The sequence below is a fragment of the Streptomyces sp. NPDC088747 genome (assembly GCF_044751025.1).
In the GTDB taxonomy this organism is placed as follows: domain Bacteria; phylum Actinomycetota; class Actinomycetes; order Streptomycetales; family Streptomycetaceae; genus Streptomyces.
On record NZ_JBIVKZ010000015.1, the window covers coordinates 49,707 to 263,915 of the forward strand.

The 214,209-nt window shown below is 70.6% G+C and carries 170 protein-coding genes, 5 tRNA genes and 4 pseudogenes; 58 read left to right on the forward strand and 121 right to left on the reverse strand.

From position 1 onward, the window contains the following. Positions 1 to 214: 214 nt before the first annotated feature. From ACIP79_RS30205 to ACIP79_RS30230, 6 genes are all read right to left on the reverse strand, one after another. Positions 215 to 757 carry a hypothetical protein gene (locus tag ACIP79_RS30205; protein ID WP_401228207.1) on the reverse strand — a complete coding sequence of 181 codons (543 nt, stop codon included), beginning with the start codon at positions 755 to 757 and terminating at the stop codon, positions 215 to 217. Between the two features lie 94 nt (positions 758 to 851). Further along, entirely contained in the window at positions 852 to 1,739 is an 888-nt protein-coding gene (locus ACIP79_RS30210) for a hypothetical protein (protein ID WP_401228208.1), read from the reverse strand. Positions 1,740 to 1,787: 48 nt separating this feature from the next. Beyond that, a complete protein-coding gene (locus tag ACIP79_RS30215; protein WP_401228210.1) occupies positions 1,788 to 2,954 on the reverse strand; it encodes a hypothetical protein in 1,167 nt (388 codons plus the stop codon). After that, positions 2,954 to 4,000, reverse strand: a complete 1,047-nt coding sequence (locus ACIP79_RS30220; RefSeq protein WP_401228212.1) for a hypothetical protein — start codon at positions 3,998 to 4,000, stop codon at positions 2,954 to 2,956. Before ACIP79_RS30220 ends, ACIP79_RS30215 begins: the two co-directional genes overlap by 1 nt. Further along, positions 3,997 to 4,806: a cupin domain-containing protein gene (locus ACIP79_RS30225; RefSeq protein ID WP_401228214.1), complete on the reverse strand. Its 810-nt coding sequence runs from the start codon at positions 4,804 to 4,806 to the stop codon at positions 3,997 to 3,999. Before ACIP79_RS30225 ends, ACIP79_RS30220 begins: the two co-directional genes overlap by 4 nt. A 145-nt stretch (positions 4,807 to 4,951) precedes the next feature. Then, entirely contained in the window at positions 4,952 to 5,752 is an 801-nt protein-coding gene (locus ACIP79_RS30230; RefSeq protein ID WP_401228215.1) for a hypothetical protein, read from the reverse strand. Between the two features lie 409 nt (positions 5,753 to 6,161). Here ACIP79_RS30230 and ACIP79_RS30235 point away from each other — a divergent pair, with 409 nt between their 5' ends. Beyond that, positions 6,162 to 6,296: a hypothetical protein gene (locus ACIP79_RS30235; protein ID WP_401228217.1), complete on the forward strand. Its 135-nt coding sequence runs from the start codon at positions 6,162 to 6,164 to the stop codon at positions 6,294 to 6,296. Positions 6,297 to 6,556: 260 nt separating this feature from the next. On the opposite strand, the gene ACIP79_RS30240 is transcribed toward ACIP79_RS30235, so the two are convergent. The 6 genes from ACIP79_RS30240 to ACIP79_RS30265 form a co-directional block, all read right to left on the reverse strand. After that, complete coding sequence (locus ACIP79_RS30240; RefSeq protein WP_401228219.1) at positions 6,557 to 7,432, reverse strand: geranyl diphosphate 2-C-methyltransferase; 876 nt, start codon at positions 7,430 to 7,432, stop codon at positions 6,557 to 6,559. 16 nt (positions 7,433 to 7,448) lie between these two features. Continuing rightward, complete coding sequence (locus ACIP79_RS30245; RefSeq protein ID WP_401228221.1) at positions 7,449 to 8,750, reverse strand: family 2 encapsulin nanocompartment cargo protein terpene cyclase; 1,302 nt, start codon at positions 8,748 to 8,750, stop codon at positions 7,449 to 7,451. A 62-nt stretch (positions 8,751 to 8,812) separates the two neighbouring features. Next, entirely contained in the window at positions 8,813 to 10,228 is a 1,416-nt protein-coding gene (locus ACIP79_RS30250) for a family 2B encapsulin nanocompartment shell protein (RefSeq protein ID WP_401228223.1), read from the reverse strand. A 489-nt stretch (positions 10,229 to 10,717) separates the two neighbouring features. Continuing rightward, positions 10,718 to 10,794: transfer RNA gene (locus ACIP79_RS30255), tRNA-Ile, on the reverse strand. Between the two features lie 167 nt (positions 10,795 to 10,961). Beyond that, a tRNA-Asn gene (locus ACIP79_RS30260) sits at positions 10,962 to 11,034 on the reverse strand. Positions 11,035 to 11,039: 5 nt separating this feature from the next. Continuing rightward, a tRNA-Asn gene (locus ACIP79_RS30265) sits at positions 11,040 to 11,112 on the reverse strand. A 147-nt stretch (positions 11,113 to 11,259) separates the two neighbouring features. Between ACIP79_RS30265 and ACIP79_RS30270 the strand changes: the two genes are divergently transcribed. The 4 genes from ACIP79_RS30270 to ACIP79_RS30285 all read left to right on the forward strand — a co-directional run bounded on the left by ACIP79_RS30270 (position 11,260) and on the right by ACIP79_RS30285 (position 16,933). Further along, positions 11,260 to 11,565: a YtxH domain-containing protein gene (locus ACIP79_RS30270; RefSeq protein WP_401228224.1), complete on the forward strand. Its 306-nt coding sequence runs from the start codon at positions 11,260 to 11,262 to the stop codon at positions 11,563 to 11,565. A 64-nt stretch (positions 11,566 to 11,629) separates the two neighbouring features. Further along, entirely contained in the window at positions 11,630 to 13,084 is a 1,455-nt protein-coding gene (locus ACIP79_RS30275; protein WP_401228226.1) for an FGGY family carbohydrate kinase, read from the forward strand. A 187-nt stretch (positions 13,085 to 13,271) separates the two neighbouring features. Next, on the forward strand, positions 13,272 to 15,005 hold the full coding sequence (locus ACIP79_RS30280; RefSeq protein ID WP_401228228.1) for an ABC transporter ATP-binding protein: 1,734 nt from the start codon (positions 13,272 to 13,274) through the stop codon (positions 15,003 to 15,005). Continuing rightward, the gene (locus ACIP79_RS30285; RefSeq protein WP_401228230.1) at positions 15,005 to 16,933 is read left to right on the forward strand and encodes an ABC transporter ATP-binding protein; all 1,929 of its coding nucleotides are present in this window, start codon (positions 15,005 to 15,007) and stop codon (positions 16,931 to 16,933) included. Before ACIP79_RS30280 ends, ACIP79_RS30285 begins: the two co-directional genes overlap by 1 nt. Before the next feature lie 203 nt (positions 16,934 to 17,136). Here ACIP79_RS30285 and ACIP79_RS30290 read toward each other — a convergent pair whose 3' ends face one another. From ACIP79_RS30290 to ACIP79_RS30310, 5 genes are all read right to left on the reverse strand, one after another. Continuing rightward, entirely contained in the window at positions 17,137 to 18,453 is a 1,317-nt protein-coding gene (locus tag ACIP79_RS30290; protein WP_401228232.1) for an RNA polymerase sigma factor, read from the reverse strand. 250 nt (positions 18,454 to 18,703) lie between these two features. Then, complete coding sequence (dnaG, locus tag ACIP79_RS30295; protein ID WP_401228234.1) at positions 18,704 to 20,605, reverse strand: DNA primase; 1,902 nt, start codon at positions 20,603 to 20,605, stop codon at positions 18,704 to 18,706. Between the two features lie 46 nt (positions 20,606 to 20,651). After that, positions 20,652 to 21,917 carry an NAD(P)/FAD-dependent oxidoreductase gene (locus tag ACIP79_RS30300; RefSeq protein WP_401228235.1) on the reverse strand — a complete coding sequence of 422 codons (1,266 nt, stop codon included), beginning with the start codon at positions 21,915 to 21,917 and terminating at the stop codon, positions 20,652 to 20,654. A 93-nt stretch (positions 21,918 to 22,010) separates the two neighbouring features. Further along, on the reverse strand, positions 22,011 to 23,354 hold the full coding sequence (locus tag ACIP79_RS30305; protein ID WP_401228237.1) for a deoxyguanosinetriphosphate triphosphohydrolase: 1,344 nt from the start codon (positions 23,352 to 23,354) through the stop codon (positions 22,011 to 22,013). A 61-nt stretch (positions 23,355 to 23,415) separates the two neighbouring features. Further along, entirely contained in the window at positions 23,416 to 24,336 is a 921-nt protein-coding gene (locus tag ACIP79_RS30310; RefSeq protein ID WP_401228239.1) for a sirohydrochlorin chelatase, read from the reverse strand. 295 nt (positions 24,337 to 24,631) lie between these two features. Here ACIP79_RS30310 and ACIP79_RS30315 point away from each other — a divergent pair, with 295 nt between their 5' ends. From ACIP79_RS30315 to ACIP79_RS30325, 3 genes are all read left to right on the forward strand, one after another. Beyond that, the gene (locus ACIP79_RS30315) at positions 24,632 to 25,360 is read left to right on the forward strand and encodes a vancomycin high temperature exclusion protein (RefSeq protein WP_401228241.1); all 729 of its coding nucleotides are present in this window, start codon (positions 24,632 to 24,634) and stop codon (positions 25,358 to 25,360) included. Positions 25,361 to 25,584: 224 nt separating this feature from the next. Next, positions 25,585 to 27,945 carry a molybdopterin oxidoreductase family protein gene (locus ACIP79_RS30320; RefSeq protein ID WP_401228243.1) on the forward strand — a complete coding sequence of 787 codons (2,361 nt, stop codon included), beginning with the start codon at positions 25,585 to 25,587 and terminating at the stop codon, positions 27,943 to 27,945. Positions 27,946 to 28,104: 159 nt separating this feature from the next. Further along, positions 28,105 to 29,826, forward strand: a complete 1,722-nt coding sequence (locus ACIP79_RS30325; protein WP_401228245.1) for a M4 family metallopeptidase — start codon at positions 28,105 to 28,107, stop codon at positions 29,824 to 29,826. A 93-nt stretch (positions 29,827 to 29,919) separates the two neighbouring features. On the opposite strand, the gene ACIP79_RS30330 is transcribed toward ACIP79_RS30325, so the two are convergent. Both ACIP79_RS30330 and ACIP79_RS30335 read right to left on the reverse strand, forming a co-directional pair. After that, positions 29,920 to 30,837: a hypothetical protein gene (locus ACIP79_RS30330; RefSeq protein WP_401228247.1), complete on the reverse strand. Its 918-nt coding sequence runs from the start codon at positions 30,835 to 30,837 to the stop codon at positions 29,920 to 29,922. 139 nt (positions 30,838 to 30,976) lie between these two features. Beyond that, complete coding sequence (locus tag ACIP79_RS30335; protein WP_401228249.1) at positions 30,977 to 31,648, reverse strand: NADPH-dependent FMN reductase; 672 nt, start codon at positions 31,646 to 31,648, stop codon at positions 30,977 to 30,979. A gap of 484 nt (positions 31,649 to 32,132) precedes the next feature. On the opposite strand from ACIP79_RS30335, the gene ACIP79_RS30340 reads away from it, so the two are divergent. Then, positions 32,133 to 32,651 carry a hypothetical protein gene (locus ACIP79_RS30340; protein WP_401228251.1) on the forward strand — a complete coding sequence of 173 codons (519 nt, stop codon included), beginning with the start codon at positions 32,133 to 32,135 and terminating at the stop codon, positions 32,649 to 32,651. A 130-nt stretch (positions 32,652 to 32,781) separates the two neighbouring features. Next, positions 32,782 to 33,408 (forward strand): class F sortase, encoded by a 627-nt coding sequence (locus tag ACIP79_RS30345; RefSeq protein WP_383680511.1) that lies wholly within the window; start codon positions 32,782 to 32,784, stop codon positions 33,406 to 33,408. Between the two features lie 43 nt (positions 33,409 to 33,451). Here ACIP79_RS30345 and ACIP79_RS30350 read toward each other — a convergent pair whose 3' ends face one another. Further along, positions 33,452 to 34,234 (reverse strand): sulfite exporter TauE/SafE family protein, encoded by a 783-nt coding sequence (locus ACIP79_RS30350; protein ID WP_401228253.1) that lies wholly within the window; start codon positions 34,232 to 34,234, stop codon positions 33,452 to 33,454. A 212-nt stretch (positions 34,235 to 34,446) separates the two neighbouring features. Between ACIP79_RS30350 and ACIP79_RS30355 the strand changes: the two genes are divergently transcribed. The 3 genes from ACIP79_RS30355 to nirD all read left to right on the forward strand — a co-directional run bounded on the left by ACIP79_RS30355 (position 34,447) and on the right by nirD (position 38,869). Next, positions 34,447 to 35,718 (forward strand): NAD(P)/FAD-dependent oxidoreductase, encoded by a 1,272-nt coding sequence (locus ACIP79_RS30355; protein WP_401228255.1) that lies wholly within the window; start codon positions 34,447 to 34,449, stop codon positions 35,716 to 35,718. Positions 35,719 to 35,978: 260 nt separating this feature from the next. Next, a complete protein-coding gene (gene nirB, locus ACIP79_RS30360) occupies positions 35,979 to 38,522 on the forward strand; it encodes a nitrite reductase large subunit NirB (protein WP_401228459.1) in 2,544 nt (847 codons plus the stop codon). After that, positions 38,519 to 38,869 carry a nitrite reductase small subunit NirD gene (gene nirD / locus ACIP79_RS30365; RefSeq protein ID WP_401228257.1) on the forward strand — a complete coding sequence of 117 codons (351 nt, stop codon included), beginning with the start codon at positions 38,519 to 38,521 and terminating at the stop codon, positions 38,867 to 38,869. The genes nirB and nirD overlap by 4 nt, the downstream gene beginning before the upstream one ends. A 164-nt stretch (positions 38,870 to 39,033) precedes the next feature. Here the strand turns inward: nirD and ACIP79_RS30370 are convergent, their stop codons facing one another. Continuing rightward, positions 39,034 to 39,966, reverse strand: a complete 933-nt coding sequence (locus tag ACIP79_RS30370; protein ID WP_401228259.1) for an oxidoreductase — start codon at positions 39,964 to 39,966, stop codon at positions 39,034 to 39,036. A 218-nt stretch (positions 39,967 to 40,184) separates the two neighbouring features. On the opposite strand from ACIP79_RS30370, the gene ACIP79_RS30375 reads away from it, so the two are divergent. From ACIP79_RS30375 to ACIP79_RS30385, 3 genes are all read left to right on the forward strand, one after another. Beyond that, positions 40,185 to 41,345 carry an alkaline phosphatase PhoX gene (locus ACIP79_RS30375; protein WP_401228261.1) on the forward strand — a complete coding sequence of 387 codons (1,161 nt, stop codon included), beginning with the start codon at positions 40,185 to 40,187 and terminating at the stop codon, positions 41,343 to 41,345. Between the two features lie 468 nt (positions 41,346 to 41,813). Beyond that, positions 41,814 to 42,743, forward strand: a complete 930-nt coding sequence (locus ACIP79_RS30380) for a hypothetical protein (protein ID WP_401228263.1) — start codon at positions 41,814 to 41,816, stop codon at positions 42,741 to 42,743. Between the two features lie 16 nt (positions 42,744 to 42,759). Then, entirely contained in the window at positions 42,760 to 43,788 is a 1,029-nt protein-coding gene (locus ACIP79_RS30385) for an NUDIX hydrolase (protein WP_401228265.1), read from the forward strand. Positions 43,789 to 44,273: 485 nt separating this feature from the next. On the opposite strand, the gene ppdK is transcribed toward ACIP79_RS30385, so the two are convergent. Beyond that, entirely contained in the window at positions 44,274 to 47,030 is a 2,757-nt protein-coding gene (ppdK, locus tag ACIP79_RS30390) for a pyruvate, phosphate dikinase (protein WP_401228267.1), read from the reverse strand. Positions 47,031 to 47,515: 485 nt separating this feature from the next. Beyond that, a complete protein-coding gene (locus ACIP79_RS30395) occupies positions 47,516 to 48,739 on the reverse strand; it encodes an ROK family protein (RefSeq protein ID WP_401228269.1) in 1,224 nt (407 codons plus the stop codon). Positions 48,740 to 49,023: 284 nt separating this feature from the next. Here ACIP79_RS30395 and ACIP79_RS30400 point away from each other — a divergent pair, with 284 nt between their 5' ends. Together ACIP79_RS30400 and ACIP79_RS30405 are read left to right on the forward strand one after the other, a co-directional pair. After that, a complete protein-coding gene (locus tag ACIP79_RS30400; RefSeq protein WP_401228461.1) occupies positions 49,024 to 50,544 on the forward strand; it encodes an MGH1-like glycoside hydrolase domain-containing protein in 1,521 nt (506 codons plus the stop codon). Then, complete coding sequence (locus ACIP79_RS30405; RefSeq protein ID WP_401228271.1) at positions 50,541 to 52,478, forward strand: glycogen debranching N-terminal domain-containing protein; 1,938 nt, start codon at positions 50,541 to 50,543, stop codon at positions 52,476 to 52,478. Before ACIP79_RS30400 ends, ACIP79_RS30405 begins: the two co-directional genes overlap by 4 nt. Positions 52,479 to 52,516: 38 nt before the next feature. Here ACIP79_RS30405 and ACIP79_RS30410 read toward each other — a convergent pair whose 3' ends face one another. Beyond that, entirely contained in the window at positions 52,517 to 53,044 is a 528-nt protein-coding gene (locus ACIP79_RS30410) for a hypothetical protein (protein ID WP_401228272.1), read from the reverse strand. Positions 53,045 to 53,110: 66 nt separating this feature from the next. Beyond that, complete coding sequence (gene dusB, locus ACIP79_RS30415; RefSeq protein ID WP_401228274.1) at positions 53,111 to 54,283, reverse strand: tRNA dihydrouridine synthase DusB; 1,173 nt, start codon at positions 54,281 to 54,283, stop codon at positions 53,111 to 53,113. Positions 54,284 to 54,364: 81 nt separating this feature from the next. On the opposite strand from dusB, the gene ACIP79_RS30420 reads away from it, so the two are divergent. After that, complete coding sequence (locus tag ACIP79_RS30420) at positions 54,365 to 55,816, forward strand: MFS transporter (RefSeq protein WP_401228276.1); 1,452 nt, start codon at positions 54,365 to 54,367, stop codon at positions 55,814 to 55,816. A gap of 68 nt (positions 55,817 to 55,884) precedes the next feature. Here ACIP79_RS30420 and ACIP79_RS30425 read toward each other — a convergent pair whose 3' ends face one another. Then, a complete protein-coding gene (locus tag ACIP79_RS30425) occupies positions 55,885 to 56,832 on the reverse strand; it encodes a helix-turn-helix transcriptional regulator (RefSeq protein WP_401228278.1) in 948 nt (315 codons plus the stop codon). Between the two features lie 101 nt (positions 56,833 to 56,933). Here ACIP79_RS30425 and ACIP79_RS30430 point away from each other — a divergent pair, with 101 nt between their 5' ends. From ACIP79_RS30430 to ACIP79_RS30440, 3 genes are all read left to right on the forward strand, one after another. Then, positions 56,934 to 58,367, forward strand: a complete 1,434-nt coding sequence (locus tag ACIP79_RS30430) for an MFS transporter (protein ID WP_401228280.1) — start codon at positions 56,934 to 56,936, stop codon at positions 58,365 to 58,367. Between the two features lie 181 nt (positions 58,368 to 58,548). Continuing rightward, positions 58,549 to 58,755, forward strand: coding sequence for a hypothetical protein (locus ACIP79_RS30435; RefSeq protein ID WP_383680530.1), 207 nt, complete (start codon positions 58,549 to 58,551; stop codon positions 58,753 to 58,755). 117 nt (positions 58,756 to 58,872) lie between these two features. Continuing rightward, positions 58,873 to 59,925 carry a chitinase gene (locus ACIP79_RS30440; protein ID WP_401228282.1) on the forward strand — a complete coding sequence of 351 codons (1,053 nt, stop codon included), beginning with the start codon at positions 58,873 to 58,875 and terminating at the stop codon, positions 59,923 to 59,925. Between the two features lie 17 nt (positions 59,926 to 59,942). On the opposite strand, the gene ACIP79_RS30445 is transcribed toward ACIP79_RS30440, so the two are convergent. Then, positions 59,943 to 60,866, reverse strand: a complete 924-nt coding sequence (locus ACIP79_RS30445) for a DUF4394 domain-containing protein (RefSeq protein ID WP_401228284.1) — start codon at positions 60,864 to 60,866, stop codon at positions 59,943 to 59,945. Positions 60,867 to 61,068: 202 nt separating this feature from the next. Between ACIP79_RS30445 and ACIP79_RS30450 the strand changes: the two genes are divergently transcribed. After that, complete coding sequence (locus ACIP79_RS30450) at positions 61,069 to 62,178, forward strand: endonuclease/exonuclease/phosphatase family protein (protein WP_401228286.1); 1,110 nt, start codon at positions 61,069 to 61,071, stop codon at positions 62,176 to 62,178. Positions 62,179 to 62,380: 202 nt separating this feature from the next. On the opposite strand, the gene ACIP79_RS30455 is transcribed toward ACIP79_RS30450, so the two are convergent. Beyond that, positions 62,381 to 63,763 carry a glycine--tRNA ligase gene (locus tag ACIP79_RS30455; RefSeq protein WP_383680536.1) on the reverse strand — a complete coding sequence of 461 codons (1,383 nt, stop codon included), beginning with the start codon at positions 63,761 to 63,763 and terminating at the stop codon, positions 62,381 to 62,383. 211 nt (positions 63,764 to 63,974) lie between these two features. Between ACIP79_RS30455 and ACIP79_RS30460 the strand changes: the two genes are divergently transcribed. The 5 genes from ACIP79_RS30460 to ACIP79_RS30480 all read left to right on the forward strand — a co-directional run bounded on the left by ACIP79_RS30460 (position 63,975) and on the right by ACIP79_RS30480 (position 70,242). Further along, the gene (locus ACIP79_RS30460) at positions 63,975 to 64,937 is read left to right on the forward strand and encodes a metal ABC transporter substrate-binding protein (RefSeq protein WP_401228288.1); all 963 of its coding nucleotides are present in this window, start codon (positions 63,975 to 63,977) and stop codon (positions 64,935 to 64,937) included. A 66-nt stretch (positions 64,938 to 65,003) separates the two neighbouring features. Next, positions 65,004 to 65,774: a metal ABC transporter ATP-binding protein gene (locus ACIP79_RS30465; RefSeq protein WP_401228290.1), complete on the forward strand. Its 771-nt coding sequence runs from the start codon at positions 65,004 to 65,006 to the stop codon at positions 65,772 to 65,774. 37 nt (positions 65,775 to 65,811) lie between these two features. Beyond that, positions 65,812 to 66,714: a metal ABC transporter permease gene (locus ACIP79_RS30470; RefSeq protein WP_401228292.1), complete on the forward strand. Its 903-nt coding sequence runs from the start codon at positions 65,812 to 65,814 to the stop codon at positions 66,712 to 66,714. Between the two features lie 59 nt (positions 66,715 to 66,773). After that, a complete protein-coding gene (locus ACIP79_RS30475; protein WP_401228294.1) occupies positions 66,774 to 67,190 on the forward strand; it encodes a Fur family transcriptional regulator in 417 nt (138 codons plus the stop codon). 622 nt (positions 67,191 to 67,812) lie between these two features. After that, positions 67,813 to 70,242 carry a M4 family metallopeptidase gene (locus tag ACIP79_RS30480; RefSeq protein WP_401228296.1) on the forward strand — a complete coding sequence of 810 codons (2,430 nt, stop codon included), beginning with the start codon at positions 67,813 to 67,815 and terminating at the stop codon, positions 70,240 to 70,242. A gap of 90 nt (positions 70,243 to 70,332) precedes the next feature. Here ACIP79_RS30480 and ACIP79_RS30485 read toward each other — a convergent pair whose 3' ends face one another. The 3 genes from ACIP79_RS30485 to ACIP79_RS30495 form a co-directional block, all read right to left on the reverse strand. Next, positions 70,333 to 71,184, reverse strand: a complete 852-nt coding sequence (locus ACIP79_RS30485; protein ID WP_401228297.1) for an isoprenyl transferase — start codon at positions 71,182 to 71,184, stop codon at positions 70,333 to 70,335. Positions 71,185 to 71,209: 25 nt separating this feature from the next. Further along, positions 71,210 to 71,956, reverse strand: coding sequence for a DNA repair protein RecO (gene recO, locus ACIP79_RS30490; protein WP_401228299.1), 747 nt, complete (start codon positions 71,954 to 71,956; stop codon positions 71,210 to 71,212). Between the two features lie 70 nt (positions 71,957 to 72,026). Beyond that, on the reverse strand, positions 72,027 to 72,242 hold the full coding sequence (locus ACIP79_RS30495) for a hypothetical protein (RefSeq protein WP_401228463.1): 216 nt from the start codon (positions 72,240 to 72,242) through the stop codon (positions 72,027 to 72,029). Between the two features lie 364 nt (positions 72,243 to 72,606). On the opposite strand from ACIP79_RS30495, the gene ACIP79_RS30500 reads away from it, so the two are divergent. Both ACIP79_RS30500 and ACIP79_RS30505 read left to right on the forward strand, forming a co-directional pair. Next, positions 72,607 to 73,440, forward strand: a complete 834-nt coding sequence (locus ACIP79_RS30500; protein WP_401228301.1) for a Scr1 family TA system antitoxin-like transcriptional regulator — start codon at positions 72,607 to 72,609, stop codon at positions 73,438 to 73,440. Continuing rightward, the gene (locus ACIP79_RS30505) at positions 73,422 to 73,694 is read left to right on the forward strand and encodes a DUF397 domain-containing protein (protein ID WP_401228303.1); all 273 of its coding nucleotides are present in this window, start codon (positions 73,422 to 73,424) and stop codon (positions 73,692 to 73,694) included. The genes ACIP79_RS30500 and ACIP79_RS30505 overlap by 19 nt, the downstream gene beginning before the upstream one ends. 82 nt (positions 73,695 to 73,776) lie before the next feature. Here ACIP79_RS30505 and katG read toward each other — a convergent pair whose 3' ends face one another. Further along, positions 73,777 to 75,996: a catalase/peroxidase HPI gene (gene katG / locus ACIP79_RS30510; RefSeq protein WP_401228305.1), complete on the reverse strand. Its 2,220-nt coding sequence runs from the start codon at positions 75,994 to 75,996 to the stop codon at positions 73,777 to 73,779. Positions 75,997 to 76,386: 390 nt separating this feature from the next. Here katG and ACIP79_RS30515 point away from each other — a divergent pair, with 390 nt between their 5' ends. Further along, positions 76,387 to 76,797: a Fur family transcriptional regulator gene (locus ACIP79_RS30515; protein ID WP_401228307.1), complete on the forward strand. Its 411-nt coding sequence runs from the start codon at positions 76,387 to 76,389 to the stop codon at positions 76,795 to 76,797. 75 nt (positions 76,798 to 76,872) lie between these two features. Here the strand turns inward: ACIP79_RS30515 and ACIP79_RS30520 are convergent, their stop codons facing one another. The 6 genes from ACIP79_RS30520 to ACIP79_RS30545 form a co-directional block, all read right to left on the reverse strand. Next, positions 76,873 to 77,844 (reverse strand): hypothetical protein, encoded by a 972-nt coding sequence (locus ACIP79_RS30520; protein ID WP_401228308.1) that lies wholly within the window; start codon positions 77,842 to 77,844, stop codon positions 76,873 to 76,875. Positions 77,845 to 77,909: 65 nt separating this feature from the next. Further along, on the reverse strand, positions 77,910 to 78,905 hold the full coding sequence (locus ACIP79_RS30525) for an SCO2521 family protein (RefSeq protein WP_401228310.1): 996 nt from the start codon (positions 78,903 to 78,905) through the stop codon (positions 77,910 to 77,912). A gap of 1 nt (position 78,906) precedes the next feature. Further along, a complete protein-coding gene (locus tag ACIP79_RS30530; protein ID WP_401228312.1) occupies positions 78,907 to 79,860 on the reverse strand; it encodes an SCO2522 family protein in 954 nt (317 codons plus the stop codon). A gap of 86 nt (positions 79,861 to 79,946) precedes the next feature. Beyond that, positions 79,947 to 80,864, reverse strand: a complete 918-nt coding sequence (locus ACIP79_RS30535) for an SCO2523 family variant P-loop protein (RefSeq protein WP_401228314.1) — start codon at positions 80,862 to 80,864, stop codon at positions 79,947 to 79,949. Positions 80,865 to 80,867: 3 nt separating this feature from the next. Then, the gene (locus ACIP79_RS30540) at positions 80,868 to 82,727 is read right to left on the reverse strand and encodes an SCO2524 family protein (protein WP_401228316.1); all 1,860 of its coding nucleotides are present in this window, start codon (positions 82,725 to 82,727) and stop codon (positions 80,868 to 80,870) included. A gap of 56 nt (positions 82,728 to 82,783) precedes the next feature. Then, entirely contained in the window at positions 82,784 to 83,593 is an 810-nt protein-coding gene (locus ACIP79_RS30545; RefSeq protein ID WP_401228317.1) for an SCO2525 family SAM-dependent methyltransferase, read from the reverse strand. Positions 83,594 to 83,878: 285 nt separating this feature from the next. On the opposite strand from ACIP79_RS30545, the gene ACIP79_RS30550 reads away from it, so the two are divergent. Beyond that, on the forward strand, positions 83,879 to 84,367 hold the full coding sequence (locus ACIP79_RS30550) for a GNAT family N-acetyltransferase (RefSeq protein ID WP_401228319.1): 489 nt from the start codon (positions 83,879 to 83,881) through the stop codon (positions 84,365 to 84,367). Positions 84,368 to 84,377: 10 nt separating this feature from the next. On the opposite strand, the gene ACIP79_RS30555 is transcribed toward ACIP79_RS30550, so the two are convergent. After that, positions 84,378 to 84,818: a protein phosphatase gene (locus ACIP79_RS30555; RefSeq protein ID WP_401228321.1), complete on the reverse strand. Its 441-nt coding sequence runs from the start codon at positions 84,816 to 84,818 to the stop codon at positions 84,378 to 84,380. 4 nt (positions 84,819 to 84,822) lie between these two features. Further along, entirely contained in the window at positions 84,823 to 85,563 is a 741-nt protein-coding gene (locus ACIP79_RS30560) for a FadR/GntR family transcriptional regulator (protein WP_401228465.1), read from the reverse strand. 272 nt (positions 85,564 to 85,835) lie between these two features. Between ACIP79_RS30560 and ACIP79_RS30565 the strand changes: the two genes are divergently transcribed. From ACIP79_RS30565 to ACIP79_RS30585, 5 genes are read left to right on the forward strand one after another with little or no spacing between them, the layout of a single operon-like run. Beyond that, a complete protein-coding gene (locus ACIP79_RS30565; protein WP_401228322.1) occupies positions 85,836 to 87,452 on the forward strand; it encodes an ABC transporter substrate-binding protein in 1,617 nt (538 codons plus the stop codon). 18 nt (positions 87,453 to 87,470) lie between these two features. After that, positions 87,471 to 88,430 carry an ABC transporter permease gene (locus tag ACIP79_RS30570; RefSeq protein WP_401228324.1) on the forward strand — a complete coding sequence of 320 codons (960 nt, stop codon included), beginning with the start codon at positions 87,471 to 87,473 and terminating at the stop codon, positions 88,428 to 88,430. After that, entirely contained in the window at positions 88,430 to 90,421 is a 1,992-nt protein-coding gene (locus ACIP79_RS30575; RefSeq protein WP_401228326.1) for a dipeptide/oligopeptide/nickel ABC transporter permease/ATP-binding protein, read from the forward strand. Before ACIP79_RS30570 ends, ACIP79_RS30575 begins: the two co-directional genes overlap by 1 nt. A gap of 23 nt (positions 90,422 to 90,444) precedes the next feature. Beyond that, positions 90,445 to 91,530, forward strand: coding sequence for an oligopeptide/dipeptide ABC transporter ATP-binding protein (locus tag ACIP79_RS30580; protein ID WP_401228467.1), 1,086 nt, complete (start codon positions 90,445 to 90,447; stop codon positions 91,528 to 91,530). Between the two features lie 16 nt (positions 91,531 to 91,546). Then, entirely contained in the window at positions 91,547 to 92,482 is a 936-nt protein-coding gene (locus tag ACIP79_RS30585) for a dihydrodipicolinate synthase family protein (protein WP_401228328.1), read from the forward strand. A gap of 230 nt (positions 92,483 to 92,712) precedes the next feature. Here the strand turns inward: ACIP79_RS30585 and ACIP79_RS30590 are convergent, their stop codons facing one another. From ACIP79_RS30590 to leuA, 3 genes are all read right to left on the reverse strand, one after another. Further along, positions 92,713 to 93,921: an exo-alpha-sialidase gene (locus ACIP79_RS30590; RefSeq protein ID WP_401228329.1), complete on the reverse strand. Its 1,209-nt coding sequence runs from the start codon at positions 93,919 to 93,921 to the stop codon at positions 92,713 to 92,715. A 244-nt stretch (positions 93,922 to 94,165) separates the two neighbouring features. Continuing rightward, on the reverse strand, positions 94,166 to 94,861 hold the full coding sequence (locus tag ACIP79_RS30595) for a TerB family tellurite resistance protein (protein ID WP_401228330.1): 696 nt from the start codon (positions 94,859 to 94,861) through the stop codon (positions 94,166 to 94,168). Positions 94,862 to 95,048: 187 nt separating this feature from the next. Continuing rightward, the gene (gene leuA / locus ACIP79_RS30600) at positions 95,049 to 96,779 is read right to left on the reverse strand and encodes a 2-isopropylmalate synthase (protein WP_401228332.1); all 1,731 of its coding nucleotides are present in this window, start codon (positions 96,777 to 96,779) and stop codon (positions 95,049 to 95,051) included. Positions 96,780 to 97,100: 321 nt separating this feature from the next. Here leuA and ACIP79_RS30605 point away from each other — a divergent pair, with 321 nt between their 5' ends. The 3 genes from ACIP79_RS30605 (at position 97,101) to ACIP79_RS30615 (ending at position 99,901) form a co-directional block, all read left to right on the forward strand. Beyond that, positions 97,101 to 98,174, forward strand: coding sequence for a M4 family metallopeptidase (locus ACIP79_RS30605; RefSeq protein ID WP_401228334.1), 1,074 nt, complete (start codon positions 97,101 to 97,103; stop codon positions 98,172 to 98,174). 32 nt (positions 98,175 to 98,206) lie between these two features. Next, positions 98,207 to 98,473, forward strand: a complete 267-nt coding sequence (locus tag ACIP79_RS30610; RefSeq protein WP_401228336.1) for a protealysin inhibitor emfourin — start codon at positions 98,207 to 98,209, stop codon at positions 98,471 to 98,473. A gap of 96 nt (positions 98,474 to 98,569) precedes the next feature. After that, positions 98,570 to 99,901, forward strand: coding sequence for a GH1 family beta-glucosidase (locus ACIP79_RS30615; RefSeq protein ID WP_401228338.1), 1,332 nt, complete (start codon positions 98,570 to 98,572; stop codon positions 99,899 to 99,901). Positions 99,902 to 99,960: 59 nt separating this feature from the next. On the opposite strand, the gene ACIP79_RS30620 is transcribed toward ACIP79_RS30615, so the two are convergent. Continuing rightward, positions 99,961 to 100,815, reverse strand: coding sequence for an NAD-dependent epimerase/dehydratase family protein (locus ACIP79_RS30620; RefSeq protein WP_401228340.1), 855 nt, complete (start codon positions 100,813 to 100,815; stop codon positions 99,961 to 99,963). A 123-nt stretch (positions 100,816 to 100,938) separates the two neighbouring features. Between ACIP79_RS30620 and ACIP79_RS30625 the strand changes: the two genes are divergently transcribed. Further along, positions 100,939 to 101,772, forward strand: coding sequence for a helix-turn-helix transcriptional regulator (locus ACIP79_RS30625; RefSeq protein WP_401228342.1), 834 nt, complete (start codon positions 100,939 to 100,941; stop codon positions 101,770 to 101,772). Positions 101,773 to 101,846: 74 nt separating this feature from the next. On the opposite strand, the pseudogene ACIP79_RS30630 reads toward ACIP79_RS30625, so the two are convergent. Together ACIP79_RS30630 and era are read right to left on the reverse strand one after the other, a co-directional pair. After that, positions 101,847 to 102,003 (reverse strand): annotated as a pseudogene (locus ACIP79_RS30630) (cobyrinic acid a,c-diamide synthase); the annotation flags it as partial. Next, a complete protein-coding gene (gene era / locus ACIP79_RS30635; RefSeq protein WP_401228344.1) occupies positions 101,981 to 102,940 on the reverse strand; it encodes a GTPase Era in 960 nt (319 codons plus the stop codon). The gene era and the pseudogene ACIP79_RS30630, both read right to left, overlap by 23 nt. Positions 102,941 to 103,086: 146 nt before the next feature. Between era and ACIP79_RS30640 the strand changes: the two genes are divergently transcribed. Next, positions 103,087 to 103,425, forward strand: coding sequence for a P-II family nitrogen regulator (locus ACIP79_RS30640; protein ID WP_401228345.1), 339 nt, complete (start codon positions 103,087 to 103,089; stop codon positions 103,423 to 103,425). 90 nt (positions 103,426 to 103,515) lie between these two features. On the opposite strand, the gene ACIP79_RS30645 is transcribed toward ACIP79_RS30640, so the two are convergent. The 7 genes from ACIP79_RS30645 to ACIP79_RS30675 all read right to left on the reverse strand — a co-directional run bounded on the left by ACIP79_RS30645 (position 103,516) and on the right by ACIP79_RS30675 (position 108,947). Then, the gene (locus ACIP79_RS30645; protein WP_383684882.1) at positions 103,516 to 103,992 is read right to left on the reverse strand and encodes a hypothetical protein; all 477 of its coding nucleotides are present in this window, start codon (positions 103,990 to 103,992) and stop codon (positions 103,516 to 103,518) included. A gap of 358 nt (positions 103,993 to 104,350) precedes the next feature. Then, positions 104,351 to 104,719, reverse strand: a complete 369-nt coding sequence (locus ACIP79_RS30650; RefSeq protein WP_401228347.1) for a cytidine deaminase — start codon at positions 104,717 to 104,719, stop codon at positions 104,351 to 104,353. 76 nt (positions 104,720 to 104,795) lie between these two features. Then, positions 104,796 to 105,155 carry an MmcQ/YjbR family DNA-binding protein gene (locus tag ACIP79_RS30655; RefSeq protein ID WP_401228349.1) on the reverse strand — a complete coding sequence of 120 codons (360 nt, stop codon included), beginning with the start codon at positions 105,153 to 105,155 and terminating at the stop codon, positions 104,796 to 104,798. After that, positions 105,152 to 106,459 (reverse strand): hemolysin family protein, encoded by a 1,308-nt coding sequence (locus ACIP79_RS30660; RefSeq protein WP_401228350.1) that lies wholly within the window; start codon positions 106,457 to 106,459, stop codon positions 105,152 to 105,154. Before ACIP79_RS30660 ends, ACIP79_RS30655 begins: the two co-directional genes overlap by 4 nt. Next, positions 106,456 to 106,953, reverse strand: a complete 498-nt coding sequence (ybeY, locus tag ACIP79_RS30665; protein ID WP_383684875.1) for an rRNA maturation RNase YbeY — start codon at positions 106,951 to 106,953, stop codon at positions 106,456 to 106,458. Before ybeY ends, ACIP79_RS30660 begins: the two co-directional genes overlap by 4 nt. Positions 106,954 to 106,966: 13 nt before the next feature. Continuing rightward, a complete protein-coding gene (locus ACIP79_RS30670; protein ID WP_401228352.1) occupies positions 106,967 to 108,025 on the reverse strand; it encodes a PhoH family protein in 1,059 nt (352 codons plus the stop codon). Between the two features lie 130 nt (positions 108,026 to 108,155). Next, a complete protein-coding gene (locus ACIP79_RS30675; RefSeq protein WP_383684872.1) occupies positions 108,156 to 108,947 on the reverse strand; it encodes an IclR family transcriptional regulator in 792 nt (263 codons plus the stop codon). A gap of 132 nt (positions 108,948 to 109,079) precedes the next feature. Here ACIP79_RS30675 and ACIP79_RS30680 point away from each other — a divergent pair, with 132 nt between their 5' ends. The 3 genes from ACIP79_RS30680 to ACIP79_RS30690 all read left to right on the forward strand — a co-directional run bounded on the left by ACIP79_RS30680 (position 109,080) and on the right by ACIP79_RS30690 (position 112,570). Continuing rightward, a complete protein-coding gene (locus ACIP79_RS30680) occupies positions 109,080 to 110,054 on the forward strand; it encodes a 5-dehydro-4-deoxyglucarate dehydratase (RefSeq protein ID WP_401228354.1) in 975 nt (324 codons plus the stop codon). Beyond that, positions 110,051 to 111,346: a glucarate dehydratase family protein gene (locus ACIP79_RS30685; protein WP_401228356.1), complete on the forward strand. Its 1,296-nt coding sequence runs from the start codon at positions 110,051 to 110,053 to the stop codon at positions 111,344 to 111,346. The genes ACIP79_RS30680 and ACIP79_RS30685 overlap by 4 nt, the downstream gene beginning before the upstream one ends. 114 nt (positions 111,347 to 111,460) lie before the next feature. Further along, positions 111,461 to 112,570 (forward strand): carbohydrate kinase family protein, encoded by a 1,110-nt coding sequence (locus tag ACIP79_RS30690; protein ID WP_383684868.1) that lies wholly within the window; start codon positions 111,461 to 111,463, stop codon positions 112,568 to 112,570. A 304-nt stretch (positions 112,571 to 112,874) separates the two neighbouring features. On the opposite strand, the gene ACIP79_RS30695 is transcribed toward ACIP79_RS30690, so the two are convergent. From ACIP79_RS30695 to hrcA, 10 genes are all read right to left on the reverse strand, one after another. Continuing rightward, positions 112,875 to 113,867 (reverse strand): adenosine deaminase, encoded by a 993-nt coding sequence (locus tag ACIP79_RS30695; RefSeq protein ID WP_401228357.1) that lies wholly within the window; start codon positions 113,865 to 113,867, stop codon positions 112,875 to 112,877. A gap of 33 nt (positions 113,868 to 113,900) precedes the next feature. Continuing rightward, positions 113,901 to 114,806 carry a ribonuclease Z gene (locus ACIP79_RS30700; protein WP_401228359.1) on the reverse strand — a complete coding sequence of 302 codons (906 nt, stop codon included), beginning with the start codon at positions 114,804 to 114,806 and terminating at the stop codon, positions 113,901 to 113,903. Between the two features lie 6 nt (positions 114,807 to 114,812). Continuing rightward, positions 114,813 to 115,166, reverse strand: a complete 354-nt coding sequence (locus tag ACIP79_RS30705) for a histidine triad nucleotide-binding protein (RefSeq protein ID WP_383684981.1) — start codon at positions 115,164 to 115,166, stop codon at positions 114,813 to 114,815. Positions 115,167 to 115,395: 229 nt separating this feature from the next. Then, on the reverse strand, positions 115,396 to 118,611 hold the full coding sequence (locus tag ACIP79_RS30710) for a S41 family peptidase (RefSeq protein WP_401228361.1): 3,216 nt from the start codon (positions 118,609 to 118,611) through the stop codon (positions 115,396 to 115,398). A gap of 142 nt (positions 118,612 to 118,753) precedes the next feature. Continuing rightward, complete coding sequence (locus ACIP79_RS30715) at positions 118,754 to 119,305, reverse strand: hypothetical protein (RefSeq protein ID WP_401228363.1); 552 nt, start codon at positions 119,303 to 119,305, stop codon at positions 118,754 to 118,756. A gap of 129 nt (positions 119,306 to 119,434) precedes the next feature. Further along, on the reverse strand, positions 119,435 to 119,827 hold the full coding sequence (locus ACIP79_RS30720) for a VOC family protein (protein ID WP_383684975.1): 393 nt from the start codon (positions 119,825 to 119,827) through the stop codon (positions 119,435 to 119,437). A gap of 25 nt (positions 119,828 to 119,852) precedes the next feature. Continuing rightward, positions 119,853 to 120,593: a 16S rRNA (uracil(1498)-N(3))-methyltransferase gene (locus tag ACIP79_RS30725; RefSeq protein ID WP_401228365.1), complete on the reverse strand. Its 741-nt coding sequence runs from the start codon at positions 120,591 to 120,593 to the stop codon at positions 119,853 to 119,855. Next, entirely contained in the window at positions 120,590 to 121,684 is a 1,095-nt protein-coding gene (locus ACIP79_RS30730) for a nitronate monooxygenase (RefSeq protein ID WP_401228367.1), read from the reverse strand. The genes ACIP79_RS30725 and ACIP79_RS30730 overlap by 4 nt, the downstream gene beginning before the upstream one ends. A gap of 134 nt (positions 121,685 to 121,818) precedes the next feature. Then, positions 121,819 to 122,958, reverse strand: a complete 1,140-nt coding sequence (gene dnaJ, locus ACIP79_RS30735; protein ID WP_401228369.1) for a molecular chaperone DnaJ — start codon at positions 122,956 to 122,958, stop codon at positions 121,819 to 121,821. Then, on the reverse strand, positions 122,959 to 123,975 hold the full coding sequence (hrcA, locus tag ACIP79_RS30740; protein ID WP_383684968.1) for a heat-inducible transcriptional repressor HrcA: 1,017 nt from the start codon (positions 123,973 to 123,975) through the stop codon (positions 122,959 to 122,961). It lies immediately after the preceding gene. A gap of 174 nt (positions 123,976 to 124,149) precedes the next feature. Between hrcA and ACIP79_RS30745 the strand changes: the two are divergent. The 3 genes and pseudogenes from ACIP79_RS30745 to ACIP79_RS30755 form a co-directional block, all read left to right on the forward strand. Beyond that, positions 124,150 to 124,341 (forward strand): annotated as a pseudogene (locus ACIP79_RS30745) (MBL fold metallo-hydrolase); the annotation flags it as partial. Between the two features lie 216 nt (positions 124,342 to 124,557). Then, complete coding sequence (locus tag ACIP79_RS30750; protein WP_401228468.1) at positions 124,558 to 125,250, forward strand: MBL fold metallo-hydrolase; 693 nt, start codon at positions 124,558 to 124,560, stop codon at positions 125,248 to 125,250. Positions 125,251 to 125,295: 45 nt separating this feature from the next. Next, a complete protein-coding gene (locus ACIP79_RS30755; protein WP_401228371.1) occupies positions 125,296 to 126,102 on the forward strand; it encodes a DUF3097 domain-containing protein in 807 nt (268 codons plus the stop codon). Between the two features lie 211 nt (positions 126,103 to 126,313). Here the strand turns inward: ACIP79_RS30755 and hemW are convergent, their stop codons facing one another. Beyond that, entirely contained in the window at positions 126,314 to 127,546 is a 1,233-nt protein-coding gene (gene hemW, locus ACIP79_RS30760) for a radical SAM family heme chaperone HemW (protein ID WP_383686709.1), read from the reverse strand. 56 nt (positions 127,547 to 127,602) lie between these two features. Beyond that, positions 127,603 to 129,654 (reverse strand): SpoIIE family protein phosphatase, encoded by a 2,052-nt coding sequence (locus tag ACIP79_RS30765; protein WP_401228373.1) that lies wholly within the window; start codon positions 129,652 to 129,654, stop codon positions 127,603 to 127,605. Between the two features lie 232 nt (positions 129,655 to 129,886). Here ACIP79_RS30765 and ACIP79_RS30770 point away from each other — a divergent pair, with 232 nt between their 5' ends. Continuing rightward, positions 129,887 to 133,957: a HAMP domain-containing protein gene (locus tag ACIP79_RS30770; protein ID WP_401228470.1), complete on the forward strand. Its 4,071-nt coding sequence runs from the start codon at positions 129,887 to 129,889 to the stop codon at positions 133,955 to 133,957. A gap of 12 nt (positions 133,958 to 133,969) precedes the next feature. After that, entirely contained in the window at positions 133,970 to 134,557 is a 588-nt protein-coding gene (locus tag ACIP79_RS30775) for a two-component system response regulator (protein ID WP_401228375.1), read from the forward strand. A 205-nt stretch (positions 134,558 to 134,762) separates the two neighbouring features. On the opposite strand, the gene ACIP79_RS30780 is transcribed toward ACIP79_RS30775, so the two are convergent. Both ACIP79_RS30780 and lepA read right to left on the reverse strand, forming a co-directional pair. Further along, positions 134,763 to 136,637, reverse strand: a complete 1,875-nt coding sequence (locus ACIP79_RS30780) for an AMP-dependent synthetase/ligase (RefSeq protein ID WP_401228377.1) — start codon at positions 136,635 to 136,637, stop codon at positions 134,763 to 134,765. A 275-nt stretch (positions 136,638 to 136,912) separates the two neighbouring features. Beyond that, positions 136,913 to 138,781 carry a translation elongation factor 4 gene (gene lepA, locus ACIP79_RS30785; protein ID WP_383686699.1) on the reverse strand — a complete coding sequence of 623 codons (1,869 nt, stop codon included), beginning with the start codon at positions 138,779 to 138,781 and terminating at the stop codon, positions 136,913 to 136,915. A gap of 223 nt (positions 138,782 to 139,004) precedes the next feature. Between lepA and rpsT the strand changes: the two genes are divergently transcribed. Continuing rightward, entirely contained in the window at positions 139,005 to 139,271 is a 267-nt protein-coding gene (gene rpsT / locus ACIP79_RS30790) for a 30S ribosomal protein S20 (protein WP_121403109.1), read from the forward strand. Positions 139,272 to 139,727: 456 nt separating this feature from the next. Here the strand turns inward: rpsT and holA are convergent, their stop codons facing one another. The 13 genes and pseudogenes from holA to leuS all read right to left on the reverse strand — a co-directional run bounded on the left by holA (position 139,728) and on the right by leuS (position 157,372). Beyond that, positions 139,728 to 140,714 carry a DNA polymerase III subunit delta gene (gene holA / locus ACIP79_RS30795; protein ID WP_401228379.1) on the reverse strand — a complete coding sequence of 329 codons (987 nt, stop codon included), beginning with the start codon at positions 140,712 to 140,714 and terminating at the stop codon, positions 139,728 to 139,730. A gap of 377 nt (positions 140,715 to 141,091) precedes the next feature. Then, positions 141,092 to 141,337 carry a hypothetical protein gene (locus tag ACIP79_RS30800; RefSeq protein WP_401228381.1) on the reverse strand — a complete coding sequence of 82 codons (246 nt, stop codon included), beginning with the start codon at positions 141,335 to 141,337 and terminating at the stop codon, positions 141,092 to 141,094. Between the two features lie 72 nt (positions 141,338 to 141,409). After that, complete coding sequence (locus tag ACIP79_RS30805; RefSeq protein WP_401228383.1) at positions 141,410 to 142,294, reverse strand: arylamine N-acetyltransferase; 885 nt, start codon at positions 142,292 to 142,294, stop codon at positions 141,410 to 141,412. Positions 142,295 to 142,298: 4 nt separating this feature from the next. Continuing rightward, a pseudogene (locus ACIP79_RS30810) lies at positions 142,299 to 142,892 on the reverse strand (ComEC/Rec2 family competence protein); the annotation flags it as partial. Positions 142,893 to 142,964: 72 nt separating this feature from the next. Then, entirely contained in the window at positions 142,965 to 143,411 is a 447-nt protein-coding gene (locus tag ACIP79_RS30815) for a hypothetical protein (RefSeq protein WP_401228385.1), read from the reverse strand. After that, positions 143,408 to 145,504 carry an integrase gene (locus tag ACIP79_RS30820; RefSeq protein ID WP_401228387.1) on the reverse strand — a complete coding sequence of 699 codons (2,097 nt, stop codon included), beginning with the start codon at positions 145,502 to 145,504 and terminating at the stop codon, positions 143,408 to 143,410. Before ACIP79_RS30820 ends, ACIP79_RS30815 begins: the two co-directional genes overlap by 4 nt. Beyond that, on the reverse strand, positions 145,501 to 147,339 hold the full coding sequence (locus ACIP79_RS30825; RefSeq protein ID WP_401228389.1) for a hypothetical protein: 1,839 nt from the start codon (positions 147,337 to 147,339) through the stop codon (positions 145,501 to 145,503). The genes ACIP79_RS30820 and ACIP79_RS30825 overlap by 4 nt, the downstream gene beginning before the upstream one ends. Positions 147,340 to 147,440: 101 nt before the next feature. Next, entirely contained in the window at positions 147,441 to 148,907 is a 1,467-nt protein-coding gene (locus ACIP79_RS30830) for a hypothetical protein (RefSeq protein ID WP_401228390.1), read from the reverse strand. A gap of 117 nt (positions 148,908 to 149,024) precedes the next feature. After that, positions 149,025 to 151,019: pseudogene (locus tag ACIP79_RS30835) on the reverse strand (ComEC/Rec2 family competence protein); the annotation flags it as partial. A gap of 152 nt (positions 151,020 to 151,171) precedes the next feature. After that, positions 151,172 to 152,455: a helix-hairpin-helix domain-containing protein gene (locus ACIP79_RS30840; protein ID WP_401228392.1), complete on the reverse strand. Its 1,284-nt coding sequence runs from the start codon at positions 152,453 to 152,455 to the stop codon at positions 151,172 to 151,174. Between the two features lie 170 nt (positions 152,456 to 152,625). After that, positions 152,626 to 153,471: a DegV family protein gene (locus ACIP79_RS30845; protein ID WP_383682052.1), complete on the reverse strand. Its 846-nt coding sequence runs from the start codon at positions 153,469 to 153,471 to the stop codon at positions 152,626 to 152,628. 72 nt (positions 153,472 to 153,543) lie between these two features. Then, positions 153,544 to 154,275: a hypothetical protein gene (locus tag ACIP79_RS30850; RefSeq protein ID WP_401228394.1), complete on the reverse strand. Its 732-nt coding sequence runs from the start codon at positions 154,273 to 154,275 to the stop codon at positions 153,544 to 153,546. A gap of 208 nt (positions 154,276 to 154,483) precedes the next feature. Next, positions 154,484 to 157,372, reverse strand: coding sequence for a leucine--tRNA ligase (gene leuS, locus ACIP79_RS30855; RefSeq protein ID WP_401228396.1), 2,889 nt, complete (start codon positions 157,370 to 157,372; stop codon positions 154,484 to 154,486). A gap of 416 nt (positions 157,373 to 157,788) precedes the next feature. Between leuS and ACIP79_RS30860 the strand changes: the two genes are divergently transcribed. Together ACIP79_RS30860 and ACIP79_RS30865 are read left to right on the forward strand one after the other, a co-directional pair. Next, positions 157,789 to 159,093 (forward strand): cytochrome b/b6 domain-containing protein, encoded by a 1,305-nt coding sequence (locus tag ACIP79_RS30860; RefSeq protein ID WP_383682048.1) that lies wholly within the window; start codon positions 157,789 to 157,791, stop codon positions 159,091 to 159,093. Beyond that, on the forward strand, positions 159,090 to 160,709 hold the full coding sequence (locus tag ACIP79_RS30865) for an NADH-ubiquinone oxidoreductase-F iron-sulfur binding region domain-containing protein (RefSeq protein ID WP_401228398.1): 1,620 nt from the start codon (positions 159,090 to 159,092) through the stop codon (positions 160,707 to 160,709). Before ACIP79_RS30860 ends, ACIP79_RS30865 begins: the two co-directional genes overlap by 4 nt. Before the next feature lie 49 nt (positions 160,710 to 160,758). Here the strand turns inward: ACIP79_RS30865 and ACIP79_RS30870 are convergent. Next, a tRNA-Ala gene (locus ACIP79_RS30870) sits at positions 160,759 to 160,831 on the reverse strand. Positions 160,832 to 160,978: 147 nt separating this feature from the next. On the opposite strand from ACIP79_RS30870, the gene ACIP79_RS30875 reads away from it, so the two are divergent. Beyond that, positions 160,979 to 162,160 carry a glycosyltransferase 87 family protein gene (locus tag ACIP79_RS30875; RefSeq protein WP_401228400.1) on the forward strand — a complete coding sequence of 394 codons (1,182 nt, stop codon included), beginning with the start codon at positions 160,979 to 160,981 and terminating at the stop codon, positions 162,158 to 162,160. On the opposite strand, the gene ACIP79_RS30880 is transcribed toward ACIP79_RS30875, so the two are convergent. The 3 genes from ACIP79_RS30880 to ACIP79_RS30890 form a co-directional block, all read right to left on the reverse strand. Beyond that, positions 162,129 to 162,362 (reverse strand): hypothetical protein, encoded by a 234-nt coding sequence (locus ACIP79_RS30880; RefSeq protein ID WP_054231942.1) that lies wholly within the window; start codon positions 162,360 to 162,362, stop codon positions 162,129 to 162,131. The two genes, ACIP79_RS30875 and ACIP79_RS30880, sit on opposite strands and share 32 nt — an antisense overlap. A 3-nt stretch (positions 162,363 to 162,365) precedes the next feature. Further along, positions 162,366 to 162,539: a hypothetical protein gene (locus ACIP79_RS30885; protein ID WP_383682042.1), complete on the reverse strand. Its 174-nt coding sequence runs from the start codon at positions 162,537 to 162,539 to the stop codon at positions 162,366 to 162,368. A 69-nt stretch (positions 162,540 to 162,608) separates the two neighbouring features. Then, on the reverse strand, positions 162,609 to 164,078 hold the full coding sequence (locus ACIP79_RS30890; RefSeq protein ID WP_401228402.1) for an MFS transporter: 1,470 nt from the start codon (positions 164,076 to 164,078) through the stop codon (positions 162,609 to 162,611). A 117-nt stretch (positions 164,079 to 164,195) separates the two neighbouring features. Here ACIP79_RS30890 and ACIP79_RS30895 point away from each other — a divergent pair, with 117 nt between their 5' ends. After that, positions 164,196 to 165,116: a helix-turn-helix transcriptional regulator gene (locus tag ACIP79_RS30895; RefSeq protein WP_401228403.1), complete on the forward strand. Its 921-nt coding sequence runs from the start codon at positions 164,196 to 164,198 to the stop codon at positions 165,114 to 165,116. Positions 165,117 to 165,171: 55 nt separating this feature from the next. Here ACIP79_RS30895 and ACIP79_RS30900 read toward each other — a convergent pair. From ACIP79_RS30900 to ACIP79_RS30930, 7 genes are all read right to left on the reverse strand, one after another. Then, positions 165,172 to 165,244: transfer RNA gene (locus ACIP79_RS30900), tRNA-Ala, on the reverse strand. Positions 165,245 to 165,360: 116 nt separating this feature from the next. Further along, on the reverse strand, positions 165,361 to 166,032 hold the full coding sequence (locus ACIP79_RS30905) for a histidine phosphatase family protein (RefSeq protein ID WP_401228405.1): 672 nt from the start codon (positions 166,030 to 166,032) through the stop codon (positions 165,361 to 165,363). Next, on the reverse strand, positions 166,029 to 166,472 hold the full coding sequence (gene rsfS / locus ACIP79_RS30910) for a ribosome silencing factor (RefSeq protein WP_383682034.1): 444 nt from the start codon (positions 166,470 to 166,472) through the stop codon (positions 166,029 to 166,031). The genes ACIP79_RS30905 and rsfS overlap by 4 nt, the downstream gene beginning before the upstream one ends. Before the next feature lie 294 nt (positions 166,473 to 166,766). Further along, the gene (locus ACIP79_RS30915) at positions 166,767 to 168,590 is read right to left on the reverse strand and encodes a LytR C-terminal domain-containing protein (RefSeq protein ID WP_401228408.1); all 1,824 of its coding nucleotides are present in this window, start codon (positions 168,588 to 168,590) and stop codon (positions 166,767 to 166,769) included. Between the two features lie 19 nt (positions 168,591 to 168,609). Further along, a complete protein-coding gene (nadD, locus tag ACIP79_RS30920) occupies positions 168,610 to 169,173 on the reverse strand; it encodes a nicotinate-nucleotide adenylyltransferase (protein WP_387187079.1) in 564 nt (187 codons plus the stop codon). A gap of 332 nt (positions 169,174 to 169,505) precedes the next feature. Continuing rightward, the gene (locus ACIP79_RS30925) at positions 169,506 to 169,670 is read right to left on the reverse strand and encodes a hypothetical protein (RefSeq protein WP_198655517.1); all 165 of its coding nucleotides are present in this window, start codon (positions 169,668 to 169,670) and stop codon (positions 169,506 to 169,508) included. A gap of 326 nt (positions 169,671 to 169,996) precedes the next feature. Continuing rightward, positions 169,997 to 170,155 carry a hypothetical protein gene (locus ACIP79_RS30930; RefSeq protein WP_401228410.1) on the reverse strand — a complete coding sequence of 53 codons (159 nt, stop codon included), beginning with the start codon at positions 170,153 to 170,155 and terminating at the stop codon, positions 169,997 to 169,999. Positions 170,156 to 170,250: 95 nt separating this feature from the next. On the opposite strand from ACIP79_RS30930, the gene ACIP79_RS30935 reads away from it, so the two are divergent. Next, complete coding sequence (locus tag ACIP79_RS30935; RefSeq protein ID WP_401228412.1) at positions 170,251 to 171,402, forward strand: M48 family metallopeptidase; 1,152 nt, start codon at positions 170,251 to 170,253, stop codon at positions 171,400 to 171,402. 112 nt (positions 171,403 to 171,514) lie between these two features. Here ACIP79_RS30935 and ACIP79_RS30940 read toward each other — a convergent pair whose 3' ends face one another. From ACIP79_RS30940 to rplU, 11 genes are all read right to left on the reverse strand, one after another. Continuing rightward, entirely contained in the window at positions 171,515 to 172,582 is a 1,068-nt protein-coding gene (locus ACIP79_RS30940) for a hypothetical protein (protein ID WP_387187058.1), read from the reverse strand. Between the two features lie 168 nt (positions 172,583 to 172,750). Beyond that, positions 172,751 to 173,395 (reverse strand): hypothetical protein, encoded by a 645-nt coding sequence (locus ACIP79_RS30945; protein WP_401228415.1) that lies wholly within the window; start codon positions 173,393 to 173,395, stop codon positions 172,751 to 172,753. A 59-nt stretch (positions 173,396 to 173,454) separates the two neighbouring features. Further along, positions 173,455 to 174,741 (reverse strand): glutamate-5-semialdehyde dehydrogenase, encoded by a 1,287-nt coding sequence (locus tag ACIP79_RS30950; protein ID WP_383682020.1) that lies wholly within the window; start codon positions 174,739 to 174,741, stop codon positions 173,455 to 173,457. Between the two features lie 73 nt (positions 174,742 to 174,814). Then, complete coding sequence (locus ACIP79_RS30955; protein WP_401228472.1) at positions 174,815 to 175,273, reverse strand: hypothetical protein; 459 nt, start codon at positions 175,271 to 175,273, stop codon at positions 174,815 to 174,817. 278 nt (positions 175,274 to 175,551) lie between these two features. Continuing rightward, positions 175,552 to 176,658 carry a glutamate 5-kinase gene (gene proB, locus ACIP79_RS30960; RefSeq protein WP_383682018.1) on the reverse strand — a complete coding sequence of 369 codons (1,107 nt, stop codon included), beginning with the start codon at positions 176,656 to 176,658 and terminating at the stop codon, positions 175,552 to 175,554. Between the two features lie 322 nt (positions 176,659 to 176,980). Further along, positions 176,981 to 179,161 carry a hypothetical protein gene (locus ACIP79_RS30965; RefSeq protein WP_401228417.1) on the reverse strand — a complete coding sequence of 727 codons (2,181 nt, stop codon included), beginning with the start codon at positions 179,159 to 179,161 and terminating at the stop codon, positions 176,981 to 176,983. 156 nt (positions 179,162 to 179,317) lie between these two features. Then, entirely contained in the window at positions 179,318 to 180,817 is a 1,500-nt protein-coding gene (locus ACIP79_RS30970) for an SDR family NAD(P)-dependent oxidoreductase (protein ID WP_387187055.1), read from the reverse strand. Positions 180,818 to 181,042: 225 nt separating this feature from the next. Next, positions 181,043 to 182,332: a hypothetical protein gene (locus ACIP79_RS30975; protein WP_401228420.1), complete on the reverse strand. Its 1,290-nt coding sequence runs from the start codon at positions 182,330 to 182,332 to the stop codon at positions 181,043 to 181,045. Positions 182,333 to 182,454: 122 nt separating this feature from the next. Beyond that, complete coding sequence (obgE, locus tag ACIP79_RS30980; protein ID WP_401228422.1) at positions 182,455 to 183,891, reverse strand: GTPase ObgE; 1,437 nt, start codon at positions 183,889 to 183,891, stop codon at positions 182,455 to 182,457. 135 nt (positions 183,892 to 184,026) lie between these two features. Further along, positions 184,027 to 184,281, reverse strand: a complete 255-nt coding sequence (gene rpmA / locus ACIP79_RS30985; protein ID WP_028802588.1) for a 50S ribosomal protein L27 — start codon at positions 184,279 to 184,281, stop codon at positions 184,027 to 184,029. 14 nt (positions 184,282 to 184,295) lie between these two features. Continuing rightward, entirely contained in the window at positions 184,296 to 184,616 is a 321-nt protein-coding gene (rplU, locus tag ACIP79_RS30990) for a 50S ribosomal protein L21 (protein ID WP_081221565.1), read from the reverse strand. A gap of 358 nt (positions 184,617 to 184,974) precedes the next feature. Here rplU and ACIP79_RS30995 point away from each other — a divergent pair, with 358 nt between their 5' ends. Together ACIP79_RS30995 and rfbC are read left to right on the forward strand one after the other, a co-directional pair. Next, positions 184,975 to 187,005 carry a glycosyltransferase family 2 protein gene (locus ACIP79_RS30995; protein WP_401228424.1) on the forward strand — a complete coding sequence of 677 codons (2,031 nt, stop codon included), beginning with the start codon at positions 184,975 to 184,977 and terminating at the stop codon, positions 187,003 to 187,005. Between the two features lie 55 nt (positions 187,006 to 187,060). Beyond that, entirely contained in the window at positions 187,061 to 187,654 is a 594-nt protein-coding gene (gene rfbC / locus ACIP79_RS31000) for a dTDP-4-dehydrorhamnose 3,5-epimerase (RefSeq protein WP_387187052.1), read from the forward strand. Between the two features lie 91 nt (positions 187,655 to 187,745). Here rfbC and ACIP79_RS31005 read toward each other — a convergent pair whose 3' ends face one another. The 19 genes from ACIP79_RS31005 to ACIP79_RS31095 all read right to left on the reverse strand — a co-directional run bounded on the left by ACIP79_RS31005 (position 187,746) and on the right by ACIP79_RS31095 (position 214,054). Then, positions 187,746 to 188,540, reverse strand: coding sequence for a class I SAM-dependent methyltransferase (locus ACIP79_RS31005; protein ID WP_387187051.1), 795 nt, complete (start codon positions 188,538 to 188,540; stop codon positions 187,746 to 187,748). A gap of 131 nt (positions 188,541 to 188,671) precedes the next feature. Next, positions 188,672 to 190,051 carry an FG-GAP repeat domain-containing protein gene (locus tag ACIP79_RS31010; protein WP_401228426.1) on the reverse strand — a complete coding sequence of 460 codons (1,380 nt, stop codon included), beginning with the start codon at positions 190,049 to 190,051 and terminating at the stop codon, positions 188,672 to 188,674. A 96-nt stretch (positions 190,052 to 190,147) separates the two neighbouring features. Continuing rightward, positions 190,148 to 191,038 carry a dTDP-4-dehydrorhamnose reductase gene (rfbD, locus tag ACIP79_RS31015; protein WP_401228428.1) on the reverse strand — a complete coding sequence of 297 codons (891 nt, stop codon included), beginning with the start codon at positions 191,036 to 191,038 and terminating at the stop codon, positions 190,148 to 190,150. Continuing rightward, positions 191,035 to 192,027 carry a dTDP-glucose 4,6-dehydratase gene (rfbB, locus tag ACIP79_RS31020; RefSeq protein ID WP_401228429.1) on the reverse strand — a complete coding sequence of 331 codons (993 nt, stop codon included), beginning with the start codon at positions 192,025 to 192,027 and terminating at the stop codon, positions 191,035 to 191,037. The genes rfbD and rfbB overlap by 4 nt, the downstream gene beginning before the upstream one ends. Then, entirely contained in the window at positions 192,024 to 193,091 is a 1,068-nt protein-coding gene (locus tag ACIP79_RS31025; protein WP_401228431.1) for a glucose-1-phosphate thymidylyltransferase, read from the reverse strand. Before ACIP79_RS31025 ends, rfbB begins: the two co-directional genes overlap by 4 nt. 320 nt (positions 193,092 to 193,411) lie before the next feature. Continuing rightward, the gene (locus tag ACIP79_RS31030) at positions 193,412 to 197,473 is read right to left on the reverse strand and encodes an Rne/Rng family ribonuclease (RefSeq protein WP_401228433.1); all 4,062 of its coding nucleotides are present in this window, start codon (positions 197,471 to 197,473) and stop codon (positions 193,412 to 193,414) included. 245 nt (positions 197,474 to 197,718) lie between these two features. Beyond that, positions 197,719 to 198,603, reverse strand: coding sequence for a TIGR03936 family radical SAM-associated protein (locus ACIP79_RS31035; protein ID WP_401228435.1), 885 nt, complete (start codon positions 198,601 to 198,603; stop codon positions 197,719 to 197,721). 48 nt (positions 198,604 to 198,651) lie between these two features. Further along, a complete protein-coding gene (locus ACIP79_RS31040; protein ID WP_401228437.1) occupies positions 198,652 to 199,866 on the reverse strand; it encodes a hypothetical protein in 1,215 nt (404 codons plus the stop codon). A gap of 85 nt (positions 199,867 to 199,951) precedes the next feature. Continuing rightward, the gene (locus tag ACIP79_RS31045) at positions 199,952 to 200,932 is read right to left on the reverse strand and encodes an NADPH:quinone reductase (RefSeq protein WP_401228439.1); all 981 of its coding nucleotides are present in this window, start codon (positions 200,930 to 200,932) and stop codon (positions 199,952 to 199,954) included. A 42-nt stretch (positions 200,933 to 200,974) separates the two neighbouring features. Further along, on the reverse strand, positions 200,975 to 202,939 hold the full coding sequence (locus ACIP79_RS31050; RefSeq protein WP_401228441.1) for a TIGR03960 family B12-binding radical SAM protein: 1,965 nt from the start codon (positions 202,937 to 202,939) through the stop codon (positions 200,975 to 200,977). A 138-nt stretch (positions 202,940 to 203,077) separates the two neighbouring features. After that, positions 203,078 to 204,655 carry a CHAD domain-containing protein gene (locus tag ACIP79_RS31055; protein ID WP_401228443.1) on the reverse strand — a complete coding sequence of 526 codons (1,578 nt, stop codon included), beginning with the start codon at positions 204,653 to 204,655 and terminating at the stop codon, positions 203,078 to 203,080. Between the two features lie 127 nt (positions 204,656 to 204,782). Further along, positions 204,783 to 205,982, reverse strand: a complete 1,200-nt coding sequence (rodA, locus tag ACIP79_RS31060) for a rod shape-determining protein RodA (RefSeq protein WP_383684760.1) — start codon at positions 205,980 to 205,982, stop codon at positions 204,783 to 204,785. A 31-nt stretch (positions 205,983 to 206,013) separates the two neighbouring features. Continuing rightward, on the reverse strand, positions 206,014 to 208,290 hold the full coding sequence (gene mrdA / locus ACIP79_RS31065) for a penicillin-binding protein 2 (protein WP_401228445.1): 2,277 nt from the start codon (positions 208,288 to 208,290) through the stop codon (positions 206,014 to 206,016). 86 nt (positions 208,291 to 208,376) lie between these two features. Further along, positions 208,377 to 209,048 (reverse strand): rod shape-determining protein MreD, encoded by a 672-nt coding sequence (gene mreD / locus ACIP79_RS31070; RefSeq protein WP_383684757.1) that lies wholly within the window; start codon positions 209,046 to 209,048, stop codon positions 208,377 to 208,379. 13 nt (positions 209,049 to 209,061) lie between these two features. After that, on the reverse strand, positions 209,062 to 210,000 hold the full coding sequence (gene mreC, locus ACIP79_RS31075) for a rod shape-determining protein MreC (RefSeq protein WP_401228447.1): 939 nt from the start codon (positions 209,998 to 210,000) through the stop codon (positions 209,062 to 209,064). A gap of 193 nt (positions 210,001 to 210,193) precedes the next feature. Further along, positions 210,194 to 211,213 (reverse strand): rod shape-determining protein, encoded by a 1,020-nt coding sequence (locus ACIP79_RS31080; protein ID WP_383684754.1) that lies wholly within the window; start codon positions 211,211 to 211,213, stop codon positions 210,194 to 210,196. A gap of 395 nt (positions 211,214 to 211,608) precedes the next feature. Then, on the reverse strand, positions 211,609 to 212,022 hold the full coding sequence (gene ndk, locus ACIP79_RS31085) for a nucleoside-diphosphate kinase (RefSeq protein ID WP_401228449.1): 414 nt from the start codon (positions 212,020 to 212,022) through the stop codon (positions 211,609 to 211,611). 104 nt (positions 212,023 to 212,126) lie between these two features. Further along, on the reverse strand, positions 212,127 to 212,519 hold the full coding sequence (locus ACIP79_RS31090; protein ID WP_401228451.1) for a DUF4233 domain-containing protein: 393 nt from the start codon (positions 212,517 to 212,519) through the stop codon (positions 212,127 to 212,129). Positions 212,520 to 212,524: 5 nt separating this feature from the next. Further along, the gene (locus ACIP79_RS31095; protein WP_401228453.1) at positions 212,525 to 214,054 is read right to left on the reverse strand and encodes a bifunctional folylpolyglutamate synthase/dihydrofolate synthase; all 1,530 of its coding nucleotides are present in this window, start codon (positions 214,052 to 214,054) and stop codon (positions 212,525 to 212,527) included. Positions 214,055 to 214,209 lie beyond the last annotated feature (155 nt).

Here is a 214,209-nt window from a genome sequence, read left to right on the forward strand (position 1 = left end):
AGTACGGGAGTACGGGAGTACGGGAGTACGGGAGTACGGGAGTACGGGAGTACGGGAGTACGGGAGTACGGGAGTACGGGAGTACGGGAGTACGGGGTACGCGACAACGGAGCCCGGAGTGCGGAGTCCGGAAGCGGAGCCCGGAGTGCGGGACCCGGAGTGCGGAACCCGGAACCCGGCGCCCGATAGGGGAAGTCGGGAATCCGGCCCCGCGTCAGCCGAAGTCGTCGTCGCTCCACCCACCCCCGTCGTCACTGCCCCATGACCCGTCCCACACGTCGTCCCCACCGTCCCCACCACCCCCGTCGCCCCCGCCGCTGTCTCCCCCGCCCCCGGACGACGAGTTCTGCGCCTGCTGGCGCAACTCCTCTTCCTCCTCGGGCGTCAGGCTCAGCGGAGGCAGCTGCGTGGCGGTGATCGCCAGGCCCGCCAGACCGAGCCCGACGAGGATCGTGCCCAACTGGCCGCCGAAGGACGTCCGGTTGATCATGACGGTCTCGCCGGGGCCCCACAGGGTCCGGCCGTAGCCGATGTCCCGGCCGTAGGTCACCGTGCCGTCGGCGAGCAGACGCTTGATGATCCGGTCCCCGAGCAGTTCGTCGGTGCCGGAGGCGCCCCGGTTGTCGTGCCAGTGCACGACACGGCCGGTGGCCTGGTCCCGGCGGCGCCATTCCTGCCGTCCGTCGTCGTATCCGCGGTGAACGCTGCCGTCGGCGAGCAGTTCGTCGGTGTAGCCGATCTCGCGTGGCCGGATCATCGTCTCTGGTCCTCGGGTCTGCGGCGGTTCAGGCGGGTGGTCGTACGCCGGGCCGAGCCGCGGCGGTGCACGCCGGGCCGGGCGCGGGTGACGCTCATACGGCGGGCCAGGTCATGAAGCCCGCGCCACGCAGGTCGCGCAGCTCGGTCCAGACGGAGTTCCGGGGCGGTCGGGGCCCGCGGGTGAGCCGCAGCACGGTCCGCAGCAGCCGGGCGGGCCGCACGGCGGCGACCTCCGTGAACCGGCCCTCCGCCAGCCAGGCGACCTCATCGGGCCGCAGCCCCGCGGGCAGCGGTCCCAGGGCCGGCCGCGGGTCGGGCCGGCGGCCGGACATCAGGTGCAGCGCCGCCGCCTGCCGCGGCACCAGGCCCAGCGAGGCGACCCGTACGCCGGGAACCGCCCCGGCCTCGGCCCGTACCCGCGCGGGCAGGGTGAGTCCGGCCGGGCTCGCGTCGTGCAGGACGTACACGGTGGCTCCCTGGGCCCGTTCCAGGGCCGCCAGGAGCCTGGGGTCGAGCGGCAGATCGTCCTCGGCGGCCAGCACGGGGCAGGCCACCTCCAGGTGCAGATGGTTGGCGAGCAGCATCCGTGCGATCGCCCGGCCCTGGCAGACCAGCAGCCGGGGCAGGCCGTAGTCGTAGAGATCGGGCTCCCGGGAAGGTGCCGCGCCGACCGGAGGGTTCGCGGCCGGCTCCGGAAGCAGTCCGGGCATTTCCTCCCTGCCCAGGGCGTCGAGCGCGCGCGTGAACCGGGGCAGCCGTAGCGGCGGAGGCGGCGTACGGGGAATCCGCCGCGCCAGCCCCTCCGGCGGCGCGGGACGCAGTACCCGGCACGTCTCGTAGTACAACTGCCGCTCCGTGAAACGGATTTCGCCCGGCGCAGCCGCCCGTTCGGCGCCGAGCGCGATCCCCCGGCCCAGCAGCGGGCCGGGGGCGGGTGCCGTGTCCGGCCGCCGCCGCCCTGTGCCGCCTCGCACTGTCATCGAGTGATCCAGCCCTCTCTCACGTCCACGCACCGACACCCAGCGCCCTCATCCGGTGCTCCCGTCCCGCGCCGCGGACGTGCCGGACGGCTCCGGCCACGAGAAGAAGCCGACCGAGGCCGCGGAGCCGCGTACTCGGGCCAGTTCCAGCGCGCGTTCGACCGCCCGCTCGACGACCCTTTCGAGCAGTACCGGCGGCACCGCGGCGACCGGGCTCCACCAGCCCGCGGCCAGCCACTCGGCCTCCGTCAGGTTCAGACCGGCCTCCTCGCGCAGCCGGGTCACCAGGTTCGGCCCGGCCTCGGCGGGACGCGCGTACAGCCGTACCGTGTGCCGTCCGCGCATCGCCTCGCGGAGGGGCGGCGCGACGTCCACGACCACGCGTTCCGGCCTCGCCGCGCGGAGTTCGGCGGTCAGCAGCACGCTCCCCAGGCCGGTGTCGTGCACCGCCACCACCGGTACGTCGTCCCGCGGAAGCTCCTCGGCGGTGGTGACCAGGGCGACACCGAGCCGGGCCGGCACGCCGTTGGCGTCCAGGAAGGCGGTGACGGCCGGGTCGAGGCTGAGCAGGACGGCCCCGGGCTCCGCCGGGCGCGCGCCCACCACGTACCCCTTCTCGTCCATGATCCCGGCCGGCAGCCCGCCGTACGTCTGCGTCCACGGGCCGGCCATCAGCGCGCGGAAGGCGGCGTACGAGGGCACGACGGCCGCGGTCGGCGGCCACTGGGTGGTGTGCGTGGTGCGCTCGCCGCCGAGGTCGCCGAACGCCTCCGTCGCCCACCGGTACACGCCGGGGCAGACCGCGAACCCGACGAACGCGAGGAACCCGAGGGCGAGGAACCACACCAGCCCTTGGTTCACGGCGACGGCGAGGGCGACCGCTCCGGCGGCCGACGCCGCGGCGACACCGAAGAGAACGGCCAGCACCGGGACGATCACCAGCCACCGCACCCAGGACCGCTCCACCGTCGTACTGCTCCCGGTCGTCGCCGGTGTCACGGGGTTCTCGGTTCTGGCCAGGTACCACAGCTGGGTGAGCGTGACCCGCAGCCGTCCGCCGCCCGTGAGCCGACGGGCCACCCGCTCGATCCGCAGGTCGTTCATGCCGCGCCCGTGCTCCACCGGATCGAGGGCGAACCGCCGGCGGCAGTGCGCGCACACCTTGCCCGTACGGTCCTTGCGCCGGAGTCCGGCCCGGCAGTGGGGGCAGATCATCAGGCCCCCCTGGGCGGCGCCGACGGCATCGGCGGGGCGGGCGGTGCCGGCCAGGTCAGGAAGCCCAGGGAGGCCGCGCGCCGGCGCTGCGGGTCGGCGGCGGTGGCCACCCGTTCGGCGACCCGGTCGACGACGGCCAGCAGCCGGGCGGGCGGCACCCCGACGAGCGGGTACGTCCAGCCCTTGGCGAGCCACTTCAGTTCGGCGGGGGTGAACTCGCCGGAGGCGGCGAGCTCGGCCATGTCCGCCTCGCCCGGCCCGGCGTCCCGGAACGGCACCGCGCTCTCCCTCTCCCGCAGCCGGCGCAGCGGCAGTCCGGCGTCGACCACGGTCCGTCCCGGCAGGGCGACGCGCAGCCTGCGTACGAGGAGCAGGCCCTGCGCGCTCGCGTCGTGCAGGACGATCACCGGGCCGTATCCGGTCAGCCGACGCGGGTCGGTGAGGAGGGTGAGGCCGTGCCGCGCGGGCACACCGGCGGCGTCGAGGCACACGGCGACGGACAGGTCGGGGCAGATCAGCATGGCGGCGCCTGCTGGCGGGGCGGCCTGCCCGTCCGGGAGCCGGTCGTCGTCGACCAGGCCGGGCGGGAGGGAGCCGTAGACGCGCCGCCACTCCGCGAGCGGACCGGAGCGGAAGGCGCTCCGGGTGACCTTCGGCCGGCCCCGGCCGACGCCCAGCTGCATCGCGATCACGATGCCGAGGGCAGTCAGCAGCAACAGCCCGCCCGCCGCGGCGACCAGCGAGAGCTGGGTGATCAGCCCCACGAAGGCGAGCGCGCCCCCGAAGTACGCCGGGAGGCACCCACAGCCGAGCTGGATCCGGCTCTCGCGCAGCGACTTACGCGACAGCGCGTACCACAACTGACCTGGTGTGCAGGGCAGTTGCCCCTCGTTGGTCAAGGTGCCCATGACCCGACGCACCCGCAGGTCGCTGAGCCGCAGGTCGTTGGTCTTGGGGTCGAGCGCGTAGGCGCGCCGGCAGAATCCGCAGACGTTCCCGGGTCGTTCCTTGCGCAGGAGCGACTTCTCGCAGTGCGGACAGATCACCGTGACCCCTCCAGCGCGCCCGCCACCCGCCGCAGCCGCGCCGCGAGCCGTTCCCGTACGGTCGTGGCGCCCACGCCCCGTATTCGCTGGGCGTCCTCGATGGCCCGCAACTCGGCGGCGAGGGCGTGGTAGTCGGTGCCGGTGCCATAGCCGGTGGCGGTGAGGGCGACCGAGCCCGGCGGCGCGTCCGGCTCGTCGGCACCGGAGGCACCGGAGGCACCGGAGGCACCGGAGGCACCGGAGGCACCGGAGGCACCGATCAGAGGGGACACGGACACCCCCGTCGCGCGCCGCTCCGCCTCCCCCGCGGTGATCGCGTAGTCCTCGTGGTCGATGCCGTAGCCGGTGTTGGCGGCCAGGATCGTCAGCGGCACCGAGCCACGGTTGGCGAAGGAGTGCGGCATCATCTCCGGGATCCGGATCATCATGCCCGGCGACAGGGGCACTTCGGTGACCTCACCGCGTACGGCGTCGTACAGACCGCACGCCGCGTGCCCCAGGCTCAGCACGAAGTGCTCGCCGCCGTGGGCGTGCGGGGTGAACGCGCTGCGCGGGCCGACCACGCCCAGTTTGACGGTCGCGTTGGAGGGCCGCTCCGGCGAGGTCTTCGCGTCTCCCACCAGATAGTGGGCGAACTGCCCGTCGTCGATGAAGCGGAGGAACTCCCGCTCGGGGCCGAGCTCCCGCACGCCCTCCCGGTCAGCGAAGACGATCCCGCCGTCCGGTCCGAGGAGATACAGATCCACCCCGCCCGGCAGCCTCCCCGCCAGCAGCCGGAGCGGTGCCCCCTGAGATATGCCAGACATGCCGGACATAGAGACTCCCCCAGTGCTCTCCGCGCGCATCCGCATCGTAAGGCGCAGATCCGGAACAGCAGGAGCGTACAAGCCGAACTCCGGGGAGCCCAGAGGCGAACGGTGCCGCGCACGGCACCGCGCCCCCGGGGACCGCTCAGTCGGCGGCGACGTCGGAACTGCTCACGGCATCGCCGCTGGACGACGGCACCGACGACTCGGGCGCGCTGGGGGTGGGGCTGACCGTGGGATCGGCAGCGTCGCCGGAACTGCTGTCCGGCGTCGGGCTCGCGTCCGGCGAGACGGTGTCGGCCGTCCCCGGCACCGTGCCGTCCGACGCCCCCGGGGTCGGTGTGGGGCTGTCCGCGGGCTCGGCGTCACCGGCGGTGCCGCCGCCCACCGAGGTTCCGCTGCCCGACTCGTTCTTGAGAACGGCGGCCACCGGCTTGCCGGCGAACAGCTCCACCGCGGTCACCGTCACCATCCCCAGAGCGAACACCAGGCCCGTCGCCAGGGCGTACTTCTTCCAGGCGAAGGACTTCCACCGGGAGTCACCCCCCACCGCGGTGACCGGCCCGCTCCCGGAATCCGCGGAGGCCGCGGATTCCGCCGAGCCCTCGGAAGCCGCCGGTGCGCCGAAGGCGGCGCGGGCGTCCGCGCGCTGCTCCGCGCGCTCCTCACCCGGTGTCCGGGCCCCTCCCACGGACGGCACCCGGCTGCGGATCTCCTCGCCGGTCCGCCGGAACGCGTGCTGGAAGACCGCGGCGCCGGTGGTCGCGCTGGTACTGACCACGGCGGCACCGATGATCGTCCCGGTCACCCCCAGCATGGACGCAAGCCCCGCGCCCACCACGGTCGCGAGCGCACTCGCCGCCACCTGCACGGCGGTCAGGTCGAACACCTTGCCTTCTGACTCCTGTTCCTCTTCCTGCCCGGGTTCCTGTTTGGGCTTCTCCATCAACATCCCTAGCTGTCGGTAGCTCTCGGTAGCTGTCGGTGTCGGACGCCGTCCCGTGCCCGCCGGGCGCGCTGCGGCGAGATCGGTCGAACTCGCTTGATTGCAGCGGCACATGAGGCTCCCCCGGCGCCGCGGACGGCACAACGGGACGACTGCCCCGCTGGCGGCGTTTCATCTGCCGCAGCGGACAAGGGAGTTGGCAGACAGCAGAAAGCCGGGCGCGTGACCCGCCCGTTTCGACCGTCCGGTTCAGCGGCGTCCGGGGGGCCTGTCGGACTGAGGCACCGGCCGCAGGGGGGACGTACAGGGCCGCGACGCCGCGCAGTACAGCGCGGTTCTGGCCGTCGGCGTGCACACGTCCGCCGATACCGGTGGGCACCAGGGCCGACTGTCCGGCATGGAGATCGTGATGACCGGGCACAGCCCGTGGATCGTCCTGCTGTCCGACGTCAACCACGGTATGCCGATGAGCGTCGACAGCTACAAGCCGACGAGCGTCGGCAGCTACAACACGAGCAACGACATCGCCGACGTCGCGCGCTGACCCAGCGGAACAGGGGCCCGCGCAAGTCGCGGGCCCCTGTCCCCGTCGCAGAGAGGCTTCCCGGTGTCCCACCGCCTCCACCCGACGCAGTCGGCGCCGACCGTGCTCCTGACGGCCGTGGCGGTCGGCGGATGCTCCGCGTCCGCGAGCCCCCGCGCAAGAAGCGTGGGGGCGGTGGAAGGGGAATCCGCTGTGGGCGCGTTCGGGACACGTTCGCGAGCGTCGGGAGTGGTCGGGACCTAAGGCCCGGTGGCGTCCGTTCAGACGCGGTCGGCCGCGATCAGCACGTACTGGAAGGAACCGTCCCGGTAGGACTCGATGAACGCCTCCTCGATCCCGGTGACCAGCGAGGACGTGGCCCGCAGTTCCCAGTACGGCAGGGTGTCGGGAGTCAGGTCGATCACGGTCTGCGGCACGAGCCGGTTGTCGGCCATGGCCCGCAGGTACTCGCGCCGGGAGTGGATGTTGCACTCGAAGTGGGCGTTGATCTGCGAGACCCACTTCGACGGCTGGCCGTAACGGGGGTTCCAGCAGCCGGTGATGGTCACGTAGCGGCCCCCCACCTTGAGGAAGCGGGAGTGCTCGGCGAACAGGTCGTGCAGGTCGACGTACATGGTCGACTCGTTGTTCCACGAGGCAGCGACGCCGCCGTTCTCGAAGGGGGTGTCGAGCATGTTGCACACGCGCGAGCGGACGTGATCCTGGATACGCAGCTCCCGCGCCCGCGAGTTGCCGAAGTCGGCCTGCGTGGCCGAGAGCGTGACGCCTTCGACCTTGCAGCCGAAGCGCTGGTGGGCCATGACCATGGATCCGCCGCGACCGCACCCGGCGTCGACGAGGGTGTCGTCGGCCGTGACGGGGCCGAGATGGTCCAGGAGGAACTCGGCCTGGGCGGACTCCAGCCGGTGCAGCTCGGCGATCAGCCTCTTCTCGTACTCGCTGTGCTCCGGGTCGCCGAGCGCGGCGTGGTCGACAGCGCCGATGCCGTAGTGATGGTGGTAGAGCCCGTCCACGTCACCGAGGCGCAGGTTCACCGGCCTCGCCTCGCTGTTCCAGTAGCGGGCGATGTCTCCCTGATAGGGGGTCGTCGGGGCCGGGATCTTCGCGGAGAGTGCGGGGGTGAAGTCCGTGGTCACAGATGGCGTCCGTTCTTTACCAGAAGTCGGGCAGGCTGTAGCGGTAGGTGTTGGTGCGGTGCCAGTCGTGGTTGCCGTCGACCCAGGTGGCCACGCCCTTGAGGAAGCGCAGCAGGGCGGGCAGGGGGCAGGCCGCGGCGAGGTCGGCCGTTGCCGCCTCGAAGGCGTGCATGAGGTCGTTGTGGACCTCGACCGCCTTGAGATACGCGTCGCGCTCGGAGAGCCCTTCGCGTTCCGCGATCACCACGGGCAGGTTCAGGTGCCGGCCGGGACTGGCCAGTTCCTTGGTGTAGGAGTACAGGTCATTGACGATGGTGGTCGCGTTCCCGGCCAGCGCGATGACCCGTTGCGTCTCCGGCCGCGCTTGCAGGTCCGCCGGGAGCTCGTAGCCTCCGACGGTGTCCGTGATGGTGGGGCAGGGGCGGAAGTTGTTGAACTGGCGCATCGCCAGGTACTCCCACACCTCCGGGACATGGTCGGTCTCGGTCCAGGCCGCCTCGGCGAGATAACCCATGTGCAGCCGGGCCATGTCGTGCCGGAAGCGGTCGGCCTGGGAGGGCGTGGCCGCGCGGACGAAGTAGTCCATCGCGCTGCGATAGGCGCGCCGCGGCGGATCCGAGCCGAGCGACGTCTCCCACTCCGGGGCGTACTCCGGGGTGGTGTGGAGCGGGTCGAGCGCGGTGTGCGCGAGGAGGAGTCGCCCGCCGAGACCGACGGGTGAGCCGCCGTGGTCCTCGCAGTAGCAGTCGTCGACGGCGTTCTCCGCGACCATCAGCCGGGTGGCGATCATCAGGTGATCCACGGTGGGGGCGTCAGGATGGCAGCCGACCATGTACCGCCCGACGGAGAAGCCGTCGAACTGGCCTTCCCAGTCCTCGGGGTAGAGCTGGACCTCGTCCTCGGCCCAGCGTTTGATCCGACGGCTCACTTCCTCGACGCGCACCGGGTCGGGCTCCGGGACGGGGTGGTGGTACAGGCCGGGAACGGCCTTGCCCTCGGCAGGCGGCGCGGGAGCGGGGAGCGCCGGGTCCGGTGTGCGGGCCAGCGACAGCGAGGCCGTCCCCAGACCGGTCGGCCCGCCCAGGCCCCGGCTCTGGCTCCGGACGGCGGATACGGGGACGGGGGGTGCGGCCGGTGGACGCGGTGCACGGGCCAGGGACAGCGAGGCCGTCCCCAGGCCGGTCGGCCCGCCCAGGCCCCGGCTCCGGACGACGGGTTCGGGAGGTTCGGGAGGTTCGGCGGGCAGGACCGGCGTGGTGGTGGACGGCCCCGGCCGCCATTTGGGCACGGGTGGTCCGAGGGGCCCGGTGTCGGGCATCTGTTACTCCTTGCTGCGCTGGGCCGAGCGGGGGCGTCCGCCTGTTCGACGCGGGCACGCCGTCAGTGCCGCATGCGGGCGATCTGCACGTTCTCCAGCACTCCGAGCGCGTCGGGCAGGAGGACCGCGGCGGAGTAGTACGTGCTGACGAGATAGGAGATGACGGCCTGTTCGTTGATGCCCATGAAACGCGCGGAGAGGCCCGGCTCGACCTCGTCCGGCAGGCCTGTCTGCCGTAGGCCGATGACTCCCTGGTTCTCCTCACCCGTGCGCATCGCGATGATGGAGCTGGTCTGTTCCCTGCTGATCGGGATCTTGTTGCAGGGCAGGATCGGAACCCCGCGCCAGGCCGGGACCGACTGCCCGCCGAGGTCGACGTGGTCCGGGTAGAGGCCACAGGAGTTGAAGCCGTGTCCGATCGCGGCGATCGTCCTCGGGTGGGCGAGGAAGAACTTGGTTCCGCGGCGGCGGCAGAGCAGGTCGTCCATGTCGTCCGGGGTCGGCGGGCCGGAGTGCGTCTGGATGCGCTGCTTGAAGTCGGCGTTGTGCAGCAGCCCGAACTCACGGTTGTTGATGAGCTCGTGCTCCTGCCGCTCACGCAACGCCTCGATGGTGAGACGGAGTTGCTCCTCCGTCTGGTTCATCGGCCCGTTGTAGAGGTCGGCGACCCGGCTGTGGATTCTCAGGACGGTCTGGGCGACGGAGAGTTCGTACTCGCGCGGCTTCAGCTCGTAGTCCACGAAGGTGGCCGGCAGGTCGGCCTCGCCGGTGTGGCCGGCCGACAGGGCGATCTCGGCCTCGCCGTGTTTGTTCTGCGGCCGCCGTGCGGCGGAGCCGAACTCCTCGATGTGGGCCTGGAGTCCGGGCGCGGCCTCCCGTACGGCGGCGAAGTCGGAGCGGGAGAGCGTGAGGAGAGTGCCGGAGGTCTCGGCGGTGGCCGTGCAGGGGTGGCGGGCGTCGGAGTCCAGCAGAGCGTTCTCGCCGAAGTGGTCGCCGTCCGCGAGTACCCCGATGGCGGTCGCTCCGCCGTACTGGCCCTCGCCTGACTGGCGGACGCGGCCGTGGGCGATCAGGTGGATCCGGTCCGCCGGGCTGCCGCGCTCGACGAGGACCTCACCGGCGGCGAAGTCACGCTGCACACAGCGTTCGGCCAGGGCGGTGAGGACGTCCACGTCGTCGAAGCCCCGCAGCAGGGCCAGTTCACCGAGTTCCTGGGGGATCACACGAACCGTGGGACCCTCCTGGACGAACTCGATGCGCCCGTCGCCGACGGTGTGCCTGAGCCGCCGGTTCACCCGGTAGGCGCCGCCCTTGGCCTCGACCCAGGGGAGCATCCGCAGCAACCAGCGGGAGGTGATCTCCTGCATCTGCGGGGCGGACTTGGTGGTCGTGGCGAGGTTACGGGCGGCGACGGTGCCGAGGGCCTGCTGTGGAAATACCGGCGCGGCCTGGACTTCCGGGCTGCTGTCAACGGTCATCGGGGTGAGGTGCTCCTTGCCGGAGACGGTGCGGATCGGGGCGATCCCTCTACCCCCAGGACGGTAGGACCGGCCGCCCGGCATCTCCACGGAAACCCCAGCAGCTTCCGTCGAAGCGGTGAACATCTTCGGCTTCGGTTTATCGGTGGGCGAGCACGGGATTCCCCAGGTGGGCCGGGTTCCGCGGCAGGTGGTTCGCCGGAGCCGGGGTGGCCGAGGCCGCTGTGCGGGGCAGTGCGGTGCGTGCGGGCGGCGGCCCGGCCGGGCCGGGAGCTCGTGCCGAGCAACCCCCGCTCGATGGTGGCGAAGAACCAGGCGTTCTTCGGAACCGGAGAGAGTGAGCAGAGCCCGTCGAGCTTGACGGGAGTCGACGTCCCGAATCTGTCCCGCCGCTCACGAAAGCGTGATCAAGACGTACCGCCCGCGGCCCCCGCCTTGTCTGCCCACCGGCAAAGCCGCTGCTCGGATCGATTCTGCCCGCGTAGCGCGTGGTGGGGCGGGTGGGACTCGAACCCACGGCCGACGGATTATGAGTCCGCTGCTCTAACCGGCTGAGCTACCGCCCCATCTACGGCGCGTCGCGCACATTTGTGCGCGCCGTCTGCCGCAGCATAGCCGCTCATACGATCTCCTGCTTCGGATGGTCGGCTTCGCATGACCATGAGGACTTCGGCGTGCCGCGCCCGGTTCCGGCGGACATGAAAAAGGACCCCTGAGGGGTCCTCTTCCGTTGCTCTCCCGACTGGACTCGAACCAGTAACCTGCCGGTTAACAGCCGGCTGCTCTGCCAATTGAGCTACAGGAGATCGAGCTCCCCCGACTGGACTCGAACCAGTAACCTGCCGGTTAACAGCCGGCTGCTCTGCCAATTGAGCTACAGGGGATCGCTTCGCCGCATCGAACGCGGCTACCTGGGTATTCGCCAGGGGGCGTGCGCTCGCTGCGACACATACATTAGCGCAAGCAGGGGGGTGCTCCGCCAATCGGTTCCGCCCCCACACCGATGCCGACGCAAGGGAAGGGTGGTCGTCATGCGCTACCGGCTCACATTCGTCGCCGGAGTGGCTCTGGGTTACGTGCTGGGCACACGCGCCGGGCGCGAACGTTACGAGCAGTTGAAGAAATCCGCCCGGCGGATCTCGCAGAACCCGGCGGTGCGCAACACCGCTGAGACCGCCGCTCAGCAGGGCCGCGAGTTCGCCGGCAAGGCGTACCACGCGGTGAGCGAGAAGGTGGGGGACAAGGTCCCCGTCTCTGTGGCCGGGCGGGTCCGCTCACTGCGCGAGCGGAACACGAACGGCCGCCGCGAGGACGACTGGGGCACGTCCAACACCTAGCGATCGGGTCCGTACCTGTCCGGTCCGGCGCGGTTCCCTCCCGCAGTACGGCAGAATTTGCGCCATGGGGATAGTCGCCGGGTTGGACAGTTCACCCGATTTCACTCGAATCGTCGTCTGCGACGCGGACACGGGCACCGTGCTCAAACAGGGGTTCGCGCCGCATCCGGTCGATCCCGCCGAGGGCGGCGGTCGTCCTTCCGACGTCGATCCGCAGGCCTGGCTGCTGTCCCTGGGAGAGGCGGCCGGCGGCGGGCTGCTCGAAGGTGTGCAGGCCATCGGCGTGTCGGCGCAGCAGAACGGCCTCGTCCTGCTGGACGCCCAGGGCAACACGGTGCGGCCCGCGCTCGTCGGAAGTGACAAGCGGGCGCAGGTCGCCGCCGCCGATCTGGTCGACGCCCTCGGCGGGCGCGAGGCCTGGGCGCAGGCCGTCGGCTCCGTGCCGCAGGCCGCCCAGCCGGTGACCAAACTCCGCTGGCTGAGCCGGACCGAGCCGGACGCGGCGCGCCGGACGGCCTTCCTGATGCAGGCGCACGACTGGCTCGTGTGGCAGTTGCTCGGACGGCCGGCGCGCAGGACCACCGACCGCGGCGGCGCCTCCGGAACGGGTTACTGGTCGGCGGCGACCGGCGGTTACCGGCCGGACCTCGTCGAGATGGCGCTCGGCCACCAGGTCGGCCTGCCCGAGGTGCTCGGCCCGTCCGACGCGGCGGGGACCACTCCGGAGGGGCTCCTCATCTCCGCCGGTACGGGCGAGACCATGGCGGCCGCGTTCGGGCTCGGTATCGGGCTCGGGGACGCGGTCGTCTCGCTGGGAGCCTCCGGGTCCGTGATGGCCGTACACCCCGAGGCGCTGGTCGACTCCTCCGGCATGATCACCTCGCTGGCCGACGCGACCGGCATGCACCTGCCGGTCGTCAGCACCCTCAACGCCGTACGAGCCCTGCGCGGTGCCGTCGAGCTCCTCGGGCTGCCCGACCTGGAGAGTCTGTCCGACCTGGCGATGAAGTCGACGCCGGGTTCGCACGGGCTGGTGATGCTGCCGTATCTGGAGGGCGAGCGGACGCCGAACCTGCCGCACACGGCGGGGCTGCTGGCCGGGCTGCGGCGGGAGTCGATGCGGCCCGAGCACCTGGCGCGCGCCGCGTTCGAGGGGATGCTGTGCGGGCTCGCGGACGCGCTCGACGTGCTGCGCGGCCGGGGCGTCGACGTACGCCGGATCTTCCTGCTGGGACAGGCCGCCGAGCTGCCCGCCGTACAGGCCGTGGCGCCCGCGCTGTTCGGCGCGCAGGTCGTGGTGCCGCAGCCCGCGGACTACGCCGCCTTCGGCGCGGCCCGGCAGGCGGCCTGGGCGCTCGGCGCCTCGCAGGGCACCCTCGACCCGCGGAACCCGCCCGCCTGGCAGGGCCCGGTCGCGCAGGTGCTGGAGCCCGGCGAGGAACTGGCCGTGGGTCAGGCCGTACGACAGCAGTACGTGTCGGTACGGGAGCAGACGCACCCGGGGGCGTTCCGCGGCTAGGGGACGGGGGCGTTCCGTGGCTAGGGGCCGGGGGCGTACGTCCGAGGGCCGAGGGTGGCTCGGTTCTTGGCCTGCACTTGGGTTAATCGGTTGAGGTAACACGGGTGGAGTGTCGGACGATAGGGAGGGGTGCACCCACCGCACCCATCGCGCCCGCCCGCCAGCCGTCGACTCCGAGAGACCCCGCGTGCTCATACGACTTCTGAAGACTTATCTCCGTCCGTACAAGAAACCCATCGCCCTGCTGGTGCTGCTCCAGTTCCTGCAGACCTGCGCGACGCTCTACCTGCCGACGCTCAACGCGCACATCATCGACAACGGTGTCGTGAAGGGCGACACGGGCTACATCCTGTCCTTCGGCGGGGTGATGATCGCGATCTCGCTGGCGCAGGTCGTCTGCAACATCGGGGCGGTCTACTACGGAGCCCGTACGGCGTCGGCGGTCGGCCGGGACATCCGGGCCGCCATCTTCGACCGCGTCCAGTCCTTCTCGGCGCGCGAGGTCAACCACTTCGGGGCGCCCTCGCTGATCACCCGCACCACCAATGACGTCCAGCAGGTGCAGATGCTGACCCTGATGACGTTCACCCTTCTGGTGTCGGCCCCGATCATGTGTGTGGGCGGAATCGTCCTGGCCCTCGGCCTGGACGTGCCGCTGTCCGGGGTGCTGGTCGCCGTGGTGCCGGTCCTGGGTCTCGCCGTGACGCTGATCATCCGGCGGCTGCGGCCGCTGTTCCGCACCATGCAGGTCCGGCTGGACACCGTGAACCGCGTGCTGCGCGAGCAGATCACCGGCAACCGCGTGATCCGCGCCTTCGTACGGGACGACTACGAGAAGGAGCGCTTCCGGAAGGCGAACACCGATCTGACCGAGGTGTCGCTGGGCACCGGGCGGCTGCTCGCGCTGATGTTCCCGATCGTCATGACCGTCGTGAACCTGTCGTCGATCGCCGTGGTGTGGTTCGGCGCCCACCGCATCGACAGCGGGGGCATGCAGATCGGCGACCTGACGGCGTTCCTCGCCTACCTCATGCAGATCGTGATGTCCGTGATGATGGCCACCTTCATGTTCATGATGGTGCCGCGCGCGGAGGTCTGCGCCGAGCGCATCGAGGAGGTCCTGGACACCGCCAGCAGCGTGGTGCCGCCGACGGCGCCCGTCCTGGAGCTGCGGCGCCACGGCCACCTGGAGATCCGGGGCGGCGGGTTCCGCTACCCGGGCGCCGAGGAGCCGGTGCTCAGGGCTGTGGACCTGGTGGCGCGGCCGGGTGAGACGACCGCCGTGATCGGGTCGACGGGCAGCGGCAAGTCGACGCTGCTGGGGCTGGTGCCCCGGCTGTTCGACGCGACCGACGGCGAGGTGCTCGTGGACGGCGTGGACGTGGCGACCATCGAGCCGAAGCTGCTGGCCCGGACGGTCGGCCTGGTCCCGCAGAAGCCGTACCTCTTCGCGGGCACGGTGGCGACGAACCTGCGCTACGGCAATCCGGACGCCACCGACGAGGAACTGTGGCACGCGCTGGAGGTGGCGCAGGCCAAGGGCTTCGTGGAGCAGCTGGAGAACGGCCTCGACTCCCCCATCGCGCAGGGCGGCACGAACGTGTCGGGCGGCCAGCGCCAACGCCTCGCGATCGCCCGCACCCTCGTGCAGCGGCCGGAGATCTACCTCTTCGACGACTCGTTCTCGGCGCTCGACTACAAGACCGACGCCATGCTGCGCGCGGCGCTCGCGGAGGAGACCTCCGAGGCGACCGTGGTGATCGTCGCCCAGCGGGTGTCGACCATCCGGGACGCCGACCGGATCGTGGTCCTGGACGAGGGCCGGGTCGTCGGCACCGGACGCCACCACGAACTGATGGCGGGCAACGAGACCTACCGGGAGATCGTGCTCTCCCAGCTCACGGAAGCGGAGGCAGCCTGATGGCCGGGCCTATGGGGCGCATGATGGCCGGGGGCGGTCCCGACCAGCGCTCGATGGATTTCCAGGGGTCCGGCAAACGGCTCCTGGCGCAGTTCAAGCCCGAGCGCGCCACGATGTACGTGATGCTCGTCGCCGTGGTCCTGAGCGTGGGCTTCACGGTGGTGGGCCCGAAGATCCTGGGCCGGGCCACCGACCTGGTCTTCGCGGGCATCATCGGGCGGGAGATGCCGGCCGGTCAGTCCAAGGCCGAGGTCCTCGCGGCCATGCGGGAGCGCGGCGACGGCGGCATGGCCGACATGCTCTCCGGGACGGACTTCACACCGGGCGAGGGCATCGACTTCCACGCGGTCGGTGAGGTGCTGCTGCTCGCGCTCGTGGTGTTCTTGCTGGCCGGCGTGCTGATGGCGGTGGCCACCCGGCTGGTCAACCGGTCGGTCAACAAGACGGTCTTCCGGATGCGCGAGGACCTCCAGGCGAAGCTGTCGCGGCTTCCGCTGTCGTACTTCGACAAGCGGCAGCGCGGCGAGGTGCTCAGCCGGGCGACCAATGACCTCGACAACATCGGGCAGACCCTCCAGCAGTCGATGGGCCAGCTCATCAACTCGATGCTGACCATCATCGGTGTGCTGGCGATGATGTTCTGGGTCTCGCCGCTGCTGGCGCTGGTGGCGCTGGTCACCGTGCCGCTGTCCTTCTTCATCGCCACCCGGGTCGGCAAGCGTTCCCAGCCGCACTTCGTGCAGCAGTGGCGGACCACCGGCAAGCTCAACGCGCACGTCGAGGAGATGTACACCGGGCACAACCTGGTGAAGGTGTTCGGGCGCCAGGAGGAGTCGGCGGCGCAGTTCGCCGAGCAGAACGAGAAGCTGTACGAGGCCGGGTTCAAGGCGCAGTTCAACAGCGGGATCATGCAGCCGCTGATGATGTTCGTGTCCAACCTGAACTATGTGCTGGTCGCCGTGGTGGGCGGACTGCGGGTCGCCTCCGGCTCGCTGTCCATCGGTGACGTGCAGGCCTTCATCCAGTACTCGCGGCAGTTCTCGATGCCGCTGACGCAGGTCGCCTCGATGGCCAACCTGGTGCAGTCCGGCGTCGCCTCCGCCGAGCGGATCTTCGAACTGCTCGACGCGGAGGAGCAGGAGGCCGACCCGGTACCGTCGCTGCGCCCCGAGGAACTGCACGGGCGGGTGGCCCTGGAGAACGTGTCCTTCCGCTACGACCCCGAGAAGCCGCTCATCGAGAACCTGTCGCTGAAGGTGGAACCCGGGCACACCGTCGCGATCGTGGGACCCACCGGCGCCGGCAAGACCACCCTGGTCAACCTCCTCATGCGGTTCTACGACGTCACCGGGGGCCGGATCACCCTCGACGGGGTCGACATCACCGCCATGTCCCGCGACGAACTCCGGGACGGCATCGGGATGGTGCTCCAGGACACCTGGCTGTTCGGGGGGACGATCGCGGAGAACATCGCGTACGGCTCCTCGCGCGAGGTGACTCGCGGGGAGATCGAGGAGGCCGCGCGGGCCGCGCACGCCGACCGGTTCGTGCGGACGCTTCCCGACGGGTACGACACCGTCATCGACGACGAGGGTACGGGGGTGAGCGCGGGTGAGAAGCAGCTCATCACCATCGCGCGGGCGTTCCTGTCGGATCCGGTGATCCTGGTGCTCGACGAGGCGACGAGTTCCGTGGACACCCGTACGGAGGTTCTGATCCAGAAGGCCATGGCGAAGCTCGCGCACGGGCGTACGTCGTTCGTGATCGCGCACCGGTTGTCGACGATCCGCGACGCGGACACGATCCTCGTCATGGAGAACGGGTCCATCGTCGAGCAGGGCGCCCACGCGGAGCTCCTCGCCGCCGACGGCGCCTACGCCCGCCTCTACCAGGCCCAGTTCGCGGAGGCGGTCGCCGAGGTGGACTGACCTTTTTTCGCCCCCTCCGCCCCTTCCCGTCCCGTTCCTGGGGGCTGCGCCCCCAGACCCCCCTTTCGCGCTGACGCGCTCGTCCTCAATCGCCGGACGGGCTGAAGAATTTCAGCCCCTCCGGCGTTTGAGGAGCGGGGGTTCGGGGGCGGAGCCCCCGAGAGACGGGAATGGGTAGGGGCGGAGGGGGCGAAGAAAGCCCCTCAGTCCAGATAGCCGCGCAGCTGGTCCGCGAAGGCGTGGTCCCTCAGTTTGTTGAGGGTCTTGGACTCGATCTGGCGGATCCGCTCGCGGGTGACGCCGAAGATCCGGCCTATCTCCTCCAGGGTGCGGGGCCGCCCGTCGGCCAGCCCGTACCGGAGCTGGACGACCTTCCGCTCCCGCTCCCCGAGCGTGGACAGAACCGCCTCCAGATGCTCCCGGAGCAGCAGGAACGCCGCGGACTCCACGGGAGACGCCGCGTCGCCGTCCTCGATGAGGTCACCGAGCGCCACGTCGTCCTCCTCCCCCACGGGCGCGTGCAGGGACACCGGTTCCTGCGCCAGCCGCAGCACCTCACTGACCCGCTCGCTCGACAGGTCGAGCTGGACGGCGACCTCCTCGGGCGTCGGCTCGTAGCCGCGTTCCTGGAGCATGCGCCGCTGCACCCGGACGACCCGGTTGATCAGCTCGACCACGTGCACCGGCACCCGGATGGTCCGGGCCTGGTCGGCGAGAGCGCGGGACATGGCCTGGCGGATCCACCAGGTGGCGTACGTCGAGAACTTGTACCCGCGGGCATAGTCGAACTTCTCGACGGCCCTGATCAGACCGAGGTTTCCCTCCTGGACCAGGTCGAGCATGGTCAGACCCCGGCCCACGTACCGCTTGGCGACGGAGACGACGAGCCGCAGGTTCGCCTCGATGAGGCGGCGCTTGGCCATCCGGCCCATGACGACCAGCTTGTCCAGGTCGAGGGCGAGCTGGCTGTCGAGGTCGGACGCGAGCCGGAGCTTCTCCTCGGCGAAGAGGCCGGCCTCGACACGGCGGGCGAGATCGACCTCCTCGGCCGCGGTGAGCAGCGGGATCCGGCCGATCTCGCGGAGGTACTGGCGGAACAGGTCCGAGGAGGGGCCGCCGGTGTCGGCGGCGCGGCCCCGGCGGGGTTCGACGGGCTCGGGCGCCTCGGACTCGGCCTCCACCTCGGGGCTCTCGACGGCGGCCGTGGGCTGCTCGCCCAGCTCGGGCGGGCTCCCCGGCTCCGTCTCGGGGTGGTGCGCGGCACGGCTCTGCGCGGGTACCGCCGCGAGGACGTCGGTCTCTGCGTCCGTGTCCGTGTCCGTGGTGTTGTCGGTCTGTGCGAGGGTCTGGGTCTGCACGGGGGCGACCTCCAGGAATGTCGCTGCTGAGGCGTGCGGCAGCGGTACGTCGGGGATGGGGTCGACGGCCTTGCCGCTGTCCATCCCGTAGTCGTTTAGCGGAACCGCGGGGATCGGGGACCCGTCGCGTTCGGGTCGGCCGCGCTCCGAGGACTCAGGCACCGCCACCCAGTGTGGAGTACGACACATCGCCGCCACGAGGGGCGTGCGGTGACTTTTTGCGCCCGGTCCGTGACCGCGCGGTTACTTTCATGCACGAGTGCGCGTTTTAGGGGCCTCGAAACAGGTTGAGAGCCCGGCATCGAACGAAATCGGCCCGGTTCACGACCGACCGCGGCTCGGCGCCCGGCCGACCTGCGGCTCCACGCACGGCTCCGGGCACGGCTTCCGGAGTCGACCCGCGCGGACAGGCTCAGAGAGCCTCCGCGCCCCGCTCCCGCAACGCCTGCTCGTACTGCTGAAGCACCCACAACTCGTTCTGCACGGCGGCCAGCTGGGCCGGGTCGCCGTGGGCGCTCTGCCGCGCCAGGCTGCCCTGGACGTCGCGGATGCGGCGGTCCACGGCACGTCTGCGGACCATGACGAGCTGGTCGCCCGCGTAGGTCTCGTCGACGGTCCTGCGCATGATCGCCTCGACGGCCAGCTCGGTGACCATGGCGCGGGCCGCGTCGTCCGGGGCGGCCTCACGGACCCGCACCAGATACTCCTGAGGGTCCTGGACGCCGTACTCCGCGCCGCCCGCCTCCATGATCACCTGGCGTACGGCGGCGTAGGGCGGGGCGGTGAACTCGTCGATCCCGTAGGCGTCGAACGCCGGGGAGACCAGCTCGGGCCGCTGGAGGGCGAGTTTGAGCAGCTCGCGCTCGGTGGCGAAGACGGGGTTGCGGAGGTTCAGGGCGGGGCCGCCGGTGGGTGCCTGGGTGGCGGCGTACGTCTGCTGGGGGCGCTGCCGGTCCGGCGCGGGGCCCTTGCCGCCGCGGTCGCGGGACCAACGGGCGAGCTGGGCCACCCGCTTGACGACGAACTGGGTGTCGAGGATGCCGAGCATGCCGGCGAGCTGCACGGCGACCTCGTGCTGGGCGCCGCTGTTCTTGATGCGCGCGACGATGGGCGCCGCCTCGTCCAGGGCGGCGGCGCGGCCCGCGGGCGTCTCCAGGTCGTAGCGCAGGACGATCTGGCGGAGCGCGAACTCGAAGAGCGGCGTGCGGGGTTCGGTGAGGTCGGCGACGGCCGCGTCGCCCTTGGCGAGGCGCAGCTCGCACGGGTCCATGCCGTCCGGGGCGATCGCGATGTAGGTCTCCGCGGCGAACTTCTGGTCGTCCTCGAAGGCGCGCAGGGCCGCCTTCTGGCCGGCCGCGTCGCCGTCGAAGGTGAAGATCACGCGGGCGGAGCCGTTGTCCATCAGCAGCCGGCGGAGGATCTTGATGTGGTCGGTGCCGAAGGCCGTGCCGCAGGTCGCGATGGCGGTGGTGACGCCGGCCAGGTGGCAGGCCATGACGTCCGTGTAGCCCTCGACGACCACCGCGCGGCTCGCCTTCGCGATGTCCTTCTTGGCGAGGTCGATGCCGTACAGGACCTGGGACTTGCGGTAGATCGCGGTGTCGGGCGTGTTCAGGTACTTCGGGCCGTTGTCCGACTCGTAGAGCTTTCTCGCGCCGAAGCCGACGACCTCGCCGCCGATGTCCCGGATGGGCCACATCAGGCGGCCGCGGAAGCGGTCGATGGGGCCGCGGCGGCCCTCCTGGGAGAGGCCGGAGAGGAGGAGCTCCTTGTCGGTGAAGCCCTTGCCGCGGAGGTAGCGGGTGAGGTGGTCCCAGCCCTGGGGGCTGTAGCCGACGCCGAAGTGGGCGGCGGCGGACTGGTCGAAGCCGCGCTCGGCGAGGAACTTGCGGCCCGTGTCGGCCTCGGAGCTGGTGTCGAGCTGCTCGATGTAGAACTGCGCGGCGATCTTGTGGGCCTCGACCAGGCGGATGCGCTCGCCGCGCTGGTGGGCGGGGTTGTACCCGCCCTCCTCGTAACGAAGGGTGATGCCCGCCTGGCCGGCGAGGCGCTCGACCGACTCGGAGAAGGTGAGGTGGTCGACCTTCATCACGAACGTGATGGTGTCGCCGCCTTCCTGGCAGCCGAAGCAGTGGAAGAGCCCCTTGCTGGGGCTGACCTGGAAGGACGGTGACTTCTCGTCGTGGAAGGGGCAGAGACCTTTCAGGTTTCCGCCGCCCGCGTTGCGCAGCTGGAGGTACTCGGACACCACGGCGTCGATCGGGACCGCGTCCCGAACCGCCTTCACGTCCTCGTCGTTGATCCTTCCGGCCACGGATGGATTCTACGGTGAGGGTGTGACAGTCGAGCGCCGCGTGCGGTCACGGGACCAGACCGTCCAGCGGTACGTGCGGGTCGGCGAGCGCCTCGGTGTCCACCTGGGCCCGGGATCGGATCAGCTGCTGGATGGGCTCCGTGACGTCCCACACATTCACGTTCATCCCGGCCAGCACCCGACCCTCCTTCACCCAGAAGGCGATGAACTCCCGCTTCCCGGCGTCTCCGCGGATCACCACCTGGTCGTAGGTCCCCGGGGGCGCCCAGCCCGAGTACTCGAGCCCGATGTCGTACTGGTCGGAGAAGAAGTAGGGCACCCGGTCGTACGTCAGGTCGCGGCCCAGCATCGCGCGGGCGGCCGCCGGGCCGCCGTTGAGGGCGTTGGCCCAGTGCTCGACGCGCAGCCGGGTGTCGAAGAGCGTGTGGTGGAAGGAGGCGACGTCGCCGGCCGCGTGGATGTCGGGGTCGGAGGTGCGCAGCCGTTCGTCCACGGCGATACCGCCGCCGTGTTCCCGGTCGGCGATATCCAGGCCCGCGGCCTCGGCGAGGGCGATGCGCGGAGCGGCGCCGATCGCGGCGAGGACGTCGTGCGCGGGGTGTTCCTCGCCGTCGTCGGTGCGGGCGGCGAGGACCATGCCGTCGTGGCCGACGATCTCGGTGAGCCGGGCGCCGAAGTGGAAGCGGACGCCGTGCTCGCGGTGCAGCTCGGTGAAGAGCTGACCGAGCTCGGGGCCGAGGACCGAGTGCAGCGGGGTCGGCTCGGGTTCCACGACGGTCACCTCGGCGCCGTACTCACGTGCCGCCGCCGCGACCTCCAGGCCGATCCAGCCGGCGCCCGCGATCACGATGTGGCCGTTGTCGCGGCCCAGAGCGGCCAGGACGCCCTTGAGGCGCTCGGCGTGGGCCAGCCGGCGCAGGTGGTGGACGCCGGCCAGGTCCGTGCCCGGGACGTCCAGGCGGCGGGGTTCGGAGCCGGTGGCGATGAGGAGTTTGTCGTACTGCACGAGGGTGCCGTCGTCGCCGAAGCGGACGGTCCTGGCGGTGCGGTCGATGGCGTCGACGGTCTGGCCGAGGTGCAGCTCGATGTCGTTGCGCGCGTACCAGGCGGGTTCGTGCACGAAGACGCTGTCGCGCTCCTCCTTGCCGAGGAGGTAGCCCTTGGAGAGCGGCGGCCGTTCGTAGGGGTGGTCGCGCTCGTCACAGATCAGTATCACCCGCCCGGTGAACCCCTCCGCTCGGAGCGTCTCGGCCGCCTTCGCTCCGGCCAGCCCTCCTCCGACGATGACGAATGTCTGATCCGCGTCGACCACTTGATGCCTCCTCGTAAGGATGTCGCCATATGCGAGCGTCCCGCACGCAGCGTGATGCGGGAAGAGGGTGTGGCCCGATCAGGCCACGCAGGGTCACCCCCGGCGGGCCTCCTGGGGCCGTCTGGTGAGCCTGAGGTGCAGGGAACGCGCCGAGGCGTCGGTGAGTGAGGCGATGTGGTCGACGATCACGCGCTTGCGCGCCCTGTCGTCCGGGGCCTCGTCGAACAGGGCACGGAACTGCGGGTCGAGGCCGTCCGGGGCGCGGTCGGTGAGCGCCTGGGCCAGCTCGGCGACGACGATCCGCTGGTCGGCGCGGAGCAGCTCCTGCTCGGCGCGCTGCATGACGTACCGGTCGGCGACCGCCTTGAGGACGGCGCACTCGTGCCGGGCGGCGCGCGGGACGACCAGCTCCGCCGCGTACCGCGTGAGCCTGCCGGTGCCGTACGCCGCGCGGGTGGCGCTCTCCGCCGCCAGGCAGAAACGCCCGATGAGCTGGCTGGTGGCGTCCTTCAACCGGGCCTGCGCGACGGCCGATCCGTCGTATCCGTGCGGCCACCAGTCCTGGTCGAGGAGCCGGTCGAGGGCTTCGGAGAGCTCTTCGGTGTCGGTGTCGGCGGGCACGTAACGCCCTATGGCCACCGCGAAGATCTCCTGCCGCTCCGGCTCCGCGTGCAGGCAGTTGGGGTCGATGTGGCCCGCGTGCAGGCCGTCCTCGACGTCGTGCACCGAGTACGCCACGTCGTCCGACCAGTCCATGACCTGGGCCTCGAAGCACGTACGGGTGCCGGGGGCGTCCTTGCGGATCCAGTCGAAGACGGGCCGGTCGTCCTCGTAGACCCCGAACTTCCGCGAGGCGGGGTCGGTGGGGTGACCGGCGCGCGGCCAGGGGTACTTGGTGGCGGCGTCGAGGGCGGCGCGGGTGAGGTTCAGGCCGACGCTGACGAGGTCGCCGGTCTCCTCGGAGCGCACGAAGTGCTTGGGCTCGATGCGGGTGAGCAGGCGCAGCGACTGCGCGTTGCCCTCGAAGCCTCCGCAGTCGGCGGCGAATTCGTTCAGCGCCTGCTCGCCGTTGTGCCCGAAGGGTGGGTGGCCCAGGTCGTGGGAGAGGCAGGACGCCTCGACGAGGTCGGGGTCGCAGCCGAGGGCGGCGCCGAGTTCGCGGCCGACCTGGGCGCACTCCAGGGAGTGGGTCAGGCGGGTGCGGGGGCTGGCGTCCCAGATCTGGCTGCTGGTGCCGGGCGTGACGACCTGGGTCTTGCCGGCGAGGCGGCGCAGTGAGGCGGAGTGCAGTACGCGTGCGCGGTCGCGCTGGAAGGCGGTGCGGCCGGGGCGCTTGTCGGGCTCGATCGCCCAGCGCTCGACGGCTGTCTCGTCGTACCCGTCCTGTCCTTCGGGCGTGGCGTGGCCTTCGTATGCCTTCGGTGCGGTGCCTTCCATGCCCCGACAGTAAACGCCGCCGGTGACAAACGGGGCACCCCGGTCCCGGGGGAGGTCGCTGTCAGGCTGTGGCCAGTACGAGTTCCGCGGCGGGCTCGGGGGTCGCGAGGGCCCGGTCGTAGCGGTGCAGGACGAGGCGGGCCATCGCCGGGTGGTCGCCCAGCGGCTCGGCGGTGATCCAGGGGGCGGCCGCGGCGCACTCGGTGGCGAAGCGGCCGGGGGCGGTGAAGTAGGAGGCGACGGCGATCCGGTGGCGGCCCCGGGCGGTCATCGCGCGCACGGCGGCGGGGACGGTGGGCGCGGCGGCGGAGGCGTACGCCGTGAGCACCGGAACGCCCAGGCGCTCGGCGAGGAGGTGGGCGGTGCGGCGGGTGTCGACGGCGGCGTCGGGGTCGCGGGAGCCCGCGGCGGCGAGGACGACGCCGGCGGCGCGGCGGTCCGCCTCGCTCGGGTGCGCCGGCCAGCCGGCTTCGACGAGCCGGGCGTACAGGGTCTCCACGAGCAGGGGGTGTGGGCCGAGCGGGGCGGCGACGCGCAGCCGGAGCGGCGCGGGGGCGGCCGCCGCGGCCTCGGGGATGTCGCGCCTGACGTGGTAGCCGCGGCTGAGCAGCAGCGGCACGAGGACGGCCTCGCCGGTCCCCTCGTCGTGCAGCGCGGTGAGCGTGTCGGGCAGCAGGGGCTCGTTCAGTTCGATGTGCCCCAGGCGCACGGGCAGGTGGGGGCGCAGCTCGCGGACCCGCTCGATCAGGGTGCGTACGGTGCTCAGCGCGCGTGGGTCGCGGCTGCCGTGCGCCACGAGGACGAGCGCGGGCGGTGCGGGGCGGCGCGCGCCGTTGGGCGCGACGAGGCCGAGCTGACTGCCGAGCCTGCTGGTGATCGCGTTCATGAGTTGCGCCGTACTGTCGAGGTGGGCGCCGTCGAGTGGCCGTGGGCCACCGGGGCGGGGCGGGGACTCGTCGCGTACTGGGTTCGACGCCGTCATGGGCCGATCCTGACGGTACGAGGTTGCCTCGCCGTTGCGCGAGTATGACGGGTGTTTACGGGGGGTTCACCGCGGGGTGCGGGCGTGTGTGAGCGGGCCGGGCCCGCGTCCGTGGGGCGCCGGGCCCGCGTCCGTGGGGCGCCGGGCCCGCGTCCGTGGGGCGCCGGGCCCGCGTCCGTGGGGCGCCGGGCCCGCGTCCGTGGGGCGCCGGGTGAAGCTGGTCACGCCACGGATGCGAACCGGATCACTGTTCGACGCGTCCTCCAGGTGGAGGCCACCTGGGAGGGACCGCCCGATGCGTCACCTGAAGCTGCCGAAGCCGCGCGTACCGCGTCTGTCGCGACTGCCCCGCCCCCGCCTGCCCCGTCTGCCGCGTACGCGTGCCGGGCAGCGGCGGGCCGTCCAGGGGGTCGTGCTGCTGTGTGTGCTCGCGCTGCTCCCGGCGACCTGGATGTACGTCGTGACGGGCGACCGGCTGCGGACGGCGGCGGACGCCCCGCGTACCGAGGTGGCCGTGGTCTTCGGCGCCGGTCTGTGGGACGGCGAGCCCTCCCCCTACCTCGCCAACCGCCTCGACGCGGCGGCCAAGCTGTACCGCGCGGGCCGCGTGAAGGTCGTCCTCGTCACCGGCGACAACAGCCGCGAGGACTATGACGAACCGGACGCGATGCGGACGTACCTGACCGAGCACGGGGTGCCCGACGGCCGCATCGTCAGCGACTACGCGGGCTTCGACACCTGGGACTCCTGCGTGCGCGCCAAGAAGATCTTCGGCGTGGACCGGGCCGTACTGATCAGCCAGGGTTTCCACATCCGCCGCGCCGTCGCCCTGTGCCAGGCGGCGGGCGTCGAGTCGTACGGCGTCGGGGTCTCCGCCAAGCACGACGTGACCTGGTACTACGGGGGCGCCCGGGAGATCCTCGCGGCGGGGAAGGCGGCCCTGGACGCCGCCTTCGAGCCCGATCCGCACTTCCTGGGGCCCAAGGAACCCGGGGTCGCGCGGGCGCTGGGGACGGATGGGTAGGGGCGGGCCGGGGACGGGGACGGGGAGAGGGCCAAGCCGGGACGGGCGGGGGGCGCCTCGGAAGCGGGCGCGGCGGGCTTTCCCGCCCGGCCTCACGGCGCCGCCTCACGGTGGCCCTCACGGCACCGCCTCACGGTGGCCCTCACGGCGCCGGGAGGTGACCGCCCCGGCCGTGTAACGCCCTTCGCCCCGCCCCGTAACACTCCCGACGCACGCTGGCCGGTATGCACCCCACCGTGACGCCCACCCACTGCCCGTACTGCGCCCTTCAGTGCGGGATGAACCTGACGCCCACGCCCGGCGGAGGCGTCGAGGTGACGGAGCGCGCGGACTTCCCGGTGAACCGGGGCGCGCTGTGCGGCAAGGGCCGTACCGCGCCCGCGCTGCTGTCGTCCCGGCTGCGGCTGACCTCGCCGCTGGTCCGGCGGGCGGGCACCCTCGAACCCGCGAGCTGGGACGAGGCGCTGGACCGGATCGCCGAGGGGCTGTCCCGCACGCGGACGGAGCACGGCCCGGACGCGTGCGGGGTGTTCGGCGGGGGCGGGCTCACGAACGAGAAGGCGTACACGCTCGGGAAGTTCGCCCGGGTCGTCCTGCGCACCTCGCAGATCGACTACAACGGCCGCTTCTGCATGTCGTCCGCCGCGGCGGCCGGCATCAAGGCGTTCGGGCTCGACCGGGGGCTGCCCTTCCCCCTGGAGGACATCCCGAGGACCGGCTGTGTGATCCTCGTCGGCTCCAACCTCGCCGAGACGATGCCGCCCGCGCTGCGCTACCTCACCGAGCTGCGGGAGAACGGCGGCACGCTGATCGTCATCGACCCGCGCCGCACCCGCACGGCCGAGCAGGCGGACCTGCACCTGGCCCCGCGCCCCGGCACCGACCTGGCGCTCGCGCTGGGGATGCTCCACCTGATCGTGGCGGAGGGGCGCACGGACGAGGCGTACCTCCAGGAGCGTACGAGCGGCTGGGAGGAGACGCGGGCGGCGGCGATGGCGCACTGGCCCGAGTACGTCGAACGGATCACGGGGGTGTCCGTCCCCGAACTCCGGGAGGCCGTACGGCTGTTCTGCGAGCCGGAGGCCGCCATGGTGCTCACCGCGCGCGGGCCCGAGCAGCAGTCCAAGGGCACGGACACCGTCGGCGCGTGGATCAACCTCTGTCTGGCGACGGGGCGTTCGGGGCGTCCACTGTCCGGGTACGGCTGCCTCACCGGGCAGGGCAACGGCCAGGGCGGACGCGAACACGGCCAGAAGGCCGACCAGTTGCCCGGCTACCGCAAGCTGACCGACCCGGCGGCGCGCCGCCATGTGGCCGAGGTGTGGGGCGTCGACCCCGACTCGCTGCCGGGGCCGGGGCGCAGCGCGTACGAACTCCTCGACGCGATGGGTACGGACATCCGCTCGCTGCTGCTGATGGGTTCGAACCCGGTGGTGTCCGCGCCCCGCGCCACCCACATCGAACAACGCCTGAGGTCACTGGAGTTCCTCGCCGTCGCGGACGTCGTGCTCTCCGAGACGGCGGCCCTCGCGGACGTCGTGCTGCCCGTCACCCAGTGGGCCGAGGAGACGGGCACCACGACCAGCCTGGAGGGCCGCGTCCTGCTGCGCCGCCAGGCCCTCACCCCTCCCGACGGCATACGCAGCGATCTGTACGTCCTGCACGAACTGGCCCTCCGGCTGGGCGTGGAGAAGGGCTTCCCCACGGATCCGGAAGAGGTCTTCGAGGAGTTGCGCCGGGCGAGCGCGGGCGGGGCGGCGGACTACTCGGGGATCACCTACCGCCGGCTGGCGGAGGAGTCGGGGGTGTTCTGGCCGTGCCCGGCGGGTGGTCATGGGGACACCTTGGCGGGCGGTCCGGGGGGCACCTTGGCGGGCGGTCCGGGGGGCACCCTGGCGGGCGTGGCGCCGGACGTTGCGGCGGGCGTTGCGGTGAGCCCGGCGGCCGGTGTGACCGTGAGCGAGCCGATCGGGACGCCCGTGTGCGAGCCGGCAGGCCCGTCCATGGGTGAACCGGCCGGCCCTTCCATGGGTGAACCGGTGTGCCCGGCAGGGGACTTCGCCGGTGGCGGGGCGAGCCGCGCGGAGGTGCACCCCGGCACCCCGCGGCTCTTCCTCGACCGGTTCGCCACCGAGGACGGCCGTGCGCGGTTCGTGCCGGTGTCCCATCGGCCGTCGGCCGAGGAGCCGGACGAGGAGTACCCGGTGCTGCTGACCACCGGACGGGTGGTCGCCCAGTACCAGTCGGGCGCCCAGACCCGGCGGGTCGACGAGCTGAACGCCGCCGCGCCCGGACCGTTCGTGGAGATGCACCCACGGCTGGCCGCACGGCTCGGGGCGGCCGAGGGCGACCCCGTCGCCGTGGTCTCCCGGCGCGGACGCGCCGTCGCACCGGCCCGGATCACCCGCGCCATCCGGCCGGACACGGTCTTCATGCCCTTCCACTGGCCGGGCGAGGGCCGCGCCAACAACCTGACCAACCCGGCCCTGGATCCGACCTCACGGATGCCGGAGTTCAAGACGTGCGCGGTGCGGGTGGAGACGCTCGCGTCCGGTGGCCCGGCGGCAGCGGAATCACCCGCCTGAGCCGGGCCGGCCGCGTCCGTCGGGCGCCTTCGCAGAAACGGTTCCCGCCCGTCACACGCCCGCACAGACCCACACACGTCCTCCCGGAACCCTCTATGGACATGACATGTCGTGGACCTTTGAATCTGAGTCACCATCAGCGCCTTCCTGAGGAGACCGATGACTCGGAGCCGGAGCCGGAGCCGGAGCCGCACACAGATACGGATACGGATACGGAACGCCGATGGCACCCGGCGCACCAACGGTGCCCGGGGAGTGCTCGGTTCACGACTGGCCCTCGCAGGCATCGCCGTGGCCGCCACCGCTCTGCTGGCCGCCGCGTTGACCCCGACCGCGGGCGCCGCCGACCGGCCGACCCGGGCGACGGCGCTGGACAACGCCGCCCAGGTCCTGGTCGAGGAGGCCGCGCGGCTGGGCCTGACCTCCGCCGAGGGCACCGCCGTCCGCGACGTGGTGATCGACGCGGACGGCACCCAGCACGTGCGCTACGACCGGACGTACCGTCAGCTCCCGGTGCTGGGCGGCGACTTCGTCCTGCACCTCGCCCCCGACGGCTCCTACCGCGGCGCGAACCGGGCCACCGCCCGCCCCCTCTCGGTACCCACCACCGAGCCCGCGCTCTCCGCGCCGAGGGCAGCGGGCCTGGCCACCGCCGCGCTGCGCGCCGCGAACCTCGGCGAGGTCCTTCGCAGGGTGACGGCCGAGCCCCGGCTGGTCGTCGACGCCTCGCACGGCGCACCCAGGCTGGCCTGGCGCACCGACGTGGCGGGCCAGGACCCGCTGGGCAACCCGGTCGCCCGCACCGTCCTCACGGACGCCGGTTCCGGCGAGCAGATCGACACGTGGGACAGCATCGAGACGGCGAGCGGCGACGGCAGGTCCCTCTACGCCGGCACGGTCCCGCTGGAGACGACCGGGTCCGGATCGGCGTACCAGCTGAAGGATCCGACGCGCGGCAACACGTACACGGGCGACGCCGCGAACAGGACGGACCTGTGCGTGCTGGGCATCTGTCTGACCCGCGCCCCCGCGACCGTCTTCACGGACACCGACAACCACTGGGCCACGGGGGCGACTTCGGACCGGGCCTCGGCGGCGGTCGACGCCCAGTACGGCACCGACGCCACCTGGGACTACTACGAGGACGTGCACGGCCGCAGCGGTATCGCCGGCGACGGCAAGGGCTCGTACAACCGCGTGCACTACGGGAACAACTACAACAACGCCTTCTGGGACGACAGTTGCTTCTGCATGACGTACGGGGACGGTGACGGGACGACGTTCGGGCCGCTGGTCGCGCTGGACGTGGCCGGGCACGAGATGTCCCACGGGGTCACGTCGAAGACGGCGGCGCTGACGTACTCGGGCGAGCCGGGCGGCCTGAACGAGGCGACCTCCGACATCTTCGGCACGCTCGTGGAGTTCCACGAGGACAACTCCTCGGACCCCGGGGACTGGCTCATCGGCGAGAAGATCGTGAAGCCGGGCTTCGGCAGGTCCGCGCTCCGCTACATGGACCAGCCCTCCAAGGACGGCAACTCGGCCGACTGCTGGAGCAGTTCGGTCGGGAACCTCGACGTGCACTACTCCTCCGGCGTCGCCAACCACTTCGCGTACCTCCTCGCGGAGGGCAGCGGCCCGCGGGTCATCGGCGGCGTCCAGCACGACGGCACCACCTGCGACGGCACCACGCTGACCGGCATCGGCCAGGAGAAACTGGGGGCGATCTGGTACCGGGCGCTCACCGTCCACATGACGTCCTCGACGAACTACGCGGGAGCCCGCACCGCCACTCTCGCCGCCGCCCGGGACCTGTACGGGGCGGGGAGCGCGGAGTACGGCGCGGTGGGGGCGGCCTGGTCGGCGGTGCACGTGGGCTGACTCCGGCCCTCGCACCGCCGCCGCGCAGGACAGCCGGACCCGCCCCGGCGGGACGGCGATCGTGCGGTCGGGACCCGCGGGTGCGGGAGTCGGTCACCCTGCCTTCGCCGGGTCCATTCCGTACAGGGTGGCGGCCGTCACCGCCTGCCGTACGACGCAGGCCTGTTGCTCGTCCGCCGGGGCGGCCCACAGCGGCACCAGGCTGGACGCGGAGGCCGAGGAGTCCATCCGCAGGTAGTGGCAGGCGTCGTTGATCCGCAACGCGAGGACGTACACGTCGGCGCCCACCGCCTCACCGGACACCTCGGCCACGGTGTCCCCGTCCGCCAACAGCCCTCTGTCCCGCAGAAAGTCCGTGGCGCCCCGCGGGGCGTGCGCGTAGCCGTCGGCGGCGACGGCACGGTAGGCCTGGCTGCCGGTGGGGAGCCGCGCGAGCAGCACGCCGAGTTCCGCGGCGAGGCTGCCGGCGCTGTCGTCGGTCCGCGAATCCGGGCAGTCCATGGCGGACCGTTTCACCGTGTAGGCGCCGAGGCCGAACGTGTAGCGGTAGCAGCGGACGGGATAGGCGGCCGGGTCGACGGTCTTCGCGGCGGGTGGTACGAGCCCCAGCATCACCTTCACGGTGTGCACGCCCGCGCCGGGGGACCCGCCGCCCGGCACGGTGTCCGCGCTGAGCAGCGCGCCGCCGTGTTCCAGGACCTGGGCGGCGATCGTGCCCCCGGTGAACGGGCCCCCGTAGGTCTTCCCTCCCGAGTGGAAGCCGGCGGTCAGGTCGGTGCGGAGGTCCTCGGAGAGCTCGGCGGCCTGCGCGTCGACGGCGGACGTGTCCGGAGCGGTGAGCCGCTGCTGGAGCAGCGTGCCGCCCACGCCCGCGGCCCCGGCGACGAGCGCTGTCGTCACGAACAGCAGGGCTCGCACCGCGGCACCGCGACCGCGGCCGCGCTCCCGGTCGCGTGCCCGGTCGGCGCCGGGCCGTGGGTCCCGGTCGGCTTCCGTGACGTGCGTCGTCATGGTTGTTCCCCCTGGCTGTGGACGGGCCGCAGGCCCTCTCGGATCAGCTGTCGCTGCCGCCGAATAGTGCCAGTTGGCCGTTACACGCGTATGGGCGGGCGCCCGTCCGCACCGATCGGGCCGGGCGCCCACCCGCCGCTCACCCCACGTACGGCCGCTTCACCCTCGCCTCCCGCAACGCCCGTGCCCACCAGGCGAGTTGGTCGAGCATCACTTCCGCCGCCGCCTTCGGGCCCGTGGAGTCCCGGGGGTGCCCCTCCGCGTCGAACGCCGCCCCCGCGCCGTGGAACGACACCGTGTCGCGCACCGTCACGGCGTGGAGTTCGGCGAAGACCTGGCGGAGGTGCTCGGCGGCGCGGAGGCCACCGGCGAGCCCGCCGTAGGAGACCAGGGCGACGGGCTTGGCGCGCCACTCGGTGTAGTGCCAGTCGATCAGGTTCTTCAGGCCCGCCGGGAAGGAGTGGTTGTACTCGGGCGTGAGGACGACGAACGCGTCGGCGGCGGCGAGGGCGGGGGTGACCTTGGCCAGTTCGGCGGCGGCCCCGGGGCTCGGGGAGAGCGTCGTCGGGAGAAGGACCGAGGCGACGTCGACGACCTCGGGCAGGAAGTCGTCGCGCTCGCGGATCCGGCCGAGCAGCCAGTCGGCCACGACGGGACCGAAGCGGCCCTCACGGTTGCTGCCCAGGACGACGGCGACCCGTACGGGGGTCTCGGGCTCCGCGAGGAAGGCGGCCTCCGGATCGGTGGCGGGCTCGGGAACAGGAACAGGAACAGGGGCAGGGGCAGGGGCGTCAGCTGTTGGTGTCTTCATGGCAGCCAGCCTCGTACCTCAACCATTATTGAGGTCAAGCACCGGTGACGGACGCCGCGCGGACGGCTCACCGGCGAGGCCGGGACGGCTCACGGACGAGGCGGGGAGGGCTCACGGACGAGCCGGGGAGGGCTCACGGAAGAGACCGGGACGGCTCACGGACGAGGCGTGAGTGGCTTACGGACGCCTCACGGGCCACCGGTGGGCGGCTCCCCCGCAGCGAGCGGTCACCCGTTCACACCCCCACCCCGCCGCCCTTCGGGTTCTTTTCCGAGGCACGCCGCCCCACCCCGGTGACCTGCCGGAATGCCCGCGAACCCACCCGTCCGGGCCACCCGCCCGACACCCGTTCACTTCATTTCTGACGTTCCATCAGGAAGCGGGCCGGGCCATGTGCCACTTACCTCGGAAGGGCAGGGGCACGACCGACGCAGCGGCACTTGGGGGTGTCGCCGGCCGCGCCCCCTCGGAGGAGCAACGAACGATGCGACGCACAGCCCGTCTGGTGACCGGTACCGCGCTCGCCGTCGCCGCCGCGGGCCTCGCCGCCGCGCCCGCGTACGGCGCGGACACCGGTGGCCTGGAGGTGTACCCGTCCACCGTCGTGCCCGGCGGTGACGTCACGGTGAACACGGCCGCCTGCGGCGTGGGCGGCACGGGAGCGGGCGACGCCAGCGCGGTGGGCGCGGGCCAGTTCACGCTGGCGCCCAGCGCGCACGAGGAGGACGTCATCGGGCAGTTCCGGGTGCCGCCGGGCGCGCAGCCGGGGACGTACGAGATCGTCGCGAAGTGCCCCGGCGGCCGGACGGTCACCGGAGACCTGGTGGTGACCCTGACCTCGACGCGCGAACAGGTCCATCCGCGCGGATACGTGAAGACGGGGGTCGGCGGCGCACTGGGCCCCGACCCCGTGCAGACCGCGGCGGGAGTGGCGGCCCTGGCCGTCGCCGCCGCGGGCGGTACCTGGCTCCTGCATCGCCGGGCGAGAGGCGACGGGATCTGACGGACACCCTCCGCTGTCCGTCCGCGGTACCGCAGTGTCCTCTCCCCCTCCGTGGCGCGACGCCCCTCGCGGCCCGGAGGGGGAAGGGGGCCATCCCGACCCCGAGGGGACACCCGAGAGGAGGCCGCACGTGCGCCGCCGGGTCAGCAACATCGCCATAGCCTCGGTCACCGCCGCCGCCCTCTGCTCCGGCGCGTGGCTGCTGCGCAGCGGCGCCGAGACGCACGCGCCGCCGCAGCCGTCCGCCGCCCAGGCGGGCGCGAGGGAACCGGCCGGGCGGGCGCCCGCGGCACGGGCCCTGCCGCACTCCCCGCCGGACCGCATCCGCATCCCGTCGATCCGCGTGAACGCGCCGCTCATGGGCCTCGGCCTCACCCCGCAGGGCAGCCTGGACGTCCCGCCCGCCGCGCGGAAGAACCTCGCCGGCTGGTACGAGGCGGGCACCACCCCCGGTGAGACGGGCACCGCCATCGTCGCCGGACACGTCGACAACGCCGAGGGCCCCGCCGTCTTCTACCACCTGGGCGCCCTGAAGAAGGGCGGCCGCATCGAGGTCGGCCGCCGCGACGGCGGTACAGCCGTCTTCACCGTCGACGCCATCGAGGTGTACGACGCCCGCGACTTCCCCGACGAGAAGGTCTACGGCGCGGCCCACCGGCCCGAACTGCGCGTCATCACCTGCGGTGGCGGCTACTCGAAGTCGACGGGGTACCAGGGCAACGTGGTCGTCTTCGCCCACCTCACCGGCAGTTACTGAGGCGCCGTACACCGCGCCCGGCCCGGACGTACCCGTGGACGCCTCACGCGATCCACTCCTGGTACGCCAGGTTCGCCACCAGTGCGAATACCACCGTCAGCAGGACGACCCGGACGAAGCCGCTCCCCTTCTTGAGTGCCGTGTGCGCGCCGAGCATGCCGCCCGCGAGATTGAAGACCGCCATCAGGGCGGCCAGTTGCCAGAACACGGTGCCCTTCCAGGCGAAGGTCGCGAGGGCACCCGCGTTGGTGCAGCAGTTCACGATCTTGGCGGTGGCGGAGGCGGTCACCAGGTCGAGGTGGAGCAGCGCGGTGAGGGCCAGCACGAGGAACGTGCCCGTGCCGGGGCCGATGAGACCGTCGTAGAAACCGATGCCGAGGCCCGCGAGTCCGATCGCGGCGACCACCCGGCTCGTCGGGACCGGGGCCGTCGAGGGTGCCGTGCCGAAGGCGGGCCTGAAGAGGACGAAGGCGCCGACCCCGAGCAGCACGACCATGACGACGGGCTTCAGCACGTCGGTGCTCATGCCGGCCGCGACGAACGCCCCCGCCGTGGAACCCGCGAGCGCCGCGAGCCCGATCCGTACGGCCACGCGCACGTCCACCGGTGCCTTGCGCGCGTACGTCACCGCCGCGCCCGTCGTCCCGACGATGGCCACCGCCTTGTTCGTGCCGAGCGCGTACGCGGCCGAGGTCCCGCCCGGCAGTCCGAGCAGCATCGCCGGGAGCAGCAGCAGCCCGCCACCGCCCACCACCGCGTCGATCCAGCCCGCCGCGAGTGAGGCTGCGCAGAGGACGACGACCATGGTCAGCGATATGTCGGGCATGATCGCGACCCTATGGACGGGATAGATGTGCCGTCCATGGGTCTCGGGAACCTTGAGGGTCTTCTGAGGTTCCCGAGACCCTCAGGGCGGGGATCCGGTCGGCCCCGGGCCGGAAACCCTCACACCCGGCCTCCGGCTCCGCTGAGCGCAGCGTTCCCGCCGGGAAACAGCCGAGATGCGGTCGGGTAACACCGGCACCGCACGCTGCGGTCATGACCTCGAATACGCGTGTGGTGGTGATCGGCGCCGGGCTCGCGGGCGTACGGCTCGCCCGGCGGCTGGGTGAGCTCGGTGCCGGGGGGCCCGGCACCCCGGGTGTGTCCGGCACCCCGGGTGTGTCCGTCACGCTCGTCGGTGACGAGGAGCACCGCCCGTACAACCGTGTCCTGCTCGCCGAGGTGCTGGCCGGCCGGTACGCGCCCGAGGTGATCGCCCTGCCCTCGCCGGCCGGGCTGACCCGGGCCAGGGTCACCGGCATCGACCGCGCCGCCCGCACCCTGGAGTGCGCCGACGGTTCGGAGATCGCCTACGACACGCTGGTCCTCGCGACCGGTTCGAACCCCGTACTCCCGCCCCTGCGCGGCCTGTTCGCGACCCTCGCGGAACCGGGCCGGCACGAACTCCCCGAAGGCGTGCACGCGTTCCGCACCATGGACGACTGCCTGAGCCTGTCGAAGGCGGTACGGCGGGGCGCCCGCGCGGTGGTGATCGGCGGCGGTCTGCTCGGTGTCTCGGCGGCCCGCGCGCTGGCCGCCCGCGGCGCCCAGGTGGTGCTGGCCCAGCAGGGCGAGCGGCTCATGGAGCGCCAGCTCGATCCCTCGGCCTCCCGGCTGGTCCTGCGGCATCTGACCGACCTGGGTGTCGAGGTGCACACCGAGTGCCGGGTGCGTGACGTGCGCTGCGTCGGCGGCGCGGTCCGCTCGGTCGAGATGGCCGACGGGTACGCGCTCGACACCGACCTCGTCGTCCTGGCCTGCGGGGTGCACCCCCGCGTGGGGCTCGCGCAGACCGCCGGGCTCGCCGTCCACAAGGGCGTCCTCGTCGACGACGAACTGCGTACGTCCGACCCGCACATCCGGGCGATCGGCGACTGCGCGCAGCACGCGGGCACCGTCTACGGACTGGCGACCCCCGCGCTCGAACAGGCCGACGTGCTGGCCGAGTCGATCGCCGGTGACGCGGGCGTCCGCTACACGGGCACACGCGCGGTCACCCGGCTCACGCTGGCCGGACCCGACTTCCTCGACCTCGCCGCCTTCGGCGAACCCGACGCCCGTCCCGGCGACGACGTCGTCCAGCTCACCGACGCGACCCGGGGCACCTACCGCAAGGTCGTCGTCCGAGACGACCGCGTCGTCGGCGGCGTACTCGTCGGCGAACTCGGCACCGTCGGCGCGCTCGCCCGCGCCTGGGAGGGAGCCGAACCCCTCCCCGCGGACGGCGCACCGCTGCTCCACCTGCTCACCAACGACGGAGGCTCCTGATGCACACGGACACGACGAAGGCGGCGAACGCGATGACGGCGGCGCACACGACCGACGGGATCGGGTCCGCGCACACCGTCGCGACCGAGGGAGACGCGTCCAGGTCAACGCTCACCGTCGCGACTGGGCGAGACACGTCCGGGTCGGCGGCGCACACCGCCGCAACCGGGCGAGACACCTCCGGGTCAGCGTCGCTCACCGTCGCGACCCAGGAAGACGCGTCCGAGTCCGCGCACACCATCGTGCTGGTCGGCCACGGCATGGTGGGCCAGCGTTTCCTCGAAGCGCTGGCCGAGCGCGGGCTGACCGCCACGCACCGGGTGGTCGTGCTGTGCGAGGAGCCGCGCCCGGCCTACGACCGGGTCCAGCTCACCTCGTACTTCTCCGGCCGCACCCCGGACGAACTCTCGCTCACCAACCGGGAGTTCATTACCGAGCACGGCATCGAACTGCACCTCGGCGACCCGGCCGAGACGGTCGACCGCCAGGCGCGGACGGTGACGGCCCGCTCCGGTCTCGTGGTCGCGTACGACACCCTCGTGCTGGCCACCGGCTCCTACCCCTTCGTCCCGCCCGTCCCCGGCAAGGACGCCGAGGGCTGCTTCGTGTACCGCACGATCGAGGACCTGCTCGCCATCGAGGAGTACGCGAAGGCGCGCGCCGCCACGGGTGCCGTGGTGGGCGGCGGGCTGCTGGGCCTGGAGGCCGCCGGCGCGCTCAAGGGGCTCGGACTGGCCACGCACATCGTGGAGTTCGCGCCGCGTCTGATGCCGGTGCAGGTCGACGACGGTGGCGGCACGGCGCTGCTGCGGACCATCGAGAACATGGGCCTGTCCGTGCACACGGGAACGGGCACGCAGGAGATCGTCGTCGGCGACGACGGGGCCGTGTCCGGCATGAAGCTGTCCGACGGCTCCCAACTGGCCACGGACCTGGTGGTGTTCTCGGCGGGTGTGCGCCCGCGCGACCAACTCGCCCGCGACACAGGACTCACGGTCGGTGAGCGCGGCGGCATCTCGGTGGACGAGCAGTGCCGCACCTCCGACCCCCGGGTGTTCGCGATCGGCGAGTGCGCGCTGGCGTCGGACGGCCGGGTGTACGGACTGGTCGCGCCGGGTTACGAGATGGCCGAGACGGCCGCCGCCACCATCGCCGCGGACGAGGCGAGTTTCACGGGCGCCGACCTCTCCACCAAGCTCAAGCTCCTCGGCGTCGACGTCGCGTCCTTCGGCGACGCGCACGGCGCCACCGCCGACTGCCTTGACGTCGTCTATTCCGACTCGCGCTCGGGCACGTACAAGAAGCTGGTCATCGGCCCCGGCGGCGAACTGCTGGGCGGCATCCTGGTCGGCGACGCCGACGCGTACGGCACCCTGCGCGCCTTCACCGGTTCGGTCCCGCCGATCGCCCCCGAGCAGTTGGTCCTCCCGGCGGGCGCGGGCGCCCCGGCCGCCCTCGGCCCCTCCGCGCTCCCCGACTCCGCGGTCATCTGCTCCTGCCACAACGTCACCAAGGGCACGATCCGCGGCGCGGTCACCGAGCACTCCTGCACCACCGTGCCCGAGGTCAAGAAGTGCACCAAGGCCGGTACGGGCTGCGGCAGTTGCGTCAAGGTTCTCGGGCAGCTCGTCAACGACGAGCTGGAGGCGAGCGGCGTCGAGGTCGACCACGGGCTGTGCGCCTGCTTCGGACAGACCCGCGAGCAGCTGTACGAGATCGTCCTCGCCCTCCGCGTCACCTCGCACCAGGTCCTCCTCGACCGCTACGGCCGTGAGGGCGCCCGGGGCGGCGACGGCTGCGAGATCTGCAAGCCCGCCGTCGGCTCCATCATCGCCTCGCTCGCCCCGACGATCGGCGCCGACGGCTATGTCCTGGAGGGCGAACAGGCCGCGCTCCAGGACACCAACGACCACTTCCTCGCCAACCTCCAGCGGAACGGCTCCTATTCGATCGTGCCGCGCATCCCCGGCGGCGAGATCACCCCGGAGAAGCTGATCGTGATCGGTGAGGTGGCCCGGGACTTCGGCCTCTACACCAAGATCACCGGCGGTCAGCGGATCGACATGTTCGGCGCCCGGGTCGAGCAACTCCCGCTGATCTGGTCCCGGTTGGTGGACGCCGGCTTCGAGTCGGGGCACGCGTACGGGAAGTCTTTGCGCACGGTGAAGTCCTGTGTGGGACAGACCTGGTGCCGCTACGGCGTCCAGGACTCGGTCCGCATGGCCATCGACCTCGAGCTGCGCTACCGGGGACTGCGGTCCCCGCACAAGCTCAAGTCGGCCGTCTCCGGTTGCGCCCGCGAGTGCGCCGAGGCACAGTCGAAGGACTTCGGCATCATCGCCACCTCGGGCGGCTGGAACCTGTACGTCGGCGGCAACGGCGGTGCGACCCCGCGCCACGCGGACCTCCTCGCGCAAGATCTGTCCGACGCCGAACTCATCCGCCTCATCGACCGGTTCCTGATGTTCTACATCCGCACCGCCGACCGCCTTGAGCGCACCTCCACGTGGCTGGAGCGGATCCCCGGCGGCCTCGACCACGTGCGTGACGTGGTCGTGGACGACTCACTGGGCATCTGCGAGGAGCTGGAGTCGCTGATGACAGCGCATGTGGCGGGCTACCGCGACGAGTGGGCCGAGACCATCAACGACCCCGAAAAACTCTCCCGGTTCGTGTCCTTCGTGAACGCCCCGGACACCCCCGACCCGGTCGTCGGCTTCGTCCCCGAGCGCGACCAGATCAAGCCCGACCTGCCGCTGCTGACCATCGGTACCCGCCCCCTGGAAGGAAGCGCCAAGCGATGACCCTGGCCCCCGAGACGACGACTCTCAAGGTCCAACTCCTGCTGGAGGACGGCTGGTTCACGGTCTGCGACCTGGCCCTGCTGATCCCGGGACGCGGAGTCGCCGCGCTCCTCCCCGACGGCCGTCAGGTGGCGGTGTTCCGCGACCGCGCGGGCCGCACGTACGCCATCGACAACCGCGACCCGTTCACCGGCGCGGCCGTCCTCTCCCGCGGCCTCACCGGCAGCCACCAGGACCGGGTGTTCGTCGCCTCGCCGCTGTTGAAGCAGCGGTTCGACCTGGAGTCGGGGCGCTGCCTGGACGACCCGGAGGTGTCGGTGGCGGTGTACGAGGTGCGTTCGGCCTGAGAGGGGAGCAGCCGTGCACGCGGCCTGAGAGCGGGAGCGGCCGTGCGCGCGTCCGCGGGGTGCCGGTACGGTCTCCGTCTCCGTCGCGGTCTCCGCTCAGCCGATGGCCGTACCGACCCGATGGCCGTACCGACCCGAGCCCGTACCGACCCGATGGCCGGCGCTCAGGCCTTCAGCGCCTCGTACGTCACCCCCGTCAACTCCTCCGAGGCCGCCCAGAGCCGCTCCCCCGCCAGGTCGTCGAGCGTCCAGCCGGCCCGCCGGGACCTCGCGGGCGAGCCGCGCCACATCGCGAACGAGGGCCCGGTGAAGGAGTCGGGTGCCACGCCGGGCGCGGTGGCGGCGTACAGCGCGGGCAGCGCCCCGGCCTCGGCGCTCTGGCCGAGGACCCGCACACCGGCCCCCACGACCCGCTCCGCGGCCTTGCGGCCCGTCATCCTGGGCCCGGCGGCGTGGAGGTTCGTGTCGGCGTACCCGGGGTGGGCGGCGGCCGCGACGACCTCGGAGCCGATGGTGGCGAGGCGGCGGGCGAGCTCGTGCGTGAACAGCAGGTTGGCGGTCTTGGAACGGCCGTAGGCGATCCAACGCCGGTACTGGCGCTCGCTGTTGAGATCGCGGATGTCGATGTTGGCGAGCGCGTGCATGAAGCTGGAGACGGTCACGACGCGGGCGCCGGGGGTGCCGAGCAGGGCGGGCAGGAGCAGCCCGGTGAGTGCGAAGTGCCCGAGGTGGTTGACGCCGAACTGCGTCTCGAACCCGTCCGCCGTCAGGCCGTACGGCAGCGCCATCACACCGGCGTTGTTGATCAGCAGGTCGAGCCGGTCGTACCCGCGCTCGTACGTGGCCGCGAACTCCCGTACGGATTCCAGGTCGCCGAGGTCCAGTCGTACGAACTCGGCCCGCGCGCCCGGCACTTCGGTCCTCAGCCGGTCCGCCGCCTCGCTCCCGCGTGCCTCGCTCCGGCAGGCGAGGACGACCCTGGCGCCCTTGCGGGCCAGCTCGCGTGCCGTGACGTAACCGATGCCGCTGTTGGCTCCGGTGACGACGGCCGTGCGGCCGCTCTGGTCGGGGATGTCGCCGGCGTCCCAGCCCGTCATGGCCGAACTCCCTCGATGTGTGTGCTGCCGCGGACGGTTCAGCGTATGCCGCCGGGCGGACCGGGGCCCTGGGCCGGTCGTGAGAGCCGCTCGTCACCATCCGCCGCCCACCCGTCACGATTTGTCCATGACACGTCAACTCTGTGCGTCTAGGGTCCATCAGCGCGCGACCCCGCCATCGACCGGCGGCGGGGCGGTCACGGCCCTCTGGAGCGAGAGTGGAACGTCGTACCCTTCTGCGTGCAGCCGTCCTCGGCGGTTCGTCCGCCGTCCTGGGCGGAACCCTGTGGCGCGGCGCCGCCTACGCCGCACCCGCCCAGCCCGGCGCGGGGCCCTACGGGGCTCTCGGCGCCGCCAACGCCAACGGCATCCAGCTGCCGGCGGGATTCACCAGCCGGGTGATCGCCCGTTCCGGGCAGACGGTCACCGGCACCTCGTACACCTGGCACAGCGCCCCCGACGGCGGCGCCTGCTACGCCGACGGCACCGGCTGGATCTACGTGTCCAACTCGGAGATCAACCCCTCCGGCGGGGCGAGCGCGGTGAAGTTCTCCTCGACCGGCGCGATCACCGGGGCGTACCGCATCCTCTCGGGCACCCGCACGAACTGCGCGGGCGGCAAGACCCCGTGGAACACCTGGCTGTCCTGTGAGGAGGTGTCCCTCGGCCTCGTCTACGAGACCGACCCGTGGGGGGTGAACGCGGCGGTGCAGCGGCCCGCGATGGGCCGCTTCAAGCACGAGGCCGCCGCCGCCGACCCGGTGCGCCAGGTGATCTACCTGACCGAGGACGAGACCAACGGCCGCTTCTACCGCTTCGTCCCGACCACCTGGGGCAACCTGTCCTCCGGCACCCTCCAGGTCCTCGTCGCGGGATCTGCGACCTCCGGCTCCTTCACCTGGGCGAACGTGCCGGACCCGGACGGCTCACCGACGACCACCCGCACCCAGGTCTCCGGTTCGAAGTCCTTCAACGGCGGCGAGGGCTGCCACTACGCCGACAACACGGTCTGGTTCACCACCAAGGGCGACAACCGCGTCTGGCAGCTGAACCTGGCCAACAGCACCTACGAGCTGGCGTACGACGACTCCCTCGTGACGTCCGGCACCGCTCCGCTGACCGGCGTCGACAACATCACCGGCTCCGCCTCCGGTGACCTCTTCGTCGCGGAGGACGGCGGCAACATGGAGATCTGCGTGATCACCCCCTCCGACGTGATCGCCCCCTTCCTCCGCATCACCGGCCAGTCCGCCTCCGAGATAACCGGCCCCGCCTTCTCCCCCGACGGCAGACGCCTCTACTTCTCCAGCCAGCGCGGCACCAGCGGCAGCTCGTCCGGCGGCATCACGTACGAGGTGACGGGGCCGTTCCGGTCCTGAGCTTCCCGCGGCGATCCGCGGGGGCGGCGGTGGCCCCGTACAGGGCGGATGGCTGGCTTCCTGAGCTGGGAAGTCAGCCATCTGTCCCACCTGGAGGGCGCTCTCGGGGGACATCGTTGAGCGGCGCCTTCATCGGCCCGGCCGTCCGATCCTCTCCCTTGGAGAGGCACTCGTGGTCACCTTGTCGGGCGCGAACACGAGTTGCAGCCAGGCCCACCAGCCGTGGTCCGCGACCTACCTGCCGTTCGTTTCCGACGCGGACCGCGTCGACCTGTCAAACGCCTCGCGGACAAGGCGTCTTGCCCAGCCGACCATCTCGCCTGGCTGCGCGCGCACCGCATCAGCGTCTCGGTGGTGTCACCGGCGTCCACGGTCTCTTGGTGGACCACCCGCTGCTCCTGTTGAATGCACTGGATCCACGCGGGTGGAGCGGACGGGTTGACGGTCTGAACGATCGGGGGATTGCCCATGGACGACGCTGGGAGAAGTGACGGCCCGGCTGGGGTGAACACGAAGCTGTACCTATCCTCGCTCGGTCTGGCCGCCGCGCTGCTGATCGTCATCAGGTTGTTCGCGTTGCCGCACCTGGGCGGGGCGACGGAGGTGAGTCTCAGCGACATGATCATCTCGATCGTCGACTCGCTCACCGGGGCCGCGGTGGCCTCATTGTGCGTCTCCCTGCTCGTGGTGTTCTTCTACGGCCTGAAGCGGCAGGGACCGACGGAGGTTCAGGTCACCGACCCCGGATCGATCTCCGCCGAACTCGACAAAGCGGCAGGCGCCACCAACTCCTGGGACTACCGGGGTCATACAGCTCGGTACTTCAGATCGGCGGTCCTGCCGACCCTTCTCCAGCGCGCCGAGAGACAGGGGCACTATCTCTCGGTGAACGTGCAGGTGCTCGATCCGGACAACGTCGAACTGATGGACTTCTTCGCCGAGTACCGGAGGAACGCGAACCCCGACCGGCGGGACTACTGGACGCGGCAGCGCGCGCAGGCGGAGATCGCCGCGACCATTATCAGGCTCCAGCTCCTGAGTTACCAGTTCTCCCGGCTCAACTGCCGGGTGTACCTGGCGACCTTTGTTTCACCGTTCACGATCGACCTGTCCGACACCTGCGTGATCGTGACCCGCGAGAAGGCCGGCACGGCCGCGTTGAAATACCCGGTCGGCTCTTCCTTCTACGACTCGACCAAAGAGGACATGCGGCTGAGCAACCGCCAGAGCACAGAGCTGCCTCTTCCCCGGTCCGCCACTGAGCTGGATCCTGGTTCCGTCGCGGACGTCAGAGAAGTCCTCTCCCTGCTGGACATACTCCAAGGGGCGGACGACGAGCTCCTGAGCATGACGCTGGACGCGTACCAGAGGCCGGTGAACCCCTATGCCAACGCGTGAGGCGATCGGCTCGTGGATGACCCGTCAAGGGTGGCCGGACCTGCGGACGTTCCTGGACGACTCTCCCTCCTACCTGCACCCCTACGGATTCCTCGTGTTCCGCCTGCCTCTGGACACGTTCCCGGAGTGGGGCATCCGCGTGCATCTGTGGCCGCCCGCCGGAGAACGGAGAACCGACTCCGACCCCTTCATCGTGCACAGCCACGGCTGGGACCTGCTGACACGTTCCATCGTCGGCTGTGTCCGACACGCGATGTACGACGTGGACGACGGCGCGACGGCTGTGCGGTACGACTCGTTCACCGTCGAGAGCTCGCTCGGCGTCGGAGTCAGCTTCCTCACGCCGGAAGGAAGGTCCACGAGCGTCCGCCTGGTCTCGGCATGGGATGCCACACCGCAGGAGAGCCCTCTCGACATTCCTGCCGGGAGGTTCCACACCACGACAAGCCCGCATGAAGCCGTATGGGATTCCTGGTCCGTGACCCTGGTCGCCACCGAGCACGTGGCCGGTAACGACTCAAAGGTGCTCGGCCCTTCGAAAGGCAGCGCCGTGGTCAACGAACGAGCCGCGATTACGGATCCCGGTGTTCCGCTCTCCGCCGTCGACCACTTGTACGAGCAGCGGACCAATGGATCCAATCTGTGGACGTCCTTTGTCTTCCTTATCGAATCGGGAAGGATCCTGCTCGCACGGACTCGCCGCTATCCCGGGTACTGGCATCCCGTCGGGGGCCAGATGGAGTCGTGGGACGACACGCCCTTGGACACCGCCCGCCGCGAGGTACGGGAAGAGCTGGGCATCGACCTGGACGCGAGGGAGATGATCTCGCTCGGTTGCCTCCCCAGGGACGAAGGGCCAGGGAAGATCCACGCATGGGTCTGCGTCGGAGACTTTCCCGCGCGTCCCGACCTACAGGAGGAGGAAATCCACGAGGTCCAGTGGATGACGCTGGAGGAGGCCCTTCGGACGGACTCCCTTGCCGCGTCACGGACCTTCCTCACCAGCATCTCGGACAGGCGGCGCGAGTTCGGTTTGGAGATCTGACTCCGGTCCCCGAGGCGGCGGCTGGCCCACGGGAACCCACTCGCCCCGACGACAGCCACCGCTACCGCACGGTCAGCGATCCGGGGATGGCCCTGGCAACCCTCTCGCATGTGCGGCGAGGGGGGTTGCCAGAGCCCTCGGTGCGGGGACGCAGTACATCTGACGGCCCGGGGCCGCAGGCGGTTACTCAGGCAGCCTCACGCTGGGGCGCCCGCCCTCGATCCATGCGAACGGGGCGTGGACGGAACTCAGCCGCACCCGGAGGGCAGAACGAGGGCACAAGCCTCTCGCGGGTTCAACGGCAACCAACGCACCCAACCACCATTTCCGCTGGTCAGCGAAGTATCTTGACAGTCCCCGCAGACCATGCCCGAAGGGGCGGCACCCCCGCACAGGGTGCCGCCCCTTCTTCGTGCACCGGGGCCGCTGTCGGGTCGGTGAGGGTCGGGGTGACTCGACAGCGGTCCCGGGGGTTTCGGGGGGGGTCAGCGGTGGTCGCTGCCTGCCGCCGAGGAGGCCGCTCGGCCCGCTTCCAGGCGGGCGACGGGGATGCGGAACGGTGAGCAGGAGACGTAGTCGAGTCCGACCTCGTGGAAGAAGTGGACCGACTCCGGGTCGCCGCCGTGTTCGCCGCAGACGCCGAGTTTGAGGTCGGGGCGGGTCGCACGGCCGGCGACGGAGGCGTCCCGGACGAGCTTGCCGACGCCGTCGCGGTCGATCGTCTCGAAGGGGGAGACGCCGAAGATGCCCTTCTCCAGGTAGGCGGTGAAGAAGGAGGCCTCGACGTCGTCGCGGGAGAAGCCCCAGACCGTCTGGGTGAGGTCGTTCGTGCCGAAGGAGAAGAACTCGGCGGCCTCGGCGATCTGACCGGCGGTCAGCGCGGCGCGCGGGAGTTCGATCATCGTGCCGATGGCGAGCTTGAGGTCGGTGCCCGTCGCCGCCTGGACCTCGGCGATGACCTGGTCGGCCTCCTCGCGGACGATCTCCAGCTCCTGCACGGTACCGACGAGCGGGATCATGATCTCGGCCCGCGGGTCGGCCTTGGCGTTCTTGCGCTCGGCGGCGGCCTCGGCGATCGCCCGTACCTGCATGGTGAAGAGGCCGGGGATGACCAGGCCGAGGCGTACGCCGCGCAGGCCCAGCATCGGGTTCTGCTCGTGCAGCCGGTGGACGGCCTGGAGGAGCCGCAGGTCGTTTTCGTTGGCGTCCTTGCGGGACTCCGCGAGGGCCACCCGGACCGACAGCTCGGTGATGTCCGGCAGGAACTCGTGCAGCGGCGGGTCGAGCAGCCGGACGGTCACCGGCAGGCCGTCCATCGCCTCGAACAGCTCGATGAAGTCCTGCTTCTGGAGCGGCAGCAGCTCCTTCAGCGACTCCTCGCGCTCCGCGTCCGTGTCGGCCAGGATCAGCCGTTCCACCAGCTCGCGCCGGTCGCCGAGGAACATGTGCTCGGTGCGGCACAGCCCGATGCCCTGGGCGCCGAAACGCCGGGCGCGGAGGGCGTCTTCGGCGTTGTCCGCGTTGGCCCGCACGCGCAGCCTGCGGACCCGGTCGGCGTACGCCATGATCCGGTGCACGGCGGCCACCAGTTCGTCGGCGTCGTCGGCGCCCGCGTGCATCCGGCCCTCGAAGTACTCGACGACGGGGGACGGTACGACCGGGACCTCACCGACGTACACCTTGCCGGTGGAGCCGTCGATCGAGACGACGTCGCCCTCCTCGACGACGGTGCCGTTGACCGTCAACCGGCGCCGCTTGGTGTCGACTTCGAGGTCCTCGGCGCCGCACACGCACGTCTTGCCCATGCCCCGCGCGACGACGGCCGCGTGGGAGGTCTTGCCGCCCCGGCTGGTCAGGATGCCCTCGGCGGCGATCATGCCGTCCAGGTCGTCCGGGTTGGTCTCGCGGCGGATCAGGATGACCTTCTCACCCGAACGCGACCACTTGATCGCGGTGTACGAGTCGAAGACCGCCTTGCCGACGGCCGCGCCCGGCGACGCGGCGATGCCCCGGCCGATCTGCGTGACCTTGCCGCCCGCCGTGTCGTCGAAGCGGGGGAACATCAGCTGGGCGAGCTGAGCGCCCGTCACCCGCTGGAGCGCCTCGGCCTCGTCGATCAGCCCCTGGTCGACGAGTTGCGTGGCGATCCGGAAGGCCGCGCCCGCCGTCCGCTTGCCGACACGGGTCTGGAGCATCCACAACTGGCCGCGCTCGATGGTGAACTCGATGTCGCAGAGATCCTTGTAGTGATTCTCCAGGGTCCCCATGATCTGCATGAGCTGGTCGTAGGACTTCTTGTCGATCGTCTCCAGCTCGGCGAGCGGGACCGTGTTGCGGATGCCCGCGACGACGTCCTCGCCCTGCGCGTTCTGGAGGTAGTCGCCGTACACGCCCTGGTGGCCCGAGGCGGGGTCGCGGGTGAAGGCGACGCCGGTGCCGGAGTCCGGGCCGAGGTTGCCGAAGACCATCGAACAGACGTTGACCGCCGTGCCGAGGTCGTGCGGGATGCGCTCCTGGCGGCGGTAGAGCTTGGCGCGGTCGGTGTTCCAGGAGTCGAAGACCGCGTGGATGGCGAGGTCCATCTGCTCACGCGGGTCCTGCGGGAAGTCCCGCCCGGCCTCGGTCTTGACGATCTTCTTGAACTTGGTGACCAGCTTCTTCAGGTCGGCCGCTTCGAGGTCCGTGTCGACGGCGACCTTCTTGGCGTCCTTCGCCGCCTCCAGCGCGTCTTCGAAGAGGTCGCCGTCGACGCCGAGGACCGTCTTGCCGAACATCTGGATGAGACGGCGGTACGAGTCCCACGCGAAGCGGTCGTCACCGGCCTGCTTGGCGAGGCCCTGCACCGACCTGTCGGAGAGCCCGATGTTCAGCACCGTGTCCATCATGCCGGGCATGGAGAACTTCGCCCCGGAACGGACGGATACGAGCAGGGGGTTATCGGCCTGCCCGAGCGTCTTGCCCATCCACTGCTCCAGCGCGTCGAGGTGCGCACTCACCTCGTCACGCAGTGCCGCCGGTTCCTCGCCGCTGTCGAGGTAGGTCTTGCAGGCCTCGGTGGAGATGGTGAAGCCGGGAGGGACGGGAAGGCCCAGGTTGGTCATCTCGGCGAGGTTCGCTCCCTTGCCGCCGAGCAGGTCCTTGAGGTCCTTGTTTCCCTCCGTGAAGTCATAAACGAACTTCACGCCCTCGCCCGCGCCCTCGACCGCGCTCTCAGCTACGTGGGGATCTTTGTTTTCCGACACGAGTCTCGACTCCTCGACGTCGCGGTGGCTGCCCTGACGACGGGGAACATACCCAGATCGAAGGCGTCTGGGTACGTCCACTTGCGCGTCATGCGCCTGTAACCACTCGTCCGCCCCCAGATCGAAAGTCAAGGCTTGGCAAGCGATGGGGTGACGATGTTTTCACTTCTTGAACGGGGCAACCCCCGTAGACCAGGCTTATCGCTCACTTGAGCGGCTACCAGCACGCCTGAGTTCAGCTGCTGAACGATCAAAGGGTGGCACTGAGTGCCACCCTTTGGAGAAGTGCAGCCGCTCATGATCCGCTCATCTGAGCCTACCCCTTATCAGGCGTGGCGAGAATCACGCCGGAACGAAGTCCGGATTTCACCATGCGGACCCCGATGTGGACACATCACACGCCACGTCACACGGATGTCACACGAGCCAACGGAACGGGTGCTGTGGGCTCTGCACGCCCCGACAGTGCGCACGCCGGGGTCGGTTCACACACCCAGCGCCGCGAGCCGCTCCTCGGCCCGTTCGGGCGCGTACAGGTACTCCACGACCAGCGCCCCGGCCCCCACCAGGCCGGCCCGCTCGCCGAGCCGCGAGGTCACCACGTCCAGATGAGCGGTGGAGCGGGGCAGCGCCCGCTGGTACAGCAGCTCACGCACACCGGTCAGGAAGGGAGTTCCGGCCAGATCTCCGGCGATCATCAGGACACCCGGGTTGAGCAGCGTCACCACGGTCGCCAGTACGTCCCCGACCTGGCGCCCCGCCTCCCGCGCGAGCGCCATCGCCTCCGGATGTCCGGACGACAGCAACTCCCGCACATCGGACCCCGAAGCGGCCGCCACCCCGGACTCGACGAGCCGCCGCGCCACCGCGCCACCACTGGCCACTGCGGCCAGACAGCCGTACGAGCCGCACCGGCACAGCGCGTCGGCGCCCACCCGGATGTGCCCGATGTCGCCCGCGCCGCCGTCGATCCCCCGGTAGATGGTCCCGCCGACGACCATGCCCGCGCCGATACCGGTGGAGACCTTGACCAGGGCGAACGCCGAACAGTCCGGATAGCCGGTGCGCTGCTCCCCGTACGCCATGAGGTTGGCGTCGTTGTCGACGAGTACGGGGACGTCGGTCCTGGCGCCCGCGTGCATGGCGAACGCGCGGCTCAGGCGTCCCCTTATGTCGTAACCGTCCCAGCCCGGCATGATCGGCGGCTGGACGACCCGGCCGGTGTCGCTGTCGACCGGCCCCGGCACGGCGAGCCCGATTCCGCACACGGCGCCGGCGGGCTTGCCCGCCTTGACCAGCAACTCGGCGAACCAGCGGCCGAGTTCGCCGAGGACCGCCTCCGGGCCCTCGTCGATGACCAGAACTCCCGAGCACTCGGCCAGGATCTCGCCCGTCAGGGTGAGGACGGCCGCCCTGCCGTGCCGGGTGTCGAGGTCGGCGGCCAGGACGATCGCGTGGGCGTCGTCGAACTCGAGGGTGATGGAGGGCCGTCCGCCGAGCGGGGAGTCGACCGGGCCGCCGGCGCCCTCGCGCAGCCAGCCCGCGCGGAAGAGCCGGTCCAGGCGCTGGCCGACGGTGGCCCGGGAGAGGCCCGTGGCCTGTTGCAGCGCGCCGCGCGTTCTCGCCCGTCCGCTGCGCACCAGTTCGAGCAGCTCTCCGGCGCTTGCCTGATTCCCTGCCCGCACGGTCCTGTCCACCTTTCCTGTCATGCCCACCCTCTTGCGTTCCTCAACTCTGCATTACATATTGAGTTTTGCGTGTTAAATAGACGTAACCCTACGGTAGCTACAGCCGAACTGGTCGGCAGGATGTCTTCCGGGAGACCTGAGTGGACAGCACAACCCAGCTCACCGCCCTGCGCACGGGGATCACCACCTCCCTGCGCACCTCAGGCACGCCCGTGCACGCCTCCGGCCCACCCTCGCCGCCCGGCACCGAGGGGGTAACCCGTGCGGAGGAGCTTGTATACGATCCTGCCGCGACGGCGGGGTCGCTGCACCTCAGGGCGGCCCGGGTACTGACCGGCAACTGGACGGGAACGTCCACCGTGCCGTCCCGCGGTCTGTACCCGCACCAGTGGTCCTGGGACTCCGCGTTCATCTCGATCGGGCTGCGCCATCTGTCACCCCTGCGGGCGCAGACGGAGCTGGAGACGCTGCTCGGCGCGCAGTGGGGCGACGGCCGGATCCCGCACATCGTCTTCAACCCCTCCGTGCCGCTGGACGCGTACTTCCCGAGCCCCGACTTCTGGCGCTCCTCCACCGCGGGACGCGCCGCGGGCGCCCCGCGCACCGTACAGACGTCGGGGATCGTGCAGCCACCGGTGCACGCGCTCGCCGCCTGGCTGGTGCACCAGGCCGACCCGGGCCTGTCGCGGGCCCGCGGTTTCCTCACCCGCGTCTATCCTCGCCTCGCGGCCTGGCACCGCTATCTGCTGCACCGCCGGGACCTGGGCGGCGGGGGCCTCGCCTCCGTGGTCCACCCGTGGGAGCAGGGCATGGACAACAGCCCCTGCTGGGACGCCCCGTTGAGCCGGATCACCCCGGCCCCGGCCCGCTCCTTCCGGCGCGCCGACCTCGACCACGGGTCCGCCGAGGACCGGCCGACGGATCTGGACTACGGGCGGTACGTACGACTGGCCGCCGACTACCGGGACGGCGGGTACGCGGACGGGGCGGGCGAGTTCGCGGTCGAGGACCCCGCGTTCAACGCGCTGCTGATCGCCTCCGAGCACGCCCTCGCCCACGTCGCGCAGGAGCTGGGCGCGGCGGGCACCGCCCGGCACGCGCGCGCGGAACGCCTCACGGCGGCACTGGTGGCACGACTGTGGGACCCGGCGGAGGGGATGTTCTTCTGCCGGGACGTGTACGGGGATGCGGGCGGCGACGCCCGCGGGGCCGCGGAGAGCGGCGCTCTCGGTTCGGAGCGGCGCTCTGGGCGGGGTGCGAGCGGTGCTCTCGAAACTGAGCGGCGCTCTCCTCGTGGCGTGCTCATTCCCGAGCGCGGTGTCGCCGGGCTGATCCCGCTGCTGCTTCCCGCGTTGCCCCGCGACATCGCCGCCACGCTCGTGCGCACGGCGAGCGGTCCGCACTTCGGGCTCGGTGACAGCACTCGGCTCGTGCCGAGCTATGACCTGACCGGGGAAGCCTTCGACCCGCACCGCTACTGGCGCGGCCCCGCCTGGTTCAACACCAACTGGCTGCTGGAGCGCGGGCTGCGGCTGCACGGCGAGCAGGCGCGCGCGGACGGACTGCGGGCCGCGCTGCTCGACACGGCCGGGGAGTCCGGGTTCGCGGAGTACGTGGACCCGTACAGCGGCGAGGCCTGCGGAGCGCTCGGCTTCAGCTGGACCGCCGCGCTGACCCTGGACCTGCTGCACGCGCCCGAGGGGACCGACCGTGTCGCGCCCCACTCGGGACACGACACGTTCGCCAGGGCACACAGCGCGGGCACCTACGGGAACGCGCGCGCGGACACGTACGAGACGGGCGCCAAGGGAGGGGACCGGGGATGACGGACAGGCATCATCTGCTCGTGCACGGTGGGACGTTCGCCGCGGTGGGCGACGGCGGGGACATCAGCGGTGTGCGGGGCGGCAGTTCGCCGGACGGGTTGTTCGTGCGCGACGCACGGCACCTGAGCCGCTGGCAGCTGACCGTGGACGGCGCGGTGCCCGAGGCGCTCACGCCGGTCGCGGACGGCGACACGGCGCGCTGCGTCCTGGTACCGCGCGGCGGCCGGAACGAGCCGCCCGCCTGCACGATCTTCCGCGAACAGGCCGTCGCCGAGGGCGCGTTCGTGGAGTCGTTGCGCTTCACCAGCAACCGCCAGGCGCCCACGACCGTGCGCGTCGCGGTCACCGCGGACGCCGACTTCACGGACCAGTTCGAGCTGCGCTCCGACTACCGCACCTACGCCAAGTCGGGCGCCGTCCGTACCCGTCAAGTCCTCGACGACGGCGTGCGGTTCGGCTATCAGCGCGGTGACTGGCGGTCCAGTACGACGGTCACCGCCGAGCCCGCCCCGGACGGCGTGGAGGAGACGGGCACGGGCGCCCGCCGCCTCGTATGGACCCTGGAGCTCGAACCGCACGGCAGCGCGGAGCTGTCGCTGCGGGTCGCGGCGCGTCCGCACGGCGCCGCGCACGATCCCGAGGTACCGCGCTCCCCCGCCGCCGCGAACGAACGACTCATCGCTCTGGAGGGCGAGTTCGCGGAAGGGGTGCCCTTCCCTACTGGCTGGCCCGAGCTGGCCGCCGCCTGTGCGCGGGGGCTGTCCGACCTGGCGTCGCTCCAGGTCCCGGCCCGCGGCCCGGACGGCGAGGAACTGCGCGTCCCGGCCGGTGGAGTGCCGTGGTTCCTGACCCTGCTGGGCCGGGACGCCCTCCTGACCTCACTCTTCACCCTCCCCTACCGCCCCCAGCTCGCCGCGGCCACCCTGCCCGCGCTCGCCGCGACCCAGGCCACCGAGGTGGGCGCGCAGGCGGTGTGCCAGCCCGGCAAGATCGTGCACGAGGTGCGGCACGGGGAGCTGGCGCACTTCGGGCAGGTGCCGTACGGGCGTTACTACGGTTCGGTGGACGCGACGCCGCTGTTTCTGGTGCTGCTCGGCGCGTACACCGAGCAGACCGGCGACCTCTCGCTGGCCCGCCGCCTGGAGCCCAACGCCCGTGCCGCGATCGGATGGATGCTGGACCACGGCGGGCTGACCTCGCGCGGCTATCTCGTCTACCGCTCGGACGGCGGAGGCCTCGCCAACCAGAACTGGAAGGACTCCCCGGGCGCCATGTGCTCGGCCGACGGCAGCCGCCCCTCCGGTCCGGTGATGGCGGCGGGCGCCCAGGGATACGCGTACGACGCGCTGCGCCGCACCGCGCAGTTGTCCCGCACGGTGTGGGACGACGAGGTCTACGCGGCTCTCCTCGAACAGGCCGCGGGTGACCTCCGGGACCGTTTCCAGCGGGACTTCTGGATGACCGAACGAGGCTTCCCCGCCCTGGCGTTGGACGGCGACGGCCGCCATGTCGACGCCCTCGCCTCCGACGCGGGCCACCTGTTGTGGTCGGGGCTGCTCGACAAGGAGTACGGCGAGCTGGTCGGCCGGCGTCTCCTGGAACCCGACTTCTTCTCCGGCTGGGGTGTGCGCACCCTCGCCTCCGGCCAGGCGGCGTACCACCCGCTCTCGTACCACCGCGGCTCGGTCTGGCCGCACGACAACGCCCTGATCACGCTGGGTCTGGCGAGGTACGGCCTGCACGACGAGGCCCGTACCGTCGCGCACGCCCTGGTCGACGCCGCCACGGCCGCGGGCCACCGCCTCCCGGAGGTCCTGGCGGGCTACGGCCGCGACACCCACAGCGAGCCGGTGCCCTACCCGCACGCCTGCGTACGGGAGTCGAGGTCGGCGGCGGCGCCGCTGGCGCTGCTCACGGCGGTGGGGGGCGCGTAGCGGGGACGAAGGAGCGCCCGCGTGCCCGCGCCGCGAGCCTACGAGTCGGCCATGATCGTGCGGGCTTCCTCGATGAACCGCTCCAGTCTGTGCCGGAACACGGCGTGGGTCTCGTCGAAGCCTTCGCGGGCTCCGGGTTCGCCCCGGGAGACCCGCGCCAGTGCGCTGTTGGCCTCCGCCGCCGCGCCCATGACGGCCTCGGCCGCTTCGGCGGCCGGGGCCGGTCCTTCGAGGACGATGACGCGGACGCAGCGCATGAGGGGGTCGAAGGCGCCACGCAGTTCGACGCGGAGTTCCTGAACGCGTGTCAGCCGCTCAGGTGAGTCGGTGAGCTGGAAGTACGCGTCGCCCACCTGCCAGTACAACTGGCCGGTGACGTGCGCCTGTTCCATGAGGTCCAGGTAGGCGGCCCGGCGGATCTCCCGGACCCGGTCCCGGTGCTGGGCCCGCACGGACGCCTCGACCTGGACCTTCGCCGCACGGGCGTTGCCCACGGTGGTCACCCAGCTCGCGAGCACCGCCGTCGCACCGGTGAACACCCCGACCCACACCACGCTGTCCGCCACCCGCACAGTGTCGAGGAGCCGGATTCCTTGTGTCGAGGCCGACACGGGGAATCCGTGTCGAGTGACTCACCCGCCCGACGTGTCCAGCTCCGCGTCCTCGCCGACCCACGCGCAGTCGTAGGGGTCCTTGAGCCAACCCTCGGGCAGAACAACCCTGTTGTTGCCCGACGAACGGCCGCGGGGGCCGTCCGCGCCGGCCGGCCAGGGCTGGTCGAGGTCCAACTCGGCGAGTCCCTCGGAGAGTTCGGCGATCGAGGACGTGATGGCGAGGCGCTTGCGCATGTCGGAGCCGACGGCGAAGCCCTTGAGGTACCAGGCGACGTGCTTGCGGAAGTCGATGACCCCGCGCGCCTCGTCGCCGATCCACTCGCCGAGGAGGGTGGCGTGGCGGACCATGACGGCCGCGACCTCCCGGAGCACCGGGCGGGCGTACCCGTCGAGGCCGTCGTCGCGGACCCCGCGGCCCTCGAACGCGGCCACCAGGTCGCCGAACAGCCAGGGCCGGCCCAGGCACCCACGCCCGACGACCACTCCGTCGCAGCCGGTCTCCCGCACCATGCGCAGCGCGTCGTCGGCGGACCAGATGTCGCCGTTGCCGAGGACGGGGATCTCCGGCACGTGCTCCTTGAGGCGGGCGATGGCGTCCCAGTCCGCCGTGCCGCCGTAGTGCTGGGCGGCGGTCCTGCCGTGCAGGGCGATGGCCGTGACGCCCTCCTGGACGGCGATCCGCCCGGCGTCCAGGTAGGTGATGTGGTCGTCGTCGATGCCCTTGCGCATCTTCATCGTGACGGGCAGGTCACCGGCTCCGCTCACGGCCTCCCGGAGGATGGCGCGCAGCAGGTTCCGCTTGTACGGGAGGGCGGAGCCGCCGCCCTTGCGGGTCACCTTGGGGACGGGGCAGCCGAAGTTCAGGTCGATGTGGTCGGCGAGCCCTTCCTCCGCGATCATGCGGACGGCCTTGCCGACGGTCGCCGGGTCCACCCCGTACAGCTGGATCGAACGCGGCTTCTCGGTCGCGTCGAAGTGGATCAGCTGCATGGTCTTCTCGTTGCGCTCGACCAGTGCTCGCGTGGTGATCATCTCGCTGACGAAGAGCCCCTTGCCGCCGCTGAACTCCCGGCACAGCGTGCGGAAGGGCGCGTTCGTGATCCCGGCCATGGGGGCCAGGACGACGGGCGGCTGGACGGTGTGGGGGCCGATCGTCAGGGGGGACGCGGGCGCGAGGGTGGGCGTGGGCATTCCCCCATTGTCACGTACGCCGGCGAGTGCGGCGACAGTTGTTAGTTAGCCACACTATTGAAGTCGTCGTACCATGGATCAATGCCCGAGCTCAGCCCCCGCCACCGCCTGCTGGTGCTCGCGATCTGTTGCATGAGTCTGCTGATCGTGAGCCTCGACAACACCGTCCTGAACGTCGCACTGCCGTCGATGCAGACCGATCTGCACGCGAGCCTGGCCGGCCTTCAGTGGACGATCGACGCGTACACCCTGGTCCTCGCCTCACTCCTGATGCTCGCCGGCTCGACGGCGGACCGCATCGGCCGCCGCAAGGTCTTCATCGCGGGCCTGGTCCTGTTCACGCTCGGTTCGCTCCTGTGCTCCCTGGCGCCGAACCTCGAATCCCTCGTCGCCTTCCGCATGGTGCAGGCGGTCGGCGGTTCGATGCTGAACCCCGTGGCGATGTCGATCATCACCAACACCTTCACCGACCCCCGCGAGCGTGCCCGCGCGATCGGCGCGTGGGGCAGCGTGATCGGTATCTCCATGGCCGCGGGACCGCTGATCGGCGGTCTGCTCGTGGACTCCGTGAGCTGGCGCGCGATCTTCTGGATCAACCTTCCGGTGGGCCTGGCCGCGCTGCTGCTCACCCTGCGCTACGTCCCCGAGTCCCGCGCCCCCAAGGCCCGCCGCCCCGACCCGGTCGCCCAGCTCCTCGTCATCGCGCTCCTCGGCTCCCTCACCTACGCGATCATCGAGGCGCCCACCTCGGGCACCGTCGAGGTCGCCGCCTTCGCCGCGGTGGCCGTCGTCTCGCTCATCGGCCTCCTGCGGTACGAGCACCGGCGCGAGGAACCGCTGATCGACCTGCGCTTCTTCCGCTCGGCGCCGTTCAGCGGGGCCACCGTCATCGCCGTCTGCGGATTCGCGGCGCTCAGCGGTTTCCTGTTCCTCTCGACGCTCTATCTGCAGAACGTGCGTGGTCTGGACGCGCTGCACGCGGGCCTGTGGATGCTGCCGATGGCGGCCATGTGCTTCGTCTGCGCACCGCTGTCGGGCCGGCTGGTGGGCAGCCGCGGTCCGCGCGTGCCGCTCATGGTCGCGGGAGCCGCGATGGCCGCGAGCGGGGTGCTGTTCGCCGCGTTCGAGGGCGAGACGTCGAACACCACGCTGATCATCGGCTACGTCCTCTTCGGCCTCGGCTTCGGCTTCGTGAACGCGCCCATCACCAACACCGCCGTCTCCGGCATGCCCCGCTCGCAGGCAGGCGTCGCCTCCGCCGTCGCGTCGACCAGCCGCCAGATCGGCGGCACCCTGGGCGTCGCCGTGATCGGCGCGGTACTGGCCTCCGGGGTGACCACATCGGCGTACAAGGACACCTTCGTGGCGGCCGCCGCCCCCGCCTGGTGGATCATCGCCGGGTGTGGCCTCGCGGTCCTCGTCCTGGGCGCCCTGACCACCGGGACCTGGGCACGGAACACCGCCAGGCGTACGGCGGAGTCCCTGGCGCCGGAACACACGCCCGCCCGGGACACGGCGGACGCGCGGTCCTGAACCGCCGGACGGGGAACCAGGGGACGGGGAACCAGGGGCCCTACGCCCTCCCGGAGAGGCCCGGCCGGTCAGTCCTTGCAGCTCAGTCCGGTGGGGACGGTCCCAGCCCGCGGCGCGACCCCGGCCGCCCCGCGCTCCGCCGCGATCACGTGCAGCTTCTCCAGCCGCTCGCGTGACTCCTCGTCCGCGGGCACGTACGTCACGATGCGCGGCCCGACGTCCGGACCGAGCCACAGGTCGGTGTGGTCGACGGTGATCCGCCCGACGTAGGCGTTGCGGAACTCCTTGCGCTTGGTGCCGGGGCCGACCACCTCGTGCCGGTCCCAGGCCGCGCAGAAGTCCGGTGACTCCGCGCGCAGCCGGTTGAGCAGCGTCTTCCAGGCGGGCGAGGCGAGATGCCCGGCCATCGAGGCGCGGAACTTGGCGGCCATCATGCGGGTGCTCTCGTCGAGATGCACGAGCGAGGACCGCCACTCCTCGTTCGTGTAGGCGAGGACCATGCAGTTCAGGTCCTCCGGCGGTACGGCGTCGAGGTCGCAGAGCAGCAGGCCGTACGTCCGGTTGTACGCGAGGATGTCGTACCGGCTGTTCTGGACGCAGGCCGGCATCGGCTCCAGCTGCTCCAGGACGGTCTGGATGGCCGGGGACACCGTCGGGCAGGTCATGGGCGGCGCCGGGTCCACGGCTCCGGCCAGCTGGAAGAGGTGGACGCGCTCGCTCTGGTCGAGCATCAGGGCGCGGGCGAGCGCGTCGAGCACCTGCACGGAGACCTGGATGTCACGGGCCTGTTCGAGCCACGTGTACCAGGTGACGCCGACGGCGGCGAGCTGCGCGACCTCCTCGCGGCGCAGCCCGGGGGTGCGCCGGCGCGGGCCGCGGGGCAGACCGACCTGCTCAGGGGTGACGTGCTCGCGGCGATGCCGCAGGAAGGCGGCCAGTTCGTGCCGCCGGATCTCGGACTCACGCCCGCCGTGCCCGGCCGCCGTCCCCGCCTGCTCCTGTGCCATCGTCGTCATGTCCCCAGCTTGCCGTACGGCTCAGCCTGTTTCCAGGTACTTCTTCTACCAGGATAAGAAGACTCTGGTACCAGTCTCGGGTCGGGAGCACGCTGAGGCACGTGACCGAAATTGGAACCCTCACCACCACCCCCGTCCGCTCCCCGGACGCCCCGCCCGCGCTCGGCGGACTCGGGCTCTTCACCGTGCTCCTCGGCGCGGCGCTGCCGCTCATCGACTTCTTCATCGTCAACGTCGCCCTGCCGACCATGGGCCAGGACCTGCACGCGAGCGAGTCCGTCCTCGAACTCGTCATCGCCGGGTACGGGGTCTCGTACGCCGTCCTCCTGGTCCTGGGCGGCCGGCTCGGCGACCTCTTCGGCCGGCGCCGGCTCTTCATCGCCGGTATGGCGGCCTTCGGCCTGACCTCGCTGGCGTGCGGGCTCGCGCCCGACGCCTGGACGCTGGTGGCCGCCCGCGTCGCCCAGGGCGCGGCGTCCGCGGCGATGCTGCCGCAGGTGCTCGCCACCATCCAGTCGGCGACCGCGGGACAGCGCCGCGCCAAGGCGATGAGCCTGTACGGGGCGACGGCCGGGCTCTCCATGGTGGCCGGGCAGATCCTCGGGGGCGTACTCGTCGCCGCCGACATCGCGGGCACCGGCTGGCGCTCGGTCTTCCTCGTCAACGTGCCCGTGGTGATCCTCGGCCTGGTCCTGGCCACGCGAGCCGTCCCGGAGACGCGCTCGCAGCACCCGGAGCCGATCGACGGGCCCGGCACGGTCCTGCTCGGCGTCACGCTGCTCGCACTGCTGGCCCCGCTGACCGAGGGCAGGGCGGCGGGCTGGCCGCTGTGGACCTGGCTGTCGCTCGCGCTGTTCCCGGTCGCCGCGACGGCGTTCTACCTCGTCGAACGCCGGGAGGACCGCGCGGGCCGTACGCCGCTGGTGCCGCCGAGCCTGTTCGCGGTGACGTCGCTGCGCCGGGGCCTGGTGATGGTCGTGCCGTTCTCGATCGGCTTCAGCGGGTTCATGTTCGTGATCGCGGTGGGGTTGCAGGAGGGCGCCGGGCTCGGTCCGGTCCTGGCGGGGCTGGCGCTCGCGCCGATGGCGGTGGTCTTCTTCGTCGTCTCGCTGTGCGGTCCGCGGCTGATCGCCCGGTACGGCACCCGGGTCGTCACCGCCGGCGGCCTGATCCAGAGCGTGGGCGTGGCCCTGATGGCACTGGCCGCGTGGCGGTCCTGGCCGGACCTGAGCGTCTGGGAACTGGCGCCCGGCGCGGCGGTGGCGGGCGCGGGCCAGGCTCTCCAGCTCCCCGTCCTCTTCCGGATCATCCTCTCCGAGGTCCCGGCCTCGCGCGCCGGTGTGGGCAGCGGCGTGATGATCACCACCCAGCAGTCCGCCCTCGCCCTCGGCGTGGCCACCCTGGGTTCCCTCTTCCTGTCCCTCGTCCCGGGCCACGGGATGCAGTACGCGCTGGTGACCACCCTGCTGGCGCAGCTGGCGGTCATCGTCCTGACGACGGCCCTGAGCCTGCGCCTGCCGCGCACGATCAGCTGACGGACCGGCCCCGGCCACCGGGCCCCCCGCGCCCGGCGCGCCGACCCGGATGCCGATCGGCCGACCGCGCCGCCAACTCGGCTCCTGAGATTCCCCGTTGATCTTCGCCATGCTGCACACTCCTTGCTGCGTAAGGGAATGCGGAAACACGTGGCATCACGCGGGAACACCAGGAGGTGGCATGCCGCAGATCAACTCGAGCAAGGTGAGCCGCTGGGACCAGCACGGCCGCGAGCACGTCGTACGCGTCCAGCGGACGGGAGTTCAGCGCACGATCAAGTGCGACACCTGCGAGTGGCGCAAGTCGGCGCAGTTCCTGCCATGGCTCAAGGCCGAGGAACACCTGGCGGAGGCGCACCAGGCGACGGTGGACCCGACGGACGGCTAGTCCGCCCGCGGGCCCACACCACACCTCGTTGGTCCAGACCTATTGACTACTGGTCTGGACCGCGCGCACTGTCATGCCTACGACACCTCCCGCGTCCCCCACCCCTGGAGGCTCAGCATGATCCGCCGGAAGATACGCGTCCTGGCCGCCGCGCTCGCCACGGCCTGCCTCACCCAACTGTCCGTCGCCGCCGCCCCCGACGCGTCCGCGGCCGAGGTCTGCGCGGTGAAGTCCCGCCCGTCGGGCAAGGTCCTCCAGGGGTACTGGGAGAACTGGGACGGCTCCTCGAACGGCGTCCACCCGCCCTTCGGCTGGACCCCGATCACCGACTCCCGGATCGCGGCGCACGGCTACAACGTGCTCAACGCGGCGTTCCCGGTGATCCGTTCGGACGGCACCGCACTGTGGGAGGACGGGATGGACGCGGGCGTGAAGGTCGCGACCCCGGCCGAGATGTGCGCCGCCAAGGCGTCGGGCCAGACGCTCCTGCTGTCCATAGGCGGAGCGGCGGCCGGCATCGACCTCAGTTCCAGCACGGTCGCCGACAGGTTCGTGGCGACGATCGTGCCGATCCTCAAGCAGTACAACTTCGACGGTATCGACATCGACATCGAGACCGGCCTGGTCGGCAGCGGCAACATCAACACCCTCTCCGCCTCCCAGGCCAACCTGATCCGCATCATCGACGGCGTACTGGCGAGGATGCCCTCGAACTTCGGCCTCACCATGGCGCCCGAGACCGCCTACGTCACCGGCGGCAGCGTCGCCTACGGCTCGATCTGGGGCGCGTACCTGCCGATCGTGAAGAAGTACGCGGACAACGGACGCCTGTGGTGGCTGAACATGCAGTACTACAACGGCAGCATGTACGGCTGCTCGGCCGACTCCTACTCCGCGGGCACCGTCCAGGGCTTCACCGCCCAGACCGACTGCCTGAACAAGGGACTCGTCGTGCAGGGCACCACCATCAAGGTGCCCTACGACAAGCAGGTCCCCGGTCTGCCCGCCCAGTCCGGCGCGGGCGGCGGCTACATGTCCCCGAGCCTCGTCTCCCAGGCCTGGCGGCACTACGGCACCTCCCTCAAGGGCCTGATGACCTGGTCCGTGAACTGGGACGGCTCGAAGAACTGGACCTTCGGCGACAACGTCAGGTCACTGCAAGGGCGTTGAGTCCCGCTCGGTCCGGCTCAGCCCTGCCGCGTCGGGATCGCCAGGTCCACCACCTGGCGGTCCCGCGGGAAGGCCCCGGTCGAAGTCGCCTTCCCCGTCAGCAGGTCGATCCGGAAGGCCTTGCCGCCGGTCACCGCGAACCCGGTGTTCGTCCCGTTCCGACCCGAACTGTGGATGTCGAACCCGGAGTTCGCCGGCGCGTCCACCCCGAGTTTGCCCGTCGGGGCGAGGTTCCCGGCGTTGGCGGGTGACTGGACAGCCACCTGATCGAGGGTGGTGTCGAGGTCGAAGAGCGTGGTGGCCGTCGTCGCGTCGAGGTCGTTGTTCGTGTACGCGGCTCCTGTCACGCCGATTGCGGTGGCACCCGGGTTCGGCGGCACCGGCGGGTTGGTGAGCGTCCCGTCGACGGCCGTGCTGCCCGCCGCGGGGGCGCCCGCCGGGTCGTCGAGGTTGTGCCGGAGGTTCTGCCCGGTGTCGCTGATGATGCGCAGCCGGTTGGCGGCGGGGTTGAAGTCGACGCCGAAGTTCCCGCCCTGGAGAGCGACGGTGAGCTGTGAGACCTTGGTGGCGCGGGCGCCGGCCTCGCGGATCGTGTAGATCCCGCCGCGGTCGCCGACGCCGTACAGCTTGTCGTCCTGCACCCGGTAGTCGATGCCGACGAGTGCCATGTCGCCCTTGAGCCCGCCGATCCTGCCGAGCGTGAGCACGGCGGCGGGCCGGTCGGCCCGGAACGCGGTCAGCCGCTGGTCGGCGGTGAGCCCGACCGCCCGCGGTCCACTCGGCGCGAACCCCCCGGCGGAGGTGCCGGCGCCGCCCTTCGCCTCGACGGCCCCGGAGCCCGAGGACGCGGAACCGCCTCCCAGCGCCCCGGTACCGAGGGCGGCGACCGTCCCGATCGCCACCGTCATCGTCAGTACGCCCATGACTGCCTGCTTGCGCATGTGAACCCCCGTGGAAGACGCTCGGCCCACCCCCTGCGGGCCGTATGCCATCTCCTTCGGAGCGGCGGTCGCCCCGGATTGCCCCTCGTGGCAAGGAAATTCCCCCGGTTCTCCGAAAGTTCCGGTGCCGTTCCCTTGGACACCGATGACCCGTTCTCGGACAATTCGAGCCGTCTGCGAGCAGTCACCTCCGGGAGGCGCCATGACCGTGCGTATCGCCACCTTCAACGCCGAGAACCTGTTCCGGCGGCCCGCGGTCTTCGGCATCGAGGACGAGGCCACGCGCAACGGAGTCCTCGACGAATTCAACGAGTTGGCCGCCCTGGTCTCGAAGGACCTCTACACGGAGGCGGACAGGGCGCGGATCGCCGAACTGGTGCGGAAACACCGGGCGTTCGAGGCCGATCCGGACCAGGGCGGGGCGATCTTCGTCAACCAGACCCGGGGAGCCGGCGCCAAGCTCTTCACCGTGGGCGGGACCGAGACCGACCCGGTCATCACCATCAAGGCCAAGGGCCGCTCGGAATGGGCGGGTTGGGTGGAGCTGGTGCGCACCGGCATGAGCTGGGACGCGGTGCGCAACACCGGCCGGGTGCTCTCCGAGATCAACGCCGACATCGTGCTCACCGTCGAGGTCGAGGACCGGCTCACTCTGGCCCGCTTCAACAGGCAGGTGCTGGGTGACGCGTTGGGGATGCCGCCGTACCCGTACAACATGCTGATCGACGGCAACGACAGCCGGGGCATCGACATCGGCGTCCTCAGCCGGTTTCCCCTCACGTCGCTGCGGTCGCACATCTTCGACCCGCGGCCGTCCGAACCGCCCGTCTTCAGCCGGGACTGCCCCGAGTTCGAGATAGGGCTCGACGGGACGCCGCTGTGGATCCTGGGCAACCACTTCAAGAGCCAGATCCAGGGCGCCGGATCGGGGCGGCGGCTCGCTCAGGCCCGGCGGGTCCGGGAGATCTACGAGGAGGCCCTGCTGCGCTCCGCGCGCATCGTGGTCGCCGGTGACCTCAACGACCATCCGGAGAGCCCGCCCATCAGGGAACTCACCGACGCCGGCCTCCGGGACGCGATGACCCACCCCGGCTACACGGGCTCCCCCGGCACCCACGGGACGGGCACCAGGGCCCATCAGAAGCTCGACTACCTCATGTTCTCGCCCGAGTTGTGGGACCGCGTGCGGGCAACAGGCGTGGAGCGGCGCGGAATCTGGGCGCCGAACACCTTCAAGTCCTTCGACACCGTGACGTCGAGACCGGCCCAGGCCTCCGACCACGCCGCCGTCTACGCGGACCTGGATCTCTGACCGGGGGGCGAGCCTGGGCACAGGCACGGACACCTGCACGGACACGGACACGGACATAGGCACAGGCACCGGCACCGGCACCGGCACCCGCACGGTGGACGCCACAGCACCCCACAGCGCCCCGTGGCGCCCCGTGAACGCACCGATGCCGGGCCCCGACCGTTCCGGGACCCGGCACCAATGACGTACGTGAGGTGGCGGCTCAGCAGCCGATCAGGCGGCTGGCGAGGTAACCCTCGATCTGGTCGAGCGACACCCGCTCCTGCTTCATCGTGTCGCGCTCACGCACGGTCACGGCGTTGTCGTCGAGCGTGTCGAAGTCGACCGTGACGCAGAACGGCGTACCGATCTCGTCCTGGCGGCGGTAGCGGCGGCCGATGGCGCCGGCGTCGTCGAAGTCGATGTTCCAGTTCTGCCGGAGCGCCGTGGCGAGGCCCTTGGCCTTCGGGGAGAGCTCCGGGTTCCGGGACAGCGGGAGGACCGCGACCTTGACGGGGGCCAGGCGCGGGTCGAGGCGCAGCACCGTGCGCTTCTCCATCTTGCCCTTGGCGTTCGGCGCCTCGTCCTCGATGTAGGCGTCGAGCAGGAAGGCGAGCATCGAGCGGCCGACACCGGCGGCGGGCTCGATGACGTACGGCGTCCAGCGCTCGCCGGCTTCCTGGTCGAAGTAGGAGAGGTCCTGGCCGGAGGCCTTGGAGTGCGCGCTGAGGTCGAAGTCGGTGCGGTTGGCGACGCCCTCCAGCTCACCCCACTCGTTGCCGCCGAACTGGAAGCGGTACTCGATGTCGGCGGTGCGCTTGGAGTAGTGCGAGAGCTTCTCGGCCGGGTGCTCGAACCAGCGCATGTTCTCCTCGCGCATGCCGAGGCCGGTGTACCAGTTCCAGCGCTCCTGCATCCAGTACTCCTGCCACTTCTCGTCCTCGCCCGGCTTGACGAAGAACTCCATCTCCATCTGCTCGAACTCGCGGGTGCGGAAGATGAAGTTGCCGGGCGTGATCTCGTTGCGGAAGGACTTGCCCATCTGCGCGATGCCGAACGGCGGCTTGCGGCGCGAAGTCTGCTGGACCTGGGCGAAGTTGGTGAAGATGCCCTGCGCGGTCTCGGGGCGCAGGTAGGCGACGGAGCCGCTGTCCTGCGTCACGCCGAGGTGGGTGGAGAGCAGGCCGGAGAACTGCTTCGGCTCGGTGAACTGGCCCTTGTTGCCGCAGTTGGGGCAGTTGACGTCCGCGAGGCCGTTCTCCGGGAGGCGCTTGTGCTTCGCCTCGTACGCCTCCTCCAGGTGGTCCGCGCGGTAGCGCTTGTGGCAGGAGGTGCACTCGGTGAGGGGGTCGGTGAACGTGGCGACGTGGCCGGAGGCGACCCAGGTCTCGGTGGCCAGGATCACCGACGAGTCGATACCGACGACGTCCTCACGCGAGGTGACCATGTAGCGCCACCACTGGCGCTTGAGGTTCTCCTTGAGTTCGACGCCGAGCGGGCCGTAGTCCCAGGCGGCACGCTGTCCGCCGTAGATCTCGCTACTGGGGAAAACGAAGCCACGGCGCTTGCTCAGGCTGACGATGGTGTCGATCTTGTCGGCGGCCACGGTGCTCTCTTCATTACGAACGGACGAGTAATAGGGGCGGCGCTGGGGGTCCCCCAGGCATTCGGCTCCGGGGGAGCCCCGTTGGGGGGTGGCGGTCGGGACGGGCGGGCGAATGACTCAGGTTACCGGCGCCTCCCACCCCGGTATCAAATCGGTTGGATGACCAACCCCTTGTTGACAATCGTTTCCAAATTTGTTGAAAATGACTGTCATGAACGTACGACGACGCCTCATATCCACGACCGCTGTGACCACGGCCACAGTCCTCGGTCTCGGCATGCTCTCCGCCTGCTCCGACTCGTCCGCCGCCGGCAGCAACAGCAGCGGGAAGCTCGACGTCGTGGCGTCGTTCTATCCCTTGCAGTATCTCGCCGAGGAGATCGGCGGGGACCACGTGAGCGTCACCAGTCTGACCGAGCCCGGTCAGGAGCCGCACGACCTGGAGATCAGCGCCAAGCAGACCGCGCAGCTCCAGGAGTCCGACGCCGTCCTCTATCTCAAGGGCCTCCAGCCGGCCGTCGACGACGCCGTGGCGCAGTCCGAGGTCAAGACCAAGATCGACGCGGCCACGCTGACCACTCTGGAGAAGCACGGCAACGAGGTCGGCGGCCACGCGGCCGAGCACGACGACTCCGAGGGCGAGGAGACCGGGGCCACCGACCCGCACATCTGGCTGGACCCGGTGAGGTACGCCGAGGTCGCCGAGGGTGTGGGCAAGGCCTTCGAGAAGGAGGACCCGGACAACGCCGGGGAATACCGGAGCAACACCGCCGCGCTGGTGAAGAAGCTGGACGCCCTCGACACGCAGTACGAGGACGGACTCAAGAACACGGACAGCAAGGTCTTCATCACCACCCACGCCGCCTTCGGCTACCTCGCCGAGCGCTACGGCCTCACCGAGGAGGCCATCAACGGCCTGGACCCGGAGTCGGAGCCCAGCGCGAACCGCGTGAAGGACCTTGAGACCATGGCCAAGGCGGACGGCGTGACGACCGTGTTCTACGAGACGCTCGTCAGCGACGACACCGCCAGGACCATCGCCGACGACGCGGGCCTGAAGACGGACGTCCTCGATCCCATCGAGGGCATCACGGACAAGTCCAAGGGTGACGACTACCTCCAGGTCATGGAGTCGAACCTGAAGGCGCTGCGAGCGGCCCTGGGCGCCAAGTGAGGGACCGGGCACGCCCGGTGACAGGACGCACCACGAAGTGACGACACGAACACGGAGGACGGCGGAATGAAGAGCGAGCCCGTCATATCCCTGCGCGGTGTGACCGCGGAGCTCGGCTCACGCCCCGTCCTGCGCGGCATCGACCTCACCGTGAACCGCGGTGAGGTCGTCGCCCTGCTCGGCGCGAACGGCTCCGGCAAGTCCACCGCCATCCGCAGCATCATCGGCCAAGTCCCGGTCAGCGGCGGCGAGATCGAGATCTTCGGCACCCCGCGCCGCCGCTTCACCGACTGGGGGCGCCTCGGCTACGTACCGCAGCGCACCACGGCCGCGGGCGGCGTGCCCGCGACGGTGACCGAGATCGTCGCCTCCGGACGGCTGTCCCGCGCCCGCTTCGGCGTGCTGCGCAGGGCCGACCACGAGGCGGTATGCAGGGCGATCGACCTGGTCGGCATGGCGGACCGCGCCAAGGACTCGGTGAACGCGCTGTCCGGCGGCCAGCACCAGCGGGTCCTGATAGCCCGCGCGCTGGCCTCCGAACCCGAACTGCTGATCATGGACGAGCCGATGGCGGGCGTCGACCTGGCGAGCCAGGCGGTACTGGCCTCGACCCTGCGCGAACAGGTCGCCCAGGGCACCTCCGTCCTCCTCGTCCTGCACGAACTGGGCCCGCTGGAACCGCTGATCGACCGGGCGGTCGTCCTGCGCGACGGCTGCGTCATGCACGACGGGCCGCCGCCGGCAGCACTGGGCCAGCACGCGCTGCCCGGCCACGACCACGTACACCCGCACGCGGCTCACGACGCCGAACCGATCCGGACGGGACTGCTGAGCTGATGGGACCGAAGAGCTGGCTGATGGGACCGAAGAGCTGATGGAAATCCTCGACTACGCCTTCATGCAGCGGGCCCTGCTGGCCGCCGTCCTGGTCGGCATCACCGCGCCCGCCGTCGGCATCTACCTGGTGCAGCGCCGCCAGGCCCTGATGGGCGACGGAATCGGCCACGTCGCGATGACCGGCGTCGGCCTCGGCTTCCTGCTCTCCTGGTCCCCGGTGTGGATGGCGACGGCCGTCTCCGTCGTGGGTGCGGTCCTCATGGAGCTGATCCGCTGGTACGGCAAGACGCGCGGCGACATCGCGCTCGCCATGCTCTTCTACGGCGGTATGGCGGGCGGTGTGATGCTCATCAACCTCGCGCCGGGCGGCTCGAACGCCAACCTGACCTCGTACCTCTTCGGCTCCCTCTCGACGGTCTCCGAGTCCGACGTGACGGCGATCTGCGTCCTGGCCGCCTTCGTGGTCCTGGTCACCTTGGGACTGCGCCGCCAGCTCTTCGCGGTCAGCCAGGACGAGGAGTTCGCCCGGGTGACGGGCCTGCCGGTGCGGGCCCTGAACCTGCTCACCGCCGTCACGGCCGCGGTGACCGTCACGGTCGCGATGCGGGTCGTGGGCCTGCTGCTGGTGTCCGCCCTGATGGTCGTTCCGGTGGCCGCGGCGCAGCAGCTCAGCCGGAGCTTCGCCGCCACCTTCGCGATCGCGGTGGCGATCGGCGTGAGCGTGACGATCGGCGGCACCGTGACGTCGTACTACCAGGACGTGCCGCCGGGCGCGACGATCGTGCTGCTGACCATCGGCGCGTTCATTCTGCTGACCGCGCTGGCGACCCCGCTCGCCCGGCGCAGAGCACGGGCGGTGGCGGCCTCGCAGGCTGCCGGGGACCCGGCGGAATGTGCGATTCCGGCCACCCGCGGGGCAGACAGCCAGGTCGGCGTCTGACGAGGCACAGTCCGGGCTGGCACAATGGCCGGGCTAGTGCAGACGTGGAGGAGGCAACGGTGACAACCGCTGGATCGCCCGTACGGGGCCGTTCCACCCGGCAACGTACCGCCGTGGCGGCGGCCCTGGACGAGGTGGACGAGTTCCGCAGCGCTCAGGAACTCCACGACATGCTGAAGCACAAGGGCGACTCCGTCGGGCTGACCACCGTCTACCGCACGCTCCAGTCCCTCGCCGACGCCGGTGAGGTCGACGTCCTGCGCACGTCCGACGGCGAGTCCGTCTACCGCCGCTGCTCCAGCGGCGAGCACCACCACCACCTCGTCTGCCGCGTCTGCGGCAAGGCCGTCGAGGTCGAGGGCCCCGCCGTGGAGAAGTGGGCGGAGGCCATCGCGGCGGAGCACGGGTACGTGAACGTCGCCCACACCGTGGAGATCTTCGGCACCTGCGCGGAGTGCGCGACCAAGCACGCCTGACACACGGCGGCTCAGGCCGCCCACGTACGGTCCGAGCCAGACGGCTCCAGCCCCCGCATACGTCCGACACCCCCGGCAACTGAGGCGGGTGCGCTCGGCACGCCCACCCCGGCCCCGGAACGCCGGTAGTCCTCCGCGTATCCCGACCCCGAGACGGCCGTCGTACCCGCGCCCCGTACTCAGAACGCCGGCCGCACGGCACGCCCCCGCCCCGAGACGGCCGGTCATATCCGCGCCCGCCCGTGACGGGCACCCGCCCCCGGTGAGACCGGCGGACCCGACCGCACCCGTCCAGCGGCGGCCCTCCCCGTGTCATCGAAGAACCATCGAACAGCCATCGAATGGCCTGCTCAGCCGTGAGGCAGAGGGATAACCCTCGACCTCCCCGATCACTGATGACATGGCCTCATCAAAGGTGCCACTGTTCCTCCAGCCATCCCCCCACGTTGCGCGCACCGCATCCCCATGAGGGAGCCCCGCACCGCATCCCCATGAGAGATCCCGCACCGCATCCCCATGAGGGACCCCGCACGGCCTGCTCAGCTCGCCCCGGGCTGCACACCCCCGTCTGCCCGGGTCTGTCTCCGGCCGCCGAACAGCGGCCGTCGCAGTAGGAGTACGAGTGAGACGCAACAGCCCCCACAGATCCCCCCGCCTCGCGAACCGCCTCTCCTCCAGGGCGACCGCGACCGGCGCGCTGGTCGCAGCCGCCGCACTCCTGGCGGTCGGCGTCCAGACGGTTCCGGCCGCCGCGAAGCCCGCGCCCCCGAGCCCCAGCCCGCTGCGCACCAGCGCTCTGGAGGCGAAGCTCACCCCCGCCCAGCGCACCGCGCTGATCAGCGGCGCGGCCCGGAAGACCGCGCAGACCGCCGCCACCCTGGGCCTGGGCGCCAAGGAGAAGCTGGCCGTCAAGGACGTCGTCAAGGACAACGACGGCACCCTGCACACGCGGTACGAGCGCACCTGGGCCGGTCTGCCGGTCCTCGGCGGCGACGTCGTGGTGCACACCCCGCCCGCCTCGCAGGCCTCGGGCACGGTGAGCAGCACCTTCAACACCCGGCGGACCATCGAGGTCGCCTCCACCACCCCGGCCTTCGCCAAGTCGGCCGCCGAGTCCAAGGCACTCGGCGCCGCCAGGGCACTGGACGCCGAGAACCCCACCACCGACAGCGCCCGCAAGGTGGTCTGGGCCGGCAGCGGCACCCCCAGGCTCGCCTGGGAGACGGTGGTCGGCGGTCTCCAGGACGACGGCACGCCCAGCAGGCTGCACGTCATCACCGACGCCACCACCGGCGCGAAGCTCTACCAGTTCCAGGACATCAAGACCGGCACCGGCAACAGCCAGTACAGCGGAACCGTCACCATCGGCACCACGCTGTCCGGTTCGACGTACCAGCTGTACGACACCACGCGCGGCGGCCACAAGACGTACGGCCTCGCCAACGGCACCTCGGGCACCGGCACCCTGATGACCGACGCCGACGACGTCTGGGGCAACGGCCTGGGCTCCAACACCCAGACCGCCGGTGTAGACGCCCACTTCGGCGCCCAGGTCACCTGGGACTTCTACAAGAACACCTTCGGGCGCAGCGGCATCAAGAACGACGGGGTGGCCGCCTACAGCCGCGTCCACTACGGCTCGGCGTACGTCAACGCGTTCTGGGACGACGACTGCTTCTGCATGACCTACGGCGACGGCACCAGCAACACGCACGCGCTGACCTCGCTGGACGTGGCCGGGCACGAGATGAGCCACGGCGTCACCTCCAACACGGCGAACCTCAACTACACCGGCGAGTCAGGCGGGTTGAACGAGGCGACCTCCGACATCTTCGGCACCGGCGTGGAGTTCTACGCCAACAACAGCACCGACGTCGGCGACTACCTCATCGGTGAGAAGATCAACATCAACGGCGACGGCACGCCGCTGCGTTACATGGACGAGCCCGACAAGGACGGCGGCTCCGCCGACAGCTGGTACTCGGGCGTCGGCAACCTGGACGTCCACTACTCCTCGGGCCCGGCGAACCACATGTTCTACCTGCTCTCCGAGGGCAGCGGCTCCAAGACCATCAACGGCGTCACCTACAACAGCCCGACCTCCGACGGCGTCGCCGTCGCGGGCATCGGCCGGGCCGCGGCCCTGCAGATCTGGTACAAGGCGCTGACGACGTACATGACGTCGAGCACGACGTACGCCCAGGCCCGCACCGCCGCACTGAACGCCGCCGCGGCGCTCTACGGCACCAGCTCCACCCAGTACGCCGGGGTGGGCAACGCCTTCGCCGGTATCAACGTCGGCAGCCACATCACCGTGCCGACCACGGGCGTCTCGGTCACCAACCCAGGCAGCCAGTCCTCCACCGTCGGCACCGCGGTGAGCCTCCAGGTCGCGGCGAGCAGCACCAACGGCGGCACGCTGACCTACGCGGCGACCGGTCTGCCGACCGGCCTGTCGATCAGCTCCGGCGGGGCGATCTCCGGCACCCCGACCACGGCGGGCACCTACAGCACCACGGTGACGGCGACCGACAGCACCGGGGCCAGCGGTACGGCGTCCTTCACCTGGACGGTCAGCTCGACCGGCGGCGGCTCCTGCACCTCGGCGCAGCTGCTCGGCAACGCGGGCTTCGAGTCGGGCGCCACCACCTGGACCGCCTCCAGCGGGGTCATCACCACCTCCAGCGGCCAGGCGGCCCGCACCGGCTCCTACAAGGCCTGGCTGGACGGCTACGGATCGACGCACACCGACACGCTGTCCCAGTCGGTGACGATCCCGAGCGGCTGCACGGGCACCACGTTCACGTTCTACCTGCACGTCGACACGGCCGAGACCTCCACCAGCACGCAGTACGACAAGCTGACGGTCACCGCCGGGTCGACGACTCTGGCCACCTACTCCAACCTGAACGCGGCGAGCGGTTACGTCGCGAAGTCGCTCAGCCTGTCCGCCTACGCGGGCAGCACCGTCACGCTGAAGTTCACCGGTGTCGAGGACTCCTCGCTCCAGACGAGCTTCGTCGTCGACGACACGGCGGTCACGACCAAGTGACCTCCTGAGCCCGTACGACAGACAGCGGCATCCGGCGTGGGGAGCGCCGGGTGCCGCTGTCCTGCCGTGTCCTGCCGTACGGCGGTGGGCTCAGGCCTGCGTGTCGTCGCCCCGCATGTCCCGCTCCATCGCGAGCAGTTGGTCGTTCGGGACGGCGCCGCCGAAGCGGCGGTCGCGGGAGGCGAACTCGACGCAGGCGCGCCACAGGTCGCGCCGGTCGAAGTCGGGCCACAGCACGTTCTGGAAGACCATCTCGGCGTACGCGCTCTGCCAGAGAAGGTAGTTGGAGGTGCGCTGCTCGCCGCTCGGCCGCAGGAACAGGTCGACGTCAGGCATGTCCGGGTAGTAGAGGTACTTCGCGAAGGTCTTCTCGTCGATCTTCGAAGGGTCGAGCCGGCCGGCCCTGACGTCCTCCGCCAAGGCCTGCGCGGCGTCGGCGACCTCGGCACGCCCGCCGTAGTTCATGCAGAAGTACAGCGTCAGCCGGTCGTTGTCCTTGGTCTGCTCCTGAGAGATCTGGAGTTCCTTGGCCACCGATTTCCACAGCTTGGGCATCCGGCCCACCCAGCGGACCCGGATGCCGAGCTCGTCGAGCTCGTCGCGGGTCTTGCGGATGAAGTCGCGGTTGAAGTTCATCAGGAAGCGCACCTCGTCGGGCGACCGCTTCCAGTTCTCGGTGGAGAAGGCGTACAGCGAGATGGCCCCGACGCCGACCTCGACCGCACCCTGGAGCACGTCGAGGACGCGCTCGGCGCCGACCTTGTGCCCCTCGGTACGCGGCAGCCCGCGCTCCTTGGCCCAGCGGCCGTTGCCGTCCATGACGATCGCCACATGGTTCGGCACCAGCTCGCCGGGGAGCTTCGGCGCGCGGGCGCCGGACGGGTGCGGTTCCGGCGTCTTGTACTCGCGGCGCTGGCGTCCCAGGATCCCGCGTACGGCCATGTGCTTCTCGTTTCCTTGATTCTTGCTATTTCTCTACGTAACGCAGTGAACGAAGGCCCCGTTCCAGATGCCAGTGCAGGTAGGCGGAGACCAGCCCGCTGCCCTCCCGGACATGCCTCGGCTCGGAAGCGTCCGCTGTCTCCCAGTCTCCCGTCAGCAGCGCGCCGAGCAGCTCCAGGGCCTCCGCCGAGGGTACGACGCTTCCGGGGACCCGGCAGTCGACGCAGACGGAACCTCCCGCGGCGACCGAGAAGAACCGATTCGGCCCCGGCATCCCGCACTTCGCGCAGGCGCTGAAACTGGGCGCGTAGCCGTTCACCGCGAGGGAGCGCAGCAGGAAGGCGTCGAGCACGAGATGCGGCTCGTGCTCACCGCGGGCGAGGGTGCGCAGCCCGCCGACCAGCAGCAGATACTGCTGCACCGCCGGCTCCCCCTCGTGGTCGGTGAACCGCTCGGCGGTCTCCAGCATGGCCGTCCCGGCGGTGTACCGCGGGTAGTCGGTCACGATCCCGCCACCGTACGGAGCGATCGTCTCGCTCTGTGTGCACAGCGGCAGCCCCCGCCCGACCAGCTCGCTCCCCCGCGCGAAGAACTGCACGTCCACATGCGAGAACGGCTCCAGCCGTGCCCCGAACTTCGACTTGGTGCGCCGCACCCCCCGGGCCACGGCGCGTACGCGACCGTGACCGCGGGTGAGCAGGGTGATGATGCGGTCCGCTTCACCCAGCTTCTGGGTGCGCAGCACGATGCCGTCGTCGCGGAACAGACTCATGGGGTCCATTCTCGCCTACGGCACCCGGTCCCCGGGCCTACTGCCCCGAAGGCCCCGGCGGCCGCCCGCTTCAAGGGACCTCACCGCGGCTGCGTGCGTTGGCATACGCCGTCGCGGCGCTGAGCCGCTCCGCCGTGGTGGCACCCCGGACGGCGTCCGGCTCGCAGTCCCACTCCTTGCCGCCGCCGTACGGTCTCAGCTGCACGTACGGCCCCTCGTGCCCCATGACCATCCCCACCCTTCCGGTCCGCGTGTCCATCGCGTACGTGCCGATCCCGGGATCCATCGGCTTCGCCCCCTTCACCACTTTCACTGGCTTCACCGCCTTCACCGCAGGGCCGCCGCCAGCCGGGCAGCGAGCTCGACGGAACAGCCGCCCAATTCGATGCGCGGACAGGGCGCCTCTCGCGCCACACTCGCGGGATCGATCCTCAGTGACGGCAGCGTAATTCCGGCGCTCGCGAGCACCTTTCGCAATTCCTTCACCGTTTCCTCCGCTTCTTCGACGCACCGCGCCGAGTGTTGTGCCTTCACCCTGCTCCCCTGTCTTTTCGACTTTCACTCATCGCACCTCCAGGATGAGGGCCCGTGCCTACACTCGGCAGGAGTCTCACCTCTACAAGGGCGGCGCAGCGTAAGGGGGTTGGCCTGTGGCCAACGGTTCGCGGCAGGCAGCGTGGGAGTTCTTCGGCACCGAACTGAAACGACGCCGGGAGGACGCGGGTTTCTCCCAGGTCGAGTTGGGCCTTCGGGTATTCGTCTCCGGCGGCTACATCGGACAGTTCGAACAGGCCATTCGCAAACCGCAGTTGGACGTCGCCCAAAGGATCGACGAGCTACTACGAACAGGCGGCTTTTTCGAACGAACCTGGCGAAAGCTGATTGACGACAAGCGGTACGCGGACTATTTCGCGGAGGTGGTGGAACTGGAGCGGACGGCGACGAAGATCGCGGAGTTCGCGCCCACGCTGGTGCCGGGGTTGTTGCAGACGGCGGGGTACGCGCGTGGGGTGATGCAGGCAGGCAACCCGTTCGTCACCGACCTCTATGTCGAGGAGAAGGTGGCAGCCCGTAGGGAGCGCGCGCGAATCCTGGACGATGCTACAAGGCCCGTGTATTGGGTGATCCTGCATGAGCACGTGCTGAAGATTCCGGTCGGCGGCGAGGTGGAGATGGCCGAGCAGCTCGCCCACATCGCGGAACTGGGGCGCCAGCGGAAAGTGCTGGTGCAGGTGTTGCCGTACTCGGTGGGAGCGTATCCCCTCATGGGCCGCATGGTTCAGCTCATGGAGTTCGAGGATGCCCCGCCAACTGCCTATACAGAGGCCGTGTATTCGGGGAATCTGCTCGACGATCCGGCCCTGGTTAAGCGTGCGCAGGGGGCATACGATCTGCTCAGGGCCGCCGCGCTGCCGCCGGAGGCGTCCCTGACCCTGATCGAATCGGCGGCGGAGGACCACAGACGATGCGCGAGTACGACCTGAGCCTCGCCCGGTGGCGCAAGAGCAGCCACAGCGACGACAACGGCGGCAGCTGCGTCGAGGTCGCGTACGACTTCGTGGGCGCCGCCCGCTGGCGCAAGAGCACCTACAGCGACGACAACGGCGGCGACTGCGTCGAGGTCGCCGACGGAGTCCCCGGTGTCGTCCCCGTCCGGGACAGCAAGGTCGCGGACGGTCCCGTTCTGATGGTCGGTCCCCTCGCCTGGGCGGAGTTCGTCGGGGCCGTGCGGGGCTGAAGGGGTACAGGCGAAACGACGAACGTCCGGGCCGGCCCACGAACAAGGGCCGACCCGGACGTCATGTCCGGTCAAATGTCGATCAGACCAGGTCGAACCGGTCCAGGTTCGAGACCTTGGTCCACGCCGCGACGAAGTCGTTCACGAACTTCTCCTTCGCGTCGTCGCTCGCGTAGACCTCGGCGAGCGCGCGCAGCTCGGAGTTGGAGCCGAAGACCAGGTCGGCACGGGTGCCGGTCCACTTGACCTGGCCCGAGGCGTCGCGGCCCTCGAAGGTGTTCTGGTCCTCGGACGTCGCCGACCACGTCGTGCCCAGTTCGAGCAGGTTGACGAAGAAGTCGTTGGTCAGGGACCCGGGGGTGTCGGTGAGGACGCCGAGCTTGGAGTCGCCGTAGTTGGCGCCCAGGACGCGCAGGCCGCCGACGAGGACCGTCAGCTCGGGCGCGCTCAGGTTCAGCAGGTTCGCCTTGTCGATCAGCAGGTACTCGGCGGGGAGGCGGTTGCCCTTGCCGAGGTAGTTGCGGAAACCGTCGGCGGTCGGCTCGAGCGCGGCGAAGGACTCGATGTCCGTCTGCTCCTGCGTGGCGTCCACGCGGCCCGGCGTGAAGGGGACCTCGACGTCGTAGCCGGCGTCCTTGGCGGCCTTCTCGACACCCGCGGCACCGGCGAGGACGATCAGGTCGGCGAGCGAGATCTGCTTGCCGCCCGCGTTGAAGGACTCCTGGATGCCCTCCAGGGTGCGCAGCACCGTGGCGAGCTGGTCCGGCTCGTTGACCTCCCAGCCGCTCTGCGGCTGGAGACGGATGCGCGCACCGTTGGCGCCGCCGCGCTTGTCGCTGCCACGGAAGGACGAGGTGGCCGCCCACGTGGTGGACACGAGCTGGGAGACCGAGAGGCCCGAGGCGAGGATCTGCGCCTTGAGGGCGGCGATGTCCGTGGCGTCGACGAGCTCGTGGGTGACCGCGGGCAGCGGGTCCTGCCAGATCAGCTCCTCGGACGGTACCTCCGCGCCGAGGTAGCGCACGATCGGGCCCAGGTCGCGGTGGGTCAGCTTGAACCACGCGCGGGCGAAGGCGTCGGCGAACTCGGCGGGGTTCTCGTAGAAGCGCCGCGAGATCTGCTCGTAGGCCGGGTCGATCCTCAGCGCGAGGTCGGTGGTCAGCATCGTCGGAGCCTTGGACTTCGACGGGTCGTGCGCGTCGGGGATGGTGCCCGCGCCCGCGCCGTCCTTGGCCACCCACTGGTTGGCGCCGGCGGGGCTGGACGTCAGCTCCCACTCGTAGCCGAACAGGTTCTGGAAGAAGTAGTTGCTCCACATGGTCGGCGTCTGCGTCCAGGTGACCTCCAGGCCACTGGTGATCGCGTCGCCGCCCTTGCCGGTGCCGTAGCTGCTCTTCCAGCCGAAGCCCTGCGCCTCGATCGGGGCGGCCTCGGGGTCGTCGCCGACGGCGTCCGCCGGGCCGGCACCGTGGGTCTTGCCGAAGGTGTGACCGCCCGCGATCAGGGCGACCGTCTCCTCGTCGTTCATCGCCATCCGGCGGAACGTCTCACGGATGTCGCGGGCCGCGGCCAGCGGGTCCGGGTTGCCGTTCGGGCCCTCGGGGTTGACGTAGATGAGGCCCATCTGGACGGCGCCGAGCGGGTTCTCCAGCTCGCGGTCGCCGGTGTAGCGCTGGTCGTCGAGCCAGGTGGTCTCGGGGCCCCAGTAGACGTCCTCGTCGGGCTCCCAGACGTCGGCGCGGCCACCGGCGAAGCCGAAGGTCTCGAAGCCCATCGACTCCAGGGCGACGTTGCCGGTGAGGATCATGAGGTCGGCCCAGGAGAGGCTCTGGCCGTACTTCTTCTTCACCGGCCACAGCAGACGGCGGGCCTTGTCGAGGTTGCCGTTGTCCGGCCAGCTGTTGAGGGGGGCGAAGCGCTGCTGACCGGCACCGGCGCCGCCGCGGCCGTCGCTGATGCGGTAGGTGCCCGCGCTGTGCCAGGCCATCCGGATCATGAACGGGCCGTAGTGGCCGAAGTCGGCCGGCCACCAGTCCTGCGAGTCCGTGAGCACCGCGGCGATGTCGGCCTTGACGGCAGACAGGTCGAGGGTCTTGAACGCGGCGGCGTAGTCGAAGTCCTCACCGAGCGGGTTGGCCACCGCCGGGTTCTTCGCGAGGATCTTCAGGTTGAGCCGCTCCGGCCACCACTGGCGGTTTCCGCCGCCCTGGGTCGGGTGGGGGGCACGGTCGTGCGCGACCGGGCAGCCGCCTCCACCCTCCGTTTTCGAGTCGGTGACGATTGCGTCGTGGTTCTCAGTCATGAAAATCCTTCCGGACCTGGCGGATCACGGTGCTCAGGGGGTGCGGGCGGTGGAACGGTCTGACGGGGGTACGAAGTCTGTGGTGGCCGGCGGCGGAGTCGGGGACCCAGGTCTCGACGGCCTGTGGCGGTTCTCACACACCGCATGAGGGGAGATATGGCCCGCGCGACCGCGCATCCCGGAGGGGATGGATCGCCTCGAAGCCGAGGTGGTCCCGTCACGTCTCTGTCTCATGCCGTACTGGAGTCTTCCTGTCCCTTGGCTATCGCCGGAACCGATCCTACGATGGACCGAGTCCAAGTCAAGAAGCGGGCCAAGCCCATCTCCGGGGACCCGGACGTCAACCGGTAAACTCCAGGCATCCCACTGAACCTGAATAGGTGAACCGATATGAGTGACCTGCTGGAGCGACTGCGAGGACGTGGCTGGCGGATGACTTCCCAGCGACGTGTCGTTGCGGAGGTACTCGACGGCGAACACGTGCACCTCACGGCCGACGAGGTGCACGCCCGCGCGGCCCAGCGGCTGCCGGAGATCTCCCGGGCGACGGTCTACAACGCCCTGGGCGAGCTGGTCTCGCTCGGCGAGGTGCTTGAGGTCTCCACCGACGGCCGCGCCAAGCGCTACGACCCGAACGCGCACCACCCGCACCAGCACCTGGTCTGCTCGAACTGCGGCACCATCCGCGACGTCCACCCCTCCGGCAACCCGCTGGCCGCCCTCCCCCAGGAGGAGCGCTTCGGCTTCACGGTCTCCGAGGTCGAGGTCACCTACCGGGGCCTGTGTCCAAACTGCTCCTGAGGGACGTGGGCCCGGTCCGGGCCGAGCGCCGGGACGCCCCGCCCCGGCGCCCCGACACCGACGTCACTCCGGACGTCACTCCGGATCAGCGGACGGCTCCGGAGCCTGTACGGCGTCCCAGAGCTTGTTGAAACGCTGGATCCGCTCGTTGACGTGCTGCTCCCGCGAGTTGAGCGTGGTCCTGGCGTTCACGTGGTACGGGTCCGGGTCGACCTCGTAGCACATCGTCCCGTCGAAGATGATGAAGTCGTTCGTCGTGCCGCGGCGGATGTTGGGCGACAGGTCGGACAGCACCACCACCCTGACGTCGATGTCGAGTTCCTCCTGCTCGCGGCGGAGCTGGGCCAAGTCGTCGATGTCCTCGCGCTTCTCCACGATGAACAGCCGCCGCACCTTGACCCCGCGCATCTCGATCGCGTCCCGCTGCGCCAGCAGATAACGGCCCGCGGGCTCACTGCTCCAGAAGTCCCGGTCGACGGAGGTGCTGATGGCGTCGATGGTCTCCTGCGCGCACTTGGTGAGTCCGAGGAGCCAGTCGTTGTTCTCCCCTGGGCAGTCGGCGCTCCGGTCGGTCAGATCGTCCATCAGTGCGGCGAGGCGGCTGATCTCCCCGCGGGCGAAGGTGCGCATGATCTCCGGGGCCATCGCGACGACCTTCGTGGCGCTGCTGGCCAGCTGCGGCACACCGTCCTTGCGTAACACCTCGACCTCACTGAACAGTTCGGTCGCCTCGCTGATCCGGGCGAAGCTCTTGTCGATCACCTCCCGCATCTCGTGGTTGTGCCGCGCCAGGTCCGCCTTCAGGTCGGTGAGCTGCTGGGCGAAGGTGAACATGTACTGCACGATCAGCACCGCCCCGCTGACGAGGACGGACAGGACCAGCTTCCACACCTCGTTCTGCTCCGGCTTGAGCACGTTGGTGAGCACGTAGACGATGCCGCCCACCACGACCGTGATCAGGAGCTTCTGGAACAACCGCGATGAGTCGGGGCTGCCGCCTGTCGGCTGAGCGCCCTGGGTGTGGGTGACTTGTGATGCGCTGCTCATCTCTTCTCTTCCCCCCGTTGGGATTCCGCGGGACCTCGTCGAAGTCCGGTCGGTCGTTCCTGTCCTCAGCGTGGCGTCAGTGCCGCGCGCAGCAATGGGATGGCCTGCACGGCCAGTTGGTCCCGGATGCGCTGGACCAGCGTGTGCCACTGGCGGCTGAAACCCGGTTCCCGTTCCAGCACCTCCCACAGCGGAGCAAGCACGTGGTGCACCCGCGCTCCCGGCATCCACAGGTGCAGCAGATGCTCGACGGCGGGGCGCAGCGCCAGCGCGGCGTCCGCCTCGTTCGCCTCATCCGCCTTGCTCGCTCGGCTCGCCGGTCCGGGCCGACTACTGTCGAGCAGTCGTACGATGGTCGTCAACAGCCAGTCGTGCAGGGCGAGGTCCTCGCACAGCCCGGCCACGGCTGCCGGTTCCACGCCCTCCGGGACCCTCAGCCGTACGGTCCTCAACTCGTCCTCGGCGAGCGTGAACCGTTCGATGGAGGCGCCCTCGCCGTCCGCCGCGGGCAGCGCCACCCAACGCAGGCGGGTGTACTGGGACTTCATCGGCGTCCTGTGGACGACCAGCTTGTGGCGCAGAAGTCTCGCGAGCAGGTTCTCGGCGATCAGTCCGAGATCGAGCTCGCCCCGGCCGCTTCCCGCCAGAGCGCCCTGGGCCGCGGTCTCCTGGGGAAGCTTCCCCAAGGGCTCGACCGTTCCGGGGCGTACGAGGTAGTGGCCCCAGGGCCGCCGCTCGTCGGGTCCTGACGCGGGAGCGCGGAAGTACGCGTCGGCCTGGAGGAGGCGGCCTTCGGTGAGCGCGGCACGGGCGGCGACCGTTCCGACGGCCCGGACCTTGGCGCCGTTGGAGGTGGGCAGCCGGCAGTCCACTCCGGTGAGGGTCTCCGGCGACAGCACGTACAGATTGGGCCGCTTGGAGACGAGGACCAGTTCGTCGGCGCGCAGTCTGAGGAGTTGCTCGGCGGCCCGGACGTCCAGCGGCTCGAACGTCGGCAGCAGTCCGGTGCGCACTTCTCCGCAGACCAGCACCGTGCGCGTGACGTCCCCCGGGGCCCCCATGTCACAGCCCCGCGTAGAAGACGTACGAGACACGGTCCGCGACCGACTCCGGCACCGCTGTCCCCTCCTGGGCGGACCGTGCGGCCACCTGGCGCAGTGCGCCCGGGTGTACGTCGGTCTGGTCGAGGATGACGCGCACGGCGTGCTCGACGGGCAGGAACCGGGACGGCAGCACGGAGCAGGTGCGGTAGGCGCTGAAGGCGGGCGCGGAGGCGTTGAGTTGGAGCAGCGGCGCCAACTCGTCCCACTCTCGCGGGAATTCACCGGACGGCCGGGCCCTGGGCTGGAACACGGCCTCGCCCTCGTTGCGGAGCAGGCCGAGCCGGGCCAGCTGCCAGACGGCCGCGAGGAAGGGGCAGGACCAGGTGCGCCGCCCGTCCTTGTCCTCGTCCCACAGCTCCACGTCCATGAAGACGGAGTGGCGGCGCGCCGCGGTCTCGCGCGGCGGCTGCCAGACGACGGCCCCCTTCATCGCCTGCGCGGAGCGCGTCGCGGGGGTGCGGTCCCCGTTGGCGAGCCAGCCGGTCTGGCCGACGGGCGGGCGCAGGCCGTAACTGCCTGGCGGCGGGGACTCGACCAGCCGGTTGGCCACGGACTCCGCGAGGGGGACCTTGTCGGCCACGGCGCAACCGGACTCCCTCGCCAGGTAGTCGATGCTCAGCCCGGCCCGCTCCGCCTCGGTGAGCAGCACGGGCAGGACATCCGCCGGTGTGGAGAAGCGGGTGAAGTAGTCGTCGATCAGGAAACAGGTGCTGATGCGGGGCCGCTTGCCGTTCGCGCGGGCGGTGGCGTCGGCGTGGACCGCGTCCACCCAAGGCCGGACCCGCTCGAAATGCCGCCGCAGCCGCTCGGGGCCCGCTTCGAAGTCCTCCATGTACAAGTGGCCCAGCTCCAGCGAGAGATGGGACAGCGGCACGGACTCGGTGCGCGGCTCGGCAGTGGTCTCCCTGAACACGGACGGGGACGCGGATGCGGATGCGGATGCGGAGATGGAGGTGGATGCGGAGGTGGAAGGGACCGCGGACGTAGATCCGGATTCCGTCATCGCTGCCCCCAGTACGCGTCGTCCGTCAGCCGTTGGGCGATCTCCTCCAGCTTTTCCAGGGTCTCCTTGTTGGCGATCTTGGTGGAGGTCACGTCCTCCTCGGTGATGAGCTGCTCACGCCACTGAAGGATGGGCTCCAGTGGCACGGTGCCCAGCACCACGCTGTCGCCGATCTTCCGATCGGAAGCCAGCCTCTTGAGGTTCTCGTTGCACGTCTCCATCCAGGTGGCCTGCGCGGGCGACGCGTGGGACCACAGCGGCGACTCGGGGTCGGGCACCGCGGCCCGTACGAAACGGATCGCATCCCTCAGCAACTCCTCGCTGTGCCCGCGCGCGGCGCCGCCCGCCAGGATGCCGTGCGCCCCGAAGGCCAGCCCGGAGGCGGCGATCACATGCTGCCGGGTCCAGCGGTGGAAGACGAGCCAGCGGGCCTCGACGCCCCGCAGTTCGGGCTGGGCCGTCGCCTCCAGCACCATGTCCATGGCGTAGCTGCGGCCGGCGCTGAGGTCCACGATGATCAGGTCGAACTCGATGTTCAGGCGCAGGATGAGGTCGACGCAGCGGCGCAGGGTGTCCTGGTCCGTGGCGAACTCGCCGCCGCTGAGGTCGCCCGGCATCAGCACCAGCCGCCCCGAACCGTTGGGCCTGCTGCGCAGCACCGGGTGCTGGGTGCGGGCCCAGACATCCACCCTCGCCGGCTCCCCGGTCGTTCCCTCCATGTAGGAGTGCAGGCCGTCGTGCTCGACCCCGCCCAGCGCCTCGGGGACGTCGAAGACCGCTGCGGCGGTGGGCGAGCCGAAGTCGAAGTCGACGTAGCAGACGTCGTCACCGGCGATCGCCCGCTGGTAGGCGAGGTTGGCGCTGGTGACCGAGCGGCCCGTGCCTCCCTTGTCGGAGGCGGCGAAGACGAGCACCGGTCACACCTCCTGCGCCGCGGCGTCCCTGGCCTGGGCCAGGGTGTCGAGTTCACCGAGCACGGCGAGCGTCAACGCGCAGGCGGTGCCGGGCTGTTCGTCGAGGACGCGGCGGGCGCGGCGGAGCCTGATCTCGATGCTCCTGAGCGACTTGCCCCGTTCGCTGTCGCCCGCCGTGCTGTGTTCCATCTGTTCGAAGCCGAAGAGGTGCGTCGACTCGCTGAGCAACGCCTGCGCCATGACGGTGAGTTCGGGACTGCGGATGGGGCGCGACTCGTAGAGCTTGCGCGCGGCGACCATGCACTCGGTGACCCGCTCGGTGATGCTCCAGGACGGCAGCGTGCCGTTCTGCGGCGCGACGGGGTAGACCGCGTGCACGTTGTCCCAGAGTCCGGTGCCCTCGCCCTCCTGGATACGCCGCTGCCAGAGGTGGTCGAGGATGTCCTCGGCGAGCCGTAACAGCCGGTCGTGCGAGCTGATGTTGCGGGACAACTCGCAGAGCTGGATGGTCCGTTTGAGCAACTGGGCGGAGAAGTCGGTCATCGTCCAGCACAGCGGCGGGCCCGCCCGCTCGCTGCCCTGGAGCGGCAGGGTGACACCCGGGCTGTGGAGCTGGACGGCCGGGTCGTCGACGGCCATGCGGCTGGTGACACGGCCGCGTTCGGCCAGGCGTTCCATGACGGTGACGGTGCGGGTGAGGTCGTCGTCGGTGGCGCGTCGCCGGACCAGGTCGTGGACGACGATGGCCGCGACGGACAGCGAGAAGTAGTCGGACTCCAGCCGCTGTCCCGTCGTACGCCAGGGGAGGTCCTCCAGCGGCCAGCGGTCCGGGTCGAAGCGGGCGATCCCCGACCAGTACTGCTGGGTGATCTCCCAGCGCAGCCTGAGCGCGCCGGCGAGCGTCTGCTGTTCGGGGGTGAGCAGGCCGAGGGTGAGGGAGCGGTCCGAGAACAGGTCCTGGATGCCGTCGAGTGCGACCACGGTGAAGTAGAGGTAGGGCACGGAGTCGGCGACGCCGTCGGGCTGGGCGATCCGTTCGTCGGGCTCCCCCTCCGGCGTCGTGATCTCCACTTCCGGCGCGTCCTTCACCAGCCCCCAGGCCCAGCCGCACTCGAAGAGCTGGCTGTCGTCCCTGAGCCCGTCCTCGACGTCGACGCCGAGGGTGAGGCCCTCGGTGATCGTGGCGCGCAGCGGCTTGAAGCGGCGCTGGAACTGCTGGAGGACGGCCCGCTCGGACAGCCGGCCCTGTCCGACAAGGCGGCGCAGCCGCTGTCCCTGCGGGGAGTCGGGGTCGAAGACGTTGACGGCGAAGGAGCGCAGCAGGCTGACCATCGCGGCGGTCAGCCGGACACTGGTGGCCTCCCGGAGTTCCGCGATGGACTTCTTCATGTCCGTTCGCGAGGTCTTCTCTTCGTAGATCTTGAGGAATCCGAGCGTGGCCAGACAGAGCGTGATCGACATGGAGAAGGCGTCGACAACGCCCAACTCCCCTTGTTCCTGGGTGACTTCCTCGTTCTCGTCCTGGCTGTTGAAGTAGTAGCCACCGGCGAATGTGGGCTTGCCGTCGGGTCCGGTGTGCATCTCCATGAACTGGCCGAGCACCGTGACGAGATTCCCGGGGATCTCCAGGCGTCCCCCGACCCGCTTCAGGACCTTTTCGATGTCGCGCTGGGTGGTGTCCGGCTCATCGAGGCGGAACGCGGGGATCTCGGTCGCTGGATACATGAGACACAGCAGCCGCTCGGCGTCCGCGACACTGCTGCGACCTCCCCATTCCCCCCAGACCCACTTTCCGTCGTCGAATGAGTGCCTGGCAATCGCCTGCCAGATATCCAACAGGTGCTGACGTGGCTTGATCTGCATCCCCATGCCCCCTCACACAGGTAGTGCCGCTTCCCGGCCGAATATGCCTGCTGAATTCAGGCGTCGCGCCGGAGCATCCGCTTCAGCCATCTGAAAAGGGCGACGGAATGCGGCTTGCGATGCCCGAGGGCAAGGATGATCCCCGTGTGCCCGGGACGCACTTCGCCCAGCCGGTGGTACGTCACGTTCTCCGCGAACTCGTCGAGGATTTCATCGACCTGCAATTCGTTGACATCACAGGCCGGGAAGAACCGGTCGCCGACGTGATATCCCTTCGAGCCCTCCATGAAGGCGGCGGCGAAAGGAGCACCGGGAGCGAGAGCGCGTACGAAGCACTCGACCGCACGCCGGAACTCGTCATGGGAACTGGACAGCGACTCGGCGACGAAGAACATCGTGCCGATCTGGTAGCGCTCCTGACGCGGGCGCGGGCTGAGCGGATTCCGGTCCTCCAGGCCGAACAGATCGGCCTCCCGGACCCGGACCACCTGGCGGAACCGTGCTCTCCGGTCCGCGTCGACTGCGCGGTACGCCTCGTCCTGGTCGCACAGCAGCTTCCAGAACCTGCCCCACTCCGGCTCGAAGTCGCGCAGTTGGCGGTTCAAATACTCCACGTTCTTCGGCGACCGCTCAAGAAGGGTGATCTCGCGGCACCAGGGAAGCATGGAGAGCGCCGGATACAGGTTCGCCCCCGCGCCGACGTCAATACCCAGAACAGGACGATTGAGTTTCCCTCGAAAATGATCAGAGAAGTACCGGCCTACCAGCTCGACGATCTCCGCGTCGGCTGCGAGCACGTCACGGTAATTGTGATCGAAGTAGGCATCCGGATCGAAGGCATCCCAAGGCGCATCGGCGTTGAGCATAGGGAGGCTCTCGGGAGATCTCAAGTCCATCCTTCCACCGTACCGCGACCCCGACATCCTGCACCCGCGTTCGCCATGTTGTAGCGGTCCCACGACACGAAGGGACGCGGCGAAACGAAAGGATTTTTGGTCCGGAACCGCCCTTGGTCAGCCGCGAGCAGCCAAGTAATGCTGGTCGGACCTCCGCTTAATCGACCGATTGGCACGATTGGCAGGAAGCAGGCCGTTCGACACGCATTCACCCATATGAGGTCAACTCACCTCCGCATCTCACCAGGGGGCGGCATGACAGCTGTACCGGACGCGTCGAAGAGCGTTCCCGAGGATCCCCCGCCGCGGATGAGGGGCGTGGAGTTGTCCGACCTGGAGGCCACCACCCTGCTCGACCAGGAACTCTTCGAGCGGGACTCGTACTCCTACACCGTGATGCGCCAGTTCTACGACCTCTACTCCAGGCACTTCCTCGTCATCGACGACGGCAAGGGCATCCAGGGGTACGTCCTGGCCGGTACGGCGGTGGACGGCAACAGTTGTGTGCTGGGCCTCGGCATCACCCGGGACCGGCGAGGACGCGGCCTCGGCCGACGGCTCATGCTGCGGGTCCTGGACCTCCTGCGCGCCGACGGCGTCCACACCGTACGGCTGTCGGTGGCCCCCGAGAACGACACCGCCATCGACCTCTACAAATCCCTGGACTTCACCACCGAGGGAGATCTCCAGAAGGACTACTTCGGGCCGGGCGGTGACCGCTACGTCATGGTCCGGCAGTTGTGAGCTGCCGTCGTCACCCCGTGAAGCCCCGCACGTACCCCCGCTGCCAGGGCGTCTCCACCGCCCGCCGGTCGTAGTTGCGCCGCACGTAGTCCACGGCCTCGTCCGCGGGCACGCCGTCCAGGACCGCGAGGCACGCCAGTGCCGTCCCGGTACGGCCCCTGCCCCCGCCGCAGGCGATCTCGACCCGCTCGGCCGCCGACCGGCGCCAGGCCCCGGCCAGCGTCTCGCGGGCGAGCGCGCGGTCCGCCGGGAGGCGGAAGTCCGGCCAGCGGATCCAGCTCGACTCCCAGGGCACCTCGGGCGGCCGCCGGCCGAGCAGATGGACGGCGTACGAGGGGACCGGCGCCGCCGGGTCGAGCGGGCGGCGCAGCGCGCGGCCCCGTACCAGGCGGCCGGAGGGGAGGCGCAGGACGCCCGCGCCGTCCGGGTTCCAGGGCTGAGGCTCGGTCACCGGATCAGCTCACCCCTCGCGACTCCTGCGCGGCCCGCGCCTCGACGCCCCGGAAGTGGACGGCCATCGCCCGCTGCGCGCCCTCGACGTCGTGGGCGCGCAGGGCGGTGACGATGTCGCGGTGGCGGCGGACGGTGACCTCGGGGGCCGGGTCGTCGGTCCAGCCGCGGACTCCCGAGACGCGGCGGAAGACGGCCCAGAAGGCGCCGAGAAGCTGCGGGACGAGCGCGTTGCCGAGCGAGGCGTACAGCAACTCGTGGAATTCGCGGTCGAGTTCGGCGAAGGGACCGCCCTCACGCCCCGCGGTCTCCATCCGGGTCACGACGGATTCGAGGCCGTCGAGCTCGGGCTCGGAGAGGGTGCCCGCGACCCGGCGGATCAGCCCCTCCTCCAGTACCTCGCGGACCTGGAGTATCTCGGCCAGCGCGCTCGCGTCGTCGCCGGACCGGGCGAGCGTACGGAACGTCAGGCCGTCCACCAGCGGCGTCAGCGACGCCTCGCCGACGTAGGTGCCGTAGCCGTGTCTTATGTCGACTATGTCGAGGGCCTGGAGTGCCTTGAGGGCCTCGCGGACGGAGTTGCGGCTGACGCCGAGGTCCTCCATCAGCTCCGTCTCGGTCGGCAGCGGCGCACCGGCCCGCAGTTCCCGGTCGAGGATCAGCTGGACGACCTCGTGCCGGACCTGGCCGCTCACCCCGCGCCCGGGTCCGCGACGGCCACCGGGCTCCTCGGGCATGCGCCGCATCGTACGCTCGCTGGACATCCGACGTCCCACCTCCGGGATGAAGAAACGTCAATCAGGCTTACTTTCCGGGCGAATTGGTCACACTTTTGGGTGCCATTGGTCGCACCTTTGGAACATACGCCATTCGTGCGTGTCCCCTTGACCCCCCTTACGCCCCCTCTTATGGTCGCGCTGCTCCCCTATGACGTAGGACGTCGTATCTCCCCCTGACCGGACCCCTCACCGGACTCCCCACCGAACCCCCCACCGGACCACTCCTCACTGGAGGAACCGTGCGCGACGTGACCCCCACTCCGGCGCCGCGCCGCCGGTCGCTCCTGAAGTACACCGGTGCGCTGGGTGCGGCAGCCGCCGCCTCCTCGCTCTCGGCGTGCGGCCCTGAGTCGACGAACGACACGGGCGGCGGAACCGGCTCCGACGCGACGCTGACGGCCGTGATCGGCTACGGGAACGACGGCAGCTGGGATCCGACGCAGACGGCGTCCGCCTTCTCCATGGCCGCCAACAACCACATCTACGAGGGCCTGCTCGACACGGACCCGATCACCCGCGAGCCGTACGCCGCGCTCGCCACCCGGATCCCCGCCGACCTCACCGGCACGTCCTGGAAGTTCGAGCTGCGCCCCGGCGCCCGGTTCCACGACGGGAAGCCCGTCACCGCCGACGACGTGGTCTTCGTGTTCGACCGGATCCTGGACCCCGGGACACAGACCCTCGGCAAGGGCTTCTTCGCGAGCTGGCTGCGCGAGGTCAGGAAGATCGACGCGATGAACGTCGAGCTGGTCCTCAACTTCCCCTTTCCCGAGGGGGTTTCACGGCTCACGCTCGCGAAGGTCATGCCGAAGCACGTCTTCTCCCGGCCCGGCGCGTGGGACGACGCGATCCGCGGCAAGGCGATCGGCTCGGGCCCCTACCGGCAGGCCGCCCACCACCCGAAGTCGAACACCACCTTCGCCGCGTTCCCCGACTACAACGGCCCGCGCAGGGCGGCCTTCAAGAAGATGAACTGGCTGACCATGGTGGACGCCGCGCCCCGGGTCGCGAAGGTCTCGGGGGCGAGCGCCGGGGCACCGATCGCGGACAACATCCCGTACGCCAACATCCAGCAGCTCAGGCAGGGCGGCATGACCGTCCAGGGCGCCGCGGGGATGAACAACCTCTTCCTGATGTTCAACACCCAGCGCGAACCCTTCGACGACGTACGGGTGCGGCAGGCGCTGCACTACGCCATCGACACGGACAAGCTGATCGAGGTCGCCCTCAAGGGGCATGGCAGGGCGTCGAGTTCGTTCCTCAACGAGGGCAACCCGAGCTACCGGCCGGCGAGGACCGTCTACGCGTACGACCCGGTGAGGGCGAAGCGGCTGCTGGCCGAGGCCGGGGTCACCGGGCTGAAGGTCTCCATCATGGCGGTCAACGTCAGCTGGATCGTCGACTGCCTGCCGACCATCAAGGCCTCCTGGGACGCGATCGGCGTCAGAACGACGCTCGACCCGCAGGAGACGACGGCCGTCTTCACGAAAATGGACCAGAAGCAGGACTACCAAGTGGTCGCCGCCGCCTCGAACCCCAACCAGTTCGGCGTCGACGCCGACCTGATCATGCACTACAACTACGGCCCGCAGAACCTGTGGATGGGCTATGCCCGCTGGAGCGGCGACCCCGTCGCCAGGAAGCTCTTCAAGGACATGGCCCAGGCGACGCGCGAGCCGGACGCCACCAGGAAGAAGACGATGATCCAGGACTACATCGACGTCGTCGCCGAACAGGCCGTGCTCTATCCGGTCGTGCACAACGAGCTGATGACGGCCTGGAACCCGCGCAGGCTCGCGGGGATAAGGGCACAGCCGTACCCCGGAATCAACCTCCTGCAAGCCAAGTGGGCGTAGAACGGAGGTAGTCAGCACGTGGTCACCGTCGCAAGAATCCTGCTCCGCCGCGTCGCCCTGCTCGTACCGCTGATGCTCGGGATCGTCCTGTTCGTGTTCATCGTGATGCGGTTCTCGGACGTCGACCCGGCGTCCGCGTTCTTCCAGGGCGCCAACCCGACTCCGCAGCAGCTCAACGAGTTCCGGGAGCGCAACGGCCTCCTCGATCCCTTCCCCGTCCGCTACTTCTCCTTCCTGGGCGACCTGTTGCACGGCGACCTGGGCACCAGTGCGCTGACCAGGGAACCGGTGCTCCAGCAGATCACCACCGCACTGCCGCTCACCCTTCAGCTCACCTTCCTGGGCCTCGGCATCGCGGTCGTCCTCTCGCTGCTCGGCGGGGTCACCGCCGCCATCTACCGCGACCGGCTGCCCGACCAGGTCATCCGCGTCGTTTCGCTCACGGGCGTCGCGGCGCCCGGCTTCTGGCTGGCGCTGCTGATGATCCAGTACCTGGCCGTCGACCTGGGCTGGTTCCCGACCGGCGGGTACATCAACCCGGAGGACTCGGTGACCGGCTGGCTCAAGACCATGACGCTGCCCGCGCTCGCGCTGTCCCTGCCGGTCGCCGCGCAGCTCACCCGGATCGTGCGGACCTCGGTGGTCGAGGAGCTCGACAAGGACTACGTGCGGACGGCGATCGGCAGCGGCCTGCCGCCGCACGTGGTGGTCGGCCGCAACGTCCTGCGCAACGCCCTGATGAACCCGCTGACCGTGCTCGGGCTGCGGGTGGGCTATCTGCTCGGCGGGGCGGTCGTCATCGAGACGATCTTCTCGCTGCCCGGCATGGGGAAGCTGATGATCGACGCCGTGAAGAACGGCGACCCGGCGGTCGTACAGGGCGTCGTCCTGACCACGGCCATCGGCTTCGTCGTCGTGAACCTCGCCATCGACATCCTGTATCTGCTGGTCAACCCGCGGCTGAGGGAGGCGACCTGATGTTCACGCCGTTCCATCGCAAACGTCTCACGGACGCCCTGTCCCGGCCCGGCATCCGGCTGCGCGGCCGGCGCCGGCTGCCCCTGCTGTCCAGGATCGCCGTCTGCTTCCTGGTCCTGGTGGTCCTGGTCGCGGTCTTCGCGCCGCTGCTCGCCCCGGACGACCCGCTCGACCAGCAGTCGCTGGTCGGCGGCACCGGCGCCCCGTCCGCGAGCCACTGGATGGGGCAGGACAGCCTCGGCCGGGACATCATGAGCCGGCTGATGTACGGCGCCCGCTGGTCCCTCGCGATCGGGCTGGGCGCCACCGCGCTCGCCCTCGTGGTGGGCGCGCTCCTCGGCGCGGTCGCCGCGACCTCGCGCAAGGCGGTCGACGAGACGCTGATGCGCTGCCTGGACGTGGTCATGGCGTTCCCCGGTATCGCGCTGGCCGCCGTCCTGGTCGCCGTGTTCGGCGGCGGGATCACGGTGCTGATCTGCGCGATCGCCTTCCTGTTCACTCCGTCAGTGGCGAGGGTCGTACGGGCGAACGTCCTCGCCCAGTACGGCGAGGACTACGTCACCGCCGAGCACGTCATCGGCGCCCGCACCCCGCACATCGTCATCAGGCACGTGGCCGTCAACTGCGCCGCCCCGATCCTGGTGTTCTGCACGGTGCAGGTCGCCGAGGCCATCGTCTTCGAGGCCTCGCTGTCGTTCATCGGCGCGGGCGTGCGGCCCCCGGACCCGTCCTGGGGCAGCGTCATCGCGGACGGCAAGAACATGGTGCTGACCGGCGGCTGGTGGGCCACGGTCTTCCCGGGCCTGCTGATGCTGGTCACCGTGCTGTCGCTGAACATCCTCTCCGAGGGCGTCTCGGACGCGTGGGCCGCGCCCGCCGCCCGGGACGTCCCCGCGCGCGAGGCGAAGGACCGGCTGGAGGCCCCCGAGCCCGGCAGCGGGAAGGTCCTGGCGCTGCCGGGGCTCACCGAGGCCGCCCGGCGGCTCCGCGACCGGGCCCGCCCGCTTCCCGAGGGCGCGCTGCCCGTCCTGGCCGTCGAGAACCTGGCCATCGGCTTCGACGCCCGCCACGGGGGTGTGGACATCGTCGACGGCATCAGTTTCGAGGTGCGGCCGGGTGAGGTGCTCGGGCTGGTCGGCGAGTCCGGTTGTGGCAAGTCGCTGACCGCGCTGACGCTGATGGGCCTGGAGCCGAAGGGCGCCCGGGTCAGCGGCCATGTCCGGTTCAACCAGCGGCAGTTGATCGGCGAGCCGATGCGCGTGAAGCGCCGGCTCCTCGGCCACGAGATGGCGATGATCTACCAGGACGCGCTGTCGTCGCTGAACCCGGCGATGACGATCAAGGCGCAGCTCAAACAGGTCGTACGACGGGGAGGCAGGCGCACTCCGGCGGAACTCCTCGATCTGGTCGGCCTCGATCCCGAACGCACCCTGCGCAGCTACCCGCACGAGCTCTCCGGTGGCCAGCGCCAGCGCGTCCTGATCGCGATGGCCCTGTCCCGCGACCCCAAGCTGATCGTCGCCGACGAGCCGACGACGGCCCTCGACGTGACGGTCCAGGCCCAGGTCATGGAGCTTCTCCTGCGGCTGCGCGCCGAGCTGGACTTCGCGCTGATCCTCGTCTCGCACGACCTGGCGCTGGTCTCGGCGGTCACCGACCGGGTCGTGGTCATGTACGGCGGCCAGATCGTCGAGACGGGGGTCACCGCCGACCTCGTGGAGGAACCGGCCCACCACTACACGCGCGGGCTGCTCGGCAGCGTCCTCTCGCTGGAGACCGCGGCCGAGCGGATGACGCAGATCAAGGGCGTCGTGCCCTCCCCCTCGGACTTCCCGATCGGCTGCCGGTTCGCCGACCGCTGCCCGATGGCGAGCGAGCGCTGCCGTGAGACGCCGCCCGAACTGCTGGGGAACCGCAATCACCTGACGGCCTGCCACCATCCGGCGATCGACCTGACGCCGGAGCCGACCGGAAGCGAGGTCGTGAATTGAACACGCCGACAGGCGAAGACGGCCTGCCGTCGGCCGAGGGGACCAGGCCACTCTCCCGGAACGGGAACCCCCTGCTGGCCCTCTCCGACGCCCATGTCGTCCACAAGGCCCGCACCGGTGGTCTGTTCACCCGCGACCGGGTGTACGCGCTGACCGGCGCCGACCTCTCCATCGCGCCCGGCGAGACGGTCGGTGTGGTGGGCGAGTCCGGGTGCGGCAAGTCGACGCTCGCCAAGGTGCTGGTGGGGGTGCAGCGGCCGACGTCCGGCACGGTGACGTTCGGCGGCCGGGACCTCTGGTCGCTGAGCCCCACCGAACGGCGCGAGACCGTCGGCGCCAGCACCGGCATGATCTTCCAGGACCCGTCGACCGCCCTGAACCGCCGTCTGACGATCCGGCAGATCCTGCGGGACCCGCTGGACGTCCACAAGCGCGGAACCCCGGCCGAGCGGGAGGAGCGGGTCAGGGAGCTGATGGAGCTGGTGGGCCTGCCGCGGGTGCTGGCCGACGGTCTGCCGGGCCAGCTCTCCGGCGGCCAGCGCCAGCGCGTGGCCATCGCCCGCGCACTGGCCCTGGACCCCGACCTGGTGGTGGCCGACGAGCCGACGAGCGCCCTGGACGTGTCGGTCCGCGCCCAGATCCTCAACCTCCTCCTCGACCTGAAGGAACGTCTGGGCCTGGCCCTGGTGTTCGTCTCGCACGACATCCAGACCGTGCGCAGGATGAGCGACCGGGTGATCACGATGTACCTCGGCCGGATCGTGGAGGAGACACCGGCTCACGAGGTCACCGACAGCTCCCGGCACCCGTACACCCGCGCCCTCTTCTCGGCCACCCCGGGTCTCCTGGACCCCATCGACCCGATCCCGCTGGTGGGCCCCGTCCCCTCGGCCACCCGTCCCCCGTCGGGGTGCCCGTTCCGTACCCGGTGCTGGAAGGCGGACGAGGTGTGCGCCGGGGCCATGCCCGACTTCACGGCCGCGTCGCGCGCCGATCACCGCTACCGGTGCCACCATCCTGTGGAGGAGGGCCAGTCCACGCGCGATCTGGTCGCGCAGGCGCTGTCCGCCGCGCCGGCCGCCGCCACGGCCGACGTCCCGTTCCAGTAGCACCCAGGGAGCCTCCATGACCGTCCCCGCCCTGCTGACCGGTGTCGTCCCGCCCGTCTGCACGCCCCTGACGCCGGACCGCGAGGTGGACGTCCGCTCGCTCACCAGGCTGGTGGACCATCTCGTGGAGGGCGGGGTGGACGGCCTGTTCGTGCTCGGTTCGTCGTCGGAGGCCGCGTATCTGACGGACGCGCACCGGCGGCTCGTCGTCTCCACGGTGGTCTCGCACGTCGGCGGGCAGCTCCCCGTCCTCGCCGGGGCGATCGACATGACGACGCCGCGCGTCCTCGACCACATCGCGTACGTCACCGCCGCGGGCGCCGACGCCGTCGTGGTGACCGCCCCCTTCTACACCCGCACCCACCCCGCCGAGATCGTCCGCCACTTCCGCGTCCTCGCCGCCCGCTCGCCCGTGCCCCTCTTCGCCTACGACCTGCCGATGTCCGTCCACACCAAGCTCAGCCCCGAACTGATCCTCGAACTGGCCGCCGACGGCTCCCTGGCCGGCCTCAAGGACTCCAGCGGCGACCTCGCCGCCTTCCGCTCCGTCGTCATCGGCGCCCGTACGCACCCCGGCATCACCGGCTTCAGCGTCCTGACCGGCTCCGAACTCGTCGTCGACTCCGCGCTCGCGCTCGGGGCGGACGGGGTCGTCCCCGGGCTCGCCAACGTCGACCCCGAGGGGTACGTACGGCTGTACCGGCACGCCCGGAACGGTGACCTGGGGCGGGCTCGGGCCGAGCAGGAGCGGCTGTGCGCGTTGTTCGCGATGGTGGCGGTGGGTGATCCCACCCGTATGGGCGCCAGCTCCGCCAGTCTCGGTGCGTTCAAGGCCGCCCTGTACCTCCGGGGCATCATCGACTGTCCCGTCACGGCGGAGCCGCAGGTCGCCCTGTCGGAGGCGGAGATCGAACGGGTGGGCAAGTACTTGGCGTCGGCGGGCCTGCTGTAGAGGCTTTCTTCGCCCCCTCCGCCCCTTCCCGTCCCGTACTCGGGGGCTCCGCCCCCGAACCCCCGCTCCTCAAACGCCGGAGGGGCTGAAATTTTCCGCCGGGCGGCGCTAGAAATCTTTCAGCCCGTCCGGCGTTTGAGGACGAGCGCGTCAGCGCGATGCGGGGGTCTGGGGGCGGCAGCCCCCAGGAATGGGACGGGAAGGGGCGGAGGGGGCGAAAAAACCACCCCCTACCCCCGCAGGTCCGCGACCCGTACCCGGCGGAACTCGATCCGCTCGTACGTCCCCGAGACACCGGTCTCGTACAGCACCCCCACCCGCCCGGTCCCGAGCGGCACCAGATCGGAGTACGCGGCAGGGGAAGCCGACAACGTGACCGCCTTGGCGAACGTCGCCCCGGCGTCAGCACTCCGCCACACAGCCATCCCCCGCCGAGCGGTGGGAACGGACGGCCCGGAGAAGAGCAACGCACCGTCGGCCCCCCGCAGTTGGAGAACACTGCCCTGGACGACGGGCACATCGTCCAGGCTGTGCTGCACCGCGTACGGACGCGTCAGACTCTCACCCCCGTCAGCGGAGTACGAGTCGAGCCGGTTCCCCACACTCGTCCCGTTCTGGTCACGCGAGCTGAAGTACACCCGCCCATCGGCCAGTTCGGCCGCGCCGCTCTCGTTCGCGTTGTCGACCCCGTCGTAGGAGTCGTCGACGAACCCGAGCCGCCAGCTCGCCCCGCCGTCGTCGCTGTAGATCGCGTGGGCGCCGTAGTACCTGGGCTCCTGCCCGGTGTCGGCGGACCCGGCCGGCGGCGCGACGGAGTGGTTGGCGGCGACCAGCAGCCGCCCGGCGTGCGGCCCGTGCCGCAGGGCGACCGCGTGGCCGGGCCCGGTGGCGTACCACCGCCAGTTCGGCGACTTCACCTCCGCGGTGATGTCACGGGGCGCGGAGAAGCTGAGCCCGTCGTCACGGCTCGTCTGCACGAAGACCCGGCGGCTCTGCGCCGCGGTGACCTCGCCCCGCATGATCTGCCGCTCGGTCACCGACCCGCTGTTGTACGAGGTGACGAGCACGATCCGCCCGGTCCGGGGGTCAACGACGGGCGCCGGGTTGCCCCGGGTGTCGCCGTTCCCGGACGCGACGACCCGCAGCGCGCCCCAGGTGCAGCCGTGGTCGTAGGAACGCCTGACGACGACGTCGATGCTGCCGGTGTCGCCCGCGCCGCCGACCCGCCCCTCGGCGAAGGCGAGCAGTGTGCGGGCCGGCGTCGTGACGGTGGCCGGGATCCGGTAGGTGTCGTAGCCGTCCTGGCCCGCGGTGAACGGCACGGAGGAGGTGCAGTCCCGCGAGGACAGCGGGCCGGCGGAGGCGCTGCCGGGGCCCGCGACGGCGGCGAGGAGTGCGGTGGCCGCCGCGAACGCGGCCGTACGGCTCATGACGGTCATGGCGCTCCCTGGACTGCGACGGACGGCAGACACAGAACGATGGAATCGGCTCGCAGGACATGGGGCGGAGGGCATGGGGCGGAGGACAGGGGAGAGGGAAGGTGGGATGTCCTGCGGGACCTGGTTTGCCCGTCGGGGCGCGGAGATATGCGCGCGCTACTGCATCTTGACGACCCGTCAGGGCGGCGGGCCGTGCGGGAAGGCGCCCGGCCGCCGGTCCTTCGGGAGAGTGCGGCGGCGGGCGTCAGGAGGGGGTGCGCGCCGCCGCCAGGAGGCGCGTCACGTCGTCCGCGCGGATCGTCAGCGCCGCGCCCACCGTCGCCAGGACATCACGCTCGGCGGGCGTGTACGGCCCGTCGGCGAGCGCGATCCGTGCCCCCTGGAGGAGGATCGCCTCCCGGCCGGTGGGCGCGAGGTGCGGGGCCAGCGGGTCGAGTGCCTCGTGGAGCTCTATGGCCAGACTCGCGCCGCACGGCTCCCCGAAGACCCGCCCGGTGTCCGCGGCGAGCGCCTCGACGAGGGCGCCGAGCTGGTCCTCCGTGCAGTCGTCGAAGCCTGCCGAGCGGACGGCCGAGGCGGCGGTCTCCAGGGACGTACGGGCGCAGCTGCCGCTCGTGGCGAGCACGGCGAGGGCGACGGTGTGGACGGCGTCGCGGAGCATCGCGGAGAAGCGGGTGGTGGTGGGATGGTCGAGGACGTCGGCGCCGTAGTGCTGACCGCAGGCGGCGCATTCGACGACGGGCCCGGTCTCGCCGCGCGGGAGAACGGGAACGCCGAGGCAGGTGAAGCGGCGCCGCCCGACGAGCCGCTGGAAGTTGCGGTCGCCTCCGCAGCCCGGACAGAAGAACTCGCCGTCGCCCACGGTCGTCCACGCCGTACGGAAGCCCAGGATCCGGGAAACCGGAACTGCCCGACCGTTTCGTCCCCATCCTGGCAGCACCGTCGCACACCTCCGTAACGCCGCGGCAACATCGCCGCGCTGGCGTGATGTTAGCCACATTGTTGAGGAAGAGTCAGTACCCCCGACGAGACCCACCCGTGACCCGCACACGGATTGGCCGGTAAACGACCTGGCCCCGCCCGCCTCGGAAGGCGGACGGGGCCGGGAAAAAGCCAGGTGAAAGGGGTCAGCGCTCCGCGCGGTTGACGGCGGAGACCACGGCCTTCAGCGAGGCACGTGTCGTATTCGAGTCGATCCCGATTCCCCACAGAACCTTGTCGCCGACAGCGCATTCGATGTAGGAGGCGGCCTGCGCGGAGGCGCCCTCGCTCATCGTGTGCTCCTGGTAGTCCAGCAGGCGTACGTCGATGCCGATGGACTGGAGGGCGTCGAAGAACGCGGAGATCGGACCGTTGCCGGTGCCGGTCAGAACCACGTCCTGGCCGTCCACGGAGGCCTCGACGGTCAGCGAGTCGATGCCGTCGCGGTCGGTCGTCGTCTGGCCCGTCTTGACCTGGACGCGGCCCCACGGGTTCCCGGAGTTGGGCAGGTACTCGTCCTGGAAGACCGACCAGATCTCCTGCGGGGTGACCTCGCCGCCCTCGGCGTCCGTCTTCGCCTGGATGAGCCGGGAGAACTCGATCTGCATCCGGCGCGGCAGGTCCAGCTTGTGCTCGTTCTTCAGGACGTACGCGATACCGCCCTTGCCCGACTGCGAGTTGACGCGGATGACCGCCTCGTAGGAGCGGCCGACGTCCTTCGGGTCGATCGGCAGGTACGGGACCGCCCACTCGATGTCGTCGACGGTGACGCCCTTGGCGGCGGCGTCGGCCTCCATGGCGTCGAAGCCCTTCTTGATGGCGTCCTGGTGGGAGCCGGAGAAGGAGGTGTAGACGAGGTCGCCGACGTACGGGTGACGGGGGTGGACCTCCATCTGGTTGCAGTACTCGGCGGTGCGCCGGACGTCGTCGATGTTCGAGAAGTCGATCTGCGGGTCGACGCCCTGCGAGAACAGGTTCATGCCCAGGGTGACCAGGTCGACGTTGCCCGTGCGCTCGCCCTGCCCGAACAGGCAGCCCTCGATGCGGTCGGCGCCGGCCATCAGCGCCAGCTCGGCCGCGGCCACCGCCGTACCGCGGTCGTTGTGCGGGTGGACGGAGACGCAGACGTACTCGCGGCGGGAGAGGTTCCGCGACATCCACTCGAAGCGGTCCGCGTGCGTGGAGGGGGTCGAACGCTCCACCGTGGCGGGCAGGTTGAGGATGATCTCGCGGTCCGGTCCTGGCTGCCAGACGTCCATGACGGCCTCGCAGACCTCCAGGGCGAAGTCCAGCTCGGTGTCGGTGAAGATCTCGGGGCTGTACTGGTAGCCGAACGACGTCCGCTCGTCCAGCAGCTTCTCGGCGTACTCCATGACCAGCCGGGTGCCGTCGACGGCGATCTGCTTGATCTGGTCCTTGGAGCCGCGGAAGACGACCCGGCGGAAGACGGGGGCGGTCGCGTTGTACAGGTGGACGTTGGCGCGCCTGGCGCCGACCAGGGACTCCACGGTCCGCTCGATCAGGTCCTCGCGGGCCTGGGTCAGCACGGAGATCGTGACGTCGTCCGGGATCGCGCCCTCTTCCTCGATGATCGAGCGCACGAAGTCGAAGTCGGTCTGGCCGGAGGCCGGGAACCCGACCTCGATCTCCTTGTAGCCCATCTTCACCAGCAGGTCGAACATCTCGCGCTTGCGAGCGGGCGACATGGGGTCGATCAGGGCTTGGTTGCCGTCACGCAGGTCGGTGGAGAGCCAGCGGGGTGCGACGGTGATCCGGTTGTCCGGCCACGTACGGTCGGCGATGTCGACCTGGTCGTACGGGCGGTACTTGTGCACCGGCATGGAAGTGGACTGCTGGCGGTTCTGGCTGTTCGCCATGATGCGAGGGCTCCTCGTGGGTGTCCTGAAGGACGGCCGACGGCGCAACGCCAGACTCCGCGGGGAGGGGGTCGGCCTCGACTTACAGGCCCTCGCCGCGGCAGCTAAGGAGGAGCAGCCCGAAACGCATGATGCTCCGCATGCTAGCCGAGCCGCACCGGATGCGGGGGCCCGTATCACTATGCGGGACCGCTCGCGCAAATGGGGCAAAAAGTGCGCCATACCACTCCGCGACCAGGTCGGGGACCCCTTATCGGCACATTTCACCAATCATGGTTGCCGGTAGTGACAGAGTCATGACTCAGTGCAAATGTGCCCGACATGACCGCCAATCCGGCAGGCTTCGAGCCTGTCTTCTGCACCATCGTGCCGCCCCACGTCCTGGACACGCTGGCTCAGGCCGAGGACCCCACACTGGCCGGGCCCGCCCGCCGCACCCTGGAGCGGGACGCCCTGGAACGCACCCGCCGACGGCTGACCACGGTCATCGGCGCGCCCGCGGTGGCCCCGGCCAGCGAAGCCGTCGAGGACAAGCCGCACCGCACGATCTACGACGCCCGCCACCGCACGGACCTGCCCGGCCGGAAGGTCCGCGACGAGGGTGACAAGCCCGGCAAGGACGCCACCGTCAACCGCGCCTATGCCGGACTCGGCGCGACCTTCGAGCTGTTCCTGAACGCCTACCGGCGCAACTCGATCAACGGCGAGGGCCTGCCACTGGACGCGACCGTGCACTACGACGACAGCTACAACAACGCGTTCTGGAACGGCGAGCAGATGGTGTTCGGCGACGGTGACGGCGAGATCTTCCTCGACTTCACCATCCCCGTCGACGTCATCGGCCACGAACTGACCCACGGCGTCACCCAGCACACCGCGAACCTCACCTACTTCGGCCAGCCCGGCGCCCTCAACGAGTCGATGTCCGACGTCTTCGGCTCGCTGATCAAGCAGTACACGCTCGGCCAGACCGCCGCCGAGGCCGACTGGCTGATCGGCGCGGGCCTGCTCGCCCCGCGCGTCACCGGCATCGCGCTGCGCTCCATGAAGGAGCCGGGCACGGCGTACGACGACGACGTGCTCGGCAAGGACCCGCAGCCCGCGACGATGGACGACTTCGTGAACACCGGCCGGGACAACGGCGGCGTCCACATCAACTCCGGCATCCCCAACCGCGCCTTCTACCTCGCCGCCACCGCCCTCGGCGGCCACGCCTGGGAGCGGGCGGGACAGATCTGGTACGACGTCCTCACCGGCGGCGACCTGGGACAGCAGGCGCTCTTCACCGACTTCGCCGCGCTCACCACCGCCGCGGCCCGCACCCGCTTCGGCGACGGCGCGGAACTCCAGGCCGTCCTGAAGGCGTGGGAACAGGTCGGAGTGCCCGCCGCGTAGCTCCGCGCCCCGACTCGTACTAGACAGGACCCATGCGTATTCAGGTAAGGCGCACGGGCGGGTTCGCGGGCATCGAGCGGCATGCCGAGGTGGACACCTCGGGACGCCCCGACGCCCACGAGTGGCACGCCCTGGCCGAGAAGGCACTCTCCGCCGGCCGGGGCGCGCCTCCCATCGGCGTGCCCGACGGTTTCAGCTACCGGATCACCGTGGACGGGGACACGGTGTACGCGGCCGATCCACGGCTGACGGAGGAGCAACGGAGCCTGATCTCCCGGGTGTTGAAGGAGGGCGCGTAGAGACCGGCGCGTGGAGACCTCACCTCACGGGGCACCGCCGAAATCCGCGACTCGCAGTTCACCGGACCCCGTTGACTTCCCTTACCGGGGGTAAGGATGATCTCGCGCATGGCGACGAGTCCTCTCCCGCAGTTCCCGCCCGGCTTCCTCTGGGGCGTGTCCACCTCGGCCCACCAGATCGAGGGAGCCGCCGACGAACGCGCTCCCTCGGTGTGGGACACCTTCACCGCCGAACCAGGGCGCGTGAAGGACGGCTCCACCGCCGAGGTGGCCTGCGACCACTACCACCGCTACCGCGAGGACGTCGCACTCCTGCGCGACCTCGGCGTGGACGCGTACCGCTTCTCGATCTCCTGGCCCCGGGTGAACTCCCCCGGGGGCCTGGACTTCTACGACCGCCTGGTCGACGAACTCCGCGCGGCGGGCGTACGTCCGGTGCCGACCCTCTTCCACTGGGACCTGCCCGTCGGCCTCGACTGGCTGGACCGGTCGACGGCGGAGCGCTTCGCCGAGTACACGGCCGTCGTCGCCGCCCGTCTCGGAGACCGCGTCACGAAGTGGATCACCCTCAACGAGCCCGCCGAGCACACCCTGTTGGGCCACGCGCTGGGCGCCCACGCTCCGGGGAGGAAGCTGCTGTTCGACGCCCTGCCGGTGGCGCACCACCAGCTGTTGGCGCACGGCCTGGGCGCACAGGCCCTGCGCGCGGCCGGAGTCACCGACATCGGCATCGCCAACTCGCACGGGCCGACCTGGGCCGCGTCGGACAGCGCCGAGGACGTGGCGGCCGCCGACTTCTACGACCTGCTCCTCAACCGCCTGTTCGCGGACCCCCTCCTGCTGGGCCGCTACCCCGACGGCATCGCCGAACTGCTCCCCGGCGACGTCGAGGCCGACCTGAAGATCATCGCGGAGCCACTGGACTGGTACGGCGTCAACTACTACCAGCCGACGAAGGTGGGCGCCCCCCAGGGCTCGGAGATCGAGTTCAGCGGACTGACCCTGCCCGCCGAACTCCCCTTCTCGGTAAGGGAACTGGAGGGCTACCCGGTCACGGACTTCGGCTGGCCGGTGGTTCCCGAGGCCCTGACCGAACTGCTCACCGGCTTCCACGAGCGCTACGGCGACCGGCTGCCGCCCGTCGTCATCACCGAGAACGGCTGCAGTTGCGAGGGCATCGACGACCAGGAGCGGATCGCCTTCCTCGACGGTCACGTACGGGCCCTGCACCGGGCCCTGGAGGCGGGCGTCGACGTACGCGGCTACTTCGTCTGGTCGCTGCTCGACAACTTCGAGTGGGCGGAGGGGTACACCCGCCGCTTCGGCCTCGTGCACGTCGACCACGGCACGCTGGAGCGGACCCCGAAGGCGTCCTACGGATGGCTGCGGGACGCGCTGCGGGGTTCCCTGCGGGCGGCCAGGAGATGACCCCGGCGGCCTGCTGAAGCTGGTCCAGCACGCCGTGGACGGGCTCCCGGGCCGGGTCCCTAGAGCGCTCCGGCGTCCCGGGCCGCCCAGACGGTCGGGAAGAGCGGCCGGAAGCCGAGGTCCCGGCGGATCCGTTCGGCGGACATCACCCCGAACCACGGGTCGGGGTCCGTGCGGGTGTGGGCCTCGGCGGGGATCTCGACCCCGTTGAGCAGGTGCAGCTCCAGCGCGGTGACCGGGGCGTCGTCGGCGATGTTGTAGACGCGGCCGTCGATGCCCGGCGCGTGCAGGAGACGCAGCAGGCCCTGGGCGACGTCCGCGTGGTGGGCCATCTGGAGCCGCTGGGACGCCGCCCAGTTGCGGGCCCACATCAGGGACTGGGCCAGGTGCGGGTCCCCTTCGCCGTAGACGAAGGGAAGCCGCCCGATCCGTACGTCCAGGCCCTCCAGCGCGAGCAGCTCACGCTCGGCCTCGGCCTTGGACTCGGGGTAGGCGCCCCACATCTCGCCGCCGGGCCGGATCTCGTCGTCCTCGGTGAGCGGCCGGCCCCGCCCCAGGCCGTATACGACCCCCGTGCTGACCTGCACGAACCGTCGTACCCCGGCGGCCTGCGCGGCGCGGCCGAGATCCACGGCCGCGTCCCGGTTGATGGCCCACGCCTCCTCGTCGGGCACCCCGCGGAAGGACGCCGCGATGTTCACGACGGCGTGCACGCCGGCCACCGTCTCGCCGAGCGATCCGGCGTCCCGCAGATCCCCGACAACGACCTCCGCCCCGAGCTCCGCCAGCCGCTCGGCACGGGCCGCGTCCCGCACCAGGACCCGCACCCGCTCCCCCGTCCGGGCCTGCGCCAGCAGCCTCGGCGCGAAGCGTCGGCCGACCTGTCCTGTCGTTCCCGTCACCAGTGTCAACATGATCTGTTCCTCTCCGTCCGGTGCCACCAGCCTCGGACGGGATCGCGCCGGCCGGGAGAGACGCGTCGATCAGGGGATCAGCACTCCCTGGATAAGACGGGCGCCTTCGGCGACGCTGGAGGGGTGAACCGACCCGAACTCGCCGACTTCCTGCGCCGCGGCCGTGCCCGCCTGGAGCCCTCCGACGTCGGGCTCACGGCGGGCGCGCGGCGCCGTACACCGGGCCTGCGGCGGGAGGAGGTGGCGGGGCTCGCGGGGATGTCCGTGGACTACTACACGCGGCTGGAGCAGTCCCGTGGCCCGCGGCCGTCCCGGCAGATGCTGGGCGCGCTCGCGCGGGCGCTGCGGCTCAGCGGCGACGAGCGGGACCATCTCTTCCACCTGGTCGGCGAGGAGCCGCCGCGCTCCGAGAGCGCCTCCGCCCACGTCCGGCCCGGACTGCTGCTGATCCTCGACCGGCTGCACGACGCGCCCGCGCAGGTCGTCACGGACTACGGCGACGTCCTCGCCCAGAACGCGATGGCCGCGGCGCTGGCGGGCCACGCGTCGGCCGACCGCAACATCGTGCGCCGCTTCTTCACCGATCCGCGGGCCCGCGACCTCTTCCTGCCCGAGGACCGCCGGGAGCTGGCCCGCTCCCACGTCGCCAACCTGCGGGCGGTCACCGCGGCCCGCCCCGACGACCCGGGCCCGGCTCGCCTGGTGGCCGGACTCCGCGCCACCAGCGAGGAGTTCGCGGAGCTGTGGGAGGCGCACGAGGTCGCGGTACGCCGCTCCTCGGTCAAACGCTTCCGGCACCCGACCGTCGGTCTGCTCGAACTCGACTGCGAGATCCTGCTCAGTTCGGGCCACGACCAACAACTGATCGTCCACACGGCCCGACCGGGCACGGAGTCCCACCAACGCCTGCAACTGCTGCGCGTGATCGGCGTACAGGACCTGTCACCGAGCGGCTGACTCCCAGCCCGTCGACTCCCAGCCCGTCCGGCGTTTGAGGACGAGCGCGAAACGCGATGCGCGGGCCTGGGGGCGGCAGCCCCCGCCGAGCGGCTGACTCTCAGCCCGTCCGGCGTTTGAGGACGAGCGCGTCAGCGCGACAGGGGGGTCTGGGGGCGCAGCCCCCGGATACGGGACGGGAAGGGGCGGAGGGGGCGAAGAACGCCCGTCAGAACCCCAGCTTCCGCAGCTGCCGGGGATCCCGCTGCCAGTCCTTGGCGACCTTCACATGGAGGTCGAGGAACACCGGCGTACCGAGCAGCGCCTCGATCTGCTTACGCGACTTGATGCCGACCTCCTTCAACCGCTTGCCCTTGGGGCCGATGATGATCCCCTTCTGGCTGGGCCGCTCGATGTAGACGAAGGCGTGGATGTCGAGGAGCGGCTTGTCGGCGGGGCGGTCCTCGCGGGGCAGCATCTCCTCGACCACCACGGCGATGGAGTGCGGCAGTTCGTCCCGTACACCTTCGAGCGCGGCCTCGCGGATCAGCTCCGCGACCATGACCTGCTCGGGCTCGTCGGTGAGGTCGCCCTCCGGGTACAGCGCGGGCCCCTCGGGCAGCAGCGGGACGATCAGGTTCGCCAGCAGGTCCACCTGCTCGTCCCCGACCGCCGACACCGGCACGATCTCCGCCCACTCGAACCCGAGCTCCGTACCGAGCTGGTCGATGGCGATGAGCTGCTCCGCGAGCGTCCGGTTGTCGACCAGGTCGGTCTTAGTGACGATCGCGATCTTCGGCGTCTTCTTGATGGACGCCAGTTCCTTGGCGATGAACCGGTCACCGGGGCCGAGCTTCTCGTTCGCGGGCAGGCAGAAGCCGATGACGTCGACCTCGGCCCAGGTGGTGCGCACGATGTCGTTCAGCCGCTCGCCGAGCAGGGTGCGCGGCTTGTGGAGCCCGGGGGTGTCCACCAGGATCAGCTGCGCGTCGTCCCGGTGCACGATGCCGCGCACCGTGTGCCGCGTCGTCTGCGGCTGGTTCGCCGTGATCGCCACCTTCTGGCCGACCAGAGCGTTCGTCAGGGTGGACTTGCCCGCGTTGGGGCGGCCCACGAAGCAGGCGAAGCCGGCGCGGTGGTTGGCCTCGGACGGCTCGGATGACTCGGTACGAACGCTCATGGCGCCCATTGTCCCTGATCATCGGAGCCCTGCCGCACGCCGAGGCGGCCCGGACCTTACGACGCACCCCGGGACGGCCTACGATCACGGGGCCCGGGACACGGTTCCCCGGCCTCCTCACCCCTCCTCACCGCCCGGAAGGCCAAGGCCAAGGCATGAAGCTCATCACCGCGATCGTCAAGCCGCACCGCCTCGACAAGGTGAAGACCGCCCTCCAGGAACTCGGTGTGCACGGGATGACCGTCACGGAGGCCAGCGGGTACGGACGCCAGCGCGGCCACACCGAGGTGTACCGCGGCGCCGAGTACCAGGTGGACCTCGTCCCCAAGGTCCGTATCGAGGTGGTCGTCGACGACGCCGACGCCGACGCGGCCATCGACGCGGTCGTGGAGGCCGCGCGGACCGGCAAGATCGGCGACGGCAAGGTGTGGGCCGTGCCGGTGGACGCGGTGGTGCGGGTACGCACGGGCGAGCGCGGGCCCGACGCGCTCTGAGCCGGACGGGCGCACCAGGACCGGTGCCGCCGCACGCGGGCGGCACCGGTCCTGGTGTCCTGCGGTACTGCGGTACTGCTCCTGCCGTGCCTACTCGAACACGAAGGGACCCGGGGACTGCGGTCCGTTCGCGTTGCAGGTGATGGGGATCCCGAAGACCACCAGCTCCAGTGAGCCGCCGAAGGCCTCCAGGCTGTCACCGGGGGCGACCGTGCCGTCCAGGGGGCCCACCTCGACACCGCCGCCCGCCGGGATGGCGGGGTTCCTGGTGCCGCTGAAGACGGTGGTGCCGCCACTGGCCTTCACCAGGGTGAGGGTGGAGCTGACCGAGTCCTGGCCCAGGGCGATCGGGGTGGTGATCTCGGTGGAGGTGACCGTGATGGTCGCGGCCGTGCCGGTCTGCGTGGCCGTGAGGGTGGCCTCCCCGTCGCCGACGAGGCTGCATGTAGCGGTGATGGTGGCCGTCAGCGGGGTGACGGCGGCGGCGGTCGGCGCGAAGGCCAGGCCGGTCGCGGCGAGGGTGCCGGCGGCCAGCGCCGCGGCGCTTCCGAGTCGCTTGCGAATCATCGGATTCCCTTCCCTTGTACGGGAATTGCCATGTGGGGATGGAAGACGGTGTCGTCTCACGCCGGGCACACGGACGCGTCACCGGTACCCCGGTGAGGGTGCGGAGTCGATGTGTACGCGGGTCGGTCCGCGAGCGGCGCGACGTATCTGACGGCCCGTCGGAACTAGCGATTCCATTGAGTCGCGAGCGGCTGGGGACCGCAAGTCACTCCCCCGGATTTCCTCCAGGGTCAGGGAAAGTGGCCGAAGTTACCCTGGGTAAGGCCAGTTCCCGCCGGTCCGGCGGCCGGGGACATCAGCGCGATACGGGGCCGCGGGGGCGGAGCCGCCGGATACCGGACGGCAGGGGGCGAAGGGCTCAGCCCGCCTCGTTCCGGACGCGCACCGACCCGTCGGGCCCCGCCACCCACACCGGCGTGCCTGCCCCGCCGAGATCCCCCACGGCCGCCAGGTCCTCCGCCGTCGCCGTCGCCGCCTCGGTGACGACCGCCGCCGCCTCCAGCGACTTCGCCCCGGACGCCACCGCCATGGCCACCGCCGTCCGCAGCGCGCTCAGCCGCAGCGAGGGCAGCTCCACGCTCCCGGCGACATACGTACGCCCCGTCTCGTCCCGCACGGCCGCGCCCTCGGGCACGCCGTTACGGGCGCGGGCCGATCGGGCCAGGGTGACGATCTTGCGGTCCTCGGGATCGAGGTCGGGGGTGCCGGTCGCGGGGTTCTCGGTCATGGACCGAGCTTATCGAGCCGCCCGACCGGCGGTTTCCGGCGCCCTCCCACCGACCGGCGCCCGCACGGTGGTGGCCTCAGGGGCGGTCGAGGCGGAGCCGGTCGGCCTTCGGCAGGCCGGCGACGACCAGGTCGTACGAGTCCTCGACCAGCTCCCGGACCAGCCGGTCCGGGAGTCCGCCGTCCACCGTCACGGTGTTCCAGTGCCGCTTGTTCATGTGGTAGCCCGGGATGACCAGGCCGGGATGCTCCGCGCGCAGCCGTACGGCGTCGTCCGGGTCGCACTTCAGATTGACCGTCAGGGGCCGCGCGCCCAGGTTCGTCAGGGCGAACAGCTTCCCCTGCACCTTGAAGACCGAGGTGTCCGGGTTGAAGGGGAAGTCCTCGACGGTCGCGTTGAACGACAGACAGAGGGCGCGCAGCTCCTTCGGGGTCACTCCGGCTTCTCCTCCTCGACGGACTCCGCCTCGCCGCCCACCGGCTCGACGAGCACCGTGACGATCTTGTTCCGGCGGCCGGCCGCGGCCTCCGCCGTCAGCCGCAGTTCCCGTCCGTCGGGCAGCTCGACCACCGAGGACGCCCCGGCGATCGGAACCCGCCCGAGCGCCTTCGCGAGCAGCCCGCCGACCGTCTCCACGTCCTCGTCGTCGTAGGCCTCGAAGCCGTACAGCTCGCCGAGGTCGCCGATGTCGAGACGGGCGGTGACGCGGTAGCGGTCGTCGCCGAGCTTCTGGACCGGCGGCAGCTCACGGTCGTACTCGTCCGTGATCTCGCCGACGATCTCCTCCAGGATGTCCTCGATGGTGACGATGCCGGCCGTGCCGCCGTACTCGTCGATGACGACGGCGACGTGGTTGCGCTCCTGCTGCATCTCGCGCAGCAGGTCACCCGCGTTCTTCGTGTCGGGCACGAAGGTCGCGGGCCGCATGGCCGTGGACACCAGCTCGCTCTCGGCGTCACGGTTGATGTGCGTCTTGCGCACGAGGTCCTTCAGGTACACGATCCCGACGATGTCGTCCTCGCTCTCCCCGGTTACGGGAATGCGCGAGAAACCCGAGCGCAGCGCCAGGGTGAGGGCCTGCCTGATGGTCTTGTACCGCTCGATGACGACCAGGTCCGTGCGCGGCACCATCACCTCCCGTACGAGGGTGTCGCCCAGCTCGAAGACGGAGTGCACCATGCGGCGCTCCTCGTCCTCGATGAGCGACTCCTTCTCGGCGAGGTCGACCAGTGCGCGCAGCTCGGCCTCGGAGGCGAACGGGCCGCGCCTGAAGCCCTTGCCGGGCGTGAGCGCGTTGCCGATGAGGATGAGGAGCGGCGGGATGGGGCCCATGATCCGCGCGAGCGGAAGCAGGACGTACGCCGCCGCCGTCGCCGTGTTCAGCGGGTGCTGGCGGCCGATGGTGCGGGGCGAGACGCCGACCGCGACGTAGGAGACGAGGACCATCACGCCGATGGCGACGGCGAGGGACTCCCAGGTCTCGTCGAACTGCTGGAGGCAGGCGTACGTGACGAGTGCGGCGGCGGCCATCTCGCAGGCGACGCGCACCAGCAGCGCCACGTTCAGATAGCGGGTGGGGTCCTCGGCGACCCGGGCGAGCTTGGCGCTGCCGCGCCGCCCGGACCGTACGGCCTCCTCGGCGCGGAAGCTGGAGACGCGCGCGAGGCCGGCCTCCGCGCAGGCGGCGAGCCAGGCGACGACGACCAGCAGGACGGCGCCTGCGACGAGTTGAGGGCTCATGACACGGTCGGGGCCGGCGAGGGACCCGTCATCCCCTTGTCCGCGCGCCAGCCGTCCACGATGGCCGCTTGGAGACCGAACATCTCGGCCTTCTCGTCGGCTTCCTCGTGGTCGTAGCCGAGCAGGTGCAGCACTCCGTGGACGGTCAGGAGCTGGAGCTCCTCGTCCATGGAGTGCTGCGTCTCGGCGTCCTTGCCCTGCCGCTCGGCGACCTCCGGGCAGAGCACGATGTCACCGAGCAGACCCTGCGGCGGCTCGTCGTCGTCCTTGGACGGGGGCCGCAGCTCGTCCATGGGGAACGACATGACATCCGTCGGACCCGGCAGGTCCATCCACTGGATGTGCAGCTGCTCCATGGCGTCGGCGTCCACGACGATCACCGAGAGCTCGGAGAGCGGGTGGATGCGCATCCGCGCGAGTGCGTAGCGGGCGATGTCGAGGATCGCCTGCTCGTCGACCTCGGTTCCGGACTCGTTGTTGACGTCGATCGACATGGCGCTGTGGTGTCTACTTCCCTCTGTGAGCGCGGCCCTTGTGCGTGCCGTTCTCTGTGCCGTTCTCGCTGTCGTACTTCTCGTACGCGTCGACGATACGGCCGACGAGCTTGTGCCGTACGACGTCGCTCGACGTGAGCCGCGAGAAGTGCACGTCCGGGACACCGTCCAGGATGTCCTGGACCTGCCGCAGCCCCGACGCCGTCCCGCTCGGCAGGTCGACCTGGGTCACGTCACCCGTGATCACGATCTTCGACTCGAACCCGAGCCGGGTCAGGAACATCTTCATCTGCTCGGCGCTGGTGTTCTGAGCCTCGTCCAGGATGATGAAGGCGTCATTCAGAGTTCTTCCACGCATGTACGCCAGCGGTGCGACCTCGATCGTCCCGGCCGCCATCAGGCGCGGGATCGAGTCCGGGTCGAGCATGTCGTGCAGCGCGTCGTACAGGGGCCGCAGGTAGGGGTCGATCTTGTCGTACAGGGTGCCGGGGAGGAAGCCGAGCCGCTCGCCGGCCTCCACCGCGGGGCGGGTGAGGATGATCCGGCTGACCTGCTTGGCCTGGAGCGCCTGGACGGCCTTCGCCATGGCGAGGTACGTCTTGCCGGTGCCGGCGGGGCCGATGCCGAAGACGATGGTGTGCTTGTCGATGGCGTCGACGTACCGCTTCTGGTTGAGCGTCTTGGGGCGGATGGTGCGGCCCCGGGAGGACAGGATGTTCTGCGTGAGGACCTCGGCAGGGGTCTCCTGGCCGTCGCCCTCCCCGTTCTCACTCGCTCTGAGCATCGCGATCGAGCGTTCCACGGCGTCCTCCGTCATCGGCTGCCCGGTGCGGAGCACGAGCATCATCTCGTCGAACAGACGCTGGACGAGGGCGACTTCCCCGGCGTCGCCGACCGCGCTGATCTCATTGCCCCGGACATGGATGTCGGCCGCCGGGAAGGCCTTCTCGATCACGCGCAGGAGGGCGTCGCCTGATCCCAGCACCGTGACCATGGGGTGGCTCGCGGGGACCGTGAAGTGCGCTCGTGCCTGCCCCTGCGCGGGGGTCTGTGCTGTGGGTGTCTGAGTCATGGGCCGGCTCTGAGGCCTGCTTTTCCTCCTCGATCGGCACGCTTGCCACGGGGGCAGCCTTGCGATTCCAAGAGTACGACCCCGCACTGACAAGGACGTAGGGCTTTTCACCGCGACCTGCGGTGCCGTGTCAGCGCCAGCGCGGGGCGCCCGCTCCCCCCGGCGTCGCCGCCTCGATCCTCGCCCGGATCTCACGCATGACCGTGATGATCCGGTCCTCGTGGGCGGGGGTCAGCCGGACGACGGGCACCGAGCAGCTGACGGCGTCCTGGGCGGGCACGTCGTACCGCAGGGCGAAGCCGAAGCCGACGATGCCGAGGACGCCCTCCTCGCGGTCCACGGAGTAGCCGCGGGCGCGGGTCCTGGCCAGGTCGGCGGCGAGGTCGTCGCGGCGGGTGCGGGTGTGGGGGGTGGCGGGCGGATAGGGGCCCTCGGGCAGCTCGTCGTCGGGGCGTTCGGCGAGCAGGGCCTTGCCGAGGGCGCCCACGTGGGCGGGCAGCCGGCGGCCCACCCGGCTGATCGTGCGCAGGTACTCGTGCGACTCGCGGGTGGCGAGGTAGGTGACGTCCGTGCCGTCGAGCCGCCCCAGGTGGACCGTCTCGCCGAGTGCCTGGGAAGCCTCGTCGAGGTAGGGACGGGCGGCGCGCACCCGCGGGTCGGAGTCCAGGTAGCTGGTGCCCGTCAGCAGGGCGTGGATCCCGATCCCGTACAGCGACCCCGTGACGTCCGTGCGCACCCAGCCCCGGCTGATCAGGGTCTGGAGCAGCGCGTACATCGAGCTGCGGGGCACTGCGAGCGCGTCCGCGAGCTCCTGGAGGCGGGCCGGGCGGTCGCCCCGCTCGGCCAGCAGTTCCAGCAGCTCGACCGTGCGCGCGGCCGACTTCACCTCGCGCACTCCGCGCTCGTCAGTGGGTTCCGGCATGTGCAGATCGTAGGCGTGAGCGCCGGTGCCATTGACGGCTGCCGTTCGCGTACCTAACCTCCATCTTCATACGTAGACACGATCCCTATCCGTACCCGGAGACCGGGACAGCAGATCAGGACGGCGGAGACGATGGCGGGGACGACCGCGGACATGCGCAGAGAGGCCGTCGTGGAGCGGCTGCGGGACGGGATGGCACGCGGTGTGCTGTCGTTCCCGCTCACCAGCTTCCACCGCGACGGCTCCCTCGACCTCGACGGCTTCCGTGCCCATGTGGAGGCACAGATCGCCACCGGCCCCGGCGCCGTCTTCCCCGCCTGCGGCACCGGCGAGTTCTTCTCGCTCGACGAGGACGAGTACCGGCGGGTCGTCACCGCGACCGTCGAGGTGGCCGCCAAGCGCCTGCCCGTGGTCGCCGGGACCGGGTACGGCTGGGCGCAGGCGGCCCGCTTCGCCCGCATCGCCGAGGAGGCGGGCGCCGACGCCCTGCTCGTGCTGCCGCACTATCTCGTCGAGGGTCCGCAGGAGGGACTCGTCGCACAGGTGGAGCAGATCGCCCTGCGCACCCGGCTGCCGCTCATCGTCTACCAGCGCGGCCAGGTCACGTTCAGCACCCGCTCGCTGGAGCGCCTCACCCGCGTCCCCGGCGTCATCGGACTCAAGGACGGCCACAGCGACCTCGACCGGTTGCAGCGGCTCACCCTCGCGGCCCCCGAGGGGTTCCTGTTCTTCAACGGGGCGGCCACCGCGGAGATCCAGGCCCGCGCGTACGCCGCTGTCGGCGTCCCGGCCTACTCCTCGGCCGTGCACGCGTTCGCGCCCGAGATCGCCGGCGCGTTCTTCACGGCCCACCGGGATCGCGACGACGCGGCCATGGACCGGCTGCTGCGCGACTTCTACATCCCCTTCGTCGAACTCCGCGACCGCCGGACCGGCTACGCCGTCTCGCTGGTGAAGGCCGCCGCCCGGCTGCGCGGCCGTCCCGTGGGCCCCGTCCGCGCGCCTCTCACCGACCCGTCACCCGCCGACCTCGCCGACCTGGAGAAACTGCTCGCCGCCGGACTCGACCTCGTGTCGTCCCCCACTCCCGTAGGAGTCGCCCAGTGACCCGCGACCTGACCATCGGCGAAGTCCGGCTGACCCCGATCCTGGTCGCCGACCCGCCGCTGCTCAACACGCAGGGCGTGCACCAGCCCTACACCCCCCGGCTGATCGTGGAGGTCGTCACGGCGGACGGGGTGACGGGTGTCGGCGAGACCTACGGCGACAGCAAGTACCTGGAGCTCGCCCGGCCGTTCGCCGGGAAACTCGTGGGCCGTCAAGTCACCGATCTGAACGGGCTGTTCACCGTCGCCGACGAGGTGGCCGTCGACCAGGGCCGGGTCGCCACCCGGATCGACGTCGGCGGACTGCGCGGCGTCCAGACCGCCGACAAGCTGCGGCTGTCCGTGGTCTCCGCCTTCGAGGTGGCCTGTCTGGACGCGCTCGGCAAGGCACTCGACCTGCCGGTGCACGCGCTGCTCGGCGGCAGGGTGCGGGACGCGGTGGAGTACAGCGCGTACCTCTTCTACAAGTGGGACCGGCACCCGGAGGGGGTCAGGAGCGAGAGGGACGACTGGGGCGCGGCGCTCGACCCGGCCGGAGTCGTCGAGCAGGCGCGGAAGTTCACCGAACGGTACGGATTCACCTCGTTCAAGCTCAAGGGCGGCGTCTTCCCGCCCGACGAGGAGGTCGCCGCCGTACGGGCGCTCGCCGAGGCCTTCCCCGGGCACCCGCTGCGTCTCGACCCCAACGGCGCCTGGTCCGTGGAGACCTCGCTGAAGGTCGCCGCGGAACTGGGCGACGTACTCGAATACCTGGAGGACCCGGCGCTCGGCACCCCCGCCATGGCGGAGATCGCGGCGCGCACCTCCGTCCCGCTCGCCACCAACATGTGCGTGACGACCTTCGCGGAGATCCAGGAGGCCTTCACCAAGGGGGCCGTGCAGGTCGTGCTGTCCGACCACCACTACTGGGGCGGACTGCGCAACACGCGTGAACTGGCCGCCGTCTGCCGCACGTTCGGCGTCGGCGTGTCCATGCATTCCAACACCCACCTCGGCATCTCACTCGCCGCGATGACCCACGTCGCCTCGACGGTCCCGAACCTCCACCACGCCTGCGACTCGCACTACCCCTGGCAGTCCGAGGACGTGCTGACCGAGCGCCTCACCTTCGAGAACGGCTCCCTCAGGGTCTCCGACGCACCCGGCCTCGGCGTCGAGCTGGACCACGACAAGCTGCGGTTCCTGCACCAGCGCTGGCTCGATGACGACGGCATGCTGCACGACCGCGACGACGAGGCCGCGATGCGGATCGCCGACCCGGAGTGGGTGACACCGGCCGTCCCCCGCTGGTGACCCGGCGCGCTCGTCCGGTACTGACGGGACAGCGGGCGCGGGCGTGCTCACCGCCGCCCCGCGCACAACGTGGTGCAGACTGGCGTGAATCCGCATCACGCCAGGGAGCACAACGTGACCGCATCCCACGGAGAGCGACCGTACTGCCACGCGCACGTCGACCCGCTCGCGGGGCTGCGCACGCCCCAGGATCCGCCCTGGGACGTCTATCTCACGGGCACCGTGTTTCTCGACATCATCTTCACCGGGCTCGCCTCCGCCCCGGTGCGCGGGACCGAGTCCTGGGCGCGCGGGATGGGGTCGAGCCCCGGCGGGGTGGCGAACATGGCGACGGCGCTGGCGCGGCTGGGCCTGAAGACCTCCCTCGCGGCGGCCTTCGGGGACGACCACTACGGGGAGTACTGCTGGGACGCCCTGGAGCAGGGCGAGCACATCGACCTCTCGCCGTCCCGTACGGTGCCCGGCTGGCACTCGCCGGTCACCGTGTCGATGGCGTACGAGGGTGAGCGCACGATGGTCTCCCACGGCCACGAGCCTCCCCCGGAGGAACCGGCTCCCGACTGCCCGCCGACCGCCCGTGCCGCCGTGGCCGCCCTGACGCCCGGCAAGCCCGCGCCCTGGATCGCGCAGGCCGCGAGCAAGGGCGCCCGGATCTTCGCGGACGTCGGCTGGGACGACACGGGGGCCTGGGATCTGGCGGGGCTGTCCGACCTCGCGCACTGCGAGGCGTTCCTGCCCAACGCGGAGGAGGCGATGCGGTACACCGGCGCGTCCTGTCCCCGGGCGGCGGCCCACGCGCTCACCGAGCACGTGCCGCTCGCCGTGGTGACCCTCGGGGCGGAGGGTGCGTACGCCGTGGACGGGCGTACCGGGCAGAGCGCCGAGGTGCCCGCCATCGCCGTCGAGGCCCTTGACCCCACCGGCGCGGGGGACGTCTTCGTCGCCGGTTTCGTCATGGCCACCCTCGCCGACTGGCCGCTCGCCGACCGGCTCGCCTTCGCCGGGCTCACCGCCGCGCTCTCCGTCCAGGAGTTCGGCGGGTCGCTCTCCGCGCCCGGGTGGTCCGAGATCGCCGCGTGGTGGCGCCGCGTCCAGTCCGTCCCGGCCCAGGACCCCACCGCCCTCCAGCGCTACGCCTTCCTCGAACCCCTCCTCCCCGAATCCTCCCGCCCCTGGCCCCTACGCCGAGCAGTCCCCACCATCGGCTTCGGCCGCACCACCTGACCCCCTTTCCTTCGCCCCCTCCGCCCCTACCCATCCCGTACCTGGGGGCTGCGCCCCCAGACCCCCCTTTCGCGCTTCGCGCTCGTCCTCAAACGCCGGACGGGCTGAAGATTCCCGGGCCGGAACTGAAAGGGAAAGCCGCCCACCGGCGGGAGGGGCCGGGGGCCGGTACATCACATGCCCGTCGCGTACGCCCGCGTCACCGGACCCGTCTCCACTCAACCGGCGTCTGATCCGGCGGCGACGGGCGGATGTACCGGCCCCCGGCCCCGACCCACCCACCCGGCGCCCACCCACCCACCGCCTACGGAAACTCGTACGCCTCGACCTCGGCGAGATACCGAGCCCGCCGCCCCTCGTCATGCTCCAGGAACGACGCCTCGAACGAGTTCCGGGCCAGCTCCCGCAACCGCTCCGGCCCAAGCCCCAACGCCTCACGCACAGCGTGGAAGGCGTCCCCGACATACCCCCCGAAATAGGCGGGATCGTCGGAGTTCACGGTGCACAGCAACCCCGCGTCCATCATCGCCACCAGCGGATGCGCCTCCAGCACCGACACCGCCCGCAACCGCACGTTCGACAGGGGACACAACGTCAACGGCACCCGCTCCCGCACCAGCCGCTCCACCAGCGCGTCGTCCTCCATGCACCGCAACCCGTGATCGACCCGCTCGACACCGAGCACGTCCAACGCCTCGGTGATGTACGACGGCGGCCCCTCCTCCCCCGCATGCGCGACCCGCCGCAACCCCAACGCGGCAGCGGCCTCGTACACCTCCCGGAACTTCACCGGCGGATGCCCGACCTCGGCGGAGTCGAGCCCGACACCGACGATCCGGTCGAGGTACGGCTCCGCGGCCGCCAGCGTCGCCATGGCGGACTCGGCGGACTCGTCCCGGAGGAAGCACATGATGAGCTGCGTGGACACCCCGTGGCTCTCCTCGCTGCGCCCGAGCGCCCGCGAGAGCCCCTCCACGACGGTCCCCATCCCGACCCCCCGCGCGATGTGCGCCTGCGGATCGAAGAAGATCTCGGCGTGCCGCACGCCCTGCGCCGCGGCCCGCGCGAGGTAGGCGTCGGCGAGGTCCTCGAAGTCACGCTCGGTACGGAGGACCGCCATGAGCTCGTAGTACAGGTTCAGGAACGTCTGGAGATCGTCGAAGAGGTACGCCTTGCGCAACTCCTGGGTGTCCGCGTACGGCAGGGTCACGCCGTTGCGCGCGGCGAGCGCGAAGGCCAGCTCGGGTTCGAGGGTGCCTTCGACATGAAGGTGGAGTTCAGCTTTGGGGAGGGGCATCAAATCATCCTAAAGCCCTCATCAGGCCCCCTGTCACACCCGCTTGGGAACCGGCACCCGAACCAGATCGTGTGCCACGGTCAGCTCCCCCTCGAACCCCGCCGCCCGGGCCTGCCGCTCGAACATGTCCGGCTCGGAGTACCGCTGGCTGAAGTGCGTGAGCACGAGATGCCGTACGCCGGCCCCGGCGGCGACGGCTCCGGCCTGCCCGGCGGTCAGGTGCCCGTGGTCCTCGGCCAGTCGCAGGTCCTCGTCGAGGAACGTGGACTCGATGACGAGCATGTCGCACCCCTCGGCGAGCGCGTACACCCCGTCGCACAGCCGGGTGTCCATGACGAACGCGAACCGCTGGCCGCGCCGCACCTCGCTCACGTCGTCGAGGGTCACACCGGGGAGCCCGCCCTCCCGCTGCAACCGCCCGACATCGGGCCCGGTGACACCCCGCTCGGCGAGGAGTCCGGGCAGCATCCGCCGCCCGTCGGGCTCGACCAGCCGGTAGCCGTACGCCTCGACGGGGTGGGAGAGCAGCCGGGCCTCCAGCGTGTACGAGTCGCTGACGGCGAGTACGCCGTCGGAGTCGACCGGCGCCTCCGTCAGCTCGACGCTCTCGCGGTAGGCCGTCGCGTACCGCAGGCGGTCGAAGAACCGCTGCCCGGAGCGGGGGTAGTGCGCGGTCACCTCGTGCGGCACCCGGTCGAGGTTGATGCGCTGGATGACGCCGGCGAGCCCGAGCGAGTGGTCGCCGTGGAAGTGGGTGACGCAGATCCGGTGCAGGTCGTGCGCGGCGACCCCGGCGCGCAGCATCTGCCGCTGGGTCCCCTCGCCGGGGTCGAACAGCAGCCCCTGCCCGTCCCAGCGCAGCAGGTAGCCGTTGTGGTTGCGATGACGGGTGGGGACCTGGCTGGCCGTGCCGAGGACCACCAGTTCACGTGCGGACAAGACCGGTTATCCCGGCGGCCACTGCATGCCCCGGCCGCCCATCACGTGGGCGTGCGCGTGGAAGACGGTCTGCCCGGCGCCGGCGCCGGTGTTGAACACGATGCGGTAGCTCTCCAGCTTCTCCTCGCCCGCGACCTGGCCGGCCTCGCGCAGGACGTCCGCGGCGATGTCGGGCTCGGCGGCAGCCAGCGACGCCGCGTCCGGGTGGTGCACCCTGGGGATGACCAAGACGTGGGTGGGCGCCTGCGGGTTGATGTCCCGGAACGCGACGGTCGTCTCCGTCTCCCGGACCACGTCGGCCGGGATCTGCCCCGCGACGATCTTGCAGAACAGACAGTCGTCCTGCGGCTCTCCCACCACGTATGCCTCCTAGATTGCGTACATCGTAACGGCGCGGGCCCCGGCCGAAGCCGAAGTCAAAGCCACCGCCGAAGCCAAGGCCGAAGTCAAAGCCACCGCCGAAGCCAAAGCTAAGGCCGAAGTCAAAGCCAAGGCCAAGACCGAAGCCGAAGCGGAAGTCAAAGCGGAAGCCGAAGCCAGAGCCGACGGCGAAGCCGAACCCAAGGCCGACGGCGCAGCCGAGGCCGAGTCACAGCGGCGGCAAAGCGGGCGCAGCCTTCGCTGGAGTCTCCTCCAACGCGGCCAACGCGATCCGGATCGCCTCGTCCAGCTGCGTGTCCCGCCCGGCGGCGTGGTCCTGCGGCGTCTGGACGACCTCGACGTCCGGGTCGACGCCGTGGTTCTCCACGCCCCACGCGTAACCCTCCAGCCAGAAGGCGTACTTGGGCTGGGTGACGAGCGTGCCGTCGACGAGCCGGTAGCGGCTGTCGATGCCGATGACGCCGCCCCAGGTCCGCGTGCCGACCACCGGGCCGATACCGAGGGCCTTGATCGCCGCGTTCACGATGTCGCCGTCGGAGCCGGAGAACTCGTTGGCGACGGCGACGACGGGCCCGCGCGGCGCGTCCTCGGGGTAGCTGTAGGGCCGCATGCCGCGTGGCAGGTCCCAGCCCACGATCCGGCGCGCGAGCTTCTCGATGACGAGCTGGGAGGTGTGGCCGCCGCGGTTCTCACGGACGTCGACGACGAGTCCCTCGCGGGCCACCTCGACGCGCAGGTCGCGGTGGATCTGGGCCCAGCCGGGCGCCTGCATGTCGGGGACGTGCAGATACCCGAGCCGTCCGCCGGACCGTTCGTGGACGTAGGCCCGCCGGTCGGCGACCCACGCGTGGTAGCGGAGCGGCTCCTCGTCGGAGACCGGCACCACGACGGCGTGCCGCGGATCGCCGCCGCCGGACGGGGAGACGGTCAGCTCGACGGGCTTGCCCGCGGTGCCGACGAGCAGCGGTCCGGGACCGGCGACCGGGTCCACCGGCTGCCCCGAGACGGCGACGATCGCGTCCCCGGCGCGTACGGCGACTCCGGGCGCGGCGAGCGGCGCCTGCGCGTGGGGGTCGGAGGTCTCCGAGGGGAGGATCCGGTCGATGCGCCAACTGCCGTCCTCGTGACGGGAGATGTCGGCCCCGAGCAGCCCCTGCGCCCGGTCGCCGCCGCTCCAGCCGCCGCGCGGAGTGACGTAGGCGTGCGAGGTGCCGAGTTCGCCCTGTACCTCCCAGAGGAGGTCCACGAGGTCGTCGTGGGTGGCGAGCCGTTCGAGCAGCGGCCGGTACCGGTCCAGGACGCCGTCCCAGTCGATGCCGCCGAGGTCGGGCCGCCAGAAGTTGTCGCGCATGAGGCGGCCGGTCTCGTCGAACATCTGCCGCCACTCGGCGACCGGGTCGACGTTCTGCCGTACGCGCGAGAGGTCGACGGTGATGTTCGTGTCGCTCTCCTCGTCGTTCGAGGCGCGCCGGTCGCTGGGTACGACCTTGAGTTTGCCGTCGGTCCACAGCAGGACGCGTTTGCCGTCGCCGCTGACGGCGAAGTGGTCGGCGTCGGCGGAGAGATGCTCGATGCGCTGCTGGACGAGGTCGTACCGCTCCAGCTCCGTCTTGGGGTCCGGGTCGTCGGGGGTGGCGCGGGAGGAGCCGAGCACTCCGCGGACCGGGTGCCGCAGCCACAGCACTCCGTCCCTGGCGGCGCGCAGGCCGGTGTAGCGGGCGGCCTCGACGGGGAACGGCACGATCCGGTCGGCGAGTCCGTCGAGGTCGATGCGGGTCGTGGGCGCGCCCTCGCTGTCGGGGGTCTCGTCCTTGTCCGGCGCCTCGAAGGGGCGGCCGTGGCGCTGCGGCCCGAAGGGGGACGGCGTGGTCGCGGCGAGCGTGATGAGGTGCGGCCGGGAGCCGCCCACGAACGCGAGGTCGAAGACGTGCTCGTCGTAGACCGGGTCGAAGGAGCGGGCGGACAGGAACGCCAGGTGCTTGCCGTCGAGGGTGAACGCGGGTGCGTAGTCCCGGAATCGGAGCGGGGTCGCCTCGGTCACCGACAGGTCGGTGGTGTTGGCGATCCTGAGCTGGCGCAGCGGGCGCGGGCCGGGGTGCGACCAGGCGAGCCACGAGGAGTCGGGCGAGAAGGTCAGGCCGCTGACGTCGCCGTCCTCGGCGCGGTCGACCTCGCGCACCTCGCCGGTCTCTCGCTCGACGAGCAGGACGCGCCCGTCGTGCGAGGCGACGGCGGCGCGGCTGCCGTCGGGCGACATGGCGAGGCCGAGGACCCGTCCGAGCTGTCCGGCGGCGAGCCGGCGTGGGGTGGCTCCGGGTGCGACGCCGGTCGCGGGGGCGAACTCGAGGGCGTCGTCGCCCTCGGCGTCGGTCACCCACACCACGTGCTCCTCGCCCTCCGCCCGGAAGGTGCGGGGCAGCCGGGCGCGTACGCCGGGTGTGGCGGCGAGCGCGCGGGCCGGTCCCGAGCGGTGGGTGACCCAGTGGACGGAGCCGCGCACGGAGATGGCGCTGCCGCGTCCGGTGTGGTCGGGTGCGGCGGCCCCGAACCAGCGGGCGGCGCTGACGGGTTGGGGCTGGAGGTCGGCGCGCTGTCCGCCGAGCGGCAGGTCGAGCCGGCGCGGCTCGGCGCCGTCGAGGTCGTCGAGGAGCCACAGTTCACCGGCGCTGGCGTACACGACACGGGTGCCGTCGGTCGCCGCGTGCCGCGCGTAGAACTCTCCCGCACTGTCCGTGTGCCGTCGCAGTCCGGAGCCGTCCGGGAGGGAGGAGTAGAGCGCTCCGACTCCCTCGTGGTCGGACAGGAACGCGACCCGCTCCCCGACCCACAGGGGGTACTCCAGGTTCCCGTCCAGCTCCTCGTGCAGCCGTACGAACTCGCCGTCGCCCTCGCGGTCGATCCACAGCTTGCCCGCCGTGCCGCCGCGGTAGCGCTTCCACCAGGCGGCCTCGCGCCCCATGGGAGCGGACAGCAGGAGCACGCCGGGGTCTCCGTGGACGACGTCGCCGACGGGCCCGTACGGCAGCGTGGTGGCGGGACCGCCGTCGAGCGGGACGGCCCGCGCCCAGGTGCGGCGCAGGCTGGCCTGCCCCTGGGTGCTGAGCGCGACGATCTGCCCGTCGGGGGTCCAGCCGCGCACCTGGGTCTTCGAACTCCCCCAGTACGTCAGCCTTTTGGACGGTCCGCCGGTCAGCGAGGCGGCGTGCACCTCGGGGGCGCCGTCGCGGGTGGACGTCCAGGCGACGGTGGTCCCGTCCGGGGAGATGCGTGGATGGTTCACCGGTACGTTGTCGGCGCTGACCCGCCAGGCGCGGCCCGCCCCCTCCAGCGGGGCGACCCAGATGTCGTCCTCGGCGGTGAAGGCGACCAGATCGCCGTGCAGATGCGGAAACCGGAGATACCCGGAGGGTGCGGACTCTGTCACCCGATCACCTTAGGCAGCGATCAGGCCCCCGGACAGGGGTTTCGATCACTTGCCTTCCCGCACGGCACAGGTCACCGGCGTCCCGGGCGCCCCTCAGCCGTCACCCGGGACGCCCACGAGCCCTACTCCCGCACGGCTCCGGTCACTTGCCCTCGGGCCAGCAGGTGGGGTTCCCCTGGCACCAGACGGTCCGGGTGACGGTCACCGTGACGGCGGGGTCGGGGTCGTTGACGGGCGGGGTGTACCCGGGCGTGGCGGGCGCGTCGCAGTTGCCGAGCCCGGTCACGTGGAACCACTGCTTGCCGTCGATCTCGGCGGTCAGGTCGCCGCGTACGCACCGGCCGCTGACGGCCCGGGTGACCTTGCCGGTGACGGTGATGTCCTGCCCGTCGGAGGTCTCCCCCGTGCAGTCGATGTCGGCCACGGTGTCCTCGGCCGGCGAGACCGAACTGCCGGGCGTCTGGATCTCGTTGTCACCGTCGTACGCCGCCGTGCAGCTCAGCCAGGCCACGTCCGCGTTCCGCCGCTCCAGCTCCTTCGTCACGGTCTGGTCGGTCGTGTACGCCACCGTGGCGGAGCTCAGTCCGCCGGGCTCGCACGCGACGACGCCGCCCACGGCGAACACCGCGAGACCCACCGCCGCCACTGTCCGGCGCTGTGCGATCCGTCGTCCTGTCCGTCTCGAAGCCCCCATGGACGGCAGGGTGCCACCGACGCGGGTGACACGGAAGACCGCATGCGGCCACTCCCGAAACCTCGCCCCGCACACTCGAACACCCGGGCGCGGACCGCCCGTTCGGACGATTCACACCCGGCGGCCGGTTCAGCCGCGCAGCAGCAGCCACTCCTGGAGTTCCACCAGGTTCCCCTCCGGGTCCTTGAGATGGGCGGCGCGCATCCGGTCGGTCATCGGAGCCGGATCGTGCAGGAGGGTCGCGCCGCGTGCGGTGATCTGCTCGCAGTAGGCGTCCAGGTCGTCCACCCGCAGCACCACCAGCGAGCGGTGCCCCGTCACCAGTTCGCCCAGTTCACCCAGGATCCGGGCCATCATCGCGCGGTCCTGGAGGGCGATGCCCGCCGAGCCGGTGACGGGACTGAACTTCTCGTACGGCCCCCCGGTCGCGCCCGACTGGGGCTTGAGGCCGAGGACTTCGGCGTAGAAGCGATAGCAGGCCGGGAAGTCAGAGACGAGCAGCCGTACTTGGGCGAGTTCCAAGGGAACCTCCAGTGGTCCAAGTGGTCTAGGACCAGCGACCGGTGCGGCCCAGGAGCAGTGCCGCCGCCGCGGTCCCGGCGGTCGAGGTGCGCAGCACGCTGCGCCCCAGACGGTAGGCCCGTGCGCCCGCCTCGGCGAAGAGCGTCAGCTCCTCCGGGGAGACGCCTCCTTCGGGGCCGATCACGAGCACGATCTCACCCCGTGCGGGGAGTTCGGCGGTGGCCAGGGGTTCGTCGCCGCTCTCGTGCAGCACGGCCGCGAGATCGGCTTTGGCGAGAAGTGCGGCAACCTGCCGGGTCGTCATCGCGTCCGCGACCTCGGGAAAGCGGACCCGGCGGGACTGCTTGCCCGCCTCGCGGGCGGTGGCCCGCCACTTGGCGAGCGCCTTCAGGCCCCGCTCGCCCTTCCACTGCGTGACACAGCGGGACGCCGTCCAGGGAACGATCGCGTCCACGCCCGTCTCGGTCATCGTCTCGACGGCCAGCTCGCCCCGGTCGCCCTTGGGCAGGGCCTGCACGACGGTGAGGCGGGGCTCCTCCGCCGGTTCCTCGGAGACGGAGTCCATGTGCACGACGAGCCGGTCCTTGCCCTCGCTGCCGGTCACCACGCAGTCCGCCCAGCGACCCGCCCCGTCGGTGAGGACCACGTCCTCACCGGCCCGCAGCCGCTTCACGGAGACCGCGTGCCGTCCCTCGGCCCCGTCGAGGACGTAACGCCCGCCCTCACCCGCCTGGAAGTGCTCGACCACGAACACCGGCGCCGTCATCGGCCCGTACCCCCGGCCCCGTCCTCCGGGAACGTCGACAACGCTGTCGTCGCCGCCTCGAGTTCGGCGCTCAGCACCTCCACCAGCTGCGCCGCGGGCATCTCCCGGGCCATCTTGTGCCCCTGGCCCGCCCACAGCGCCATGCCCTGCGCGTCGCCCGCCTTGGCCGCCGCCTTGCGCAGCGGCGAGGTGAGGTGGTGGACCTCGGGGTAGGCGGCGGGCGCGTAGGGACCGTGCTCCCGCAGGAACCGGTTGACCAGTCCGCGCGCCGGGCGCCCGGAGAAGGCTCGTGTCAACTCCGTACGTACGAAGAGGGGGTTGGTCAGCGCCTGCTTGTGCACGGCGTGCGCGCCGGACTCGGGGGTGGCGAGGAACGCCGTGCCGAGCTGGGCCGCGTTCGCGCCGGCCGCGAGCACCGCGGCGATCTGGCTGCCGCGCATGATGCCGCCCGCGGCGACGACCGGGATCCGCACGGTCTGGCGCACCTGCGCGATCAGCGAGAGCAGTCCGATGCCGGTGCCGTCCGTCTCCGGGTTGTCGCGGTGGGTGCCCTGGTGGCCGCCCGCCTCGACGCCCTGCACGATGACGGCGGCGGCGCCGGCCCGTTCCACGGCGAGTGCCTCCTCGGCCGTGGTCGCGGTGACCAGGGTGAGGGTGCCGGCGCGGGCGAGGGACTCCAGGACGTCCTGGGCGGGGATGCCGAAGTGGAAGGAGACCACCGGCACCGGGTTGTCGTGGAGGACCGCGAGTTTGGCGTCGTAGCCGTCGTCACGGCCGCTGTCCGGCTCGCCCAGTTCGGTCTCGTACCACGCGGCCTCACCGGCGAGCTGGCTGGCGTAGACCTCGACGGCGGCCTTGTCCGCGAACTCCGGGTGCGGCATGAAGAGGTTCACACCGAAGGGGCGGGTGGTGATCCCGCGCAGCTGCTTGATCTCCTGGTACATACCGTCGGCGGTCTTGTACCCGGCGGCGAGGAACCCGAGCCCGCCGGCCTCGGACACGGCGGCCGCGAGATGCGGGACGGACACTCCGCCCGCCATGGGGGCCTGCACGATCGGAAGCGGGAAGAGATCGGTCAGTGCGGAGGACATGACGGCATGTTGTCACGTCCTCCGAACAAGTCCGAATCGGGCTTTCCCGGTGGCACGAGCCACCACACACCCGCCGCGGCGGGTACGGCCCGGAGCTGAGGAGACCCCGCCCCGGCGAGCGGGGCGGGGTCTCCTCAGCGACCGTTGAAAGCGTCCTTCAGCCGCGAGAACAGCCCCTGCTGACCGGGCTGGAACTGCCCGACAGGCCGCTCCTCGCCGCGCAGCACCGCCAGCTCGCGCAGCACGCGCTCCTGCTCGGCGTCGAGCTTGGACGGCGTCATCACCTCGACGTGCACGACGAGGTCACCGCGCCCGCCGCCCCTCAGGTGCGTGATGCCGCGCCCGTGCAGCGGGACCGACTGCCCGGACTGCGTGCCCGGACGGATGTCGATCTCCTCCATGCCGTCGAGCGTCTCCAGCGGCACCTTGGTGCCGAGGGCCGCCGCGGTCATCGGGATGGTGACCGTGCAGTGCAGGTCGTCGCCGCGCCGCTGGAAGACGGCGTGCGGGAGTTCGTGGATCTCGACGTACAGGTCACCGGCGGGGCCGCCGCCGGGGCCTACCTCGCCCTCGCCCGCGAGCTGGATCCGGGTGCCGTTGTCGACGCCGGCCGGGATCTTGACGGTCAGCGTCCGGCGTGACCGGACCCGGCCGTCGCCCGCGCACTCCGGGCAGGGGCTCGGGACGACGGTCCCGAAGCCCTGGCACTGCGGGCAGGGCCGCGAGGTCATGACCTGGCCGAGGAAGGACCGGGTGACCTGCGACACCTCACCGCGACCGCGGCACATGTCACAGGTCTGCGCGGAGGTTCCCGGCGCGGCGCCCTCGCCGTTGCAGGTGGCGCAGACGACGGCCGTGTCGACCTGGATGTCCTTCGTGGTGCCGAAGGCGGCCTCGTCCAGCTCGATCTCGAGCCGGATCATGGCGTCCTGGCCGCGCCGCGTGCGTGACCGGGGGCCACGCTGCGACGCCGTGCCGAAGAAGGCGTCCATGATGTCCGAGAAGTTCCCGAAGCCGCCGGCGCCGAAGCCACCGGGGCCGCCCGCGCCGCCCGCCTGGGACAGCGGGTCGCCGCCGAGGTCGTAGACCTGCTTCTTCTGCGGGTCCGACAACACCTCGTAGGCGGCGTTGATCTCCTTGAAGCGCTCCTGCGTCTTCGGGTCGGGATTGACGTCAGGGTGCAGCTCGCGGGCGAGCCTCCTGAACGCCTTCTTGATCTCGTCCTGGGACGCGTCGCGGCGCACGCCGAGTACGGCGTAGTAGTCCGTGGCCACTCAGGACTCCGCCAGGATCTGTCCGACGTACCGTGCCACCGCTCGTACCGCTCCCATCGTGCCGGGGTAATCCATGCGGGTCGGTCCGACCACGCCGAGTTTCGCTACTGCCTCGTCGCCCGAACCGTAGCCGACGGAGACGACGGACGTGGAGTTGAGTCCCTCATACGCGTTCTCATGACCGATCCGTACGGTCATGCCCGAATCCCCCGCCTCACCAAGCAACTTGAGAAGCACGACCTGCTCCTCCAGTGCCTCCAGGACGGGCCTGATGGTGAGAGGGAAGTCATGTCCGAACCGGGTCAGATTGGCGGTGCCGCCGATCATCAGCCGCTCCTCGGTCTGCTCGACGAGCGCCTCCAGGAGGGTGGAGAGCACCGTGGTGACCGCGCCGCGGTCCTCCGCCTCGAAGGCGTCGGGCAGGTCCTGCACCAGTTGCGGAACGTCCGAGAAGCGACGGCCCGCGACCCGGCTGTTGAGCCGCGCGCGTAGATCCGCCAGAGACGTCTCCCCGAAGGGCGCCGGACAGTCGATCAGCCGCTGCTCGACCCGGCCGGTGTCGGTGATCAGGACGAGCATGACGCGGGCCGGTGCCAGCGACAGCAGCTCCACGTGCCGCACTGTCGACCGGGTGAGGGACGGGTACTGCACGACCGCGACCTGCCGTGTGAGCTGCGCGAGCAGCCGCACGGTCCGCCCGACGACGTCGTCGAGATCGACGGCGCCGTCGAGGAAGTTCTGGATGGCCCGCCGCTCGGGCGCGGTCATCGGCTTGACGCCCGCGAGCTTGTCGACGAAGAGCCGGTAGCCCTTGTCGGTGGGGATGCGCCCGGCGCTGGTGTGCGGCTGGGCGATGTAACCCTCGTCCTCCAGGGCGGCCATGTCGTTGCGGACCGTCGCCGGGGAGACCCCGAGCCGGTGCCGCTCGGTGAGGGCCTTGGAACCGACCGGTTCCTCCGTCCCCACGTAGTCCTGGACGATGGCGCGCAGCACTTCGAGCCTGCGTTCACTGAGCATCGCGCGCACCTCCAGATGTCGTCGCCTCGGTCTGTCCTCGCGGTCCTTCCCCTTGGCACTCAATGCATGCGAGTGCCAACGGTCCCCGGCCAGTGTACGGCGGGGAGGTACGCCCCCGGCAAGGGCGGCCCCGCCCGGTCGTGCCGAGGCCCTCCTCGCCGTTAGCGTCTGCCCATGAGCGTGACTTGGGAAGAGGCGGGGTGGGAGAGACTCACGCCGCGGACCGGCCGACGACGCCTTCCGGACTGGGACTGCACGGTCGGGCTCGTGGCGGGCGAGGAAGCAGCGCTGCTGATCGACGCGGGTTCGAGCCTGCGGGAGGGCGCGCGGTTGCGCGTCGAGGCGCGGGGGTTGCTTGGCGGGGGGCGGGGGTTGCTCGGCGGGGGGCCTGGGCTGCCTGGCGGAGCGCAGGGGCGGCCCGGCGAGGCACGGGAGCTGCCCGGCGGAGCGCAAGGGCGGCCCGGCGAGGCACGGGGGCTGCTTGGCGGGGCACGGGAGCTGCCCGGCGGGGCGCAGGGGCAGCCCACCGAGGCACGGGAGCTGCCCGGCCTAGCGCAGGGGCAGCCCGGCGAGGCACGGGGGCTGCTTGGCGGGGTGGCCGGCCTGCCGCCGGGGGCGCGACCGGCCCCGGATGCCCGTCCAGCTCTGGATGCCCGTCCAGCCCCGGACGCCCGTGCAGCTCCGGACGCCCGTCCCGCCCCGGATGTCCTCCCGCGGCCCGCCACCGGCCGTCGGGTGACTCATCTCGCGCTCACCCATCCGCACTTCGACCACGTCTTCGGCGCGGCCGCCTTCGCGGGCGTGGAGGTGTTCGGGGCGGTCGGCCTGGACACGGTCCTGGCGCACGGCCGCGAGGAACTGCGCCGGGACGCCGTACGCAACGGCCTGGACCCGCGGGAGGCCGCCGAGGCCGCCGACCTGCTGGTACGCCCCCGCCACCACGTCTCCGGAGAGCTGACCCTGGACCTGGGCGGCGGCACCCGGGTCCTGCTCGCGAACCTCGGTCCCGGCCACAGCGGCCACGACCTGGTGGTCCTGGTACCGGGATCGCCGCCGGAGCCCGCGGTCGTCTTCTGCGGCGATCTGGTGGAGGAGTCGGGCGAACCCCAGGCGGGCACCGACGCCGTGCCGTCCCGGTGGCCGGCGGCACTGGACCGGCTGCTCGCTCTGGGCGGGGAGGACGCGGTGTACGTGCCCGGTCACGGAGCGGTGGTCGACGCGGCGTTCGTCCGGGCCCAACGGACCGCGCTGGCCGCCCGTTTCGGCGTGTCGTAGGAGGCCGTACGCCATCGGGGCCCCGCTTCTCCTATCGTCATCCGAATGCGCCAGTACTCTCCGGACCTGACCCCGCCGTGGAAGAAGCCCAAGCCCGTGCCCGAGGTCCCGGCCGACCCCGGTCTGGTGGTCGAGGAACCCGGCACCGGCTTCTGCGGCGCGGTGATCCGCTGCGAGGCGGGCACGGTGACGCTGGAGGACCGCTTCGGCAAGCACCGGGTCTTCCCGATGGAGCCGCGCGGCTTCCTCCTGGAGGGCAGGGTGGTGACGCTGGTCCGCCCGGCGGCCGGGGCGCCCGTACGTCCCTCCCGCACCGCCTCCGGATCGGTCGCGGTGCCGGGCGCGCGGGCGCGGGTGGCGCGGGCCGGCCGGATCTACGTGGAGGGCCGGCACGACGCCGAGCTCGTCGAACGCGTCTGGGGCGACGACCTGCGCATCGAGGGCGTCGTCGTCGAGTACCTGGAGGGCGTCGACGACCTGCCCGCGATCGTCGCCGACTTCGATCCCGGGCCCGATGCCCGTCTCGGCGTCCTCGTCGACCACCTCGTGCCCGGCACCAAGGAGTCCCGCATCGCCGCCGCGGTCACCAGCGACCACGCCCTGGTCGTCGGCCATCCCTACATCGACATCTGGGAAGCCGTGAAGCCCGCCTCCGTCGGCATCGCCGCCTGGCCCCGCGTCCCACGCGGCCAGGACTGGAAAACCGGCGTCTGCCGTGCACTGGGCTGGCCCGACAACACCGGCGCCGCCTGGCAGCACATCCTGTCCCACGTACGCTCCTACAAGGACCTGGAACCGGAGCTCCTGGGCCGCGTCGAGGAACTGATCGACTTCGTGACGACACCGGAGTAGACCCCAGCGCGTTTCCTCGCCCCCTCCGCCCCTTCCCGTCCCGTACCTGGGGGCTGCCGCCCCCAGACCCCCGCATCGCGCTGACGCGCTCGTCCTCAAACGCCGGACGGGCTGAAAAGAAATTAGCCCCTCCGGCGTTTGAGGAGCGGGGGTTCGGGGGCGGAGCCCCCGAGTTCGGGACGGGAAGGGGCGGAGGGGGCGAAAGTAGCCCTCAGTCGACCAGGTCGCGGACGACCGCGTCGGCGAGGAGCCGCCCCCGCAGGGTGAGGACAGCCCGCCCGTCGTCGTAGGGGGCGACTTCCAGCAGCCCCTCGGACAACGCCCGCCGCGAGGCGGACAGCCCCTCCGGCCGGAGCAGCGACAGCGGACACCCCTCCCGCAACCGCAGCTCAAGAAGAATCCGCTCCACCCGCCGATCCTCCCCGGACAGCAGCTCCCGCCCGGCCCCGGGCGACCGCCCCGCCGCGAGAGCCCCGGCATACGCCCCGGGATGCTTCACGTTCCACCACCGCACCCCGCCCACATGACTGTGGGCCCCCGGCCCGGCCCCCCACCAGTCCGCCCCGCGCCAGTACAGCTCGTTGTGCAGACACCGCCCCGCCTCGGACGATGCCCAGTTGGACACCTCGTACCAGTCGAAGCCCGCCCCGGAGAACACCTCGTCGGCGATGAGGTACCGGTCGGCGTGGACGTCGTCGTCCGTCATGGGCACCTCCCCACGCCGGATCCGCCGCGCGAGCTGCGTCCCCTCCTCGACGATGAGCGCGTACGCGGACACGTGGTCGGGCCCGGCACCGAGCGCCGCGTCCAGCGAGGCGCGCCAGTCGTCGTCGGACTCCCCGGGCGTGCCGTAGATCAGGTCGAGGTTGACATGGTCGAAGCCGGCCGCGCGGGCCTCGGCGACGCAGGCCTCGGGCCGGCCGGGCGTGTGCGTGCGGTCGAGGACCTTCAGCACGTGCTGCCGGGCGCTCTGCATGCCGAAGGAGATCCGGTTGAAGCCGCCGGCCCGCAGGGTGGCGAGGTACGCCGGGTCCACGGACTCCGGGTTCGCCTCGGTGGTGATCTCCGCGTCGTCCGCGAGCCCGAACTCGTCACGGATCGAGGCGAGCATCCGTACGAGATCGGCGGCGGGCAGCAGGGTAGGCGTACCGCCGCCGACGAACACCGTACGGACGGGTCGCGGGTCGTCGCCGAGGACCTTGCGGGCGAGCCGGACCTCGTCGATCAGCGTCTCGGCGTAGTTGTCGCGGGAGGCGAGCACGCCTCCGGTGCCCCGCAGCTCGGTCGCCGTGTAGGTGTTGAAGTCGCAGTAGCCGCAGCGGGTCGCGCAGTACGGCACGTGGAGGTAGAACCCGAGCGGACGGTCGGCGGCACCGGCGAGGGCGTGCGCGGGCAGCGCCCCGTCGTCGGGGACGGGCTCACCGTCGGGGAGTGCGGAAGGCATGCCTTCCATTGTCCGGTACGGCCGCGGGAACTCTTCCCGCGGCCGTACGGGAGCCGCTATTCCGCCTGGAGCACCAGCAGCGCCATGTCGTCCTCCGGCGGCTTGGCGCCGAACTCGTGGACGAGCCCGCGGATCCGTTCCGCGACGAGTTCGGCGCTCAGGCCGGTGCAGCCCGCCAGTGCCTCGGCGAGACCGTCGTCGTCGTCGAACTGGCGGGAGCCGCTGCGGCGCTCGGTCACGCCGTCCGTGACGCACAGCAGGGTGTCGCCGGGGTACAGCTCGAAGGTCTCGGAGACGTACGTCACGTCCTCGAAGACGCCGAGGAGGGTCTGCGGCCCGGCCACCTCGCGCACCTCGCCGTCGGGGCCCAGCACCAGCGGCAGCGGGTGTCCGGCGGAGGCCATGGTGCAGCGCACACCGCCGTCGAAGGGCACCAGTTCGCCGTACAGCATGGAGAGGAAGCGCGTCTGCGGCCCGGAGTCGGCGCCGAGTCCCGGCCCGCCCGCCGCCACGAGCGCGCGGGCCGCCGCGTCCGCCGCCTCCGTCGCGTCGTCGAGCAGAAGCCGGTTGAGGCGGTCGAGGACATCGGGGACCTCGTACCCCTCGCGGGCCAGCAGCCGCAGCCAGGGCCGGGCCAGCCCGATCACGACGGCGGCCTCGGGCCCCTTGCCCTGGACGTCGCCCACCGCGAAGCACCAGCGGCCGTCGGCGGCCGGGAACAGGTCGTAGAAGTCGCCGCTGGGGCCGCCCTTGTCGAGGGGCTCGTAGACGAGGGCGCTGCGCACGCCGGGGATCTCGGCGACCGCGCCGGGCAGCAGGCCGCGCTGGAGGACCCTGCTGATGGTGGCCTGGCGCGCGTACTGGCGGGCCGCGCCGATGGCGAGAGCTATGCGGCGGCTGAGGTCCTCGACGAGTCCCGTGATCTCGTCGGGAAAGCCGGCCGGTCCGGCCCGCCCGATGACGAGCGTGCCCAGCGGACGCCCGCCGGCGATCAGCCGGTAGGCGAGGGCGGCCCCGCTTCCCCGGTCCGGAGCCGGTACCTCCTCTGCCGGCGCCTCTCGCGCCTGCGCAGGCGCCCGCACCTCCCCACCCGGAGCCGGTGCTTGCCCGCCCGGCGCCGGTGCCTCCCCCGGCCAGGGCACCGGCACCGCTCTGGAGCGCACCGAGTCGGGCAGCCGGGGCGGGTCCTTCTCCAGGGCGCGGCGCAGGTCCTCGATGCGGTTCTCGCTGCCGTGCCAGACACGGGCCAGCCGCGGGCCGAGCGCCAGGCCGAGTCCGCCGGCCCGGTCGGTGGCCTCGTCCTCCAGCCACACCGCGCACCAGTCGGCGAGGCGCGGCACGATCAGCTGTCCGGCGAGCGCGGCGACGAGGTCCTCGTCGAGCTGCCCGGCGAGCAGGTCGGAGGCCTCGGCGAGGAAGGAGAGGGCGCCGCGGTTGAGCCAGTCCTGGTCCTGCTGGGTGCTGTGTCTGGGCGCCGGGGCGGGCGTATCGGCGGCCCTCAGCCCTTGTTCCAGGGCCCGTTCACCGTCGTACGCCGTGTACGCCGTTGTCCGCCCGCCGGTTTCCCCGATCCCGTCGATCCCCTGGAGCATCTCGCCGCCCAGGCCCATGGGCAGCCGCGCCCAGACGGTCTTGACTCCGGTGCGGTAGGTGATCCCCCAGGCGTCGGAGAGCGCGGAGACGAGCCGCAGGCCGCGCCCGTACTCCGGTACGTCGTAGGGCTGTTCGGCACTGTCGTCGCGTATCGCCCGTGCGGGGTGATGGTCGGACACCTCGATCACCAGCGGGCCGGGTGAATCCTCGTCGGTGCTGTTGACGCTGCACGCCAGCTCGACGTCGGTGCCAGCGTGCACGACGGCGTTGGTGACGAGTTCGCTGACGACCACCATGGCGTCGCCGGTGAGCCGGTCGTCGATCATCTCGGCGCCGTACGAGCCGAGTTCGGCCCACTCGGCGAAGGCGGCGCGCAGGAAGTCACGGGCGGCTCCGGGCGCGAGCGGGGTGCCGGGCAGCGAGGTGCGGGCGACCGAGTCAAGGCCGGCACGGTGGTGCGCGGGCGCATCGGGCGCACGCGCCTTGAATACCCGTTGCGTCCCGATGGCCCCCACGGTGCGGCTCCCTGAGCAGTTCGGACGAATAGGCCTCAGCCGATGCGGACACAGTGACAGACTGGCCCTGCCCATAAGCGCCGAGTTACCGAAGTGGGCCGCCATGACTGAGAACAGTGGTATGCGTGTGCTCGAAGACGGTCCTGCGGACGGGCTCGTAGCGGACGGACTCGAAGAGGGCATCGAGGATGGCCGGATTCGTGCGTCGGAGCTGCGCCCACTGCTCGCCGCGATGACGGCCGCGCGGGACGGTGACTTCAGGAAGGTGCCGGAGACGGGCCACGGGGTGGTGGCCGATCTCGGCACGATGTTCAACCAGATCATGGACCGCAGCTCCCACTTCAACTCCGAGGTGCAGCGCGTCCGCCGGGAGCTGGTACGCCACGGCCGCCTGGACGAACGCCTCGCGGCGAGCCCGGGTCAGGGCAGCTGGACGACCAGGGTCAACGACGTGAACCAGCTGCTCGACGCCCTGGTCGCGCCCGCGGCGAACGCGACGCGGGTCCTCGACGCGGTGGCCGGCGGTGACCTGACCCAGCGGGTCGACCTGCACGACGGCAACCGTCAACTGCGGGGCGATCTGCGCCGGCTCGGGCGCGCGGTCAACAAGATGGTCGACCAGTTGTCGTTGTTCACCGGTGAGGTGACCCGGGTCGCGCGCGAGGTCGGTACCGAGGGGCGGCTCGGTGGCCGCGCCAAGGTGACGGGCCTGTCCGGCAGTTGGCGGGATGTCACCGAGGCGGTCAACACCATGGCGTCCCGGCTGACGGCCCAGGTCCGGGACATCGCCCTGGTGACGACGGCGGTGGCCCGCGGTGACCTGACCCGCACGGTGACCGTCGAGGCGACCGGCGAACTGCTCGAACTGAAGCTCACCGTGAACACGATGGTCGACCAGCTCTCCGCCTTCGCCGACGAAGTGACGCGCGTCGCCCGCGAGGTGGGGACCGAGGGCCAGTTGGGCGGCCGGGCTCAGGTGCGGGGGGTTTCCGGCGTCTGGAAGGACCTGACGGACAACGTCAACTTCATGGCGTCCAACCTCACGTCACAGGTTCGAAATATCGCACAGGTCACCACGGCGGTGGCCAACGGCGACCTGAGCCAGAAGATCACCGTCGACGCGCAGGGCGAGATCCTCGAACTGAAGTCCACCATCAACACGATGGTCGACCAGCTCTCCGCCTTCGCCGACGAGGTCACCCGCGTCGCCCGCGAGGTCGGCACCGAGGGAAACCTCGGCGGCCGGGCCCAGGTGCGCGGGGTGTCGGGCGTCTGGAAGGACCTCACCGACAACGTCAACTTCATGGCGGACAACCTGACCTCGCAGGTCCGCAACATCGCCCTGGTGTCCACGGCGGTGGCCCAGGGCGACCTGGGCAAGAAGATCACCGTCGAGGCGAAGGGCGAGATCCTGGAGCTCAAGTCGACCATCAACACGATGGTCGACCAGCTCTCCGCCTTCGCCGACGAGGTCACCCGCGTCGCCCGCGAGGTCGGCACGGAAGGCAACCTCGGCGGCCAGGCGCAGGTGCGGGGCGTGTCCGGGGTCTGGAAGGACCTCACCGACAACGTCAACTTCATGGCTCTGAACCTCACTTCGCAGGTCCGCAACATCGCCCAGGTCACCACCGCCGTCGCGAACGGCAATCTGGGCAAGAAGATCACCGTCGACGCGCGCGGCGAGATCCTTGAGCTGAAGGACACCGTCAACACGATGGTCGACCAGCTGCGCGCCTTCGCCGACGAGGTCACCCGCGTCGCCCGCGAGGTCGGCACCGACGGCCGGCTGGGCGGCCGCGCCCAGGTGCTGGGCGTCTCCGGCGTCTGGCGCGACCTGACCGACAACGTCAACTACATGGCCGACAACCTGACTTCGCAGGTTCGGAACATCGCGCAGGTCGCCACCGCCGTCGCCCAGGGCGACCTCTCCAAGAAGATCGACGTGGACGCGCGCGGCGAGATCCTGGAGCTGAAGACCACCATCAACACGATGGTCGACACCCTGTCCTCCTTCTCCTCCGAGGTCACCCGGGTGGCCCGGGAGGTCGGCTCCGAGGGCCAACTCGGCGGCCAGGCACGGGTCGAGGGCGTGTACGGCACCTGGAAGCGTCTGACGACGAACGTGAACGAGCTGGCGCTCAACCTGACCACCCAGGTCCGCGCGATCGCCGAGGTGGCCTCCGCGGTGGCCCAGGGCGACATGTCCCGCTCCATCACGGTGGAGACCCAGGGAGAGGTCACCGAGCTCAAGGACAACATCAACCTGATGGTGGCCAACCTCCGCGAGACCACCCGCGCGAAGGACTGGCTCGAATCGAACCTCGCCCGCCTCGCCGCGCTGATGCAGGGCCACCGCGACCTGATGGAGGTCGCCGACCTGATCCTGCGCGAGCTGACCCCGCTGGTGAACGCGCAGTACGGCGCCTTCTTCCTGGCCGATCCGGAGGAGGACAGCCTGCGCACCGCCATCCCCGCCAAGGGTCTCGCCTTCATCGCGGGGTACGGCTCGGCGCAGGGCGCGACCGTGGACACGGGCGGCATGCCGGTGCACGGGCTGGTCCGGCAGGCCGCCCGCGAGAAGAAGCGGATCCTGGTGGACGAGGCCCCGCCGGACTACATCAAGATCAACAGCGGTCTGGGCGAGGCCGCTCCCGCGAGCGTCGTCATCATCCCGATCCTCTTCGAGGACAAGCTCCTCGGCGTGATCGAACTGGCCTCGTTCTCCCGCTTCTCCGACGTCCACCTGGCCTTCTTCGACCAGTTCGTGAACACCATCGGCGTCGCGATCAACACCATCATCGCCAACTCCCGCACCGAGTCCCTGCTCGGGGAGTCCCAGCGGCTGGCCATCCAGCTCCAGGACCGCTCCGACGAACTCCAGTCGCAGCAGGCGGAACTGCAGCGTTCCAACGCCGAACTGGAGGAGAAGGCGGCCCTGTTGGCCACCAGCTCGCAGTACAAGTCGGAGTTCCTGGCGAACATGTCGCACGAGCTGCGCACCCCGCTGAACTCCCTGCTCATCCTCGCCCGCCTGCTGTCCGACAACCCCGACGGCCATCTCTCCGACCAGGAGGTGCAGTTCGCGACCACGATCCACCGGTCGGGCTCCGACCTGCTCCAGCTGATCAACGACATCCTCGACCTGTCGAAGATCGAGGCCGGCCGGATGGACGTACGGCCCAAGAAGCTCCCCCTCATCAAACTGCTCGACTACGTCCACGCCACCTTCCGCCCGCTCACCCTCGACCGCGGGCTCGCCTTCGAGGTGGCGGTCGGCGAGGACGTACCGCGCGAGATGTGGTCGGACGAGCAGCGGCTCCAGCAGATCCTGCGCAACCTGCTCTCCAACGCCATCAAGTTCACCGCGACCGGCCGGGTCGAGCTGCGCGTCAACCGCCTCAAGGACCCGGACCACGTCCACACCCGCGAGAACAGCGACGACGTGATCGCCTTCGCCGTCTCCGACACCGGAATCGGCATCGCCCCGGAGAAACTCCCGGTGATCTTCGAGGCGTTCCAGCAGGCCGACGGCACCACCAACCGCAAGTACGGGGGCACGGGCCTCGGCCTGTCCATCAGCCGCGAGATCGCCGGGCTGCTCGGCGGCCGGATCGTCGCCGAGAGCAAGCCCGGCAAGGGCTCCACCTTCACGCTGTACGTCCCCGTCATCAGCCCCGGACACGCGGCGACCGGGCCCACCCACGAGGACCACGACCTGCCCGTGCCCGAGCTGTCCACCGAGCCCTACACCGCCCACGACACCGACGACACCTGGCCCACGCCCACCAAACTGGAGGCGTGGAAGACCGGCCGGGCGGGACAAGTCCTGCCGGGGCGCCGGGTGTTGATCGTTGACGACGACATCCGCAACGTCTTCGCGCTCACCCACGTACTCGGCCGAATCGGCATGCCCGTCCTGTACGCGGAGAACGGCCGCGAGGGGATCGAGACCCTGGAGCGCAACCCCGACGTCGAACTCGTCCTGATGGACATCATGATGCCGGAGATGGACGGCTACGAGACGATCTCCGCCATCCGCCGCACTCCCCGCTGGACGGGGCTGCCCATCGTCGCGCTCACCGCGAAGGCGATGCCGGGAGACCGCGAGAAGTCCATCGCCCAGGGCGCGAACGACTACGTGCCCAAGCCGGTGGACGTCGACCAACTGCTCACGGTCGTCTGCGCGCTCCTCGACCCGGAGGACACGGAGCCTCCGGAGAGCCCCGCTGCCGAGACCGCAGTACCTGTTGTACCGGGACCGAGCACATCAGGGGAGCCCGCGATCCCGCCGACGACTGAGTGAGGCACAGTCACCATGAGCGCTGAGGAAACGACCGACGAGCGCGCCAGCATCCTCCTCGTCGACGACATGGAGGACAACCTGATCGCCCTTGAGGCCGTCCTGGGGTCCCTCAACGAGCCGCTGGTGCGCGCGCGTTCGGGTGAGGAGGCGATGAAGGCCCTGCTGCGGCAGCGGTTCGCCGTCGTGCTGCTCGACATCCGGATGCCCGGCATGGACGGCTTCGAGACGGCCGCGAACATCAAGCGGCTCGACCAGACCAAGGACGTCCCCATCATCTTCCTGACCGGCACCGACGCCGACGCGGGCTACGCCTTCCGCGGGTACGCGACCGGAGCCGCCGACTACCTGACGAAGCCCTTCGACCCCTGGGTGCTGCGCGCCAAGGTCACCGTCTTCCTCGACCTCCACCGCAAGAACCAGCAGTTGGAGCGGCTGCTCGCCCGCGAACAGGAACAGTTCGACGAACTCGCGGGCCGCCTCAGGAAGATCGAGACGTCCATGGCGGCCAGCAGCCTCCAGGACGTCTTCGAACTGCGCCACCAGGTACGGCAGATGGCGGAACTGCTGCGGGAGATGCGCAGGGGCCGGGGCCCGCGGTAGGCGGAGGGCGAGATCCCCGGCAGGGGAGGGGCGGCTCCCCGGTAGGGGAAGGGCGGCGCCCGTCGTTCTCCAAGGCACCGCCCTCACGCCGTACTTGCGGCCAGGCTTGGCGTGCTCAGGCCTCGCGTGCTCAGGCGTGGCGCGACCAGACTTCGCGCGAACCGGCCGCGCGCGATCAAGCCTCGCGCAAACCGGCCGCGCGTGATCAGGCCTCGCGCGAACCGGCGTACATCTCCTCGATGAGGTGCTTGTACTCGCGCTCGACGACCGGTCGCTTCAGCTTCAGGCTCGGGGTGACCTCGCCGTGCTCGATGTCGAGGTCCCGGGGCAGCAGCCGGAACTTCTTGATGGTCTGCCAGCGCTGGAGACCCTCGTTGAGTTCCTTGACGTAGCCCTCGACGAGGCCGACCGTGGCGGGCGCGGCGACGACCTCGGCGTACGACTTGCCCTCCAGGCCGTTCTCCTTGGCCCATTCGAGGATCGACGGCTCGTCGAGCGCGATCAGGGCGGTGCAGAAGTTCCGGTCGGCGCCGTGCACCAGGATGTTGGAGACGTACGGGCACACGGCCTTGAACTGGCCCTCGACCTCGGCGGGCGAGATGTACTTGCCGCCCGAGGTCTTGATGAGGTCCTTCTTGCGGTCGGTGATGCGGAGGTAGCCGTCCGGGGACAGCTCGCCGATGTCACCGGTGTGGAACCAGCCGTCGGACTCCAGCACCTCGGCGGTCTTCTCGGGCAGCCCGTGGTAGCCCTCCATGATGCCGGGGCCGCGCAGCAGGATCTCGCCGTCGTCCGCGATCCGCACCTCGGTGCCGGGCAGCGGCTTGCCGACGGTGCCGGTGCGGTAGGCCTCGCCGGGGTTCACGAAGGAGGCGGCGGAGGACTCGGTGAGGCCGTACCCCTCCAGGATGTGGATGCCTGCGCCGGCGAAGAAGTAGCCGATCTCGGGCGCGAGCGCCGCGCTGCCCGAGACGCAGGCGCGCATGTTGCCGCCGAAGGCCTCGCGGATCTTGGCGAAGACGAGCGTGTCGGCGACTTTGTGCTTGGCGCCGAGCGCGAAGGGCACGGAGGCGGTGCCGGTACGGCGGAAGTTGTCCTGGCTGACCTTCGCGTACTCGCGCGCGACCTCGGCCGCCCACTGGAAGATCTTGTACTTGGCGCCGCCGCCGGCCCGCGCCTTGGCCGCGACGCCGTTGTAGACCTTCTCGAAGATGCGGGGCACGGCCGCCATGTACGTCGGCCGCACCACCGGAAGATTCACGATGATCTTGTCGACCCGGCCGTCCACGGCCGTGACGTGCCCGATCTCGATGTGGCCGGAGGTCAGCACCTTGCCGAACACGTGCGCGAGCGGCAGCCACAGGTACTGCACGTCCTCGGGGCCGAGCAGTCCGGTCGCGGCGATGGCCTTCGCCATGTACGACCAGTTGTCGTGCGGAAGGCGGACACCCTTGGGGCGGCCCGTGGTGCCCGAGGTGTAGATCAGCGTCGCGAGCTGGTCGGCGGTGATCGCGCCGACCTTCTCCTTGATCAGGTCGGGGTTCTTCTCCAGATGGGCGGCGCCACGGGCCTCCAGCTCGGCGAGGGTGAGGACCCAGTCGCTGCTCTCGACGCCCGCGGAGTCGATCACCACGACATGCGTCAGCTCGGGAAGCTCGGCGCGCTTCTCCGCCACCTTGGCGAGCTGCGCGGCGTCCTCCGTGATCAGGATCCTGCTCCCGGAGTCCGAGAGGATGAACGCCGACTCCTCGGCGTTGGTCTGCGGATACACCGTGGTCGTGGCCGCGCCCGCGCACAGGATGCCCAGGTCGGCGAGGATCCACTCGACCCGGGTGGAGGCGGCGAGCGCGACGCGCTGCTCGGGCTGCACGCCCAGTTCGATCAGCCCGGCCGCGACGGCGAAGACCCGCTCGGCGGCCTGGGCCCAGTTCATCGACTTCCAGTCGTCCGGGCCCTCGCCCGAGGCGGCCGGTACGGGGTAGCGGTAGGCCTCGGCGTCCGGCGTGGCCGCCACACGCTCCAGGAAGAGGGCCGCCACGGACGGCGGACGGTTCTCGATCAGGGTCTGTGTGTCGCTCACGACATCCTCCGGGGCCCGCGACAGTGGGTGCGGCTGCCTGGTTGTGGCTGACTGGTTGCGGCTGCGCGTCTGACTCGTCCGTTCACTCGCGAACCGTTGTTTAACTCACGAGTAACTATGGAGCAGTGATCAGAGTAGAGCCCGCCCGGCCACCGCGTAAGAGTCGGCGGCCTGTCACTTCCTACAGAGCGCGACCCGACGTACGCGCAAGGGCCCGTCACGCCGGAGCGCGACGGACCCTTGTGAACGCCTGGGACGAACGGCATACCGCGTGTCTACTTCTTGCCCTTGCCCGAGCCGCTGTCCTCGTCACTGGACAGCACGGCGATGAAGGCCTCTTGCGGAACCTCCACAGAGCCCACCATCTTCATCCGCTTCTTGCCTTCCTTCTGCTTCTCCAGCAGCTTCCGCTTACGCGAGATGTCACCGCCGTAGCACTTGGCGAGGACGTCCTTGCGGATGGCGCGGATGGTCTCGCGGGCGATGACCCGCGACCCGATGGCCGCCTGGATCGGCACCTCGAATGCCTGCCGCGGGATCAGCTCCCGCAGCTTGGCGACGAGCCGCACTCCGTACGCGTACGCCGCGTCCTTGTGCGTCACCGCCGAGAAGGCGTCCACCTTGTCGCCGTGCAGCAGGATGTCGACCTTGACCAGGCTGGAGGCCTGCTCGCCGGTGGGCTCGTAGTCGAGCGAGGCGTAGCCGCGGGTCTTGGACTTCAGCTGGTCGAAGAAGTCGAAGACGATCTCCGCGAGCGGCAGCGTGTAGCGGATCTCGACCCGGTCCTCGGACAGGTAGTCCATGCCGAGCAGGGTGCCGCGCCGGGTCTGGCACAGCTCCATGATCGAGCCGATGAACTCGGAGGGCGCGAGGATCGTCGCCCGCACCATCGGCTCGAAGACCTTGTCGATCTTCCCCTCGGGGAACTCGCTCGGGTTGGTGACGACGTGCTCGCTGCCGTCCTCCATGTCGACGCGGTACACCACGTTCGGCGCGGTCGCGATGAGATCGAGCCCGAACTCACGCTCCAGCCGCTCACGGATCACGTCGAGGTGCAGCAGCCCCAGGAAACCGACGCGGAAGCCGAAGCCGAGGGCGGCGGAGGTCTCCGGCTCGTAGACGAGCGCGGCGTCGTTGAGCTGAAGCTTGTCGAGCGCGTCGCGCAGCTCGGGGTAGTCCGACCCGTCGAGCGGATACAGCCCGGAGAAGACCATGGGCTTGGGGTCCTTGTACCCGCCGAGCGCCTCGGTCGCCCCCTTGTGCAGGGTGGTGATGGTGTCACCGACCTTGGACTGCCGGACGTCCTTCACCCCGGTGATGATGTAGCCCACCTCGCCGACGCCCACTCCGTCGGCCGGCGTCATCTCGGGGGACGAGACACCGATCTCCAGCAGCTCGTGGGTGGCGCCGGTGGACATCATCCGGATCTTCTCGCGCTTGTTGAGCTGCCCGTCGATGACTCGGACGTACGTCACGACACCGCGGTAGGAGTCATAGACCGAGTCGAAGATCATCGCGCGCGCGGGGGCGTCCTGGACACCGATCGGCGCCGGGATCTCGGCGACGACCTTGTCGAGCAGCGCCTCGACGCCCAGCCCGGTCTTGGCCGAGACCTTCAGCACGTCGTCGGGGTCGCAGCCGATGAGGTTGGCGAGCTCCTCCGAGAACTTCTCCGGCTGCGCGGCCGGCAGGTCGATCTTGTTCAGTACGGGGATGATCTTGAGGTCGTTCTCCATCGCCAGGTAGAGGTTGGCGAGAGTCTGCGCCTCGATGCCCTGGGCGGCGTCGACGAGGAGGACGGTCCCCTCGCAGGCGGCGAGCGACCGGGACACCTCGTACGTGAAGTCCACGTGCCCGGGGGTGTCGATCATGTTGAGGATGTGGGTCCTGCCCGGATCCTCCGACGATGCCCAGGGCAGCCGGACCGCCTGGGACTTGATCGTGATGCCACGCTCGCGCTCGATGTCCATACGGTCGAGGTACTGAGCACGCATCTGCCGCTGCTCGACCACCCCGGTCAGCTGGAGCATGCGGTCGGCGAGCGTGGACTTGCCGTGGTCGATGTGCGCGATGATGCAGAAATTGCGGATCAGAGCCGGGTCGGTACGGCTCGGCTCGGGCACATTGTTAGGGGTCGCGGGCACGCAGGGTCCTGTCTCTTGAGGCGCCTGTCGCCTCGGGTCGGATCGATACGTAGGCTCCATGGTCCCATGGGCGGAGAGCTGCGACCGGTTTGGGCCGGTCGGGGGAGCACTGGTAGCCTGGGTGGCTGTGTCTCGTGCCCTCTCTGCAGGAGGCACACCCAAGGAAATCAAACGGCGTGTGAGACGTCATGTCTCGCGCGCCTGAACCTGTAAAGGCTCATTCGTGGCGAACATCAAGTCCCAGATCAAGCGGATCAAGACCAACGAGAAGGCCCGGCTGCGCAACAAGGCCGTCAAGTCCTCCCTGAAGACCGCGATCCGCAAGGCCCGCGAGGCCGCTGCCGCCGGTGACGTCGAGAAGGCCACCGAGTACACGCGCGATGCTTCGCGCGCGCTCGACAAGGCCGTCTCGAAGGGCGTCATCCACAAGAACCAGGCCGCCAACAAGAAGTCGGCGCTTGCTTCCAAGGTTGCTTCCCTCAAGGGCTGATTCCAACCCGACTTGACCGCCGGAAAGGACCCAGCGGGCCCTCTCTTCCGCTCCTGACCGGCACCCCTGGACCCACGCACGATCTGCGTTCGCCACGCGGGCGTGGCTCCAACATCGTGAACCAGGACCCCGCTCTCCCTCCCTTCCCCGGGAGCGAGGCGGGGTTTTTGGCATGCTCAGAGTTGGCCGCTCGGGTGTCTGAGGAGGGGTGGAGGTGAGGGGTGGGGGGGAACCCCGGGTGCAGGGGCGGGGTCTGGGGCGGAGCCCCGGGTGCAGGGACGGGCTTCGACGCCGAGCCTCGGAGACAGGGACCAGGCCGGGAGCGGGGTCTGGGGCGGAGCCCCGGGAACAAGGGACGGGTAGGGGCGGAGGGGGCGAAAAAACTTCCGGCCCCCGACACCTGCCCCCCTATCGGGACCCGAGGCCCAGGCCCAGGCCCGACACCGGTGCCGGTACCTACCCCCGTCGGGACCGCGCGGCCCGGGCGATCACGACGACGGCCTTCTCCAGGGCGTACTCGGGATCATCCCCGCCCCCCTTGACGCCGGCGTCGGCGTCAGCGACAGCCCGCAGGGCGACGGCGACCCCATCAGGGGTCCACCCCCGCATCTGCTGCCGGACCCTGTCGATCTTCCACGGCGGCATCCCCAGCTCACGCGCGAGATCAGCCGGCCGCCCACCCCTCGAGGAGGACAACTTCCCGATCGCCCGCACCCCCTGCGCCAACGCGCTGGTGATCAGCACCGGAGCCACCCCGGTCGACAGAGACCACCGCAACGCCTCCAGCGCCTCCGCGGCCCGGCCCTCCACAGCCCGGTCGGCCACGGTGAAACTCGACGCCTCGGCCCGCCCGGTGTAGTACCGCCCGACAACGGCCTCGTCGATCGTCCCCTCGACATCCGCCGTCAACTGCGACACCGCCGAGGCCAGCTCCCTCAGGTCGCTCCCGATGGAGTCCACGAGCGCCTGACACGCCTCGGGCGCGGCCGACCTCCCCAGCGCCCGGAACTCACTCCGCACGAACGCCAGCCGATCCGCCGGCTTCGTCATCTTGGGACACGCCACCTCCCGCGCCCCCGCCTTGCGCGCGGCGTCGAGCAGCCCCTTGCCCTTGGCCCCACCCGCGTGCAACAGCAGCAGAGTGATCTCCTCGGCGGGCGCCCCCAGATACGCCTTCACGTCCTTGACCGTGTCGGCCGACAGATCCTGCGCATTGCGCACGACCACGACTTTCCGCTCGGAGAACAGCGACGGGCTCGTCAACTCCGCGAGCGTCCCCGGCTGCAACTGGTCCGGGCTCAGATCCCGCACATCCGTGTCCGCGTCGGCGGCCCTCGCGGCAGCCACCACCGCCTGCACGGCGCGGTCAAGCAACAGATCCTCCTGGCCCACGGCAAGCGTCACGGGAGCGAGCAGGTCATCGTCAGCAGTCTTCCTGGCCATCCCGCCAAGCATCCCACGCGCCACTGACACCACGGTCCGAGCAACCGGAAAGCCGGAAAGCCGGGAAGCCGCGAGGCGGGCGAGGCGGGCGACCGGAAAGCCGGGAGGCGGGAGGCGAGACCGACCGGGAAGCCGGGCCGACCGAGAAGCCGGGCCGACCGGGAAGCTGGGCCAACCGAGAAGCCGGGCGGCGTGGCAGCCGGGAACGCTCGCCGACCTCATGCCTACCCACCGCGAGCCCACCAACCCACGCGCAAACCACGCCCTGGACAACCCGCGCCCTGACCCGACCACCCGGCCGGGCTTGGCCGCGGCGGACGACGATCCCCCGCACCGAGCGGCGAGCGGCACGACACCGCCCCCACCCCAGCAGAGCCCTACGGCTCCTCGCGCCAGCCGTCCCACTCCCCCGCGAACTCGTCCACCTCCTTCGGGTCGAGCCGCTCCTCGGCATCCCGGAGCAAAAGCAGCCACTGCGCGTCCTCGGCGTCGTCCTCGCCGGCGAGCGCGTCCCGCACGAGCCGCGGTTCCTCGTCGAGGCCGAACCTGTCACCGAGTGCCTGCGCGGCCTCTTCCGCGGCATCACGGTCGGGCAGTACCAGCACATGTCTCACATCGCTCACGCAGACATTTTCCGATACGCCCGAAGCCCCCGACGCCCGGGTCGGCCACCGCCCCCGAATCAGCCGGTGCGCTCAGCCCACCTCCCCCTCAGCAACCGTTCCACCTGCCTCCCCCATCTCTCCCGTCCCGGCCACCTTCCGGACCTCCGGCACCCGCTTCAACTCGATCCCGAATCGGTCGCGATAGGTCGCCAACACCTCTTCGTCCGTTGCCAGTTCCGACACCTCCTTCGTCCCGTCGGCCGCCGTCACCGTGAGGCTTCGACCGCTCAGCGTGATCCTTCCGCCGTCATCGGTGACTCGCGAGCAGACCAGCGACCGTGCGAAGTGCGACGTCAGCGAGGTGCTGTGCCACCAGGCCCCGGTCACGAAATCCCCGAGCACCCGCGGCCGCACCTCCAGCCGGTACTGCGGCTTACCATCCCGGATGACATCGAGATCCTCCCTCTCCCGCGACCCGCCGGCCCCCCGTACCCCGGCGGCGTCCGGCCCCGCCTCGACGACCCGGAACGTGCCCCCGGGATCCTGCTGCTCCCCCCGGTCACCGAAGACCAGCGGATAGAGAGTGAGCGCCCCGAACCCGACGTCGCTCAACCAGTCGCCCCCGTCCACCGTCCGCACCCGCAGCGCGAGATGGTCGTACGGAATCCCGAGCCGCCCCTCGTCGTCGTACGTCCTCCCCGCCAGCAGCGTGACGTCGAACCCCAGCGCCCCCAGCAACGCTCCGAACGCCCCGTTCACTTCGTAGCAGAAGCCACCCCTGCGCCCACCGACCAGCTTGTCCAGCAGCCTCTTCTCCTCCAGCACGATCTCCTCACCGAGGTGAATCGAAAGGTTCTCGAACGGCACGGTCTCCAAGTGGCGGCGGTGGAGTTCGCGCAGCGCGTCGGACGTGGGCCACGCGGGGTACTGAGCCCCGATCCTGCGGAGGTAGGCGTCGGCCTGTGCGGAATTCATGAGTTCAGTGTCTCGCCACGCTCAGCCCTCCGCCCGCATCCACGACCGCCAACGCCCCGTCCTCGTCGGTACGAAGCACCACGGCACCCCCTGCCCGCAACGCGTCGACCGTGCTGGGCGCGGGATGTCCGTACGGGTTGTCCCCGCCGCACGAGATGAGCGCGACCCGCGGAGCCACCCTGCGTATGAGGTCCGGATCCTGGTAGGCCGAACCATGATGGGCGACCTTGAGAACATCCACGCCTCCCAACTCAGCGGCTGCCGACGATCTCAACAACGCACGCTGAGCCGGTGGTTCGAGATCTCCGAGCAGCAGCATCCGCAGTCCCGCCGACCTGACGAGCAGGGTGACACTGGCGTCGTTCGGGCCGTCCTCCGTCGCTGCCGGGCTCGGCGGCGGCCACAGCACCTGCCAGTCGAGTCCGCCCGTACGCCGTCGCTCCCCCGCCACGGCCCGCGTCACCGGGATGTGGCGTGCAGCGGCCTCCCTCCGCACGAACTCGGCCTGTTCCGGCGGTTCTTCCAGACCCGTTGTCTCGATCGCGCCCACCGAACGCCCGCGCAGCACGCCCATGAGCCCCGCCACGTGGTCGGCGTGGACGCCTTCTTCGCGCTGCGTATGTCTCATGAGACATTCCGTGTGATGCACCTTGAGTCCTTGATCAGGGGGTTAGCGGCTTTGGCGGGGGCCGCGGAGGCGGATGGGCGTGACGGTGGTTGAGACGCCCCTGTCGAGCTGCTGCCGGAGGGCTTCGTTGTCGTGGAAGAGGGCGGCGATCGCGGTGTGGGCGGCCTTGAGTTTGTTCTCCAGGAGCGTGCATTCCTGGGTCTTCTTGGTCAGGCGTTTCTTGAGGTCGGCGATGGTCGCGTCGCGTTTGGCCTCGCCGGGCGTGGTCTTTCCGTTGTCGGTGATATGGGCGTCCCACTCGGCGAGGATGGCGTGCGCGCGGTTCATGGTCGCGCGGCTGACCTGGGCTTCTCTGTAAAGGTTCTCCTTGGTGAGGCGGCCGTCTGTTCGTTGGGGGCGGCCTTCGAAGAGCCGGGTCATCGCTGCCCGCAGCGATGCGGCGGTCTTGGGGCTGACCTCGTCTTCGGGAGTGGCAGCGGCGTCGGTCACTGGGCTTCGCTCGCCATCGAAATGACATTGCGGGTGATGTCCAGTTCGCGTTCGGCGAGGTCCCGACGGCAGGTGGGGATGGAGGGGTTGTTGATGATCTCCAGCTGTTTGCGCTGGTGGGAGTCGTAGATCGGCAGGTGCTCGGGGCCGATCATGCTGTTGGCGCATCGGTCTGGCCGGCAGCGTTCGTCGAGTGGCCCGGTGTGCCCTTCGGGGATGATTGCGTTCTCAAGGCAGACGGCGCCGACGGGGTTGGTGTGGTCGGCGGTGCAGTTGTTGAGCATGCCGAAGCGGATGTGGATCCGGGTTGTTCGCAGAAGGGTGTCGGCGGTGCGGGCGTCGCCGTTGCGGGCCTTGACGGTGGCGGTGATCTGGTCGAAGGCGTCCTTGACGCGTTCGGCGCCGGCTCCGAAGCCGATCTCCTCGCCTGCGGTGTGGCGTTCGTAGAGGTCTTTGATCTTGCGGAACTTGACGCTGTCGAGGGCGTCTTGGAGGTATTTGGCCCACTCCTTGTCGGAGGCCGCGTAGCCGCGGGTGGTGGCGTTGGCCAGCGCGCGGGTGGCGAGGTGCTTGAGCTGGATGCCGGTGGCGATTTCGGAGCCGGGGAACTGGTCGGTGAGCATCGCCATCGTCTTGCGGAACATATGCGGTCGGATGTAGGTGACGGGGATTTCGTCGAGTCCGGTCCAGGCTCGGTTGGCGTTCACGAACGTCACGAACGCCTTCAGCATGCTGACACCGGGGACGGTGCCGTCCTGCTTGTTGGCGTGGACGGGAGCGAAGACGCGTTCAGGGTGGAGCGAGACGGCCTCAGCGACCGCGAGGGCCTCGACGAGAGGTTCGGCGATCCACCAATGCTTGCCTGGGCGGTCGGTGGTGCCTTTGATCTTCGTGGAGGAGATGGCGGGGGTGCTGTAGTGCTCGACGACGGGGTCCCGCAAGATCTCGTGGATTTCCGAGTCGCGCATCATTGACAAGCCCACGACCAGGGTGAATGCCGCGTCACGAAGCGCCGTCTTCAAGTCGAACAGGGCGCGTGTGTCGATGCCAGGGTGCCACGGCCCCGTGATGCCATCCGGGCGGGTGACCTGTACCAGTTCTCCGCTCAGCGCCTGGGTTGTGATCCGGCCCTCGGCGACCGCGTCCAGGATCAGGGTGCGTCGGCGTTCCCGCGCCGGGCTGCCACCACTGAGCATCGCAGAGCTGCAGTCGCTCTCGTAGCCGAGGAGGAGCATCAGCAGTGCCCACTGCGGCTCGGGGGTCTGTCCGTCCAGGGACTCGGCGTGGATGGGGATCTTGTTCGAGGGGTCGGCGAGCCACTCTTCAAGCTGCTCGTCGATGCCGACGACCGACGTCCGGGGGGCTGCTCTGAGCTGGCGGAGTCTGCCGTCGGTGCGCAGGACATCGGGCGCGAAGTCGTGGATGTAGGCCCAGGCCGCGCGGATCAGCGGAAACCAGGTCTTCGGGGGAACGGTGGGAGTGGCGAGGGTTCGCTTGGCTGCGAGCTCGACGACCTGGCGGGCGCTCTGGCCTGGCCATGGATCACCCTCCGGCCAGGGCAGACTCAGGCCAGGCGTGGCCGCCGCCAAGTTCTTCAGGGTGCTCACGTGGTTCTTGATCGAGTCCGGAGAGGAGCCTTCGGCCGGCATATCCGTGATGCGTTGCCGCAAGTTCTCGACCGTCCATCTGTCCGGATGTGGCGGGAGCCCGTTTTTGTGGGCCCAGCGAGCCATGGTCCGCAAACGCGAGGCGATGTGATTCAGCGTGCGGGGGTTGGCCGAGCCGTCGAGAACGACGCCGCGCTTGAGGACCACGGGGTGACGCTGATTGCAGAGGAGCATCAGCAGCTCTCGCGCCAGCAGATTCCAGTACGGGTCCTCGAGCTCCAGGCTGAAGTTGACCTTCCAGTCAGTGGCGTTGACGTTGGCGGGCCGCTTGAGCACCCCGTTGAAGTCCCAGAAGGTGGTGTCGCCGAACCTGGGGAGGTAGGCCCCCGGTTCGCGAGCCGCGGGCAGGAGCGGGCGGCCTTGGACGACCGGCTCGTCGTGCGGGAACAGGGATGGGCACCGCTGCTGGGGCAGGGAAAGGATCATCCGTCGAACTCCGTGTGGGCGGCCAGCGGCAGGTCCAGAACTGCCTCGCCGGCCTCGATGTGCTTGCGGGCCTGAGCGAGTTCCTCGGAAGTTCGGTCATGCAGGACGGCCTTCAGGTTCACCCAGCTCTGCCCCCAGAGCCGGCCGAAGGCTTGAGGCGCCAGGAGAGTACGAAGTCGCTCCAAATGCGCTTTGAATAGCAGGAGTTGAGGCAGGTTGGTAGGGAGAATCCAGGCGTTGCGGCATTCCAGGCAGCGCAGCGGTGCGACGGCGCAGAGTTCGCCTGGGCGGCTGTAGGGGCCCTGGTAGGGGTTCTTGCAGTGAGAGACGCCCATGTCGAGCTGGCCGGCCATGATGCCCTCGGCTTCCTCCGAGGTCAGGCCGGCCTCTTCGAGTCGGCCCTGGTCGATGTCCTCGGCTCCGGTGACGACGGTGGGCCCGTCGATGCGTTCGAGTGCCTGGTCGAACCAGTGCTGCTGAGCTGTGGTGATCGTCCGACCGGACATGATCCGCAGTGTGGTGCCCTGGGCATAGTGGCCGGCGAAGGTCTCTTCGGTGTGGTCGTCCGCGGCGGCATCGATGCGGCCCTCGGTGACGATGGCTTTCTCGACCTTGGTCGATTTGCGCAGGCGCCCGATGTGCCGGTCGCCTTTGACCTTGACGTCCATGGCGTCCAGCCAGTGGCGGAACTGTGTTCTGCCCTGGCCGGGGTCCCACCGGTTGAACACGATGGTGCGGTCGTTTCGGACGGCGGCGTTGATGAAGAGCGTGTCGGTGACATGCGGGGCTTTGGCTCGGGCCCGGGCCGTGAGATCCATGAGTTGTCGGACCACCTCGCTGGCCTCGCGCCGGGGCCAGTTCACGGTGAGCTCTCCACTGTCGTCCTCGTCATCCGGGGCCCGGGGCTCGGGCGGGCTCTGGTCGCGAAAGGCCCGGTGCCGCAGCCGCTCGGCTCGGTGCTTGAGCAGGGTCAGCCGGACCCCTTTGGGTAAGAACTCCACTCCCGCCTCGCCGAAGCTGGTGACCTCTTCGGAGGTGTGGCCGGTGGCGTCCATCAGCAGGACGCGGAACGCGTGCAGGTCGAGGGCGGTGGGATACAACCGTGCGACCAGCCTGCGCGCCAGCTGCATGCGTGCGGTCGAAGGCCTGGGCATCCGCCCCGGTCCGGCAGCGAGTTCCAGCAGATCCAGCGGCCATTCGCGTGACAGAGGCACACACCGACGGATGTCCTCGACAGTGATCTCTTCGTGGGCCAGTCCCCAGAGCAGGTCGGCGATGCTGGTCCAGCTGCCCTGATCCGGATGACGTCCCTGTGCTGCGAGAGCCCAGCTCCCCTCGATGCGCTTGCGGGTGGCATGCGCGCTCGTCCAGGCGGCCCGGACCATGGCCAGCTTTTCCTTGCGGGTGAACTCGTCCCGCTCCTTGCTCTCCCCGCTGCCCAGGAGCGCGGGGCCACGGGCGAGCCGGGCCAGATCCGCAGCGACCGTCCGCTCGCCATGGTCGTCCCGGCGGATCACCAGCACACGCAAGGAAGAGGCCAGCAAACCAGGCCTGGTCGAGCCGTCGTCGTACTCCTCGGGCAGGGACAGCTCCCACTTCACCAGCGTGTCGAAGAGACTCGGATCGGCCAGGCTCGCTCCGGCGGCTTCCGCGCCGAGCACCTTGTCCACGTACTTGCAGAGGTGGTCGATCGCGTGCCTGTAGTTCTTCGCCTGGGACCCGATCTCGGTGGCGGCGACGTACTCGACCCACTCGTCCGCGAGTTGCAAAGCCAGCAGCGAGCAGCGGTAGTCCGCCGGATCCAGCGCCGCGAGGTGCCCGGGGAGCTGTACCACTCTGGGTCCTGTTCCTCCTGGTGGGACCGGGTTCGCCAGCGCGGCAAGAAGCCGAGCACGTTCCTCGGCCTTCCGGCTTTTCACCTTCCTGTTTGGCCTGGTCATCGGCGGTCCCCGTTCGCTCCGGACAGGACGTGCGAGGCGATCTCTGCGTAGGTCGCCTCACCGTCGCCCACCCAGCCGTTGAACGCGGCCTCGAACTCGTTGATCAGGTCATCCGTGTACTGGAGGTACTCGTAGGTCGTTTCCGGGCTCGCATGACCGAGTCTGCGGCTGACGATCAGCAGCGGGTTGTGCCGGATGTGCCCGGTCAAGTACGAACGGTGCCGGCGACGGCGAGCCTTGAGATCCGGCTCCTCGCCGTCCATCAAGTTCTCCAGATAGGTCAAAAGCCGCAAAGCGTAGGTGTGCCGTAGGTCGTGCCACCTCCAGCGCCGAGTCGGCAGGAGCGGCGTGGTGTGGTCGGCGAGGGCTGTCATGCGTGCCCATGCCCGGTGGCGGTAGCTCTTCCAGGCGTCCGCCCCCGGCATCAGGCCTCCGCGGCAGACGAACAAGGTCAGAGCCTCCAGGCCGAACTCGCCCTCATAGACCGTGATCCGCCGCAGCTTGGCGTCCATCGCCGACATCTCGTACTCGCGCACGACACCGTCCAGGACACCCTTCACCCGACCACCCGCGACGTCGACCTCACTGACGACGAAGAGGTCACGGGCCTTGCGCTCCAGGCCCCGGGCCGCCCGGCGGACGATGTCGGGGCGCTCGAGCACACAGAACAGATCAGCGGATGCCGCGGCGTCCTCGGGGACGTAGACCGTGCGGGCTTTGCCGTACTTCGCGCAGGCCTGGAGCTGGAACTCCGCACCTCCGCCTGACAATCCGGGCCACAGGCCGATCTCGGGCAACAACACGGTCGCCCACTCACGCCACCGCATCCCCGACCCCAGGGCGATGTCCGAGCCGGCGCGGCCGCGCAGCGGTGACCATCCGCGGAAGGTCCTGTCCACCTGGGAGTTGGGCAGTTGCCCACCCAGCCCAACGTCCCGGAGGTACCGGTACTGCTCGAACGTCAGATGCCGGATGTCCATGCCCGCGCGGACCCGTGGCGCCAACGCATTGCGTCCCCGTGCGGCCACCCGCGCCGGGCGGTTCAGCAAGATCTTCCGGTCGACGAGGAAGCCGTAGAAGTCGTCCAGGACAAACGACTCCCGACTCCAGACCGCCCCGCCAACCGGCTTCTTCTGCCGCTGGGTCCGATGGCCACGATACGAAACGAGATCAGTCTCCGTCGCCGAGAGCACATCGCTGTCCAGGGCAGCGAGATGGTCATCGAGCCGGCCAATCACCCGCCCGTAGTCCTTCAGCGTGGTCTCAGCCAGCAAGGACGTCGAAAGATACCTGCCGAACTCACACAGCGGCGGGACCGGCATCTGCGTCTCCTCATCGAGGTACACCGGCGTCCCGTCGAGGACACCCCGCCGTTCCAACAACGCGGTGACCTCCGCCGCGGAGATCACATCTGTGTCCAGGTACCTCTCCAGCAGATCGGACTGCACAAAGGCAAGGTCCACACTTGCTCCTCCCCAGGGACCTCAGAGAACTCTCGTCAGCTCACCTGTCTCGTACCGCCACGACGAATCGAGACTGAACCACAGGTCTCATGAGACAGTTCTGAACAGCGGAAAGAAGAAGTGCGTGAGCACGACCAGCGGGATCCGGGTGACGCCGAGTGCGCTCAGGCATCGGTCGACCAGCACCGGGTCGGGCCCGGCGTCCACCACCACGGCGGTGCCGTCACCCGCCGCCAGCACCGTGGCGTCTCCCTGTCCCACGTCGCACATCGCCATCCGCCAGCCGGGCGGGGGCCAGCCGGTGATCACCCTGGTGAGTGGCGGCGGCTGCGCCACGACCAACAGGAACAGCGCTCCGCAGGCTCCGGCCAGCCACGGATGGCTCAGCAGCCGTCGCCCGACGAACACCACGGCCACCGCCACCAGGGCGAGCAGCAGCGCCCCCGTCCAAGTGCCCGGCCAGTCCACTCCCCCGCCGGGCATCGCCGCACCCGCTCGAGCGATGTCCGCGATCCACTGCACGGGCCAACTCGCGCACCACGCCGCGGCCTTGGCCACGGGCAACGCCACCGAGGCCGTCGCCAGCGTCGCGAAACCCAGCACCGTGGCCGGCGCGACCGCGAACTCCGCGAGGAGATTGCACGGCACCGCCACCAGACTCACGCGGGCCGAAAGGACCGCGACGACCGGCGCGCACACCGCCTGTGCCGCGCCGGCGGCGGCAAGCGCCTCGGCCAGCCGCGGTGGCACCCGCCGTCTCCGGAGCGCGGCGCTCCACCGCGGGGCCAGGGTGAGCAGCGCACCGGTAGCCAGGACGGAGAGCACGAATCCGTAACTGCGGGACAACCAGGGGTCGTACAGCACCAGCAACAGGACAGCGGTGGCCAGCGCCGGGATCAGCGACCGGCGGCGCCCGGTGGCGATGGCGAGCAGCGCGATCGATCCGCAGGCCGCGGCCCGCAACACACTCGGGTCGGGCCGGCAGACGATCACGAAGCCGAGCGTGAGCGCGCCACCGAGCAGTGCGGTGGCCCGTAGCGGGACACCGAGCCGCGGTGCGAGACCACGCCGCTCGACACGCTGGGCAAGTCCGGGCGGCCCGATGAACAGGGCCAGCAGGATGGTGAAGTTGCCCCCGGACACGGCGAGCAAGTGCGTGAGATCCGTCGCCTTGAACGCGTCGTCCAGCTCCGGTGTGACCCGTGAGGTGTCTCCGACGACCAGGCCCGGCAGCAGCGCCCGCGCGTCCGCGTCCAGCCCGTCGCTCGCCTCCCGCAGACCTTCTCGCAGTTCGCCCGCGAATCGCTGCGGGCCGGACGGCTCCCCCACGATCCGAGGGAGCGCACTCCCCCGTACTCGCAGCACCGCCGCGATCTCGTCTCCACCCGACAGGGCGGGCGCGAGCCTGGCGGCCACCCGCAACCGCGTGGACGGCAGCACCGACAGCCAGGGTGAACGCTCAACGGCCCCTGGGGGCGAGCCTCTTGCCGTGGGTGCGTCGACGATCATCAGCACGGGCGTTCGCGTCACCACGTCGGTCCCGTCCGCCCGCCTCACCCGCCGAACCTCCGCGTCGAGCAGGACGGCTGTCGGAGCCGCGCGGTCTCCGTTGATCCGGGGCCGCGTGAGCCGCGGATCGGAGGTGACCTCGACCTCGACGTTCACCTGCGCGTACTGCCGTGCCAGGTCGGGAACGGGCCCCCGGAGCAGGTCGGCCCCGTGCAACCCCGCGGAAGCGGCAGCCGCGCCGGCGCAGAGCAGGACGGCGGCGACGGAGACCCGGGGCCACGTACGCGAACGATCCCTCCGGTGGCCGCCGACGAACGGAAGCGCTCCTCGCTGCCCACCATGCCGGCCTCCCGCCGGCCCTTCACCGAACCGGCGTCTCGCACGGTCCTCCTGGGTGCGCACGCCCCTTCGCCTCGCCATCAGCAGAGTCCCGCCCACCACCAGGCAGAACACCGCCATGCCCGCGACCCACCCGGGCGGTCCTCCAAGAGTCACCGCAGCCGTGGCCCAGGCGGCGAGCGCGGGCGGCACGAGCCGTAGATCCGCCGGCCCTTCCTCCCGAGGATTCGAGGCTCCCAGCCGACTGCCCGCGGCAACATGCACCGACCGTCGATCCACGACGCCGACGTCAGCCCCGTCGACCCTGGCGCGCCCGCCCCCAGACCCAACGCCCGCACGCACGCGCACGCCCGCACCCCCACCCCCACCCGCACCCGCACCCGCACCCGGGCTGGGGCCTACCGCCCTCCCCCCGTTCACGGCCGCACCAGATTCCGCAGATCGGCGAACCGGCGGTCCCCGATCCCATTGACCTCGCGAAGCTCTTCGACCGATCGGAACCCGCCGTTCTGAACGCGATAGTCGATGATGTGCTGCGCCAGGACCGGACCGACGCCGGGGAGGCTGTCGAGTTGCTCCACGGTGGCGGTGTTGAGCGAAACAGGAGCGGCCGGAGCGGCACCGCCCACGGACGCACCACCAGCAGAACCACCGCCGACGGACGCGCCGGCACCCACTCCGCTCGAACCGGTTCCCCCGGCGAGCGCGGGCGCGCCGACGACGATCTGTTCGCCGTCCACGAGGAGGCGGGCGCGGTTGAGTCCGTCGGTACTCGTGCCGGAACGCACTCCGCCCGCGGCTTTCAGCGCGTCCTCCACTCGGGAGCCGGCCGGCAGGCGTTGGAGCCCGGGGCTGCGCACCTTGCCACTGACGTCCACCACGAGCGGGGGCCCAACCGCGCCGACCGGGCCGGGTGACCCAACCGAGGCGCCCGGAGTCAATTCCTGCTGCTTCGCCTGTCCGGCGGGTTCGCCGAACTGTCCAGCCGCCCGTACCACCTCTGGAGCCCGCACCGACTGGGTCCGGCCGGTCCAGAAGTGCTGCACGGCGAAGACCGAGGCGACGACGAGGAGGACCGTGAGCGCGACCACGCTTCTGCGCTCAAGGCCACACCTCGACTGCAACCACAGCGGCATCCGCTCCCGCACGGCAGGCCCCGCCCGATCCCGCCATCCCCCGACCACCCCGTCGGTAGCGGCATCGCCGCCCACGCCGATGTCAGCACCAGCACCGTCGCCTGAACCATCACGATCGACCGCCCAGCCCGACCGAGAAGAATCACCCTCCCTGCCCAACCGAGAAGAATCACCCTCCCGCGCCCGGCTCACCGGACTCCCCCGGAGCCCGTCAGCGCGAGGTGGACCAACCGCCCCGCTCCCCTCCCGCCCCCACACCTCGGCGACGCCCACCCCCTCGGGCGTCCTGGCTCCTGGAAGGCCGTCCCCCACATCCCAGTCCTCCGCCCCCGAAGGCCCGTCCCTCCTCCCGCTCCCCGACTCCCGCCGCTCGCCGGTCCTCTCGGCGAAGAGCGCCTCCGCGCGCAGGCGGAGCGCCTCGGCCGACGCCTCACGGCGCCGGGCACGGCTTCGGGGATGGTCACGGCGGTGGTGACGGGCATCGCGGGTGCGGCCGTCGGAGGCGGGCCCGCGGCCCGGACCGCTGGTCGGAGTGGCTGTGCGTGAACGTGATCGAAGTGTCATGCGGCGAGGATCCAGCACCTCGGCCACCCCGCGATGATCTTGCTCAATTCCCGGGGACTACCACCCGGTTGTGGATAACTCCACCACCCACACGAGCCCCATCCGCCGCACTCGCCCCAGAGAAGACCACCAGCCCGACCCGTCCCACAGGCCGCCCCGCCCCACCCGCCTCATCGAGGCGAAACAACCGCCCCCAACAGCCCAGGCCCCGTATGCGCACCGATCACCGCGCCGACCTCGCTGACATGCAGATCCGCGAGACCGGGCACCCGCGCCCGCAACCGGTCCGAGAGGACAAGGGCCCGGTCCGGTGCGGCGAGGTGGTGCACGGCGATGTCGACCTGGGCACCGCCCGCACGGTCGGCGACGATCTCCTCCAGACGGGCGATCGCCTTGGACGCCGTCCGCACCTTCTCCAGAAGTTCGATACGCCCGCCGTCCAGTTGCAACAGCGGCTTCACCGCGAGCGCGGAGCCCAGCAGTGCCTGCGCGGCTCCGATCCGGCCGCCGCGGCGCAGATAGTCCAGAGTGTCGACGTAGAAGTAGGCGGAGGTGCCCGCGGCCCGTTTCTCCGCTGCGGTGACCGCCTCGTCGATCGTGCCCCCCGCCTCCGCGGACTCGGCCGCGGCCAGTGCGCAGAAGCCGAGTGCCATCGCGACCATGCCGGTGTCCACCACGCGTACGGGCACCGGAGCCTCCTTGGCGGCGAGGACCGCGGCGTCGTACGTGCCCGAGAACTCGGACGACAGGTGGAGGGAGACGATGCCGGTGGCGCCCGACTCGGCGACCTTGCGATAGGTCGCGGCGAAGACCTCGGGGCTGGGCCGTGACGTGGTGACGGAGCGCCGCTTCTGCAGTGCCTCGGCCAGGGAGCGGGCCGAGATCTCGGTGCCCTCCTCGAAGGCCCGGTCGCCCAGGACCACGGTCAGCGGAACCGCTGTGATGCCGTGGTCCTCCATCGTCCGCGTCGGCAGGTAGGCCGTTGAATCGGTGACGATCGCGACATGGCGGGACATGAGCTGGAGGTTACCTGCCGGGGCACCCGGTCGGCAGCCCGGCCCCTCCCGCTTGCGGCTGCCGCGGCCGGATCAAGTGGTGCTCTCGGGGCGGGGCTTCTTCTGCCAGGGGTAGACGGGCCGCGGTCCCGGCGGGGTGATGGAGGGACGGGTCGGCTCCTCCGCCGTACGGGATTCCGGGCTCTCGGGCCAGGTCTGGCCGCCGGTGGAGGCCGCGTCCTGAGCCGGTGCCTCGGGCCACGACGCCGTGGCCTCGGGCTCCGTGGTCCAGTGCCGCAGCGCGCCGGCCTCGACGTCTATCTGGGCGCTCAGCGTGTCCAGGTCGTCGTCCGCGAAGCGTCGGGCCCGGTCCCGTGCGGCCCAGCGCAGCGAGTCCGCCGACTGTGTGATCCGCTCGGTGCGCTCACGCAGGCCGGGCAGCAGGGTGATGAGTGTGCGCCGGTCGGGCTCGGTCTCCAGACGCTTCAGCTCGGCGTCCAGCTCGTGCCCGTGCGAGCTGAGCCGTGCGAAGAGACCCAGGGACTCCTTGAGGGACTCGTCCTCCCCCACGCCCGCGTGGAGCGCGTCCTGGGTGGCCCGCATGGAGGCCCGCAGCTTCAGGCGGAGCTGGGCCAGCTCACCGAGCGGCCCCGGCTGGGCGAAGGTCTTGGCGCGCAGGGTGTGGTCCTCCACGGTGCGGCGGGCCTGGGAGATCGTGCGGTCCACGCCTCTCTTGGCTGCACGGACCACCTTCACCGTGGCGTAGACACCCAGCACCACGAACATCAGGAAGAGCAGGGCGATTACTGTGATCACGGCTTCCACCACGCTCCTCCTCCGGGCCGGTCGCGGCAGCGGCCACGACACTCTCAACGGTAAACGCTACGGGCAGGCCCGGAGTTCCAGAAGAACCCCGAACCTGCCCGTAGGGGACTACCCCGACAGTTGCGCCCGTCGACTTTCGGCCGTTGGATCCGCGCTACGCCGGACGGCCAGTGGATCCGCGCTACGCCCGACGACCGGTGGATCCGCGCTACGCCGGAACGATGTTCACCAGCTTCGGCGCGCGCACGATCACCTTGCGGATACCCGCGCCGCCCAGCGCGGCGACGACCTTCTCGTCGGCCAGCGCCACCTTCTCCAGCTCCTCGTCGGAGATCGACGGCGGGACCTCCAGGCGCGCCTTGACCTTGCCCTTGATCTGCACGACGCAGGTCACGGCCTCGTCCACGACGTACGCGGGGTCGGCCACCGGGAAGTCCTGGTGGACGACGGAGTCGGTGTGACCCAGCTTGCGCCACAGTTCCTCGGCGATGTGCGGGGCCAGCGGCGCGACCAGCAGCACCAGGGGCTCGGCGACCGCGCGCGGCACGGGACGGCCCGCCTTGGTCAGGTAGTTGTTCAGCTCGGTGATCTTGGCGATGGCGGTGTTGAAGCGCATGCCCTCCAGGTCCTGGCGTACGCCGTCGATCGCCTTGTGCAGCGCGCGCAAGGTGTCCTCGTCGGCCTCGGAGTCGACGACGGTGACCTCGCCGGAGACCTCGTCCACGATGTTGCGCCACAGCCGCTGGAGCAGCCGGTACTGGCCCACCACCGCGCGCGTGTCCCACGGCCGCGACACGTCCAGCGGACCCATCGCCATCTCGTACAGGCGCAGCGTGTCCGCCCCGTACTCGGCGCAGATCTCGTCCGGAGTGACCGCGTTCTTCAGGGACTTGCCCATCTTGCCCAGCAGCCGGGAGACCTTCTCGCCCCGGTGGCAGTAGGCGCCGTCGCGCTCCTCCACCTCGGCCGCGGGCACCGCGATGCCACGGCTGTCGCGGTAGACGTAGGCCTGGATCATGCCCTGGTTGAACAGCTTGTGGAACGGCTCGGACGAGGAGATGTGCCCCAGGTCGAACAGCACCTTGGACCAGAAGCGCGCGTACAGCAGGTGCAGTACGGCGTGTTCGGCGCCGCCGACGTACAGGTCGACGCCGCCCAGCGGCTGGCCCTCGCGCGGGCCCATCCAGTACCGCTCGATCTCCGGGTCGACCAGCTTCTCGGAGTTGTGCGGGTCCAGGTAGCGCAGCTCGTACCAGCAGGAACCGGCCCAGTTGGGCATGGTGTTGGTCTCGCGGCGGTAGGGCCGCGGGCCGCGGCCGTCGCCCAGGTCCAGCGTGACGTCGACCCAGTCCTGGTTGCGGGACAGCGGGGTCTCGGGGGACGTGTCGGCGTCGTCCGGGTCGAAGGTGCGCGGCGAGTAGTCCTCGACCTCGGGCAGCTCCAGCGGCAGCATCGACTCGGGCAGCGGGTGGGCGATGCCGTCCTCGTCGTAGACGATCGGGAAGGGCTCGCCCCAGTAGCGCTGGCGGCTGAACAGCCAGTCGCGCAGCCGGAAGTTGACGGTGCCCTCGCCGATCCCCTTGCGCTCCAGCCACTCGGTGATGCGCGCCTTGGCCTCGACGACTCCCAGGCCGTCCAGGGAGATCTCGTCGTTGGCGGAGTCGATGATCTTCGCGTCGTAGGACCCGAAGGCGTTCTCCCAGGTCGAGGTGTCGGTGCCGCGGCCGTCGGTCGGCTCGACGACACAGCGGATCGGCAGCTCGAAGGCGCGCGCGAACTCGAAGTCGCGCTGGTCGCCCGCGGGCACGGCCATGATCGCGCCGGTGCCGTAGCCCATCAGGACGTAGTCGGCGATGAAGACCGGGACCTGCTCGCCGTTGACCGGGTTGGTCGCGTACGAGCCGATGAAGACGCCGGTCTTGTCCTTGGCCTCGGCCTGCCGCTCGACGTCCGACTTGGAGGCGGCCTGGGCGCGGTAGGCGGCGACCGCCTCGGCCGGGGTCGCGTGGCCCCCGGTCCACACCTCGTGCGTGCCCTCGGGCCACGCCTCGGGGATGAACTTCTCGACCAGCTCGTGCTCGGGCGCCAGCACCATGTAGGTCGCGCCGAACAGGGTGTCCGGGCGGGTGGTGAAGACGGTGATGCGCTCGCCGTCGATCGGGAAGTGGACGCGGGCGCCCTCGGAGCGGCCGATCCAGTTGCGCTGCTGGAGCTTGATGGCCTCGGGCCAGTCCAGTGCGTCCAGGTCGTCGATGAGCCGGTCGGCGTACGCGGTGATGCGCATGTTCCACTGGCGCAGCTTGGCCTTGAAGACGGGGAAGTTGCCGCGCTCGGAGCGGCCGTCGGCGGTGACCTCCTCGTTGGCCAGTACGGTGCCCAGTCCGGGAGCCCAGTTGACGGGCGCGTCGGAGGCGTACGCCAGGCGGTACTCGCTCAGGACGTCGGCACGCTCGACGGCGGTCAGCTCGCTCCACGCGCGCGTGGAGCCGTCAGCAGCCGGTACGACGCGCTCGCCGCTCTCGAACCGGGCGACCAGTTCGGCGATCGGACGGGCCTTGCCGGCCTCGTCGTCGTACCAGGAGTTGAAGATCTGCAGGAAGATCCACTGGGTCCACTTGTAGTACTCCGGGTCGATCGTGGCGAACGACCGGCGCTTGTCGTGGCCCAGGCCCAGCGCGCGCAGCTGGGACTTCATGTTGTTGATGGCCGCTTCGGTGGTGATCCGAGGGTGCTCGCCCGTCGACACGGCGTGCTGCTCGGCGGGCAGTCCGAAGGCGTCGAAGCCCAGGGTGTGCAGGACGTTGTGGCCCGTCATGCGCTGGTAGCGGGCCGACACGTCGGTGGCGATGTACCCCAGGGGGTGGCCGACGTGCAGCCCCGCACCGGAGGGGTAGGGGAACATGTCCATGATGAACTTCTTGGGCCTGGCGGCCAGCTCGGCGTCGCCCGCCAGGTCGCCGGTCGGGTTCGGCGCCTCGTACGTGCCCTCGGCGTCCCAGAAGTCCTGCCAGCGTGCCTCGATGTCAGCGGCCAGAGCGGCCGTGTAGCGGTGCGGCGCGGCCACCTCGGAGGCGGCAGCGGTATTCGTCTCGCTCATGATCCTCAAAGCTCCATCGATCGTCTCTGCCAGCGGCTCAGGAAATGAAAAAACCCCTCGCACAGGAGGGGACGCCGCGCCGATGCCGACCACGATTCGTCAGTGGCCGGGACTGGTCAGCGCGGCTCGCTAAGCAGAAGGCGTACGGCACGCATGGCGTCAGGGTACCGCAGCGCCCGCGTGGGCCGCGACGGGCTTCCGGCGATCGCCTGGCACCCCGTGCCACTCCACGGAATCGTCACAAAAAACTGAACAACGTTCAAATATTACTTCGCGTAACGGACGCTAAGGGACAACACAAGGGCCTCACGGCCCTTAGATAACAACGCAATAACTCAAACGTCTCGCTGATAGGTATGGCTCGACTTAGAGTGCGGCTTCGGGACCGCTTCCCCGAACTGTTTGGGAGTAACCCCATGACCCCTCTACGCAAGAACAGCTCGCTCCCCCAGCCGGGCCGATCGGCCTACGGCGCGCTGACGGCTGCGGCGCTGTTGCTCATACCCATGGTCGTGCTGGTCGGAGGTGACGGCCTGCGCGACTTCCTCAACTTCGGCGCCGGCGTACTGTCGTTGGTCGCCCTCACCTGCTCGGTGGTCTGGGGGATCGTCGCCACCGACCGGCTGTTCCTGAACGCCCGCCAGCGACTGGTCGCCCAGGCCGTGCACAGAACCACCGCCGTGTCCTCGGTCGCCTTCCTCCTGTTGCACGTCTCGGTCAAGCTCGTACTGGACCACACGACTCTGGTAGCCGCTCTGGTTCCCTTCGGGCTCGGCGTTTCCGGCACCAACGGGCTCATCGGCTTCGGTTCCCTGGCCGGCCTGCTCATGATCTTCACCGCCATCACCGGTGCGCTGCGCAGCGCCTTCGCGTCCCCCGCACCCGTCGCCGCACGCTGGCGGGCCGTGCACATGCTGGCCTACCCGGCCTGGTGCTCCGCCCTGGTGCACGGCCTCTACGCGGGTCGCCCCGCCGCGACGTACGTCACCGTGCTCTACAGCCTCTGCCTGGTCTTCGTGGCCGCCGCGCTGGCGTTGCGCTCCTCCTCGGGCCCCTTCAAGCGCGCCATCGCCGACCGGATCCTCGCGATCATCGGGGACAACAACACAGGTGGCCGCCTCGCCCGCGAGGACCTGCAGGCATCCCGTGCCGCCGCCTCGGGCAACTCGCTGCCGGGCTTCGCGCCGCGGCAGGCTCCGCAGGACACGTACGCGCCCCCACAGCGCATGGCGTCCCCCGCGCAGTCGTACGAGGCCCAGTACGACCCGAACACGGCCACCGGCACCCACGGCTTCGCGGCCGCCTACCGCGCCGTCTCGAGCAACGGCACGCCCGGCCAGAGCCCTCTGGGCCCCGACCCGACCGAACGCTTCCAGACGCCGATGGACATGCAGCCCACCGAGGCGTTCCAGCGTTACGACAACGGGAGCACGTCGGGAAGTTGGCCCATTCCCTCCCCGCCGCCGGTCGGCGCCGCGCCGCCCTCCGCCTACGACCCGCTCAACGACACGGGTTACAACATCCCCGTCTATGACAATTCGGTGACCAACGGCTACGGCACAAGTGATGTGTACGACACCGGTGAGTCGAACCAGGCCTACGGCACGTACAACGCCAACGACACGTACGACAGCGGTCCCACGACTGACGTACTGCCGGGCGCCTTCGACGCTCCCGGCTCTGGCGAATCATGGAACGCCCCTTCCGGAGGCTTTAAGTGAACGAGGCCCTGCCCGACGTACCGGAAGTCCGCGTTGTCGGACTCCCGCAGCTCACGTCGGGTTTCGACCTGGTTGAACGACTCGATCTACCGATGCACCTCAAGGTGCACGGACCGCTCGAACCCATGGGCGGCGAGCAACTCGCGGGCCTCGCCGAAGCGATCTCCCTGAAGGGCCGCGGCGGCGCGGGTTTCCCCTTCGCCAAGAAACTGCGTTCCGTCGCGGAATCGGCCATCAAGAAGGGCATCCGCCCGGTGGTGGTCGTCAACGGAAGTGAGGACGAACCCGCCTGCCGCAAGGACACGGTGCTCATCAACCGTGCCCCGCACCTCATCCTGGACGGCGCGCTGCTGGCCGCGGAGGCCATGGGCGCCCGCACGCTCGTGATCGGCGTGACCCGTGAATCGACCCAGCGGTCCATGGAGGCCGCGCTGGCCGAGCGCGGTCTGAGCAACCGGCGCGGATCACCCCTCCGCGCGCGCGTGCAGCGCAATCCGGTACGGATGGTCACCGGAGCGGCGGCCTCGCTGATCCGCTCCATCGACGGCGGCCCGGCCATCCCGCCCGGCCGCAAGGTCAGCGCGTCCCAGACCGGCGTCGGCGGCGCGCCCACCCTGCTCTCCAACGCCGAGACGTTCGCCCAACTGGCCATCGCCGCCCGCATCGGCCCCGACCGCTACCGCAACACCGGCCTGTACGACGAGCCCGGCACCGTCATGCTGACCGTCTCCGGCGCCGTCGCCCGCCCCATGGTGATCGAGGTCCCGACGGGCGTCCCGCTGCGGTACGTGCTCCAGCTGGCGGGCGCCCCACCCATGCCGCAGGGCGTGCTGACCGGCGGATACCACGGCAAGTGGCTCGACGCGGCGACCGTCAACGAGGCGATCGTCTCGCGGAACAACCTGGACGCGGTGGGCGGCGCACTCGGCGCCGGCGCGATCCTTCCGATCACCCAGCAGACCTGCCCGCTCGGGGAGTCGCTGCGAGTGGCCCAGTGGCTGGCCGAGGAGAGCGCGGGACAGTGCGGTCCCTGCTACCTCGGCCTGCCCGCCGCGGCCCGCGGCCTGGAGGACATCCTCAACGGCGGCGGCCCGGCCGCCCTGGAGGCCGTGAAGCAGGTCGCCAAGGCCGTGAAGCGGCGCGGCGCCTGCTCGCACCCGGACGGCTCCGCGATGTTCATCGAGTCGACGATCAAGGCCTTCACCGACGACCTGGCCGCGCACGTCCTCGGCAACGGCTGCGGAAGGCCCGTGGAAGGCGTTCTGCCGCTCTTCGAGAGCGGCCACACCCCTACGGGCATCCCGGGCGGCCAGAACCAGCTGGAGGCGGGTCCCCCCCGCCAGAAGATCTACGTCGACTGGACGCTGTGCCGCGGCCACGGCCTGTGCGCGGACATCCTTCCCGAGGTCTTCGAACTGGGCGCCGACGGCTTCCCCACCGTCGCGCAGGCCTCGGTGCCCCGGTACGCGGAGGCGAAGGCCGTGCGCGCCGTACGCCGCTGCCCGGCGCTGGCGCTGCGCCTCGAGGAGGACAACCGGTCCTCCGCCCCGACGCGCAACAACCTCCCCGTGCTCTCCCAGGGCCGCGGGCGCCGGGCGCTCGGCAGCGGTCGCTGAACACGAAGAAGCGGGCCACCCGGATCGGGTGGCCCGCTCTCAACGTCTGTGGAGCTAAGGAGAATTGAACTCCTGACCTCCTGCATGCCATGCAGGCGCTCTACCAACTGAGCTATAGCCCCTCGCAGCCGTCCGGCGAACCCGCCTGCTGACCGCGTTGCCCGGGTTTCCCCGGCGCGACGCCAACATTACACGGTCCTCCGGGTGCACCACCAAATCGATTCCGCGCTGTACGGACAATACGGATATGCGGGATAGTGTCGGCCTTCGTGACCGTGATCGCCGCGCCCTCCGCCCACCGGGTGCCCGTCGCCCTGGGGGCGTGTCTGCTGTCGTTCGCGGCCTTCTGGTGCGCGCAGCGGGCGGCGCACGTGTCGATGATCGACCTGATGGTGTACCGGGCGGAGGGCGAGACGGTCCGTGCCGGCGGCGACCTCTACGCCCTGCGCACGACCGAGGCCCATCTGCCCACCACCTACCCGCCGTTCGCGGCGCTGCTGTTCACCCCACTGACACTGCTGGACACGGCGGCCGTACGGACCCTGGCAACGGCCGGAAACCTGGCCCTCCTTGTGGCGTTCGTCGCCCTCTCCCTGCGGCTCGCCGGGCACGCGCGCCTGGAGAGCGTCTGGTGGGTCTCGGCGGCGGCCGTGTGGTGCGAGCCGGTGTGGACGACCCTGCGGTACGGACAGATCAATCTGCTGCTCGCCGTACTGGTGCTGTGGGACCTGTCCCGCAGGCCCGGTCACCGCTGGGCGGGAGCGGGCATCGGGCTCGCGGCGGCGGTCAAACTCACACCCGCGCTCTTCGCGGTGTTCCTGCTGGTCACCGGGTTCGTGCAGTATCTGAGGCGGGGCTCCGGAAGACCGTGGTCACGGCACGCGGGCACGGCGGCCGCCACGTTCGCCGGGGCGACGCTGCTCGCGGCGGCCGTCCTGCCGTACGACTCATGGCGCTTCTGGACCCGCATGGTCTTCGAGGCGAGCCGGGTGGGGCTCGTCGAGGACACCGCGAACCAGTCGCTGCGCGGCGTTCTGGCGAGGCTCCTGCACACGACGGAACCCGGTGCCTGGTGGGCCGCCACAGCCGCCGCGGCGGGTGCCGGGGGCCTCGGCCTCGCGGTGGCCGCCGAGCTGCGCGGGCGGCGGCCCTGGGCGGTCGCCGCGTGCGCGGTGACCGCTCTGCTGGTCAGCCCGGTGTCGTGGTCGCACCACTGGGTGTGGTGCGTACCGATGACGCTGCTCCTGGCGGCCACCTGCCGGACCGCCGCCCTCTGCACGGCGCCGGTCTTCTTCTCGTACGCGCTGTGGTGGGTGCCGCACGGCCCCGGCAGGCTCGAACTGCATCAGAGCGGCGTCGAGTTGACGTTGTCCGCGCTCTACGTAGGAGCCGGTTCCGCCTTTCTCGTCCTCACCGGGGTCAGGCTGTCGCGAACGTGTAGAACCGTTTGAGCGTGCAGTGCTCGTCGAGGAGCCGGCCGTAGATGGGCTCCCCTTCCAGTTCGCGGTACGTCTCGATCGGGTCGCCTTTTATGATCAGCGCCCGCGCGCACTCCTCGCACCAGTACTGGTAGTCGTGGTTGACCGGTTCCATGTCGCGGACGATCGGCGTACCACTGCCGCACCAATCGCATTTTCGCCTGTGCGCACCCATCGATCAGCTCCAGCTGTGGCCGCAGGCCGTGCACACGTAGGAGATCCCTCCGTTGTCGCCGAGAACCTGGGCGACGTGGACCGATCCACAGGAGGGGCAGTCGAGGAGAGTGACTCTTCTGCGTGTCTGTGCCGCTTCGAGGAGATCGTCGACCTCCTCGGAGATGCTCGCAGGCATCGCTACTCCCTCCCGTCGGGCCGCGCCCCCTTCCGGCCGTTTGATTCTGCCACGCCCGGAGCAATACGGTCAGCGACGCCTGCGTACCAGTCCGGACACAGCACCCAGCGTGGCGGTGCCGGCCAGCGCGTACATGCACGCGAGGAGCGCGTCCGCAGAGGTATACGCCCCGGGGGCCCCTTGTGACTCAAGCCGGTTCAAGAAGAGTGTGCCGAACGCCGCGACGCCCATCAGCTGGCCGATCTGGGTGACCGTCGCGAGCAGACCGCCGGCATCCGCGGCGTCCTCGGCCCGCACCGTCGCCAGCGCCTTGGTGAGGGTCGGACTGAAACCGAGCGCGAGACCGACGCCCACGCCCGCGAACGCGACGTACAGCAGCGGGCCGCCGTCGCCGCCGTCCTTCAGCACCTGCCCGACGCCGATCACCGAGGCGGCGGCGAGGGCGAAACCGGCGGGTATCAGGACACGCTGCCAGGACGCCGGCCAGTTGCGCCAGGTCAGACCGACCAGGCCGAAGACCACCGCGGTCGGCGCGAAGGTCAGCCCCGCGCGCAGCGCGCTGTAGCCGAGCCCGCCCTGGATGTGCAGCGTGAGGGTGAACAGGAAACCGGCGTTGACCGCCATCACGGCCAGCAGCCGGAAGACCGCGAGGCCGACGCCGGGGTGGCGCAGCACCCCCGGCGCGATCAGCGGCGCCCCGCCGCGCCGGGCGAGCCGGGACTCGTACAGGCAGAACAGCGCGAAGCACACCGCCGCCGCACCGAGCGAAAGCCAGGACCACAGCGGCCAGTCCTCCTCCTGCCCCAGCACGAGCGGCACGGTGAACAGCGAGACGGCCGCGGCGAGGAGAACGAGCCCCGGCAGGTCGAGGCCGCGGGAACGCTCAAGGGCCCGGACGTCGTCCGCCGGCAGGACGCGCCTGCCGACGACCAGGAGTACGAGTCCCACGGGCACGTTGACCAGAAACACCGGCCGCCAGCCGGTGCCGAACAGGTCGGCGCTGACCAGGACGCCGCCCAGCACCTGGCCCGCCGCGGCACCGGTCGCCAGGACGGCCGCGTACGCGCCGAGCGCCCGGGCACGCGCCTCACCGGCGAAGTTGCGCTGGATCAGGCTCAGAACCTGCGGGATCATCACGGCGGACCCGGCACCCTGAACCAACCGGAAGGCGATCAACTCGCCGGTGCCCTGCGCCAGTCCGCAGGCCAGCGAGGCGGCGGTGAACAGGGCGAGCCCGGCCAGATAGACACGGCGGTGGCCGAGCCGGTCGCCCAGCCGCGCTCCGGTGATCAGCAGCACCGCGTAGGCGATGGTGTACCCGGCGACGACCAGTTGCAGGGCGGCGCCGGACGCGTGGAGTTCGGAACCGATCGTGGGTACCGCGACGTTCACGATGAAGACGTCGAGCAGTGCCATGAACTGGGCTGCGAGGACGACCGCGAGCAGCCGTCCGGGGCGATTGTCAGTGCCAGGGGCTTTACTGGTCACAGGACTTGGACCTGCTGTGGGACCTGGTCCCGAGGGGGTTGTCGTCGTCATGCCACCGAGCCTGGCGGCAGCCGGATACGGGTGACGAGAGCCCGCCGATGCTGGTACTGCCAGCACCTGGCAGCGGACGGGCCGAGCACGGAGGATGGGGACGGGGGATATGAGCCGATGGACATGGACAGGGACAGGACACAGCGTCGCAGGCCGGAGCTGGCCGCCTTCCTGCGCGGCAGGCGGGCCCGGGTGACACCGGCCGACGTGGGGATGCCGCCGGGATTCCGGCGCCGCACACCGGGACTGCGCCGTGAGGAGGTCGCGCAGCTCTCCGGCGTGGGCGTCACCTGGTACACCTGGCTGGAGCAGGGCCGCCCGATCAACGCGTCCGCGCAGGTTCTGGACGCGGTGGCCCGCACGCTGCGCCTGGACCAGCCCGAGCGCGAGCATCTGTACCACCTGGCCGAGGTGCCGTACGAGGCGGATCCGCAGACCGCCGCCCTGGCGGTGGGCCCGGAGGTGCGCGGCATTCTCGACGCCCTGGACCCGCACCCGGCGGTGGTCTACAACTCACGGTTCGACATCCTGGCCACCAACCCCGCCTATCGCGACGTGTTCTTCGTGCCGGGGAACCTCAGACCGGGCACGCGCAACGCCCTGTGGACGCTGTTCACGGTGCCCGAGCCGGACTGTCCGCTGGTGTTCAGGGAGAGCGAGCTCCCGGTGATGGTGGCGACGCTGCGGTCGTCGTACGGGCTGCATGCCGGCGAACCCGTGTGGGAGGACTTCATACGCGAGCTGTCGGAGGTCAGTCCTCATTTCGCCCGGCTGTGGCGCGGCGGCGACGTGGCTCAGCCGGGCCCGCGGGTGAAGACGTTCCGGCACACGGCGGTCGGTGAGCTGCGCATGACGTCCGTCTCGCTCTCCATCCACGGCATGCCCGAGTGCCGGGTCGTGGTCTACCAGCCGGACGACGAGGAGACGCACCAGCGGACGGCAAGGCTCAGGGACCTACGGCGGCAGCGACAGCTCTCCGAGAACGGGGATGACACCGGCCGGCAGCGGATCGCGGCAACAAAAAATCCCGCTCCCTGACGGGAACGGGATCCTTCATCACTGATCCTTGACAACTCAAAAGAGAGTCGATCTGTGGAGCTAAGGAGAATTGAACTCCTGACCTCCTGCATGCCATGCAGGCGCTCTACCAACTGAGCTATAGCCCCGTATGTTCTTCCCGCCCGGCGGGGCGAACAAGAAGAACTTTAGCCTGCGACCAGCCGGAAAGTGAAATCCGGTCCCGACGGGTCCGCGGGACCGGACGCGTGCCTCTCGGAGCCGCTCAGTCGTCGTCGCCGAGGACCGGTTCCGGCAGCGTTCCCGCGTTGTGCTCCAGGAGACGCCAGCCTCGGGCGCCCTCACCGAGGACGGACCAGCAGCAGTTGGAGAGGCCGCCGAGGCTCTCCCAGTGCTGGGACTCCAGACCGAGCAGGCGACCGATGGTGGTGCGGATCGTGCCCCCGTGACTGACGACCACGAGGGTGCCCTCGTCGGGGAGCTTCTCGGCGTGCCGCAGCACCACCGGGGCGGCGCGGTCGGCGACTTCGCTCTCCAGTTCGCCCCCACCGCGGCGCACCGGCTCGCCGCGCTTCCACGCGGAGTACTCGTCGCCGTGCCGGGCGATGATCTCCACGTGCGTCAGCCCCTGCCAGACGCCCGCGTAGGTCTCGCGCAGGCCCTCGTCGTGGGTGACGTCGAGGCCGGTCAGCGCGGCGAGCTCGGCGGCCGTGTCGGAGGCCCGCTTGAGGTCCGAGGCGATGATCGCGTCGGGCTTCAGGGAGGCGAGCAGCCGGGCGGCACGGCGGGCCTGGCCGATGCCGGTCTCGGTCAGCTCCACGTCCGTGGTGCCCTGGAAACGACGCTCGACGTTCCAGGAGGTCTGGCCGTGCCGCCACAGGATGACGCGGCGGCCCCGGCCGGGCTTCTTCCCGGCCTCGGCGCTCGCGGGGCTCACCGGAGCTCTCCGAGCTCGGCGGCGTCCTCCGCATCCTGGAGCTTGGCGTGCTCGGCGCTCTTGCCCCGGGTCGCCGTGGCGTCGGCGGGCAGGTCGAGCTCCGGGCAGTCCTTCCAGAGCCGCTCCAGGGCGTAGAAGACGCGCTCCTCGCTGTGCTGCACGTGCACCACGATGTCCACGTAGTCGAGCAGCACCCAGCGGGCCTCGCGGTCGCCCTCGCGGCGTACCGGCTTGGTGCCGAGTTCCTTGCTCAGCCGCTCCTCGATCTCGTCGACGATCGACTTGACCTGGCGGTCGTTGGGCGCGGACGCCAGCAGGAAGGCGTCGGTGATCGAGAGTACGTCGCTGACGTCGTACGCGATGATGTCGTGCGCGAGCTTGTCGGCGGCCGCCTGTGCGGCGGTCTTGATGAGCTCGATGGAGCGGTCCGTGGCGGTCACTACGCGGCTTTCCGTCGGCGGTCAGTAATGACTCAAGGGTCTCACGGACCGCCGACGACACCCCACGCGTTTCTCCGCCCCTGCCCGGGGTGCCTCGGACGGCCCCCGGGTGCCCCCGGACGGACCGCCGACAGGTGGCGGAGGCGGGGAGGCCGCCCTGCCTTCCCGGCGAGCCCCGGGACGGCCCCTGGACAGGCACTCCGAGCCGCCTGCCCAGGAACGGCCTACGCCGCTGCCGCCGACCGCTCCGGCCCCCTACCTCCTGCTATCCGCTTCCCGCTTCCCGCTTCCCGCCTACGACGACGGGTCGTAGTCCTGCCCGAGGACCACGGACACGTCCGCGTTGGAGGTGACCGTGCCCTTCTTCACCGAGCTGGTGGGCAGGCCGAGGGTCTTGGCGACCTCGACGGCGTTGTCCTGCTGTGCGGCGTCCGCGTATGTGATCTGGGACACGCTCTGGGCGGCGGCCGCCGAACCGGAGTCCAGGAAGGTGTAGCCGCCGTTGACCAGGACGACGCGGGCCTGCTCGGTGGTGTCCCTGTCGCCGGTGGCGTTCTTGATGCCGACGCGGACGGCGGCGCCGGCCTCGGGGCTCTTCACGGTGCCTCCGAGCACGTCCTTGACCACGCTGTCGGTGGCCTCCTCGCTCAGGGTGCCGTCCTGCTGCACAGGCAGCAGCGCCGACTTGTACTCGCCGTCCTTGGCGTGGTCGGCGAGCTTCGCGAGGAAGGTGCCCAGGTCCTTGTCGGTCAGGGACGGGTCGAGGATCTGCGCCAGGGTCTGCACGGTGGTCGTCGCGGCCTGCGGGTCGGAGGACAGCTTGCGCAGCACACCCTGCATCACCTGCCCGAACCGCTCCAGCTGGGCGCTCTGGGATTCGCCGGAGGCCTGGTAGGTGGCGTAGGCGACGGCCATCTTGCCGCTGAGGGACTGGTCGGAGCCCTTCTTCACGAGGGGCGCCGTGCCCTTCTTCGCCGAACCGGGGTCCGGCACATCGGCGTTGGTGTCGATGTCGATGTTGCCGACGAGCTCGACGAGGTTGTTGAGGTAGGGGGTGTCGAGGCGCCAGGTGCCCTCGATGTCGGTGCCGAGGACCGTGTCGATGGCGTCCAGGGTCCCGGCCGAACCGTCGTCGTCGACGGACTTGGCGAGCGTGGTCGTGTTGCCGTCGTCGTCCGTCACGGCGAGGGAGTTGGGGAGCATGACGGTGGTGCCCTGCTTGGTGGTGGTGTTGTCGACGAGCAGGACCGTGGAGGTGCCGCTGCCACTGGTGTTGTGCAGGTGGACGACGACCACGTCGCGCTTCTGGGCGGCCGGCGACGTCGCGGTGCCGGACTTCTCGCTCGACGACGACAGTCCGGGGAGTTTGCCCGCGTACCAGAGGTAGCCGGCGCCGCCTGCCACGACCAGGGCGAGCACCACGACCAGGCCGACGATCCGGCCGCGGGTGCGGCGCTTGGCCTCCTCGCGGCGTTCGGTGCGGTTCTCGGTGAATTTCAGCCAGTCGATGACGTCTTCGGACTCGGCTTCCTGCTCTTCGACGAAGGCGAACTGCTCGGTGCGGTAGTCCCGGTCGGCCCGCGGCTCGCTCTCCTCCGCGGGGCCCGCCTGCTGCGGGATGTAAGCGGTCTGCTCGGCAACGCGGGGCTGCTGACCGGTCCTTGAGGTCTCCCCCGCGCGGCCGGCCTGCCCGGTCTGCCCGCCCCGCCCCGGCTGCCCGGTCTGGCTGGTCTGCCCGTAGGGGTCGTACCCCGTCGAGGTCCCCGGCGTCCCGGATGCGTCGGCGCCGTACGGGTCGTAGGAGGTGGGCGAGTCGTAGCCCGTGACGGGCGGCTGCTGACCGGTGTCGTAGGACGACGCGGGCTGTTGGCCGGTGTCATAGGACGACGCCTGCTGCCGGCCTGTGTCGTACGGCGACGCGGGTGGCTGCTGGCCCGTGGCGTACGGGTCGTAGCCGTAGCCCTGCGGCTGCTGCTGTCCGTAGGTGTCGTAGCCCTGCTGCTGAGACTGCTGGGGCTGCTGGGGCGACACCTGCTGATACACAGGCTGCCCGTACTCGTCGTAGCCGACGAGTTCGTACTGGTCGCCGCCCGCGTACCCGTCGTATCGGTCGTTCACCGGTGCCCCTCTCGGCTCACTAGCCGCGGTACAGCTCACGCTTGTCGATGTAGCGCACCACACCGTCCGGCACCAGATACCAGACGGGATCGCCCTTGGCGACCCTCGCACGGCAGTCTGTGGACGAGATGGCGAGTGCGGGGACCTCGACGAGCGAGACACCGCCCTCGGGAAGCCCCGGGTCGGTCAGGGTGTGGCCCGGCCGGGTGACCCCGATGAAGTGCGCGAGGGAGAACAGCTCTTCCGCGTACCGCCAGGTGAGGATCTGGCCGAGCGCGTCGGCGCCGGTGATGAAGAAGAGGTCCGTGTCGGGGTTGAGCTCGCGCAGATCGCGCAGGGTGTCCGTGGTGTAGGTCGGTCCGCCGCGGTCGATGTCGATGCGGCTCACCGAGAACGTGGGGTTCTCCGCGGTCGCGATGACCGTCATCAGGTAGCGGTCCTCGGCGGGGGTGACCTTGCGGTCGGTCTTCTGCCACGGCTGCCCGGTCGGCACGAACACCACCTCGTCCAGGTGGAACTGCGCGGCGACCTCGCTGGCCGCCACGAGGTGCCCGTGGTGGATCGGGTCGAACGTTCCGCCCATGACGCCGAGGCGGCGCTTGCCCGGGTTCGAGGGAGCGTTCCCGGGGCCGATCGTCAGGCGCTTCACCACACCGGGGCTCACCGCCACCGCACCCGACGCGTCACCGGCCGACGCGTCGCCGACCGTCGTGCCACCGTCGGCGGTGCCACCGCCGACCGGGCCACTGCCGGCCGTGCCACCGGCGATCCCGGCGCTCGCGTTGCCGTCGGTCGCGCCGCTCTCCGTGTCACTCGCCGGACCGGTAGGCATGTCCTGCTCTCCCATGCGTGCAGACCCTACCGGCCCGGCCTGCGGGCAGTGATCGACAGGGGTCCCTGAGCGGCCCGGTGGGGTCAGCGGTCCCGGTTGAAGCGCGTGGTGATCCACAGCAGCAGCATCAGGATGAAGAAGGCGCCGCCGCCGGTGAGGTAGGGGCTGAGGCTCTCGTGGTTGCCGCCGTGCTCCTCGCCCTCGGCGGCGAGCGTGACCAACTGTGCGGCGGTGCTGTGGAAGCTCATCTCGGCAGAACCTATCCGGTGTGGGCGGGATAAAGACGTCGGCCCATCGTAAGCGTGAGGCCCGGCCACGATCACGCCGACTCCGCCGTTGGTGCGCGCAGCGCGACCCGCCACCGGCACCCCGCCCCACCGGAACGGGCACGGGCACCGGCACCGGCACCGGCACCGGCACATCAACCGCCCACATAACGGAACGCGACCCGAAGCACGCCCGACCCAGGCAACTCCGACCACGACGACAACGTCAGTCAAGGAGAGGGAGAGAGTGAGGGAGAAGGAGAGCGCGGCGACGAACGCACCGGCCGACGGGAACCTCAGACGGGACCTCAGTCGTCCCGCTTGTACCCACGCAGCAGGAACCACGCCAGCAGGACGGCACCCAGCACCATCACGACCAGCACGACTCGGAGCAGATCGCCCGACCCCTGTCGGTCGGCGGCGTCCGCCGCCTCGGTCAGCCAGCGGGCCGCGGGAATGTGCTCCATGGGGATAGCTCCTTACGTGTGCTGCCCCATCACGGTAACTCCGCCTACGCTGGAGCCCGCTTCGGGGGCACGGCACTCAGAGCATGGGGGAACACATGACCGATGACGGCCACAAGCAGAACGGGCACGAGGACGCGCACGGGGAGAACGTGCCCAGCAGGCAGCGCAGGCGCTTCGAGGGGATCTCCTCGCGGGCGTACGAACACCCGGCGGACCGCTCGGCCCTGGTGGCCCTGCGCAAACTCAGCGGCTTCGACACCGTCTTCAGGGCGCTCAGCGGCCTGCTTCCGGAGCGCAGTCTGAGGCTGCTCTTCCTGTCCGACTCGGTGCGCGTCTCGGACGCCCAGTTCGCGCACCTCAACGACATGCTTCGGGACGCCTGTTACATCCTGGACCTGGAGAAGGTCCCGCCGATGTACGTCAACCAGGACCCGCAGCCGAACGCGATGTGCATCGGCCTGGACGAGCCGATCATCGTCGTCACCACCGGCCTGGTGGAGCTGCTGGACGAGGAGGAGATGCGGGCGGTCGTCGGTCACGAGGTGGGCCACGCGCTGTCCGGGCACTCGGTCTACCGGACGATACTGCTGTTCCTGACCGGCCTGGCGCTCCGGGTCGCGTGGATCCCGCTCGGCAACCTCGCGATCATGGCGATCGTGACGGCGCTGCGTGAGTGGTTCCGCAAGTCGGAGCTGTCGGCGGACCGCGCCGGACTCCTGGTCGGCCAGGACCTGCGGGCCTCGATGCGCGGCCTGATGAAGATCGCGGGCGGCAATCACCTGCACGAGATGAACGTGGACGCGTTCCTCGCGCAGGCCGAGGAGTACGAGGCGGGGGGCGACCTGCGCGACTCGGTGCTCAAGATTCTCAACGTGCTGCCGCGCAGCCACCCCTTCACCACCGTGCGCGCCGCCGAGCTGAAGAAGTGGGCCGAGTCCCGCGACTTCCAGCGGATCATGGACGGCCACTACCCGCGGCGCGACGAGGACAAGGACACCTCGGTCACGGACTCCTTCCGCCAGTCGGCGTCCAGCTACGCCTCCGACGTGAAGAACTCCAAGGACCCGCTCATGAAGCTGGTCGGCGACATCGCGGGCGGCGCGGGCGACCTCGGCGGCCGGGTGCGGCGCGGTTTCGGCGGCTTCGCGGGCGGTTCGCCGAGGGACACGAGCGGCTCGCCTAAGGACGCGCCGCCGCGGGACACCGACGAACGCCCCGACGGCGAGCACCCCAACGGCAACGGCTGATCGACGGCAACGGCTGATCAAAAGCGACGGCTGATCAACAGCGGCGGCCCACCGAAGTCGACGGCTGACAGGGGACCGGCCCCGCCACCGCACGGCAGGGACGGGCGCGCGCTCAGACCTTCGGCTGCGCGCTCGTCGCCAGCGATCCGCACAGCGCCGTGGCGCTGCCGGTCGCGTACGGGTCCGTACCGGCCGGGCCGCCCGCCTTCGCCGTCTGTCCCGCGAGCAGCGGGCGCAGCTGGTTGACCGAGTCCTCGGCGCAGGCGAGCGGTCCGGCCTGGACGTAGGAGACGACCAGTTCGGTCTGGTGCATGCGCAGGTCGTCGCGGTCGAAGCGGAAGTGCAGCTCGCGCCGGACGGTGAACAGCGAGGCGTCCGCCCGCTCGTTAGCGCCCGCCGGCTTGAGCGCGTACACGAAGGTGTGGTCGGCGATGATCTCCAGGGTGTTCGAGTCGAACTCGGCGGCCTGGAGGGAGCCCTGCACGCGGATCTTCGGGTCGGCGAGCGCGACCCGGGTCGCGTCGAAGCGGACCAGCCAGCCGGTGGGGGCGTGCCGTCCGTCGGCGGTGGGCCGGGCGAAGCTCTGGTCGAACTGGTCGAGCTGCTGCGGGTCGAGCAGGATCCGTACGGGTCTGGTGGCGGTGCCCGTGAGTACCTGCGGGTCCAGGGAGGACTCGACGAGGTAGTCCTTGGCGGTCGTCAGGGCGGTGACGACCTGGCTGTCGGAGAAGTGCGCGGTGCGCCGTGAGGCGGGCAGCGTGATGCCCTCGGCACCGACGCGGAACTGGGCGGCGGGACTGTTCGCGTACAGGTCCTCGGGGCTCGCGGCGCCGGGCACGGCGCTCTGCGGTGCCAGCGGGATCACCGTCATCCGCAGCGGCTCGGGCGGCTGGGCGACGGGAGTCTGGTACGGGTGTCGTACGCCCATGTAGATGGCGGTGCCGAAGGCGACGGCGATCAGCAGGACCAGGATCAGTGCCTGCCGGGAGAGTCCGCGGTGGATGGGCTGACGGCGGCGTACGGCCGGGGCGTGGTCGGCGATGCGCTCCTGCGCCGAGAACTCCTGGAGGCGGGCAGCGCGGACGAACGACTCGTCGAAGACGACGGATCGGTACTCGTCCTCCCCACCCGCGGGAGCCCCCTCGGGGCTCCCCTCAGGTGGGTCTCCAGGCCCGCCCATACCTTCAGAGTAGGTCTCAGGAGCCTCAGGTAAACGCGCCGCTGCACCACAAGTTCTGACAGGTTCTCACCGGAGGCGCCGCGGCGTTCGGCCCGGATTCGCCACGGCTTCGGCTCGGGCTCGGCCCGGGTTCGCCCCAGGGCCGACCCGGTGATCACGCCGTGTCGATCACGGTGTGCGGGGCACCGCCGAGACCGCCGGCTGGGAGTAGTCGGCCGAGGCGGAGGGGCTGCTGCCGGTGAGCTTGTCCAGGCCCTGTTCGAGGCCTGTCGAGGCGGGCGCGGGGACCTGCTCCTGGCGGTTGTTCGAGGACGCTCCCCGGTAGACCGCGGTGAAGGCCAGCGCGACCATGCCGATGCCCATCACGAGGGCGAGCATCCAGGCGACGGGGCGCTGCCAGCGGGTGTGCTTCCCGTACGCCCGGCCGTACGTGCCCGGCGCGCCGTAGCGCCGTTCCAGCACCTCGGTGTCGTCCAGGTCGCTCAGATCGGCGTCATGGCCGAATTCACCGCGCCCGTCGGGACCGAACCCGTCCTCGTAGCGCTCGTCGTCGCCGCGTGCGCCCCGGGTGCGTGCCCGGCGCGCCTCGGCCTCGGAGGCTTCCGCGCGGGCCTGGGCGGCGGCCAGCAGCCGCTCCACGGCTGTCGGCTCGTGGATCGCGGCAGCCCGTACGAAGTCCTCGTCGAAGACCACGGAGGCGAACTCTTCGTCCGCACCCCCGCGGTCGCGGTCGTCGTCGGGCTCCCAGCCGTCGGGAAACGGCGAGCCCCCCACGTCCTCCGGCACGGATCCAGAGTAGACCTGGGGGGTCAATTTGGGCAGACGGTATGGAAATTCATCCACCTGGCGAGACGCGTCTCACGCGCCCCCGCTCAGCGCCGGACGTGCCCGTCCCCCGTGACGATGTACTTGGTGCTCGTCAGCTCCGGCAGCCCCATCGGCCCCCGTGCGTGCAGCTTCTGGGTGGAGATGCCGATCTCGGCGCCGAAGCCGAACTGGCCGCCGTCCGTGAAGCGGGTCGAGGCGTTGACGGCGACCGTCGTGGAGTCGACCAACTGGGTGAACCGGCGGGCCGCCTGCTGCGAACCGGTGACGATCGCCTCGGTGTGACCGGAGCTCCACAGCCGGATGTGCGTCACCGCCCGGTCGAGCGAGTCGACGACGGCCGCGGCGATGTCGTACGACAGGTACTCGGTGTCCCAGTCCTCGGCCGTGGCCTCCACCACGGTGGCCTTCGAGCCCTTGGCGTAGGCGAGGACCCGCTCGTCGGCGTGCACGGTCACCCCGGCGTCCGCGAGGGCGTCCAGGGCCCGCGGCAGGAACTCCGGGGCGATGTCCTGGTGGACCAGGAGCGTCTCGGCGGAGTTGCACACGCTGGGCCGCTGGGCCTTGGAGTTGATCAGGATGTCGATCGCCATGTCGAGGTCGGCGTGCGCGTCGACGTACACATGGCAGTTGCCGGTGCCGGTCTCGATGACGGGGACGGTCGACTCCTGGACGACCGTGCGGATCAGCGAGGCGCCGCCGCGCGGGATGAGGACGTCGACCAGGCCGCGTGCGCGCATCAGCTCGCGGACCGACTCGCGGCCCTCTCCGGGCACGAGCTGGATGACGTCGGCGGGCAGCCCGGCGCCGCCGACGGCGTCGCGCAGGACGCGCACCAGGGCGGTGTTCGACTCGAACGCCGAGGACGAGCCGCGCAGCAGTACGGCGTTGCCGGACTTCAGGCAGAGGGCGGCCGCGTCGACCGTCACGTTCGGGCGGGCCTCGTAGATGATGCCGACGACGCCGAGCGGGACGCGGACCTGGCGCAGGTCGATGCCGTTCGGCAGGGTCGAGCCGCGGACGACCTCGCCGACCGGGTCGGGCAGCGCCACGACGTCACGTACGTCCGAGGCGATCGCGCGCACGCGCTCGGGTGTGAGGGTGAGCCGGTCGATCACGGTCTCGCTGGTGCCGGCCTCGCGGGCACGCGCGATGTCCTTGGCGTTGGCCGCGACGATCTCGCTCGTACGGACCTCGAGGGCGTCCGCGATCGCGAGCAGCGCGTCGTCCTTCTCGGCCCGCGGCAGCGGCGCGAGGTCGGCGGCGGCGGACTTCGCGCGGTAGGCGGCCTGGGTGACCGGGGACATCGAGTCGTACGGCGAAAGCGTGGTCATGTCGGCAGCGTAATGCTCCGAACGGATGTGTTCAGCCGTTGTCCCAAACCCCGAGACACACGATGAAGATGACTCAAAAGGGGTGAACGCCGACAGGGGTGGCCGGCAGCGGACCGTACCCCTCCGCGATCCGCTGGTGGTAGGTCTCGCGGTCGATGACCTCAAGGCCGACGATCTCCCAGGGCGGGAGCTTGGCGGTCTGCCGGTGCTCGCCCCACAGGCGCAGCGCGACGGCCGCCGCGTCGTGCAGGTCGCGGGCCTCTTCCCAGTAGCGGATCTCGGCGTGGTCGTTGGCGTACCGGCTGGTCAGCAGGAAGGGATGGTCGTGGGCGAGCTGTTCGAGACCGCGCCTGACCTCCTTCAGCGGTGCCTCGTCGCCGGAGACGCTCAGCGTGACATGCCACAGCCGGGGCTGGTCCGCCGGCTTCTCGCTCTCGAACGTGTCTCCGGCCGCGACGCTCGTCAGCGCCCTTTCCTCACCCACCGCTCGGGAGGCGGCACCACCGCGGGACGCCGCCGCCCCAGGGCGCACTCGTCTCACGACGGCCTCCTTCACGCAATGGTGTACGGAATATCGGGGGTCTCCCTGCAACAAAGTTGAGCAGGTGGGAGGCCGTCGCGTGGCGGTTTTACGGAACGTCCCCCGGCGGAGGACGGGCTTTCGGACGTTTATGGGACATCTACCCGGCAAACGCACGTGCCTGTGCACGGGGTGTCCGCACGTGCGGGGTGGCGGAACGCCGAGGTGGTGGACCCCCCGCCGGGGCCTTGGAACCCCAGGGGCCTCGGAATCCCAGGCGGTGGAACGCCCTACCGGTGGAGAAGGACGAGCGCGTCCCGGTGGACGACCTCGCGCTCGTACGCCGGTCCCAGCTCCCGTGCCAGTTCCCTGGTCGAGCGTCCGATGAGCTGGGGGATCTCCTTGGCGTCGAAGTTGACGATCCCCCGTGCGACCGCCCGGCCGGTGCCGTCACGCAGCTCCACCGGGTCACCGGCGGTGAACTCGCCCTCGACGGACGCGATCCCCGCGGGCAGCAGCGAGGTGCGGCGCTCGACGACCGCGCGCACCGCCCCGTCGTCCAGGGTGAGCGCGCCCCGCGGGGTCGAGGCGTGCTGGAGCCAGAGCAGCCGGTCGGCGGAGCGGCGTCCGGTGGGGTGGAAGTACGTGCCGGTGTCCCGGCCCGCGAGGGCGTCGGCGGCGTGCACGGCGCTGGTCAGGACGACGGGAATGCCCGCGCCTGTCGCGATCCGGGCCGCCTCGACCTTGGTGACCATGCCGCCGGTGCCGACGCCGGCCTTGCCCGCGCTGCCGATGTCGATGCCGTCGAGATCGGCGGGCCCGCGCACTTCCGCGATCCGCGACGTGCCGGGTTTGCCGGGGTCGCCGTCGTACACACCGTCCACGTCGGAGAGCAGGACGAGCAGGTCGGCCCGTACGAGGTGGGCGACCAGCGCGGCGAGCCGGTCGTTGTCGCCGAAGCGGATCTCGTCCGTGGCGACGGTGTCGTTCTCGTTGACGACGGGCAGGGCGCCCATCGCGAGGAGCTTGTCGAGGGTGCGGGAGGCGTTGCGGTGGTGGGCGCGGCGGCTGGTGTCGTCGGAGGTGAGGAGCACCTGGCCGACGCGGAGACCGTGGCGGGCGCAGGAGGCGGTGTAGCGGGCGACCAGGAGGCCCTGGCCGACGCTGGCGGCCGCCTGCTGCCGGGCGAGGTCCTTGGGGCGGCGGCGCAGCCCCAGCGGCGCGAGTCCGGCGGCGATGGCGCCGGAGGAGACGAGGACGACTTCCCGCTCACCGCCGCCGCGCACCTTGGCGAGTACGTCGACGAGGGCGTCCACCCGGTCCGCGTCGAGGCCGCCCGCGGCGGTGGTCAGTGACGAGGACCCCACCTTGACGACGATCCGGTGAGCCTGCGCCACGGCCTGCCTTGCCCCTGCCACCTGCGTGCGTCCCCTCGCGTTCGGTACGGCTGCCCCGCCCGGCAATCTACGCGAAGGGGACCGGGCGTCGCGCCGCGGTCCACTTCCCGGACAGGCACCCAGGCGCCTTCGTCCAGCTGTCCGATCGGGCGTGGGTCCCGCCGGACGAAGGGGCCCGGCTTCCGTCGGACCTGGGCAGACGCCCACCGAAAGGGCCCGGCTCCCGGGAGAAGTCCTCGGAGCCGGGCCCTGGAGCGGACCGATCGGACGGACCGGCCGGATCAGCCGGTGGCCGCGACCAGCCATCGACCCGATCAGCCGTTCACCGCCCGCCCGTCCGCCCGTCCGCCTCATCGGCAGCCGCCCGGCCGGGCAGCGCACCGGCCAGGTCCGCGGCGGTGGCCGCCGCGTCCGGGGCGTCGGCGTCCGGGGCCGGTGCGCCGGGAGCCGGGGTCTCCGTGGCCGAAGTGCCGTTCTCCTGGCCGAGGTTGCGCGTCTCGGCCTTCCGGGCCAGTTCCCGCACGGCGGAGTTGAACTGCTCGATGGAGGTGGGCTCGTCGGGACCGAGCAGGTACCGCTTCAGCTCCTGGCGTTCGGGGGCCTGCGCGTCGGCCGCCGGGTTACGCACCGCGGTGAGCAACTCGGTCAGCTCGGCGGCGGAGTTGGACAGGATCACGGCGGCGCGCACCGCGGTGTTCTGCCGCTTGAACTCCTCGGCCCCGAGCTCGGCGGAGTCCGTGACGGCGTAGGGCTTGCCGCTGGCGATGAAGTCGGAGACCACGCTGGAGATGTCGGAGACCATCGCGTCGGAGACGTTGAAGCAGTCGTACAGGCGCGGCTCGGAGCCCATGATGACGCGGTGCTCCCAGGTTCCGGCGGAACGCCAGTACGCGTCGTTCCACTCGGCCCGCAGCCGCAGGATCTCGGCGTGCTCCGCCGGGTCGGTCATGCCGTCGCGGGTGGCCTCGGCCTCGTCGCCCGCCACCGCGCCGCCGGTCAGCTCGGCGATACGGGCCTCGATGCCGGTCAGCTCGGCCTGGGCCGAGATCCGGTCCGCGGCGTCGGCGGCGAAGCGCGGGTCCGCGCCGCGCTCGGCGGCAGCCTTGACGATGAGCGCGACGATCGCCTCGTGCGCGGTCTTGGCCTGCGCGCTGACCGTGCCGGTGAAGGGGTGCGGCTTGTAGAGGACCCGGACCGGCGGGTCGGCGGCGAGCAGGTTCCGCACGATGTTCTTGCCCGCGAGCACCAGGGAGGTGTTGCCGGGGTTGCCGTCCCAGCCCTCCCAGGTGGGCGCGTACAGGACCGTCGGGATGCCGCCGTCGGCGGATCCGCCGGCGGACCCCTCCGAACCGCCCCGCCAGGTCTGGATGGGCGCCAGCTGCGGGCGGCCGACCTCGACGATGTCCTCGTCGCGGACGCCGACGCCGGCGATGGAGTAGCGGTCTCGGCCCGCGCGGCCGGCGGTCCACACCTCGTCGTAGGCCTTGCTGAAGGGGTTGACGCTGGCGAGCTTGTCGCTGTCGCCGTGGCCGATGAAGACGTGCTTCATGGTCGGGACCCGCAGCAGGTGGATGTTCTTGCCGACGTTCGCCGCGTACAGCGCGACCCGCACGGTCGACAGGTCCATGTTCATCAGGTGCACCCCTCCGGGCACACAGACGACCGGCACCGTGGTGGGCGCCATCAGCTCCAGGATGACGCGCTCGCGGAGGATGATCAGCGGCCGGGTGTCCAGCTGCTCCATCGTCTCCAGCCACATGTTGACCTGGTACGCCGAGTCCTTGGAGCCGGAGAAGTAGAGCACCGTCTCCGGGCGGTGGTCACGCAGCCAGCCGTCGAACGCGGCCAGGACCTTGTCGGCGTTCGGCGGGATCTTCTTCCCGCGGACGTACGGGACGAGTACGACGACGTAGACGAAGGCCAGCGTGAGGGTGACGCCGATGCCGACGAAGCCGTACCCGGGCGAGTCCGTCGCGGCGGTGACGAGCACGCCGACGACGGCGGCCAGGTCGAGGTGGAGCATCTTCTCGGCGGACCGGTTGAGCAGGCCGGGCGGCGGCGCGTCGGGGATGCGGATGCGCGAGCCGAGGTCGATGTTGCGGGTGGCGACGGGCATCTTGCGGCGCAGCCGGATCAGCGTGATCAGCGCGCCGTGCGGGGCCTGGAAGCCGTAGAAGGTCAGGAAGCAGGCGATCGCCGCGTAGAAGACCATGCTGTCGGACAGGTCCAGGCGTGCCAGGAGCAGCACCAGGAGCAGCTGGCGGATCAGGAACCTGATGGACAGGCCGGCCCGCACCTTGCCGAGGCGGTTGATCAGGTAGCTGCCGCGCCGGTGCAGATAGTGGTCCGCCAGATAGGTCACGGCGGCCGCGGCCGCGAAGGCGGGGACGCTCGGCAGCAGCGCGGCGAGCATGAGGCAGGGGAAGCCCAGCATCATGAGGGCCGCCGCGGCCAGCTCGGCCGCGCTGCCCACCCGGGCAACGCGAATAGCGGTCGTTATCACGGAGAAACCTGCTCTTGGTGGTGAGTGCGGGTTTATTGCCAGAAAGAAGAATAATGAGAGTAAAGAGATATCTGGAGTTCTACGGATTCAGGCCTCTGCGAATGCGCGGATAACACGCAACGCAGAGGCCTGAATTCAAGAAGAGCCGCTGAACGATTATGCCACGCCGTCCTGACGGTCAAGAACGCCGGCCAGCGCCGCCTCGAAACCGGAGGCCCTTCCGGCCTCGGCCGTCGGGTCCTGCTGGCGGACGTCGATGACGTGCCCGGTCAGTTCGGAGAGCAGCACGTCCAGCGAGGTGCGCGCGACGGACTCGGAGGAGAGCAGCGAGCCCGTGGGCTCCTGGCCGAAGGCCTTGGTCCGCATGGGGGTCGCGGTGCGCTCGGGGTTGATGCAGTTGACGCGGACGCCGTCACCGGCCCACTCGTCGGACAGCGCCTGGGTGAGGTTGACCATGGCGGCCTTGGTCGAGGAGTAGAGGCTGTACTCGGCGCGGCCCCGGGTGTAGCTGCTGGACGTGTAGAGGAGCAGCTGGCCCTTGGTCTCGGCGAGGTACTTGTAGGAGGAGCGGGCGATCTGCACCGGCGCCAGGTAGTTGACCTTCAGCGCTTCCTCGATGGTCGCGTTGTCCGTCTCGGCGAGCTTGCCGATGCGCAGGACGCCCGCGGTGTTGATGACGTAGTCGATGCGCCCGGTCTCCGCGTACGCCGTGGACAGCGCGTCGTCGACCTCCTCCGGGTTCTCGACGTGCGTGCCGGTGGTCGAGCGGCCCAGCGCGTACGTCCTGGCGCCGTAGCCCTCGGCGATCTCGGCGATGTCCTTGCCGATGCCGTACGAGCCGCCGAAGACCACGACGGTCTTGCCGGTGAGCAGCTCGCGGTAGGCGGCCTCGTCGGCCTGCTCGGGCGCGGCCGTGGAGGCGAGCTGGAAGAGCTTGTCGGCGATGAAGACGTCGACGGGCTGGGTGACCTTCATGTTGTACTCGTCGCCCGCGACGACGTGGATCGGCACGTCCGGCAGGTACTTGAGCACGACGCTGCAGTCGTCGGTGGCCTGGAAGTTGGGGTCGGTGGCGGCGACCTCGTAGGCGCGGCGGATGGTGGAGAGCTTGAACGCCTGGGGCGTCTGGCCGCGGCGCAGCCGGGAGCGGTCCGGGATCTCGGTGATGAACTCGCCGTCCTCGCCGTGCGTGCGGGTCACGATGATCGTGTCCGCGGACGGGATGGCGACGTCGACGGCCTGATAGCGCTCCAGGGCCGCGACGCAGTCGTCTATGACACGCTCGGACAGCAGCGGGCGCACGGCGTCGTGGAAGAGGACGTTGGCGTCCTCGCCCTCGGCCAGGCCCTCGCCGAGGGCCGCGATGGCACGCTCGGTGGTCTCGTTCCGCGTCGAACCGCCCTCGAGGATCCTCGTCACCTTGGCGAAGCCCGCCTTCGCGACGATCTTCTCCAGGTCCGGCACATAGCCCGGCGCCATCAGCACGATGATGTCGTCGATCGAACCGGCCTTCTCGAAGGTGGCCAGGGTGTGCTCGATGACCGCCTTGCCGGCGATCTTCAGCAACTGCTTCGGAATCGACAGACCCACGCGCTGGCCGGTCCCACCAGCGAGGATCACTGCGGTGGTACGGGGCTTGGCATTGTGCTCAGACACAGGCGACCTACCTTGGGGCAACAGGGAACGTTTGAATGGTCCCACTTTCGGTTACCGACGTGCAAGGTGAGCGATGTCTGTTGCATATGTGCACGCAACCGATTATTCACCTTGCACGCAGGCGTCCTTCGAGTGCCGGAACCGTATTGTCCGGATTTGCTGTGAGTAACTGCACAGGTTTTACCTGCGTCCTTCACACGGGTGCCGAACGCCCGCCCTTCGCCCTCAGGCCCGCCCGAGCCGTTTGAGGACCCGGTGGCCCAGTACGCGTACCAGCTCCCTCGACGGGGTCTGGTGCACCGACCGCACCGCGGCCGGGCGCGCGGGCGCGGCGGCCGCGACGGCGAGCACCCCGTAGAGCGCCTGCGCCGCCACCTCGGGATCGATCCGCACGGGCACCGGTTCCGCGCTCCCCCGCCTGTCCGGCAGGGCGTTTTCCGAATCCGGTACGAGGTTTTCCGTGGCGGGCTTTTCCCCGGCCGGTCCAGGCTTTCGTGGGGCCGGTACGGCGGACAGCAGCGCCGGGTCACCGAGAACCCGTACGCCCATGGCCGCTATCCGCTCGGACATTTCCGCGCCGATGCCCGCGGCCGCCTCAAGGGCCCATTCGGGAGTGGTGATCCGGGCGTCTCCCGGAGCGGGCCGGCAGGTGTTCTTCATATGCATGACCGCGCCGCCGCGCACGAGCTTGGAATACAGCTCGTCGGGCAGTCCGTTTCCGCGGAATTCCTTGTTCAGTTTCCGGAGCATCTCGGTCTCGGCCAGCGTGAGGGACCGGTTGGCGGTGTCCGGCGCCGGGACCAGGAGACCGGCCGGCAGACCGAGCAGGGACTCGAACGTGCGCATCAGGCCGCCACGGTCGCCGTCGTCGACCACCACGACGGTGAGGTTCTCGGCGCCCACGACCCGCACCCAGCGTTCGACCAGCCGGTCATGGCGGTGCCGGCGCCAGAAGCTCGGGTTGGGCTTCTCGTAGGGGGCCTTGCGCAGCATGTGGGTGAGCCAGTCCTCGTAGCCCATGCGCAGCCCGTTCTGTACGTACTGCTGCCACTGCGAGGGCATGATCTTCGCCAGCGGGCGCAGGGTGACCAGCACGTGTACGCGGTCGCCGCCCAGGTCGTCGACGATTCGCGCGATGGTCTCGTCGTCCTGGGCGTCGGCGAAGAACTCGCTGCTGACCACCGAGGTGCGCTTCCCGGTGGCGCGTACCCGCTCCACCAGCCGATGCCAGTGCCCCTCGGTGGGCCGGGTGTCGCCGATCATGCCGGGCCGGGCGCAGACCGCGAGCGCCGCCTCCATGGGGTGTCTGCTGTGCGCCGGGAAGTCGGCACCGTGGGCGGCCATCGCGTCCTTCGCCGCGAACAGCGCGCTCTGGATCGAGGTGGTGCCGGTCTTGTGCGGACCTATGTGCAGCAGCCGGGTGCCCACCGGAAGGGGGGCCGGCGCGGCGGTGCGCGGGGCGGCGCCCGCCGTCATGTCGGGGGTCACGTCAGGTGTCGAACAGTCGATCTCCATGGTAAGGGGACGTTAAGAGGAGATGCTGAGGACAAGCTGAGAATGCCCTGGGACTCAGGTGAGTCCCAGGGCATCCGTGGGTTCGTACGGGTGAGGACTGGTCGCAGGAGTGACGACAGGGCCTAGAAGGGCTTGAAGTCGTCGTACTCCTTATCCGACTCGTCCCGCTCCGCCTGCTTGTCGCGGCGGCGCTGTTCGGCGGGCCGCGGCGCTTCGAGACGGTGGTCCTCGCCGCGGCGGCCGAGCATCTCCGCGCCGGCCATGACCGTGGGCTCCCAGTCGAAGACGACCGCGTTCTCCTCGGGGCCGATGGCGACGCCGTCGCCGGAGCGGGCGCCCGCCTTCATCAGTTCGGTCTCGACGCCGAGGCGGCTGAGCCGGTCGGCGAGGTAGCCGACGGCCTCGTCGTTGCTGAAGTCGGTCTGGCGGACCCAGCGTTCGGGCTTCTCGCCGCGGACGCGGTAGAGGCCGTCCTCCTCGCGGACCACGGTGAAGCCGGCGTCGTCGACGGCCTTCGGACGGATGACGACGCGGGTCGCCTCCTCCGTCGGCTTGGCGGCGCGGGCCTTGCCGACGGTCTCCGCGAGGGCGAAGGACAGCTCCTTGAGGCCCGTGTGCGCGACCGCCGACACCTCGAAGACGCGGTAGCCGCGCGACTCCAGCTCGGGCCGCACCATCTCGGCGAGGTCCTTGCCGTCCGGTACGTCGATCTTGTTGAGGACGACCATGCGCGGGCGGTCGCCGAGGCCGCCGTACTGCTTCAGCTCCTCCTCGATGATGTCGAGGTCGGAGACGGGGTCGCGCTCGGACTCCAGGGTCGCCGTGTCCAGGACGTGCACCAGCACGCTGCACCGCTCGACGTGCCGCAGGAACTCCAGGCCGAGGCCCTTGCCCTGGCTGGCGCCGGGGATGAGGCCGGGCACGTCGGCGATCGTGTAGACGGTCGAACCGGCCGTCACCACACCGAGGTTGGGGACCAGGGTCGTGAAGGGGTAGTCCGCGATCTTCGGCTTGGCGGCGCTCAGCACCGAGATCAGCGAGGACTTGCCCGCGCTCGGGTAGCCGACGAGAGCCACGTCCGCGACGGTCTTCAGCTCAAGGACGATGTCCTGGAGGCCACCGGGCACACCGAGCAGCGCGAAGCCGGGCGCCTTGCGGCGGGCCGAGGACAGTGCCGCGTTGCCGAGGCCACCGCGACCGCCCTCCGCGGCGACGTACGTCGTGCCCTGGCCGACCAGGTCCGCGAGCACGTTGCCCGCCTTGTCCTGGATCACCGTGCCGTCCGGCACCGGCAGGATCAGGTCCTGCCCGTCCTTGCCGGAGCGGTTGCCGCCCTCGCCGGGCTTGCCGCTGGTCGCCTTGCGGTGCGGGGAGTGGTGGTAGTCGAGCAGCGTGGTCACGGACTGGTCGACGACCAGGATCACGTCACCGCCCCGGCCGCCGTTGCCGCCGTCCGGGCCGCCGAGCGGCTTGAACTTCTCCCGGTGCACGGAGGCACAGCCGTGGCCTCCGCTACCCGCGGCGACATGCAGCTCGACGCGGTCCACGAAGGTGGTCATGGGATGTGCCTCCAGTTACGTACGGAAAGTCTTTCGGATGCGGGGCCCTTCCCAGGGCCACATCCATTGAGAACACGCGAAAGGCGGACCCGCTTCCCGTGGGGGAAGTGAGGTCCGCCTCGCGAAAAGTACCGGTCAGGCGACCGGAACGATGTTCACGACCTTGCGGCCGCGGTGGGTACCGAACTCCACCGCACCGGCGTCAAGGGCGAACAGCGTGTCGTCCTTGCCACGGCCGACGCCGTTGCCCGGGTGGAAGTGGGTGCCGCGCTGGCGGACCAGGATCTCACCGGCGTTGACGACCTGACCGCCGAAGCGCTTCACGCCGAGCCGCTGAGCATTGGAGTCGCGACCGTTCCGAGTGGACGATGCGCCCTTCTTGTGTGCCATCTCTCCTCAGTCCCTTACTTCGCAGCCGCGGGGATCTCAGTGACCTTGATCGCCGTGTACTGCTGGCGGTGGCCCTGACGACGGCGGTAACCGGTCTTGTTCTTGTAGCGAAGGATGTCGATCTTGACGCCCTTGTGGTGGTCCACGATCTCGGCCTGGACCTTGATGCCGGCGAGGACCCAGGGGTCGCTGGTGACGGCTTCGCCGTCGACAACGAGCAGCGTAGAGAGCTCTACGGTGTCGCCAACCTTGGCAGTGGAAATCTTGTCAACCTCAACGATGTCGCCGACAGCAACCTTGTGCTGGCGACCACCGCTGCGCACGATGGCGTACACGCGGATCTCTCTTTCACTCGGGACCGGACCCCTGACGCCAGCCGCTCACACGGACCCGAGGGCCCGATGATCCGGATTCGGACGAGCGGCCTCCCCTGTTCGAGGAACAGGAGGTGGGGTGCTCAGGGATGGGTGTGCACAGAGACACACCGAGGGTCAAGGTTACGGGGCACTCCAGGCACGGTCAAACCGGGCCCGTCCGCCCCGCCGGAGCGGCGGTCACGCGCCTCCGAAAGCTCGCCTTTGTACCCGAAACCCCTGCCGATACCCTGTGACTCCAGCCATACACGTCACGGCCACCCGCCCGACACACGATGGCCACCCCTCAGGGCGTCCGACAGGAGACAGGTACCAGTACATGCCGACCAAGGTGAGCGTCATCATCCCGGTCTACAACCCCGGGAAGTACATCAAGCCGTGCATCGACTCACTGTTGAGGCAGAGCCTGCCCGCCGACGAGTTCGAGGTTCTCTTCGTCGACGACGGCTCGACCGACGAGACCCCTGCCGAACTGGACGCCCTCGCCGAGAAGCACCCGCACTTCCGGGTCATCCACATACCGAATTCGGGCTGGCCCGGCAAACCCCGGAACATCGGCGTGAGCGAGGCCGCGGGAGAGTACGTCCAGTTCCTCGACCAGGACGACTACCTCGCCTCCGACGCCCTGCGCCGGATGTACGACATGGGGCACCGCAACGGCTCCGACATCGTCATCGGCAAGGTGGCCAGCAACTTCCGCGGGGTCCCGCACGGCGTCTTCCGCCAGGACCGGGAGAAGTGCACCCTCCAGGACGCGCCGCTCTACGACAGCCTCACGCCGCACAAGATGTTCCGCACCGAGTTCCTCCGCGAGAACAAGATCGCCTACCCCGAGGGAAAGCGGCGCCTGGAGGACCAGCTGTACATGATGGAGGCGTACTTCCCCGCCAAGGTCGTCTCCATCCTCGGCAGTTACACCTGCTACTACTACTCCAAGCGCGACGACGGGAACAACGCGGGCTCCGCGAAGATCGTCCCCTCCGGCTACTACGGGAACCTCCGCGAGGTCCTCGACGTCGTGGTCGCCAACACCGAGCCCGGCAGCTTCCGGGACATGCTGCTCCGCCGCTTCTACCGGGTCGAGATGCTCGGCAGGCTGAGCGAGCCCTCCGTACTGAAGTACGACGAGGCCTACCTCGACGAGATGTGCGACGCCATCCAGCCGCTGGCCAAGGACTTCATGGGCGACGGCGTGCACGACGGGCTCGGCGCGCTCACCCGCGTCCGGTCCACGCTGCTGCGCCGCGACGACCGTCAGGGCCTGCTGCGGATCGCCCGCTTCGCCGCCTCCGTCAAGGGCAAAGCCCGCCTGGAGAACGTCGCCTGGCAGCCCGACGGCAGGATGTCCGTGGGCGTCACCGTCCGGCTGACGCACGGCGAGGACGGCGAACCGCTCAAGCTGCTGCGCCGCGACGGCCGGATCTTCCTGCACCCGGAGTTCACCCAGGACCTGCTGGGCGACGGCGAGCTGGTCGACGTCACGGACGAGATGGACGGCTTCAAGGCCGAGATGTCCATGCGCAACCGCGAGACGGCCGTCGAGTGGGCCTGCCCCGCCGAGTACGACGCCACCGTCGAGGATCTGGGCGACGGCGCCTGCGAGGTCGTGCTGCGCGGCACCGGCAGGGTCAACCCTCAGGGCGGCAAGGGCCGCGGCCCGGTCTCCCGCGGCTTCTGGGACATCTGGGTGCCGGTCCGCGGCCTCGGTGTGGTCCGCAAGGCCCGGCTCGGCGCCGACCGCGCGGCACACGTCGACGCCGACTGCCTGCCCGCGCTGCTCGGCTCCAAGGTCCGCCCGGTCATCCCGTACTTCACCGACCCGCACGGCAACCTCACCTTCGACGTCGAGCGCCGCGCCAAGAAGATGGCGACCTACCTCGAGGGCCGCCCCGTGCTGCGGATGCCCGGCAACCGCCCGGAACTCCGGCTCGACATCTTCACCCGCGCCGCCGCCGGACCGATGAAGGCCGAGCTGGTCCTGAGCTCCGAGGACGGCCGCACGCACACGCTGTCCACGCAGACCCGCCATGTCGCCGGCCGGGTGCACCTCCCGCTCCCCGAGCGCGCCCCCGCCGCCACGACCGGCGTCTGGAACCTCTCGGTCAGGCTGGACGGCGCCAAGGGCGAGCCCCTGCCGCTCTGCCGCGTGACGGTGGCCGCCAACGGACGGCTGCGGCTCGGCGACGATCTCGCGGTCGTGGACCCCGAGGTCGTGGCGGCGGAGGTCCGCAAGCACCGCAGGTCGGTCCTGCGGCGCGGACTGCGCGCCGTCGGCGGTCCGGTCGTGCGCAGGCTTCCCGGCCCGGCCCGCAAGAAGCTCCGCAAGCTCGCCGCCAAGCTGGTCGGCTGACCGGCCGCACCCACGTACACGCAGTACACGCACCACAGTTGAGGATGTGATCACCATGCGGGAGCTCAGCATCGCGGGCGCCTGGGTGCACGAACCGAAGATATTCCCAGACGATCGCGGGAGCTTCCACGAGTGGTTCAAGGGGGCGGACTTCGCCGAGTCCACCGGCCACGCCCTGAACCTGGCGCAGGCCAACTGCTCGGTCTCCAGTCGCGGCACCCTGCGCGGCGTCCACTTCGCGGACGTACCGCCGAGCCAGGCGAAGTACGTGAAGTGCGTACGCGGCGCGGTGCTCGACGTCATCGTCGACATCCGCACCGGCTCCCCCACGTACAAGCAGTGGGAAGCCGTACGGCTGGACGACGTGGACCACCACTCCGTGTACCTCTCCGAGGGCCTCGGGCACGCCTTCATGGCGCTGACCGACGACGCGACCGTGGTCTACCTCTGCTCCGAGGGGTACGCCCCGCAGCGCGAGCACGGCATCCACCCGCTCGACCCCGAGCTGGGCATCGCCTGGCCGACGGGTCTGACGCCCGTGCTGTCCGAGAAGGACTCCGCGGCGCCGACCCTCGCGGAGGCCGAGGCACAGGGCCTGCTGCCCTCCTACGCGGCCTGCCGGGCGTACGCGGAGCAGTTGCGCGGCTGACAGCGGGAACGCGCCGAGAGCGGGAGGAGGGGCCCCGCGGATCACGTGATCCGCGGGGCCCCTCCTGGTGTCCCGTGTCCGCCGGCTCGGCTCAGCCGCCCAGCGCCGCGATCTTCTGCTGCAGCGGGGCGAGGCCCGAGCGGGAGCGGCGCAGGTTGCGGGCCCGGGTCAGCGCCGGCCAGAAGTCGGCTCCCAGCAGCGCCTCGGGCTGCACGGCGTGCTTGCGCACGAGCACCTCTTCGGGGACCGGCTGCGGGTCCGGGGTGACGTACTCCTTGATGATCTCGTCGTACCGGTCCTTGAGCACGGTGTTGTCCGGGTCGGCCCCGAAGACCACCGCGACACCGGTCGGCGCGGTGTCGACCTCAAGCACCGTCAGGTCGGGGCGGTACTTCCGCAGCACCGTCACCACCTTGTAGACATCGCCCGTCCAGAACTTGGTGTGCCGGTCGCGGGCCGCCTCGTCGACGTCGCGCGGCAGCATGTCGTCGAGCACGATCACGCTCGACCAGCGCGAGTGGCGCTCGACGTTCATGAAGTCGCGCAGCGCGTACTCGAAGAGGTGCATGCCGTCGATGAAGGACAGCTCCAGCTTGGGATCGCCGCCGAGCACCCCCATCGGGTCCTTGCGGGCGAGGGCGCGGAAGGGGTTGCGGCCGCGGCGCAGGTGCACCAGCGGGTCCTTGCGGGCGAAGAAGTCGTCGCTGGTCGACTGGACCAGGTGGACGTCGCAGCTGATCGACGTCACCACCTTGAAGGCGGGGTCGATCGCCACCGACGCGACGCGCGAAAGTGCCAGGCTGCGGCCGTCGTTGACGCCGATCTCCAGGTAATTTCGCGGACGGTAGACGCGGTGCAGTCCACGCAGGAGTTCATGACGGTCCACTGAAACGGCCTTTCGACGGATTCTGGCTGTAGTCGTTGCTCTCGGCGAAGTTACTCATCCGAAGGCTCGGGCGTAACCTTTCTTGGAAGTTCATCGCAAATTTACCCGCGCGCGGGCGGAACGTCCGGGGGTCACAGGACGCCGAAGGCGTACCACCTCTTGCTCGATATCCCCGGTCCGAGGTCGAGGTCGGCCTCCTCGACCACCAGCATCGGGTCGGGCCCGACCCCACCGGGACCGCCGCGCAGCACCCGGACCTCGGCCTCTCCCTCGGCTGCGCCGGCCTTCTCGCCCTCGACGGTGAGCTCGGCCGCCCGGTCGCCGTTCGTGTCCAGCATCCGGGCGGAGCCGCCGGGGACGGCCTGTGCCCCTTCGACCGTGAGCCCGCCGGCGCTCCCTCTCAGCAGGACGACGTGGCCTTTGCCGTCGGCACCGGCCCCGACCGAGAACGCCACATCGGCGTATCCGTCGGCGTGGACGTCTCCGACCGACACGGCGGAGCCGAAGCCGCAGAAGGGGAACGGCCCCTGAACGGGCAGGCCCGCCGTCTTCTCGGTGACGCGCACGGGCTTCAGTTTCGCGCTCTGCCCCGAGGGACCCCCGTAGACGACAGCCACCCGGCTGCCGCCGCGCGGGGGCACGGGCTCGCCGATGATCTCGCAGCTGAGGCCCGCCACGACATCGGCGAAACCGTCCTTGTTCAGGTCCCCCGTCGCCAGAGCACCGAAGAAGTCCATGCCCTGGTCGTCCATCAGGCGCGGGCCCTCGACCAGCTTTCCGCCCGAGGCGCCGCGGTACACGACGGTGGCGCGCGGGACGGGCGTCTCGTCCGCGTAGATGTGGGACCACGTGACCAGGAGGTCGTCCTTGCCGTCCCCGGTGACGTCGCCGGCCGTCGACGGCGTCGCGACGGGGTTCTCCGGGTCGCTCGACGTCAGGTCCAGCGGGACGGTGCGGCGCGGTTCGCCTTCGCGGCCGAACGGACCCAGCAGGACCCGTGCGCTGCTCTCCTCGGTGCCGGTGACGACGAGGTCGTCCTGCCCGTCACCGTCGAAATCGCCCGCGATGGGGGCGGAACCCTCCAGCCGGGCCGCTCCGGAGAGCCCCTCGGCGCTTCCCCAGACGACGAAGACCGTGTTGTTGCCCGCCTGGCTGACGAAGTCGGCCCGCCCGTCACCGTCGAGGTCGGCGGTCGTGCTCCGGCCACCGGCCGCGAAGGCCCCGCCCTCGCCGGCCCTGCCGAGGCCGAGCCCGTTCTGGGTGAGGACCGTCGGCCTCTTCAGCAGCGGGCCCCGCGAGGACCCACGGAGGGCGGCCGCGTATCCGGCGGAGTCCTTTCCGTCGACGGTCGCGGACGAGTCGGCGACGACGAGATCCCCGTACCCGTCGCCGTCGAAGTCCGACGGGACGGCATCCCGGTGCGCCGGTTCCCGCTGGGAGTCCTCCCCGCCCGTCCCGCACCCCGAGAGCAGGAGAACCAGAACGACGCCCGCAATCCACCTTCTCTTCATGCGGACACCGACCATCGAGCCGGGCCATAGGTTGCACGGAAAGCGGCCGGGCCTCGCCCGAAGGCAGGACCCGGCCACATCACCACGGTCGTACGCTCAGCCCCGCTCCGCCGCGAGCAGCGCGGGGAACGCCTCGGCCAGCGCCTCCCGCCAGTCGCGGATCGGCTCGATGCCCGCCGCCGTCCACCGGTCGTGGCCCAGCACGCTGTACGCGGGCCGGGGCGCCGGCCGTACGAAGGCCTCGCTGGTCGTGGGCCGGACCCGGTCGGGATCGGCGCCCAGTTGCTCGAAGACGGCCCGCGTGAGGCCGAACCAGGTCGTCTCGCCACCGCTGGTGCCGTGGTAGACGCCGGCCGGTGCGGTACCCGCCAGGGCACCCCGGCCGAGGCGCACCAGGCGGTCGGCCAGGTCGGCCGTCCAGGTGGGCTGGCCCCGCTGGTCGTCGACGACGTCCAGGGTGTCCTTGACGCCCTCCAGCTTGATCATCGTACGGACGAAGTTGCCGCCGCCCGCCCCGTACAGCCAGGCCGTACGGACCACGAAACCGCTGTCGGGCAGAGTCGTCAGGACCGCCTGCTCGCCGGCCAGTTTCGTGCGGCCGTACGCGCTGCGCGGTCCGGTCGGGGCGTCCTCGGCGTACGGCTTCTCGGCGTCGCCGGGGAAGACGTAGTCCGTGGAGACGTGCAGGAGTACGGCGCCGAGATCACGGCACGCCTCGGCGAGGTTCCGCGCGCCGTCGCCGTTGATGCGCAGCGCCTCGTCCTCGCGGGTCTCCGCGTCGTCGACGGCCGTCCAGGCGGCGCAGTTGACCACGACGGCCGGGCGGTGCTCAGAGAGACCGGCGCGCACGGCGGCCGGGTCGGTGATGTCCAGGTCGGCGCGGGTGACCGCGACCGCCGGGATCCCGGCGTCGGCGAGGCGGGCCAGGACGTCCTGGGCGAGCATTCCGCCCGCGCCGGTGACCAGCCAGTTCCGGGTGTCGCTCACAGGGCGGCCCGGTCCTTCAGGGGCTCCCACCAGGCGCGGTTGTCGCGGTACCACTGAACCGTTTCCGCGAGCCCCTGTTCGAAGCTCTTGCGGGGCACGTAGCCCAGCTCCTCGCGGATCTTGGTGCAGTCGACCGAGTACCGCCGGTCGTGGCCCTTGCGGTCCTCGACGTACTCGACGCTGGTCTCCCAGTCGGCGCCGCAGGCCGCCAGGAGCAGGCCGGTGAGCTCCTTGTTGGAGAGCTCGGTGCCGCCGCCGATGTTGTAGACCTCGCCCGCGCGGCCCCTGGTGCGGACCAGGTCGATGCCCTGGACGTGGTCGTCGATGTGCAGCCAGTCGCGGACGTTGCCGCCGTCGCCGTACAGCGGGACCTTCTTGCCGTCGAGGAGGTTGGTCACGAAGAGCGGGATGACCTTCTCGGGGAAGTGGTGGTGCCCGTAGTTGTTGGAGCAGCGGGTCACGCGCACGTCGAGGCCGTGGGTGCGGTGGTAGGACAGCGCGATCAGGTCGCTGGACGCCTTCGCCGAGGAGTAGGGCGAGTTGGGCTCGAGCGGGTGGGTCTCGGGCCAGGAGCCCTCGTCGATCGAGCCGTAGACCTCGTCGGTGGAAATGTGCACGAAGGTCCTGATGCCGGCCCGGTGCGCGGCGTCGATGAGCGTGTGGGTGCCGACCACGTTCGTACGGACGAACTCCGCGCCGCCGTCGATGGAACGGTCGACGTGCGACTCGGCGGCGAAGTGCACCACCTCGTCGTGCTCGGCCATCAGCTTGCCGACCAGCTCGGGGTCGCAGATGTCGCCCTGCACGAAGGCGAATCCGGGGTGCTCGCGCACCTCGTCGAGGTTGGCCGGGTTGCCCGCGTACGTCAGCTTGTCCAGGACGGTGATCGAGACGTCACCGGGACCCTGCGGGCCGAGCAGCGTACGGACGTAGTGGGAGCCGATGAAACCGGCACCGCCGGTGACAAGGATCTTGGTGGTCGAGGTCATGAAGAGATCTGCACCTTGCTGTGATCACCGAGCACGAGCCGGTGGGCCGAGGGGTTGCGGGGAGCGGGAGTGACTTCGACGTCGCGGCCGATCAGCGAGGCCTCCACCCGGCGCACGCCGGTCACGGAGGAGCCGCGCAGCACGATGGAGTACTCGATCTCGCTGTCCTCGATCACACAGTCCTCCGAGACGGAGGTGAACGGGCCGATGTACGCGTCGTTGATGACCGCGCCGGCTCCGATGATCGCGGGGCCGACGATCCGGCTGCCGCTGACGCGGGCGCCCGCCTCGATGCGCACCCGGCCGATGATCTCGCTGTCCTCGTCCACCGTGCCCGCGTTCATCGGCTCCACGGTCTCCAGGACGGACCGGTTGACCTCCAGCATGTCGGTGACGTTGCCGGTGTCCTTCCAGTAGCCGGAGATCGTGGTGGAGCGGACGTCGCGCTTCTCGTCGATCAGCCACTGGATGGCGTGCGTGATCTCCAGCTCGCCGCGCCAGGAGGGCTCGATGGAGCGGACGGCCTCGTGGATCGCGGCGGTGAACAGGTACACGCCCACCAGCGCCAGATCGCTCTTCGGCTTCTTCGGCTTCTCCTCCAGGCCCACCACCAGGCCGCCGGAGTCGAGCTCGGCGACACCGAACGAGGTGGGGTTGGGGACCCGGGTCAGCAGGATCTGCGCGTCGGGCCGGTCGGCCCGGAACTCGTCGACCAGGCCGGTGATGCCGCCGACGATGAAGTTGTCGCCGAGGTACATCACGAAGTCGTCGTCACCGAGGAAGTCCTGGGAGATGAGCACGGCGTGCGCGAGTCCCAGCGGCGCGTCCTGCGGGATGTAGGTGACCTCGATCCCGAACCGGGAGCCGTCGCCCACCGCCTCGCGGATCTCGTCCGCGGTGTCTCCGACAACGATGCCGACCTCGGTGACGCCCGCTTCGGCGATCGCCTCCAGGCCGTAGAACAGCACCGGCTTGTTGGCGACCGGCACCAGCTGCTTGGCAGAGGTGTGGGTTATCGGGCGGAGACGGGTGCCCGCTCCCCCGGAGAGAACGAGTGCCTTCACGTATTGCCCCCAGCTACTTTGTTCGGGCGGGAAGGGAATCCCGTTTTTTCTCAGTTTGATGACAATGTCATCGCTCATCTTAGCGTCGGGGCGCATCACTCATTCACGCGGAGTTCACCTTTGCGATCGCCGGATGATGACTGTCGGCCGAGGAAGACGTGGTCGGCGCGCCGGTCCCCTCCCCCGCCGGAACCCGTCGGCGGCGCGCCCGGCGCCCGGATCCGGCGCCGGACGTGAAACGGCGGTGGCCCGCCCGGTTCTCACCGGGCGGGCCACCGCCGTTCGGGTGCCCCTGGTCGCGGGGCGCGCGAGGAGGCCGGTCAGTCCTCGGTGACCGCGGACACCGACGGCTGCTCCTGCTGCTCGGCCGCCGCGGTCTTCTTCGACGCCGCCTTCTTGGCGGTCGTCTTCTTCGCGGCGGTCTTCTTCGCGACCGTCTTCTTGGCCGCGGTCTTCTTGACGGCCGCCTTCTTCGCGGTCGCCTTCTTGGCGGTCTTGCGCGCGGCGGTCTTCTTCGCCGGAGCCTCCGTGTCGGAGTCCGCGGACGCGTCGGCCTGCGCTTCGGAGTCCACCGGCGCACCGGGCTCGGTCACCGGCTCCGCCGAGGCCGTGGGGACGACCGTGACGGCCGCCTCCTCGGACGCGGTGGGCGCGGTGGCCTTGCGGACGGCACGCCGGCGCGGGCGGGCCGGGGCCGCGCTCTCGACGGGCGCCTCGGCGGCGGGCTCGGCCTTCGGCTCCTCCACGACGGGCGCCGCGACCGGCTCGGTGACCGTCACAGCGGCCTCCTCCGCGGCCCTGGGCGAACCGGCCGGGGCCGACACCTTCCGGGTCGCACGACGGCGCGTACGGCCCTTGGGAGCGGCCTCGTCCTCCTGCTGTACGGCGACGGCGGGAGCCTCGGTGACCTCGGGCGCCTGGACGACCGGAGCCTGCGCGGCCGGAGCCTCGACGACCGGGTCCTCGACGGCGACCGGCTCGGACTCGGCGGCCTCGCGGGACTTGACGGCCCGCTCCTCACGCCGGCCCCGGGGGGCCCGCTCCTCGCCCTTGGGCGCACCGGCGGGAGCCGACGCGCGCCGGGTCGCCCGGCGACGCGAACGGCCGCGGGAGGCCGCGGCCTCCGCCTCGGCGGCGCTGCTGTAGAGGTCCTCGTCCGGCACGAACTCCTGCTGGGCGAAGGGCACGGGCGCGGCGACCTCGGCGGCCAGTTCGGCCTCGCTCTCGACCTCGTCCAGCGCCTCGGCCTCGGCGGTCTCCGTGGTCAGGACGTCGTGGTCGTGATCGTGGTCGTGCGTGTGCTCCTGCTCGGAACCGCCCCGGCCGCGCTTCTTGCGCTTGCCGCCGCCTCCGGCGGAGGTGGGCTGCTCCATGTGCACGATGACACCGCGGCCGTTGCAGTGGACGCAGGTCTCGGAGAAGGACTCCAGGAGCCCCTGTCCGACGCGCTTGCGCGTCATCTGGACCAGGCCGAGCGAGGTCACCTCCGCCACCTGGTGCTTCGTACGGTCGCGTCCCAGGCACTCCAGGAGGCGGCGCAGCACCAGGTCCCGGTTGGACTCCAGGACCATGTCGATGAAGTCGATGACGACGATGCCGCCCAGGTCGCGCAGCCGCAGCTGGCGCACGATCTCCTCGGCCGCCTCCAGGTTGTTCCTGGTCACGGTCTCTTCGAGGTTGCCGCCCTGACCGGTGAACTTCCCGGTGTTGACGTCGACGACGATCATCGCCTCGGTCTTGTCGATGACCAGCGAACCGCCGCTGGGCAGCCAGACCTTGCGGTCCAGCGCCTTCATCAGCTGCTCGTCGATCCGGTACGTCGCGAAGACGTCGACCTCGGAGGTCCACCTCGACAGCCGGTCGGTCAGGTCGGGCGCGACGTGGGCGACGTAGCCGTGGATGGTCTCCCAGGCCTCGTCGCCGCTGACGATGACCTTGGTGAAGTCCTCGTTGAAGATGTCGCGGACGACGCGGACGGTCATGTCCGGCTCGCCGTACAGCAGCGTCGGCGCGTTCGAGCTGCCGCCGCTCTTCGACTTCTTCTGGATGTCCTCCCACTGGCCCTGGAGGCGCTCCACGTCACGGCGCAGCTCGTCCTCGCTCGCGCCCTCGGCGGCGGTGCGCACGATGACGCCCGCGTCCTCGGGGACGATCTTCTTGAGGATGGTCTTCAGACGCGCCCGCTCGGTGTCGGGCAGCTTGCGGCTGATGCCGGTCATCGAGCCCTCGGGCACGTAGACCAGGTAGCGGCCGGGGAGGGACACCTGGCTGGTGAGACGGGCGCCCTTGTGGCCGATCGGGTCCTTGGTGACCTGCACCAGCACCGACTGGCCGGACTTCAGCGCGCTCTCGATGCGGCGCGGCCCGTTGGCCATGCCCAGCGCCTCGAAGTTGACCTCACCGGCGTACAGCACGGCGTTGCGGCCCTTGCCGATGTCGATGAAGGCGGCCTCCATCGAGGGCAGGACGTTCTGCACCTTGCCGAGGTAGACGTTGCCGACGTACGAGGTCGACTGTTCCTTGTTGACGTAGTGCTCGACGAGCACGTTGTCCTCAAGGACGCCGATCTGGGTGCGCTCGCCGCTCTGGCGGACGACCATCACGCGCTCGACGGCCTCACGGCGGGCCAGGAACTCGGCCTCGGTGATGATCGGAACGCGCCGGCGGCCCTGCTCGCGCCCTTCACGGCGACGCTGCTTCTTGGCCTCCAGGCGGGTCGAGCCCTTGATGGACTGCACCTCGTCGGACGGGTGCTCGTCCCGCTTGCTGCTGCGCGGCTCGCGGACCTTGACGACGGTGCGCTCGGGGTCGCTCTCGGTCGTCTCGGCCTCGGTGCCGGAATCCCCGGCGCGACGCCGACGGCGACGGCGGCGACGGCTGCTGCTGGAGCCGGATCCGCCCGCCTCCTCGCGCTCGTCGCCCTCTTCGCCGTCGTCCTCGGCCTGCTCGGCGCTGTCCTCGGTGTCGTGGCGGCCCTGGTCTGCGGCGTAGTCGTCGTCGCCGGACTCGCCGTCCGACTCGGCCGACTCACCACGACGGCGGCGACGCCCACCGCGGCGGCGGCGGCGACGGGAGCCCGCGGACTCCTCGTCACCGTCATCCCCGTCATCCCCGTCCACGGCGTCCTCGGCGGATTCGGCGTCCTCGGGCTCCTCCACCTCTTCGGTGACGGGCTCCGGGGCGACGGGCTCCTCGACGGCGCGGCGGCGACGGCGCCGGCGCGGCCCCGTCTCCTCCTCGGCGATCTCGGCGATCTCGACGATCTGGGCGGGCTCGACGACCTCGACGGGCTCGGGCACCACGACGGCCCTGCGAGTCCGCGGGGCCACGGGGGCCACCGGCGTCTCGACGACCTCCTCGGCCTCCTCCGCAGCCTCGGCGGCAGCCGCGGCTGCGGCCCGCTCCGGCGTCTGGAACATCGGCTCGGCGAACACCGGCGCCTGGAACACGGCGACGGCCGGCCGGACGGGCTTGCGCGCCGACTCGGCTTCCTTCGGGGCGGGCGCGGAGAAACCGACGGCGGCCTTGCGGGTGGCACGACGGCGGCCGCGGCGCGGGGCCTCCTCCTCGGTCTGCGTGAACTCGGCCTGCGCGGGTCCGGCCTGCGCGGGTCCGGCCTGCACGGACTCGGTCCGCGCGGGCTCCTCGGGCTGGTTCTCGCTGGTCACGGGCGCCTCCACACGCTCGTCGACGGTGTCGCCCTCGGGCTCACCGGCGGGTGCGGAGACGCGCCGGGTGGCGCGACGACGGGTGGCGCGCCGGGGGGTGGCTTCCTCGGCGGCGGGGGCGGCGGTGTCCGTGTCCGTGCCCTCGGGCTCGACGACGACGGCGGTCACCGGCTCCTCGACGGCCTCGGCCGGCTGTACGGCCTCGGCAGCCTTGGGCGCGCCGCTGGGCGCGGAGGCGCGGCGGGTGGCACGGCGGCGCGGACGGCCGGCGGAAGCGGTCTCCTCGGCCTCCAACGCGGCGGCGGGGGCGGGAGCGGGGGTCTCGGCGGGCGCGGCCTCGGCCGTCACCGCGGGCACCACGGTCTGGGCGGCCTCGACGGCGTCGGCCGCCTCGGGCGCACCGGCGGGCGCGGACACCCGACGGGTGGCACGACGCCGGGCACGACGCGGAGCCGCGTCCTCGGCGGCTTCAGCCACCGTCCCGGTCCCTTCGGCAGCCGTTCCGACCGCTGTCGTGCCGTCCGTCTCCTCGGGGAGCTCGGCGGACGCGACGGCCGGTTCGGCCGACGGGGTGGTCCCGGCCCCTGCTTCGGCGGCGCCCGTGGGCGGGCCGGCGGGGCGCGACGCCGCACGGCGGCGGCGCCGCGGCGGCAGGGTGTCGCTGGGGGTGTTGTTGTTGTCGGAACCCTCGGTGGGTTCGGTCGGTTCGAGCATGCGGGTGGATCTCCCGTCAGGCTCCCGGGCGCCGCGCCTGGTCCGGCAGTGCCGGTGACGTCCGCGGCTCGCGCGATGCGCGGTGCCGCCGTCCGGGGCGCGGGCGCCGCACGGGAGCTCTCTGTGTCCTGTCTCGCCGGTTCCGTACGCCATTGGTGCGTACGGCCTGGCGAAAGTCTTGTGGTCGGTGCGCTGCCCGACCCAGGTGGCTCCCGAGTCCGAGGGCGGCGCTACGACATCTGTCCTTACGCGGGACCTTCCGGCACCAGCGCCTTCGCGGCGGCAGCCGAGGCGACCCCGGAGCGATCGGCTGGGGCGGCCGTGACTGCCTCGCGGTCGGGCGCGAGCGGGTCGGTCACCGTGCCGGTCTCTGCATCGAACAGCCCCTGCGCCAGCCTGGTCACCGAAGCGGCGACCGGCGGCGCCAGGTCGGCCACGGCGCGAAGACCGGACAGGACGTCGTCGGGTCGAACGGCAGGCGTCACGTGCCGAACAACCAGCCGCAGTATCGCACAGGCCTGGTCGCTCGACCTATCAGCCTGTGGACTGTTCGTCTCACCGGTCGTCCCACCGCTCGTCTCACCGTGTGCTTCACGGCTCGCTTCACGGTGTACGTCGCGGCCTGTTCCACCGGTGCCGGCCGCCACCTCAAGACCCGCCACGGCGGCGCGGGCGTCGAACGTCCGCATGCCGTTCTTGGCCTTGCGTTGCACCTCGACGGCGTCCGCCGCGATGAAGGCCGCGACCGCGCGCTCCGCCTCTGCCGGGTCCACGCCGTCGAGGCGCAGCTCCCAGACGGAGGCGGTGAGCCGGTCGGCGAGCCCGGACGTCCGCGCCTCGACCGCCTCGATGATGTCGAGCCCGGTGGGCAGCGACTCGTCGAGGAGATCCCGCAGCTTGTCCGGGTCACGCGCCTCGGTGAGCGCGATCTCCAGATACTCCGCCTCACTGCCCGTGCCGGTGGGTGCGGCATTGGCGTACGACACCTTCGGATGCGGCGTGAACCCCGCCGAGTACGCCATCGGTACCTCGGCACGGCGCAACGCACGCTCGAAGGCGCGCTGGAAGTCACGGTGGCTGGTGAACCGGAGGCGGCCGCGCTTGGTGTAGCGCAGTCGGATGCGCTGCACCGCGAGTGCGGGCGGCGGGCCTTCGGGCTGTCGCTTGCCCAGTGTCGTTCAGTCCTTCGTGAGTGCGGTCTTACTGCTACCTAGAGTACGTGTCCCGTCCGCTCCCGGTTCCCGCCGGGAGGATCCGGCGACGGCGGGTACGGGCTCGCTCGGGACCGGCAGCGGCTTCCCTGGCGTTCCGAAGAGCATCCGCCGGAAGTCGGCACGGGCCTGCCGGGCGGACTCCCGGGCTGCCGCGAGGGCCTCCCGGGCCACCCGCCCCGCGCCGCGCGCGGCCTCGGCCGCGGGGCGCAGGACCGCGTCGCGGACGACGTGTCCGACGGGCGTGAGCACGGTCCGGTAGGCCCACCGCACCGGCTCGACCAGGATCCACCGCACCGGCTCGACGAAGATCCACCGCAGGAGCCGTCCGAGGAACCGCCCGGCCGCGAGCGAGAGGTACCCGGCGATCCGCCAGGCGTGGCCGAGCGCGGCACCGATCTCCCGCCCGATGACGGCGAGCACGTGCCCGACCGGTACGAGCACCCACCTCCACAGGGCGAGCGCGGGGAGCACCAGCAGCACACGCAGGGTCCAGTACCCCGCGAGTCCGATCCCGGTGAAGATCATCCGTACGAGCCACAGGAGCCCTCGTACGGCCCAGGCGATCCCTCTCCCGACAGGGGCGAGGACCCACTCGTACAGCCACACCCCCGGCACGACGAGCAGATACCGCACCAGCCAGGCGGCAGCGGTGTACACGCCGGTCCCGACGGCCGCGAGGAGCGCGCCGATCCCCCGGCCCAGCCCGGCGACCGCGCGTCCGACGGGCGCGAGGACGTGCGCGTACAGCAGGCCGAGGGCCTTCCCTATCCCGCCGAGCACCCAGCCGAGTGCGGCGGCCGTCGCCAGGGCGGCCACGCCGAGCGCGTGCCCGACGGGCGTGAGCACGGTCCGGTACAGCCATACGAGCGGCACCACGACCAGTACGTGGCCGAGCAGTCCGAGTCCCTTGCCGACCGGCACGACGGCGTACCGCCACGCCGTCACGAACGGCCAGACGAACACCGCCCAGGCGGCCCAGGCCAGCGCCCGCCCCACCGGCCGCAGCACGTGGTCCCGCAGGAGCCGGCCACCGACGGCCAGCGCGTCCCACACCATCCGCACCGGCACGACCAGCACGAGCACCACGATCCGCACCGGGATGCGGATCGCGACCACGAGACAGCCCTCGGCCCGCGCCTGCGGCGGGCGTTCCTCACCGGGCGTCTTCTCCAGGTTCATACCGAGGTAGACGCGTCGGACCGGTGTCTGGATGCGGTGATACGGGATCGGTGGTACCGGATTGGCGGCAGGGGCTTTCGTCGTGTCACCGGGGGACGGTGACCAGGACGCGTCCCCGGCCGCCGGCGTCGACGAGGTCGTGGGCCTTGGCGATGTCGTCGAGCGGGCAGCGGTCGCCGATGTCGGCGGTGAGGGCTCCGACGGCCGCCGCGGCGGTGAGGTCGCGGGCGGCCTGGCGCCTCGCCGCGGCGGGGAAGTCGTCGCTGCCGAGCATGCGCAGCGTGACGTTGCCGAACAGCAGGGGCCAGAAGGGGAGTTCGGGGCGGTCGGCGCGGGTGGCGTACGCGGCGATGACGGCGTCGTTCGCGACGACCGCGGCGTCCAGGTCGGCGTTGTCCGACAGGGAAACCTCGATGACACGGTCGACTCCACGCGGCGCGTACGCGCGGATCGCGCCGGCCGGGTCGTCCTGGTCGAGGGCGACGGCGTGGGAGATCACGGCGGGGTCGACCTGGTAGAGGTCCTCGGCGTGCCGCACCGTGCCGAGCACCACCGCCCCTCCCCAGTGGGCGAGTTGGGCGGCCAGCGAGCCGACGCCGCCGAGCACGCCGTGCACCAGCACGAACCTGCCGTCGACCGGGCCGTCGCCGAAGACGGTCCGGTGCGCGGTGATCCCGGGGATGCCCAGACTCGCCCCGAGCTCGTCACTCACCTGGTCGGGCAGTGGCACCGCCAGCTCGCCGGGCACGACGGTGTACTGGGCGGCGGTGCCGAAGGCACGGTAGGACTGGGCGCCGTACACCCACACCCGCTGCCCCACCCGGCGCACGTCGATCCCGTCGCCCACCGCGTCGACGACTCCGGCCGCGTCGCTGTGCGGGACGACCCGGGGGAAGGGCATGGCCGAACCGAGCCAGCCGCGCCGCTTCTTGGTGTCCCCGGGGTTGACGCCCGAAACGGCCACCCGGACCCGGACCTCGCCGGGACCGGGCTCCGGGTCGGGCAGCTCACCGACCCGCAGGACCTCGACGGCAGGACCCTGTCGCTCGTACCAGGCGGCAAGCATGGTCAGCCTCTCAGTGCGTCGGCTTCTCGGTGCGTCGGCTTGTCAGTGCGCGTGTCCGCTCACCGCGTGTCCGCTCACCGCGGGCTTGTTGACCGTCAGCGGCAGCAACTTCCTGCCGGTGGGGCCGATTTGAATCGTCGTGTCCATGGCAGGGCACACCCCGCAGTCGAAGCAGGGCGTCCACCGGCAGTCCTCGACCTCGGTCTCGTCGAGGGAGTCCTGCCAGTCCTCCCAGAGCCAGTCCTTGTCGAGCCCGGAGTCGAGGTGGTCCCAGGGGAGGACCTCCTCGTAGGTGCGCTCGCGGGTGGTGTACCAGTCGACGTCGACGCCGAAGGCGGGGAGGGTCTTCTCGGCGCAGGCCATCCAGCGGTCGTAGGAGAAGTACTCGCGCCAGCCGTCGAAGCGACCGCCGTCCTCGTAGACCGCGCGGATGACGGCGCCGACGCGGCGGTCACCGCGGGAGAGCAGGCCCTCGACGATGCCGGGCTTGCCGTCGTGGTAGCGGAAGCCGATGGAGCGGCCGTACTTCTTGTCGCCGCGGATCTTGTCGCGGAGCTTGGTCAGCCGGGCGTCGGTGTCCTCGGCGGAGAGCTGCGGCGCCCACTGGAAGGGGGTGTGGGGCTTGGGGACGAAACCGCCGATGGACACCGTGCAGCGGATGTCGTTCTGGCCGGAGACCCTGCGGCCCTCCGCGATGACGTTCATCGCCATGTCGGCGATCTGCATGACGTCCTCGTCGGTCTCGGTCGGCAGGCCGCACATGAAGTACAGCTTCACCTGGCGCCAGCCGTTGCCGTAGGCCGTCGAGACCGTCCGGATCAGGTCGTCCTCGGAGACCATCTTGTTGATGACCTTGCGCAGGCGTTCGCTGCCGCCCTCGGGGGCGAAGGTCAGGCCCGAGCGGCGGCCATTGCGCGTCAGCTCGTTCGCCAGGTCCACGTTGAAGGCGTCGACGCGGGTGGAGGGGAGCGAGAGGCCGATCTTGTCCTCCGTGTACCGGTCGGCGAGGCCCTTGGCGATGTCGCCGATCTCACTGTGGTCCGCGGACGACAGCGACAGCAGGCCGACCTCCTCGAAGCCGGTCGCCTTCAGGCCCTTCTCCACCATGTCGCCGATGCCCGTGATCGAGCGCTCGCGCACCGGGCGGGTGATCATGCCCGCCTGGCAGAACCGGCAGCCGCGGGTGCAGCCGCGGAAGATCTCCACCGACATCCGCTCGTGGACCGTCTCGGCGAGCGGGACGAGGGGTTGCTTGGGGTAGGGCCACTCGTCGAGGTCCATGACCGTGTGCTTGCTGATCCGCCACGGGACGCCCGACCTGTTCGGTACGACGCGTGCGATGCGGCCGTCGGCGAGGTATTCGACGTCGTAGAAGGCCGGGATGTAGACCGAGCCGGTCCTCGCGAGGCGGAAGAGCACCTCCTCGCGGCCGCCGGGCCTGCCCTCCGCCTTCCAGGCGCGGACGATGTCCGTCATGTCGAGCACGGCCTGCTCGCCGTCGCCGATGACCACCGCGTCGACGAAGTCGGCGATCGGCTCCGGGTTGAAGGCCGCGTGGCCGCCGGCGAGGACGATCGGGTCGTCAAGGCCGCGGTCCTTCGACTCCAGCGGGATGCCCGCCAGGTCGAGGGCCGTGAGCATGTTCGTGTAGCCCAGCTCCGTGGAAAAGGACAGGCCGAAGACGTCGAAGGCCTTCACCGGCCGGTGGCTGTCCACGGTGAACTGCGGGACCCGGTGCTCCCGCATCAGCGCCTCCAGGTCCGGCCACACGCTGTAGGTGCGCTCGGCGAGCACGCCCTCGCGCTCGTTCAGTACCTCGTAGAGGATCATGACGCCCTGGTTGGGCAGCCCGACCTCGTAGGCGTCGGGGTACATCAGCGCCCAGCGGACGTCGCAGGCGTCCCAGGGTTTGACCGTGGAATTGAGTTCTCCGCCGACGTACTGGATCGGCTTCTGCACATGCGGGAGCAGAGCTTCGAGCTGCGGGAAGACCGATTCGGCTGGCATCTGGCGAACCTTCGTGAGCTGGATGGGCTTACCGGGGTGACCATCCAGCCTAACGCGGCCCGGGACAGCCGCCGCACCGGCGCCGATCCGCCGCCCGCCCGGGGGCCTCGGTCCGGCGCTCCCCCGGGCGGGGCGCGATCAGACCGAGGCCTTCCTCTCGACCGTCGCCCAGGCCTCCGGCAGCGCCGCCTCGGCGGCAGCCGCCCGCTGCTCCTCCCTGCCGTAGAGCACCCCGTACGTGAAGGCACTCTCCCCCGCCGCGTAGGCCTGCGCGCCGAGCCCGAGGACGGCCTCGCGAGCCATCACGCTGTCCTGGTGGTCGCCGAGCAGGCTCTGCAGCGACTTCATCGCCTTGACCAGGTCGTCGGCGGGCCCGCCCAGGGCGGGGGCGGCGGCCTCGGCCGCGTACCGGGTGCGCTTGGCCTTCTTGCGGGCGTCGTGCATCGCGAGGTCGCGGTCGGCGCCCGTGGGACGGTCGAGGGCCTCGCCGATCAGGTCGGACACCTTCCTGAAGTCCTTGCGTACGGCCTTCGCGATCACCTCCGACGGGTCGCCCGCCGCCGCCTTGAGGAACGGCGGCTCCGCGACGAGCGCGTCGAGGGCGGTCAGCAGGTCGAGGTAGCGCCTGCCGTCCAGTACGGCGATCAGGCGGCGCCGTGAGCCGCCACGGCGGGCGTTCGACCAGGTGCGCAGCCGCTTGCGGACGGGTCCGGAGAGCAGGTCGCGCGGCAGTTTGCCGAGGGCTCCGGTCAGCCGCTCGGTGAGTACCTCCTGGTCCCGGTCGACGCCCAGCTCGCCCGCCAGCCACTTCAGTTCCTCGCCGATCGGGTCGGTGACCGCCCGGTCGAGGACCTTGCCGAACGAGCGGAACGTGCTGCGCATCCGGCGGGTGGCGACGCGCATGCTGTGCACGGAGTCGGGGAGGTCGCGCCGGACGGCCGGGTCCAGTTCGACGATCGCGTCGCGCTGGGCGACGACGTACGCCATGACGTGGTCACCGGCGGTCCCGGGGGACTTCGTGGACGCCGGTGACTTCGAGGACGCCGGTGACTTCCCCGAACTCGGGGACTCCGGGGACTTCGAGAACTTCGGGGACGAAGTGCGCTCGGCACCGGTCTCCACCAGCGCCTTGGCCAGTTTGGACGCCGACGCCGAGCGGGCCAGGCCCGCCTTGCGGAGCTTCTTCTCGACCTTGTCGAGGAAGGCCGGGTCGCCGTCGTCCGCGAGCTCGACCTCGATCTCGGTCCACTCGGCGGTGCCCTCGCCGCCGCTGAGCCGCTCGGCGCGCACGCGGTCGAGGCTCACCTCGGCGAGCAGGGCGCCCGAGTCGTCCTGGAGGTGGCGGATGTCGCGGGCCGACCGCAGTCGTACGAGGGGAACGAGCTCGCCGTCGCGCACCCGGGAGCGCACGAGGCCGGTCAGGGAGCGGGGCAGGTCGTCGGAGAGGGGGGCGTGGATCTCGTCGCGTACGCCCTCGGAGACGGGGAGTTTGAGGTGCCAGCCCGCGTCGTCGCCGCCGGTGCGCCGCCGCAGGGTGAGGGAGGCGGCGGCCAGCCTCTGGTCGACGGTGTCGTAGTAGGTGGCGTCCAGTTCGGCGACGCCCTTGTCGACCACGGAGGCGACCCCCGCTACGCCCATCAGGTCCGGCAGGTCCGCGTCGCCCTCGGTCGCGGGACCCTCGTACTTCCGCTCGATCTCGCGCTTTGTGTCCGCCATGCACCGAATCTAGACGCGATCTCGGGCCGGGGGCAGCCCTCGATGTGTACGAATTCGTTATCTGGGCCACATTTGTCGTTGTTCTGTGGGTCGCCTCACGTTTCGTGAGGCGACACCAGGGATCCACCTACGCGGACATCGGCCGCTGCACCCTGATCGACTGCAACAGCCCCACGGCCACCCACACCGCGAACATCGACGAACCGCCGTACGACACGAACGGCAGTGGCAGCCCCGCCACCGGCATGATGCCGAGCGTCATGCCGATGTTCTCGAAGGACTGGAAGGCGAACCAGGCGATGATGCCCGCGGCGACGATCGTGCCGTACAGCTCGGTCGTCTCGCGGGCGATGCGGCAGGCGCGCCACAGGATGACGCCGATCAGGAGCAGGATCAGCCCGGCTCCGACGAAGCCGAGTTCCTCACCGGCGACGGTGAAGACGAAGTCCGTCTGCTGTTCGGGGACGAACTGGCCGGTGGTCTGCGAGCCCTTGCCGAGCCCGGTGCCGAAGAGGCCGCCCGAACCGATCGCGATACGCGCCTGGTTGGTGTTGTAGCCGACGCCGGCCGGGTCGAGCTCGGGGTTGGCGAAGGCGGCGAAGCGGTTGATCTGGTACTCGTCGAGGATCTTGAGCTGCCAGACCGCGATCGCGCCGAGGGCGCCCGTGCCGAGCAGTCCGAACACCCAGCGGTTGGAGGCGCCGGAGGCGAGCAGCACGCCCAGCACGATGATGACCATGACCATGACGGACCCGAGGTCGGGCATCAGCATGACGATCATCATCGGGACGGCGGCCAGGCCCAGTGCCTGGAGGACCGTGCGGTGGTCGGGGTAGGGCTTGTCGCCCGCGTCGACCCGGGCCGCGAGGAGCATCGCCATGCCCAGGATGATCGTGATCTTCACGAACTCGGAGGGCTGGAGCGAGAAGCCGCCGCCGAGCACGATCCACGCGTGGGCGCCGTTGACGGTGGCGCCGAGCGGGGTGAGCACCGCGAGGATCAGGGCCACGGAGAGGCCGTAGAGGATCGGGACGGCCGTGCGCAGGGTGCGGTGGCCGAGCCAGACCGTGCCGACCATCAGGCCGAAGCCGATGCCGGTGTTCATGAGGTGCCGGATCAGGAAGTAGTACGGGTCGCCCTGATTGATCTCGGTGCGGTTGCGGGTCGCCGAGTAGACGAGGGCCGAGCCGATGACCGACAGCGCGAGGGCCGACAGCAGTATCGGCCAGTCGAGCCGCCGGGCCAGCGAGTCTCGGGCGAACAGCCGGGAGAGGCTGCCGCGTTCGGGTCCGTACCCGGAGACGGAGAAGTTGTTCGCGCCGGTCATGCGAGTCTCCGCGTCTTGTTCGGGGCGAGGGTCATGTCAGCGCCCTCCGGGTCCCGGTGGTCCCGCGCCCGCCGCACCTTCGGCCGCGGGCCCTGCGCCTTCGCGTGTTCCGGTTCTCGGCGGCCGGTGAGGAGGTCGTCGCCCCCGGGAGCTGTCCATCGATCCCGCCGAGCGCCTCGGTCTCGCTGGCCTGTTCCTTCTTCGGGTCGTACTTCTCGATCTTCGGGGCGTCGATCGAACCGTCGGACTGGATCTTCGGCAGGCTCTTCTGCGGGGTGGGCAGCAGCGCCTTCCTGCTGTCGATCTTGCCGTCCTCGGAGACGCCGTAGAGCGCGTTGTAGATGTTGCGCACGGCGGGGCCCGAGGCGCCGGAACCCGTACCACCCTGGGAGATGGTCATGATGACCGTGTAGTCCTTGGTGTACGTGGCGAACCACGAGGTCGTCTGCTTGCCGTAGACCTCGGCCGTACCCGTCTTGGCGTGCATCGGGATCTTGTCCTGCGGCCAACCGCCGAATCGCCAGGCGGCCGTACCGCGGGTCGCGACTCCCGCGAGGGCTTCGTCTATCTCGTCGCGCGTCTTCGACGTCATCGGCAGCTTGCCGTTGGCCTTCGGCTTGATCGCCTCGACGGTCTTGCCGTCGGCGCTGACGATCGCCTTGCCGACGGTGGGCTCGTAGAGGGTGCCGCCGTTGGAGATGGCTCCGTAGATCGCGGCCATCTGGATCGGGGTGACGAGGGTGTCGCCCTGGCCGATGGAGTAGTTGACGGAGTCACCGGCGCGCATCTTGTTGCCTTCGAGGCAGTTCTCGTACGCGATCTGCTGGGCGTACGTGCCGCCCTTCTTGCCGTACTTGCACCAGGCGTCCTTGTTGGCCTTCCAGTAGCTGGCCTTCCACTGGCGGTCGGGGATGCGCCCGGTGACCTCGTTCGGGAGGTCGATGCCGGTCTCGGCGCCGAGGCCGAACTGGTGGGCGGTCTTGTAGAACCAGTCGTTCGGCTTGCCCTTGGGGTCGATGCCGCCGTCCTTCTTCCACTCCTCGTGCGAGAGGCGGTAGAAGACGGTGTCGCAGGAGACCTCCAGGGCCTGGCCGAGGCTGATCGGTCCGTAGCCCTTGGACTCGAAGTTCTTGAAGGTCTGGCCGCCGATGGAGTACGAACTGGAGCACTCGTAGGGGCCGTTGAAGGAGTAGCCCGCGTTTATGGCGGCGGCCGTGGGGACGACCTTGAAGATCGAGCCGGGGGCCGACTGGCCCTGGATCGCGCGGTTGAGCAGCGGGTAGTTGGAGCTCTTGCCGGTGAGCTGGGTGTAGTCCTTGCCGGAGATGCCGCCGACCCAGGCGTTCGGGTCGTACGTCGGGTTGGACGCCATGGCGACGACGCGGCCGGTCTTGGCCTCCATCACCACGACGGCCCCGGAGTCCGCCTTGTAGTTCTCGCCGGTGTTCTTGTCGAACACGTCACGGGCGTCTTTCATCGCCTCGTTGAGCTGGTACTCGGCGACCCGCTGCACGCGGGCGTCGACGCTGGTGACGACGTTCGAGCCGGGCTGGGCCGGATCGCTCTCGGCCTGGCCGATGACCCGGCCGAGGTTGTCGACCTCGTAGCGGGTGACGCCGGCCTTGCCGCGCAGCGCCTGGTCGTACTGGCGTTCAAGACCGGAGCGGCCCACCTGGTCGGAGCGCAGATACGGCGAGTCGGAGTCCTCGGCCTTGGTGATCTCGGCGTCGGTGACGGGCGAGAGGTAGCCGAGCACCTGTGCGGTGTTGGCGCCGCCAGGTGCGGCGTAGCGGCGTACGGCCTCGGGTTCGGCGGTGATGCCGGGGAAGTCCTCGGAGCGCTCGCGGATCTGGAGTGCCTGCTTGGGGGTGGCCTCGTCGGTGATGGGGATCGGCTGGTAGGGCGAGCCGTTCCAGCAGGGCTGCGGCGTCTTGGCGTCGCAGAGGCGGACCTTCTCCATCACGTCCTGGGGCTTGAGGGCGAGGACGGCGGCGAGCTTGGTGAGGACCGCCTTGCCGTCGTCCTTCATCTTCAGCAGGTCGGTGCGCGAGGCGGAGACCACGAGCCGGGTCTCGTTGTCGGCGATCGGCACCCCGCGGGCGTCGAGGATCGAGCCGCGTACGGCGGGACTGACGACCTGCTGGACGTGGTTGCCGGAGGCTTCCTTGGCGTACTCGTCGCCGTTGCGGATCTGGAGGTACCAGAGGCGTCCGCCGAGGGTGCCGAGGAGGGACAGTACGAGAATCTGGATGACGACGAGTCGGATCTGGACCCGTGGGGTCCGACCGGTCTCGGGGATGTTGGTCACTGCTGCTGCCTCCCCCTCTCAGTGTGCGTACGAGTCATACGAGTACACGGTGAACCTGTGTGACCAGGTCACCAACTGGTGCGCTTTCAAAGCCGCTTGACCCCCTTGATGCGTCCCGCCCTGGCGACCCGCGCCTTGGCGGCCTTCACTCTCAGTCCGCCGCGCTGGCTGCCGATGCGCAGACCCGTGCCGGACGACAGCCAGCCGGCGGAGACGTCGGCCGTCTTGGCACCGGAGTTGGTCTCGGCGAGCGGATCGTTGTCGGCGCGCCGGGCCAGGGCCATCAGCCCCGGGACCACGAACGGCGCGAGCAGCAGGTCGTAGAGGGCGGCGGAGAACAGCAGACCGGCCAGGCCCACATGACGGGCGGCGGTGTCGCCGACGAGGGCGCCGACACCGGCGTACAGCAGGGTGGAGCCGACCGCGGCGGCGACGACCACGGCCATCGGTCCCGTCGCGGACTTGAGCTGGCCGTTCTCGGGTTTGACCAGCCCGGCGAGGTAGCCGATGACGCACAGCACGAGGGCGTAGCGCCCGGCGGCGTGGTCGGCGGGCGGGGCGAGGTCGGCGAGGAGGCCGGCGCCGAAGCCGATGAGGGCGCCGCTGACATGGCCGTAGACCATGGCGAGGGCGAGCACGGTCAGCAGCAGCAGGTCGGGGACTGCGCCGGGGAGGTGGAGCCGGGCGAGGACGCTCACCTGGATCACGAGGGCGACGACCACCAGGGTGGCGGAGAGCAGCATCCGGTTGAAACGCATGGGGAGTGGGCTCCTACTGCAGCTGGCCGTCGACGGGCACGTTCGCCGAGGGGGTGACCGTCACGGTCACCGTCGGCGTGGGCGTTGGCTTGGGTTTCGGCGGCAGCACGGCGTCACGCGGGTCCTCGCGGGGTGCCTCGACGACGACACCGACGATGTCGAGCTTCGTGAACGAGACGAACGGCTTGACGTAGATGGTGCGGGTCAGGTCGCCGCCGGACGGGTCGACGCGGGAGACGACACCGACGGGGACACCGGGCACGAACGGCTTGTCGGCCTGCGAGCCGAAGGTGACGAGACGGTCGCCCTTGTTGATCTTCGCCTTGCCGTTCAACAGCTCGACGCGGAAGGGCTGGTCGCCCTGGCCGGAGGCGAAGCCGAGTTCGTCGGTGGCCTCCATGCGCGTGCCGACGGTGAAGTCGGGGTCGTTGGCGAGCAGCACAGTGGCGGTGTTCGAGCCGACCGTGGTGACGCGCCCGACGAGTCCGTCTCCGTTGAGGACGGTCATGTCGCGGGTGATGCCGTCGTTGGAGCCGACGTCGATCGTCACGGTCCAGGAGAAGCCCTGGGCCGCTCCTATGGCGATGACCTCGGCGCCCTTGATGCCGTACTGACCGGCGCCGGCCGACTTGAGCATCGTGTCGAGCTGCTTGAGGCGGCTGGTGTTGCGGTCGTCGCTGCCGAGCTTCGCCTTCAGCGCGGCGTTGTCCTGTTCGAGCCGGGTGATGCGGTCGTGCCGGTCGTCGGAGTCGCGGACCGCCGCGATCGCGTTGCCGACGGGGTCGACCGCGGACGCCACCCCGTTCTCGATCGGGCCGAAGACCGTCGCGGCGCCCTGCCGGGCGCCGTCGACCGGTGAATCCTCGCCACCTCGGATGTCCACCGTGATCAAGGCGAACGCGATGGCGATCAGCAGCACCAGGAGCAGCCGGCTCTCTCGTGTGTCCCTCACGTGCGGCGGCCGTGCCTTCCTTCGTCGGAATGTTCAGGAATGGGTCCGGATGGGCCGGGGTGCGTCAACAGGGGCGCACCCCGAGCAGAAATGCCAGGGGTGTTGAGGCTGTTATGGGGGAGCTTATGCCTGAATATCAACGATCCGCCGTACGAGAGGGGTTCATCTCGTACGGCGGAATCGAAGAGTTACCTCATCTGCGGGGCTGGGCGTCCAGCACCTGCTGGAGCGCCTCGAACTCCTCGACGCACTTGCCCGCGCCGAGCGCCACGCTGTCCAGCGGGTCCTCGGCGATGTGGATCGGCATGCCCGTCTCGCGGCGCAGTCGTTCGTCGAGGCCGCGCAGCAGGGCTCCGCCGCCGGTCAGAACGATTCCGCGGTCCATCACGTCACCGGAGAGCTCCGGCGGGCACTTGTCGAGGGTCGTCTTCACCGCGTCGATGATCGAGTTGACCGGTTCTTCGATGGCCTTGCGCACCTCGGCCGCGGAGATGACGACGGTCTTGGGCAGCCCGGACACCAGGTCCCGGCCGCGGATTTCGGTGTGTTCGTCGTTGTCGAGGTCGTACGCCGAACCGATCGTGATCTTGATCTGTTCGGCAGTCCGCTCACCGAGGAGGAGCGAGTACTCCTTCTTGATGTGCTGGATGATCGCGTTGTCCAGCTCGTCGCCCGCGACGCGGATGGACTGGGCGGTGACGATGCCGCCGAGCGAGATGACCGCGACCTCCGTGGTGCCGCCGCCGATGTCCACCACCATGTTGCCCGTGGCCTCGTGGACCGGCAGGCCGGAACCGATGGCCGCGGCCATGGGCTCCTCGATGATGTGCACCTGGCGCGCCCCGGCCTGGGACGACGCCTCGATGACGGCACGGCGCTCGACGCCCGTGATGCCCGAGGGCACACAGACGACGACACGGGGGCGGGCGAGGTAGCGCCGCTTGTGGATCTTCAGGATGAAGTAGCGGAGCATGCGCTCGGTGATCTCGAAGTCGGCGATGACGCCGTCCCGCAGCGGGCGCACGGCAACGATGTTGCCGGGGGTCCGCCCGATCATCTTCTTCGCTTCCGCGCCGACCGCGAGAATGCCACCGGTGTTGGTGTTGATCGCGACGACGGACGGCTCGTTGAGTACGATCCCGCGACCCCTGACGTACACCAGCGTGTTGGCGGTCCCGAGGTCGACAGCCATGTCACGGCCGATGAACGACATTGAGTTCCCCATCAGGATTCGTCTGGCCTTCCCAAGTGGAGCTTTGACGGCTTTTTAGGACGGCGAGGTTGGGTGCAGTGACGTGAAGGCTTCCATCGTAGACGCGCCTGCACGAACACTGCGCGAGGGTCTTCGCCATTGTCAGCAGATGAGACGTCGCCCCGCCCCTGGAGACGGGCCATCGGAGGGACGCGTTCCCCCGATCGGCACGCATATGCCACGGGACGGCCGTAAATCCACGGCCGCCCCTGGTCAGACACCCGAGTGGAGCTGACACTCCCTCAGAAAGATTCTCAAAATACTTACCCTCGGCTTCCGCGCCGCCGCGGTCGTGTCCCGGCGGCCACGTCCTGGCGGTCACGTCCTGGCGGTCACGCGACGGCGCTCGCTCAGCCTCAGCCGCGGCCGGGGAAGAAGAGCTTCAGCTCGCGCTCGGCGGACTCCTCGGAGTCGGAGGCGTGGATCAGGTTCTCCCGGACGATCACACCGAAGTCGCCGCGGATGGAGCCGGGGGCCGCGGCGATCGGGTCGGTGGGACCGGCCAGCGCGCGCACACCCTCGATGACCCGCTCACCCTCGACGACGAGCGCCACGACGGGACCCGACGCCATGAACTCCACCAGCGGCTCGTAGAAGGGCTTGCCCTTGTGCTCGCCGTAGTGCTGCTCCAGCGTGTCCTGGTCCAGCGTCCGCTGCTCCAGCGCGGTGATCCGCCAGCCCGCCTTGCGCTCGATACGGCTGATGATCTCGCCGGTCAGACCACGACGGACGGCGTCGGGCTTGAGAAGGACGAGGGTGCGCTGGCTCACTTGATGGCTCCTTCGATCACATGGTATGCGGGGAACCGAGATTACAGGGCGTGTCCGCGTAGGTGTCACGCAGCGTCAGGTGGTACGGGGGCACGCGGCCGAAGCTACGCCGGGTCGCCCTCCGCCGGCGCACCCGCCGGGGCCGCCCCGTCCTGGTCCCGCGCCTCCGCCTGCGCGGCGAACCGGGCCTTGGCCTCGTCGATCTTCCGCCCGTAGTGGATCGACGCCCACCACAGGGCCGCGAAGATCACTCCCAGGATGAACATCGACGGCACGAAGAAGCCGCTGGCGATCAGCGCGACCTGGAGGACCCAGCCGAGCTGGAGGCCCCCCGGGCGGGTGATCACACCGCAGAGCAGGATGCTCACGGCCATCAGGATCCCGCAGACCGTCCACACCGTGGAGGCCTCCAGGTCGGCGTCCTTCATCGCGACCAGACCGGCGAACCCGATGACGAAGAACTCACCGATCAGAGTCGAAGCACAGAGCGTGCGCACAGCGTTCAGCCCCTCCCCAGCAGCAGTCGGGCCTCGCCGACCGTGATCACGGACCCGGTGACCAGCACGCCGGCACCGGCGTACTCGCCCTCTTCCTCGGCCAGCGTGATCGCGGCCTCCAGCGCGTCGTCGAGCCGCGGCTCGACCTGCACCCGTTCGTCGCCGAAGACCTCGACCGCGATCCCGGCCAGTTCGTCCGCGTCCATCGCACGGTGACTGGAGTTCTGCGTGATCACCACTTCGGCGAGGATCGGCTCGAAGGCCTCCAGAACCCCTCGTACGTCCTTCTCGCCGCTCGCGCCGACCACCCCGACCAGCCGGCTGAAGTCGAACGCCTCGCTGACGGCGTCGGCGGTCGCCCGTGCGCCCGCCGGGTTGTGCGCGGCGTCCAGTACGACGGTGGGTGAGCGGCGTACGACCTCCATGCGGCCCGGCGAGGTCACCGAGGCGAAGGCCTTGCGGACGTTGTCGATGTCGAGCCGCTGGGTGTGACCGGCGCCGACGCCGAAGAACGCCTCGACGGCCGCGAGCGCCACCGCCGCGTTGTGCGCCTGGTAGGCGCCGTGCAGCGGCAGGAAGATCTCCTCGTACTCACCGCCGAGCCCGCGCAGCGTGACCATCTGGCCGCCGACGGCGACCTGCCGCGCGACCACCCCGAACTCCAGCCCTTCGCGGGCCACCGTCGCGCTCACCTCGACGGCCTTCTTCAGCAGCACCTGCGCCGCGTCCACCGGCTGCTGCGCCATGATGACCGTCGCGTCCTGCTTGACGATGCCGGCCTTCTCGGTGGCGATCTCGCCGGGCGTGCCGCCGAGCCGGTCGGTGTGGTCCAGGTCGATCGGGGTGACGACCGCCACGTCCCCGTCGATCACGTTGGTGGCGTCCCAGCTCCCGCCCATGCCGACCTCGACGACGGCGACGTCGACCGGCGCGTCGGCGAAGGCCGCGTACGCCATGCCGGTCAGCACCTCGAAGAACGACAGCCGGAACTCCTGCTGCCCGTCGACCATCTCGACGTAGGGCTTGATGTCGTTGTACGTCTCGATGAACCGCTCGGCGGAGATCGGCGCCCCGTCGAGGCTGATCCGCTCGGTGACGGACTGGACGTGCGGGCTGGTGTACCGCCCGGTGCGCAGGTCGAAGGCGCCGAGCAGGGACTCGATCATGCGCGCCGTGGACGTCTTGCCGTTCGTCCCCGTGATGTGGATCGAGGGGTACGCCCGCTGCGGCTCGCCCAGCAGGTCCACCAGCGCGGCGATCCGGTCGACGGACGGCTCCAGCTTCGTCTCGCCCCAGCGGGTGGCGAGGTCCGCCTCCACCTCGCGCAACGCCTTGTCGGTCTCGGGGTCGGCCGGCCTGCCGGGTACGTCGGCCTCCGGGGCGCCGCCGCCCTGGGTACGGAGGGTCCGGCTGCCGGCCTCGATCACCGCGAGATCGGGGTCGCGGCCGGTCTCGGCCTCGACGATCTCGTCGAAGAGCCCGAGGGGATCCTGCGGTTCGGACTCGCTGCTGTCGTGCGGGGGGAGCTGGCTCACGGGGTCAGTCTACGGAGGGGATTTCGCCCCCGCCGCCCCTACCCTTCCCGTCCCTGGGGGCTGCGCCCCCAGACCCCCCTTTCGCGCTTCGCGCTCGTCCTCAAACGCCGGACGGGCTGAAAAGGATTTCAGCCCTCCGGCGTTTGAGGAGCGGG

Coding starts and splice junctions, on each gene's coding strand:
- ACIP79_RS30205 (WP_401228207.1), bottom strand. CDS start 757: ATGATCCGGCCACGCGAGATCGGCTACACCGACGAACTGCTCGCCGAC.
- ACIP79_RS30210 (WP_401228208.1), bottom strand. CDS start 1,739: ATGACAGTGCGAGGCGGCACAGGGCGGCGGCGGCCGGACACGGCACCC.
- ACIP79_RS30215 (WP_401228210.1), bottom strand. CDS start 2,954: ATGATCTGCCCCCACTGCCGGGCCGGACTCCGGCGCAAGGACCGTACG.
- ACIP79_RS30225 (WP_401228214.1), bottom strand. CDS start 4,806: ATGTCTGGCATATCTCAGGGGGCACCGCTCCGGCTGCTGGCGGGGAGG.
- ACIP79_RS30230 (WP_401228215.1), bottom strand. CDS start 5,752: ATGGAGAAGCCCAAACAGGAACCCGGGCAGGAAGAGGAACAGGAGTCA.
- ACIP79_RS30235 (WP_401228217.1), top strand. CDS start 6,162: ATGACCGGGCACAGCCCGTGGATCGTCCTGCTGTCCGACGTCAACCAC.
- ACIP79_RS30245 (WP_401228221.1), bottom strand. CDS start 8,750: ATGCCCGACACCGGGCCCCTCGGACCACCCGTGCCCAAATGGCGGCCG.
- ACIP79_RS30250 (WP_401228223.1), bottom strand. CDS start 10,228: ATGACCGTTGACAGCAGCCCGGAAGTCCAGGCCGCGCCGGTATTTCCA.
- ACIP79_RS30270 (WP_401228224.1), top strand. CDS start 11,260: ATGCGCTACCGGCTCACATTCGTCGCCGGAGTGGCTCTGGGTTACGTG.
- ACIP79_RS30275 (WP_401228226.1), top strand. CDS start 11,630: ATGGGGATAGTCGCCGGGTTGGACAGTTCACCCGATTTCACTCGAATC.
- ACIP79_RS30285 (WP_401228230.1), top strand. CDS start 15,005: ATGGCCGGGCCTATGGGGCGCATGATGGCCGGGGGCGGTCCCGACCAG.
- ACIP79_RS30305 (WP_401228237.1), bottom strand. CDS start 23,354: ATGGAAGGCACCGCACCGAAGGCATACGAAGGCCACGCCACGCCCGAA.
- ACIP79_RS30310 (WP_401228239.1), bottom strand. CDS start 24,336: ATGACGGCGTCGAACCCAGTACGCGACGAGTCCCCGCCCCGCCCCGGT.
- ACIP79_RS30315 (WP_401228241.1), top strand. CDS start 24,632: ATGCGTCACCTGAAGCTGCCGAAGCCGCGCGTACCGCGTCTGTCGCGA.
- ACIP79_RS30320 (WP_401228243.1), top strand. CDS start 25,585: ATGCACCCCACCGTGACGCCCACCCACTGCCCGTACTGCGCCCTTCAG.
- ACIP79_RS30325 (WP_401228245.1), top strand. CDS start 28,105: ATGACTCGGAGCCGGAGCCGGAGCCGGAGCCGCACACAGATACGGATA.
- ACIP79_RS30330 (WP_401228247.1), bottom strand. CDS start 30,837: ATGACGACGCACGTCACGGAAGCCGACCGGGACCCACGGCCCGGCGCC.
- ACIP79_RS30335 (WP_401228249.1), bottom strand. CDS start 31,648: ATGAAGACACCAACAGCTGACGCCCCTGCCCCTGCCCCTGTTCCTGTT.
- ACIP79_RS30340 (WP_401228251.1), top strand. CDS start 32,133: ATGCGACGCACAGCCCGTCTGGTGACCGGTACCGCGCTCGCCGTCGCC.
- ACIP79_RS30350 (WP_401228253.1), bottom strand. CDS start 34,234: ATGCCCGACATATCGCTGACCATGGTCGTCGTCCTCTGCGCAGCCTCA.
- ACIP79_RS30355 (WP_401228255.1), top strand. CDS start 34,447: ATGACCTCGAATACGCGTGTGGTGGTGATCGGCGCCGGGCTCGCGGGC.
- nirB (WP_401228459.1), top strand. CDS start 35,979: ATGGTGGGCCAGCGTTTCCTCGAAGCGCTGGCCGAGCGCGGGCTGACC.
- nirD (WP_401228257.1), top strand. CDS start 38,519: ATGACCCTGGCCCCCGAGACGACGACTCTCAAGGTCCAACTCCTGCTG.
- ACIP79_RS30370 (WP_401228259.1), bottom strand. CDS start 39,966: ATGACGGGCTGGGACGCCGGCGACATCCCCGACCAGAGCGGCCGCACG.
- ACIP79_RS30380 (WP_401228263.1), top strand. CDS start 41,814: ATGGACGACGCTGGGAGAAGTGACGGCCCGGCTGGGGTGAACACGAAG.
- ACIP79_RS30385 (WP_401228265.1), top strand. CDS start 42,760: ATGACCCGTCAAGGGTGGCCGGACCTGCGGACGTTCCTGGACGACTCT.
- ACIP79_RS30395 (WP_401228269.1), bottom strand. CDS start 48,739: ATGACAGGAAAGGTGGACAGGACCGTGCGGGCAGGGAATCAGGCAAGC.
- ACIP79_RS30405 (WP_401228271.1), top strand. CDS start 50,541: ATGACGGACAGGCATCATCTGCTCGTGCACGGTGGGACGTTCGCCGCG.
- dusB (WP_401228274.1), bottom strand. CDS start 54,283: ATGCCCACGCCCACCCTCGCGCCCGCGTCCCCCCTGACGATCGGCCCC.
- ACIP79_RS30420 (WP_401228276.1), top strand. CDS start 54,365: ATGCCCGAGCTCAGCCCCCGCCACCGCCTGCTGGTGCTCGCGATCTGT.
- ACIP79_RS30425 (WP_401228278.1), bottom strand. CDS start 56,832: ATGACGACGATGGCACAGGAGCAGGCGGGGACGGCGGCCGGGCACGGC.
- ACIP79_RS30435 (WP_383680530.1), top strand. CDS start 58,549: ATGCCGCAGATCAACTCGAGCAAGGTGAGCCGCTGGGACCAGCACGGC.
- ACIP79_RS30440 (WP_401228282.1), top strand. CDS start 58,873: ATGATCCGCCGGAAGATACGCGTCCTGGCCGCCGCGCTCGCCACGGCC.
- ACIP79_RS30445 (WP_401228284.1), bottom strand. CDS start 60,866: ATGCGCAAGCAGGCAGTCATGGGCGTACTGACGATGACGGTGGCGATC.
- ACIP79_RS30450 (WP_401228286.1), top strand. CDS start 61,069: ATGACCGTGCGTATCGCCACCTTCAACGCCGAGAACCTGTTCCGGCGG.
- ACIP79_RS30460 (WP_401228288.1), top strand. CDS start 63,975: ATGAACGTACGACGACGCCTCATATCCACGACCGCTGTGACCACGGCC.
- ACIP79_RS30465 (WP_401228290.1), top strand. CDS start 65,004: ATGAAGAGCGAGCCCGTCATATCCCTGCGCGGTGTGACCGCGGAGCTC.
- ACIP79_RS30470 (WP_401228292.1), top strand. CDS start 65,812: ATGGAAATCCTCGACTACGCCTTCATGCAGCGGGCCCTGCTGGCCGCC.
- ACIP79_RS30485 (WP_401228297.1), bottom strand. CDS start 71,184: ATGGCCGTACGCGGGATCCTGGGACGCCAGCGCCGCGAGTACAAGACG.
- recO (WP_401228299.1), bottom strand. CDS start 71,956: ATGAGTCTGTTCCGCGACGACGGCATCGTGCTGCGCACCCAGAAGCTG.
- ACIP79_RS30495 (WP_401228463.1), bottom strand. CDS start 72,242: ATGGATCCCGGGATCGGCACGTACGCGATGGACACGCGGACCGGAAGG.
- ACIP79_RS30505 (WP_401228303.1), top strand. CDS start 73,422: ATGCGCGAGTACGACCTGAGCCTCGCCCGGTGGCGCAAGAGCAGCCAC.
- katG (WP_401228305.1), bottom strand. CDS start 75,996: ATGACTGAGAACCACGACGCAATCGTCACCGACTCGAAAACGGAGGGT.
- ACIP79_RS30515 (WP_401228307.1), top strand. CDS start 76,387: ATGAGTGACCTGCTGGAGCGACTGCGAGGACGTGGCTGGCGGATGACT.
- ACIP79_RS30520 (WP_401228308.1), bottom strand. CDS start 77,844: ATGAGCAGCGCATCACAAGTCACCCACACCCAGGGCGCTCAGCCGACA.
- ACIP79_RS30525 (WP_401228310.1), bottom strand. CDS start 78,905: ATGGGGGCCCCGGGGGACGTCACGCGCACGGTGCTGGTCTGCGGAGAA.
- ACIP79_RS30540 (WP_401228316.1), bottom strand. CDS start 82,727: ATGCAGATCAAGCCACGTCAGCACCTGTTGGATATCTGGCAGGCGATT.
- ACIP79_RS30545 (WP_401228317.1), bottom strand. CDS start 83,593: ATGCTCAACGCCGATGCGCCTTGGGATGCCTTCGATCCGGATGCCTAC.
- ACIP79_RS30550 (WP_401228319.1), top strand. CDS start 83,879: ATGACAGCTGTACCGGACGCGTCGAAGAGCGTTCCCGAGGATCCCCCG.
- ACIP79_RS30560 (WP_401228465.1), bottom strand. CDS start 85,563: ATGCGGCGCATGCCCGAGGAGCCCGGTGGCCGTCGCGGACCCGGGCGC.
- ACIP79_RS30575 (WP_401228326.1), top strand. CDS start 88,430: ATGTTCACGCCGTTCCATCGCAAACGTCTCACGGACGCCCTGTCCCGG.
- ACIP79_RS30585 (WP_401228328.1), top strand. CDS start 91,547: ATGACCGTCCCCGCCCTGCTGACCGGTGTCGTCCCGCCCGTCTGCACG.
- ACIP79_RS30590 (WP_401228329.1), bottom strand. CDS start 93,921: ATGACCGTCATGAGCCGTACGGCCGCGTTCGCGGCGGCCACCGCACTC.
- leuA (WP_401228332.1), bottom strand. CDS start 96,779: ATGGCGAACAGCCAGAACCGCCAGCAGTCCACTTCCATGCCGGTGCAC.
- ACIP79_RS30605 (WP_401228334.1), top strand. CDS start 97,101: ATGACCGCCAATCCGGCAGGCTTCGAGCCTGTCTTCTGCACCATCGTG.
- ACIP79_RS30610 (WP_401228336.1), top strand. CDS start 98,207: ATGCGTATTCAGGTAAGGCGCACGGGCGGGTTCGCGGGCATCGAGCGG.
- ACIP79_RS30615 (WP_401228338.1), top strand. CDS start 98,570: ATGATCTCGCGCATGGCGACGAGTCCTCTCCCGCAGTTCCCGCCCGGC.
- ACIP79_RS30620 (WP_401228340.1), bottom strand. CDS start 100,815: ATGTTGACACTGGTGACGGGAACGACAGGACAGGTCGGCCGACGCTTC.
- era (WP_401228344.1), bottom strand. CDS start 102,940: ATGGGCGCCATGAGCGTTCGTACCGAGTCATCCGAGCCGTCCGAGGCC.
- ACIP79_RS30640 (WP_401228345.1), top strand. CDS start 103,087: ATGAAGCTCATCACCGCGATCGTCAAGCCGCACCGCCTCGACAAGGTG.
- ACIP79_RS30645 (WP_383684882.1), bottom strand. CDS start 103,992: ATGATTCGCAAGCGACTCGGAAGCGCCGCGGCGCTGGCCGCCGGCACC.
- ACIP79_RS30650 (WP_401228347.1), bottom strand. CDS start 104,719: ATGACCGAGAACCCCGCGACCGGCACCCCCGACCTCGATCCCGAGGAC.
- ACIP79_RS30660 (WP_401228350.1), bottom strand. CDS start 106,459: ATGAGCCCTCAACTCGTCGCAGGCGCCGTCCTGCTGGTCGTCGTCGCC.
- ybeY (WP_383684875.1), bottom strand. CDS start 106,953: ATGTCGATCGACGTCAACAACGAGTCCGGAACCGAGGTCGACGAGCAG.
- ACIP79_RS30670 (WP_401228352.1), bottom strand. CDS start 108,025: ATGACTCAGACACCCACAGCACAGACCCCCGCGCAGGGGCAGGCACGA.
- ACIP79_RS30675 (WP_383684872.1), bottom strand. CDS start 108,947: ATGCCGGAACCCACTGACGAGCGCGGAGTGCGCGAGGTGAAGTCGGCC.
- ACIP79_RS30680 (WP_401228354.1), top strand. CDS start 109,080: ATGGCGGGGACGACCGCGGACATGCGCAGAGAGGCCGTCGTGGAGCGG.
- ACIP79_RS30695 (WP_401228357.1), bottom strand. CDS start 113,867: ATGCCCCTCCCCAAAGCTGAACTCCACCTTCATGTCGAAGGCACCCTC.
- ACIP79_RS30715 (WP_401228363.1), bottom strand. CDS start 119,305: ATGGGGGCTTCGAGACGGACAGGACGACGGATCGCACAGCGCCGGACA.
- ACIP79_RS30725 (WP_401228365.1), bottom strand. CDS start 120,593: ATGACGGCGCCGGTGTTCGTGGTCGAGCACTTCCAGGCGGGTGAGGGC.
- ACIP79_RS30730 (WP_401228367.1), bottom strand. CDS start 121,684: ATGTCCTCCGCACTGACCGATCTCTTCCCGCTTCCGATCGTGCAGGCC.
- hrcA (WP_383684968.1), bottom strand. CDS start 123,975: ATGCTCAGTGAACGCAGGCTCGAAGTGCTGCGCGCCATCGTCCAGGAC.
- ACIP79_RS30755 (WP_401228371.1), top strand. CDS start 125,296: ATGCGCCAGTACTCTCCGGACCTGACCCCGCCGTGGAAGAAGCCCAAG.
- hemW (WP_383686709.1), bottom strand. CDS start 127,546: ATGCCTTCCGCACTCCCCGACGGTGAGCCCGTCCCCGACGACGGGGCG.
- ACIP79_RS30770 (WP_401228470.1), top strand. CDS start 129,887: ATGACGGCCGCGCGGGACGGTGACTTCAGGAAGGTGCCGGAGACGGGC.
- ACIP79_RS30775 (WP_401228375.1), top strand. CDS start 133,970: ATGAGCGCTGAGGAAACGACCGACGAGCGCGCCAGCATCCTCCTCGTC.
- holA (WP_401228379.1), bottom strand. CDS start 140,714: ATGGCCAGGAAGACTGCTGACGATGACCTGCTCGCTCCCGTGACGCTT.
- ACIP79_RS30805 (WP_401228383.1), bottom strand. CDS start 142,294: ATGAATTCCGCACAGGCCGACGCCTACCTCCGCAGGATCGGGGCTCAG.
- ACIP79_RS30820 (WP_401228387.1), bottom strand. CDS start 145,504: ATGATCCTTTCCCTGCCCCAGCAGCGGTGCCCATCCCTGTTCCCGCAC.
- ACIP79_RS30840 (WP_401228392.1), bottom strand. CDS start 152,455: ATGACACTTCGATCACGTTCACGCACAGCCACTCCGACCAGCGGTCCG.
- ACIP79_RS30845 (WP_383682052.1), bottom strand. CDS start 153,471: ATGTCCCGCCATGTCGCGATCGTCACCGATTCAACGGCCTACCTGCCG.
- leuS (WP_401228396.1), bottom strand. CDS start 157,372: ATGAGCGAGACGAATACCGCTGCCGCCTCCGAGGTGGCCGCGCCGCAC.
- ACIP79_RS30860 (WP_383682048.1), top strand. CDS start 157,789: ATGACCCCTCTACGCAAGAACAGCTCGCTCCCCCAGCCGGGCCGATCG.
- ACIP79_RS30880 (WP_054231942.1), bottom strand. CDS start 162,362: ATGGGTGCGCACAGGCGAAAATGCGATTGGTGCGGCAGTGGTACGCCG.
- ACIP79_RS30885 (WP_383682042.1), bottom strand. CDS start 162,539: ATGCCTGCGAGCATCTCCGAGGAGGTCGACGATCTCCTCGAAGCGGCA.
- ACIP79_RS30890 (WP_401228402.1), bottom strand. CDS start 164,078: ATGACGACGACAACCCCCTCGGGACCAGGTCCCACAGCAGGTCCAAGT.
- ACIP79_RS30895 (WP_401228403.1), top strand. CDS start 164,196: ATGGACATGGACAGGGACAGGACACAGCGTCGCAGGCCGGAGCTGGCC.
- nadD (WP_387187079.1), bottom strand. CDS start 169,173: ATGGGCGGAACGTTCGACCCGATCCACCACGGGCACCTCGTGGCGGCC.
- ACIP79_RS30925 (WP_198655517.1), bottom strand. CDS start 169,670: ATGAGCTTCCACAGCACCGCCGCACAGTTGGTCACGCTCGCCGCCGAG.
- ACIP79_RS30930 (WP_401228410.1), bottom strand. CDS start 170,155: ATGGAGCACATTCCCGCGGCCCGCTGGCTGACCGAGGCGGCGGACGCC.
- ACIP79_RS30935 (WP_401228412.1), top strand. CDS start 170,251: ATGACCGATGACGGCCACAAGCAGAACGGGCACGAGGACGCGCACGGG.
- ACIP79_RS30940 (WP_387187058.1), bottom strand. CDS start 172,582: ATGGGCGGGCCTGGAGACCCACCTGAGGGGAGCCCCGAGGGGGCTCCC.
- ACIP79_RS30950 (WP_383682020.1), bottom strand. CDS start 174,741: ATGACCACGCTTTCGCCGTACGACTCGATGTCCCCGGTCACCCAGGCC.
- ACIP79_RS30975 (WP_401228420.1), bottom strand. CDS start 182,332: ATGGAGATCGACTGTTCGACACCTGACGTGACCCCCGACATGACGGCG.
- obgE (WP_401228422.1), bottom strand. CDS start 183,891: ATGACCACCTTCGTGGACCGCGTCGAGCTGCATGTCGCCGCGGGTAGC.
- rpmA (WP_028802588.1), bottom strand. CDS start 184,281: ATGGCACACAAGAAGGGCGCATCGTCCACTCGGAACGGTCGCGACTCC.
- ACIP79_RS30995 (WP_401228424.1), top strand. CDS start 184,975: ATGCCGACCAAGGTGAGCGTCATCATCCCGGTCTACAACCCCGGGAAG.
- rfbC (WP_387187052.1), top strand. CDS start 187,061: ATGCGGGAGCTCAGCATCGCGGGCGCCTGGGTGCACGAACCGAAGATA.
- ACIP79_RS31010 (WP_401228426.1), bottom strand. CDS start 190,051: ATGAAGAGAAGGTGGATTGCGGGCGTCGTTCTGGTTCTCCTGCTCTCG.
- rfbB (WP_401228429.1), bottom strand. CDS start 192,027: ATGACCTCGACCACCAAGATCCTTGTCACCGGCGGTGCCGGTTTCATC.
- ACIP79_RS31030 (WP_401228433.1), bottom strand. CDS start 197,473: ATGCTCGAACCGACCGAACCCACCGAGGGTTCCGACAACAACAACACC.
- ACIP79_RS31040 (WP_401228437.1), bottom strand. CDS start 199,866: ATGAACCTGGAGAAGACGCCCGGTGAGGAACGCCCGCCGCAGGCGCGG.
- ACIP79_RS31045 (WP_401228439.1), bottom strand. CDS start 200,932: ATGCTTGCCGCCTGGTACGAGCGACAGGGTCCTGCCGTCGAGGTCCTG.
- ACIP79_RS31050 (WP_401228441.1), bottom strand. CDS start 202,939: ATGCCAGCCGAATCGGTCTTCCCGCAGCTCGAAGCTCTGCTCCCGCAT.
- ACIP79_RS31055 (WP_401228443.1), bottom strand. CDS start 204,655: ATGGCGGACACAAAGCGCGAGATCGAGCGGAAGTACGAGGGTCCCGCG.
- rodA (WP_383684760.1), bottom strand. CDS start 205,982: ATGACCGGCGCGAACAACTTCTCCGTCTCCGGGTACGGACCCGAACGC.
- mreD (WP_383684757.1), bottom strand. CDS start 209,048: ATGCGTTTCAACCGGATGCTGCTCTCCGCCACCCTGGTGGTCGTCGCC.
- ACIP79_RS31080 (WP_383684754.1), bottom strand. CDS start 211,213: ATGTCGTTCATCGGCCGTGACATGGCTGTCGACCTCGGGACCGCCAAC.